General features: G+C 62.3%; 161 protein-coding genes, 3 tRNA genes, 1 other RNA gene and 2 pseudogenes. 97 read left to right on the plus strand and 70 right to left on the minus strand.

Translation table 11 applies throughout. The features are described from left to right. Window positions 1-94: 94 nt before the first annotated feature. Entirely contained in the window at window positions 95-1,198 is a 1,104-nt protein-coding gene (gene trpS / locus OGI63_RS00105) for a tryptophan--tRNA ligase (RefSeq protein ID WP_004218354.1), read from the minus strand. 160 nt (window positions 1,199-1,358) lie between these two features. Between trpS and OGI63_RS00110 the strand changes: the two genes are divergently transcribed. Further along, window positions 1,359-1,706: a DUF3073 domain-containing protein gene (locus OGI63_RS00110; protein WP_004218356.1), complete on the plus strand. Its 348-nt coding sequence runs from the start codon at window positions 1,359-1,361 to the stop codon at window positions 1,704-1,706. Between the two features lie 198 nt (window positions 1,707-1,904). Here the strand turns inward: OGI63_RS00110 and OGI63_RS00115 are convergent, their stop codons facing one another. Then, window positions 1,905-2,312, minus strand: a complete 408-nt coding sequence (locus OGI63_RS00115; RefSeq protein ID WP_012619622.1) for a sterol carrier family protein — start codon at window positions 2,310-2,312, stop codon at window positions 1,905-1,907. 577 nt (window positions 2,313-2,889) lie between these two features. On the opposite strand from OGI63_RS00115, the gene OGI63_RS00120 reads away from it, so the two are divergent. Continuing rightward, window positions 2,890-5,346 carry a glycogen/starch/alpha-glucan phosphorylase gene (locus OGI63_RS00120; RefSeq protein WP_004218359.1) on the plus strand — a complete coding sequence of 819 codons (2,457 nt, stop codon included), beginning with the start codon at window positions 2,890-2,892 and terminating at the stop codon, window positions 5,344-5,346. 240 nt (window positions 5,347-5,586) lie between these two features. Here OGI63_RS00120 and OGI63_RS00125 read toward each other — a convergent pair whose 3' ends face one another. Further along, complete coding sequence (locus OGI63_RS00125) at window positions 5,587-5,814, minus strand: hypothetical protein (RefSeq protein WP_004218360.1); 228 nt, start codon at window positions 5,812-5,814, stop codon at window positions 5,587-5,589. A 243-nt stretch (window positions 5,815-6,057) separates the two neighbouring features. On the opposite strand from OGI63_RS00125, the gene OGI63_RS00130 reads away from it, so the two are divergent. Further along, window positions 6,058-6,858, plus strand: a complete 801-nt coding sequence (locus tag OGI63_RS00130) for a rhomboid family intramembrane serine protease (protein ID WP_012619624.1) — start codon at window positions 6,058-6,060, stop codon at window positions 6,856-6,858. A 1,186-nt stretch (window positions 6,859-8,044) separates the two neighbouring features. Continuing rightward, window positions 8,045-9,262: a THUMP-like domain-containing protein gene (locus tag OGI63_RS00135; RefSeq protein ID WP_404841329.1), complete on the plus strand. Its 1,218-nt coding sequence runs from the start codon at window positions 8,045-8,047 to the stop codon at window positions 9,260-9,262. 253 nt (window positions 9,263-9,515) lie between these two features. Here the strand turns inward: OGI63_RS00135 and crgA are convergent, their stop codons facing one another. Further along, complete coding sequence (gene crgA / locus OGI63_RS00140; protein ID WP_004218363.1) at window positions 9,516-10,091, minus strand: cell division protein CrgA; 576 nt, start codon at window positions 10,089-10,091, stop codon at window positions 9,516-9,518. A 106-nt stretch (window positions 10,092-10,197) separates the two neighbouring features. Between crgA and OGI63_RS00145 the strand changes: the two genes are divergently transcribed. The 3 genes from OGI63_RS00145 (at window position 10,198) to OGI63_RS00155 (ending at window position 13,125) form a co-directional block, all read left to right on the plus strand. Further along, on the plus strand, window positions 10,198-10,995 hold the full coding sequence (locus OGI63_RS00145; RefSeq protein ID WP_004218364.1) for a DUF881 domain-containing protein: 798 nt from the start codon (window positions 10,198-10,200) through the stop codon (window positions 10,993-10,995). Window positions 10,996-11,082: 87 nt separating this feature from the next. Beyond that, window positions 11,083-12,237, plus strand: coding sequence for a class E sortase (locus tag OGI63_RS00150; RefSeq protein WP_004218365.1), 1,155 nt, complete (start codon window positions 11,083-11,085; stop codon window positions 12,235-12,237). Window positions 12,238-12,477: 240 nt separating this feature from the next. Beyond that, window positions 12,478-13,125 carry an anthranilate synthase component II gene (locus OGI63_RS00155; RefSeq protein WP_004218366.1) on the plus strand — a complete coding sequence of 216 codons (648 nt, stop codon included), beginning with the start codon at window positions 12,478-12,480 and terminating at the stop codon, window positions 13,123-13,125. 309 nt (window positions 13,126-13,434) lie between these two features. On the opposite strand, the gene pknB is transcribed toward OGI63_RS00155, so the two are convergent. The 7 genes from pknB to OGI63_RS00190 are packed head-to-tail and all read right to left on the minus strand — an operon-like array spanning window position 13,435 to window position 22,611. Next, the gene (gene pknB / locus OGI63_RS00160) at window positions 13,435-15,567 is read right to left on the minus strand and encodes a Stk1 family PASTA domain-containing Ser/Thr kinase (protein ID WP_004218367.1); all 2,133 of its coding nucleotides are present in this window, start codon (window positions 15,565-15,567) and stop codon (window positions 13,435-13,437) included. Beyond that, window positions 15,560-16,585, minus strand: coding sequence for a serine/threonine-protein kinase (locus OGI63_RS00165; protein WP_004218368.1), 1,026 nt, complete (start codon window positions 16,583-16,585; stop codon window positions 15,560-15,562). The genes pknB and OGI63_RS00165 overlap by 8 nt, the downstream gene beginning before the upstream one ends. Next, window positions 16,582-18,048 carry a peptidoglycan D,D-transpeptidase FtsI family protein gene (locus OGI63_RS00170; RefSeq protein ID WP_004218373.1) on the minus strand — a complete coding sequence of 489 codons (1,467 nt, stop codon included), beginning with the start codon at window positions 18,046-18,048 and terminating at the stop codon, window positions 16,582-16,584. Before OGI63_RS00170 ends, OGI63_RS00165 begins: the two co-directional genes overlap by 4 nt. Beyond that, window positions 18,041-19,783 carry an FtsW/RodA/SpoVE family cell cycle protein gene (locus OGI63_RS00175; protein ID WP_004218375.1) on the minus strand — a complete coding sequence of 581 codons (1,743 nt, stop codon included), beginning with the start codon at window positions 19,781-19,783 and terminating at the stop codon, window positions 18,041-18,043. Before OGI63_RS00175 ends, OGI63_RS00170 begins: the two co-directional genes overlap by 8 nt. A 2-nt stretch (window positions 19,784-19,785) precedes the next feature. Further along, window positions 19,786-21,324 carry a PP2C family protein-serine/threonine phosphatase gene (locus OGI63_RS00180; RefSeq protein WP_004268933.1) on the minus strand — a complete coding sequence of 513 codons (1,539 nt, stop codon included), beginning with the start codon at window positions 21,322-21,324 and terminating at the stop codon, window positions 19,786-19,788. A 21-nt stretch (window positions 21,325-21,345) separates the two neighbouring features. Further along, complete coding sequence (locus tag OGI63_RS00185; protein ID WP_004218377.1) at window positions 21,346-21,891, minus strand: FHA domain-containing protein; 546 nt, start codon at window positions 21,889-21,891, stop codon at window positions 21,346-21,348. An 18-nt stretch (window positions 21,892-21,909) separates the two neighbouring features. Next, complete coding sequence (locus OGI63_RS00190) at window positions 21,910-22,611, minus strand: FhaA domain-containing protein (protein WP_004218378.1); 702 nt, start codon at window positions 22,609-22,611, stop codon at window positions 21,910-21,912. A gap of 764 nt (window positions 22,612-23,375) precedes the next feature. Here OGI63_RS00190 and OGI63_RS00195 point away from each other — a divergent pair. Continuing rightward, window positions 23,376-25,790, plus strand: coding sequence for a prolyl oligopeptidase family serine peptidase (locus OGI63_RS00195; RefSeq protein WP_004218379.1), 2,415 nt, complete (start codon window positions 23,376-23,378; stop codon window positions 25,788-25,790). Between the two features lie 38 nt (window positions 25,791-25,828). On the opposite strand, the gene OGI63_RS00200 is transcribed toward OGI63_RS00195, so the two are convergent. Both OGI63_RS00200 and OGI63_RS00205 read right to left on the minus strand, forming a co-directional pair. Then, window positions 25,829-26,881 (minus strand): DMT family transporter, encoded by a 1,053-nt coding sequence (locus tag OGI63_RS00200; protein ID WP_004218380.1) that lies wholly within the window; start codon window positions 26,879-26,881, stop codon window positions 25,829-25,831. A gap of 84 nt (window positions 26,882-26,965) precedes the next feature. Continuing rightward, window positions 26,966-28,051 (minus strand): alpha/beta fold hydrolase, encoded by a 1,086-nt coding sequence (locus OGI63_RS00205; RefSeq protein ID WP_004218381.1) that lies wholly within the window; start codon window positions 28,049-28,051, stop codon window positions 26,966-26,968. 178 nt (window positions 28,052-28,229) lie between these two features. Here OGI63_RS00205 and OGI63_RS00210 point away from each other — a divergent pair, with 178 nt between their 5' ends. Both OGI63_RS00210 and OGI63_RS00215 read left to right on the plus strand, forming a co-directional pair. Continuing rightward, entirely contained in the window at window positions 28,230-28,568 is a 339-nt protein-coding gene (locus OGI63_RS00210) for a hypothetical protein (protein ID WP_004218382.1), read from the plus strand. 79 nt (window positions 28,569-28,647) lie between these two features. Further along, window positions 28,648-29,601: a putative RNA methyltransferase gene (locus OGI63_RS00215; RefSeq protein WP_004218383.1), complete on the plus strand. Its 954-nt coding sequence runs from the start codon at window positions 28,648-28,650 to the stop codon at window positions 29,599-29,601. Window positions 29,602-30,102: 501 nt separating this feature from the next. On the opposite strand, the gene OGI63_RS00220 is transcribed toward OGI63_RS00215, so the two are convergent. The 6 genes from OGI63_RS00220 to OGI63_RS00245 form a co-directional block, all read right to left on the minus strand. Beyond that, the gene (locus tag OGI63_RS00220) at window positions 30,103-30,357 is read right to left on the minus strand and encodes a GlsB/YeaQ/YmgE family stress response membrane protein (RefSeq protein ID WP_004218384.1); all 255 of its coding nucleotides are present in this window, start codon (window positions 30,355-30,357) and stop codon (window positions 30,103-30,105) included. 271 nt (window positions 30,358-30,628) lie between these two features. Further along, entirely contained in the window at window positions 30,629-30,877 is a 249-nt protein-coding gene (locus OGI63_RS00225; RefSeq protein WP_004218385.1) for a GlsB/YeaQ/YmgE family stress response membrane protein, read from the minus strand. Between the two features lie 567 nt (window positions 30,878-31,444). Beyond that, window positions 31,445-31,527: transfer RNA gene (locus OGI63_RS00230), tRNA-Leu, on the minus strand. 129 nt (window positions 31,528-31,656) lie between these two features. Then, a complete protein-coding gene (locus OGI63_RS00235; protein ID WP_004218386.1) occupies window positions 31,657-33,105 on the minus strand; it encodes an FAD-dependent oxidoreductase in 1,449 nt (482 codons plus the stop codon). 189 nt (window positions 33,106-33,294) lie between these two features. Then, entirely contained in the window at window positions 33,295-35,529 is a 2,235-nt protein-coding gene (locus OGI63_RS00240) for a heavy metal translocating P-type ATPase (protein WP_004218387.1), read from the minus strand. Window positions 35,530-35,837: 308 nt separating this feature from the next. Next, window positions 35,838-37,679, minus strand: a complete 1,842-nt coding sequence (locus OGI63_RS00245; protein ID WP_004218388.1) for a S1C family serine protease — start codon at window positions 37,677-37,679, stop codon at window positions 35,838-35,840. Window positions 37,680-37,853: 174 nt separating this feature from the next. Between OGI63_RS00245 and OGI63_RS00250 the strand changes: the two genes are divergently transcribed. The 3 genes from OGI63_RS00250 (at window position 37,854) to tgt (ending at window position 41,932) form a co-directional block, all read left to right on the plus strand. After that, window positions 37,854-38,468 (plus strand): HAD family hydrolase, encoded by a 615-nt coding sequence (locus tag OGI63_RS00250; RefSeq protein WP_004218389.1) that lies wholly within the window; start codon window positions 37,854-37,856, stop codon window positions 38,466-38,468. A 497-nt stretch (window positions 38,469-38,965) separates the two neighbouring features. Further along, window positions 38,966-40,495, plus strand: a complete 1,530-nt coding sequence (locus tag OGI63_RS00255) for a DUF6508 domain-containing protein (RefSeq protein WP_004218390.1) — start codon at window positions 38,966-38,968, stop codon at window positions 40,493-40,495. Between the two features lie 99 nt (window positions 40,496-40,594). Then, complete coding sequence (gene tgt, locus OGI63_RS00260) at window positions 40,595-41,932, plus strand: tRNA guanosine(34) transglycosylase Tgt (protein WP_004218391.1); 1,338 nt, start codon at window positions 40,595-40,597, stop codon at window positions 41,930-41,932. A 59-nt stretch (window positions 41,933-41,991) separates the two neighbouring features. Here tgt and OGI63_RS00265 read toward each other — a convergent pair. From OGI63_RS00265 to OGI63_RS00275, 3 genes are all read right to left on the minus strand, one after another. After that, window positions 41,992-42,065, minus strand: a tRNA-Gly gene (locus tag OGI63_RS00265). Between the two features lie 94 nt (window positions 42,066-42,159). Next, complete coding sequence (htpX, locus tag OGI63_RS00270) at window positions 42,160-43,131, minus strand: zinc metalloprotease HtpX (protein ID WP_004218392.1); 972 nt, start codon at window positions 43,129-43,131, stop codon at window positions 42,160-42,162. 49 nt (window positions 43,132-43,180) lie between these two features. After that, a complete protein-coding gene (locus OGI63_RS00275) occupies window positions 43,181-44,341 on the minus strand; it encodes a hypothetical protein (protein ID WP_004218393.1) in 1,161 nt (386 codons plus the stop codon). Between the two features lie 157 nt (window positions 44,342-44,498). Here OGI63_RS00275 and OGI63_RS00280 point away from each other — a divergent pair, with 157 nt between their 5' ends. Continuing rightward, the gene (locus tag OGI63_RS00280; RefSeq protein WP_004218394.1) at window positions 44,499-45,140 is read left to right on the plus strand and encodes an SOS response-associated peptidase family protein; all 642 of its coding nucleotides are present in this window, start codon (window positions 44,499-44,501) and stop codon (window positions 45,138-45,140) included. Window positions 45,141-45,260: 120 nt separating this feature from the next. Continuing rightward, window positions 45,261-46,487, plus strand: coding sequence for an MFS transporter (locus OGI63_RS00285; protein WP_012619631.1), 1,227 nt, complete (start codon window positions 45,261-45,263; stop codon window positions 46,485-46,487). Between the two features lie 82 nt (window positions 46,488-46,569). Here the strand turns inward: OGI63_RS00285 and OGI63_RS00290 are convergent, their stop codons facing one another. The 3 genes from OGI63_RS00290 to OGI63_RS00300 form a co-directional block, all read right to left on the minus strand. Continuing rightward, window positions 46,570-46,833, minus strand: coding sequence for a hypothetical protein (locus OGI63_RS00290; RefSeq protein ID WP_004218396.1), 264 nt, complete (start codon window positions 46,831-46,833; stop codon window positions 46,570-46,572). 312 nt (window positions 46,834-47,145) lie between these two features. Beyond that, complete coding sequence (locus OGI63_RS00295) at window positions 47,146-47,451, minus strand: type II toxin-antitoxin system RelB/DinJ family antitoxin (RefSeq protein ID WP_004218398.1); 306 nt, start codon at window positions 47,449-47,451, stop codon at window positions 47,146-47,148. 52 nt (window positions 47,452-47,503) lie between these two features. Beyond that, window positions 47,504-47,983: a methylated-DNA--[protein]-cysteine S-methyltransferase gene (locus tag OGI63_RS00300; protein ID WP_004218399.1), complete on the minus strand. Its 480-nt coding sequence runs from the start codon at window positions 47,981-47,983 to the stop codon at window positions 47,504-47,506. A gap of 396 nt (window positions 47,984-48,379) precedes the next feature. Here OGI63_RS00300 and OGI63_RS00305 point away from each other — a divergent pair, with 396 nt between their 5' ends. Beyond that, window positions 48,380-49,597 carry a WD40/YVTN/BNR-like repeat-containing protein gene (locus OGI63_RS00305; protein ID WP_004218400.1) on the plus strand — a complete coding sequence of 406 codons (1,218 nt, stop codon included), beginning with the start codon at window positions 48,380-48,382 and terminating at the stop codon, window positions 49,595-49,597. On the opposite strand, the gene OGI63_RS00310 is transcribed toward OGI63_RS00305, so the two are convergent. From OGI63_RS00310 to OGI63_RS00320, 3 genes are all read right to left on the minus strand, one after another. Further along, entirely contained in the window at window positions 49,557-50,324 is a 768-nt protein-coding gene (locus tag OGI63_RS00310; RefSeq protein WP_004218401.1) for a carboxymuconolactone decarboxylase family protein, read from the minus strand. The two genes, OGI63_RS00305 and OGI63_RS00310, sit on opposite strands and share 41 nt — an antisense overlap. Window positions 50,325-50,347: 23 nt before the next feature. Beyond that, entirely contained in the window at window positions 50,348-50,791 is a 444-nt protein-coding gene (locus OGI63_RS00315) for a cupin domain-containing protein (protein ID WP_004218403.1), read from the minus strand. Window positions 50,792-50,932: 141 nt separating this feature from the next. Continuing rightward, window positions 50,933-51,919: an alpha/beta hydrolase gene (locus OGI63_RS00320; protein WP_004218405.1), complete on the minus strand. Its 987-nt coding sequence runs from the start codon at window positions 51,917-51,919 to the stop codon at window positions 50,933-50,935. A gap of 134 nt (window positions 51,920-52,053) precedes the next feature. Here OGI63_RS00320 and OGI63_RS00325 point away from each other — a divergent pair, with 134 nt between their 5' ends. Beyond that, the gene (locus OGI63_RS00325; RefSeq protein WP_004218406.1) at window positions 52,054-52,923 is read left to right on the plus strand and encodes a LysR family transcriptional regulator; all 870 of its coding nucleotides are present in this window, start codon (window positions 52,054-52,056) and stop codon (window positions 52,921-52,923) included. A gap of 40 nt (window positions 52,924-52,963) precedes the next feature. Here OGI63_RS00325 and OGI63_RS00330 read toward each other — a convergent pair whose 3' ends face one another. Genes OGI63_RS00330 through OGI63_RS00345 form a run of 4 tightly spaced genes read right to left on the minus strand, consistent with a single transcriptional unit; the run spans window position 52,964 to window position 56,270 of the window. Next, on the minus strand, window positions 52,964-53,989 hold the full coding sequence (locus OGI63_RS00330) for an aldo/keto reductase (RefSeq protein ID WP_004218407.1): 1,026 nt from the start codon (window positions 53,987-53,989) through the stop codon (window positions 52,964-52,966). Between the two features lie 56 nt (window positions 53,990-54,045). Then, window positions 54,046-54,228, minus strand: coding sequence for a hypothetical protein (locus OGI63_RS00335; protein ID WP_004218408.1), 183 nt, complete (start codon window positions 54,226-54,228; stop codon window positions 54,046-54,048). Between the two features lie 53 nt (window positions 54,229-54,281). Beyond that, entirely contained in the window at window positions 54,282-55,577 is a 1,296-nt protein-coding gene (locus tag OGI63_RS00340) for a ferric reductase (RefSeq protein WP_004218409.1), read from the minus strand. 36 nt (window positions 55,578-55,613) lie between these two features. Continuing rightward, window positions 55,614-56,270 carry a flavodoxin gene (locus OGI63_RS00345; protein WP_004218410.1) on the minus strand — a complete coding sequence of 219 codons (657 nt, stop codon included), beginning with the start codon at window positions 56,268-56,270 and terminating at the stop codon, window positions 55,614-55,616. On the opposite strand from OGI63_RS00345, the gene OGI63_RS00350 reads away from it, so the two are divergent. Next, a complete protein-coding gene (locus tag OGI63_RS00350) occupies window positions 56,269-57,009 on the plus strand; it encodes a MerR family transcriptional regulator (protein ID WP_004218411.1) in 741 nt (246 codons plus the stop codon). The two genes, OGI63_RS00345 and OGI63_RS00350, sit on opposite strands and share 2 nt — an antisense overlap. A 52-nt stretch (window positions 57,010-57,061) precedes the next feature. Here OGI63_RS00350 and OGI63_RS00355 read toward each other — a convergent pair whose 3' ends face one another. The 3 genes from OGI63_RS00355 to OGI63_RS00365 all read right to left on the minus strand — a co-directional run bounded on the left by OGI63_RS00355 (window position 57,062) and on the right by OGI63_RS00365 (window position 59,467). Further along, complete coding sequence (locus OGI63_RS00355) at window positions 57,062-57,535, minus strand: flavodoxin (RefSeq protein ID WP_004218412.1); 474 nt, start codon at window positions 57,533-57,535, stop codon at window positions 57,062-57,064. Between the two features lie 67 nt (window positions 57,536-57,602). Then, window positions 57,603-58,391: an SDR family oxidoreductase gene (locus OGI63_RS00360; RefSeq protein ID WP_004218413.1), complete on the minus strand. Its 789-nt coding sequence runs from the start codon at window positions 58,389-58,391 to the stop codon at window positions 57,603-57,605. Between the two features lie 17 nt (window positions 58,392-58,408). Beyond that, window positions 58,409-59,467 (minus strand): zinc-dependent alcohol dehydrogenase family protein, encoded by a 1,059-nt coding sequence (locus tag OGI63_RS00365; protein WP_004218414.1) that lies wholly within the window; start codon window positions 59,465-59,467, stop codon window positions 58,409-58,411. 190 nt (window positions 59,468-59,657) lie between these two features. On the opposite strand from OGI63_RS00365, the gene OGI63_RS00370 reads away from it, so the two are divergent. Further along, window positions 59,658-60,557 (plus strand): LysR family transcriptional regulator, encoded by a 900-nt coding sequence (locus OGI63_RS00370; protein ID WP_004218415.1) that lies wholly within the window; start codon window positions 59,658-59,660, stop codon window positions 60,555-60,557. 2 nt (window positions 60,558-60,559) lie between these two features. Here the strand turns inward: OGI63_RS00370 and OGI63_RS00375 are convergent, their stop codons facing one another. Then, complete coding sequence (locus OGI63_RS00375; RefSeq protein ID WP_004218416.1) at window positions 60,560-61,870, minus strand: polysaccharide deacetylase family protein; 1,311 nt, start codon at window positions 61,868-61,870, stop codon at window positions 60,560-60,562. 143 nt (window positions 61,871-62,013) lie between these two features. Between OGI63_RS00375 and fbaA the strand changes: the two genes are divergently transcribed. From fbaA to OGI63_RS00420, 9 genes are all read left to right on the plus strand, one after another. Continuing rightward, the gene (gene fbaA / locus OGI63_RS00380) at window positions 62,014-63,078 is read left to right on the plus strand and encodes a class II fructose-bisphosphate aldolase (RefSeq protein WP_004218417.1); all 1,065 of its coding nucleotides are present in this window, start codon (window positions 62,014-62,016) and stop codon (window positions 63,076-63,078) included. A gap of 552 nt (window positions 63,079-63,630) precedes the next feature. Further along, window positions 63,631-64,917, plus strand: a complete 1,287-nt coding sequence (locus OGI63_RS00385) for an adenylosuccinate synthase (protein ID WP_004218418.1) — start codon at window positions 63,631-63,633, stop codon at window positions 64,915-64,917. Window positions 64,918-65,057: 140 nt separating this feature from the next. After that, on the plus strand, window positions 65,058-65,990 hold the full coding sequence (locus tag OGI63_RS00390) for a fluoride efflux transporter FluC (protein WP_004218419.1): 933 nt from the start codon (window positions 65,058-65,060) through the stop codon (window positions 65,988-65,990). Continuing rightward, a complete protein-coding gene (locus OGI63_RS00395) occupies window positions 65,990-66,364 on the plus strand; it encodes a fluoride efflux transporter FluC (protein ID WP_004218420.1) in 375 nt (124 codons plus the stop codon). Before OGI63_RS00390 ends, OGI63_RS00395 begins: the two co-directional genes overlap by 1 nt. Before the next feature lie 588 nt (window positions 66,365-66,952). Then, the gene (locus OGI63_RS00400; protein WP_004218421.1) at window positions 66,953-68,389 is read left to right on the plus strand and encodes a branched-chain amino acid ABC transporter permease; all 1,437 of its coding nucleotides are present in this window, start codon (window positions 66,953-66,955) and stop codon (window positions 68,387-68,389) included. A gap of 3 nt (window positions 68,390-68,392) precedes the next feature. Next, window positions 68,393-69,376, plus strand: coding sequence for a branched-chain amino acid ABC transporter permease (locus OGI63_RS00405; RefSeq protein WP_004218422.1), 984 nt, complete (start codon window positions 68,393-68,395; stop codon window positions 69,374-69,376). Continuing rightward, complete coding sequence (locus tag OGI63_RS00410) at window positions 69,369-70,376, plus strand: ABC transporter ATP-binding protein (RefSeq protein WP_004218423.1); 1,008 nt, start codon at window positions 69,369-69,371, stop codon at window positions 70,374-70,376. The genes OGI63_RS00405 and OGI63_RS00410 overlap by 8 nt, the downstream gene beginning before the upstream one ends. Continuing rightward, entirely contained in the window at window positions 70,369-71,184 is an 816-nt protein-coding gene (locus tag OGI63_RS00415; protein WP_004218424.1) for an ABC transporter ATP-binding protein, read from the plus strand. Before OGI63_RS00410 ends, OGI63_RS00415 begins: the two co-directional genes overlap by 8 nt. Before the next feature lie 142 nt (window positions 71,185-71,326). After that, on the plus strand, window positions 71,327-72,592 hold the full coding sequence (locus OGI63_RS00420; RefSeq protein WP_004218426.1) for an ABC transporter substrate-binding protein: 1,266 nt from the start codon (window positions 71,327-71,329) through the stop codon (window positions 72,590-72,592). 77 nt (window positions 72,593-72,669) lie between these two features. On the opposite strand, the gene OGI63_RS00425 is transcribed toward OGI63_RS00420, so the two are convergent. Continuing rightward, entirely contained in the window at window positions 72,670-73,698 is a 1,029-nt protein-coding gene (locus tag OGI63_RS00425) for a LacI family DNA-binding transcriptional regulator (RefSeq protein ID WP_004218427.1), read from the minus strand. Between the two features lie 306 nt (window positions 73,699-74,004). Here OGI63_RS00425 and gtfA point away from each other — a divergent pair, with 306 nt between their 5' ends. The 8 genes and pseudogenes from gtfA (at window position 74,005) to OGI63_RS00465 (ending at window position 82,518) form a co-directional block, all read left to right on the plus strand. Beyond that, window positions 74,005-75,525 (plus strand): sucrose phosphorylase, encoded by a 1,521-nt coding sequence (gene gtfA, locus OGI63_RS00430; protein ID WP_004218429.1) that lies wholly within the window; start codon window positions 74,005-74,007, stop codon window positions 75,523-75,525. A gap of 56 nt (window positions 75,526-75,581) precedes the next feature. Beyond that, a complete protein-coding gene (locus tag OGI63_RS00435; RefSeq protein ID WP_004218430.1) occupies window positions 75,582-77,195 on the plus strand; it encodes an MFS transporter in 1,614 nt (537 codons plus the stop codon). Window positions 77,196-77,460: 265 nt separating this feature from the next. Continuing rightward, window positions 77,461-78,180, plus strand: coding sequence for an ABC transporter substrate-binding protein (locus OGI63_RS00440; protein ID WP_004218431.1), 720 nt, complete (start codon window positions 77,461-77,463; stop codon window positions 78,178-78,180). 29 nt (window positions 78,181-78,209) lie between these two features. Further along, a pseudogene (locus OGI63_RS00445) lies at window positions 78,210-78,941 on the plus strand (biotin carboxylase N-terminal domain-containing protein); the annotation flags it as partial. A 115-nt stretch (window positions 78,942-79,056) separates the two neighbouring features. After that, window positions 79,057-79,515 carry a Carbamoyl-phosphate synthase L chain, ATP-binding protein gene (locus OGI63_RS00450; RefSeq protein WP_004218435.1) on the plus strand — a complete coding sequence of 153 codons (459 nt, stop codon included), beginning with the start codon at window positions 79,057-79,059 and terminating at the stop codon, window positions 79,513-79,515. 154 nt (window positions 79,516-79,669) lie between these two features. Then, window positions 79,670-79,957, plus strand: a complete 288-nt coding sequence (locus OGI63_RS00455) for a hypothetical protein (RefSeq protein WP_229155994.1) — start codon at window positions 79,670-79,672, stop codon at window positions 79,955-79,957. After that, window positions 79,864-80,823 (plus strand): DUF4392 domain-containing protein, encoded by a 960-nt coding sequence (locus OGI63_RS00460; protein ID WP_004218436.1) that lies wholly within the window; start codon window positions 79,864-79,866, stop codon window positions 80,821-80,823. Before OGI63_RS00455 ends, OGI63_RS00460 begins: the two co-directional genes overlap by 94 nt. Before the next feature lie 105 nt (window positions 80,824-80,928). Next, on the plus strand, window positions 80,929-82,518 hold the full coding sequence (locus OGI63_RS00465) for an MFS transporter (RefSeq protein ID WP_004218438.1): 1,590 nt from the start codon (window positions 80,929-80,931) through the stop codon (window positions 82,516-82,518). 19 nt (window positions 82,519-82,537) lie between these two features. Here the strand turns inward: OGI63_RS00465 and OGI63_RS00470 are convergent, their stop codons facing one another. From OGI63_RS00470 to OGI63_RS00480, 3 genes are read right to left on the minus strand one after another with little or no spacing between them, the layout of a single operon-like run. Beyond that, on the minus strand, window positions 82,538-83,044 hold the full coding sequence (locus OGI63_RS00470) for a GNAT family N-acetyltransferase (RefSeq protein ID WP_004268958.1): 507 nt from the start codon (window positions 83,042-83,044) through the stop codon (window positions 82,538-82,540). Further along, window positions 83,041-83,307 carry a DUF1778 domain-containing protein gene (locus OGI63_RS00475; RefSeq protein WP_225557005.1) on the minus strand — a complete coding sequence of 89 codons (267 nt, stop codon included), beginning with the start codon at window positions 83,305-83,307 and terminating at the stop codon, window positions 83,041-83,043. Before OGI63_RS00475 ends, OGI63_RS00470 begins: the two co-directional genes overlap by 4 nt. A 39-nt stretch (window positions 83,308-83,346) precedes the next feature. Beyond that, the gene (locus OGI63_RS00480) at window positions 83,347-83,889 is read right to left on the minus strand and encodes a hypothetical protein (RefSeq protein WP_162287275.1); all 543 of its coding nucleotides are present in this window, start codon (window positions 83,887-83,889) and stop codon (window positions 83,347-83,349) included. A 444-nt stretch (window positions 83,890-84,333) separates the two neighbouring features. On the opposite strand from OGI63_RS00480, the gene OGI63_RS00485 reads away from it, so the two are divergent. Beyond that, window positions 84,334-85,725, plus strand: coding sequence for an MFS transporter (locus OGI63_RS00485; protein ID WP_004218444.1), 1,392 nt, complete (start codon window positions 84,334-84,336; stop codon window positions 85,723-85,725). A 107-nt stretch (window positions 85,726-85,832) separates the two neighbouring features. On the opposite strand, the gene OGI63_RS00490 is transcribed toward OGI63_RS00485, so the two are convergent. After that, entirely contained in the window at window positions 85,833-86,084 is a 252-nt protein-coding gene (locus OGI63_RS00490; protein ID WP_148291942.1) for a hypothetical protein, read from the minus strand. Between the two features lie 51 nt (window positions 86,085-86,135). Here OGI63_RS00490 and ilvC point away from each other — a divergent pair, with 51 nt between their 5' ends. Then, window positions 86,136-87,188 carry a ketol-acid reductoisomerase gene (ilvC, locus tag OGI63_RS00495; protein WP_004218445.1) on the plus strand — a complete coding sequence of 351 codons (1,053 nt, stop codon included), beginning with the start codon at window positions 86,136-86,138 and terminating at the stop codon, window positions 87,186-87,188. Between the two features lie 634 nt (window positions 87,189-87,822). Here ilvC and OGI63_RS00500 read toward each other — a convergent pair. Both OGI63_RS00500 and OGI63_RS00505 read right to left on the minus strand, forming a co-directional pair. After that, the gene (locus tag OGI63_RS00500) at window positions 87,823-89,520 is read right to left on the minus strand and encodes a sialate O-acetylesterase (RefSeq protein WP_004218446.1); all 1,698 of its coding nucleotides are present in this window, start codon (window positions 89,518-89,520) and stop codon (window positions 87,823-87,825) included. A gap of 423 nt (window positions 89,521-89,943) precedes the next feature. Then, window positions 89,944-91,041 (minus strand): GDSL-type esterase/lipase family protein, encoded by a 1,098-nt coding sequence (locus tag OGI63_RS00505; RefSeq protein WP_004218447.1) that lies wholly within the window; start codon window positions 91,039-91,041, stop codon window positions 89,944-89,946. Window positions 91,042-91,564: 523 nt separating this feature from the next. Here OGI63_RS00505 and OGI63_RS00510 point away from each other — a divergent pair. The 3 genes from OGI63_RS00510 (at window position 91,565) to OGI63_RS00520 (ending at window position 95,399) form a co-directional block, all read left to right on the plus strand. Further along, the gene (locus OGI63_RS00510) at window positions 91,565-92,947 is read left to right on the plus strand and encodes a GH1 family beta-glucosidase (protein WP_004218448.1); all 1,383 of its coding nucleotides are present in this window, start codon (window positions 91,565-91,567) and stop codon (window positions 92,945-92,947) included. Window positions 92,948-93,376: 429 nt separating this feature from the next. Further along, window positions 93,377-94,114: a hypothetical protein gene (locus OGI63_RS00515; RefSeq protein WP_004218449.1), complete on the plus strand. Its 738-nt coding sequence runs from the start codon at window positions 93,377-93,379 to the stop codon at window positions 94,112-94,114. 256 nt (window positions 94,115-94,370) lie between these two features. Then, window positions 94,371-95,399: a LacI family DNA-binding transcriptional regulator gene (locus OGI63_RS00520; protein WP_004218450.1), complete on the plus strand. Its 1,029-nt coding sequence runs from the start codon at window positions 94,371-94,373 to the stop codon at window positions 95,397-95,399. Between the two features lie 283 nt (window positions 95,400-95,682). On the opposite strand, the gene OGI63_RS00525 is transcribed toward OGI63_RS00520, so the two are convergent. Continuing rightward, complete coding sequence (locus tag OGI63_RS00525) at window positions 95,683-96,318, minus strand: YesL family protein (protein WP_004218451.1); 636 nt, start codon at window positions 96,316-96,318, stop codon at window positions 95,683-95,685. 83 nt (window positions 96,319-96,401) lie between these two features. After that, window positions 96,402-97,133, minus strand: a complete 732-nt coding sequence (locus tag OGI63_RS00530; protein WP_012754411.1) for a hypothetical protein — start codon at window positions 97,131-97,133, stop codon at window positions 96,402-96,404. Between the two features lie 298 nt (window positions 97,134-97,431). Here OGI63_RS00530 and OGI63_RS00535 point away from each other — a divergent pair, with 298 nt between their 5' ends. The 8 genes from OGI63_RS00535 to OGI63_RS00570 all read left to right on the plus strand — a co-directional run bounded on the left by OGI63_RS00535 (window position 97,432) and on the right by OGI63_RS00570 (window position 108,804). Continuing rightward, window positions 97,432-97,593: a hypothetical protein gene (locus OGI63_RS00535; protein WP_004218454.1), complete on the plus strand. Its 162-nt coding sequence runs from the start codon at window positions 97,432-97,434 to the stop codon at window positions 97,591-97,593. A 313-nt stretch (window positions 97,594-97,906) separates the two neighbouring features. Beyond that, complete coding sequence (locus OGI63_RS00540; protein WP_004218455.1) at window positions 97,907-99,172, plus strand: AGE family epimerase/isomerase; 1,266 nt, start codon at window positions 97,907-97,909, stop codon at window positions 99,170-99,172. Window positions 99,173-99,699: 527 nt separating this feature from the next. Then, complete coding sequence (locus OGI63_RS00545; protein WP_004218456.1) at window positions 99,700-100,440, plus strand: ATP-binding cassette domain-containing protein; 741 nt, start codon at window positions 99,700-99,702, stop codon at window positions 100,438-100,440. Window position 100,441: 1 nt separating this feature from the next. Then, window positions 100,442-101,308 carry an ABC transporter permease gene (locus OGI63_RS00550; protein WP_004218457.1) on the plus strand — a complete coding sequence of 289 codons (867 nt, stop codon included), beginning with the start codon at window positions 100,442-100,444 and terminating at the stop codon, window positions 101,306-101,308. 152 nt (window positions 101,309-101,460) lie between these two features. Beyond that, window positions 101,461-102,957 (plus strand): amino acid permease, encoded by a 1,497-nt coding sequence (locus tag OGI63_RS00555; protein ID WP_004218458.1) that lies wholly within the window; start codon window positions 101,461-101,463, stop codon window positions 102,955-102,957. A 581-nt stretch (window positions 102,958-103,538) separates the two neighbouring features. Beyond that, window positions 103,539-104,240 carry an ABC transporter ATP-binding protein gene (locus OGI63_RS00560; protein ID WP_004218459.1) on the plus strand — a complete coding sequence of 234 codons (702 nt, stop codon included), beginning with the start codon at window positions 103,539-103,541 and terminating at the stop codon, window positions 104,238-104,240. 10 nt (window positions 104,241-104,250) lie between these two features. Next, window positions 104,251-107,205: an ABC transporter permease gene (locus tag OGI63_RS00565; protein ID WP_004218461.1), complete on the plus strand. Its 2,955-nt coding sequence runs from the start codon at window positions 104,251-104,253 to the stop codon at window positions 107,203-107,205. 54 nt (window positions 107,206-107,259) lie between these two features. Beyond that, the gene (locus tag OGI63_RS00570; protein ID WP_004268961.1) at window positions 107,260-108,804 is read left to right on the plus strand and encodes an amino acid permease; all 1,545 of its coding nucleotides are present in this window, start codon (window positions 107,260-107,262) and stop codon (window positions 108,802-108,804) included. A gap of 11 nt (window positions 108,805-108,815) precedes the next feature. Here the strand turns inward: OGI63_RS00570 and OGI63_RS00575 are convergent, their stop codons facing one another. The 4 genes and pseudogenes from OGI63_RS00575 to OGI63_RS00590 all read right to left on the minus strand — a co-directional run bounded on the left by OGI63_RS00575 (window position 108,816) and on the right by OGI63_RS00590 (window position 111,944). Beyond that, window positions 108,816-109,061, minus strand: coding sequence for an FtsX-like permease family protein (locus OGI63_RS00575; protein ID WP_004218464.1), 246 nt, complete (start codon window positions 109,059-109,061; stop codon window positions 108,816-108,818). Then, window positions 109,058-109,495, minus strand: coding sequence for an ABC transporter permease (locus OGI63_RS00580; protein WP_004218465.1), 438 nt, complete (start codon window positions 109,493-109,495; stop codon window positions 109,058-109,060). The genes OGI63_RS00575 and OGI63_RS00580 overlap by 4 nt, the downstream gene beginning before the upstream one ends. Then, window positions 109,413-111,134 (minus strand): ABC transporter permease, encoded by a 1,722-nt coding sequence (locus OGI63_RS00585; protein ID WP_004218467.1) that lies wholly within the window; start codon window positions 111,132-111,134, stop codon window positions 109,413-109,415. Before OGI63_RS00585 ends, OGI63_RS00580 begins: the two co-directional genes overlap by 83 nt. Beyond that, window positions 111,131-111,944 (minus strand): annotated as a pseudogene (locus tag OGI63_RS00590) (ABC transporter ATP-binding protein). Before OGI63_RS00590 ends, OGI63_RS00585 begins: the two are co-directional and overlap by 4 nt. Window positions 111,945-112,247: 303 nt before the next feature. Here OGI63_RS00590 and OGI63_RS00595 point away from each other — a divergent pair. From OGI63_RS00595 to OGI63_RS00605, 3 genes are all read left to right on the plus strand, one after another. Then, entirely contained in the window at window positions 112,248-112,841 is a 594-nt protein-coding gene (locus tag OGI63_RS00595; protein WP_004218469.1) for a MarR family winged helix-turn-helix transcriptional regulator, read from the plus strand. A 71-nt stretch (window positions 112,842-112,912) separates the two neighbouring features. Further along, window positions 112,913-114,832 (plus strand): ABC transporter ATP-binding protein, encoded by a 1,920-nt coding sequence (locus OGI63_RS00600; protein ID WP_004218470.1) that lies wholly within the window; start codon window positions 112,913-112,915, stop codon window positions 114,830-114,832. A 71-nt stretch (window positions 114,833-114,903) separates the two neighbouring features. Then, the gene (locus OGI63_RS00605; RefSeq protein WP_004218471.1) at window positions 114,904-116,739 is read left to right on the plus strand and encodes an ABC transporter ATP-binding protein; all 1,836 of its coding nucleotides are present in this window, start codon (window positions 114,904-114,906) and stop codon (window positions 116,737-116,739) included. A gap of 13 nt (window positions 116,740-116,752) precedes the next feature. Here the strand turns inward: OGI63_RS00605 and OGI63_RS00610 are convergent, their stop codons facing one another. Beyond that, entirely contained in the window at window positions 116,753-118,279 is a 1,527-nt protein-coding gene (locus OGI63_RS00610) for a polysaccharide deacetylase family protein (protein WP_004218472.1), read from the minus strand. A 374-nt stretch (window positions 118,280-118,653) separates the two neighbouring features. Beyond that, window positions 118,654-119,343: a phosphatase PAP2 family protein gene (locus OGI63_RS00615; protein WP_004218473.1), complete on the minus strand. Its 690-nt coding sequence runs from the start codon at window positions 119,341-119,343 to the stop codon at window positions 118,654-118,656. Window positions 119,344-119,418: 75 nt separating this feature from the next. Between OGI63_RS00615 and OGI63_RS00620 the strand changes: the two genes are divergently transcribed. Continuing rightward, on the plus strand, window positions 119,419-120,054 hold the full coding sequence (locus OGI63_RS00620) for a sugar O-acetyltransferase (RefSeq protein WP_004218474.1): 636 nt from the start codon (window positions 119,419-119,421) through the stop codon (window positions 120,052-120,054). A gap of 90 nt (window positions 120,055-120,144) precedes the next feature. Then, on the plus strand, window positions 120,145-120,564 hold the full coding sequence (locus OGI63_RS00625) for a hypothetical protein (RefSeq protein WP_004218476.1): 420 nt from the start codon (window positions 120,145-120,147) through the stop codon (window positions 120,562-120,564). Between the two features lie 990 nt (window positions 120,565-121,554). On the opposite strand, the gene OGI63_RS00630 is transcribed toward OGI63_RS00625, so the two are convergent. From OGI63_RS00630 to OGI63_RS00645, 4 genes are all read right to left on the minus strand, one after another. Next, window positions 121,555-122,814: an ABC transporter substrate-binding protein gene (locus tag OGI63_RS00630; protein WP_004218478.1), complete on the minus strand. Its 1,260-nt coding sequence runs from the start codon at window positions 122,812-122,814 to the stop codon at window positions 121,555-121,557. A gap of 590 nt (window positions 122,815-123,404) precedes the next feature. Further along, the gene (locus tag OGI63_RS00635) at window positions 123,405-124,058 is read right to left on the minus strand and encodes a TetR/AcrR family transcriptional regulator (protein WP_004218480.1); all 654 of its coding nucleotides are present in this window, start codon (window positions 124,056-124,058) and stop codon (window positions 123,405-123,407) included. Window positions 124,059-124,067: 9 nt separating this feature from the next. Then, window positions 124,068-126,266 (minus strand): YhgE/Pip domain-containing protein, encoded by a 2,199-nt coding sequence (locus OGI63_RS00640; RefSeq protein ID WP_004218481.1) that lies wholly within the window; start codon window positions 126,264-126,266, stop codon window positions 124,068-124,070. Next, complete coding sequence (locus tag OGI63_RS00645; RefSeq protein ID WP_004218482.1) at window positions 126,263-129,031, minus strand: YhgE/Pip domain-containing protein; 2,769 nt, start codon at window positions 129,029-129,031, stop codon at window positions 126,263-126,265. Before OGI63_RS00645 ends, OGI63_RS00640 begins: the two co-directional genes overlap by 4 nt. Window positions 129,032-129,324: 293 nt before the next feature. Here OGI63_RS00645 and OGI63_RS00650 point away from each other — a divergent pair, with 293 nt between their 5' ends. Genes OGI63_RS00650 through OGI63_RS00660 form a run of 3 tightly spaced genes read left to right on the plus strand, consistent with a single transcriptional unit; the run spans window position 129,325 to window position 132,243 of the window. Beyond that, entirely contained in the window at window positions 129,325-129,966 is a 642-nt protein-coding gene (locus OGI63_RS00650) for an MptD family putative ECF transporter S component (RefSeq protein WP_004218483.1), read from the plus strand. Beyond that, entirely contained in the window at window positions 129,963-130,703 is a 741-nt protein-coding gene (locus OGI63_RS00655; protein WP_004218484.1) for an energy-coupling factor transporter transmembrane component T, read from the plus strand. Before OGI63_RS00650 ends, OGI63_RS00655 begins: the two co-directional genes overlap by 4 nt. 52 nt (window positions 130,704-130,755) lie before the next feature. Then, on the plus strand, window positions 130,756-132,243 hold the full coding sequence (locus OGI63_RS00660) for an ABC transporter ATP-binding protein (RefSeq protein WP_004218485.1): 1,488 nt from the start codon (window positions 130,756-130,758) through the stop codon (window positions 132,241-132,243). A 49-nt stretch (window positions 132,244-132,292) separates the two neighbouring features. Here the strand turns inward: OGI63_RS00660 and OGI63_RS00665 are convergent, their stop codons facing one another. Then, on the minus strand, window positions 132,293-133,876 hold the full coding sequence (locus OGI63_RS00665) for a metal ABC transporter solute-binding protein, Zn/Mn family (RefSeq protein ID WP_004218486.1): 1,584 nt from the start codon (window positions 133,874-133,876) through the stop codon (window positions 132,293-132,295). Between the two features lie 195 nt (window positions 133,877-134,071). Beyond that, entirely contained in the window at window positions 134,072-134,953 is an 882-nt protein-coding gene (locus OGI63_RS00670) for a patatin family protein (RefSeq protein WP_004218488.1), read from the minus strand. Between the two features lie 147 nt (window positions 134,954-135,100). Between OGI63_RS00670 and OGI63_RS00675 the strand changes: the two genes are divergently transcribed. After that, on the plus strand, window positions 135,101-135,856 hold the full coding sequence (locus OGI63_RS00675; protein ID WP_012619655.1) for a hypothetical protein: 756 nt from the start codon (window positions 135,101-135,103) through the stop codon (window positions 135,854-135,856). 179 nt (window positions 135,857-136,035) lie between these two features. Here OGI63_RS00675 and OGI63_RS00680 read toward each other — a convergent pair whose 3' ends face one another. After that, entirely contained in the window at window positions 136,036-136,746 is a 711-nt protein-coding gene (locus OGI63_RS00680) for a hypothetical protein (protein WP_004218491.1), read from the minus strand. Window positions 136,747-136,907: 161 nt separating this feature from the next. After that, window positions 136,908-136,980 (minus strand) — tRNA-Lys (locus OGI63_RS00685). Window positions 136,981-137,076: 96 nt separating this feature from the next. On the opposite strand from OGI63_RS00685, the gene OGI63_RS00690 reads away from it, so the two are divergent. Next, window positions 137,077-138,645, plus strand: a complete 1,569-nt coding sequence (locus OGI63_RS00690) for a C69 family dipeptidase (RefSeq protein WP_004268977.1) — start codon at window positions 137,077-137,079, stop codon at window positions 138,643-138,645. A 185-nt stretch (window positions 138,646-138,830) separates the two neighbouring features. On the opposite strand, the gene OGI63_RS00695 is transcribed toward OGI63_RS00690, so the two are convergent. Beyond that, window positions 138,831-139,544, minus strand: a complete 714-nt coding sequence (locus OGI63_RS00695) for a TetR/AcrR family transcriptional regulator (RefSeq protein ID WP_004218493.1) — start codon at window positions 139,542-139,544, stop codon at window positions 138,831-138,833. A gap of 126 nt (window positions 139,545-139,670) precedes the next feature. On the opposite strand from OGI63_RS00695, the gene ftsY reads away from it, so the two are divergent. The 11 genes from ftsY (at window position 139,671) to OGI63_RS00750 (ending at window position 153,459) form a co-directional block, all read left to right on the plus strand. Further along, entirely contained in the window at window positions 139,671-141,071 is a 1,401-nt protein-coding gene (gene ftsY / locus OGI63_RS00700) for a signal recognition particle-docking protein FtsY (RefSeq protein ID WP_004218494.1), read from the plus strand. A 259-nt stretch (window positions 141,072-141,330) separates the two neighbouring features. Continuing rightward, window positions 141,331-142,626 carry an ammonium transporter gene (locus tag OGI63_RS00705; RefSeq protein WP_004218495.1) on the plus strand — a complete coding sequence of 432 codons (1,296 nt, stop codon included), beginning with the start codon at window positions 141,331-141,333 and terminating at the stop codon, window positions 142,624-142,626. 1 nt (window position 142,627) lies between these two features. Continuing rightward, entirely contained in the window at window positions 142,628-142,966 is a 339-nt protein-coding gene (locus OGI63_RS00710) for a P-II family nitrogen regulator (RefSeq protein WP_004218496.1), read from the plus strand. A 310-nt stretch (window positions 142,967-143,276) separates the two neighbouring features. Then, window positions 143,277-145,103, plus strand: a complete 1,827-nt coding sequence (locus OGI63_RS00715) for a nucleotidyltransferase domain-containing protein (RefSeq protein ID WP_004218497.1) — start codon at window positions 143,277-143,279, stop codon at window positions 145,101-145,103. Between the two features lie 360 nt (window positions 145,104-145,463). Beyond that, window positions 145,464-145,736 (plus strand): helix-turn-helix transcriptional regulator, encoded by a 273-nt coding sequence (locus OGI63_RS00720; RefSeq protein ID WP_004218498.1) that lies wholly within the window; start codon window positions 145,464-145,466, stop codon window positions 145,734-145,736. A 58-nt stretch (window positions 145,737-145,794) separates the two neighbouring features. Continuing rightward, window positions 145,795-147,174 (plus strand): replicative DNA helicase, encoded by a 1,380-nt coding sequence (dnaB, locus tag OGI63_RS00725; protein WP_004218499.1) that lies wholly within the window; start codon window positions 145,795-145,797, stop codon window positions 147,172-147,174. Between the two features lie 96 nt (window positions 147,175-147,270). Further along, window positions 147,271-148,779 (plus strand): Mur ligase family protein, encoded by a 1,509-nt coding sequence (locus tag OGI63_RS00730; protein WP_004218500.1) that lies wholly within the window; start codon window positions 147,271-147,273, stop codon window positions 148,777-148,779. 68 nt (window positions 148,780-148,847) lie between these two features. Then, a complete protein-coding gene (locus tag OGI63_RS00735; RefSeq protein WP_004218501.1) occupies window positions 148,848-149,597 on the plus strand; it encodes a type 1 glutamine amidotransferase in 750 nt (249 codons plus the stop codon). A gap of 107 nt (window positions 149,598-149,704) precedes the next feature. Further along, window positions 149,705-150,052: a phasin family protein gene (locus tag OGI63_RS00740; protein ID WP_004218502.1), complete on the plus strand. Its 348-nt coding sequence runs from the start codon at window positions 149,705-149,707 to the stop codon at window positions 150,050-150,052. A 108-nt stretch (window positions 150,053-150,160) separates the two neighbouring features. Continuing rightward, window positions 150,161-152,311 (plus strand): ABC1 kinase family protein, encoded by a 2,151-nt coding sequence (locus tag OGI63_RS00745; RefSeq protein ID WP_004218503.1) that lies wholly within the window; start codon window positions 150,161-150,163, stop codon window positions 152,309-152,311. Window positions 152,312-152,421: 110 nt separating this feature from the next. Continuing rightward, window positions 152,422-153,459: a glycerophosphodiester phosphodiesterase family protein gene (locus tag OGI63_RS00750; protein ID WP_004218504.1), complete on the plus strand. Its 1,038-nt coding sequence runs from the start codon at window positions 152,422-152,424 to the stop codon at window positions 153,457-153,459. Between the two features lie 95 nt (window positions 153,460-153,554). On the opposite strand, the gene upp is transcribed toward OGI63_RS00750, so the two are convergent. From upp to OGI63_RS00775, 5 genes are all read right to left on the minus strand, one after another. Further along, the gene (upp, locus tag OGI63_RS00755; protein ID WP_004218505.1) at window positions 153,555-154,196 is read right to left on the minus strand and encodes a uracil phosphoribosyltransferase; all 642 of its coding nucleotides are present in this window, start codon (window positions 154,194-154,196) and stop codon (window positions 153,555-153,557) included. Between the two features lie 425 nt (window positions 154,197-154,621). Then, window positions 154,622-155,347, minus strand: coding sequence for a hypothetical protein (locus OGI63_RS00760; RefSeq protein ID WP_004218506.1), 726 nt, complete (start codon window positions 155,345-155,347; stop codon window positions 154,622-154,624). A 4-nt stretch (window positions 155,348-155,351) separates the two neighbouring features. After that, a complete protein-coding gene (locus OGI63_RS00765) occupies window positions 155,352-156,413 on the minus strand; it encodes an NUDIX hydrolase (protein ID WP_012619661.1) in 1,062 nt (353 codons plus the stop codon). A gap of 118 nt (window positions 156,414-156,531) precedes the next feature. Further along, window positions 156,532-158,766, minus strand: a complete 2,235-nt coding sequence (locus OGI63_RS00770; protein WP_004218510.1) for an RNA degradosome polyphosphate kinase — start codon at window positions 158,764-158,766, stop codon at window positions 156,532-156,534. A 9-nt stretch (window positions 158,767-158,775) separates the two neighbouring features. Next, window positions 158,776-158,928: a hypothetical protein gene (locus OGI63_RS00775; RefSeq protein WP_226790203.1), complete on the minus strand. Its 153-nt coding sequence runs from the start codon at window positions 158,926-158,928 to the stop codon at window positions 158,776-158,778. A 629-nt stretch (window positions 158,929-159,557) separates the two neighbouring features. On the opposite strand from OGI63_RS00775, the gene OGI63_RS00780 reads away from it, so the two are divergent. The 14 genes from OGI63_RS00780 (at window position 159,558) to leuA (ending at window position 173,844) form a co-directional block, all read left to right on the plus strand. Then, on the plus strand, window positions 159,558-160,667 hold the full coding sequence (locus OGI63_RS00780; protein WP_225842329.1) for a septum formation initiator: 1,110 nt from the start codon (window positions 159,558-159,560) through the stop codon (window positions 160,665-160,667). Further along, a complete protein-coding gene (locus tag OGI63_RS00785; protein WP_004268985.1) occupies window positions 160,664-161,872 on the plus strand; it encodes a CpaF family protein in 1,209 nt (402 codons plus the stop codon). Before OGI63_RS00780 ends, OGI63_RS00785 begins: the two co-directional genes overlap by 4 nt. Window positions 161,873-161,877: 5 nt before the next feature. Further along, window positions 161,878-162,612 carry a type II secretion system F family protein gene (locus tag OGI63_RS00790; RefSeq protein WP_004218513.1) on the plus strand — a complete coding sequence of 245 codons (735 nt, stop codon included), beginning with the start codon at window positions 161,878-161,880 and terminating at the stop codon, window positions 162,610-162,612. A 64-nt stretch (window positions 162,613-162,676) separates the two neighbouring features. After that, window positions 162,677-163,246: a type II secretion system F family protein gene (locus tag OGI63_RS00795; RefSeq protein ID WP_225842328.1), complete on the plus strand. Its 570-nt coding sequence runs from the start codon at window positions 162,677-162,679 to the stop codon at window positions 163,244-163,246. 176 nt (window positions 163,247-163,422) lie between these two features. Then, complete coding sequence (locus OGI63_RS00800) at window positions 163,423-163,698, plus strand: DUF4244 domain-containing protein (RefSeq protein ID WP_004218515.1); 276 nt, start codon at window positions 163,423-163,425, stop codon at window positions 163,696-163,698. Window positions 163,699-163,702: 4 nt separating this feature from the next. Continuing rightward, window positions 163,703-164,086: a TadE/TadG family type IV pilus assembly protein gene (locus tag OGI63_RS00805; RefSeq protein ID WP_004218516.1), complete on the plus strand. Its 384-nt coding sequence runs from the start codon at window positions 163,703-163,705 to the stop codon at window positions 164,084-164,086. A gap of 46 nt (window positions 164,087-164,132) precedes the next feature. After that, entirely contained in the window at window positions 164,133-164,573 is a 441-nt protein-coding gene (locus OGI63_RS00810; RefSeq protein ID WP_004218517.1) for an Rv3654c family TadE-like protein, read from the plus strand. A 148-nt stretch (window positions 164,574-164,721) separates the two neighbouring features. After that, window positions 164,722-167,274, plus strand: a complete 2,553-nt coding sequence (dnaX, locus tag OGI63_RS00815) for a DNA polymerase III subunit gamma/tau (protein WP_004218518.1) — start codon at window positions 164,722-164,724, stop codon at window positions 167,272-167,274. 30 nt (window positions 167,275-167,304) lie between these two features. Then, a complete protein-coding gene (recR, locus tag OGI63_RS00820; protein WP_004218519.1) occupies window positions 167,305-167,907 on the plus strand; it encodes a recombination mediator RecR in 603 nt (200 codons plus the stop codon). 120 nt (window positions 167,908-168,027) lie between these two features. Next, window positions 168,028-168,792: an aspartate kinase gene (locus OGI63_RS00825; protein WP_004218520.1), complete on the plus strand. Its 765-nt coding sequence runs from the start codon at window positions 168,028-168,030 to the stop codon at window positions 168,790-168,792. A gap of 72 nt (window positions 168,793-168,864) precedes the next feature. Next, the gene (locus OGI63_RS00830) at window positions 168,865-169,431 is read left to right on the plus strand and encodes an ACT domain-containing protein (RefSeq protein WP_004218521.1); all 567 of its coding nucleotides are present in this window, start codon (window positions 168,865-168,867) and stop codon (window positions 169,429-169,431) included. A gap of 56 nt (window positions 169,432-169,487) precedes the next feature. Continuing rightward, the gene (locus OGI63_RS00835) at window positions 169,488-170,558 is read left to right on the plus strand and encodes an aspartate-semialdehyde dehydrogenase (protein WP_004218522.1); all 1,071 of its coding nucleotides are present in this window, start codon (window positions 169,488-169,490) and stop codon (window positions 170,556-170,558) included. Window positions 170,559-170,736: 178 nt separating this feature from the next. Continuing rightward, window positions 170,737-171,366 carry a DUF5701 family protein gene (locus OGI63_RS00840; protein WP_004268986.1) on the plus strand — a complete coding sequence of 210 codons (630 nt, stop codon included), beginning with the start codon at window positions 170,737-170,739 and terminating at the stop codon, window positions 171,364-171,366. Between the two features lie 564 nt (window positions 171,367-171,930). After that, the gene (leuA, locus tag OGI63_RS00845) at window positions 171,931-173,844 is read left to right on the plus strand and encodes a 2-isopropylmalate synthase (RefSeq protein WP_004218524.1); all 1,914 of its coding nucleotides are present in this window, start codon (window positions 171,931-171,933) and stop codon (window positions 173,842-173,844) included. 147 nt (window positions 173,845-173,991) lie between these two features. On the opposite strand, the gene OGI63_RS00850 is transcribed toward leuA, so the two are convergent. Further along, window positions 173,992-176,400 carry a transglycosylase domain-containing protein gene (locus OGI63_RS00850; protein ID WP_004268987.1) on the minus strand — a complete coding sequence of 803 codons (2,409 nt, stop codon included), beginning with the start codon at window positions 176,398-176,400 and terminating at the stop codon, window positions 173,992-173,994. Between the two features lie 301 nt (window positions 176,401-176,701). On the opposite strand from OGI63_RS00850, the gene OGI63_RS00855 reads away from it, so the two are divergent. The 11 genes from OGI63_RS00855 to OGI63_RS00905 all read left to right on the plus strand — a co-directional run bounded on the left by OGI63_RS00855 (window position 176,702) and on the right by OGI63_RS00905 (window position 193,668). Beyond that, window positions 176,702-177,844 carry an inositol-3-phosphate synthase gene (locus tag OGI63_RS00855; RefSeq protein ID WP_004219311.1) on the plus strand — a complete coding sequence of 381 codons (1,143 nt, stop codon included), beginning with the start codon at window positions 176,702-176,704 and terminating at the stop codon, window positions 177,842-177,844. Window positions 177,845-178,093: 249 nt separating this feature from the next. After that, an RNA gene (gene ffs / locus OGI63_RS00860) (signal recognition particle sRNA small type) lies at window positions 178,094-178,190 on the plus strand. A 48-nt stretch (window positions 178,191-178,238) separates the two neighbouring features. Further along, window positions 178,239-179,459: a phosphatase PAP2 family protein gene (locus OGI63_RS00865; RefSeq protein WP_004219310.1), complete on the plus strand. Its 1,221-nt coding sequence runs from the start codon at window positions 178,239-178,241 to the stop codon at window positions 179,457-179,459. A 344-nt stretch (window positions 179,460-179,803) separates the two neighbouring features. Then, entirely contained in the window at window positions 179,804-182,764 is a 2,961-nt protein-coding gene (gene topA, locus OGI63_RS00870; RefSeq protein ID WP_004219309.1) for a type I DNA topoisomerase, read from the plus strand. 683 nt (window positions 182,765-183,447) lie between these two features. Continuing rightward, on the plus strand, window positions 183,448-184,068 hold the full coding sequence (gene tmk, locus OGI63_RS00875) for a dTMP kinase (protein WP_004219308.1): 621 nt from the start codon (window positions 183,448-183,450) through the stop codon (window positions 184,066-184,068). A gap of 5 nt (window positions 184,069-184,073) precedes the next feature. After that, entirely contained in the window at window positions 184,074-185,366 is a 1,293-nt protein-coding gene (locus OGI63_RS00880) for a DNA polymerase III subunit delta' (protein WP_004219307.1), read from the plus strand. Window positions 185,367-185,388: 22 nt separating this feature from the next. Continuing rightward, window positions 185,389-186,093 (plus strand): YbhB/YbcL family Raf kinase inhibitor-like protein, encoded by a 705-nt coding sequence (locus tag OGI63_RS00885; RefSeq protein WP_004219306.1) that lies wholly within the window; start codon window positions 185,389-185,391, stop codon window positions 186,091-186,093. 672 nt (window positions 186,094-186,765) lie between these two features. Continuing rightward, window positions 186,766-188,379 carry a C69 family dipeptidase gene (locus OGI63_RS00890; RefSeq protein ID WP_004219305.1) on the plus strand — a complete coding sequence of 538 codons (1,614 nt, stop codon included), beginning with the start codon at window positions 186,766-186,768 and terminating at the stop codon, window positions 188,377-188,379. 519 nt (window positions 188,380-188,898) lie between these two features. Continuing rightward, window positions 188,899-190,524: a C69 family dipeptidase gene (locus tag OGI63_RS00895; protein WP_004219304.1), complete on the plus strand. Its 1,626-nt coding sequence runs from the start codon at window positions 188,899-188,901 to the stop codon at window positions 190,522-190,524. A gap of 350 nt (window positions 190,525-190,874) precedes the next feature. After that, complete coding sequence (locus tag OGI63_RS00900) at window positions 190,875-192,044, plus strand: ATP-binding protein (protein WP_004219303.1); 1,170 nt, start codon at window positions 190,875-190,877, stop codon at window positions 192,042-192,044. A gap of 106 nt (window positions 192,045-192,150) precedes the next feature. Then, window positions 192,151-193,668 carry a formate--tetrahydrofolate ligase gene (locus OGI63_RS00905; protein WP_004219302.1) on the plus strand — a complete coding sequence of 506 codons (1,518 nt, stop codon included), beginning with the start codon at window positions 192,151-192,153 and terminating at the stop codon, window positions 193,666-193,668. Window positions 193,669-193,782: 114 nt separating this feature from the next. Here the strand turns inward: OGI63_RS00905 and OGI63_RS00910 are convergent, their stop codons facing one another. Then, window positions 193,783-194,130 carry a phenylpyruvate tautomerase MIF-related protein gene (locus OGI63_RS00910; protein ID WP_004219301.1) on the minus strand — a complete coding sequence of 116 codons (348 nt, stop codon included), beginning with the start codon at window positions 194,128-194,130 and terminating at the stop codon, window positions 193,783-193,785. A 588-nt stretch (window positions 194,131-194,718) separates the two neighbouring features. On the opposite strand from OGI63_RS00910, the gene OGI63_RS00915 reads away from it, so the two are divergent. Then, window positions 194,719-195,741, plus strand: a complete 1,023-nt coding sequence (locus OGI63_RS00915; protein ID WP_004219300.1) for a DUF559 domain-containing protein — start codon at window positions 194,719-194,721, stop codon at window positions 195,739-195,741. A 17-nt stretch (window positions 195,742-195,758) separates the two neighbouring features. Here OGI63_RS00915 and OGI63_RS00920 read toward each other — a convergent pair whose 3' ends face one another. From OGI63_RS00920 to OGI63_RS00930, 3 genes are all read right to left on the minus strand, one after another. After that, on the minus strand, window positions 195,759-196,316 hold the full coding sequence (locus OGI63_RS00920) for a GtrA family protein (RefSeq protein ID WP_004219299.1): 558 nt from the start codon (window positions 196,314-196,316) through the stop codon (window positions 195,759-195,761). Between the two features lie 225 nt (window positions 196,317-196,541). Beyond that, window positions 196,542-197,486, minus strand: a complete 945-nt coding sequence (locus OGI63_RS00925; RefSeq protein WP_004219298.1) for a hypothetical protein — start codon at window positions 197,484-197,486, stop codon at window positions 196,542-196,544. Between the two features lie 532 nt (window positions 197,487-198,018). Continuing rightward, window positions 198,019-198,678 (minus strand): histidine phosphatase family protein, encoded by a 660-nt coding sequence (locus OGI63_RS00930; RefSeq protein ID WP_004219297.1) that lies wholly within the window; start codon window positions 198,676-198,678, stop codon window positions 198,019-198,021. Window positions 198,679-199,084: 406 nt separating this feature from the next. Between OGI63_RS00930 and OGI63_RS00935 the strand changes: the two genes are divergently transcribed. Then, window positions 199,085-200,503 (plus strand): MFS transporter, encoded by a 1,419-nt coding sequence (locus tag OGI63_RS00935; RefSeq protein ID WP_004219295.1) that lies wholly within the window; start codon window positions 199,085-199,087, stop codon window positions 200,501-200,503. Window positions 200,504-200,896: the final 393 nt, after the last annotated feature.

Below are 200,896 nucleotides of genomic sequence, written 5' to 3' on the forward strand. Positions count from 1 at the left end.
CCTTTACGTTCCTCGATCTTTCCCGGGCCCTCCCACACCCGCAGGTCGTTTCCGGCAATCTGCAATGAGGTCTTACCTCGGCATGGCGTTGGGCTCAGCGGTCGTAGCGCATGCCCATGGCCTCGCGCACCTCGTCGAGCGTCTGGTTCGCAATCGCGTTCGCGCGGGCGTTGCCGTCATGCAGAATGTCGCGCACGGAATCCATGTCCTTGGCGAGCTCGGCACGACGCTCACGGTGCGGTGCGAGGAATTCGTTCACCGAGTCGATCACATACTTCTTGAGCGCGCCGGCACCGGCATTGCCGATCTCGGCGGCGATCTCACTCGGGTCGCGGCCGGTGACCAGACCCGCGGTGGTGAGCAGCGCGGAGACCTGCGGGCGATTGACCGGGTCGAACGTGATGGTGCGCTCGGAATCGGTGGGGCTCTTCTTGATCAGCTTGGCGGTCTCCTCGGCGGTCGCGCCCAGCATGATCGAATTGCCGTACGATTTGCTCATCTTGCGGCCGTCGAGTCCGGGGATCTCCGGCGCCTCCGACAGAATCGCGGCCGGCTCGGGGAACACCGGGTTCTTCTTCGCATAGCGTTCGTTGAAGCGGCGCGCGATCGTGCGCGTGATTTCGACGTGCGGCAGATTATCCTTGCCGATCGGCACCACGTTCGCCTTGCAGAACAGGATGTCGCACGCCTGGTGAACCGGGTAGGTGAGCAGCAGTCCGGTGAGCGCATGGCCGGAGGATTCCATCTCAGATTTCACCGTCGGGTTGCGGTGCAGCTCGGCTTCGGTGACCAGCGAGAGGAATGGCAGCATGAGCTGATTCTCGGCGGGCACTGCGGAATGCGTGAAGATCATCGTCTTCTCGGGGTCGATGCCGGCGGCCATGTAGTCCAGCACGAGATTGAGCACGTTGTCGTCGATGTGCTCGGTGGTATCGCGGTCGGTGATCACCTGGTAGTCGGCGATGATGATATTCGTGTTCACGCCGAGATTCTGCATGGCGACACGCTCGCGGATGGAGCCGAAGAAGTGGCCGAGATGCAGACGGCCGGTGGGGCGGTCTCCGGTGAGCATGGTGAATTTGCCCGGGTTCGCCTTGAGCTTGGCGAGCGTTTCGTCGGAACGCTTCTTCGCCGCGAGGAAGCTCGCGCTCATTTCATTGCCCGCCGCGGTGAGTTGCGCGTTCATGTCGTCGGTCATGCCGGTAGCCTCTTCTCGTCTGTATGCGTGCGTCTGCATGCGCTGTATGGCCTATGTAATAAAGAATCATCGTAGAAATTCGAGAAGACAACACAATGTGTCTGAAGTGGTGGTACTCTCATATGTGATGAATCGAAACAAATAAGTATCAGGGGGTCGCATGGGCCGCGGACGTCAGAAAGCCAAACAGCAGAAGATCGCCAGGAAGCTCAAGTATATGACCACTGACACGGATTACGACGAGCTTGCCAAGGAATTGGGCGCGCACGAGCCGGGGACCGGCTCATTCGATCCATTTGCCGATGTCGAGAACGACGAATTCGAGGCACAGGACGTCGACGAGACGGTGGATGACCTCGACGAATACGCGAAGTGGGCCGCCGAAGCAGCGGCGAAGGCCACGACCGGAGAGATGCCGGAGACTCACGCGCAACCCAAACCAAAGCCGCACAAGCCGATTCCGATGCCAGTGCCGGAAACCTTCAAACACACAGACCAGCAGGAGTAGATCCGCCGGTTCGGTGACATATGAATTCGTGAGGGGCGTCGCGATGAGCGGCGCCCCTCACGGCGTTCGGGTGCGGATGTGTGTAGATGTGAGTATAGGGCTCGGCATGTGCGCGTCCGCATTGATCCGCATTGAGATGGTAGGCGTCCTATGCAAACGATTGCAAAAAGAGATGCCGTGACGCTCATCCGTACGGCGTCAGCCGAGCGGCAGCAGCGGCGACAGATCGTCGCGCTCGCCGACCGCGCTGATGCGCCCGGCCTTCTGCTCCTCGTGCCATGTGGTGATGCCGCTGGCGACGCGCAGCCAAACCTGCGGATCGAGCTCGATCACGTCGGGAGGTGTGAGATTATGCGGATCCGAGGCGGGGCCTTCCAGGATCTTGACCACCGCGTACGGCGCGACGCGCACCTCCACGCCCGGGCCGGGTGCCTTGATTTCCAGCTGGTGAAGTGAGTAGCGCACGGCCATGGCCATGGTGGCGCGGTCGAGCCGGGGTGCGATGTCGAGGGCCGGCGTGGTCTCGGCTGCTGCGCGCGCCGCCGTGCACCAATCGTCGTATGCCTGCATGCCGCGCATCATATCTTGCTTACGAATTGCTGCCATACTGTGATTCTGCATCGAACGCTCGATAACAATGGGCTGTTTACCCATGGGGCATTAATCCTTGTGAAGACGCTATGGTGATTGCGAAAAACTCGTTTTCTCCGCGTAAAAAGAGACGCCTGGCGGCTGTATTCGTCTCTTTTTACGTCACGGTGAAAGTCATAGGGGAGGAGAAGGGGAAAAGGGGAGAGAGAAGAAGTGTGGAGGTCTGTTGTTCTGCGTAAAAAGTGACATTTGGTAGTCGTATTTGTCTCTTTTTACGCCAAGGGAGGCGTCAAAGAGGGATGCGTCAAAGGGTGTTTTGCGTCAGGGGCTGTTACACCAAAAGGAGGGGAGGGGTAAGCCATGAGATGCAAGGGTGGTCGCGGTAACGAGAGAAGAGTAGTGTGCGGTATATGGATACCAACGTTTGCAATGGTCGCCGCAGTAAACAGTGCGCGAAACGAATGCGGAAAACAGAGCGTTTTTCGTGAAAGGAGCAAGCGGTGGTATATTTTATGAGAACGTATGCAAAAACGGATGCAGCAATGCCCGCCGACGCGCACGTTCGATGAGGAACATATAAAGGGAGTCACGTATGACCGAACTAACGGCACCTAAGTCCCCGCTGACCGCCAACGAATTCGCTGACGAAATTCGACAGGCGCTCAAGTACACACAGGGGGTCACCCCGGAACAGGCCAAGACGGCCGATGTCTATGTTGCCACTGCAACCGTGGTCCGCCGTCATCTCATGGATTCCTGGATGAAGACCCAGCAGGACATGATCAACGGCGACACGAAGGCTGTGGGCTACCTGTCCGCGGAATTCCTGATGGGCAAGCAGCTGCGCAACGCATTGCTCAACGCGGGCCTCACCCCGCAGTTCGAAGAGGCCGTGCGCGGCCTCGGCTTCGACCCGCAGGCAGTGGTCGACGCGGAATACGAACCGGGCCTGGGCAACGGCGGTCTCGGCCGTCTCGCAGCCTGCTTCATCGATTCGCTCGCCTCGCTCGGCGTTCCCGCCTTCGGCTACGGCATCCAGTACAAGTACGGCATCTTCCGCCAGGAATTCGATGACGAGGGTCGCCAGATCGAGCGTCCGGACTACTGGCTGTCCAATGAGGACCCGTGGGGGCACATCGACTACGAGCGCGATCAGCGCGTCAACTTCGGCGGCAAGGTCGTCGAGGAGAACGGCAAGCGTGTGTGGAAGCCGAGCTGGGCCGTGCGCGCGATCCCGGTGGACTACATGGTGCCCGGCTACGCCTCGGGTCGCGTGAACACGCTGCGTCTGTGGCAGGCCCGCTCCTACGACGAGTTCGACCTGCTCACGTTCAACAAGTCCGAGTACCTCGACGCGGTGAAGCCGCAGGTCAAGGCCGAGGATATCTCCAAGGTGCTCTACCCGGAGGACTCCACCGAGGTGGGCAAGGAACTGCGTCTCGAACAGCAGTACTTCTTCGCCAGCGCCTCCATTCACGATGCGATTCGCGTGTTCTACCCGGACACCGACAAGCCGGATCTGACCACCTTCGCCGACAAGATCACGTTCCAGCTCAACGACACCCACCCGGTGATCGGCATTCCGGAGCTCATGCGCATCATGATCGACGAATACGGCTACGACTGGGACACCGCCTGGGAAGTCACCCACAAGACCTTCAACTATACCTGCCACACGCTGCTTCCGGAAGCACTGGAAGTGTGGCCGGCATCGCTCATTGGCAAGCTGCTGCCGCGCCACCTCGAGATCATCGAGCGCATCAACAAGCAGTTCGTCTCCGAGCTCGAGGCCAAGGGTGCCAGCGAAGACCAGATCAAGCGCATGCTGATCCTCACCGACGACGAGCACCCGGTGGTGCGCATGGCCTACCTCGCCACCTACGCCGGCTCCAACGTGAACGGCGTCGCCGAGCTGCACTCCCAGCTGCTCAAGGATGTCACGCTGCGTGACTTCTCCGACGTCTACCCGGCGAAGTTCAAGAACGTGACCAACGGCGTGACCCCACGCCGCTTCATCAAGCTGGCCAATCCGCGCCTCTCCGAGCTCATCACCGAGGGTCTCGGCACCGACAAGTGGCTTGAGGACCTCGATCTGCTCGAAGGCCTCGCGCCGCTCGCCCAGGACGACGAGTTCGTGAAGAAGTTCGCCGCCGTGAAGCACGAGAACAAGGTCGCATTCGCCGACTTCTCCAAGCAGCGCTACGGCGCCGAACTCGATGCCAACACGATGTTCGACACGATGATCAAGCGTCTGCACGAATACAAGCGCCAGGCACTGAAGATCCTCGAGATCATCGCCACGTACTCCGACATCAAGAGCGGCAAGGTCAACGTCCAGGACATCACGCCGCGCACCTACATCTTCGGTGCGAAGGCCGCCCCGGGCTACTACCTCGCCAAGATGACGATCCAGCTCATCAACAACGTGGCCAAGGTGATCGACAACGATCCGGATGTCAACGGCAAGATCAAGATCTTCTTCCCGTGGAACTACAACATCGAGGTCGCGCAGATGCTCATCCCGGCCACCGAGCTCGACGAGCAGATCTCGCAGGCCGGCAAGGAGGCCTCGGGCACCTCGAACATGAAGTTCGCCCTCAACGGCGCGCTCACCGTGGGCACGCTCGACGGCGCGAACGTGGAGATTCGCGAGCGCGTGGGCGCCGACAACTTCTTCCTCTTCGGCATGACCGTCGACGAGGTGGAGAAGATGTACGAGCAGGGCTACGACCCGAGCAAGTACTATGAGGCCGACCCGCGTCTGAAGGCCGCGATCGACATGGTTGCCGACGGCACGTTCTCGAACGGCGACAGGAACACCTACGCCCCGCTGGTCTCCGACTGGCTGACGAAGGACTGGTTCATGACGCTGGCCGACTTCTCCGCCTACCATGACATTCAGGCCGATATCGACGCACTGTATGCCGACCAGCTCGAATGGAACCGTAAGGCGATTCTCAACGTCGCCAACTCCGGTTACTTCAGCTCCGACCGTTCGATCAAGGACTACCTCGACCGCATCTGGCACACCCGTTCGCTCGATAAGTGATGAACGGTAATCTGTTCGCAGATTCCTGATGGGACGCTTTCGGCCTCCGCTCGCATATGCAGGCGGAGGCCGAAAGCATATTGCGCGAGCGTATCTATCTGTTGTGCATTTGCGTAAATAGAGACGCATAGCGCTCGCGGGTGTCCGAAATTACGCAAGATGGACGGGGCGGTCTGCGGATATGCAAAGGCGCCGGGTACTCGAACACGGTACCCGGCGCCCTGCCGTACATGTGTGAACTCAGGCGGCGTCCTTTGCGGCGTCCGCAGCCGGCTGGTCAAGATCGTCCTCGGTCTTGTCCTGTGCCAGGGTCAGGTCGACCGGCGACGAGCTGTTCTCCCACGGCTCCTCCCACGGATCGTAATCCGGGTTCTGCTGCTTGTAGATGTACAGACCAACCACAGCCGCAAGCAGACCACCGAACAGCAGTGCAAAGAACTTCCAACCGTTTGAAGACTTCTTCTCCATGACGGCTCCTTTCAGTATTCTGGTCGTCCGGTTCGGCCCGGTCGACTCTGCCTTCCATCATAAGCCCCACATCGCAAGATGACGCATATTGTGCTCATGGCAAGCGGATGACGCGTGATGTCTTAAGTCCCCAATGATACTCCAGTTCCATGGCGATTCGGTAGTCGGTGCCACGGAGTGTGCCTGGCTGTGCGAATTCGGCAGGAGAATAAGCGGGCGTCGCGGCCGAGTACAGTGGGAGCCATGCCTCGTCGTGGATTTAGTTTGTTCCCTGATTCGCCGTCCGCACGCCGGATATTCTCCGCTGAGTCGTTGCGCGCACGATGGCGCAGCGGTGAGCCGGTGGTGACCTCCGCAATCATTCTCGTATGCGTGGCCGTGTGGCTGCTGGAGACCCTGTTCCGGTTCGTATGGCCGGCAGGGCTTGCCGGCATGCTGGGCTTCGGCATGATGCAGCCGGCTTCGATGACCCGCGAGCCATGGACGCTCGTCACCGCCATGTTCCTGCACCAACCGGCGTCGCTGTGGCACATCGGTTTCAACATGCTCACGCTGTGGTCGGTGGGGCCGGTGCTCGAACGGCTGATGGGGCATTGGGCGTTCCTGATCCTGTACATGGTCTCGGGCATCGGCGGCGATGCGGGCATGATGATCTGGGCGCTGCTCAACCGCTCCGGCGAGGGGTGGTTCACGTCGAGCTACGGCGCCTCGGGTGCGCTGTTCGGCCTGTTCGCCGCGATTCTGGTGGTCTACCGCAAGGTCGGGCAAGACCTCACTTCGATGATTGTGTGGATGGCCATCAACTTTCTCATGCCGGTCATTGTGCCGAACATCGCGTGGCAGGCGCATGTGGGAGGCTTTGTGATAGGCGGTTTGTTCACGATTCTCATGACCGACGGCGTGCGCGCATTGCGGCGTCGCCCGGTGCTGGAACGCGCGCTGATCTATGGCGCGGTGCTGCTGGTGCTGCTGCTCGTGGTGTGCTACGCCTGCAATACCGCGAATCCGATGCGTACCGGCAGCTGGATCCCGTTCCTCGACTAGTTCCTCGTTCCTTGGTCTGCCTTGGTCTCGGACGCGAGGCGTTCCTCACCCGCGTTTACATGGCACTGCGATGGCACGGTGTGCGGATGCTTCCGTATGCCGTGCCATTTCTGTAGATTCAGCGGTCGAACTTTCGGAAGGTTCCGCGAAGCAGGCCATTTCAGGGCATCTTTCCGGCAGATTGTTCGGAAGGTCCCGTGAGATGTGCCGTCGCGGGGTGCATTCGCGGCGTATCCTTCGGATGCTTCCGCAGATTGAGCCATTCAGATGCGAATCTGTGGCATATTGTACGGAGTCTTCCGTGTGATATGCCGTTCGGCGCTCGCGGGTGTCGGTGCGGCTGGTCGGCTGTGCCAATCTGGTCTCAGATTGGCACAACATACGCGCAATACCGCGTGACCTTTGCAAAGCGAGTCCCGTAATGACAATGAAGCGGCTCGGCTACAGGGCCGTATTTGCACGGGCAATCTCATATTGGTGAGGAGGCGGGAGACAACATTGCCTCACACGGCATTTTATTAGGTAATCGACGTAAATATGTCGTGTGAGAAGAAGGGGTGAGACTGCGCAGTGCTCGACGCGCCATTGCACATGCGCGGATCTACAGGTACCGCGGCGCCGCGGTCTGGCAACGGCGGGCAAACAGGTGTTCGATTGCGGTGCCGTAATCTGCGGAGTAGGGAAGTATGAATTCGAACATGTGTTTGAGTTACACGCATGTAGTTTTCCACAAATGTGGAAAACGTTGTGGATAACATGGGTATAGCGTATGGATAAGTGCTCAAGTTATCCACATGGTTATGCACAATCGGTGCAATTCCAATGGTTTCTGCTGTGGAATATTGTGGACAACGTTATCCACAATGGGCAGCGGGGAGTGTGGGCAATCTAGAAATAGGCAACAAGCTGCACGGTATGCCCGTATATAGTGGCAAAATAAGGCAATTTCGGCATGTTATGTCAGAAACGCGGACTTTGCCCACAATTGTGGATAACGATGTGCATATATGCCGGCGGTTACGCACCGCGCAACGCATACGTCGGCTTGCAGCTGATTCCGCGTCACGCACTCCGTCGCAGGCGGAATGGCATGTGGCTGGCGCGCATTTCGCACATCGAGGAAAAGACCGCGGCACATGAGATGGCCAACGGGTGTGGCACGGGTAGTCTCGTGGGTATGGCGAATCTGCAGATGTCACAGGAAACACGCGAATTCATACGCGCGCATGCCGGCGAAGACGTGCGCGAACTGGCATTGCACACGAAACGCGACGTGCCCGGGCTTGACCTGCCGTTCGCACTCGACCAGATTGCCGGCCGCGAGATTGCGCGCACGAAACTGCCGCAGTGGGCCGCGTGCGAGGGCATCGTGTATCCGCCGCATCTGGCGATGGAACAGTGTTCGTCGCAGTTCACCGCGGAATACAAGGCACAGGTGGCGGCACAGCTGGTGGAGGAGGAAAGCGAGCCCACGCTGGTCGATCTCACCGGCGGATTCGGCGTCGATTTCAGCGCCATGGTGCGCGGATTCGCACATGGCACCTATGTGGAGCGGCAGGAGAGGCTGTGCGAGGTCGCGCGGCATAATCTGCGCGAACTTGGTCTCGGCGGTCGCGCTGACGTGGTGTGCGGAGACGGCGTGGATCACCTTGCGCAGATGCCGCCGGCGACGTTGATCTACCTTGACCCGGCGCGCCGTGACGAGCATGGCGCGCGCACCTATGCAATCGAGGACTGCACACCGAACGCCCTCGCACTGCGTGGACAACTGCTCGACAAGGCACCGTTCGTGATGATCAAGCTCTCGCCCATGCTCGACTGGCGCAAGACCATTGCGGATTTCGTCGGCTCGGTTGCGCAGGTGCACATCACCGCGACGGGGAACGAGTGCAAGGAGATTGTGGTCGTGCTGGCGCGCGGCGAGCATGAGCGCGTGCGGGTCGTCTGCGTGAACGATGCGCAGCGGCTTGAATTCGAGGTCGGGGCGGATTCCGCGGGGTCATGGCAGCGCGCGGATGTGCTGGATGCGTGCGAGCTGGGCGCGCAGCGGTACCTGTACGAACCGAACGCGGCGATCATGAAGGCGGGCGCGTTCGGCGAGATCACGCGCAACTATGATGTGCGGCAGATTGGCGCGAACAGTCATCTGTTCGTGAGTGAGCACCCGGTGGCAGATTTTCCCGGGCGCGCGTTCGAGATCACGGCGCTCGGCACGATGAACAAGCGCGACGTCAGGCAGGTGCTTGGCGGAATCTCCGCGGCGAACGTGAGCGTGCGGAACTTCCCGCTCACTGTGCAGCAGTTGCGGCGCAAACTCAAGCTGCGCGACGGCGGAGACGTGTACCTGTTCGCGACCACTGTGGCGGGCGGGCATATGCTGCTGCGCACGCGGAAACTGGCGTGAGCGCGGGACGGGCGCAGAGTCGCGCCGGGCGGCCATTGCGTCGGGCGATTATCTTTGCGTAAAAAGAGACAGATAGAGGCTCTATATGTCCCCTTTTACGCAAAGAAGAAAGAAGGGGGAGAAGAGAAGAAGAAGAGAAAAGGATAGGGAAATCGGTTGTTCTCTGCGTAAAAAGGGACAGAATTGACTGTGGTCTGTCTCTTTTTACGCGGAGATAGGGTAAAAAGAAAATGCGGATATGCCAGCCAGATGGTCAGCGCCAGGCGACTGTCATGAGGAAGCCGATCATGATTAGCGCGAAGCCGACGGCCAGATTCCAGTTACCGATGCCGGGAATCGGGTATTTGGCGGTCATGTAGAACACGACCACCCAGATGAGGCCCACGATCATGAACGCGCAGAACAGCGGCACGAACCAGCTCGGATTGGCCTTCGTGCCCTTGATCGACTCCTCCACGCGCTTCGTGTTCTCCTGCTGGCGTTTGACCATGCGGCGCATCTGCGGAGACATGTCTTTCTCGTCAATCGTGGAGTTGAGCACAGCCTGGATTTTGTCGAGCGAGAGGTCGTCTGCCTCCTCCTCGGAGACCACCGCGGCCTCCTCGGCGCGCTTCTCGTTGTCTTCGGCGCGCTTTTCCTCGCGCTCCGCCTTCTTCTCGGAATCGGTCTGTGGCTCCTCGGTCACCGTCTCGGATTCCACGGCCACGGCATCGCCTTCGGAATCGGTGGCGGCGTCGACCACCACGTCGTCGGTGACGGTGGCGTTGCTGTCTGCGGCGTCGTTTGCCGAGACATCCGCGTCGGTTTTGTGCAGCTCTTCCTCAGCCATTTGTGTAGTCTCCTTTAATCGGCTACCAGTTATCATAGTGGGTATGTGGGAAAGCGGGCCCAGGGCGTCCGCGACCTCAGCAAAACAACCATATTTGGAGGTGGCGATGGCAAAGCACGGTGCCAGGCATGTCAGGAAGACATCGGTGGTGGGGAGCATGGCCGTGCTTGTGGTGGTCGCGTTGGTCGGGTACCTGGTGGTGACGAATCTGCGCGTGAACAAATCCGCGACCGTGTCGAACGACGCCGCGGAACTCATCGAACACCGCGTGCAGCGCGTGGACGAACTGCAAAGCGAAGTGAACAAGCTCGGCTCGCAGATCGACGACTACAACACGCTGCTGCGCAACAACGAGATGCAAAGCGGCAACAGCGAGGAGGCGGGCCAAAGCACGATGCTGCCCGCCGTGACCGGCCCGGGCGTCACCGTGACGCTGAACGACTCGTCGATGTGGCGCAGCGCGGTCGACAGTTCCGGTTCCACCGCCGACATAGACAAGTACGTGGTGCATCAGCAGGACGTCGAGGCGGTGGTGGACGCGCTGTGGGCAGGAGGCGCCGAATCCATGCAGATCATGGACCAGCGCGTGCTGCCGACGTCCGCGGTGATCTGCTCGGGCAACGTGCTGCTGCTGCAGGGCCGCAAATACTCGCCGCCGTTCACGATCTCGGCAATCGGCCCGGTGGACGGCATGCTGCAGTCGCTCGACGATTCACGCGCGATCCAGATCTACAAACAGTATGTGGATGCGTTCGGTCTGGGCTACGACGTGGAAGTGAACCGCTCGCTCACATTCCAGCGCACGCCGCTCGTGCTCAATCCGCTCAGATATGCGAAGGCGTTCGAGTCGGGCGGCTCGAACGAATCTGCGAACGGCGGGCAGACCACTTCCGCCACGAATTGAAAACCGATACAATACAGAGACTTCATACAGCTACAGACTTCACACAGACTTCCGGAACACGGATATGCATGACCCCGAGGAGGCCACATGAAACACGGCGGCAGGCGTGGTAACGCATCCGCACGGCAGGATGGACGGATTGACCGCCTTCCGGAGGTGGGGGGCAAACGGAGCGTCATGCGGTCGGTGGTGATGATCCTCGCGGAGATTCTGCTCACCGTGGGACTGGTGTGCGCGCTGTACGTGGTGTGGATGCAATGGTGGACGGGCGTGCAGTCCGAGAACCGGCAGATCGAGGAACGCCAGAGCGTCGGGTGGGCGCAGCCGGCCAGCGACGGCGCCAATGCGAAAATCGCGCACCCGCAGCAGGGCGACCCTCCGCTGCAACCCGAACATGCGAGCATAGGCGAGCTCATCGGCCGCGTGTACATCCCGCGCTTCGGCGATGCGTGGGAGCGCAATCTCGTGCAGGGCACCGACCTGGCCGAACTCAATCTGCACGGACTCGGGCATTACGTGGACTCGCAGATGCCCGGGCAGGTGGGCAACTTCGCCATTGCGGGGCATCGCAACGGTTATGGGCAGCCGCTCGGCGACGTGGACAAGCTGCAGCCAGGCGACGCCGTCGTGGTGCGCACGAAGGACTACTGGTATGTGTACACCTACACGAACTACACCATCGTCACGCCGGACGAGACGTCGGTGATCTCGGCGAACCCGGAGGACCCGAGCGCGCCGCCGACCAAGCGCCTGCTCACGATGACCACATGCGAGCCGAAATACACCGCGCCGACACATCGTTGGATCAGCTTCGGCGAATTCAAGTACTGGGCGAAGGTGAGCGACGGCGTGCCCGCGGAACTCGCCAAAAAGGGCGCGGATGGCGCGACGAAGTTCATCAGCAACGAGCAGACGCCGTTCTTCGCGAAACTCAAGACGCTGCAGCCGGTGATCTGGGGGGCGCTCATCGCGTACGCAATCATCTTCATCGCGGCGGCGATCGCCTGGCGCTGGCCGCTGCTGCGTGCGATTCGCGAGGGGCGCCGGCCTCGGCCGGATGTGGACATCTACGGCGTGCTCGTGCGGCACCAGCCCGGCCCCGCGCCAATCCGCTGGCTGCTCGCGCTGTTGCTGTTCGTGGCCGTGTCGCTCGCGATCATCGAATGGGCGTGCCCGTGGGCGGCGAGCCATATCGAAATACTGCGCGAAATGTCGAACTACACAGCGGTGAACACGCAGTAGAGCGAGCGCGGGGTGCAGATTGCGGCGTGCTGCGCGCGGCTCGCTTCCTTCGGTCCATGTGTTTCCTGTGTTTCCTTTGCTTCTGCTGCTTCCCTCGCTTCTGCTGTCTTTGCGTAAAAAGAAGACAGATAGGGCCTGCTATCTGTCTTCTTCTACGCAGTGATGAAGTGATGAGTGGACATGCAGGCGCGGTGCGGGGTGCCTGCCGGTAGAATCGGGGCAGACACAGTGAGGAGTGAGATGACCGATTCCGCGCGCATTCTGGTGATAGACAACTACGATTCCTTCGTGTACACGATTGTGGGATATTTGAAGACGCTCGGCGCCACCGTGACCGTGGTGCGCAATGACGCGCTCGACCCGCACGAAGATGGTGTGCTCGACGACTACGACGGCGTGCTCATCTCACCCGGACCGGGGGCGCCGAGCGAGTCAGGCGTGAGCGAGGACGTGATTCGCCTGTGTGCACAGACCGGCACGCCCATGTTCGGTGTCTGCCTCGGCATGCAGGCGCTCGCCGAGGTGTACGGCTGCACCGTGAGCCACGCGCCGACGATCATGCATGGCAAGACCAGTCTGGTAGAGCATGTGGATGATGAGATCTTCGCCGGCGTCGCGAACCCGATGACTGCGACGCGCTATCATTCGCTCGCCGCGGAGCCGGATTCCGTGCCCGACGAGCTGCAGGTGACCGCATGGACCGTGGACGACCACATTGTGCAGGGTATTCGCCATCGCGAACTGCCGTTGTTCGCCGTGCAGTTCCACCCCGAGTCGGTGCTCACGCAGGATGGCTACAGATTGTTTGCGAACTGGCTGGCCGTGTGCGGTCAGGAGTCTGCGGTCGAGAAGAGCCTCGGCCTGCAGCCGAAGCTCGCGGCCGAGTAGCGCGGCTTTCAGGGCCCTGCCGGGACGGCAAGAGGTCGTCACGGGATCGCTGCGCGCCCTTTACGTTCCTCATCCTTGCCGCCCCGGCAGGGCCACGGCGCTACGCGCGGCGGATAATGGGCAGGAGCGTAAACAACGACGTAAAAAGGGACGGAACCATCCTTCATATGTCCCCTTTCACGTCGTCTTTTTGCGTAATTGGAGACAAGTTGAAGCTGATTTTTGTCCCTTTTACGCAGTTGTTATGCGTAATTGGGGACAGTACCGAGGGTGGTTCTGTCCCCATTTATGCAGATGGAAGATTCGGCGCTAGTGTTTGTTGTCGCTGTTCTGCTGGTTCTGCGAGGACTGGGAGCCGCTGTTGCTGTCTCCATTGCCGGAGTTGCCGTTGCTCCCGCTGCTGCCGTTGCTATTGCTCGGTGAGGGGCTGGGGCTTGGGCTTTCCTTGGGCTCAGTGGTGAGTGTCACCTCGGTACCTGGATTGACCTGAGACCCTGCGCTCGGATTCGAGGCTGTTACTACGGCATCATCGTTGTCTTTGCTATTGGCTGCCACCTTCCACTTGAGGTTGAGAGCCGAATCGGTGAGTGCGGCCTTGGCTTCCCCGAGTGTACGGCCTACAACGTTCGGCACTGCTACCTTGCCGTTCGACACCCAGATGGTCACGGAGGCGCCTCGCTCCACCGATGTGCCCTCGTTCGGCTCGATGCGCGTAACCGTGTTCTCGGGCTGTGACGAGTTCTCGGTGTTGATCTCCACGGCGAAACCGTTCTTCTGGAGCTCGTCCACGGCCTCGTCCTTCGACTTGCCGATGAGCCCGCTCGGCACCTTCGTCATGCCGGACGACACCCACAGACTCACCGTGGTTCCCTGCTCAGCGGAGGTGCCGGCTGCGGGGTCGGTGCGTGTGACATGGTCGCGTTCGATTGTGGCGCTGTCTTCGGTCTGCACACTCGAATTCACCTCGAAACCGGCGGCTTCGAGGGCAGCTCGGGCGTCGGCCTGGGATTGGCCGGTGACATTGGGAACCGGCACGCTCTTCGGTCCGGCGGAGAACCAGACGGTGACGGTGCTGCCCTTCTCCACGCTGCGGCCGCCGGCAGGTGCCTGCTTCGTGAAGGTGCCGGCTGGCTCGCGCGAATCGGTGTCCTGCTTGATCGATGCCTGAAGTCCGAGCTCCGCGAGCTGTGCCTTCGCGCGTTCCTCGGTGGTTGTGGCCGAGAAAGTGGGCACGGTGACGTACTCCTTCTTCGGCGGTTGCATGTGCGCCCACGCATACCATCCACCGGCTGCGGCCAGCGCGAGCACCACGAGCACGACCACGGTGATGATTGTATTGCGTTTCCTCTTACGCGCCGCTTCAAGACGCTTCTGTGACCGGCTCTTCACCATTGTGTCGGTGTCGCCGGCCGCAGCATTCGGATCCTGCGGCACCGTTTGGAACTGGCCCGTCACCGGGTTGTACACGCGTGTGGACCCCTCGTTGGCGGGGTAGTCGTTCGCCGCCGCCATCGTCTGCGTCTTGGTCGCGTTGATCGTGGAGAGATCCTGCAGCGGGTTGAACGCGGCCGCCGAGGGCAGGCCGCCGTTCATGTAGGTGAGAATGTCGTTCTTGAACTCGGTGGCTGTGGCATAGCGGTTCTGGCGATCCTTGGCCATTGCCTTCGCCACGATCTGGTCCCACATGGGGTTGAGCCCGGGCACAATGGAACTCGGCTTCGCCGCGACTTCCGAAACATGCTGGTAGGCGATCGCCACCGCCGAATCGCCGGTGAACGGCGGTCTGCCGGTGAGCATCTCGTAAAGCACGCAGCCGGCCGAATACAGGTCGGAGCGCATGTCGACGTTCTCGCCGCGCGCCTGCTCGGGAGATAGATACTGCGCGGTGCCCACGACGCCCTGCGACTTGGTCATCGTGGTGGCGGAATCGTCGAGCGCGCGGGCGATGCCGAAGTCCATGACCTTCACAATGCCCTGCTCGGAGATCATGATGTTGCCGGGCTTGATATCGCGGTGGATGATGCCCATGCGGTGCGAATATTCGAGCGCGTTGAGCACGCCGATCATCACATGCTCGGTGTCGGAGACGCTCAGCGCGCCGTTCGCCTTGATGATGTCGCGCAGCGTCTGCCCCTGCACATACTCCATGATCAGGTATGGCAGGTGTTCGGTCTGCCCGTTGTCGAGCGTGACCACCTCTTCGCCCGAATCGTAGATGTTCACGATGTTCGGGTTGTTCATCTGGGCCACGGAATGCGCCTCACGGCGGAAGCGGGTGAGGAAGATCTCGTCATGTGCGAGGTCGGCGCGCATGATCTTGACGGCAACGGTGCGACCCAGGCGTGTATCGAGTGCGATGTGCACCTCGGCCATGCCACCGCGGCCAACGAGCTGGCCAAGCTGGTAGCGGCCGTTATCGAGCGTGGTAGGCATGCTACTCATTGATGCTCCTTCCAAAGCCTCCGGCGATCGCATGGCCGGGGGAATCGGTACCGGCATCGCGCTGCGTCTGCTGCGCGAACGGGAAGGCGGATTGATACGTTTGCAGGTCATGGTGCGGTGCACTCGTGACCCGGCGGGGGACTCGTCCGTTGATGTTCACCATGGTGGTGTCGCTCAGCGCGGTCTGCTGGTCGAGCAGACGGCGCTCGATGCGGGAGAGCACACGCGCCACGGTCAGCGCGTCCTGCGGACGATCCGCAGGGTCTTTCGCAAGCATCGACATGACGAATTGGGAAAGCTGGAAATCCACGGTGTTCGGCAACGGGGGCACCGGATTGTTCACATGGGCGGCGGCGATGTCGACCGGCGTCGCCCCGGTGAACGGACGATGCCCGCACAGGCCCTCGTAGGCCACGACACCGAGCGAATAGATGTCGGACTGTGGCGTGGCCTGCTGGCCTTGCGCCTGCTCCGGCGAGATGTACTGCGCGGTGCCCACCACCATGCCGTCCTGCGTGATCTGCTCCTGGTTCGTGGAGTAGGAGACGCCGAAATCGGTGATTTTCACTTCGCCGTTGTCGGAGACCATGATGTTCGCCGGCTTCACATCGCGGTGGATCACACCATGCGAGTGGGCGACGAACAGCCCGCGGGCGGTCTGGATGAGAATAGGCAGCAGACGAATCGGGTCCATGGGGCCATCAAGCTCGTGGTAGAGGTCTGCCAACGACTTGCTCGGCACATATTCCATGATGAGGAAGCCGATGCCGTCGTGCTCGTAGTATTCGAACAACGCGGCGATGTTCGGGTGCGCCAGATTGGCGGAATTGCGGGCCTCCGCACGCAGGCGGCGCAGTTTGGACTCCTGGTTCGTCGTGTCTTTGCGCAGCGCCTTGATGGCCACGGGACGACCGAGCTGAATGTCGTAGCCCTTCCACACCTCGCCCATACCGCCCTGGGCCAGACGCGAGTCGAGACGGTACCGGCAATGGATGAGTTGTCCTTCAATCAATCTCATTGTTGGAGCGCCTCCTTCATAATCGCGGTCATAATCGGTCCTGCTGCAAACGAGCCGTAGAGGTCGACATTGTGCACCACCACGGCGACGGCTATCTTCGGGTCGTCCGCAGGCGCGAAGCCCATCACCCAGCCGTCTATCGAGCTGTTGTTCGCTCCGATCTGCGCGGTGCCGGTCTTCGCCGCCACCTTCACGCCGGGGATCTCGAGATTCGGGTTCGCGTCGGTCACTACGGCCTCCATCGCCTCGGTGAGCTTGTTCGCCGTGTCCGCACTGAACGCGGTGTCCATCACCTGCGGTTTCGTGTCGGGCATCACCGAGAGGTCGCTGAAACGCACGCGGTCCACGAGTGTCGGTTTCATCACCTTGCCGTCGTTCGCAATGGCAGCGGCGATCATCGCGTTCTGCAACGGCGTCTCCACCGTGTCTCCCTGACCTATCGAAGCCAGCGCGAGCCTGTCGTCGCCCACATTGGTGGGGAATCGCGAGGCCACGGCCTGCATGGGAAGACCGTTCGAATCCGTGCCGTCGATCACGATCGGCTTGTCGAAGCCGAACTTCTTCGCCATATTCGACACGCTCTCGTCTCCAAGGGCCACGCCGAGCTGCGCGAATGCGGTGTTCGACGACCACGCCATGGCGTCTTTGAGCGAGATCTTGCCATCGGTGCCGTTGCCCGGCTCCTCGGCGTTCGTCAGCTGCGTCTGCGTGCCCGGCAGCGTGTATGAGGCGCCGGCCGGAATCTGCGTGTCGAGCTGGTATTTGCCGCTGTCGAGCGCGGCCGCCGCCACGACCGTCTTGAATGTGGACCCCGGCGGATACAGCTCGCTGATCGCACGGTTGAGCATCGGATTGCTCGGGTTCGTGACGAGTTCGGTGTACGCCTTGCTCACCGAGCCGGTGTCGTGCGAGGCCAGCTCGTTCGGGTCGTAGCTCGGCGTGCTGGCCATCGCGAGAATGCGCCCGGTCTTCGGCTCTATGGCCACCGCGGCGCCGTCGTTGTTCTTGAGCGCCTCCATTGCGGCCGTTTGCAGCTTGGGATCGATGGACGTCTCGATGCTGGCGCCCTTGTTCTCCTTGCCGGTGAACAACGCCTTGACATGCTGCCAGAACAATGCGTTCGATTCGCCGGTGAGCAGCTCATTCTCGGAGGCTTCGATGCCGCGGTCGGCGTTCTGTGCGATCGAGAAATACCCGGTGATTGGCGCGTAGATGTCACCCTGCGGGTAGGAGCGCTGGTAGGAGAACGAATCGTTCACCGGGTCGGATTTCGCGATAATCGTGCCGTCCGACGCCAGAATTGAGCCTCGCGGGGCACCGTACGTCTGGTATAGCGCGCGTGTGTTCCTGGAATCGTGGGAGAGCCGGTTCGCGCGGTTCACCATGATGATCGAGCTGGAGATGCCGAGGATCACGAACAGCACGATGACCGCCGTGAACAGCTGGCGCAATGTCTTATTCATGCTCGGCACCTCCTTCGCTTGTGGTTGCTTGATGGTTCGTTGGCGTATGGGGCTGCTGTGGCAGCGGTGGCACGCTCGGATTCAGCGGTGCCATGGCCTCCGTCTCCTCGCCTGCCGATGGCGTCGCCTGCTGCGGCGACACCGGGATGTTCCTCGTGTTGGACACCGGCTCGCTTGTCTGCTGCGGCGCGACAATCGGTTGCGGTGAGACCACCTGCGTTGCCGAATCGTCTTGTGCCGGTGACGCACTGACGGCTGCAGATTGCTGGACGGCCGCCGAGGTGACCGGCAGCTGGCTCGTACGCGGGCGAGGCTCCTCCTCGCGGTTGCCGCGCGGTTTCGTGACCTGCGTGGCATTGCCGGATGCCTTGCGCTGGCGCGGCTTGCGGCTGCTCAGCGCGTGCACGGCCTCCATGCGGAACGTGTCGGTCATCAGGTCGTTCTGCGGCTTGTTCGCGGCGTTCGAGATGATGATGAGCAGGGCTGCCAGAATGTAGTTGGCGATGAGCGAGGAGCCGCCGGCAGCCATGTACGGCATCGTGAGACCAGTCAGCGGAATCACGAGCGTGATGCCGCCGACCACGGTGAACACCTGGAATGCCATCGTGAACACGAGTCCCGAGGCAAGCAGCTTGCCGAAGCCGTCTTTGATCTTCATCGCCGTGATCATGCCGGCCGCGATGATGAGCAGGTACAGCATGAGAATCGCGAATACGCCGACGAGACCGAGCTCCTCACCGGCCGACGCGAAGATGAAATCGGAGTTGGCCAGCGGCGTGATGGCCGGATGCCCCTCACCAAGGCCGGTGCCGAACAGGCCGCCGGCGGCGAGACCGAACAGGCCCTGCACAATCTGGCTCGAGCCGCCGGGGTACCGGTTGTAGATCTCGGAGTCGAAGGGGTGCAACCAGGCGTCGACACGGTAGCCCACATGCGCGAACAGGTGCGCGGCCGCCACACAGCCTATGGCGAAGGCGAGGAAGCCGATGATGAGCCAGCTCGCGCGGCCGGTGGCCACGTAGAGCATGGCGACGAACATCGCGAAGAACATGAGCGAAGTGCCCAGATCGTGCTGCAGAATGAGCACGCCCATCGAGGCGACCCACACGATCACAATCGGTCCAAGATCGCGCAGGCGCGGCAATTGCAGGCCTAACACCTTCCTGCCGCCGACGGCGAGCTGGTCGCGGTGGTTGAACAGATACGAGGCGAAGAAGAACGCGAGGAACAGCTTCGCGAACTCGCCCGGCTGCAGCTGGTAGGAGCCGACGCCAATCCAGATGCGCGCGCCGCCGATCTCACGGCCAAGCCCGGGAATCATGGGCGAAAGCAACAGCGCGAGGCCGATCACCATGCTCACATACGAGAATCTGCGAAGAATGCGGTAATCCTTCATGAAGGCGAACAGGGCGTAGCAGCAGACGAGCGCCAGGCACAGCCACATCATCTGGCGGATGGCCACGGCGGTGTCCATCTCGCCGTCGATGCGCGAGATCATGAGAATACCTATCGATGTGAGCATGAGCACGCATGCGAAGATCGACTGGTTGCCAAACTTCTGGAACCGGCTCATAAGGCCCCAGGCCACTAGGAACATGATCGCGCAGACGATCTGCATGACCACGCTGCCGGACGTGGGCTTGCCGTTCATGCGCTCGGACAACTGGAAGAAGCCGAGCGCGGAGATGAGCAGTGCGAAGATGATCTGCAGAAGGTAACGAACACGAGCGGCCATAATCACCTGCTTTGCGCCGACTTCGTCGGGGACTTGCTGTCGTTGGCTTGCTTCTGCTGCTTGGCCTTGGCGTCGGCGTCTTCCTTCGCCTTCTGTTCCTGCTCCTTCTTCAGGTCGTTGAACTGCGTCCGTATGAGCTCGACATGGCTGAGCGCCTCGTCGTAGCCATCCACGCTTATGCCCTGCCGCAGACGGTCCTGCCACTGCTCGGGCAGCTCATCGACCTTGAGGTCGGTGTGCTCGATGGCATGCGAAAGCTCGTAGCCGAAGATGTTCGTTGGCACGCCTTGGTACACGGTGACCACACCATTGTCGGAGGCCAGGTAATATTGCGTCTGGCTCCACGCATACGCGGCCCACGTGCCCAGCGCGAGCACGGCCACGATGGCCACGGCGACTACACTGCCAATGATCTTGCCGCGAAACCTGCGCGAACGGGCCTGCTTCTTCTCCTGCAGATGCTCGTGGTGAATGGCCCTGGCGACCTCCGGGTCGTTCGGGTCCGCGCTGTAACGGCCGTCGGATTTGCGGATCACCGGAATCTCGCCGGTGTCTGGATCCTGCAGTTCGCCGTTCTCCTCGCGCACCGTCGACGGCTGCGCCACCTGCTGGGTGGCGTCGTGCTCCTCGGATTGCGCGGCCTTGTTGCTGTCGCTCGCAATCAGCGCGGCGGCACGCTCCGCCGGTGACGAGCGTGTGATCAGCGCGGGGGCGGACGCGACGGGTTCATGAATGATGTCTGCAATCGGTTCGAGCGTCGCGCTGGCGGCACCGCCGATCAACGGAGTCTGATGCGGCAGATCGAACGAGTCGGCATCCAGGGCGATCGTGGAATCTGCGATCACGGCGGACACATTGTCGGTGCTCCCCGCCTTCAACGCCATGGAAACCAAGGTCTGCGCGCACTCCTCCGGATCGGTGAAATGCGAGAGCGTCTCCTCGATCGTGGAATCCTCGAGCACACCGCACAGGCCGTCGGAACACAGCAACAGGCGGTCCCCGGCCTCTGCGCGGCGAATCGAGATGTCAGGGTGGGCGTCGATGTCGAAATCGCCGAGCACGCGCATGACCACATTGCGCTGCGGGTGATTGCGCGCCTCCACCTCATTGATGCGCTTCGTGTCGATCAGATGCTGCACATAGCTGTGGTCGGTGGTCAGCCGCATGAGTTTGCCGTCGCGCAGCAAATACGCGCGCGAATCTCCAATATGGGCGATCACCCAGTAATCGGAGACGAGCGTGATCGCGGTGACGGTGGTGCCCATGCCGGCGAGCTTGCGTTCGCGTTTCGCCTTGCCCACGATGGCATCGTGCGCAGCAAGTGTGGAGGCCTCGATGATCGCCGCCGCCTTGGCCACGTCGCCGCCCGCGGAATCCGTCTCGATATGCGCCAGCGAGCGGATCGCGATGGTGGAGGCGGTGTCGCCGCCGGCATGGCCGCCCATGCCATCGCAGACGGCCACGAGATGCTCGCCCGCGAACGAGGAATCCTGGTTGTTCGAGCGCACAGTGCCGACGTCGGAAACCGTGGTGGAATACATATACAGGTCTGCCACTCGCGGTCACCTCAATTCGAACGTGGTAGCGCCAATGCGCACCGGTACGCGCGGGCCGAGAATGGTGGGTGCGGAGATGCGCTGCTGGTTCACCACGGTGCCGTTCGTGCTGTGCAGGTCTTCGATGGCCCAGACTCCGGTGTTCGGATCGGGGTACACGCGCGCATGGTGGCTCGAGACGAATTCGTCGTCGAGCACCACCGTGTTCGAGGCGGCGCGGCCCAGCGTGATCACCGAGGAGTTCAGCGGAACCGAGGTGCCGGCGAGCGGGCCGTCGATGATCACCAGCAGCGTAGGTGTGGGTGCGGTGTCCGAAGGCGCGGCCGCCGACGGTGTAGGTGCGGAGACAGGCAACGGCTGGGCCGACGCTGACACCGCCAACGCGTCGTTCGATTTGCGCACTTCGCGCTCCTTGCGCCTACGTGCGCGGGATTTGCGTGGGCTGAACGCGGCGACATCCCGGTACAGCGAACGCGTGATGAACCACACGAACAGCCATAACAGAATGAGGAACGCGTATTTCAGTACCGCAAAGGTAAGTTCGGTAATCATGGAAAAATCCCGCTACGCTCACCTCTGGTCTTGTGAGGAGGCCCAGTACAGGATGCGGGTGCGGCCGATCGTGATCGTGTTGCCATCGAGCAGCGTCGCGGCGGGAACCTGATGGCCCTCCACATACGTGCCGTTCGTGGAGCCCAAGTCGCGGGCGATCACACCGTTGTCCGTGATGTCGATCTCCAGGTGTTTGCGGGAGATGCCGGGGTCGTCAATCACAATGTCGCAGCCCGAGCCGCGACCCAGAATCGTCTTGTCTTTGGTGAGCAGGTATTGGTTGTTGTTGACTTCGAGCATCGGGCAGTCCTCGGCCTGCTCGTCAGTGGTGACCGGTACGGCGTTGCCCTGCACGGATTCGGACGTGAGCTTGAAGTTGCCTTTGGTCAGTTGCAGGTCCTCTTCGAAAATAACGACGACCGGGCCCACAAATGCATAGTGTTGGCTCTTCGCGTACTGCGTGAGATTGTCGGCCAGCTCATTGGCCATGGCCTCGGAACCCCAGCTTTCGATGCGGTCGAAATCGGGTGTGCTCAGTTTGAAACGGTACTCGTTCGGCGCCACGGTGCGGTCTCGGCCGACCGGCATGGCCTCGGCGTCGATTTCGCGCTCAAGCGCGCTGGAGAGATCGACGGGCTGCAGGTCTTTGGAGCCGAACTTCGCGAACACTCCGTTGACCGCACCCTCCACGCTTTTCTCAAAACGATCAAGAACGCTCATAGTTACCCTTTCTATCCTTACCTATCCTACGCTTATATATCAACCGTGTGAATTTTCAGGCGCATCGGTCCGCCGCGTTTTCCTCTGGGAGCGTATGGATTGCAACGGTTTGCCGTTTCACTGCACGCATACGGCCCCACCTTGTTCCCGCGGTTTCCACATTGCCTACTATGCGCCGGACCCACAGGAATCCGCAATCGTTCGGCCGATGTATTTGCGGTCTGTATTGCGGATGCTTCCGTGAGCGGTGCCGCGGAGAGCCTTGGAGATGGTCTGGTTTTCGGAAGGTTCCGTGGAGTGGTCTGCAGATGTGTCCTTAGGCGGCAGATCTTACGGATGGTTCCGTATGCTGTGCCGTAAATCAGCGCTGCCGTGGCATGGTTTTCGGATGTTTCCGTGAACCATGCCGTAAATGGGTGCCGTTGTGGCCGAATCTGCGGATGTTTCCGCAAGCTGTGCCGTAAATCAGTGTCGCCGTGGTCAGTCTTTCGGATGTTTCCGTGCAATGTGCCGCGGGGAAGGTCATCTGTGGTCTGATTTTCGGATGGTTCCGGAAACTGTGCCGCCGATGGGGCTTCCAGTGGTCAGATTTACGGGAGCTTCCGTGAGCTGTGCCGCCGGGAGAGTCGCCAGTGGTCGGTATTGCGGAAGGTTCCGTGGGAGGTGCCGCGGGAAGGGGAGTCTGCGACCTGTTTTACGGAAGGTTCCGTGAAGCAGGATAGAGTGGGAACGAATAGATGATCCGATGAGACGAGAGGTGCGGGATGGAATCTGCAATCGAAGAATACCCAGTGCGCAAAGCGAAAACGGTGCGGTTCACATGCGGGGCGCCGCGCTCTCCCAAGCTCATCGGCGACGGATCGCGCATGCTGTTCCTACGGTCCGCGGGCGAGCAGGACACCGAGAATTCGCTGTGGCTGGCAATCTGCGGGGAAGACGCGTATGCCGAAGTGGAGCTCGTGAACGCGGGTGAGCTCGTGAACACACTGGGCAGCGACGACGTGCCTGCTGCCGAGCGTGCGCGTCGTGAACGTGCGAGGGAGAGCGCCACCGGGATCGTTGCGTACTCGGTGGACGGTCTGGGCAATCATGTCGCCTTCACCGTGAACGGCGAGCTGTTCGTGACGACAATCGATTGGGACGCGCTCGCGTACACGGTGGGAGATGACGGCGTGCGCGCACAGGTGGGCGCCGGCGTGCGTACCGAGCATCTCGTGCCGCAGTTCGCAGATTCCGCGCAGAACGAGTTCGCCGGCCCTGTGCTGAACCCGCGGATGAGCCCGGATGGCAAGCGCGTGGCATACGCGACGGGATCCGCGGTGGTCGTCGTGGATGTGCAGACCGCAGTGGCGAACGCGGTGTTCACGGTATCGCCACAGGATCGCGAGACGATGCGCGCGGGGCTCGCGGAATTCGCCGCGGGCGAGGAGATGGATCGCTACGACGGGTTCTGGTGGGGGCCGGATTCGCGCACACTGCTGGTGGAGTGCTTCGATTCGTCGCCCGAGCCGGTGTGGACGATCAGTGATCCGGCGGATCCGGCGGCGCGCGGCATCCAACACCGTTACCCGCGTGCGCTCACCGAGAACGCCGTGGTCGATCTGTTCGCCGTGCGGCTGGGCGACGACGGCACGTCGGTGCAGAAGACGGCGATGATCGACTGGGACAATGTGGCTTACGAATACCTGGCCGTGGTGGATTGGCAGGCCGAGCGACCCGTGCTGCGCGTGCTCGACCGCTTGCAGCAGCATGAGCAGATTCTGCGCGTGGCCATGCCAGCGGAGAACGAGTGGGGCGATCTGCGCGCACTCGACGGCAATGTGATGGCGTTGCTGCCGGTGGAGGTGATCGCCGAGCATCACAACGACCAGTGGATCGATCTGGTGGGTGGAACGCCGTGTGTGACACCGTCCGGTGCCGTGGTGTGTTCGGTGAACGACATGGAGGCCGACACGAATCGGTTGAGCGTGGATGGACGTGTGTTCACGCCGGCGGGGTGGCAAGTCCGCGAAGTGCTCGACGCGGGTACCGACGATGTGTTGTGCGTGGTGCAGCGCACGGCCGAACGCGCCGCCGAGGTGCCGGAGCAGTGGGCGGATTCCACTGCCGAACGCTACCATGACGCGCGCAGTTTCGACATTGTGACCATATCGTACGCCGATGGCTCGGTGCGCGCGGTGAGCGACGAGCCGGGCGTGTGGCGTGCGTCCCGACGCGGCGACGGACTCGTGGTGTGGGGGCGCACCATGGATTCGGCGAAAGCGGTGATGCGCCTGTCATACGGGGCTGAGGGCGCGCGTACGGGCCACGACGTGTGCAATGTCGCCGCCGAACCTGACTTCGTGCCGAACGTGCGCTTCGTGCGACTCGGTGAACGTAAGCTGTTCACGGCGATTGTGGCGCCGAGCGCGTCGAGCCGGTTCGCCGGCGCCGCCGAGCTGCCGGTGCTCATGCATCCGTACGGCGGACCGGGGCACCAGGAGGTGGTCATGAGCCGGGCCGCCTACTTGGACGCGCAGTGGTGGGCCGACCAGGGCTACCTTGTGGTGATTGCGGACGGCCGCGGCACGACCGGGCGCGGACCGGTGTGGGATCGCGAAGTGTATTTGCAGATGAAGCGCGTGAGTCTGGCCGATCAGGTGGACGCAGTGCATGCGCTGGCCGGTGCGGTCGACGAGCTCAATAGGATGGGAGGCGCGGCCGAGGGCTGCGAATTCGGTGGGCACGACGATGCTGCACGGCCGTTGCCGAAGCCGGATCTCGAGCGCGTGGCGATGATCGGCTGGTCGTACGGCGGATTCCTCTCCGCGCTCGCGGTGCTCGACGCCCCGGACACGTTCGCCGCAGCCTGCGCGGGCGCGCCCCCGACTGACTGGACGCTGTACGACACCTGCTACACCGAGCGCTTCCTGGGCCTGGACCCGCAGGTGTATGCCGACAACAGCATTGTGTTGGACGCGCCGAAGCTCGTTCGACCGCTCATGCTGATCCACGGCTTCGCCGACGACAACGTGACGATCGCGCATAGCCTGCGGCTGAGTCAGGCGCTCATGGAGGCCGGCCGGCCGCACACCTTCCTGCCGCTCACCGGGATCACGCATATGACGAACGACCCGGATGTGGCGAGGAATCTGCTGATTCTGCAGCGCGACTTCCTGTCCGATGCCCTCGCGAGGTAGGCATACCGGGCGCCGCCCACCCGTCCGGCTGTCACGGGCTATTGAACCAGGAAACTCATGATGAGGATCAGCACGAATCCGACGATGTCGACGGGGGTGAACACCGAGCCGGTCCACAACACCGACGAGATGGTGGCGGTCACCGGCTCGATCGTCGCCAGAAGCGTCGCGCGCATCGAGCCGATGCGCACGACGCCCGCCATGAACAGCCAGAACGCGACCACCGTGCCCACAACCACCGTGAAGGCCATGAGCCACCAGCCGCGCGCGTCGAAATGCGGCATGTTCTGCCATGGTTTGACGAACGGCAGCAATATGAGTCCGGAAATGAGGAAAGTAAGGCCGTTGAAGGTGAGATTGCCGTAGCGGGCGATGAGCCCCACCGGAATGATGGCGAGGCAGGCGCAGGAGAATGCGTCCATAAGGCCCCAGAACAGGCCGGGCAGCGGCATCGACAGCGTGCTCAGCTTGCCGCCGGTGGCCAGCAGCCACACGCCCACGAACGCCAAGGCGACGCCGATCACCTCGCGTTTCGTGGGCCTGCGCTTCGCCCTCACGCACACATAGATGAGCACCATGAGCAGATTCACCGTCTGCAGCACGGTAGCGGTGCCCGCGTTCGTCCAATGGATCGAGAACAGGTAGGCCACCTGCACGAGCGTCACGCAGGTGAGCGCCGCGCCCACGAACTTCGGGTATTCACGCCAGCTGGTCACCGCCGACCTGAGCGAGTGCGGTGTGCCGATCATGGCGGCCACGAGGAAGATGATCCCCGCGATGATCTCGCGCACACAGGCGATCCACAGCGGAGCCGCGTGGTATTCCTCCATGAGGATCTTCGACACCGCGCCATTGACGCCCCAGCATGTGCCGCCGATGAGCACGCATGCAATGCCGATGGCCATTTTCCGCGGCGTCTGCTCGAAGGAGGGCGTCTGCTCTCCTTTGCCCGACACCGCCTCCTCGACGAGCACGTCGCGCGCATCAGCCTGCTCGGTGGCCGCCGACCGCGCCAGCATCTCATGGAGTTCCTCCGGCGAATTCACATTGCGTGTGCCGTGGTCGTGCTGTGGATCGCTGTGTTCAGACACCGGGGCTCCTTCCGCTCATCTCTCGCACGCATAGTATCGCGCAGGCCGTGAAATACCGGCCCCGGCGGCGCGCCCCGCCCGAGTTCAGACGAGCACGGTGACCGGCTCGCTCGTTTGCAGGAACGTGAGGATCTCCTTCAGATACGGTGCCATCACGCTGTTCGGCATCGTGAAGATCTCATGCACGGAGCCGGGCACGCGAACCATGCGGATGTCGCCGCCGTCCTTGCCCACGCGTTTGACGAAGCGATTCTGCGCCTTGTTGCGCACCCAGTGGTCATTGCCTGCCTGGAACAGCAGGATTGGCGTCTCGATGCGCTCGCACATATGCGGGTCCTGCATGGCGATGGACAGGCGGATCGCCTGCCTCACCCACTCGTTCGCCGCGGCCGAGGTCTGGTAATGCGTGTCTGCGATGCGCAGCTTCTTCATCCATTCGAGACGCTGCATGCATGCGCCCTGGTTGTCTTTGATGTCGATGAGCGGCGTGAACGCGCGCTGTCCGGGTGCCATGGACTTGGCGTGGCCGAAATCGCATGCCGCGCCGCACACCAGTGCTGCGAGCCAGTTCGGGGTGTGCAGATTCGCCTCGATCATCGGCGACGACAGCACGGCCTTGTCGACGATGTTGGGGTACCGCTCGAGCATGGCCGCTGCGATGCCGCCGCCCATCGAATGTGCGAACAGCACAAGCGGCTTGTCTGCCGCCATCGGGCGTGCGATCGTCCGCGCGCATTTCGCGAGATCGGCGACATAGCGGTGCCATGTGTCGATGTACACAATCTGGTCGTTCCTCACATCGCGCGCGGAATAGCCATGCCCGCGGTGTTCGAGAATACAAACGGAGAATCCGGCGAGCAGGAAGTACCATGCCATCTCCTTGTATTTGGCCGCGAACTCGGTGAATCCGTGCGAGATGAGCACGGTGCCATGGGTTTGGCGGGAGGAGCCGGGAATCTGCAAGGCATGGAATTTCTCGACGTCGTAGCGCACGACATGCAGCTTGTTCGGAGTGCCGTCCGCCGGGTGCAGCGTGCGCAGTCTGTGCCCATGCCAATCCGAGACGGCCGGGTCCATGTAGCCGTCATGCATGCACGAATCGAGGGCCGGCAGGGCGGTGGCCTCGAGATCCTGCTGGAATTCGTGTTCGTTGATCATCGCGATTTCCATGGGCTGCCTTTCGTCGGGTGAAACTGAAGACCAGCGTAGTCTGCGCGTGATATCACGTGAAATATTCGGCTGTCAGAGTCGAAAACGCGTAGCGCGGTGCGCGTAATCAGGGCGGGGGCGGGGAGGGTGAGCCTAGAATCTGTGGAAGAAATACAGGAATTTTAGGAAAGGAAGCGTCATGGTAGCGCAGAACATCATCATGACAGTCCTCAACGTGATCGTGCTGGTCGCGCTGCTGGTGTTCGGTGTGTACGCGGTGTACAACAACAAGCCGAATTTCGAGCTCACGCCGGCGCATCTCTATGACCAGCAGATGGGGCAGAAATACGGCATCTGGGTATTTATTTGCGTCATCATCAGCTGGCTCGTCACGCTGCCCGGCCTGTTCGGGCCGCTGAGCAACACGTGGAACCAGATTCTGTGGTGGGTCGAGCTCATCTTCAACATCGCCACGCTCGTGTTCTGCGTGCTCGCGTCGTTCTACTACAGCAGGCTGAACACGCGCCCGCACGACTGACCAGCCGTTCCACAGGCCTCCTCCGGGAGGCTTTTTTGTTACGATGTGCTGGGATTCCACGGTGTGACGGGAGGTCGCGATGAGTCCGGAGAAATTGGCGCGGTTTGCGGATTCCTGGAAATACTTCGTGTGCCCGCTGTGCCGTGAGGAGCTGCGGCTGGAGGGTACGAGTCTGCGTTGCGAACGCGGTCACACCTACGACGTGGCGCGGCAGGGGTACGTGAATCTGGCGCCCGGTGCGCGGCAGTCGGAATATTACAGCAGAGAGTCGTTCGAGCACCGCGGGCAGATTCTCTCCGCCGGCTATTACTCGCATATCGTCGACGCCGTGCTGAGTGCCGTGGGGCGGTATTGCGGGCAGATTGCCGCGTCCATCGATTTCGCGGGCCTGCGCACGCGTTCCGGCGCGCAATTGCGCGGCGCACGCGGGCGTGCGGATCTGCGCTCGAGCGGGCCGCAGATGCGCGCGCCGGTGATACTCGACGTCGGCTGCGGCGAAGGATTCTATGCGCGCGCCGTGCAGGCGGCGCATCCGGATGCCACGGTGCTCGCGTTCGACATCTCCAAGGATTCCGTGCAGCTGGCGGCGCGCGAAGACGCGGGGTGCGCGGTGAGGTGGTTTGTGGGGAATCTGGCCGAACTACCGGTGCGTGACGGCGCCGTGGACTGCGTGCTCGACGTGTTCTCGCCGGTCAACTACGCGGAATTCACGCGCGTGCTCGGCGGCTCGGGCGTGGTGATCAAGGTGGTGCCCGGCGCGCGGCATGACGAGCAGCTGCGCGAGCTCGCACGCGGCCAGCTGCGCCACGGCGACTATTCGAACGAGCAGGTTGTGGGGCAGTTCGCCGAGCATTTCGATGTGCTGGAACGCCGGCTCGTCTCCCAGACCTTCCCGATGCCGGCCGACGATGTGCTCGCCTTCGCCCGCATGACGCCGTTGCTGTTCAACGTGGACGTGGATTCGCTTGATCTCTCCCGGATTCATGAGCTCACCGTGGAGGCGGAGATCCTCGTGGGCAGCGTGTGCGGGTGATTGCGGGGGAGATCCATGACTATAGCGTGATTATAGCGTGATTATAGATGGTTCTGGTCATACCCACCTCTGCGTAAAAAGAGACAGAAAGATGCACAAGATGTCTCTTTTTACGCAGAGTTGCAGAGTTGCAGAGTTGCGGATTTGCGGATTTGCGGATTTGCGGAGTGCACAGGTTTTCGCCTGCGTAATTTGGGACATGTTGAGGGAGCATAGATGTCTCTTTTTACGTAAATTTTGGAAGATGCCGTCGCCGCGGAATGCCTGAAATGCGTCACTGTCTTGAATTGCGTAATTTGGGACAGTTAGCCGGCCTAACTGTCTCTTTTTACGCAGATTATGTTGCTGCGTGCAGCTTTGTGTAGCTTCCATAGGTTCCAGCTTGCGTAATTTGGGACATATAAGGAGTGCAGATGTCTCTTCTTACGCAGACAGTGAGATAGTGTTGGGGGCTGTGGCCCCCGGTGGAACCGCAGCCCCCAATGATGGCTACAAGTGAGGTCAGTTCTTTGCTGAAGACCTCATGAGGAAGAAGGAAACCACTGCGACGACGACAATCGCGCCGATCAACGACGGAATGATCGCCATGCCGGCAAGCTGCGGTCCCCAGTGACCCAACAGCGCCTCACCGAGTGCAGAACCCACTAGGCCGGCGATGATGTTGCTGATCCGGCCCATTGCACCGCTGTGATGCGTGATGGCGCCGGCGATTGCACCGATGATTGCTCCGACAATAAGAACCCATAACCAATGCATAATTATTCATATTTTGGGTTATATATACGGATATTTGGGATTGTAAAATGCGCGACTGCGGGTCGTGTTTATTTGGGCTATGAGGTGAAACTATGCAGTTTTGAGATAAAACAACCACATGAAAATTTGCAGTGTGCTACACGCTTCGCATATCATAAACGAGCGTGAATATTCAGTCTTTATTCACGGTGTGCATCAGCTCAGGCATGAAAAAACGGGGCGCCGGTTGAGCCGGGTCCCGCGAATCCAGATTATTGAGTTCGGCAGATTGCTATGCGCGAACCTTCATGACGATGAAGCTGACGATGGCGACCACAATGACCGCGCCGAGGACGGACGGTACGACCGCCATGCCCCCGAGCGACGGCCCCCAGGAGCCGAAGAGTCCCTGACCAAGCGCCGAACCGGCCAATCCTGCCAGAATGTTGCTGATCCAGCCCATCGAATGCCCGTTGTTGGTAATCGCACCTGCGATCGCTCCGATGACTGCGCCTACAATAAGTGTCCAAATCCAAAACATGGTGTCCATTCTTTCAGTTGTTGATGAACCAATACCTTCACTCTACGGGAGGTGCGACGGCCGCGTATCGCTTTGTGCTGTGGTGATATTCTGTTTTGTTTGGAATTCCGCCGTTTTGAGCGCGCAGTAGGTGCGCGGTGCCCGACGGTGTCCCTGTGCACGGGTGACGTTCAGGAAGCATGCCTGCCGGTGTGCTACGCGCGCAAGTCCCGGGTATTCGTGCCGTGTGGTTTGCGGGATGTCATTATTTCTTACGGGATGTCTGGTCCTTGATATCGTTGTGCGGAATTGTGCAAAGAGTGCATCAGTATGGTGTTTTCCTCTCTCTGTGTGTTGTGAAATGGTAGACTCTATCGCCGAAATCAGCGATGCCATGAGAGTCCAGACATCCCGTAAAGAATAGTGACATCCCGTAACGGATAATGACCTGTGGTGGTGGGGGTGTTCCCAGATGGTTCTCGAATGGCCCTCAGACGGCTCTCGAATTTTGCTAAATTGTTGCCGAAACAGCCCCCGTCGGCAAAGCAAAACGGCTGACTTCGTTGGAAATCAGCCGTTTCTTGCTAGTGCGAGCGGCGGGACTTGAACCCGCACGAGCATGAGCTCACTGCCACCTGAAGACAGCGCGTCTACCATTCCGCCACGCTCGCAGACAAAGAGTTAGATTACACCAATGCTCACAATAGTGCAATTCGGCGTGTTGCAACACGATCATGGAAACGGGCGCCGGACGCTCGACCTCGCGAACGCCTGGCACCCGCCCGCTGAACATCTGGCGTTCACTCGCCGTGTGCGAGTGCGCGGAACTGGTCGGGATCGATCACTTTCTTGTGCTCGCGGCCCTCCTTGGCTCCTTCGGCACGCTCGTACGCGTCCACGCGCTTCCAGCCGGCGAAATCGATTGGTCGCACGCCGCGTTCGGCAAGCAGACGGTCGATCGACTCGGGGTCGCGGTCGGGCGCGAGACGTGCGTTCTCCTTGTTCTGTGCGAGGTCTTCGAGCATGGCCGTCACGATCATCAGCGCGTCGGACTTCGTCGAACCGATGAGTCCCACCGGCCCGCGCTTCGCCCAGCCTGTCGCATAGAGGCGTTCGCGCACTTCGCCGTTCTCATGATCCACAGTGATGCGGCCGTCGCCGTTCGCGTTGGCCAAATGCGCGCCGCCCTCGTCGTAGGCGATGCCCGGCACCGATTCCGGCTTGTAGCCGATGGCATGGTACACGGCCTCGACCGGATAGTCGGTGAATTCGCCGGTGCGATGCATCTTGCCGTCCGCGCCGGTCTCGGTGCGCTCCACGCGAATGCCTCTCACCTTGCCGTCTTCGCCGAGAATCTCGGTGGGTGCGGAATTGAAGTGGATGTAGTACTTGCGGTCGGCCGGGTTGCCTTCGAAGTCAACGTCGCCGTCGTCTTCCATGTCTTCGGCCATGTCGCGAATCACGAACAGCTCCTCCACCATCTGGCGCGTGAGCTTGTCTTTGCCGGCCTCCTCGACGGTGTCGTCGTCGAGTTCGAAGTCGTCTTCGTCAATGATGAGCTGCACGCCGGGCAGTTTCTCCATTTCGCGCAGCTCCTGCACCGAGAACTTCGCCTGCGCGACGCCGCGGCGAATGAACAAGTGGAGTTCCTTCGCCTTGTTGTTCTTGATGCCCTCGTACACGTTGTCGGGAATGTCGGTTTTCGCACGCAGATCGTCGGCGTTGCGCATGAGCTCGCGCGCGACGTCCATCGCCACATTGCCGCCACCGATCACTGCGACGCGTTCCGCTTCGAGCGGCCATTCGCGCACGCCGGTCGGGTAGCCGTCGTACCACTCCACAAAGCGCGCGGCACCGTACACGCCGTCGAGATCGGCGCCCGGAATCGCGAGCGGCTTGTCTTTGATCGCACCGGTCGCGAACAGAATCGCGTCATACCGCTCCAGCAGATCCTCGAGCGTCACATCCTTGCCGAACTCGACGTCGGCGTACAGATGGATGTTCGGATTATCCAGCGTTTTCTCGAGCGCCGATGCAATGAATTTGATCGACGGATGATCCGGCGCCACGCCATAGCGCACGAGGCCGAACGGCACCGGCAGTTTCTCGAACAGATCGATGCGCGCGTCCGTGCCGAGTCCGAGTTCGTCGCCGAGCTTGGCGAGCTGGCGCAGGAAGATGTCGGAGGAGTAGACGCCGGCCGGGCCCGCGCCAATAACAGCAATACGAAGTTCAGAATCTTGAGTCACGAGAATAGATTAGCCCACACTCGCGAATCTGTGAAGAGTCGCGCACTTGATTTATCTCGCTGGGGGAAGGGCTGGGGAGACAAACCAGTGCGAATAGTGTCAGGTTCGTCTCGCTGAGAGGAGGGCTAGCGTGACAAACCCGGCACTGCGTACTTGATTTGTCTCGCAGATTTCCCGGATTGAGACAAATCAAGTACGGATGCCAGCATGACTCGCTTGCTTGCGGTTGAACAGTGCCGTCAGAGCCCACAGAATGGAGACGACGTCGATCGCCTCCTGCAGGAACGCGCCGACGACCACGGGGATTAGGTTGAACGCGGCGCACACCATGCCCACGATCGCGAGCGCGATGCCGATGAGCACGGCCTGCAGCATGCGCTGTTTGGTCTGCCGGGCGATCTTCACGCCGAGCGGCACGGCGCCGATGTCGTCGTTCATGATCACCACTTCGGCGCTTTCCGAGGCGGCCGTGGACGTGCCGTCGGTCATTGCCATGCCGATGTCGGCGACCGCGAGCACCGGCGAATCGTTCACGCCGTCGCCCACCATCATCGTCACATCGCGGTGAATCGGTTCGCCGAGCAGCTTCGCCAGGAAACGCTTCCAGCCCGATTCCCGGCCGGTCTTCTCGGCGGCAGCGGCCTCGCGCACGGCATTCACCTTGTCTTGCGGCAGCAGTTCGTAGCGCACGTCGGTGATGCCCACTTCGTTTGCGATGATCATGGCCGACGCCTTCTTGTCGCCGGTGAGCATCGTCTCTTCTTTCACGCCGAGCTCGCGCAGTTGGGCGATCGACTGCTTCGCGTTGTAGCGCGGCACGTCGCGCAGCACGATGCGCGCGGCGAGCTTGCCGTCGATGGCGATGTACGTGGCCATCTCGTCGGGTTCGAGCTCGGTGGGCCACAGTTTCGCCGCCTCGCGGTCCGCCTGCTCCATCGCCTTCTCGTTGCGTTCCTCTTCCTGCGCGGTGTGCACTTCCTCGCTGGCGATGGATTGCTCCGTCACGAAGGCGAAACGCCCCACCTCCACCTTGTGGCCGTCCACCGTGCCGGTGACGCCCTTGCCTGGCGTCTCGGAGACGTTGCCGACCACCGGGTAGTTCTCGTTGGGGTTCGGCAGTTCGCGCTGGCCTGCACCGTCGGCTGCGGTTTTGCCGCTTGAGCTGGGGAGTCTGTGCAAGCGTGCCATCGCCTCCTTGCCGGCGGCGACGATTCCCTTGGCGAGCACGTGCACCGAGAATCCCTCCACCATGCCGGCGAGCATGAGGATCTCGTCCTCGGAGACGTTCGCAGGCATGTCCTTGGCCTTTTCGACGCGCACCACCTGCGGCTGCTTGACGGTGAGCGTGCCCGTCTTGTCGAAGAACACATGCGTGACGCGACCCAGATTCTCCAGCACATCCTGAGATTTGATGAGAATCTTCTGCTTGGCGAGGCGTGCGGTGCCGGCGACGTACGCGACCGGCGCGGCGATGAGCAGCGGGCATGGCGTGGCGAGCACGAGCACCTGGGCGAAGCGCAGACCGGTGCCCGAGACGATCCACGCGACGATTGCAATCGCGAACGAGATGATGGTGAACGGCACGGCGAGCATGTCGGCGGTGCGCACCACGGCGGCGCGCGACTCCTCCGCGGACGAGACGAGCTTCAGGATCTGCTGGTACTGCGAATCCGCGGCGAGTGACGTCGTGCGGATCATCATCGTGGTCGAGCCATTGATGGAGCCCGAGAGCACCTTCGCGCCGACGAACAGGGTGCGCGGCACCGGCTCGCCGTTGATGTTGCTCAGGTCGACGCTTGCGGTGCCGGAGAGCAGCTGGCCGTCGACCGGCACAATCTCGCCGGGTAGCACGATGAGCACCGAGCCGAGCTTGACGTCGTTCACCGGGACCGTGTCGAAATGACCGTTGCCCATGGTGATCGGCTTGCCTTCGCGCTGCGCCTGCTCGACGGCCTGCTGCACCTTGCGGAAGCCTTCCTCGGTCAGTTGCGCCTCGCCGCCGTCTGCAACGCCGGGCAATGTGACCACGTGCGCCTGTTGCGGCGCCGCTTTGATGAGTGCGGTGAGATTGCCGCGCGCCTTGTTCTGCGCGTACGATTCGATTGCCTCGCCGGAGGCCACCATGAGCACCACTGCCCACGACGCCCAGTATTGCTGTACGCAGACGGTGGAGACGAGTGCGACGATGGCGAGCAGATCGACGCCAATGTGGCCGTGCCGAATGCTGTCGATCATCTCGCGGATGCTCGTGTAGATGGTCCATGCCACGAACAGGATGATGATCCATTCGCCCACACCCGGGTCGAATGCGGGGTGAATGTGGCCCCACGGGCGCCACTGCGGAATGAGGGCCAGCGGTATGGCCGCCAGAATGGTGAGAGGAAGGAGCGGGACTTCCTTGCAAAGATCGATGATTTTCTTCATCGCATCTCCTTACGTCGGTATCGTCTTCCGCACCTGCACGCCGCCATAGCGCATACAGATGTGGAAAGCTAGCTTCACGCCTTGTTAGCCCATCGAACACGGCACCCGGCTTGGTGCGCTTACGACACACGGCGTAAAAAGATTGCTTGCATATTCAGTTGTATTCGCGCGTTTGCCGCGCATGGGTTCTCACTATAGCAAACCACACCCACTGGCGTGTTCCGGTATAGGTGATATGGGAAGAGGGTCTGCAGATCGCTCTGCAGACCCTCTCGCTGAAACGGCCGATTCAGATGTTCGCCGCCGGTTTACCACATGCCGAACGGATCGATGAGCCCGTCGTTGTTGCGGTTGCGATTGTTGTTGTCGCTATTGCCGTCGTTGTTGTTCTGGTCGTTCTGACCGTTGTTGTTCTGGTCGTTCTGGCCGTTTTGGTTGTTCTGGTTCTCGTTGCGGTTGCTGCCGTTCACCGCCGCCTCGGCCTGGTCGAAGGTCACGTTGAGCTCCATCGTGTGACCGTCTCGCACCACGGTGAGTTTCGCGGTGGACCCCATCGCTGCGGCACGTACGAATCCGAGCAGCGAGTAGTTGTTGTTCACGGCGAGGCCGTTGAAGCCCACGATCGTGTCGCCGGTCTTCACACCGGCCTTGGCTGCTGGGCTGTTCGCGACGACCGACTTGACCACGGCGCCGCCGCGCGTAACGCCATCCGCTTCTACCGTGGCGCTCTGGATTGTGACGCCGAGCGCCACATGCTCCACCTTGCCGTTCTGGATGATCTCGTCGGCGACCCGCTTCACCAGATTCGCCGGGATTGCGAAGCCGATGCCGATGGAACCGGCGGTCTGGGTGCTCGAGGCGGTGGAGGCGATCGACGAGTTGATGCCGATCACCTGACCTGCCGCATTGAAGGTGGGGCCGCCCGAGTTGCCCGGGTTGATTGCGGCGTCGATCTGCACGGCGTTGGTGACGATGGCGTTGTTGTTCTCTTCGTCCATCACGGTGACGGGTCGGTTCAGCGCGGAGACGATGCCGGTGGTCACGGTGCCGTCGTAGCCGAGCGGATTGCCGATGGCCATGATCGGCTCACCTGGCGTCAGGCTGTCGGAATTCGCGAATGTGATGGGCGTCAGGTCTTTCGGCGGATTGTCGAGCTTGATCACGGCGAGATCGGTCGTGGAATCGGTGCCCACCACCTTCGCGCTGTAGATGTCGCCGTTGTCGAGCGTCACCTGAATCTGCTTGGCGCCGGAAACCACGTGGTTGTTCGTCACGATGTGGCCCTCTTTGTCGAGGATCGCGCCGGAGCCCTTGGCTTCGCCCTGGTCCACAACGGTCTGGATCGACACGACCGACTTCGACACGTTCGCGGAGACGCTGGCCCAGTTCGGCGCCTGACCGCCTTCCACCGTGGCCGAGCCGGAACCGTGGTTGTTTGACGAGACGCTGCTCAACGAGCTCGACGTGGGGATTTTCACCCAGCCGTTGGTGAGCGCCGCATAGCCGACGCCCAGGCAGATCGCCGCCGCAACGAGTGCCGCGACCACCGCGACAATGATGTTGCTCGGCGTGCGTGCCGGTTGCCCCTGCTGTGGGCTGCCCGGCCCGAACGGCGACTGTGTCGGGCCGTTCGGATTGCCCGGACCTGCCGGCGTGCCGTTGCTGGGCGCGAACGGATTGCCCGTTGGCACACCGTACGGATTGCGGTTCTGCGCATTCGGTGCACCCTGTGGCGCGTTCGGCTGGTTCTGGTCCACGCGCACGCCATATGGCATGTTCTGCGGATTGTTCTGTGTCTGGTACGGCAGTCCGGACTGTTGTGCGTTCGGCGCACCCTGCTGTGGGGGCGTCGGGATGCGCGTCGTCTCCTGCTGGGATGTCGGCGCGTACGCACCATATTGTGGTGCCAGGCGGTACGGTTCCGGTTTGCGGGTCCCGTCCACCGAAGTCGAGTCGTTCTTCTCGCCTTGCTCGGTGGCGGAACCGGAAACCGGCGTCAGCACGGAGGTCGGCTGTTCGTCTGCAGGTGCGGCAGGTGCCGTGTTCAAATCTTCGGTGTTCGCGCCAATGTTGGCGTCGGTATGGTGCTCGTCGGAGCCTGCGTTCTGGTCCGGCGTGCCGGTAGGCCAATTATTGTTGTCGTCAGCCATCGACTCTCCCTATATGTCTCCTCATGATCGCGCTCGGGCAATCTATTCTTGTGATAGTACTCAGTTAAGCCACGTCTTCTTGAAGTTTCCTGAATGTCCACTGAAAACTGAATTGTTCTTTCGAAAAAGAATCTTTGGAATTCACGAGACCGCATTGTCCGCTACGCTTGCAGTGTGCAGACCGATTTCTCCGCCGTCGTGTTCGACTATTTCGACGTGCTCGTGGACTGGCGCCCGCATCGCGTGGTGGGCGCGTTCTACCCGCCCGGCGTCACCGACATGTTCTTCGATGACCATGACCCGCACGGCTACGAATTCTGCCGTGCGCGCGCCGCCGCCGGTGTGCCGGATGGCAAGATTCTCGACGACTACACCCGCGAGCACGGTCCCGCGGTCGGCTGGATTCTGCGCCTGCTGCTGCAGCATCGCGCGCTTGGATTCTACGATATGCCCGTCGGCATGCCCACATTGCTCCGCGAACTGCGGGCCGCCGGCGTGCGCATGGTCGGCCTGGCGAACTGCTCGGAGACCGCGGTCGAGCAGATGCAGGTGAAATACCCGTGGCTCGGCCTGCTCGACGGCACAATGGTCTCCGCGCGCGAGTGCATTGCCAAACCAGATCCCGCACTGTTCGAGCGTGCGATTCGCGCCTTCCATCTCGACACCGCGCACACGCTGTTCGTCGAGAACACCGCCGCCAACGCCGCCGCCGCATGCGAACTCGGATTGCATGCCGTGCGTTTCGAATCCGCCGAGCAGATTCGCGCGCTGCTGCTCCCGGTCTCATAAGTGCCGTCAGTGCCGATCGCCCCCCCAACTCGGTCGTGCGGTGCGCTCCATCGGCTCATCTGTGTGCTGCTGTGAAATCTGGCCGGTCAGGCGAAGATGGGTGTTTCTGTCTATCTGCGATTGTTAGGTGCTTCCGCAAGTAGACACCCGCCTGCAAGCCGCATAAATACGACAAATCTACGTTTTTTGTCGCATATTTGGGTGTTTTAGGGGTCTGTTACTGGAGAGGGCCACCTAACAATCGAAAATAAGAGAGTGAACAGGGCTGACATGGGGTGTGATTGGGGGGATCCTGTTCGCGAGGACATTGGATGCGTTCCGTTGGCCGATTTGTTCCTATCTGCGAAGAACGGCCGCTGTGGCACGTCACTCGGCGGCCATTCCCTGACGATATGCGAAAAATGGCCGATAGAGCGAGACGAACGCGCCGAATCTGGGTCAGTGCCATGTTGCCTGACTCAGTTTGCTAATCTTGTGCCATGGTATGGGACAGTGATATGGAAGATTTCGAATTCCTGCACGAACATGAGAAGGGATTCGAGCCGTCTGGGGAGTTCATCGAGAGTCGCAGCAAGGTGCCGATTCTCGAATACGGCATGGACTATTACTGTTTCGCCGACATTGTGATCGGTCCGGTATTGCCGGCGGTGTACCTCACCAATCCGCTGTTCGCCACGGACAACGAGGGCAAACCGCACTACTATGGGCGCGAACGCGTGGGCCGGTACCCTGGAGGCACGTGGTGGGACTGGGGCCCGGACGAACCGAAGAGTTCCACCATGCGGATCGAACCGGTGCCCATATCTCCGGTGAATGTGATGGGCGAGACCGTGGTGCCCTATGAGCGGTGGGTGGAGAGTTACAGGAATCTACCGGGAACGCCGTTCTATTCCAGCCTCGACGATTCCGGAGATTACTGTGATAAGGCTTCGGTATTCGATCCGCACGGCCGTGAGGCATACCGGCGCGCGATGTTCTATATGGAGGAGGCGATGCGCGTGCATCGCGCTTACTCCGACGAAGACGAACGTCAGCGGTTCCATGATTGTGTCAAGCTCGCCGAGATTCTGTTTCGGCATGCGGCTGGTCGTGGTGACGCCCGTGCCTGGGTCGCGCTCGGGAAAATCTACAAGGAGGACCTTAACAACGGCGATTATTTCAATAGCTACTACACGGCGAGCATCAAAGGGCATCCGCCGATGATCGAACAGCCGCCGATCGGCGAGCGCGCACGCATCTGTTTTGAACGGGCGGCGGAGCTCGGCGACCCAGAGGCGTTGGTATTCCTCGGTGACCTGCGTATTGAAGGAATGGTGTGCGAACGGGACGAGAGCGCCGCATTCGAGCTTTACCGGCGTGCGTATGCGCTGGTCGATGAGCGTCACGCCATGCATTACATCAAGGCCAGTGCGGCACTCAGATTGGCTCGCTGCCTGGAATATGGCGTAGGTTGCGAGATCGATCTCATGCAGGCGCGCGATTTGTATAGATTCGCGCATACATACCTGCGTGCAATCGCGAGAACGTATTTCTGGTGGTTTGCCCGTGAACGCCGTGAGGCGATGGCGCATGACCAGGATCTCACGCAACTGCTGTCTCACCCGTCGCATGTGCAACGTGTGGCGCTTTCGCGAATGGGAACCCCGCACCCCTACGAGTCTGTCACGAAGTTCCTGCCCATGCTCGAGAGCATGGGTGAGTTCGGCGACGTGGTGAATCCATTCTATGTGTCGTACAACGGCATAGTTCTGCGGTTCATGGATGAGGTAAACCGGGTGCTCGACAGGCAGCCCGACCTTGGTTTCTTCGATTACCTGGGATTGCTCCACGCCAAGTTACTGGACGCGCCGATCGACGTGGTGGACCCCGCGGATTACGACGCACGTACGGTGATGGCGATGATCATATACGTGGTGCGTCAGGAGAAGTTCGGCGAGGGTCTCATGCTTCATTCGCTGAATCATGGTCTTATTCAGCGGTGGCTGCGCCGACTTGTCCAGATTGATGACGAACGTGCTTCCTCATGAGGGCGACGCATACGGTAGGCGCATATGCGACGGGCGGTAGCATCGGTAGGTGTGCGCAATCTGTTCACGCGGACAACCGCACGCCTTAGAATTGCGCACATGACAGCGAATACAGAGAGCATTGTGCAGGCACCGGCCCCGCAGCTGGTGGAGCATCCGCGCGGCGCTGAACCGGGCAAACCCGGCGACCGCAGCGCCTTCCGTTTTGAACAGACCACGCGACTGCCTGATTCCCCGAACGGCAAGGGCAAAGGCGGCGCCCGCTATGGTCGCACCGGCATTCTGCACACGCCACACGGCGACATCAAGACGCCGGCATTCGTGCCGGTGGCCACGCAAGGTGCAATGAAGGCCGTGCTGCCGGAATCGATGACCCAGCTCGGCGCACAGTGTCTGCTGTCGAACGCGTTCCACCTGTACGAGCGCCCCGGTGAGGACGTGCTTGACGAGGCGGGCGGTCTCGCGAAGTTCATGAACTGGAACGGCCCGACTTTCACCGACTCCGGTGGATTCCAGGTGCTTTCGCTCGGCGCGGGCTTCAAGAAGACGTTGGCGATGGATGTGAAGGGCATGAAGTCCGACGACGTGATTGCCGAAGGCAAGGAGCGCATGGCGTTCGTGGACGAGGACGGCGTCACGTTCAAGTCGCCGCTCAACGGCTCGCTGCACCGATTCTCCGCCGAGATTTCGATGAACATCCAGCACAAGCTCGGCGCCGACATCATGTTCGCATTCGACGAGCTCACGACGCTCATGAACACGCGCCGCTACCAGGAGAACTCGGTCGAGCGCACCTACCGCTGGGCACAGCGTTGCGTCGCCGAGCACGAGCGGCTCACGCAGTCACGCCTTGGCAAGCCGTACCAGGCACTCTATGGTGTGGTGCAGGGTGCCAACTACGAAGATCTACGCCGGCATGCGGCCTCGCAGATTGCCTCGCTCGACTTCGACGGCGTCGGCATAGGCGGCGCGATGGAGAAGCGGATCATCGGCGACATCTGCGCGTGGATCTGCGACGAGATGCCCGAAAGCCGGCCCCGGCACGTGCTCGGCATCGCCGCGGTGGACGACATCTTCGCCTGCGTGGAGAACGGCGGCGACACCTTCGATTGCGTGGCGCCGGCGCGTTGCGGGCGTAACGGCGCGATCTTCACGCGCGACGGCCGTTACAACATCAAGCGCGCGCAGTACAAGCACGATTTCGGTCCGCTCGAGGAGGGCTGCCAGTGCTACACGTGCACGCACTACACGCGTGCCTATGTGGACCACCTGCTGCGTGCGCACGAGATGAACGGGTTCACGCTTGCCACGATCCACAACGAGTACTTCTTCGTGCATTTGCTCGACGACATCCGCGCCTCGATCGACGGCGGCTATTTCGACGAGTTCCGCGATGAGACGCTCGCGCGTTTCTACGCGAACGGCTCGCGCGGGTGAGTGTATATCGCAAGCGATATGGGAAACGGCTGATTTCGTTGGAAATCAGCCGTTTTCAGTGGAGCGGATGACGGGAGTCGAACCCGCCTTTAAAGCTTGGGAAGCTTTCGTTCTACCGATGAACTACATCCGCAATGCGTGCCCGCGGCGACGCACTTTCGACAGTCTACCATAGATGCGGCATAAGCGCGCGCCGCGTCCGCAGGGGTGTCCACAACCATGCAGGCTCAGTGCTGGCGGTACTGCGAATACTGAGCGTAGCCCGCAACCTGCGGCGAAGCGGCACCGGGAGCGATCTGCCCCATGTCGACGGCCATCTGGTTCAGGCGCGCGATGCGGTCCTCGGTCGGCGGGTGCGTGGAGAACAATCTGGAAACGTCGGCACCACGGAACGGCGACTCGATCATCATCGCGGCGGTGGAGGTGTCGGTGCTCGTCTTCGGCAGCGGATTGGCATCCACGCCACCGGAGATCTTGCGCAGGGCGGAGGCGAGCGCGAGCGGGTCGCCGGTGAGCTCGCTGCCGTCTTCGTCGGCGTCGTATTCGCGGGTGCGCGAGATCGCCATCTGGATGAGCGAGGCGGCAATCGGCGCGAGCACGGTGGACAGCAGGATGCCGATGAGTCCGAGCAGTCCGGCGCCGTTGTCGCGGTCGCGGTTCGAGCTCGACGAATTGCCGATGTACATCATCGAATAGCCGAGATAGGTGAGCACGGTGGCCATGGCGCCGGCGATCGCCGATGTGCGGATGTCGCGGTTGTACACATGCATGAGCTCGTGCCCGAGCACGCCGCGAATCTCACGTTCGTCGAGAATGCGCAGAATGCCCTGCGTGCAGCAGACGGCGGCGTGGTTCTCGTTGCGGCCGGTGGCGAAGGCGTTCGGCGTCTCGGTGGGCGCGATGTAGATGCGCGGCATAGGCTTGCCCGCGCGCTGCGACAGTTCGCGCACGATGCGGTAGAGCTCGGGCGCCTGCTGCTCGGTCACCGGCTGCGCGTGCATCGACGCGATTGCGAGCTTGTCGGAGAACCAGTACGAGATGAACGACGTGCCGACGCCGATGGCCAGGTAGATGCCGAGCGTGGATGTGCGCGCACCGGTGGCCCACCAGATGATCATGATGATCGCCCACATGATCGCGAACAATACAGCAGTTTTCAGGCCGTTGTAATGGTTGTGCAAGTGCAGTTTGCCAGTCATAGAGCCTAGTGTACGGCAAATGCGAGCGGTGGGCGGGTGAATTCGCGAATCAGGACAGAATATTGTGGAGCGTGCCGGCGAGATCGGCGAGCAGATCGTTCCGGCCGCACGCGTTGCTCATGATGGCGATCGCATAGCCCGGTTCGTTGCCGCTCTCTCCGCTTGGCAGCACGATGCCGGCGTCGTTGAGCGCGTAATAGTCTCCTTCGCCGTTGATCCAGCCGGCCTTGCTCAGCACCACCGTGCCGTCCGGATTCTCTTCGCCGCCGTGTGCGGCGTCGATCGACGAATTGAGCGAATGATGCATACTCGAGGCGAGCCATTCGCGCGCCGGTGCGCTCGCCGTCTCACCCGCGTTCGGTTCGCCCTCGGCATCGGCGAACAGGTATCCGTACGTCTTCACCCACATCTTCGCGAGTTCCACCGCGCTCACATCCGGGTACTGGAATCCGCGCATGCGTTCCGGATTCTCCACCAGGCCTTCGCTCCACGGGATGATCGCACTGTTCAGATGCGCGTTCCACAGCGCATCGTACCCGTCGTTGTCGGAATACCGCAGCACGCCCGCAATATGGTCCGCGTTGATCTGCGCGGACAGCGTGCTCCCGCTTGCCGTCTCATCCAGATTCACTGCGCCCTCCTGCAGCAGCGACACGATGTACGGCGCCTTGATCGACGACGCCGGGTACCGCGCCACGCCGCCGTTCGCCGCGATCACGCCGCCGGACCCGAGGTCGGCGACGGCGAACGAGACCTGCGCACCGGCGTCGGCGAACGCCTGCAGATTCTGCTCGATCTGCTCGCGTTGATCACTGCTGAGTGAGATGGCGACGGTGTCGAGTGCCGAGCTGCCGTCCACCGCGCTCAGATTGTCGAGCGCGGTCGCGGTCATCTGCGAGACCGAAACCGTGGGCGTCGCCTCATGCAGACCGGCCGCCTTGATGGCGTCGTCGGTGAGTGGCACCGGCAGCTGCGGTGCCTCGACCTCGGTGACGGGAGCCGGAGGGATGGCTTGGGTATCGCGCCCAAGGCCGACGATGTTGAGTCCCACGCCCAAGCAGACCACGGCAATCACTGTGAGCAATGCGGAAAAGATTACGGTGAGCACGCGTTTCCAATGGGCGAGCGAACGTTCCCAATTGAGGATTGCGGAGGCGATGCGCGCGCGAGAGCCGTCTGCTTGCGACGGCCTGTCTGCGAACAAGCGCATGTCTCGCCTCACTTGTCTGCGCGTGACTGCGCGTTCGAACAGGAATGGGAATCTGCAATCCATATTCGCACACCGACGTGCAACGCGGGCGAATCCGTCCAATATTTCACAATATTCGACCGGCAGCTGCAGGGTGCGCGCGGATTACTCTGGAGGTATGTGCGCACATTATCTGGGATTGACGGACGCGGAGCTGGAGCGGCTCGTCGACGAGCTCACGATGCAATGCCAACGCAGTCGGGCGCGGGTCGGGGCCGACGATGAATTCGCCGGAGTCGGCGTCGAGGCATACCCGAAGTCGGTGGTGCCGATCATCGTGCCGAAATTCGACACAGCCGTGGGCGTACCGGAACTGGAGCCGGGGAGTCTGGAGACGGCACGGGCGCAGTGGGGATTCGAGCAGCAGTGGACACCGCAGCCCGTGTTCAATACACGCATCGAGAGCGCAGACAAGCCGATGTGGCGTGCGCCGATGGAACACGACCGCTGTGTGATCGCCTGCCGCTGGTTCTATGAATCGCACGGCAGCGAGATGGCGGTGAGTGCGCGCACCGGCAGGAAGATCAAGCAGCAGTATGTGTTCCGCGTGCCCGACGAACCGGTCATGCTGATCGGCGGCGTGCGGCGCGGTTCGCAGTTCTCAATGGTCACCACGCAGGCGAACGCCGACATGGAGCCGATTCACCCGCGCATGCCGCTCATTGTGCGGCAAGGTGAGCTCGATCTGTGGCTCGGGCCGGATTACCGCGCGCTCGCCGATCGTTCGGACATTCCGCTCGAATCGAAGCCGGTGCGCTGAGCGGGCATGTGGCCGCCACGGATATGCCCGTGTGGTTGTCGGTTGCGAATCTTATTTTGTTAAGTCAGTGGATTTACGCGCAGACACAGGTGAGGTGCACGTATGACAGGCGCGACGAACATGGCGACGCGGGCCGACCGCGGCGGAAAACAAGGCAGAACCGGCGGCAACGGCTTGGGATTGTTCGCGCTCGCAGCCGGCGCGTTCGTGCTCGGCGCCGCCGAATTCGTGATGATGGGCATACTGCCGCAAACCGCGCAGACCCTGCAGGTGAGCATTCCGACGGCGGGGCACTTCATCTCGGCATACGCGATCGGCGTGTGCGTGGGCACGCTGATGCTCGTGTTCGGCCGCAGAATCCCGCCGCGCACATTGATCGTCATGTTCATGGTCATCGCCTGCGCGGGCAACGCCTTGAGTGCCATGGCCGTGAACGCGCCGATGCTCGTGGGTGCCCGCTTCCTCGCCGGTCTGCCGCATGGCGCCTTCTTCGGCACGGCCACGCTGGTCGCCAAGCTGCTCGCCCGCAAGGGCAAGGAGGCGCGTGCTGTGGCATCCATGGTCACCGGGCAGACCGTGGCGAACATGCTCGGTGTGCCAGCCGGCACGCTGCTCGCCGAGCATATGTCGTGGCGACTGGCGTTTGTGGCGCTTGCCGTGTGCGCCGCGGTGACCGCCGTGCTCGCGCGCGCATGGATCCCATCTGTGGCGCCTGTGCGTGACGCTGGTCTGCGCGGGCAATTCAGATTCCTCCGCCAACCGGGCCCCTGGATGGTGCTCATCGCTGTTTTCGTTGGGAACACAGGTATTTTCTGCTGGTGGAGCTATGTGAGCCCATGGTTGCAGAAGGTGGGCGGATGGCCGAACAACACGATCTCCGCGCTGATGATGCTCGCCGGATTCGGCATGGTCGTGGGCGGATTGATCGGCGGCCGCATCGCAGACCGCTGGGTGCCCGGCGGCACTTCGGCGCTTGGCCAGTGTATCGCCTGCGTCGGCTTGCTCGCCGTGTTCCTCGTGCCCGGCTCGCGCTGGAGCACGGCGCTGTTCGCTTTTGTGATTTCGTTCGCGCTGTTCTTCGTTTCAGCGCCGCAACAGCTGCTCATGGCGGAGGCCGGCAAGGGCGGCGGCGAGCTCATAGGCGGGGCCACTGTGCAGATCGCCTTCAACTTCGGCAATGCCGTCGGCTCGATGGTGGGCGGCGGCGTGCTGGACGCCTCGCATATGAACTACCATTACCCCGCTCTGAGCGGCGTCCCGTTCGCCGCGCTCGCCGTGCTGCTGCTCGTGCTTTACTCGGTGCGGTATGAGCGGCGCGGTCGCGACGAGAATCCGCTGCGTGCCTGAGCGAGGTCTGCTGTTGTGTGTGCACAGGTTTCGTCATGTGTGCGGTAATCTGCGGGCAGATTGCGAAACCGAGGGCATGTGATCACAGCTTGGCGGCGAGTGCGCGCGCCTCGCTTGCATTGCGGGCCATGCCCATGTAATCCATACCGTACAGGCCGGCGAAGCGGTTGATGGTGTATTCGCCGCGCTCGTACATCTGCTGCGTGGGCGCGCCGCCCCGGAACAGGAAGAAGAGGCGTTTGCCGGCGAGGTCGATCTGCGTGAAATCGCGGCCCTCGAGGAACGCGTGGCCAAGGTGCGCGGTGTTACCGCCGATCTCGCCGCCATTGATGAACAGAATGCCCATGGAATCTCCTTGTGCTGTGTTACGTGGTGTCTGTGCGAATACTGTATGCGCGCACTGCCGGTAGCGACTCCCCGCAGTGCGGACTACCATATGCCGAACATGCATGACCATGCTGCCGATTGGAGTGATGCCATATGACCATGCGAAATCTACGGCGCTGGGGCGCGCGGCTGTTCGCCCGCGATCCGCAGATCATGGGCTGGCTGTTCGAGCAGCGGTAGCGCTTTGATGTGAGTGACGATTGCCATTCAGGCCAGGTCGTCATGCGAGCCGGTGCGTGTCAGCACCAATTGAGTGGTGCGAAATACGGTGCTAAGCATCCATCAGGTCTTTCATCAGACTCTCGGAACTGGTGAAGGACCTGCCTTCGTGTGCTTCCGTCTGCCGACGTGCCTCAATGCTCTCCGGTTGTTCGCGGGTGATCTTGAACGGCATGCCGTTGTCGCGAATGGATTGGCGCAGGAAGACGTTGAGGGCGGTGGAAAGGTCCATGCCCATCGATTCATAGAGTGCCTTGGCCTCTTCCTTGACTTTCGGGTCGGTACGAAAGCTCACGGTCGCTGTCTCGCTCATGCGAACCCCTATGGTCTTCTGGCTGATGAAATAGATATCTGCCATTGTATAACTTATGTAATGCATTGTCTATACAATGGCAGATGTCAATTTCGTATCATTGCCCGAGGGTGCGCATCTCCATCTGCAATAGCGAACGCTTCATCTCCACGCCATAGGCATAGCCGACGAGATTGCCGTTCGCGCCGACCACGCGGTGGCATGGCACGATGAACGGAATCGGGTTGCGGTTGTTCGCCGAGCCGACCGCGCGCACGGCCTTCGGGTGCCCCACCGCCTCGGCGATCTGCGCGTAGGTGCGCGTCTCGCCGTACGGAATCTGCAGCAATGCGCGCCATACGGCCTGCTGGAACGGGGTGCCGCTCGCGAACGCAATCGGCACGGTGAACCGCCGTAGCTCGCCGGCGAAGTACTGTTCGAGCTCACGGAACGTCTCGTCGGTGAGCCCGGTCGTCTCGCCTGCGCCGTCGGCGTCGTAGTCCGCCTGCGGAATGATGCGCAGCCGAACAACGGCATCATCCTGCCAGTCCACGCGCACCGGTCCGTATTCACTCGCATATGTTGCAAATCCCTGCATCTGTGCCTCCTCCTCGATGGCTGTACGTTGCCTTGATTATAGGAGGTCAGATTTGGGTTGGTGAGAGGGAGCGCCGAATGCTCACCGATTCTGCGTAATGTCGCGCGTAATGTCGCGTTTACGCAAGGCGCGCATATATTGGCCATGTGTGTTTGTACGCGCACGGCTGATCTGTATGGTGGCGACTGCGCGATGGGGTGCGTCGGGGACGGAGGTATGCGCCTGGTGGGGTAGGTTGGGTGTATGGGTCGGGAGCGGCAGTCGCAAGAAACGGCACGGGGTAATGGTTTCCACCGTGTACGCGCCATCATCATCGCCTGCGTGGTGGTAATCGGTCTGTTGGCCGGCGTCGCAGTGCGTCTGTCCACATGGTGGCACGCTTACAGGGTGCCATCGATGACGGGGCAGACGATTGCGCGCGTGTCTGCGGACAGTTCGGTGACCGATGACGTGTCGCAATGGTACAGCCAGTGGAAGGGCAGGCGGCAGGAAATCGGCGTTGCGCCGCAGTATCAGTTGAGCTCGGTGCGGATTCGCACCGTGCAGCGATTGCCGAATATCGCGTCGCGGTATGACCAATCCGATGGGCGGAACATCTACGTGCGGCTGGACGCGACGGTGCGCCCGCGGTTTGCGTCGATCCAGCGCATCACCGACGTGCATGGATGCCAGACATACGCCGTGGAGTCGGGAATCAACGAATCGTGTGTGTTCACATCGGAGCCGCGTCAGGACGGTTACCGCATCGCGCAGGTGATGGAGCCGATCATGTATCAGCGATTGGCGTATCCGGAGCAGTTCGAGAAGACGGAGCCGGATCCCACGGCTCCGGTGCTCGACGGCCGCAATGGGTATCGTCTGTCCAAAGAGAGGCTGGAGGTGACCTACGACGGCGGGACGACGTGGCGCGAGGTGCCCGACGGCGTCGCGCGCATCGTAGGCGGCATCAACGCGAACACCACGCTATGGCTCGAGCCGTCGAGGTATGTGATCACGCCACAGTTCACGGCGTTCGTGGGGTACGACGAGGGCACGCATACGGCGCAACTCCTCTATTCATGGGACGCCGGTTCGACGTGGCTCACGTCGGCATTGGGGCACGGTGTGCAGGCTCCCTCCTACATCTCCGTGGTTGGCGACCGCATCGGGGTGGCATATGGGTATGGCGACACGCTTGGCTCGGTCGGGTATGCGATGGTCGCGGGCACGTTGCCCGAACTGCGCGCGGATGCGGAGGCTGTGTGGCGGCAGATTCCGATGTATATGCAATATCCGTCCGATCTGACGATGGCGGGATGGGTCAATGACACCACGGTGATCGTCGGGCAGGCCGGATCGCTGCATGTCTCGTCGGATTCAGGGGCCACATGGCGTGAACTGGGAATACCCAAGGAACCTGGTTTGGAGGGCAAGCTGGGGTATTACCCGTTTGATACGCCGACGCATGTATGGGTGGAGGATGGCACGGCCTATCTCGCAATGGGTCAGGGAGAAGATGCCGATTATGCGCCGAATGGCACAGTCGTGGAGGCGGTGTTCTCGTACGATCCCGCCACGGATGCGTGCACCTTCATCAGGCAACAGCCCGCCCCCACGCCAATGCCTGCAGGTTGAACGCCGCTCCTTGCTTCGCTTTGTCGGCCTCCGCGACGATGCGCAGGGCGTTCAGCGTGCGCGGGTAGCCGATGTAGGGCAGGTTCTGCAGTACCACTGTGCGCAGGAAGTCGGCGGTGTTGCCGAGGGCGATGTTCGCCTTCGTGTGGGCGAGCAGCTGCGGTTCCACGCTACCCTGTGCCGCGAGATAGCAGAACGTGATCATCTCGCGCTGCAGATTGGTGAGCCCGGTGCGCGTGTAGTAGTCGCCGAAGCAGTTGTCTGCAAGCCAATAGTTCACCTTGCTGCGCTCGTAGCTCTTGTCCATGCCCTCGCCGAACAGCTCGACCTGCTTGGCATTGCCGGCCTCGAGGCGGTTCTCCATGGTCGTGGTGGTCTGGTCGGGCAACGGCAGGGCCACTCCGCGCGCTTCGAGCACTTCGTTCGTGATGGCGAGGAATGGCCGCACGCGACCGATGCCGAGGTAGTCGACGGCCTGGTGCACGACCTCCTTCGCCTGCACCGGCGTCAACCCGGCGTCGAGCGCGCGCCCGAGCTGAATGCGGAACTCATCCGCGCCCTGGCAGCCGAGCAGCGTGGCCAGGATGGCCAGATAGCGCGTGGTCGGTTCAAGCTCCGTTTCGGGGTCTCGCGCGACCTCCACGTCGGCGAAATGCAGCATGCGCTCGGCGAACTGCGGGTCTGTCTCTTTCAGTCGTTCATTCGGTTGTTCGGTTATGCCAGCCATTCCAGACTCCTTTGCGTATTGTTTCACTTGAGCGAGCGGTAGAATGCCTCGTCCACCGGTTCGAGCCAATCGTTGCTCTTGCCCTCGCCCGGCACGTCGATGGCGATGTGCGAGAACCAGCTGCCGGGGGCCGCGCCGTGCCAATGCTTCGTGTTCGCCGGAATGTGCACGACGGTGCCCGGCGTCATCGCGATCGGTTCCTGGCCTTCGATCTGCGCATACCCGCGGCCGCCCACGCAGATGAGCATCTGGCCACCGCCCTTCGTGGCGTGATGGATGTGCCAATGGTTGATGCAGCCGGGTTCGAAGGTCACGTTGGCCATGCTGACCTGTTCGCCGGAGACCGGCGCGAGCCAGCTTCTGCCGGTGAAATACTGCGCGTAGGCGTCGTTCGGCTCGCCCACCGGGAACATGAGCGACTGTGCGTATGCGGTCGGAACGCCGACGGGAATCGGGTAATTGTTCATTGCTTGCCTCTTTTCATATGCCTTTTCATATGCCGCGCTCGGCATGTCTGTGAGTGTTATGCGGCGCACTGTTGCATGCAACAAATGATGAAAAATCATGTATTGCATTCGCGATGTGCATATGGTCTGCGCGGTCTGCGCTTACAGATTCCGCGTGAAGAACCCGGCGATCGTGTCGAACGGGATCGCATTGAGATTGTCATACAGGTCGGTGTGATTGGCCCCCGGGATGATCAGCAGTTCCTTGTTCGCCGGATTCACGCCATGCTCGAGCTTCTCATACGCGGCCTTGCTGAAGTACAGCGAATGCGCCTTCTCGCCGTGGATGAGCAGCGCCGGGTTCTCGATTTCGCCGATGTAGGTCATCAGCGGCATATTCATGAACGGCAGCGACGAGGTGACGTTCCAGCCGGCATTCGAGTTCACCGAGCGCGCATGGTAGCCGCGCGGGGTCTTGTAGTACGCGTGGTAGTCCCTGACGAACTGCGGGGCGTCGTCGGGCAGCGGGTCGATGACGCCGCCGGCGCGCGCATAGTCGCCGTTCGCGTAGTCCTCGGTGCGCTGCTTGGCCAGCTGTGTGCGCATCTCATTGCGTTTGGCGGCCGAGTCGTCGGCGTCGAAGTAGCCGTTCGCGGTGACGCGGCTCATGTCGTACATGGTGCTCGCCACGGTGGCCTTGATGCGCGGGTCGTTCGCGGCCGCGTTGAGTGCCAGGCCGCCGAAGCCGCAGATACCCACAATGCCGATGCCCTCCGGATCCACGTCGGTGCGGTTCGCCAGATAGTCCACGGCGGCGGAGAAATCCTCGGTGTTGATGTCGGGGGAGGCGACCGCGCGGGGCGAGCCGCCGGATTCGCCGGTGAACGACGGGTCGAACGCGATCGTGAGGAACCCGCGCTCGGCCAAGGTCTGCGCATACAGGCCGCTTGCCTGCTCCTTCACTGCGCCGAAGGGTCCCGAGACGGCGATCGCCTTGAATCTGCCGTTCGCCGGCACGCGCTTCGGCTTGTATACGTCGGCCGCCAGCTCGATGCCGTAACGGTTGTGGAAGGTGATCTTGCCGTGCTCCACCTTGTCGCTCTGAGGGAAGGTCTTGTCCCATACCGGGGTCAGTTCAAGTGCCGTCATTGCATTCACTCCTTGTTGGTATGCAGTTGGTGTTTGGTTGATGATGTCAGTATGAACGCAATGGCGATATAACGCAAATAGTTATTTGGTATAATCATTATTCTGTATGGGAATAATATTGGGAAAGGAAGCCGATGGAGATTCGCGAGCTGCGTGCATTCCTCGAAGTTGCGCGCGAGGAGAACATGACGCGCGCCGCGGGCAATCTGCATATGTCGCAACCGTCGCTGTCGAAGCTCATCAAATCGCTCGAACACGAACTCGGGGCGAAACTGTTCGTGCGGCGCAGCTTCGGCCTCACGCTCACCAAGGAGGGGCGCGTGCTGCGCGAGCGTGCGCGCGATCTGGTGGGCATGGCGAACCGCATCGAAGACGAATTCGCCTCGCTTGGCAACATCACCGGCGGCACGCTGTATTTCGGGCTCGCGGAGTCATACCAGATTCAATATCTCGCCCGGCAGATCAAGATTCTGCGCGAACAGGCCCCGGATTTGCGGTATCACGTGGAAAGCGGCGTCTCTGCGCAGGTGCTTGAGCATCTCGATCAGGGCTCGCTCGATTTCGCCGTGCTCGCGCAGGACCCCGATCTGACGAAGTATGAGGCGCTGACCTTCCCGGGCGTGGATCGGTGGGGCATCATTGTGCCCGCAGACCATCGGCTGGCATCGCGGTCTTACGTCGAACTCGACGACTTGGTGGGCGAGCCGCTGTTCTGCTCGCAACAGGGATGGAAGCATGAGATCGCGCGCTGGGCTGGCTCGCGCATGCCCGATCTGCGGCTTGAGGCGACCTTCGGACTCGCTTACAATGCGGCCGTCTTCGCGCGTGAAGGGCTCGGTGTGCTGCTCACTTTCGATAGGATCGTCGACACCAGCGCGGATTCCGGCATCGTGTTCCGCCCGCTCAAACCGGCCCTCGAGACCAAATTGCACCTCGTCTGGCGGCGTAACCGGCCGCTCAGCCCGATAGCCGAGCGGTTCCTGGACCAGCTGCGCCGCGCCTAGCCTGCGCGGCGCAGCTGGTGGGCGGTTCGGCCGTTCGTCGCTACTTGCGCTCCCAGCTTTTGGCGACGGCTGCGTTCTCCTTCGTGTTCTGTGCCATGACACCGACGATTGGATGCGGCTGGTATGGACGTTCGAGTGCGGCGATTTCGCTGTCGCTGAGCTCGAAATCGACGGCCGCGACAGCGCCGTCGAGATGATGTGGTTTCGTCGCGCCGATGATGGGCGCCGTCACTTTGGTGAGCAACCATGCGAGTGAGACCGTCGTCATCGTCACGCCACGGGCTTCGGCGATGCGTCTCACCTCGTCTATGATGTCGGCATCCATTGCGGCGGCGGCATCGTACTTACCGTGGGCGAAGGAATCCTCGCGCAGTCTGCGGCTCGTCTCGCCCGGCCTGCGGCTCAGGCGCCCGCTTGCGAGGGAGCTGTATGGGGTGAGCGCTATGCCCTCCTCCTGCGCGCAGGGCAGCATCTCGCGTTCGTCTTCACGGAACAGCAGATTCATGTGGTTCTGTACGGAGATGAACTGCGGCCAGCCATGTTCGCGGGCGATGGCGTTGGCCTTCTCCAGCTGCCACGCCGCGATGTTCGCCGCGCCGATGTACCGCGTCTTGCCGGCGGCCACGGCGTTCGCGAAGCCCTCCATGATCTCCTCGATCGGCGTGCGCCAATCCCACATGTGGTAGATGTACAGGTCCACGTGGTCCATACCGAGATGGCGCAGACTCATATCGAGATTGTCGCGGACGTGCTGCTGGCCGCTCACGCCGTTCTCGATCTCCTCGTCGGTGCGCGGCAGGAACTTCGTGGCCACCACCACATCGTCGCGTGCCGCCATGGAGGAGAGCGCGCGGCCGAGGTATTCCTCGGACGTGCCGTTCTGGTAGACGATTGCCGTGTCTAAGAAGTTGATGCCCGCGTCTAGCGCCTGCTGCACAATCGCGCGTGATGACTCCTCGTCGAGCGTCCAGCTGTGTTGACCGTTGCCTGCATCGCCGAAGCTCATGCATCCCAGGCAGATGCGTGAGACTTCGAGGTCGCTCGGGCCGAGTGTGGTGTATTGCATAGGTTCCTCTTTTCCAGTGTCGTATGCGTTATTCGTAGATGTGGGTTGGGTTCAGATTACCGGGCGAACACGGTGGTGAGCCATGGGGCGAAATACTGGTCGATCCAGCCGCCGTCGGCGCCGAAACCGTGCGGCCAGCCGTTCATCTCATGGGTTTCGACGCTCACGCCTGCGTCACGCAACGCCGCAATCGCAGCGATGGCGAGTCGTGTGAACAAATGGCCGTGGCGTATTCGCATGGCTTCCTCCGATACTCAATACTCGTCCAATAAGTGAATTGGTTATGCAGGGTCTACCGGGTGAACGGCTCGTAGAACATGCGCGAACCGGGCACACCGTGACGTAGCAGCATGCGGCGCACGTCGCGGATCATGCCGGAGGGGCCGGCGATCAGGTAGATCGCGCCATCGGTGATCTGTTCGGCGAGTTCCGTCTTGCTCCAGCGCCCCACCTGCATGTGCGGCGTGTGCGCCTCGCTTGCGCTCCACTTACGCAATTCGTCTGCATACAACAGGTCGTCGGCGCGTTTCGCCGTGTACATCACGGTGACCGGGCGATTGGTGCCGGACAGCGCCATGATCGTGGGTATGATCGGCGTGATGCCGACGCCGCCCGCGTATACGACGATCGGTGCATGCGCATCGTGGCGTGCGATGAACCGTTCATACATGCCGAACGGCCCGATGACGTCCACACGCATGCCGGCCCGCGCGGTGCGGTACAGCCGCTCGGTGAAGTCGCCGTTGATGCGCACGGCGAACCGCATCGCATCACCATGCTCGCCGGGCAGATTCGCAATCGAGAACGGGTGGGACCCGTGCATGCCGCGTTCGCGGGGGAGTCTGAGGAACACGAAGTCGCCGTATTCCCAGCTGTGCATCGCCGGGCAGTCCACGAGAATCTCCACGATGTCGTTTGAGACCCTGCGCGCGGAGACGACCTTGCCGCGGGCGGCGAACATGCGGTCGCGCAATTTCACCCACGCATACCAGGCGAGCACGAGCCCGGTGGTCACGTCCATCGTGACGATGAACGCCGTGAGGTCCTTGATATAGAAGACCAGATTGAAATGCAGGCAGGCAAGCACGACGGCGACGAGCACAATGCGGTGCAGCCACACGGTGAACTCATGGCGGAACACGCGTTCGAGCCAGCTGCGCACGGTGGCGAGCGGCGGAACCAGCGTATCGAGCCAGCCTGCCATCATGACGAGTGCGAGCGCGACAATGCCGACCAACGTCCAGAACGCGATCTCGCCCGTTGTTTTCGCCGGTCCGAACGACGGCAGCACGTATTGGTGGTAGACAACGAGCGCGAGCGCCCCGGTGCCGAGCACGCCGTGCAGCACGTAGATGCCGGGCAGTCCTATGATGCGGTCGAGCCAGCGGGGTCGGCAGCCGAGCCACACGCATTCAAGCATCCATATGTAGGCGTAGATGCCGGCGGTGATGGGCGTGAGCATCGAACGGTACATGGGTCCGAGCGTGGCCCATGGGATCGCCGTGAACGGCATGGGCACCACGACGAGCGCGGCGGCCCACACCAATACAGCCTGAATGGGGAATCGACGGATTGCAATGCGTTTCATGGGCATATGCGTCGGTTAGCGTAAGGAAACGGCAGGCTACTTGAGCACGCCGATCTTCTGCAGCCAGGGCTGAATCTCGTCGTTCGACGTGACGCGCAGGCCCTCGGTGACGTTGGCGCCCTTGGCGCTCGACCGAAGCATGTCGAGCGTGCCGTCGATGCCGCTGCTTGCGGACGTGGCGAAGGGGATCACCGTCTTGCCGTTGAGGTCATAGGATTCCAGGAACGTGAGCACGGGCATCGGCGGTTCCATCCACCAGATCGGGTAGCCCACGAAGATCGTGTCGTACTGGGCCATGTCATCGACCTTGCCTTTGACCTGCGTGCGCGCGTTCTGGTTGAGCTCGTCACGGGCGATCTCGGTGGTGCGCTGGTATTCCTCCGGGTAGGCCTGCACGGGTTCGATGCGGAACATGTCGGCTCCGGTGAGCTTCTGTATTTCCTCGGCGGCGCGCTGCGTGGTGCCTGTCTTCGAGAAGTAGGCGATGAGCGCCTTGCCGTTGCTGCCCTTCGTCACGGTCGGGGTGTCGCCGGAGGTGCCGGTGTTGTTCCCGGAATCGTTCGACGCCGTGGAGGATCCCGACGAGTTCGATGAGGAGCCCGAGGTCGAGCCGCATGCGGAGAAGCCGAGGACCATTGCCAAGGCAAGCAGCAGTGCGAGTAGGCCGCGTGAGCGGGTTGACGTGGTGTTCATGGTGTTCCTTTCCGGTTGTTCTCGTGGATTGGATGCGCTGTGGAATTGGTCACGGCTCGATGTGCTTGGCCCAGAACGCCGTGGCGTCATCGATCCAGCCTTCGGCGGTGGTTCCCACGCCGAGCCCGAAGCCGTGGCCGAGTTGTGGATAGTGGTGGAATTCGGTGTCGATGCCGGCGGCTTCGGTGCCAACAAATCTAGCGGGCGGGAGCGCTACCGGCGCGAATTGGTTTTCTCTCGGCTATGTGCCGGTAGCGGTACCGGTCAGCATCGGGCATACTGTCTGATGATCGTGAATGCTGTCGCGTACGGCACACGACGCGATCGGATGGGAGCGACCATGTACACGATGAAGCAGGCCTGTGAGCTCACCGGATTGAGCTACGAGACCCTGAAGTTCTATTGCCGGTCGGAGCTCGTGCCGCGTGTGCATCGTGACGCACGCAACCACAGGGTCTTCGACGACCACAACATCGCATGGATACGGTCGTTGGTGTGTCTGCGCCGCTGCGGCCTCGGCATCGCCGAGATGAAGCGGTGCGTGGCCCTATGCCTCGAGGGTGAGGCGTCCATTCCGCAGCGGCGGGAGATATTGGCGGAGAAACGTGAGGAGCTCCAGCATCGGTTGCAGGACATCGAGGATTCGATTGCCTACATCGATGCCAAGGAGCAGTTCTACGAGGCGGTGCTCGACGGCACCACGCCGTACGTGAGCAACGTGCTCGGGTTGGAGGAGTGAGTGCTGGGGCAGTGGATGGGCGCGGCATGCACGCCCATCCACCACCGTGCCGTCAGGCGATCGAATCCGCCCAGGTCTTGAGTTCGGCCTCGCTGGCATTCGCGGCGAAGCGACGCCCGTTCACCCAATGGGCGTCCGGTGCCGAATCGTGCAGTTGCTCGCCGAGTGCGCCGCGTGTGCTTGACGACGACGTGGCGAACGTGGTGATCGTCTTGCCGGTGAAATCATGCGATTCGAGCCAGGTGCGCACTTCGCGCGGTGCGGTGTCCCACCACAGCGGGTAGCCGACGAAGATCTCGTCGTAGCCGTCTGCGGAGGGGCTTGCGGAGATGGGTGGCCGCATTGCGCGGTCGGCGTGCTGGCGCGAAGCACGGCTCGTCGGATCGGTCCAGTCGATGTCCTGCGCGGTGAACGGCGGCACCGGGACGATCTCGGCGAGATCGGCGTCAATCGCCTTCGCGAGGTTCTGTGCCACCCGCCGCGTGGTGCCGGTGGCGGAGATGTATACGACCAATTGCTTGCTCATGGCGTTGCCTTCCTGTTTGTTTCAATGAGGTGAGGTGTGCTGTGGAACGTGCTTGGATCGCGGCCGCTCACTGTTCGGCGCGCATCGTCTCGATGCGTGCGATCTGCTCGCGTACGCGCTTGGGCTGGGTGCACTCGGGGAAGTTGTCGCGGTCCAGCACGCCGTCGAGTCCGGTGTCGGGTTGCAGTGCGGCGAACATCGACGCGAGTTCGGCGTCGGTTTGCGCCGTGCCGGCCACGTCGATGAGTTCGAGCGTCTTATGGTCCGCTTCCTTGCAGCCGAGTGCGTCGACGAGCGTCTGGGCGACCTGGCGGCGCGCCGCCGAGCCGTCCTGCGGCCCCATGGGGTCGCGCCGGTCTCCCTGCTCGAACTTCAGCTGGTGCTCGTCGGCGCCCTCCATGTCGAACCAGCCCGGCCGCACGATCGTGTACTCGTTGCCCGAGGCGCGCACCAGGCGTTCGCTGTGGCGCTTCCAATCATGGGCCTCGGTGGAGCGGTTGTAGTCGTTGTCCATGTTCGTCACGCCGATCGACGTCATCAGCGCAATGCGCGCAGGACGCCCGTCGAGTGCCTCCAACGCGTTGCGCACGGCACCGTAATCGACGGTTTCGGTGAGCGTGGGCCCTCCGTTCGACCCGTGGGTGAACACAATGCCGTCAATGCCGTCAAGGGCCTGCCGCATTGACTCCACGCTCGTCAGGTCGCCTTGGACCACTTCGACCCCGCAGCCGAAATGGATGCGTGACGGGTCGCGCACGAGTGCGCGCACACGGTAGCCGGCCGCACGCGCCTTCTCCACGGCATGGCGCCCTATGCTTCCCGAGGCGCCCACGACCAGTACATGTGTTGGTTTCATGGGGCTCCGACCTTTCGTTACGCTTCGGCGATGTCGATCATCGACTTGATGGCACGGCGTCCGTCCATCGCCTCATAGGCCTGCTGCACATGGTCGAGGTCGAAGGAGGCGGTGAACACCTTGCCCGGGTTGATTTCGCCGTCGAGCACGGCCTTGAGCAGTGTGCTCTTGTCGTGCGTGGCCACCGAGGCGATGCCGCCGGTCAGCGATACATTGCGCCAGAACAGCGCGTTCACGTCGATGCTGTTGTCATGTGGCACGCCGACGCGGCTCACATAGGCACCCGGGCGTCCGCTGCGCACGGCGGATTCAATGCTCTGCTCGGAACCGACGCATTCGAGCACGCGGTCGGCGCCCGCGCCGTTCGTCATCTCCATGATGCGGGCCACCGCCTCGTCGCCGCGCTCGGGAACGATGTCGGTCGCGCCGAATTCACGGGCAAGTGCCGCACGATCCTCATGACGGCTCATCATGATGATCCTGCCAGCGCCAAGCAGCTTCGCACCGATCACCGCGCACAGGCCCACGGCGCCGTCCCCGTAGATCACCACGGTGTCGCCGGGTTCGATCCTCGAGCTCCACGCGGCGTGATAGCCGGTCGCCATGACGTCCGAGAGCGCCAGCAGCGAGGCGATCTGCTCGTCGGTGTAGTCGGCGGGCGTACCCGGAATCTTGATGAGCGCGGTGCCTGCCCAGGTGGCGCGCATGTATTCGGCCTGGTAGCCGGCATTGCCGCCGGGCTCCATGTTGAAGCAGTTGCCGTCGTATCCCTTCTCGCAGGCCTCGCAGTGCCCGCAGCAGTGGGTGAAGGGAACGATCACGAAGTCGCCGGGCTTCATGTCGTGCACGTCGGCGCCCACCTCGTCGATGATGCCGATCGCCTCGTGGCCCACGAGCGTGTTGTGCGGGCGCTCCGAGATGCCGCGGAACCACCACAGATCCGAGCCGCATACGCATGCCTTGAGCACGCGCACAATCGCGTCGGTGGGCTTCTCGATTCTCGGGCGCTCCACTTCGCGCACTCCGACGTGTTCGGGTTCCACGAACACCGCGGCTTTCATCATGTTCTCCGCCATAGTTGTCCTTTCGCGTTCCATTCGCTCCGGTCCGCACATCGGCGTGATTGGGAGTGCACGTGATTGGGAGTGCATGGGTATGCTGTTGCGTATGTGAACACGGTAAATCCGCGAAAAAGATATTACAAATACAAAGATTTGATATAATTGTATGCAAATGTTCGATGTAAATCTGTGAGGTGATATTCATATGGATATTCGCACCTTGCGGCACTTCGTCGCCGTCGTGCAGGAAGAGGGGATTTCCGCGGCGGCCGACGTGCTGCGCATGAGTCAGCCGGCGCTGTCGCGGCAGATGAAGGAGCTTGAGAACGAGCTCGGCGTGACGCTGTTCGAGCGAGGCAACCGCGGGCGCAGCATCTCGCTGACGAAAGAAGGGCGCGTGTTCTACCGGCGTGCACGGCAGATCATCGAACTCGCCGACCGTGCGCGCGCCGAAGTGCATATGCACGACGAGATCGCCGGCACCATACACATCACGGCGGCGGAAAGCAATCTGATGAACATCGTGGCGCTCGCCATCGCGCAGACGCGCCTGCTGTACCCGCGCATCACCTTCGACATCCACGACGACAACGGTCCGAACAATGTGGAACGCCTCAACAACGGCATCGCCGACTTCGCCGTGATCATGCAGCCGATCGACATGACGCGCTTCGACCACCTCTCATTGCCCGGAGCCAATCCGCTCGGCATCGGCATGCGCGCCGACGACCCGATCGCCGCCAACGAGACGATCACGAACGAGCTGATCCGCGATATGCCGCTCATCACGTCGACGGGCGCGAACCAGCGCCGCGATCTGTCCGGATGGCTCACGCAAGGCACGACGCTCAACATCGTCTCCCACGTGAATCTCGCATACAACGCGGCCTGCCTGGTGCGCAACGGCGTCGGCTACATGCTCACCGTGAACGATCTCACCGAGTTCAGCGACCCCGAACACGATCTCGTCTGGCGCCCGCTCGACCCGCCGCTCGACATTCGCCTGAGCGTCATCTGGCGCAAGGACCGCGACCTGTCTCGCGTCTGCCAACTGTTCCTGCAGCAGTTGCGCACGGTGATCACGCAGATCCGGACCGCGCAGTAGCGCTACCGGCTCGGCTCGGCGGCCTCGGGCAGCCCGGCCATCTTGCACAGCTCATCGATGGTGACGAACGAGTAGCCTTTCTTCTTGAGCTGCTTGATGATCTCCGGCAGCGCCTTGACGGTCTGGCTGCGGTCGCCGCCGCCCGAATGCATGAGCACCACGGCGCCGTTGTGCACGTAATCGACCACTTCCTTCGTGATCTGCTTCTCTCCCGGCCGCTTCCAGTCCAACGTGTCCACATCCCACAGCACATTCCTGTCGATCAGCGTGGCGTTGTTCTTCCACTCATCCACGCCGAACGCGCCGTACGGTGCGCGGAACGTGCGAGTGCTCACATCGGACGCCTTCTTGATGTCGCTGAGGCTGCTCTCAATCTCCTGACGCTGCTCCTGCGCGCTCATGTTCGGGAAGTACGGGTGCGAGACGCTGTGCGAGGCGATCTGGTGGCCCTCCCTCACGATGCGCTGCTCCACCTTCGGGAATTCGAGCGACTGCTCGCCGAGCTCGAAGAACGTCGCCTTCACCTTGTTCTGCTTGAGAATGTCGAGGATCTTGTCGGAGTAGATGCTCGGACCGTCGTCGAACGTGAGCGCGATGACCTTCTTGCCCTCCGGGCGCGGTGCGAACGACTTCACAATGAGCGGCTCCTGCTTGCGAATCACGGTCTTGGCGGCAGTCTTCTTCGACTGCCTGCCCACCCAGAACTCCTGCAACCCGTCCTCGCCCTGCTGGGTGACGATCTGCACCGGTCCGCCGTTCAGATTGATGTCCGTCTTGAACGGCACCTTCCGCTGCTCCACCGTATGCTCCTCGGTGAGGTCGGTGCCCGGCGTGACCGTAAGCGTGCCGTTTTTTTCGAAACGTGTGTGGTCCCAGTCGGCGGGCTCGATCTGTTTGCCGTCGAATTTCACGCTCACCGTGTTGCCGCCGCTAGGTTCGAGCACCTTGCCCTCCACCGACAGCAGGCGACCCGGTTTGCGTTCGAAATCGCGGTGGTCGCGCATGAACGCCGCCACCGTGGTGTCGGCCTTCGCGGAGTACGCAGTGCCGTCCACCTCAATGCTGAGCGTGCGCCAGTGGTATTGCCACATGTACCAGGCCCCGGCGCCGAGTGCGAGCACAAGCAGCACGATGAGCGTGGTCACGGCCGAGAACAGTGCCGGATGGCGGTGCTTAGGCTTCGGGGCATGCACGTTGTCGCCGAACGAGAGATCCTCGACCTCGTGTTCGAACTCCGCGCGGCCCGCCTCCTCGTTCTCATAATCAGGAATGCGCTCGGCGTCTTTGCCCGCCACGTGATCCTCGCGATCCATCTTCAATCTTCTCGCCACTGCCAACCTCGCTTTGCAACCTCTTCCAGAGTACTATTCGCCCACTGGTTTTGGCCAGCGGCCTCGGCATCTGAGCTCACCGTGAAGTGCCTGTCGCGTAACGTGCACGCGCGCATAATGGAACTATGAGTATCGCAACACCGGAACAGTATGCACACATGCTCGACGCCGCCCGCGCAGGCGGCTACGCGTACCCCGCGATCAACGTGACCAGTTCGCAGACCCTCAACGCCGCCCTGCAGGGTCTCGCCGACGCCGAATCCGACGGCATCATTCAGGTGTCCGTCGGTGGCGCCGCATATTTCTCGGGCCAGCGCGTGAACAACCGTGTCACCGGCTCGCTCGCCTTCGCCGCGTTCGCACACGAGGTGGCCAAGCAGTACCCGAACATCACGGTAGCGCTGCACACCGACCACTGTGCCAAGCAGTATCTCGACGAATGGGTGAATCCGCTGCTCGACATCGAGATCGACGAGGTGAAGCACGGCCGCGAGCCGATGTTCCAGTCGCATATGTGGGACGGTTCCACGGTGCCGCTCAAGGAGAATCTGGACATCGCCGAGAAGCTGCTCGAGAAGTCCAGACTCGCCCACACCGTGCTCGAGATCGAGATCGGCGCGGTGGGCGGCGAGGAGGACGGCCACTCCGCCGAGATCAACGAGAAGCTGTATTCGAGCGTTGCCGACGGCATGGCCGTGGCTGACAGACTCGGTTTGGGTGAGCGCGGCAAATACATGGCCGCCTTCACGTTCGGCAATGTGCACGGCGCGTACAAGCCCGGCGTGGTGAAACTGCGCCCCGAACTGCTCCACGAGATTCAGCAGGGCGTGTGGAATGCGGCGAAGTCGGGCGAACTCAATGCCGTGCTCAATTCCGACATGCCCGACGGCAAGCCGTTCGAACTCGTGTTCCACGGCGGCTCCGGCTCCACTGCCCAGGAGATCGCCGAGGCCGTCTCGTACGGCGTGATCAAGATGAACATAGACACCGACACCCAGTATGCGTTCACCCGCGCGGTGGCCGGTCACATGTTCCGTGATTACGACGGCGTGCTCAAGATCGACGGCGAGGTGGGCAACAAAAAGCAGTACGATCCGCGCTCGTGGGGCCGTGAAGCCGAGGATTCCATGGCGGCGCGCGTGGTGGAGGCCTGCGAGGAGCTCGGTTCGGCCGGCCGCGCACTCAAGTAGTGTTCGCAGGGGCGGCGCGTGCGTGCGGTACCGCCACTCGCGGTGGTTGTTCTTGCAGTTGCTTCCTCGCTCCGGCTGTTTTCCGTTCCTTTCGCGTGCTGTTTTTGCAATTTCGTTCTCATCGCGTATGGTTTCCGCTCCATTCGTGTGCCGTTCTTGCAACTGCATTCTCCGCGGGGTGATCGTAGACGGCTTCCCTTGTCGTTCTTGCAGTCACGTTGAGGGGCCGGCCATCCTGTGGCTTTTAGGAGTGCTTCTTTTGCATCCGCGCTCTCATGGTTGCCGGATTGCATCTTCCCTCTTGTCGTTCTTGCAGTTGCTTCCTCACCCGGGTCAGATTCCTGCTTCCTCGGTAGTTGTTTTTGCAATTGCTTTTGCGATTGCGGCTATTGTGCGACGCCTACGCGCATGTCGCAGGCGTCGCCATGCATGCCGCCCTGCGGGAATCGGGGGATGCGGCAGTCTCATCTCACGAGGCGACCCGGAAACCGCCGCTTCAAGAGCTCGTGCTAACCTGACTTCGGCTACATTAGACCCAAAGCGGAGGTTGGAATGCCTGGAATCGTGTTGATCGGTGCACAGTGGGGTGACGAAGGCAAGGGCAAGGCTACCGATTTGATCGGCACCAAGGTCGATTACGTCGCGCGTTTCAACGGCGGCAACAACGCAGGCCACACGGTGGTGGTCGGCGACGAGTCGTATGCGCTGCATTTGCTGCCATCCGGCATCATCAGCCCGACGGCGACTCCGGTCATAGGCAACGGCGTCGTGGTCGACCCGGAGGTGCTGCTCGAGGAGATCGAGGGGCTCGAGAGCCGCGGCATCGACTGCTCGCGCCTGCTGGTGAGCGAGTCCGCGCATGTGATCGCGCCCTACCACCGCATGATCGACAAGGTGACCGAACGCTTCGCCGGCAAGAAGAAGATCGGCACCACCGGCCGTGGCATCGGTCCGGCCTATGCCGACAAGATCAACCGCGTGGGCATCCGCATCGCCGACCTGTTCCATGAAGACGTGTTGCGCGACAAGGTGAGCAATGCGTTGCACCAGAAGAACCAGATGCTCGTCAAGCTCTACAACCGCCGCGCCTTCGACGTGGAGGCCACCGTGCAGGAGCTGCTCGAGGTGGGCGTCAAGCTCAAGCCGTACGTGGCGAACACGTCGCTCATTCTCAACAATGCGCTCGACGACGGCAAGACCGTGCTGTTCGAGGGAGGTCAGGCCACGATGCTCGACATCGACCACGGCACCTACCCGTTCGTCACCTCGTCGAACCCGACCGCAGGCGGCGCCTGCACCGGCACCGGCGTCGGACCCACGAAGATCGACCGTGTGATCGGCGTCTCCAAGGCCTACGTCACCCGAGTGGGCGAAGGGCCGTTCCCCACCGAGCTGTTCGACGAAAACGGTGAATGGCTGCGTGCGCAGGGCCACGAATACGGTGTGACCACCGGTCGCCCGCGTCGCTGCGGCTGGTTCGACGCCGTGGTGAACCGCTATGCCACGCAGGTCAATGGTCTCACCGACATCGTGCTCACCAAGCTCGACGTGCTCACCGGACTCGATGAGATTCCGGTCTGCGTCGCCTATGACGTGAACGGGGTGCGCTACGACGACATGCCCACCGACCAGTCGGCCTTCGCCGCCGCCAAGCCGATCTATGGGATGATGCCGGGCTGGAGCGAGGACATCTCGCAGGTGCACGCTTTCGAAGATCTCCCGCAGACCTGCCAGGACTATGTCAAGCGCCTTGAGGAGCTCTCCGGCTGCCGTATCTCCGCGATCGGCACCGGCCCGCAGCGCGACCACATCATCGAGGTCCATTCGCTTCTCGACTGACTTTCGGCTACACTGTTTCCGTGCCCTTCGCGGGCATGCGGGTCCGCGCGCGTCGCAGTGACGCCTGCCGTACTCCCGCAATCTGAACACCTGTTTGGCACGGTGCAGTGGCCGGCAATAGAGACGAGGCGATACGCGCAATGACCACGCGACCAGAACACTTGACGCATGCCGATGCGACGTCACCGGGCGACGTCGATGCTTCCTCTGCTGCCGCGGAACCGGGCGATTCCGACGCCCACCTTCACCTCTACGATTCCCAGTCGTTCTCGCCGGCCACCGGCGCCCCGCACGAGCCGGTGACGCCGGACTTCCGCAAGGAGATGCTGCAGCCGCACCCCACCGGCGCCGCGGCCGCACGCCGGCCTCCGAGCATTCCGCTGTCGCCCCGCAAACGCATGCAGGCCAAGTTCAACCCGCTCGCGGACGGCATGATGTATCTGGTGATCTTCATTGGCGGCATGCTCGGCACGGTCCTGCGCTATTCGCTGTGGCTGCTGTGGCCGCAGCCACTGTCGAAGGGCGGTCTGCTCATGGCATTCCACCCGGCCACGCTGATCGCGAACCTGTGCGCGTGCTTCATATTCGCCGTGCTCGTCAGTTACATGTCGCAGGCCGTGTGGGTGAAGAAGCGCACGCGCCAGCTTGCCAACGGCGGCTTCGGCATGGGCATGTGCGGCGGGTTCTCAACGCTTTCGGCGATGATGGTGGAAGACATCACCTCGCTCCACTCCCACTCGTACCTGGGATTCTTCCTGTACACGCTGTTCACGTTCGTCGCGGCGTTCGCGATCGCTTGGTTCGGCAGCTGGCTGGGCCTGCGTCTTGCCCGCAAACGCACCGGCATGCATGTGCGCGAACGCATGGAGACCGTGAGAAAGCCGGCCATTGGCGTGCGCGTGCCCACTGCGAACGGCGTGCAGATGACGCCCTCCGCCGGCGACGACCCGAACCCGAGCACCGACGAGCTGCCGATCATCAGCGAAGAGGAGCACCTCGACTTGCTGGCAGACCCGCACATGGTGGAGCCGTTGCAGCGCACGGCCGGCAAACGCGACGGAGGTGCGCGCTGATGGGAACCTTCCTGCTCGTCTGCATATGCGGGGGACTCGGCGCCGTCGCCCGTTTCATGCTCAACACGTCGATTCAACGCTGGTGGCATAGGGCCTACCCGCTCTCCACGTTCATCATCAACATCATCGCCGCCCTCTGCGCTGGCACTGCGGCCGCGGCATACTTCTACCAAACAGTGAACTATTCCACTTATTTGCTGTTTGTCGCCGGTTTTCTGGGTGGTTTCTCCACGTTCTCCACGGCGATCAACGAGATGGTGTCGCTCACTCGCACGCGTCAGCTCGCGGTGGCCGCTTTCTACTTCCTCACCACGCTCGTCGTGCCGTTCTGCGCCGTGGTGCTGGGGTGGTTCTTCGGCTCGATCGGGCATTGATACATGAATACTGTTCCGTGCCTGATCGCGGAACGTCAGGATCGTGAGGTCTTGTCTGAGGAATGCCTTCGCTCCGCCATCTACTTTTTATCTCATCTCAGATTCACCCGTGAAACGAACCAAGTGCCTCATACTTGGTCTGTTTCACTGAGCGCAATCTGGCGAGACAGATTAAGTGCGCGGTACTTGGTTTGTCTCACGCGCAGATCGGATTCCGCGGCATATGGGAAGCGGCATAGGGGAAAGGGCTCCGTTGGCGGAGTTCCTGAACTGGCTGCTCGAGGTCGCGCCACAGCGCAAGTGCGCGAGAAGAGCCCGCGCGGTTTCCGCAAACGCATGGGCTGGCACTGGCAGCTCGCCTCGCGTATCGAACCCGGCGAGGTGCATGGTGCTTAGCGCCAGACTGCAGTCATTGTGCGGGACCCAACTGCCATGTGCATGATTCCGTTCGCACGCGCGTAAAATACCACAGATTGTAAGCGACATGTGAACGGCCGCGTTGCAGAGTAACAGAACAGAAAACCGAGTGAAATTTGCGCTCGCCATTCTCCCCCTAGATTGGAGGCAACGAAGAGAGAGGGGGTGCATATGGCATCCATGGTTTCACAACCACAACGCCGTGCCGAACGCGGGCGGCGCCGAAAGGGTCTGGCCATCGTGTGTGCGGGCATCGCGGGCTTGTTGCTGGCGATGCTCGCCAGCATGATCGGCGTGCCGAACGCCGTGGCCGCGGAGGCGGTGGACAAGTGCGTGCCGAACGCGGAGCACGGCTGTGTGAGCGGCATTCTGCAGACCCAAGACAAGACGCCGATCCCCGACGTGACGGTCACGTTGGGCGGCGAGGAGGAGGCCACGGCCACCACTGCGGAGGACGGTGCCTGGGCCTTCGAAGTGAATGCGGACGGCGAGTACACCGTGAGCATCGACAAGGCGGTCGCCGAGAAGTACAAGCTCGGCGAAAGCGGCGCGACGGTGGAGATCGCCAAGAAGTCGTTCTCCAAGCAGCGTGCCGTCGTGCGCTTCGACAAAGCCGCGGCAGGCAGTGCGGCGGAAACGGAAAGCGGCAATGCCGACTCCGCCAAAAGCGGGGAGCAGACTGCGGCGAATACCGCGCAGGCCGGCGATGACGGCAAGGGCTCCGGCTTCTGGTCGCGCTTCTGGCAGCAGCTCTACTCGGGTTGCATCTTCGGCCTCATGCTCGGCCTGATGGCGGTGGGCATGAACCTCGTGTACGGCACCACCGGCCTGAGCTCCTTCTCCCATGGCGAGCAGGTGACGCTCGGCGGTCTCATGGCCTATGTGGGCACGCAGATGCTGCATATGCCGGTCGTGCTCTCGGCCATCTTCGCGGTGGCGATCGGCGCGCTCGCCGGATGGGTGCAGAACCAGCTCGTCTGGGCACCGCTGCGGCACAAGCGCGTGGGCGTCATGCAGCAGATGATCGTGACGATCGGCCTGTCGATGGCGTTGCAGTACATCTACCAGTTCTTCTTCGGCGGTGACATCAAGGGCATTGTCAAGTCGGTGCCGGAGGGCATTCAGCTCGGCCCGATCGTCACGAACGCCCCGACGCTCATCGCGGCGGCCATTGCACTGGTGACCATAGTCTCCGTCACCGTGTTCCTCTACTGCACGAGACTGGGCCGCGCCACCCGAGCCGTGTCCGACAACGCGGCGCTTGCGGCGGCCTCGGGCATCAACGTGGATTCGGTGGTGCGCATCGTGTGGATCCTCTCCTGCGGCCTGGCCGCGCTCTCCGGCGTGCTCATTGGCATCCACCTCAACGGCATCGCCTGGAACACCGGCGTCACGTTGCTTATGCTCATGTTCGCCGCCGTCACGCTCGGTGGCCTCGGCACCGCGAACGGCGCTCTGGTGGGCGCCCTGATCGTGGGCATTGTGGCCGATATGAGCACGCTCGTCATTCCCAGCGACATGCGCTACGCCAGCGCGCTGGCAATTCTGATTCTCGTTCTGCTGATTCGCCCGCAGGGCATTTTCGGCAAGCAAAAGAGGGTGGGCTGACCTATGGATTTCATGACCATACTTTCCAACATCCTGGGCGAGCTCTTCGCCCCGACCACGGCCGCATATGCGCTCGCCGCCATCGGCCTGAACATCCACTTTGGCATGTCGGGCCTCATGAACATGGGTCAGGCCGGCTTCATGCTGCTGGGCGCCTACGGCTTCGCCATCACGCAGATGAACGGTTGCGACCTGTTCACCTCGGTGCTCACGGCATTGGTGCTTGCCGCGATCTACGGCATTCTGCTCGGCATCCCGACGCTCAAGCTTGGGCCGGATTACCTCGCCATGGTCACGCTGGCGGCGGCAGAGATCATTCGCATCGTGGGCCGCTCCACGTCGCTCACCTGGCTCACCGGCGGTTCTGCCGGCATCGCGCCGCAGAACTTCACCGAGAAGTTCGAAAACGCCTCGCCGCTGCCGAACGGCTCCACCAAGTTCCTGCTGTGGACCTACAACAACAACATCGCGAACTCCTGGTGGCTGCGCATCGTGGCCTGGGTGCTGGTGGCGATTGCGCTGCTGCTGTGCTGGCGCTGGTTCCACTCGCCGTGGGGCCGTGTGCTCAAGGGCATTCGTGAAGATGAGAACGCGATCCGCTCGTTGGGCAAGTCGGTGACCAAGTACAAGATGCAGGCCCTGATCCTGGGCGGCCTGTTCGGCGCGATCGCCGGCATCGTGTTCATTCTGCCCCGTTCGCTCAACCCGGATTCGCTCGGCCGCACGGTCACGTTCTACACCTGGACGATCCTGCTGCTCGGCGGCGCTGCGACGATCATGGGCCCTGTGCTCGGCTCCTGCGTGCTGTGGGTGCTGCTCACCGCCGTGAAGGAGACGATGCGTGTGACGATTCCGACCACCGTGGTCTCCTCGAACCAGATCGAGGCCCTCGGCTGGGTGATCGTGGGCGTGGCGCTCATGCTGCTCGTGATCTTCCGCCCGCAAGGCATTCTCGGCAACAAGAAGGAGCTGGCGTTCAATGGCTGACACAACCGACAAGACAAGCGAGACCACGGCCGCCGGCTCGACGGCCACCGTGAAGGAACCGTTCTACGACATCGCGAAATGGGCTACGAAGGCGCCGGAGGGGGAGAAGCTCATCTCCACCGCCTACGGCGACAAGGTGACCGAAGACCTGCGCTACGTGAAGAACGAGCCCGGCGTGCACAAGCCCGACCCGATTCTGGTGGCTGACAACGTCACCCGTCGCTTCGGTGGCATGACGGCCGTGGATGTGCGGCATTTCGAGATCGAACGTCATGGCATCACGGCCCTCATCGGCCCGAACGGCGCCGGCAAGACGACGTTCTTCAACCTCATGACCGGCTTCGACACCCCGAACACCGGCACCTGGCAGTTCGACGGCAAGGACATGGCCCATGTGAACCCGGAGAAAGTGGCCCGCGGCGGCATGGTGCGCACCTTCCAGCTCACCAAGGTGATGAGCCGGCTCACCGTACTCGACAACATGATGCTGGGCGCGCAGAGCCACCCCGGCGAGGGCATGTTCCGGTCGCTGTTCCCGGGGGCGTGGAAGAAGCAGGAGAAGGAGAACCGCGAGAAGGCCGAGGCCCTGCTCGACCGCTTCCTGCTCTACAAGAAGAAGGACGACTACGCCGGGGCGCTCTCCGGCGGCCAGCGCAAGCTCCTCGAAATGGCCCGTGCGCTCATGTGCGACCCGAAGCTCGTCATGCTCGACGAGCCGATGGCCGGCGTGAACCCGGCGTTGAAGCAGAGCCTGCTCGATCACATCATCTCGCTGCGCGAAGACGGCACCACGGTGCTGTTCGTGGAACACGACATCAACATGGTGCGCCATATCGCCGACTGGGTCACCGTGATGGCCGAAGGCAAGATCGTGGCCGAAGGCCAGCCCAAGACGGTGATGGACGACCCGGCCGTGGTCGACGCCTACTTGGGCGCCCACGCCAACATCGACCTCGGCGACGACTCCGTACTCGAAGGATTGGAGGGTGGCAATGCCTGACACCGCAACACTGACCCCAACCGAGGCCCCCGACGTCTCGACGCTCGACCGCTCGCATATCCATGCGGGCGAGCCGCTGCTCGACGCCGACAATCTGGTCGCCGGCTACCTGCCGGGCGTCAACATCTTGAACGGCGCCTCGCTCACACTGCACGACGGCGAGATCGTGGGCATCATCGGCCCGAACGGCGCCGGCAAGTCCACGCTGCTCAAGTCGCTGTTCGGCCTCGTGCACATCCACTCCGGCAAGCTCACGCTCAAAGGGCAGGACATCACGAATCTGCGTGCCGACAAACTCGTCTCGCGGGGCGTCGGCTTCGTGCCGCAGACGGAGAACGTGTTCCCGAGCCTCACGATCGCCGAGAATATGCATATGGGCGCATACCAGGCGCCGAAGCTGTTCAACGAACGCTTCGACTACGTCTGCTCGATCTTCCCCAAGCTCGGCGACCGCAGGAACCAGCTGGCGGGCCAGCTCTCCGGCGGCGAGCGGCAGATGGTGGCGATGGGGCGCGCGCTGATGATGCAGCCGAGTGTGCTGCTGCTCGACGAGCCGAGCGCGGGCCTGTCGCCGATGATGCAGGACGAGACCTTCATTCGCGTGCGCCAGGTGAACAAGGCCGGCGTCTCCGTGGTCATTGTGGAGCAGAACGCGCGGCGTTGCCTGCAGATCTGCGACCGCGGCTACGTGCTCGACCAGGGGCGCAACGCGTACTCGTGCCGCGGGCGCGACCTGATGAACGACCCGAAGGTCATCTCGCTGTATCTGGGCAATCTGGAGGAGGAGGTCGAGAAAGAGAACAAGTGAAATAAAATGGAAACAATCTGTAAATGAAAGCATAATATTACTAGATATACTAATAAATATAACTAAATACTATAACTGAAGATGAAAAATATTATGAGATGAGAGATGTGCCGGCGAACGGCGGAGAAGAGAGAAGACTGAAATGCGACTGGCAAACAAGATGAAGATGTTGACGGCAATGACCGCGGCGGCACTGCTCGCGCTGTCGGGATGCGGCTCGTCGGGCGGCGCGTCCGGCGGATCGTCGAACAGCGTGGCGTCGAGCGGCGACGGCATGGTGATCGGCGCACTGCTGCCGCTCACCGGCACCCTCGCCTACCTGGCACCGCCGGAGGTGGCGGCGATCAAGCTCGCGATCAGCGACATCAACAAGGCGGGCGGCGTGCTCGGCAAGGACGTCACCGAGGTCGAGGCCGATACGTCGGACGGCGAGCATGCCGACCAGAACACGTCAGCCGCGCAGTCCGTGCTGTCGAAGCACCCGTCGGTCGTGATCGGACCCGCCGCATCGGGCGTCGTCAAGAACGTCTACAAGAGCATCGTCGCCGAGAAGATCCCAGTGATCTCAATGGCATCGACGTCGATGACGCTCTCCGGCATGGACCCGTACTTCTTCCGCACCGTCGCCCCGGATGCCGTGCAGGGCGCGGTGATGGGCGACCTCATCGCGCAGGACGGCGTGAAGAAGCTCGCCATCGCCTGCTTCAACGACGAGTACGGCACCGGCATGCGCGACATCATTCTGCAGAAGCTCAAGGATGCCGGCGTCGACGTGGTGTACGGCGAGAAGGACGCCTTCGACCCAGCCGAGACGAACTACTCGTCGATCGCGACGGCGATCAAGAACTCCGGCGCCGACGCGACGCTGATCATCTCGTACGATCAGGCGACGCCGCTGATCAAGGCGCTGGCCTCCGCCGGCGTGGACACGCACAAGCTCTATCTAGTCGACGGCAACACCGTCGACTACTCGAAGACCTACGACGCCGGCCTGCTCAAGGGCTCGAAGGGCACCATCCCCGGCACCCATGTCGACGACAAGTTCAAGTCCGACCTCAAGGGCACCGGCACCGACATCTCCGACACCACATACGCCGCCGAAACCTACGACGCAGTGATCCTCGCCGCGCTCGCCGCCGAACAGGGCGGCAGCACCAGCGGCGAGACGGTCGCGAAGAACCTCTCCTCGGTCTCCGGCGCCGACGGCGGCGAGAAGTGCGAGAGCTTCGAGGCCTGCAAGGCGCTCATCAAAGACAAGAAGAAGATCCAGTACTTCGGCAAGACCGGCATCGGGCCCTTCAACAAGAACAACGACCCGAGCTCGGCGAACATCGGCATCTTCGAGTACGACGGCAACAACGTCAACGTCTTCCAGGACATGCAGAGCGGCGACGTGCCGACCGAGTGACTTACCATCCCTCTCCTCTATACGAAGGGCTGCCCACAAGGCGGCCCTTCGCTGTTTTTGCGGGTCGGGCGCCGACCTCAGCGACGGGTGGTGGCGCGCTCGTGCAGCGTCACCGGGATGATCGTCATGTTGGCATCGCCGTCCGTGGCATCCGGGCGTTGCGGCGAAGACTCGATCCCGTGTTCCACGCACGCGGCGATGGTGTGCGCGATCTGCCTGAAATCCTGGGCGACCGTGGTGAGCGGCATGCCGGCGCAATCCGCGGCGAGTGTGCCGTCGTAGGCGATGATCTGCACATCACCGGGCACCGCGATCGAGCGCGAGACCGCCTCCTGCACGGCGAATGCGGCGGCGAGATCGGCCCCCACGAACGCATCCATGTCCGGGTATGTGTCGAATGCCTCGCGAACCGCACGCCGCACGCCGGCGATGTCGAACACCTCGCCCGACTCGATGTACGTGTGCGCAATCCGCGCTTGGGAAAGGCGGTCTTCCAACGTCTGTACATAGCGGACGGTGGGGAAGGTGGAGTGGTCGCCGAGGTCGGTGAATTGCGCGCGCGGGCCGCCCACCATGACCACATGGTGCGCGCCGGTGCGCACGAGGAGTTCTGCGATGAGCTCGCCGCCGTGCACGTGGTCTGAACTCACCTGAGTGATCCCCGCCCCCAGATTGCGGTCGAAGGCGACCACCGGGCGGTCGATCGCGCGCCAATACTGCGGGTCGTGGGTGGTGTGCGCGGCGACGACCAGCGCGTCCAGACTGTGCCGACGCAGCATGTCGACGTACTGCGCCTCGCCGTTCGCGGAGTCGGCGGTGGAGCACAGCATCGTCTGCAGACCGCGGTCCGCGAACTCGTGCTGCAGGTGCGCGGTGAGCGTGGCGAAGAACGGGTGCTGGATGGTGGGCACGATGACGCCGATGATGTCAGTCTTGCCGTGGTAGAAATTGCGCGCGAGCTCGTTGGGCACATAGTCGAGCTCGCGCATGGCCTGCTCGACCTTCTCGCGCATATCGCGTGAGACATAGCCGGTGCCGTTGATCACCAGCGAGACACTGCTCACCGAGACGCCCGCCCGTTTCGCGACATCGCGCATGCCGACCATGTTCGCCTCCTCATTTTCTGCTCCGTGCGCTATCGCCCGCGGTATCGAACCGGTTTGACGAGCACTATCCGATTGTATGTGCAGATTTCGTCCTCCGGCAACCGCGTTTCGGCAGAGCGCGGTGAATCGTCGAATATCGAACCGGTTTGATACGCCGAGAGCAGAGCGCTTGCATGCGCGTGAAGAATGAGGTAAAACAATACTCGAACCGGTTCGATACGGCAGCTCGCGCAACGATGAAGCTTCAGGCAGACGCATCGCCCCGGAGATATCCCGAAGACGTGATAGACGAATCCAGGAGGAGCCATGAAGAACAAAGTTCAGCTGATCACCTATGCGGATCGCTTGGGTGACGGCAACCTTGCTTCGATGACCGACATTCTGCGCACGCGATTCGACGGCGTGTACGAGGGCGTGCACATTCTGCCGTTCTTCACCCCGTTCGATGGCGCGGACGCAGGCTTCGACCCGATCGACCACACCAAGGTCGACGCCCGCCTCGGTGACTGGGATGACATCGCCGAGCTCGCCAAGACGCATGACATCATGGTCGATGCCATCGTCAACCACATGAGCTGGCAGTCCAAGCAGTTCCAGGATGTGCTCGCGAACGGCGAGGATTCCGAGTACTACCCGATGTTCCTCACGATGAGCTCCGTGTTCCCCGACGGCGCGACCGAGGAGGAGCTCGCCGGCATCTACCGCCCGCGCCCGGGCCTGCCGTTCACCCACTACAGCTTCGCCGGCAAGACCCGCTTGGTGTGGGTCACGTTCACGCCGCAGCAGGTCGACATTGACACCGACTCCGCCAAGGGCTGGGAATACCTGATGTCGATCTTCGACCAGATGAGCAAGTCGCACGTCAAGTACATTCGCCTCGACGCCGTCGGCTACGGCGCCAAGGAGGCCGGCACCAGCTGCTTCATGACCCCCAAGACCTTCGAACTCATCTCGCGACTGCGCGAGGAGGGTGCCAAGCGCGGTCTGGAGATTCTCATCGAGGTGCACTCGTACTACAAGAAGCAGGTGGAGATCGCCGCCAAGGTGGATCGCGTCTATGACTTCGCGCTGCCGCCATTGCTGCTGCACTCGCTGTTCACCGGCAAGGTGGACGCGCTCGCGCACTGGACCGAGATTCGCCCGAACAATGCGGTCACCGTGCTCGACACGCACGACGGCATCGGCGTCATCGACATCGGCTCCGACCAGCTCGACCGTTCGCTCAAGGGTCTGGTGCCCGACGCGGACGTCGACAACATGGTCGAGACGATCGCGAAGAACACCCATGGCGAGTCGAAGGCCGCAACCGGCGCCGCCGCTTCGAACCTCGACCTCTACCAGGTGAACTCCACATATTATTCGGCGCTCGGCTGCAATGACCAGCATTACATTGCCGCACGCGCCGTGCAGTTCTTCCTGCCGGGCGTTCCGCAGGTGTACTATGTGGGCGCGCTCGCCGGCGAGAACGACATGGAGCTGCTCAAGCGCACGAATGTGGGCCGCGACATCAACCGCCACTATTACACGACCTCCGAGATCGACAAGAACCTCGAACGTCCGGTGGTCAAGGCCCTGAACGCGCTCGCCAGATTCCGCAACGAGCTGCCGGCGTTCGACGGCGACTTCAGCTACTCGGTGGGCGATGACGAGTCGATTGCGTTCTCCTGGAACGGTTTCGGATCCTCCGCTACGCTCACGTTCACGCCGTCCAAGGGCATGGGTGTCGAGAACCCACAGTCCGTCGCCACGCTCGTCTGGACGGATTCCACTGGCGAGCACCGCACCGACGACCTCATTGCGAACCCGCCCGTCATGCAGGCGAGCTGATGCGCGGTTCCCGATAGAGATTCCAGATATTTTCAGATTCCCGGAAAAGAGAAATCATGGTTGACGAACAAGACACCCACGGAGGGAGCGCGCCGTCGACGGGCTCGAACGGCTACATTCGCCCGGGCATCGACGACCGCCCCGACTTCGACAAGGTATTGAGCCAGGAAGACAAGGAGAACATCTCCCGTCTCACCGCGCCGATGCCGAAGAAGCGAGCCGCCGACAGCAGTGTGGGCGACGAGCAGGTGCAGGGCACCAAACTCGCCACCGATTCGCAGGCCGTCGGCTCCGGCATGGCGGCGCTGGCCGCGGTGGACACGGCGGTGCCGGACGAGGCGTCCGCATTCATGGACATGCGCGATCCGATGGTCTCGGCCGACGGCCACCGCCCGACCAAGGCCGAACTCGTGCGCTTGGGCATCGGCTTCACCGTTTCCGCAGTCGCCTGCGCGATTCCGTGGGTGGCGCTGAGCACCGTCATTCTGCCGCGTGTGTTCGAGCTGATTGACAACTCGAGCAAGGAAGCCATGCTCGGCTTGGTCAACTCGATCGGCGCGATTGTGGCATTGCTGGCGAACATCATCTTCGGCACGCTGTCTGACATGACGCGCTCCCGCTTCGGCAAGCGCACGCCGTGGATCGTGGGCGGCGGCATCATCACCGGTCTTGCCATCGGGGCCATCGCATTCACGCGCAACGAGGCGTTGATCATCTTCCTGTGGTGCGTCGCCCAGATGGGCTACAACATGATGCTCGCGCCATACGTGGCCGTGATGTCCGACCGTGTGCCCGACAAGGTGCGCGGTACGATCTCCGGCTTCTACGGCGCCGGCATCGCCGTCGGCCAGACGCTCGGCTCGGTCGTGGGTGCCGCGTTCCTGCGTCAGGGGCAGTCGGGACTCTTCTCCGCATGGATGATGGGTCTGGGCATCTTCAGTCTCACCGGCATCTTCGTCGTCGCCATGTGGCCGCGTGAGAAGTCGAGCCGCTTCGAGGAGCAGAGCGAGCATGTGACCGTGAAGTCCGTGCTCCTGAACTTCCGGCCGCCGCGCCACGCCCCCGACTTCTACTACGCGCTCGTCGGCCGCACGCTCATGATGGGCGGCTACTGGATGATCACGACCTACCAGCTGTACATTGCGCAGGACTACATCTACGCCGGCGATCCGAATGCGAAGGACAAGGCGGCTACGATCATCGCCACCATGGGCGTGATCACGCTCGTCGTCTCGCTGATCGCCGCCGTCACGGCAGGCCCGATCACCGACCGTCTCGGCAGGCGCAAGCTGCCGGTGGCGCTCGCAAGCTGCCTGTTCGCCGTCGGTGCCGCGATGCCGCTGTTCTTCCGCTCGCCGATGGGCATGTATCTGTTCGCCGCCGTCGCCGGCCTCGGTTACGGCGTCTACAACGCGATCGACCAGGCGCTCAACGTGGCCGTGCTGCCGAATCCGAAGGAAGCCGGCAAGGATCTGGGTATTCTCAACCTCGCCAACACGCTTTCCACAGTGATCGGCACGGCAATGACCTCGCTCGTCGTCTCCATCGTCAAGAGCTCGATGCACGTCTCCACCACGCCCGCCGTCGCCTACGCATGGGTGTTCGGCGTCGCGATCGTGATTGTGCTCGCCGCGGCCGCACTCATCATGCGCATCCGCAACGTCAAGTAATCCCTTACCTCTCTCCAGACCGCAGGCCGGCAGCGTTCGCGTTGCCGGCCTGTTCCATATCACCTTGTGTTTCGAACGCTTTTCCGCGTTCATGCGAGCGTAACGCGGCGCTCACGCGCTCGGTTTGTGGCGCACGTAATCTGCAGACAGATTCACGCAAGAAGTCTAGGGATGTGAATCGAAACCACCGCTTCGCCTGCTTGCGAAGAGTTGCATTCGCAGATTCGCGCGGGCAAGAGATCAGAGAGAGGAAACGGTGATTGCAATGAACAATGCGAAAATCAAGTCATGGATGGTCACGGCGACGGCAATGGCCGCGGCGGCGATGCTCACGCTGTCGGGCTGCGGCTCGGGCGCGGAAAGCAAGGCGGACGCCGACGAGGCCACGTTCACGGCGGCCGGGCTCCTCCCGCTCACCGGCTCCATGGCATATTTGGGACCGGCGAACATCGCGACGATGAAGCTCGCACAGAACGACATCAACGCGGCCGGCGGCGTGCTCGGCAAGGACATCGATATCGTCTCGGCCGACACCTCGGACGCCGACCACGCGGACCAGAACACGTCGTCGGCGCAGTCGGTGCTCGCCAGGGAGCCGTCGGTCGTGGTCGGGCCGCCGTCGAGCTCGGTGGTGAAGAACACGTTCAAGCAGGTGACGTCGTCGCAGGTGCCGATGATCTCGTCGGGCGCCACATCCACCGCGTTCTCGGGTCTCAACGACTACTTCTTCCGCACGATTCCGCCGGACACGGTACAGGGCGTGGTGCTCGGGCAGATCATCGTGCAGGATGGCGTGAAGAACCTCGCCATCGCGGTGTTCAACGACGAGTATGGCACGTCGCTGCGTGACGTGGTGGCCAAGACCGTCGGCGATGCCGGCGTCAACGTGGTGTATGGCGAGAAGGAGACCTTCGACCCGACCGAGACGAGCTTCTCGTCGATGGTCACGAACATCAAGTCCACGAAGCCGGACGCACTGCGATAGTCGGCTACGCGGAGCCGGATGCCGACGCGCTGTTCGTGCGTCTGGCCGACGAAGCGTACGCACTGGGTGCGGCCGAGACCGCCGACACCTACCTGAACATCGACGCGATGGCGAGCGCCGCCGTGCGCGCACACGCCGACGCCGTGCATCCGGGGCACGGATTCCTCGCCGAGAACGCCGACTTCGCTCAGGCCGTGATCGACGCGGGAATGGTGTGGGTGGGGCCGAAGCCGGAGACGATCCGCGTGCTCGGCTCGAAAGTCGCGGCGCGCCGGATCGCCGCCGAAGTGGTCGAGTTCGCACGCGAACACGGCTTGCCCATCGCGATCAAGGCGGTCTACGGCGGTGGGGGCCGTGGCCTGAAGGTGGTGCACGAGCCCGACGAGGTGGCGGCCGCCTTCGAATCGGCAATGCATGAGGCCGAGGTGGCGTTCGGCAACGGCGATTGCTTCGTCGAGCGCTTCCTCGCACGGCTATGGCATGTGGAGGTGCAGGTGCTCGGCGACCAGTTCGGCACCGTGCTCGCCGTGGGCACGCGCGATTGCTCGCTGCAGCGGCGCAACCAGAAGCTCATCGAGGAGGCGCCCGCACCGTTCCTGGCTGCCGAGACCGTGCGGGAGCTCGAGCGCGCCGCGGTGGCGATCTGCTCACGCGCGCACTACGAAAGCGCGGGAACGGTGGGGTTCCTCGTCGACGACGGCACGATGAGCTTCATGGAGGTCAATACGCACATCCAGGTGGAACACCCCGTCACCGAGGCGGTCACCGGCGTCGATCTCGTGGCCGCCCAACTCGCCATTGCCGAGGGCGCGCCGGTGGAGGCGGTGCCCGGGCTTGAATCCGGCGTCACACCAGAGCCGCGGGGGGGGGCATGCGATGGAATTCCGCATCAACGCCGAAGACCCCTCACTCGGCTTCGTGCCGTTCCCCGGCGTCGTCGAAAGCCTGCAGGTGCCCACCGGCCCCGGCATCCGCTTCGATTCGGGCGTCGCGGCCGGCGACTCCATCTCAAGCCGTTACGATTCGATGATCGCCGAGCTCATCGTCAAGGCCTCCACGCGCGCCGAATGCCTGCGCAGAGCCGAACGCGCGCTCGCCGAACTGCACATTCACGGCGTGCCCACTGTGGTGCCCTTCGACAAGGCGGTGCTCGAATCAGCGGATTTCGGCGCGGGTGCAGACTGGAGGGCCGACGACGATGTGTCCAATGCGAATTTCCGCGTGTACACGCGCTGGATCGAGGAGGAACTGCTGCCGAATCTGCCCTCGGAAACGCTTGAGGACTGGCGTCGCGCCGGCGAGCGGGCGATGGGCGAACGCCGGCGGGCCGGGTAATCCGGGGGTGGATTCAGGCCTGCTCGCCGCACGGCTCGGCGGCCTCTCCCGTCCCGCGCCCACATCGGACGCCAACACCGCGGCGGACGGCACGCCGGTCACGGCGGAACTCGGCGGCACCGTGGTGCGTTGGCTCGCCGACGACGGCGCCCCGGTGCGCGAAGGCGACCCGATCGTCGTGCTCGAGGCGATGAAGATGGAACGCGAAGCGCTTGCGCCGGCACCGGAACGCTTCATATCACCGTGCCGGTCGGCGAGCAGGCGGACTACGGCGCCGTGCTCGGCACAATCGACTAGCGGGCGCATCTGCACACGGCAATCGGCAACCGAACATTCATCGAGGAGAATATGGGCAGCATCACGGACTGGAGTAAATACCCACGCATCTCACGCATCGCCACCGCGGCGGCCGCCGACGTGGGACGCGGGTCGGAAACACTGATGACCTATGTGCGCGGCGACCTGTTTCGCTCGGCACGCCATCTTGCCCTCGGCACGGAGCAGCCGCGGCGTGCTCGACGCGAGAACCGGCGCAAAACTAAGCGACCCGCACGCGCGCTCGTCGTCACCGGATTCTACATTCCGCAGGCGCAGCAGCCGGCCGCCGAAACGGACGGACCGCTGGGCGCACTCGAAGTGTGCATGGCACTACGCGCGGTGGGCGGCGACGCGTGGCTCATCAGCGACGAACATTGTGCGCCGGTCATCTGCGCGGCGGCGGGCGATCTGCTCCCCGAGGACCGCGTGCTCATCGCGCCGCATGCGAAACCCGAATTCGACGCATGGTTCAACATGGTCATCGATCTGGTGAAACGCCACGGTATAGACACGCTCGTGTTCATCGAACGCGTCGGGCCGGCGCGCGACGGCAGACCGCGGAACATGCGCGGCGTCGACATCGCCGAATGGACGGCCCCGCTCAGCCAGCTCGCTTTGCTTGAATTGCATACGATAGGCGTGGGTGACGGCGGCAACGAGATCGGCATGGGACGCGTGGCCGATTATGCGATCAGCGGCGTGGTCGCGCACGGCGAGAGCATCGCATGCACGGTGGCGGCAGACCAGCTCGTCGTCGCCGGCACGTCGAACTGGGGTGCGCATGCGCTCGTCTGCGCCATGCGCGCGCTGGGATGCCCGCAGGTCGAGCCGTACCTGGAACCCGATTGGCACCGCGCCGTGCTCGACGCAATCGTCGCGGCGGGCGGCCTCGATGGCGTGCATATGACGAACGTGCCCACGGTGGACGGGCTCGACCCGGCGCGCTATTTCGGCACGGTCGCCCAGCTGAGCGCCTTCGCCAGGCATTAGGTAATCCGAACCAGCGCCTGGGTGGCAGAATAGAGAACGGCGAATTCACTCGGCGTTCATCGAACGCCGGGCATGGCGCGGCGGCGAGCGGTTACTGTGGGAAATATGAGTAATGAGAGCAAGAACAGCAATGATTCCGCAGTGCCGCAGTCGCAGCAATCGGAACCGCAGACCCCGCGTACGTTCCCGAAATCGAACTATATTCGCCCCGGCATTGACGACCGGCCCGATCTCGACAAGGCGCTGAGTGCCGAAGACAAGTCGGCGGTCGCGCGCTTGGCCGTGCGGCAGAAGCCGGTCACCGCACCGCCCGCCGCCACACACCCGGAGGTGCAGGCCGCCGCGCTCGCCGATGCGGCCGGACTGTCTCACCCGGCCTCCGACGAGCCGATTCCCGACGTGGAATCCGCGTTCTTCGACCTGCGTGATCCGATGGTCGATTCCACCGGCTACCGCCCGACGCACACGCAGGTGTTGCGCATGAAAAGCGGCTTTGCCGCGGCGTCGCTGCTGCTGTCGTTCGCCATGGTCGCGCTCACCGTGGTGCTTGTGCCGCTGCGACTCGACGAATTCGGCGGCGCTTTCGACGGCACCGTGAATCTGGCGGTGCTGATTGGCGTGGGCATTGTGGTCGCGATGTTCATGACGGCATTCGCCTCCGCGATGTCGGACCGCACGCGAGCTTCTCTGGGGCGTCGCACACCCTGGCTCATCGGCGGCACCGTGGTCGCCACACTGTTTGCATTCGCGCTGTCCGCATGCCATACGAACGTCGCGATGATTCTCGTCTGGGTGTTCATGCAGCTCGGCTATGCGGTGATGGCGATGGCGTGCTCCGCAATGGTGGGCGAGATGGTGCCCGACAAGTTCCGTAACGCGGTGGCCACGTGGCGCAATGTCGCCATGTTCGCGGGGTCGCTCGCCGGCGCTGCATTCGCCGCTGGCATGGCAGACCATGTCGAGGCCGCGATGGACATATGCGCCGGTGCCATACTCGCCGCCGGCGTCGTCGTGCTGTTCGTGCCGCCGCGCGAGCATTCGAGCGAATACCTGCACGTCACTCCGCTCGACGAAGACAAGCTGCTCGTGGCCTTCCGCGCGCCGCAGGGCGTGAGGCACTGGGGCGTGATCGCCGTGATCCGCCTGCTCGTCTCGGCCACGCTCGCCGTCTCGATCACGTACGTGGGGTTCCTGGTGCGCTATGAGCATGGGGTGCATGCCCCGAATTCACTGCAGTACACGGCGGTGACGATTGCCGCCATGGCCGTGGTGGCCTATGTGCTCGCCGCGATATCCTCCGTGCTGCTCGACCCGATCACCAGCCGATTCTCCAGTGCCAGGGCACCGCTCGCCCTCGCGTCGACCGTCATGCTTCTCGCGTCGATCTGCGGCATCGCGATGCCCAATCGCGCCGGACTCATATTGTTCGCCGCATTCGGCGGCTGCGCGCTGGCCATGCTCGATTCGCTCGCGCAAACCCAGGCGCTTCATGCGATCGAAGATCTGCAGCACACCGGCCATGTGCTCGCCGTGCTGCACAGCCTCGACAGTGTGGGCAGACTGCTCGGCGTCGTCGTCGGCGCGATTGTGGTGGTTGCCGCAGACGCATTTGCCCCGCTGTTCATTGTCGCCGGCGTGCTGGCGTTGGCGCTGCTCGTCGTTGTGCTCTGCACCTCCTCGCGTCTCGCCGACTGACGGGGTCTCCGGCGCGCGCTCAGAGCGTTCGTGGGTAATTCGGCATGCGGAAATACATTCGCGTTTCGCCGTTGAATCCTTCGAACCCCAATGAATCGTAGAACATTGTCAGATTGCTGTTCAGCGGATCCACCACCAGCGCACGTATGCCAATCGTCAGACTGAGCTGAAGCGTCCTGTCGACCGCGTCGCGGATAAGCGCCTTGGCCAATCCCCGGTGTTGGAAGTGGTTGGCAACCGCAAGTTGCCCGAGGAGCGCCGCCGGTACCAGAATTGGGGAATTCCTGCGCATCCACGGCGCATACGTTTCGTCGCGTGCGACCGTTGTGGAGCTGAGCGTGTACACGCCGGCGAGCTCGTTCGTCTCATGATCGTAAGACAGATACAATGCGGCGCTTCCATTTTTGTTGGAGGCGTTGGCATGGTGCTTCAGCCAGTCGTTGATCTGCTGTTCCCCGCAGTCGAATCCGGTGAAGTCGACAGGGCACTGGGCGCGTTCCGGGCGAGTGAATGGCATCGCGGTCATGCCCATTCCGGCTGATATGCGAGGAACTGCTGCTGTTTCTCGGTCAATGGCCTGTCCAGATTCTCGACGAACCTGTCGAAGGCCTCATCTGATAGGCGAATGATGGCGTTGGCGTGCAGGTCGCGTTTGGCGTCGTTGATGAGGTTGTTGATGCACCAGGTGGTGAGGCGAGATCCCGTCGCAGCGCTGGCCTGTTCAATGAGTCGTTTTTCCTCTTCGGTGAGTCGCATGTCGATGCGGGCGGTTCGTGTCATGGTTGCCATGACAATATTGTACGGCATTACGCCGTACATTTCAAAATCTCAGCAGCGGGCCTGCGTGATGATGTAGGCGGGCCAGAACGTCGAGATGAGGGCGAAGCGAATGTAGTAGGCAGAGGGCTCGTAATCTTCGGTCCAGAAGGTGAGCAGATGGGGGAGGGCAAACCAGATTGCGAGAAATACGGCGACGCAAGGGGCGATAGTGCAGGCGCGGGCGAGCGGGGTCTTATCGCGCTCGAGGCAGGCGGCAAGCGCCGGGAACGGGAGAACGACGCATAGGATCCACAATCCCAGTGAGCAGCTGGCTATTGTGATTTCGCGATGCCGCTGAATCGGCGTGGCCGGACATGGACTGATTGGCGCGCAATCAGGAGGATTGTCAGGAGCGTTGTTTTCGCTGCCAACGAAGGCGCACCATCCCCGAAACAGCACGGGAGGGATGTCGAGGAAGAAGACGATGCCGCGAATCCATGACAGCGCGACCGAAGGTTTGCGGAAGCGTGAGGTGGTGCGAGCTGGTGCCGATGGCACGGGAGCCTGTGATGTAGGTGAGGTCATAGGTGTGCGGTGGGATTCATCGGGCATGGAACGAGTGTAGTGTATGGAGATGGCGTGCGTCGCCCTAGCTGTGCGCACCCATGATGCCACTGGGCGATATGGCTTGTTATGTCTATGCATTGAAAGCAAAAGTGCCGCATTATATCTCGCTGACCAGATTCGAAAATCTCACTATATGGACACCTCGTGCGCTCGGTCGCAGGCCAGGGAGTAGGTTCTAACCCAACACGGCGCCGCGGCAAGCGCGCGCCGCGCACAGCAACGCAAACGGATACGCGGAAAGGAGGCTCGCGATGAGTGAGACCATGGTCGCACGACTGCAGATTGTACGAATTATTATCTCGCCATCGGCGAGCTGATTCGTATACCCAGAATCCAGCCCTGCCGATGTGGCAGGGCGACGCACATGACATCTCGAACCCTGCCGAAGAGCAGGGTTTTGCATATCGCAACACAGAAAGAAGGAGATTCATGACCGCGGTCGAAACGGAAACGGAAGCGGGGCGCCGCGCCCCGGCGCTGGCGGGGGAGCGCGCGCATGCGCTCAGACGGGCGGGAAAGTCGTCGGTGGGCACGATCATCGCCGCCTCGATGGTGGGCACGACGATCGAGTTCTACGACTTCTACGCCTATGGCACCGCGGCGGCGAACTACTTCCCGCGCGTGTTCTTCTCCGATGCGACGAACCCGACCGTCGCGCTGCTGCTCTCGCTCGTCACTTTCGCCGTCGCGTTCCTGGCCCGCCCGGTGGGCTCGCTCATCTTCGGTCATTTCGGCGACTCGATCGGCCGCAAGGCGACCCTCGTCGTCTCACTGATGACCATGGGCGTCGCGACCTTCCTCATCGGCTGCCTGCCCGGCTACGACATGTGGGGCGTGTGGGCCGTGCTCGCATTGTGTGTCTGCCGGTTCGTGCAGGGCATCGGACTCGGCGGCGAATGGTCGGGCGCCGCGCTCGTGGCCACCGAGAACGCGCCTGCGAACAAGCGCGCGCTGTATGGCTCGTTCCCCGAGCTTGGCGCGCCGATCGGGTTCTTCCTGTGCAACGGCACCTATGTGCTGCTCGAGCTGTTCAACGATGACGCCGCGATGCTCGCATGGGGCTGGCGCGTGCCGTTCCTGCTCTCGTCGCTGTTGGTGGTCGTAGGACTGCTCGTGCGTGTGCACATGGAGGAGACCCCGGCATTCCGCGCCGCGAAGCAAGACCAGCGCGTCGTCAAGGCACCTGCGCTCGAGGTGTTCCGCACCAGCTGGCGGCAGGTATTGCAGGCCACGTTCCTCGTCGCCGTCACCTACACGCTGTTCTACACGCTCGCCACATGGTCGCTCGCATGGGCCACGAAGAGCGATGCGCAGGGCGGCGGTGGACTCGGCTTCTCCACCAAGGAGTACATGACGATGCTCATGGTCTCCGTCTGCGTGTTCGCCCTGTTCATCGTGCTCTCCTGCGTGTTTGCAGACCGCATTGGCCGCCGTCGCGTGATCATCGGCTCGTCGGTCGCGCTGCTCGCGTTCGCCGCATTGTTCCCGCTGCTCATGAACCGCGCCGTGGTCGGCGTGCACAACACCGCCGCCGCAATGCTGTTCCTGTGCCTCGGCTTTGCGCTGATGGGCATCGCCTTCGGTCCGATTGGCGCATTGCTGCCCGAGCTATTCAGTGTGAACGTGCGCTACACGGGCTCCGGCATCGGCTACAACATCGCCGCAATCGTTGGCGCGGCGTTCGTCCCGTCGGTCGCCACATGGCTGTCGTCGCACTGGGGTGTCGGCTCGGTGGGGCTCTATCTGGGCGTCATGGCGCTGTGCTGCCTGGTGGCGATCTTGACGTGCCGTGAGACCAAGAACGTGGATTACATGCAGTGAACATATGAATCCTTGGAATCCGTGTGAGAGGAAAGGAGTTCGGCAGGGCAATAGGAAACAGTCCGATAGGGATAGGCAATACGTAATACAAAATGTCCAGAATATGGTCAATCTATCTCCGCGGTAATCAATGATCTATGGACGAATGCCCGGTATTTTCCAAAAGAAACGGAGGGCGTTCCAAAACGCGGCACCGCCGGTATCCAAAAGATGGACGCGATGCGGGCGTGCGTGGAGATTTCGGTAAGATGAGATTTCAGTTTTGGGGACAAAATCTCCAACACATAGGGATTACAGACGCCACCGCCCGAGCGGGCCAACACGGCGCGACCGGCGCGGCGGCAGACAACATCAAGCATGGGCATGGGCTAGGAGGCCCACGCCGAACACAAATAAAAGGAGTGTGCCACATGGCAGCACAGATCTGGTACGAAGACGACGGCGATCTTTCGGTTCTCGACGGCAAGAAGGTCGCAATCATCGGTTACGGCTCGCAGGGCCACGCGCATGCGCTCAACCTGCGTGACTCCGGTGTCGACGTCGTCGTCGGCCTGCGTCCGAACTCGAAGTCCGTGGAATTCGCCAAGGAGCAGGGTCTGGAAGTCAAGAGCGTTCCGGAAGCCGCTGCCGAGGCCGACGTCATCATGATCCTGGCCCCTGACCAGTACCAGAAGGGAATCTGGGAGAACGACATCGAGCCGAACATCAAGCCGGGCGCCGCCCTGGCCTTCGCACACGGCTTCAACATCCACTACGGCTACATCAAGCCGAGCGAGGACCACCCGGTCTTCATGGTCGCCCCGAAGGGCCCAGGCCACATCGTCCGCCGTGAGTATGTCGCAGGCCGTGGCGTCCCGGTTGTGACCGCAGTCGAGCAGGATCCGCGCGGCGACGGCTGGGATCTCGCACTGGCTTACGCGAAGGCCCTCGGTGCACTGCGCGCCGGCGCCATCAAGACCACGTTCAAGGAAGAGACCGAAACCGATCTGTTCGGCGAGCAGAACGTGCTGCTCGGCGGCGTGAACAAGCTCGTCGAAATGGGCTTCGAGGTACTCACCGACGCCGGCTACCAGCCGGAGATCGCCTACTTCGAGGTGTGCCACGAGCTCAAGATGATCGTCGACCTCATGAACGAAGGCGGCCTGAACAAGGATCGCTGGAGCTGCTCCGACACCGCTCAGTACGGCGACTACGTCAGCACCGTCATCGACGAGCATACCCGTGAGCGCATGCAGTACCACCTGCAGCGCATTCAGGACGGCTCCTTCGCCAAGGAGTTCATGGACGACCAGGCTGCCGGCGCCCCGAAGTTCAAGCAGCTGCAGGAGGAGTACTCCAACGTCCGCATCGAAGAGGTCGGCCCGAAGCTGCGCGCCATGTTCTCCTGGAACAACGACGCCGCGAAGGACGCCGACGAAGCCAACTCCTTCACCGGCAAGATCGCCCGCGCCCAGGTTCAGTGAGCCGCGTGCGGTGCGTCCGCGCATGAAGCCGTGAGCTTCGCATCTGTCAAGGTGGGGCATGCATAGGCATGCCCCACCTTTTGCGTTCTCCTGCATTGAGCGGCCTTCTGCACTGAGCGTTCTCCCGCCGTGGCGCAGTTTGCGGAAGTTTCCGTGAACCGCGCCGCAAAGCAACTCGCGCGCGGTAGTTTTCGCGGATGCTTCCGTTTGTTTGACCGCAAATGAGGGCAAAAGTGGTAATTCTTTCGGATGATTCCGTAAGCTGTGCCGCGGAGGTGTCTGCAAACGGCATGGTTTTCGGATGGTTCCGTGTGTTTGGCCGCCGATAGACGCAGTGACGGCATATCTTTCGGACGCGTCCGTGTGCTATGCCGGGGCGCGGGCTGTACGTAGCAGATTTCGCGGATGCTTCCGTAAGCTGTGCCGCGGAGCGGTCTGCAAACGGCATATCGTACGGAAGACTCCGTGAAATAGACCGCGTATGCCCGCATGCATGGTGGATTACCCGGAAGTTTCCGAGAAACGAGCCGCAGTCATAGCTGCGGCTGCCCGAGACGCGCGCCGGTGACCGCAGTGATCTCGGCAACCACGGCAGCCGCGGCATACAACCGGAGCATAGGCGGCAATGACCGGGCTACTTGGCGAACGGGAACGCGGGCAGGCCGTCGTCGTTGAACAGTGGTGCCGGACCCCAGCTGCGCCAGGCATAGCGCGCGTGGGTCGGCTTCGGCACCTCCGGTGAGAATAGGTGCACGACGCGCATGTCGCTGCCGAGATCGTCGCTCGGCTCGATGCGCGCGTGTGCCGGGACGAACTCGGAGTCCGCACTCGCGGCGATCTCGAAACCGGATTCGCCGGCCTTGCGCTCGGTGCTTTCGGCAATGTCCGCAATCGCGCGCATGGAATCCGGCGTCGTGCCGTGCCAATGGAGTCCCTGCGCATGGTTGAACGTGGCGACCATCTCGCCGCCGCCCTCGCTCACCTGCAGATCGACGAGCTCGGGGCTGGCACAGGGAATCTGCAGACCGTAGACGTCGTGCAATGCCGTGTCGCCGAGCCGCATGCCGAGCGTGCGCTTGTCGACGGGGTGGATGTTGTCGAATTCGCCGCAGTCCATGGCACAGACGATGTTCGTGTGCGGTGTTTCACGTGCAACAGTGAACTGTTCGTCGCGCAGTACCGGCCAACGCAGCGGATCATGTTCGGCGTTGGCCGCGGCGATCCACTGCGGCAACTGCACCACGAGGAACGGCAGCGCATCGTCATGCCATGTCGTGCGCCATTCCGCAATCAGACCGCGCAACAGCTCGCCGTACCCAGCCGCGTTGAGTTCGTCCTCCTCGCCTTGGTACCACAGGATTCCGGCAAGCGTATACGGTGCCACGCGGCGGATCATCGCCTCGTACAGCGCGTACGGCCTGCGCTCGGCGAACGGCGTGACTGGCGGCGGCCATGGGCACGGGCCGAGCATCGCGTCAATCTGCGGCTGCGAATAATCCGGGTGTTCCTCCTTGACGGCGGCGACGTCGGCGTTCCACTTGTCGAACACCTGCTGCCAGGCGGTCTGCGCGGCGAGCATCTCCTCATCCGTCTTGCCGGCAATCGCGTCACGATATGCCTGTAGATACTTACGCCCGAGCCCGGTTTGCTCCAGCAGATGCTCGCTCATCCATGCGCTGATCGACGTGCCGCCGATGTAGCAATCCACGACGCCGACCGCAATGCCGTTCGCCAGCGCGTCGCGCAGCTGCTTGCCGAAGTAGTAGCCGATGGCGCTCATGTGGGCGACTTGCGGCGCTTCGGCGGTCTGCCAACCGGACGCGGATTCCGTGGCCAGATTGACCCGCGCGGACTTCGGCGTGTTGTAGAAGCGCAGCAGTGGGTCGTGCGCGTCGGCGACGGCCTCCTTGCCGAATTCGCTGTTGTGCAACTCGAACTCGATGTTGCTTTGGCCGCCGGCGAGCCAGACTTCGCCGACCATCACGTCGTGGAACACGAGCTCGTCGGCGCCGCATCGCACGCGCAATGCGAGTGGTCCGCCTGCCGGCAGCGCGGGCAATGTGAGCATGAACGTGCCGTCGCCGTTCGCATGGTTTTCAGATTGCGCGATCTCCTGTCCGCGCGCATCGGTGAGGAATGCGGCGACGACTTCTCCAGCGGGTGCCTCGCCGAATACGGCGATCGGCTTGCCGCGCTGCAGCACCATGTGGTCGCTGAATATGGCGTCCACACGCAGATTGCCGCTTCTGGTGCGGTCGTGCGCGCCGTCGTTGTCGCTGGTAGGTTCGGCCATTCCCGATGCCCCCGGTGCGATGCCGGTCACAGTTGTCATGTTGTGTCTCCTTATGCGTCTGAAAGCGTTGTCGATGGTTTCTCGGTCCCCACCCTCTCGGCGCTGTTGTGCAGGGCGCCCGGGCGCGGTCTCGTCACTGGATCGCAAGCGCCCTTTACGTTCCTCAACCCCGCCCGGCCGCCCTGCACAGCAGCGCCGGTTCGAGGCGGAATGCATGGTGGGGCAGGGGGGGCTTCGTGACTCGATCCGTTCCTCAACCCTGTCCCTCCGCCCGGCATGACGACACCTGTTTCAGACGTTCTGGATATTCGCTGGTTAGGTCGGAGAGCGGGTGGGTCGTACCGGTGGTTCCCTGAAGGTCGGCTGGGTAGGGTTGAGGAACGTAAAGGGCGCTTGCGATCCAGTGACGATGCCCTACCCAGCCGACCTTCAGGGAACCACCAAGGGGTGAGTCTCAGTGAACTATTGCCACAGCTCTGCGCCGAACGAATCGATGTAGGCGACCAGTTCGCGCGCCATCTCTTCGTCCTCGGCAATGCGGGGGTGCCCCGGGGTGCCAGTTCCTGCGCGCGAATAATCGAAGTGCGTAATCTGCGGATTGTCGAGCTCGCTCACCACTTCGTCGATCGCGCGGTCCCAGTTGCGGTCATGCTGCAGCACGGTCGTCGTGCAGATGATATGCGCATCCGGGTACCGTTCGAGCAGATCGCCCAGGAACTCGGCATAGCGGGCGCGCCAGTTCGCGGCCTGCTCGCCGGTGTAATCTGCGGCCATGAAATCGTACGGGTGCGAATCATTCTGGCCGAGCGCCACAATGACCACCTGCGGGTCGTCGTCGCGGAAATCCCAGTCGGTGGGCTCGCCGAGCGCGGGATTGTACTGCACACGATCCCAGATGCTCTCCATGCCGAGGTAATCGGGCGCGTTGAACCAGCCGATGCCGTCAAGCAGCGGTGCGCCGCCTTGTGAGATGATGCGCAGGTCGGCACCCAATGCGCGGGCGGCGATGGCATCGTAGGCGAACCATGAGTTGCTGTAGGCGCTCAGATCTTCGTCCGGGTCGGCCTTGCCGGTGCAGAGCACGGCCTCGTTGCGCTCGCCGCAGCTCACCGAGTCGCCGTACACCTCGATGCGGCGTGTGCTGGCGGGTTCGGCAGGTGCGAGAATCTGCGCGTCGTCGTCAATCTCCACGCCGGCGAACTCCATGTAGTGCATGCCGCCATCTTCGCGCTTGAATACGATTGCGCGGTGCTCGATGTTCGGCAAGTGGCTTGCAATGCGAATGGTGAGCATGCCGTCTTCCCCCACGCTCACGGCGGCGTCGGGCTCGGGTTCGACGGGCGACGGCACACGCACGCTGAACTGGGTGTTGTCGATGATCACACCGATGCGCGTGTGGCCGTAGTTCCAGAAATTGCGAAGACGCACGGCGAGGGAGGTGCCGGTGAAGCGGAACCGCGCCTGCGTGTAGGGGAACACCCACAGCGGCAAGTGGTTCTTCGATTCGCCGATGCGTCCCATCGTGCGGAAAGCCGGATTGAATGCGTCAATGAATTGCATGCTGCTCCTTATGTGTCTCTGCTGTGCCGATTATATGCCTATTCTCGCGGTGTCGCGGCCCTCACTTTGCTGCGAAACTCTGTTGCGAACTCTGTTACGGGCCAAGTTTGTGCGTACGGGCTAGGATTTTCGGTTACGGGCTAGGGCATCTCTGCCTTTTCGTGAAAAACGGGTAGTCGGAAACCGCCATGTTCCAATGATCCCGTTTGCCGGGGCCCCGACTTTCTTTAGCCTGTAACGCAAAATCGTAGCCCGTACGCACAAACTTGGCCCGTAAGCAAGAAGTTAGCCCGTAAGAGATGGGGAATCTGGCCCGTAACGGATGGAAGAGAGCGGGGGGGATGTGGAAGATTGTTGGCGATGCGCGTGTTGCGGGCGGTGTGGAGGGGAGGAGCATGCTATATTTGGCATATGCTGACTCGAGAGTAAGTAAATGAATGCCGGAGCAGATCCGGGATTTGCGCGGGTCTGTGCTCGGATGCGACGTGTATTGTGTCGGATGTATCGACAGGAGGAATCAGCAATGACGATGACGTTCCCGAAGGGCTTCCAGTTCGGCACCGCGACTGCCGCCTACCAGATCGAAGGCGCGGTGGACGAAGACGGCCGCACGCCGTCGATCTGGGATGTGTTCTCGCACGCCCCGGGCCGCGTGCTGAATGGCGACACCGGAGACAAGGCCGACGATTTCTACCACCGCTGGCAGGACGATCTCAAGCTCGTGCGCGATCTCGGCGTGAACGCATACCGGTTCTCGATTGGCGTGCCGCGCGTCATTCCCACCCCGGACGGCAAGCCGAACGAGAAGGGCCTCGATTTCTACGAGCGCATTGTCGACCAGCTGCTCGAATACGGCATCGACCCGATTGTGACGCTCTACCATTGGGATCTGCCGCAGTATCTGAACGAAGATCCGTACCGGGATGGCTGGCTGAACCGTGAGACCGCGTTCCGCATGGCGGAGTATGCCGGCATTGTGGCCAAGCGCCTCGGCGACCGTGTGCACACCTACACCACGCTCAACGAACCGTGGTGCTCGGCGCACCTGAGCTACGGCGGCACCGAGCATGCCCCCGGCCTGGGCGCCGGCCCGCTCGCGTTCCGCGCCGCCCATCACCTGAATCTGGCACATGGTCTGATGTGCGAGGCAGTGCGTGCCGAGGCCGGAGCGAAGCCGGATCTCTCGGTGACGCTGAATCTGCAGGTGAACCGCGGTGATGCGGATGCCGTGCACCGCGTGGATCTCATTGCCAACCGCGTGTTCCTCGATCCGATGCTGCGCGGCTACTACCCGGACGAGCTGTTCGCAATCACCAAGGGAATCTGCGATTGGGACTTCGTGCATGACGGCGATCTCAAGCTCATCAACCAGCCGATTGACGTCCTGGGGCTTAATTATTACTCGACGAATCTGCTCGCCATGAGCGACCGCCCGCAGTTCCCGCAGAGCACCGAGGCCTCCACCGCGCCGGGCGCCAGCGACATCGACTGGCTGCCTACCGACGGCCCGCACACGCAGATGGGGTGGAACATCGACCCGGATGCGCTTTATAACACGCTGGTTCGCCTGAACGACGACTACGACCACATTCCGCTCGTCGTCACTGAAAACGGCATGGCGTGCCCCGACGAGGTGGAAGTCGGCCCGGATGGTGTGAAGATGGTGCACGACGACGACCGCATCGACTACCTGCGTCGCCATCTCGAGGCCGTCCACCGCGCGATCGAGGAGGGGGCGAATGTCATCGGATACTTCGTGTGGTCGCTGATGGATAATTTCGAGTGGGCGTTCGGCTACGACCGCCGCTTCGGCCTGACCTACGTGGACTACGACACCGAGGAGCGCATACGGAAGGACAGCTACAACTGGTACCGTAACTTCATCGCCGAGCACTCCGCCAAGTAGCGGGTTCGGGCGCGCCGGGCGCGGGTCATGCAATGTCTGTGGATATGCACATGTATGAGCATGCACAGACGAGTTGCATATTCGCGCCCGGCTCGTTTTGATTTCAGGATGTGGACGGCGCGTCGCCTGAAGCGATTAACTATTTGGGATTACTTGCAGAGAATCTCACCCAGTTTTGTGTGACGGTCTAATAAATTTGAAATCCGCGGAAATTCGGGAAAGCGCGGCGGAGAGGTAATTTGCGGCGGTGTGAAATCTGAGGCAAATTGGCTCGGTAAAAGAACTTAAGCGCTTGATAAACTCGGGTGAGGGGAATTATTCTTTCAATCATCGATTCGCAAGCCCGCGAAGCTGCGGGGAGCGAATTCCGGCAAGGATTCAAGGCAGAGTCATTGCCAGGGACAACATCCCACAATGAGAGGAAGAACCATGAAGGTCAAGAAGATCGCAGCCATAGCTCTCGCATCCGCATGCGCATTCAGCATGGCGGCCGTCGACTTCAACGGCCACCGCAAGCCGGTCTGGTATGCCTCCCGCGACTTCTTCGCACCGCGTCTGGCCACGATCCAGCCGCGCACCTCGGAGGAGTACCGCGAGACCCACAGCTGGGAGGGTGTGAAGGTCGACGCCGATCACCTCGAGCTCATCGTGCTCAACGACACGAACGAGCCGTACAAGGGCTCCTGGGCGGTCAACCGCGTCGACTTCGACGGCAACGTGCTCGCCACGCAGCAGATCGACGACGTGGAACTCGACGCCGCCAGCCACAAGGGCTTCCCGCTGAACGAGGAGATTGTCGACTTCGGCGATGCGAACAACGAACTCATCGTTGCCGTGCCGTCCGACGATTCCTTCGCCCGCGTGATCTACAACCCGGCCGAAATCCTCACGCAGGAGCTCGATGCCCCGGCCGACGCGTTCACGACCAAGGCCAAGCGCACCGCCGACGGCGTGGAACTCACCGTCACCGCGAACGACTACGTGCGTGACCTGTTCTGCATGGTCGGCAAGGTCGACGACAAGGCGACCGTTGAGGAAGGCCTCGTCTCGCTGCTTCCGGGCGAATCGGTCACCTTCCACATCGGCACCGACTACGCGGGCGATCCGGCCGATTTCGCCGCCGCCAACGTGCTGCGTAGCGCGAACGACCTCAAGCGCGACTTCTAGTCGCATGCCGCGGGGAATCTGCAAACTTCAGTAATTTCAGTTCGCAGATTCCCCACAGACGCCTCTTCAGGCAACCCGGCCGCGCGTATGCAGCGACTGCCTACGCGCGGCATTCCCGTATCGCATATATGCGAAGACTGTGTGAAAACGGGGATGCCGGCTACCTGGCAACGTCAACGATGACATAATTTGTTAAGTAACTTTAAGTTACACTGGATACCGATTACTGGAGTATTTCAGTGAATGGGGGCGAGCTATGGTAGCGCAGAAAGCCAAAGTGACGATCTTTGACGTGGCGAAGGCCTCAGGTGTGTCGAGCAGTGCGGTCTCGTATGCGCTCAATGGCAAGCCGGGTGTTTCCGATGCCACGCGCGAGAAGGTGCTGCAGGTGGCGCGCAAACTCGGCTGGCGTCCGAACGGCGCGGCACAGTCGCTCGCGCAGTCGCGCACGCGCAGAATCGGCCTCGTGCTCGGCTACGATCCACAGCTGCTTTCCGCGGAACCCTACATCATGCGCCTCATCTCCGGCCTCGGCTCCGCGCTCGAGGAACGCGACTACTCGCTGCTCGTGCGCATGTCGATGGATGACGACGACGAGGTCTCGATCCTCGAGGACTGGATCGCCACCGGCAACGTCGACGCGCTGCTGCTGCTCAATCTGGAGATCGGCGACCCGCGCATCGAGCTGATGAAGAACAATCCGCAGATGCCGTGCCTCGCGCTGGCGGATTCGTCGCTGACGAGCGGTCTGCCCACATTGATGAGCGACGACGCCGCGGCATCGGGCACGATGATCCGGCACCTCGCCTTGTTCGGCCACAAGAACATCGCGCGCGTGGCGGGACCGGAGGAGCTCGGCCACTCGTACATCCGCGACGCCGCGTTCTCGGAGATCACCACGGAGCTCGGCATGCGCTACCGCTGCCTGCACACCGACTACACGCCGGAATCTGGCGCCGAGGCCACCAAGCGACTGCTCAGCGTGGAACCGCGGCCGACCGCGATCATCTACGACAACGACGTGATGGCGCTGGCGGGGGAGAGCGTCGCCTCGGTGAAGGGTGTGCGCGTGCCCGAGGATCTTTCGATCATCTCGTGGGGCGATTCATTCATGAACGTCGCCGCGCATCCGCCGATCACCGCGCTCAGCCGCAACATTCTCGAGTCGGGACGTCTCGCCGCCCAGCTCATGCTCAAGCTCATCGATGGCGAGGACGTGGAGAACGTGGAGGAGCCGCCATACGAGCTCATCGAGCGCGCCTCCACCGCTCCTGCCGCGCAGTGATTCCGGTGGCCTCGCCAGCATCGGTGTGTCACGTTGCTGCTATTACCCGGTAATTATTTCCTACGGGATGTCACCATCTGCTACGGGATGTCATAGTCAAACCCATCCGTGCGGGTGCGATCCTCAGAAAATGGCTATATTCCAACAACCCGTTAATCGCAGATGACATCCCGTAGCAGATGGTGACATCCCGTAACAGTTTATGGGCTCCTGTGGCAGATGGTGACATCCCGTAGGGAATATGCGGGAATGTGTCGCATGAGGAGCGAGTCTGCGGTGTGCGTCAGTCCTGTGGCTGGAGGTCGAAGGCGCGGCGGATGAGCCACATCTGTGCCCAGGCGCTCGCGCCGCCGCCAAAGATGCACCAGACGAGCGGTACCCACATCACCGCGCTCGGCAATGTGGCGAGCAGCACGATCGGCAGCGCGTAGATCGCGGCGACGACGAGCGCGATGAACGGCTTCATCGTCGCGAGCTTGGCGGACTGCTTGATCTGCTCGCCGGCGCTCAGCTTGGAACGGCCGGACAGCGGCAGCAGGAACGCGAACAGCATCGCCACAATGATGAACACCGCCAGCGTGACGCCGTAGAGAACGCTCGCCATGTCGCCGGCCATGCTGCGCGAGATCCACCACAGGTCGAAGGCGCCGAGCGCAATGAGCACGCCGAGGAACAGCGTCAGCAGCATGCCGGTGCCGAATCTGCGTTTGATCGCACGCCAGAAGCCCTTGAAAATGCCGTTGTCGCGGTCCTCCTGCATCTCGCGCGCCACTTCGCAGGCCGCCGCGGTGGACACACCGATCGTCACGACCGGCAGACAGCATACGAACCACGCCACCGAGAGCATGGCGATGTCTCCGATGCGGTTCATCACGGTGTTGTACGGGTTGTCTTGACGGAAGATTCCTCCGGCTATCATTCTCCTTAAACGCTTCATGTGGCGGGACGCGGGAGTCCCGGCTGGTTTGGCGGCGTGGGCCGCGTGACGATGCTTGCTATGGGTTAGTTGTACAGGTATTGGATGAAGTTCTTGGCGGTGTCGAGTTGCTGGGTGTTCGCGGCGATGCCGACGAGTGCGTCGTCGTCCGCGCCTTCGATGCGGTCCCAGCGCGGCGCATGCTCGAGCAGCAGGCCGTACGGCTCGGACTTGCCCTGCCCGCTGCCCGACTCGTCGATCGCGTCGGTCACGCGCGAGTCGTCGAATCCATGGAACGCCATGGCGTATTTGCCCACCTTCGCGTATTCCGCGGCGGGCAGCGTGGTCTTGAGATTGTCGAAGTACCCGAAGCTCGCCAGTTTCGCGAACACGTCGTGCGGTGCGATGACGACGTCGATCTGCTCATTGCCGATCATCGTCTGCAATTTCGACAGACCGTCTTTGTTCATGTCGAAATAGTCGTCGATGATCGCGTCTTTGCCGAGTTTCTTCGCATAGTCGTCCTTGAGTTTGTCGGCCTCGCCCATCGGCGTCGATCCGCTCACCGCCGCCGCATACAGTGCGGGACGCGGTACCGGGCTGACGAGGCGCACGATGACGAAGGTGCCGAGCGCGATCACGATGACGGCGGCGAGCAGCGGCACCAGGAAGTGCGTGCGGGAATACGCGGCCTTGTCTTTCGCGGGAATCTTCATGAAGATCTTGATCTTCGATTCCCCTTGGTACTGCGGCGTCGACGACAACGTGTCGATTGCTTCGCGCTGCTCGGGCGTGAGCTTCGGCTGCTTGCCTTCCATTCGTCCGCCTATTAGACCTCATCTCATTCTAGTGAGTGCGCTGGGTAAATGCTGGGCGCGGACGGTGTTCCCTACTGTGCGGTCATGTTCGAAAAATCTGCGTTTTGTTATGGTCTGCAGATTGTTTCCGCCATTTTCCGCGGCTTGTGTGCGACGTGCCCATCTTCGGCGATCGAGGCGCACGCAGACCGGTGTTCGTTTGCGTGACTTAACCGCTTAATATATTATGGAATCAAGGAAAAGTCAATGCCCTCACCAAAGTGGGTGAGCGGAGAATCAGGCAAGAGGGGCAATACCTATGTACGACGAGGGACCACATATCGTGCTGCGTCGCGACGGCGTGTGCATCGTCGCGAAGACGCCGGACGGCGACATGCCGCAGATCGAATACTGGGGTCGTGATTTTGCGTTCGACACCGCCGGGGATGCGCTGCGCCAGCTCGACATGCGCGCAATCTGATATCTGATTCGCCGGTGCGCGGCGGAATGCGGGGAGCGCGGCCACACTCACGTGGTCGCCCTCCCCGCATATGGAGGTCGTGAAACCTGACACACGATAGGCATTTCGAGCTTGCGACTTAAGCGCTTCAGTGATACGCTGTATACAGAACGTTTCTGTCAACGACGATGCGAGCGGATCGCAGGTCGCGAACCGGGAAATCTGGAATCTGAAGACATGCGAAGACTCCTCATCCAGATTCCGGCACGGCGGCAGAACAGCAGGATCGGGCCGGTGCGTCACGCGCGGGCCCCTCATTGGAAGGCAAGGGCACATGGCCAACACAGATCCGAAGTACCAGATCGGAACGCCGGAGAACAAGAAGTTCCTCGACATCTCCCGCGACAATCTCATTGCATTCGGTCGTCGCTTCCCGGCGGTCGACGGCAGCTCCTACTGGCTGGGCGACGACGGCACCCCGTGGAAGGACCGCAACCGCGCCACCTGGATCACCTGCCGCATGACGCACGTCTACTCGCTGGCCACGCTGCTCGGTGTGGACGGCGCCGCGGAACTCGTCGACGACGGCATCCGCGGTCTGCGTGGCGTGCTGCACGACGAGGAGCACGACGGCTGGTATGCCGAAATCACGCCGGACATCTGCCATATGCCCACCAAGCAGGCCTACGCGCACGCCTTCGTGCTGCTTGCGGCATCCTCCGCGCTGCTCGCGGGCCGCCCGGGCGCCAAGGAACTGCTCGAACAGGCCGAGAACGTCTACCTCACCAAGTTCTGGGACGACAAGATCGGCCTGAGCGTCGACACCTGGGACACCGACTTCGCGGAACTCGACACCTACCGCGGTCTCAATGCGAACATGCACTCCGTCGAGGCATGCCTGGCCGTCGCCGACGTCACCGGCGACGAAAGCTGGCGTACGCGCGCCGGCCGCATCATCGAGCATGTGCTCAAGTGGGCCGAGGAGAACAACTGGCGCATTCCGGAGCACTTCAACTCCGACTGGGAGCCGGAGCTCGAATTCAACGCCGACAAGCCGGACGACCAGTTCAAGCCGTACGGCGCCACCCCGGGCCACGGCATCGAATGGGCACGTCTCATCACGCAGTATGCGCTGTCGGTGTACGGCAAGGACGGCGTGCTGAACGGTGACGGCAAGAAGTACCTCGACGCGGCAGAGCACCTGTTCAACCGCGCGGTCGAAGACGCCTGGAACGCCGACGGCGCGCCGGGCATCGTGTACACCACCGACTGGGATGGCAAGCCGGTTGTGCACGACCGCATGCACTGGACGCTGGCCGAAGGCGTGAACACCGCCGCCACGCTCTACCATGTGACCGGCAAGAAGGAGTATGCCGACTGGTATGCGACCTTCCTCGAGTACATCGACACCTACCTCATGGATCACAAGAACGGTTCCTGGTTCCACCAGCTCAACCGCGAGAACGAAGTCATCGACACCGTGTGGCCGGGCAAGTCCGACCTGTACCACGCCACGCAGGCGATGATGATCCCGCTGCGTGACCCGGCCCTGTCCATTGCGCCCGCCACGAAGAAGGGCGTCGAGGAAGGCCTCAACTAAGACTTTCAGCAAGCCGCCGTCACCAGACTTGTGTTTCCCCTTGCTTGGTAGGTCACGGTGATGGCGGTCGGCTGAAATAGCAAGGCGTCGCATTTGCGGCGCTTTTTCTTTTGCGCGTAGCTGTCTGCCGAAGAAGACCGTGGAATCCGATCTGCGTGTGAGACGAACTAAGTAAGCGGCGGAGGAATCTTCTCGCATATAGCGGGCGTGGAGCCATCGCGTGCTGTTCTTCCTGCGTAAAAAGAGTCAGATGGAGCCGCCATACTGACCCTTTTTACGCAGATAGGGCAGATAGGGCAGATAGGGTAGATATCGCAGATATGCCGGATTCCATTTGCGTAAATCGGGACAATTCGACACTGCATATTGACCCTTTTTTACGCAGAGTTGGGGGCATGGCGGCCTGAGGTGAGGCGGAGTTGAGAGCATGTCAGTCCGAGTCGGGCAGGGCCGCGCGGTTTCACGGAGTCTCGCACAGGTCGCCGTGTGTCTTACGCCATAGGCAACACGGGGGAGGTCTGCCCATAATGGGAAGCATGAGTTCAGCGCACGATTTCCATGCGACGGGTGTGACCGCCGTCGTGAACAATGATGCCGGCGGCACACGCACAATCTTCAAGGACCTCTCATTCGCAGTGCACGGCGGTGAGATCGTCGACATCACCGGGCCGTCGGGTTCCGGCAAAAGCACGCTGCTCACCTCGTTCGCGCGACTTAACGTGAACACGACCGGCAAATTCGTGCTCGACGGCGTGGATTCCGACACGCTCTCGCCGCAGCAATGGCGCGAGCGCGTGGCCTACCTGCCGCAGACCTCCGTGCTGATCGGCGACAATGTGGCCGACGCGATCCGCCTACCGTGGTCGTTGAAAATCCGCGTCTCGCAGGATCATGAGGCCGCTGAGCAGAAACTGCCCGACTCGCTCATCCGCTCCACGCTCGACTCGCTGGGCTGCGACGACATCGATCTGGCGCGCGCCGTGCAAGATCTCTCCGGCGGCCAGGCAGCACGCGTTTCACTCACTCGCACACTGCTCACGCATCCCGGCGTGCTGCTCGCCGACGAGGTGGACGCCGGGCTCGACGAGGAAAACGCCGACAAAGTGGCCGATATTCTGCGCAAGGCGGCAGACAACGGCACTGCGGTCGTGCGTATTCGCCACCGCAAGCCCGACGGCCGCGCGAACCGGATCATGGTGCTCGCGAACGGCACGATCTCCCCGCTAAAGACCGCGCAATCCGCACCCAGCACGCACACGGAGGTCTGACATGCAGCAATACTTCGCCATAGACAACTGGGGTCTGCTCATCGCGGTGCTCATGGTGTGCATCGCCGCCGGAGTCTCCGCGCTGATGAAACTCGGCGTGGCCAAGTCGCTGCTGTGGGCCACCGCCCGCTCGCTCGTGCAGCTGCTCGCCATGGGCTTCATCCTCGAATATGTGATCCGCGCGCAGAATGTGTGGCTGGTGATCGGCCTCATTGTGGTCATGCTCGTCGCCGCCGCGCAGATCACGATGAGCCGCGCCAAAGGTATACCGAAAGGCCTGGTGCCGCTCGTGCTGCTGAGTCTTGCCGTGACGATGCTGCTCATGCTCGCGTTGGTGGGCGAACTGGTGATCCGCCCGAACCCGTGGTATTCGCCGCAGCTGATCATACCGCTCACCGGCATGCTGCTCGGCAACACGGTCTCCGCGCTGGCGCTCGGCCTGAGCCGATTCTTCAATTCGATGCGCGAACGCTACGAAGAGGTGAACACGCTGCTCGCGCTTGGTGCGACGCCGTGGGAGGCCGCCAAGCCGTCGATCACCTCGTCGATCACGCTCGGCTTGCTTCCGTCGATCGCCATGCTCGCCTCAAGTGGCATCGTGACGATCCCGGGCATGATGTCAGGCCAGATCATCGCCGGTCAGAACCCAGTGAACGCCGCCAAATACCAGTTCGTCATACTGGCGGCGGTCTCCGCGCTCACGCTGCTTGCAGATTCGATAATCCTGGCGCTCGTCTACAAGCGCTGCTTCATTTCGTACGACCGCTATTTCGTGCCGCCGGCGCGTGACTCGGTGAGCACACTCGACCGCATACGCAGGCAGGCGGCGGAGCGTGCGAACAGAGGTCCGGAGTCCGCCGGGGAGTAATCTGATCCATCGGCACCGCACCGGCATGATCATAGATATACGGCTCGCGCGTAGAATGGCGATACCGCAGCAACGTGCGAGCGCGCGTGCGGCGGCGCAGGAGAGATGGGAGCGTCCGCGTATGCACACGCGGGCTATGCAAAAGGATGCCTATGAGTGCTTCACATGGTGCAGGGGAGCGGAACGCCGACCCGCAGCAATTGCATAAATCGTTGAAAAACCGCCATATTCAGCTCATTGCGCTGGGCGGTGCCATTGGAACCGGTCTGTTCTACGGGTCGAGCGAGTCGATTGCGCTCGCCGGGCCGTCCATTCTGCTTGCCTATGTGATTGGTGGCGCGGCGATCTTCGTGATTGTGCGCGCGATGAGCGAGATGAGCGTGGAGGAGCCGAAGGCCGGCGCGTTCAGCTACTATGCGTCGCGGTACTGGTCGAAGCGCGCGGGGTTCATCTCGGGCTGGAACTACTGGTTCAACTATGTGCTCGTGTCGATGGTGGAGCTCGCGGTGGTCGGGTCCTTCGTCAACTACTGGTTCCCGAACATTCCGCAGTGGGCGTCGGCGGCGTTCTTCCTCGTGCTCATCACGCTGCTCAATCTGTTCGGTGTGAGCGAGTTCGGCGAATTCGAGTTCTGGTTCGCGCTCATCAAGATCGTGGCCGTCATCGCCATGATCGCGGGCGGACTGTGGGTGATCGTAGCGAATCTGCCCACCGACTCCGGCGTGCGCGCCTCGTTCGCGAACTGGTTCACTGTGGACGGCGGCTTCTTCCCGCACGGCGCCATGTCGCGCGCGGCCGACGGCCACTGGGACGGCCTGCTCATGGCGCTCGTCGTCGTCATGTTCAGCTTCGGCGGCACCGAGCTCATCGGAGTGACCGCAGGCGAGGTGGAGAACCCGAGCAAGACGATCCCGCGCGCCACGAACGGCATAATCTGGCGCATTCTCGTGTTTTACGTGGCCGCACTCGGCATCATCATGGCCGTGGTGCCGTGGGATCGCATCGACGGGAAGATGAGCCCCTTCGTGCAGATCTTCGATTCCGTGGGCGTGCCGGTGGCCGCCGGAATCCTCAATTTCGTATGCCTCACCGCAGTGATGAGCGTATACAACTCCGCACTGTATTCGAATTCGCGCATGCTGTTCTCGCTCGCACGCCAAGGCAATGCGCCGGCATATCTGGGACGCGTGAACAAGCGCGGCGTGCCGGTGGCGGGCGTGCTCACGAGCGCCGCCGTGACCGTGGTGGCCGTCGTGGTCGTGTTCCTGTGGCCGCAGTTCGCGTTCAATTACCTGATGTCGATCGCCACGATCGCCGCGATTATCAATTGGACGATGATCATGATCACCGAGATGCTGTTCCGGCGGCGTGTGGCTGCCGGTGATGGTCCGGGCGAGCTCAACGGATTGCGCGGTGCCGAGGCGCTCGCGAAGATTCGGTTCAAGCTGCCGGGGTGGAACTGGACGCCGTATGTGATTATCGCGTTCCTCGCCATGGTGGCCGTGCTCATGTGCTTCTCGCCGAGCTACCGCATTGCGCTCATCGCCGGTGTGATCTGGCTCGCCGTGTTGTTCGCCGCGTATGCGATCACCTCGCGCGCCTCGGCGAAGCGCGACGCGAAGACCGTGCTCGACTCCACGCGCAAGTAGGCGTTGCCGTCGGCCGCTGTGTGGTCGGTTTTGCGGATGCTTCCGTATGGCATGCCGTTTTCAGACTTCTTCGCGGTCGGTTTTGCGGATGCTTCCGAAAGCTATGCTGTTTTCAGACCATTCCGTGGCGCGTTTCTCGGATACCTCCGAGAGGCATGCCATTTTGGAGCCTTCTGGCAGTACGTTTCTCGGATGCTTCCGTACGCTGTGCTGCGGGGAAGACGGCCTGCGGTTTGGTTCTCGGATGCTTCCGTGAGATGTGCCTCTGATGGGGTGGTTTCTGGCCCATCTCTCGGATGCGTCCGTATGCTGTGCCGCTGCAGGGGTGGTTTGCGGTCCGTTGTGCGGATGCTTCCGTAGGCTGTGCCATTTTAGATTCCTTTGTGGCACGTTTCTCGGATGCTTCCGAAAGCTGTGCCGTTGGCGGGGTGGTTAGTGGCACATCCCACGGATGCTTCCGTATGTTGCACCGCATTGGCGGGCAGCACGCGGGGGCGGCCACTGTACTCCAGATTGGTTTTCGCATAATCTATATATGTATGCTGTGCGATGACGTGCAATTTGTATAGATGGAGGTGGCCATGGCATACATCGAGTTCAATGATGTGGTCAAGGAGTACCCTGCCGGTTCCTCCTCCATCCGCGCGCTCGACGGTGCGAGCTTCGCCGCCGACGAAGGCGAGCTCAGCGTGATCCTTGGCCAGTCCGGCGCCGGCAAGACGACTGCGCTGAATATTCTCGGCGGCATGGATACCGCCACCTCGGGACGCGTGATCGTGGGCGGCCGCGACATCACCGACCTTAATCACCATGATCTAGTGACGTACCGGCGCAACGACATCGGCTTCGTATTCCAGTTCTATAACCTGATTCCTAATCTGACGGCGCTCGAGAATGTGGAGCTCGCCTCGCAGATTTGCACAGACCACTTCGACCCGGCGCAGACCTTGGCGAAAGTGGGGCTCGCGGATCGACTCGGCAATTTCCCGGCGCAGCTGTCTGGCGGCGAGCAGCAGCGGGTGTCGATCGCGCGCGCATTGGCGAAGAAACCGAAGCTGCTGCTGTGCGACGAACCGACCGGCGCGCTCGACTACGAGACCGGCAAGGAGGTGCTGCAACTGCTGCAGGACATCTGCCGTACCGAGCGCATGACCGTGCTCATTGTGACGCACAACTCCGCCCTCGCCCCGATGGCGCACAAGGTGATTCGGTTCCGCTCCGGCAAGGTGACGAGCCAGGAGACCAACGAACACCCGGTGCCGATCTCGCAGATTGAATGGTAGGGGGGGCGAGATGGCACGGCGTAAAGGTGTTCCCGTTGGCGATGCCGATGTGCATGCGCAGATTGCAGATTCCGGCTCGCTGCATGCCGAACATGGGCATGCGCGCGCAGTGGGCTCGGCATTCTTGCTCGATACGATGCGCTCCGGGCTGCATGCGTGGAAGCCGTTCCTGTCGATTCTCATCATCACGATGCTGGGTGTTGCGGTGCTCACCGGCATCTACGCAGGCTGCCGCGACACTTTCGCGGCCGCGAACCGGTTCTACCGTGCGCAGGGATTGCACGATGTGCAGGTAATTTCGACGATGGGGCTCACCGATGCCGACGTGGACGCGCTGAGGCAGGTGGAAGGAGTGGAGCAAGCGCAGGGCATGCGCATGATTCGGGTGAAGGTGGCGGATGGCGACGGCAAGCAGCTGAACGCCACCCTCGAAGAGCCGGCAAGTGGCTCGCCAGCCGCCTTGGACAGGCCCTATGTGAACGAGGGGTGGCTGCCGAGCAAGCCCGGTGAGGTGGCGGTGACCGCGCAGTTCACGCACGACACCCACAAGAAGCTCGGCGACACGGTGGAGGTCGCCGCCGATGGTGAGGATGATGGCACCCATGGGCTGAAGATCGTCGGCATCGTCACCGACCCCTCCGACCTGACGAATCCGGGTGGCTATTCGGGATCCGCATTCCGCTCGTCAGTGACCAACGACTACACGTTCTACACGGCTCCGGACGGCATTCAGCGCACCTTCGTCAAGGCCGATGGCACACCCATCGCCGCCGCCGACCCGAAGGTGTACGGCTCGATCGTGCTCCGGCTCGATGATGCCGAGAATGAGGATGCCTTCACGGCCAGTTACGACGATCTTGTGTCGGGAACGGTCAAACGCATTGAGAACGGTGTGCAGGCCAAGCGCGAGCAGGCCCGGCGCAACGCCTTGGTGGAGGAGGCCCAGAACAAGCTCGATGCCGAGAAGAAGAAGGCGTTCGACCAGATCGATGCGGCGCAGGCCAAACTCGACGCCCAGCGCCGGCAGCTGGACGACCAGTTGAAGCAACTCGACGCCCAGACTGCGCAGATTCCGGTCGGTGTTCCGGAGCCGGCCCAACTCGCCGAGGCGCAGCGCCAATGGGCGGCCGCCGACACGAAACTGAGGGAGGCGCAGCAGGCCATAGACACACAGCGGAATGAGGCATTCAGCGCATTCGCCGCCGAACAGCAGAAGGTCGACGGCATCGCCACGCCACGCTGGTACGTGCAGTCGAGATCGGCGCTTGCCGGGTTCAGCTCGCTCAAATCCGACATCAGCTCGATCGAGTCGCTCGGCAAGGCGTTCCCGATTGTGTTCCTCGTGGTCGCCGTGATGATGAGCCTGACGACGATGAGCCGTTTGGTCGAAGAGGACCGCGGGCTCGTCGGAACCTACCTTGGCTTGGGCTACGGGCGCATCGCCATCACCTTGCGCTACGCTCTGTTCGCGTTGCTGGCATGCCTCATCGGCGGCGGATTGGGGCTGCTCATCGGCTTCCTCGGCATTCCCGCCTTCCTGCTCGTGGTGATTCGCGGACTCTACGCGATTCCAGACTTGCGGCTCGAATATGACTGGCTCTATGGCTCGCTTGGCGTGCTGCTGTTCGTGGTGGGCGTGCTCGGAGCGGCACTCATTGCCTCGGTGCGCGAGATGCGCCAGATGCCGGCCGCCCTCATGCGACCGAAGGCGCCGAAGGCCGGCTCGCGTATTCTGCTCGAACGTGTACGCCCGCTCTGGAGCCGCATGAGCTTCCTGAACAAGGTGACGGCACGCAACATCTTCCGGTTCAAGGCGCGGCTCATCATGACGGTGGGTGGTGTGGCCGGCTGCACCGCGTTGATCCTGTGCGGTCTGGCCATCAACGACACGGTGGCCGCACTCGGGCCCAACCAGTACCGTGGCGTGGACCAATACGACATGCTCGCCGTGGCCAACGACGGCGACGAACAGGCATTGAGAAAGAAACTCGTCTCCGACGGTACAACGACGGCCATCATGGAGACGCGCATCGAGAACGGCGAGATCACCAATGCCAATGACCGAGGCACGAATGTTCAGTTGACCGTGGTGCCGCAACGCCAGCTGGGCGAGCTCAACACGATGTTCGATCTGCAGCCGGCGCAGGGCGATTCCCTGCTCGGCTGGGTGCATGGCGGCAACCGAAACCAGCCGGTGCGCCTCGACAACAGCGGCATCATCGTCGCCCAGTCCGCGGCACAGTCGCTTGGCATCAAGGCGGGCAGCGAGGTCACATTGCGTGGCGACGGCACCCAGCCGCACAAGGTCAAGGTGGCGCAGGTCACCCGCAGCTTGATCGGCGCGGAGGCGTTCATCTCCGAAGACCTCTACCATCAGCTGTTCCCGGCGCAACAGGCCGGCGATGGCGGCACGGAACCAGCAATCACCTGGAACGCCGTCTACGCCAAGCTCAAAGGAAGCGACAGCGAGCAAAGCGAATACGTGCAGCACCTCAAGAACGAGGCGACCGTCATGAGCGCCACCTCGTGCGCACAGCAGGCCGAGGATTTCAAATTCGACCTCATGGGCGCGGTCGTGGCGTTGATTGTCGCGCTCGCGGGCAGCCTCGCGCTCGTCGTGCTGTTCACGCTCGCGCACACCAACGTTTCGGAACGGTTGCGTGAGATGGCCACACTCAAGGTGCTCGGGTTCTACGGCCGCGAGGTGCACCATTATGTGAACCGCGAAATGATGGTGCTCACCGTGATGGGCATCGTCATAGGCCTGCCGCTCGGCAGATGGGTGTCGGGCCTGCTCACGAACGCGCTCAACATGCCCGGAATCTACTTCGAGGTGCATATCTCGTGGTGGAGCTACATCATCACCGTTGTGGCCACGCTTGCATTCGCATGGCTCGTGCAGCTGTTCGTCAATCCGGTGCTCGACCGCATCGACCCCGTCAGCTCGCTTAAGTCCGTCGAATAGTTTGCGGTGTGCGAACGCGATGTGCAACGGATGCCTGCTAGAGTCGGAAATATTATGTCGGATGTGCAGCAACCAGCGGAACCTCATGAGACCCCTCACGAAGAGGAAGTGAACGCCTCGCTCGAGACGCTCGACAAAGACAACGAGATGGAACGTGGCCTGAGCAATCGCCACGTGCAGTTCATCGCGATCGGCGGTGCGATAGGCACGGGCCTGTTCCTCGGCTCCGGCAAGTCGATCAATCTGGCCGGCCCGAACATCATTTTCGTCTACATTCTCGTGGGCGGCATCATGTTCCTCATGATGCGCGCGATCGGCGAACTGATGTACCGCGACCCGAGCCAGCACACGTTCATCAACTTCATTCGCTTCTATCTGGGTGACGGATGGGGCAAGTTCGCGCTGTGGTCGTACTGGATCGTGCTCATTCTCATAGGCATGACCGAGATCACCGCCGTGGGGCAGTACTGCGTCACGTTCTTCCGCACGCTTGGGTACGACGTCTCCGCGTGGAAGGGGCTCATAGAACTCGGGTTCCTGCTGCTGCTCGTCATGATCAATCTCATTGCCGTCAAGGCGTTCGGCGAGGCGGAGTTCTGGTTTTCGATGATCAAGATCACGCTGATCGTGGCCATGATCGCCACGGCCGTGATCATGCTCGTCTGCGGTTTCAAATACAACGCCGTGCAGGTGCCCGGGCAGGACCATGTGTCGCCGGCCGGCAGTGTGACGCTCGACAATCTGACCCGTGGATTCTCGCTCGCGCCGAATGGCTGGCTGGCGTTTCTGATGAGCTTCCAGATGGTCTTCTTCGCCTATGAGATGATCGAATTCATGGGCGTCACCGTCTCCGAGACGAAGAACCCGCGCAAGGTGCTGCCGAAGGCGATCAACGGCATCATCGTGCGCGTGCTCATCTTCTACGTGGGCGCGTTGCTGGCGATCATGACGATTGTGCCGTGGCGCAACTTCCGCCCGAACAAAGACGGCTCCTTCGCCTCGCCGTTCATCATGGTGTTCGAATACGCAGGCGCGAACTGGGCGGCCGCCCTCGTGTTCTTCGTGGTGGTCACGGCCGCCGCCTCGTCACTCAACTCGCTGCTGTATTCGGCTGGGCGCCATCTGTATGAGATCGCCGAGGATTCCCCGTCGCCTGCGATTGCGAAACTCGGCGTCGTCTCGAAGACGAAGGTGCCGGCGCGCGCGATCATCGCATCGGCGATCCTCGTGCTGCTCTCGCCGGTCATCGAGATGATCCCGCGCGTCTCGGGCGCTTTCGTCATGTTCTCGTCGGCGTCGTCGGCCGTGATCATCTTCATTTACATATTGACGATGATCGCGCACTACCGTTACCGCAATTCGCCGCAGTTCATGGCTAACGGGTTCCGCATGCCGGCGTACCGCGTGCTCAACCCGCTCACCACCGCGTTCTTCGTGTTCATCTACTGCACGCTGTTCATTGGGGCAGACACCCGCGGACCGGCGATCGCCGGTTTGGTGTGGCTCGTGGTGTTCGGTGGCTACTGCGTGCTGCATGAGCGCTTCCAGAACCGCGATCTCAAGCAGTCCATAGATTCCGCGGGCGATGCGCACGCGTAGCACGCGGCTGATCAGTCGCTGGCCACCGCTTCGAGCACCGGTTTCTTGAGTGCGCGGCTTGCCGGCGAGATGCTGGCGATCAACCCCACGAGAATGGCCGCGCCGAGGAAGCCGAGCAGTTGCAGCCATGGGATGCTCATGGTGGAAAGACCGTTGTCCCGATACGCCTGGCGAACCACCACGCCGGCGCCGAGCCCCACGAGGATGCCGAGCACGGTGCCGAACACCGAGAGAATCACCGATTCTATGGCGATCATGCCACGTACCTGCCCGTTCGATGTACCGACACCTGCTCGCCCACTTGCTGTTCATATGCCGCGATGGCCTGCTTGGTGGCCGCTTCGTCGATGCCGATGTTCTTGGACTCCATTTCCACGGTGCTGCCGATTGCATACCCGTTGGAGTCTGCGACCTTGCGTCCGACGGCGATCTCGCCATGCTCGATGGCCTGCGCTGCATCGCCTTCCTGATGGGTGGCCGGGTACATGGCATCGAGGAGTTCGCGGTCCACCGCCATGGCGGTGAATTGCTCGTTCGCCTGCATGAGCTTGACGGTGGGCAGTGTGCGCACCGCCGTTGTTGCGCCGACTCCGGCCGTGTGCTTCACGTCATTGACGGCCTTCGGCGAGACGGATTGCGAGAGCGCGGCGGAGACGAGCACATAGTCGGCATGAAGATTGTCGTCGATCATATCGCTCACCGAGGCGAGCATTGACGAGGCGAGCACGCTCAGGCAACTGACGATTGCCACGCCCACGAACAGGGCGGCGGCCGTGTTGGCGGTGCGACGTTTCGTGCGGCCGATGTTGCGGGTGGCCAGCGTGCCGGTCACCGGGAATGCGAGAGGGGAGCCACCCCAGCACCTTGGCGGCGCCTGTCACCAGAGCCGGGGCGAGCACGATCACGCCACCCGCCGTGCATACGCCGCCCAAGCCGAGCAGCCAACCCGTGCCCACCGTGGTGAGCCATGCCCATGAGACTTTCTTGGCTGCCAGCAGCCAGCACAACAACCAGCACAGTGCTCCGAACGCCACCATGCCGGCACCGATCCAACCGCGTGCCGTCACCGGCTTCTCGGGGTTCATCGTCTCGTTCATCGCCTGGATGGGTGGTGCCGTGGCGGCGGTGCGCGCGGGAATGGCGGAGCCGATGACCGTGACCACCACGCCCACCATGAAGCCGACGGCGACTGCCGTAGGCGAAGGCGTTGGAGAACCGGACAGCGGGAAGCCGCCCTTGCTCAGGCCCCAGTCGATGAGCTCTATGAGCCCCCAGCCGAGGAGCACGCCCAGCACCGAGCCGATGACGCCAAGAATGAGCGCCTGAATGACCACGCTGAAGAACACCTGTGCAGGGGAGGCCCCGACCGAGCGCAGCAGCGCATAGCCGCGCATGGAATCACGCACGATCATCGTGAACGTGTTCGCAATGATGAACGCGCCGACGAAGAGGGCGATCACTGCGAAGATGAGAATGAGCGGCTGGACGAAGCCGAGTGACTCCTGCGTGCTTTTCGTGGCCTCGTCGCGCACCGACTGGCCGGTGACCGCATGGGCCTTGGAATCCTTGGGCAGCGCCTTGTTGATGCGGTCCGCGAGCTGGTGTTGCTTCTGAACCGTGAGTGGGGTGGTGCGGTTGCCGTATACGCCGATCTTGTCTACTTTGGAGGTGTCTTCGCCCTGCAACTGCATGAGCTGATTGACCAGCGCCGGCTGTGCGAGAATGATCAGCACGCCGAGTTCGGCGGTCTGTGTGGTGAAGACGCCCGACACCTTCATGGTGTGCGGCTCTCCGTTGACGATGAGCCGCGTGGTGTCGCCGACCTGGAGTCCCGCCTTCTTCGCGGCGTCCTGGGAAAGGGCGATCTCATGCTCGCCGGTGGCATAGGTGCCGGCGATGAAATTGGCGGCGCGCCAAGGGTGTTCGGATGATGCGCTGATCATGAGCGTTGGCGCGCCGGTGGTGACCACTGCATTGCCGTCATGGTCGAGCAGCGTGGCACCTATCGTGCGTTCGGGCGGGCTTACGTTGTCGATGCCCTTGACCTGCTCGATCTGGGTGACGAGGCTCGTATCGATCTTGTTGTAGCTCGTGCCGCTTGAGATCGGCCCGCTGGTGGCGAAGGAGCTGTCGTTCTGTTCTTCGGTGGTGCCGCGCACATACACGTCGTGATCCGAATTGGTGCCCATCAGCTGCGTCACCTGGTCGTTCAGCATGGAACGGAAGCAGAACGAACCGACCACGAACGAGACTCCCAATGCAATCGCGATGATCGACATCACGAGGCGGTGAAAATGCGCTTTGGCATCGCGTAGACCAATGCGAATCATTGTTCCGCGCTCCTTGCCGTTGCAGACTCCACCTCCACCGGACCGTTCTGCGGGTCGTCGTCCTGCGCGAACACCGCGAGAATGTCGTCGTACGACGGATGGTCGAGGTCCTGCACAATGCTGCCGTCCGACAGTACGAGCACGCGGTCGGCGAACGACGCGGCACGCGGGTCGTGCGTCACCATCACGATCGTCTGCCCGTATTCGCGCACGCACATGCGCAGGAATTCAAACACCTCATGGCTCGACCGCGAATCGAGGTTGCCGGTCGGTTCGTCGGCGAAGATCACGCTCGGCCGCTCCATGATCGCCCGCGCACAGGCGACGCGCTGCTGTTGGCCGCCGGACAGCTGGCTCGGGCGATGGTCGAGACGGTTCTGCAACTTGACCACCGACACCACTTTGTCGAACCAATCCATATCGATGGGACGGTGGGCAATCTGCAGTGGCAGCAGTATGTTCTCCTTCGCGGTGGGCGTGGGAACCAGATTGAACGACTGGAAGATAATCCGATCTCCTTGCGACGCAGCTGCGTGAGCTCGCGTTGGCCCATTGAGGAGACCTCGAGGTCTTCAATGAACACCTGGCCGCTGGTGGGGTGTCAAGCCCGGCCATGCAGTGCATGAGCGTCGATTTGCCGGAACCCGAGGGACCCATGATCGCCGTCAGGGCTTTGCGCCTGAACTCCACGTTGACGTGGTCGAGGGCGATGACGCTGTTGTCTCCTTTGCCATAGCGTTTGCACAGATCGACCGCACGGGCGACGATCGGATTCCGTCCTTCACTGTTCGATGCGGTTTGCGTGCCCATAGAAGCCTTCCCTGAAACAACACGTGAATGTTATGACTTAAGACTCGCCACAGAAGAATACCGAACCCATTTTTTCAGTATTGGCGGTTATATTTCAGCGAAATTTGACAAACGGTGAAAACATGCTAAAAGCTTACCTGCAATTCGTTGTCGTGGGAGTGTGGCCTCATGCCGAGCCCGGAGGCGTGTCACCGCGCTCTCCTCGATTCCCTGACCGTTCCTCTTGATCCTTGAATGAAATTTGTCTTCTACTGTAAGTAACTTACCCTGTAAGACAAATTGTGTTTTGCGTATGGAGCGGCTATGGATTACCAACTGGAGGCGGTGCACGAACTGATGTTCGCGATGTGGGCGTCACGCTCGAAGGCGACGCGTTCATTCGAGCGCGGTGCGCAGGGCGAGATGTTCGTGCTCCGCGAGCTCTCGTTCCAAGGCGCGCGTACGCCGTCGCAGCTCGCCCAGGCGATGGGCGCGACGAGTGGGCGCATCTCGTCGATTCTGGCCAGTCTCACGAAGAAGGGCTGGATTGTGCGCACGGGTGATCCGCAGGACCGCCGGAGCGTGGTTGTCGAGCTGTCCGACGAGGGAAGACGTGCTGTGCGTCAGCGCAGCGACCGTCTCATTGAGAACCTGTCGTGGGTCTTCTCGCAGATGGGAGAGCGCCGCACGCGCGAATTCGTGGGCCTGCTCTCCGAATTCATGACCTACTTGTCGATCTGCGAGCCGGATGGCTCTTACCCCACCGTCGAACAGGTCGAGGAGGCGTTCGAACGTCGCGCCCGACTCCACGAACGTATGCGCGAGATGGTGCGCAATGGCGAGCAATGGCATGGCTCGTGCAGGCCGCATGATGCGCCGTCGTCGAACGACGCCGACGTCGACCGTCCCGTGCAATAAGGACGCCGTGCGCAGCTCCAGAATCCGCACATCATCTGTTTGAGAAAAAAGCTTACGGTGTAAGGAAAAATATGATACGAATCATGAAATATCTCTCCAAAACGGAGATAGGGCAGCTGGTGTTGTCGCTGGTCACCATTGTGGGCCAGGTGTACTTCGACCTCGAACTGCCAAGCTATATGTCACAGATCACGCGGCTCGTGGAGACGCCGGGCAGCCAGATGCGCGACATCTGGATCGCCGGCGGCAAGATGCTGCTCGTCTCGCTCGGCTCGCTCGCATGCGCGGTGATCACCGGCTACTTCGCCGCGCGCGTGGCGGCATCGTTCGGCCAGCGTCTGCGCTCGCTCGAGTTCCGCAAGGTGGAGTCGTTCGGGCCGTCCGAAATGCACCGCTTCTCCACGGCGAGCCTGATCACACGTTCGACGAACGACATCACGCAGATTCAGATGTTCATCACGATGGGCTTGCAGATGCTCATCAAGGCGCCGATCATGGCCGTCTGGGCCGTGTGCAAGATCGCCGGCGAAGGCTTCGAATGGACGCTCGCCACCGGCATCGCTGTGGCGATCCTCATCATCTCGATCGCCGTGCTCATGGTGCTCGTCATGCCGAAGTTCAAGGCAATGCAGCAGCTCACCGACGACATCAATCTGGTGACGCGCGAGAATCTGACCGGCATGCGCGTCGTGCGCGCCTACAATGCCCAGGACTACCAGGAAGGCAAGTTCGAGCGGGCGAACAGCAATCTGACGAACACACAGCTGTTCACGAACCGCGCGATGTCGGTGATGATGCCGCTCATGGGCACGATCATGAACGGGCTGTCGCTCGCAATCTACTGGATCGGCGCCTACCTGATCCAAGACGCCGGCCTGACCGACAAACTCACGTTGTTCTCGAACATGGTCGTGTTCTCCAGCTACGCCATGCAGGTGGTGATGAGCTTCCTGCTCATGAGCATGGTGTTCGTGCTGTGGCCGCGCGCCGACGTCTCCGCACACCGCGTGCTCGAAGTGCTCGACACCGACCCGCTCGTCAAGTCCGGCACCGCGGAGCGCGGGCTCACGGTGCAGGAGGCCAAGCAGCGCGGAATCATCACGCCAGCGGAACGTGCGCGATATGCCGACGACCTCGAGCTCGCCGGCGAGATCGAATTCCGCGACGTGAGCTTCACCTACCCCGATTCGCGCGAGGCGATGCTCGAACACATCAGTTTCACGGCGAACAGGGGAGACACGGTGGCGATCATCGGCTCCACCGGTTCGGGCAAGTCGTCGCTCATCAATCTCGTGCCGCGCTTCTACGATGCGACGGACGGCGAGGTGCTCGTGGACGGCGTGAATGTGCGCGAATACGACTTGAAGACACTGCGCGACAAGATCGGCTACGTGCCGCAGCGCTCCTTCCTGTTCAAAGGCACCGTCGAATCGAATGTGAGCTACGGTGACCGGCCCGACGAACCCGAGGACGTGCCAGTGATCGACGTCTCGCGCATGAGCGGCCGCAAGGCGGAACGGGAGTTCCTCAAGGCCGGCGAGGCGCGCGAGCTCACCGCGCAGGAGGCGAACCGCGTGCGCGAGGCGAGCGACATCGCACAGGCCACCGAATTCGTAAGCAAGATGCCGAAAGGCTTCCAGTCGCCGATCGCCCAGGGTGGCACGAATGTGTCGGGCGGCCAGAAACAGCGCCTGTCGATTGCGCGCGCCGTGTACCGCGACCCGGAGATTCTGATCTTCGACGATTCGTTCTCGGCACTCGACTTCAAAACCGACCGCGAGGTGCGCGACGCGTTGAAGGAGACGGCGAAGGACGCGACGAAGCTCATTGTGGCGCAGCGCGTCGGCACGATCATGGACGCGGACTGCATTCTCGTGCTCGAGGACGGCAAGGTGGTGGGTCAAGGCACGCACCGCGAACTGCTCGAGACCTGCGAGGTGTACCAGGAGATCGCGAAATCGCAGCTGAGCGAGGAGGAGCTCAGTGCGTGAGTGGGGCGGCGAATGCCGTATGCACATGTATGGGTTTGAGATAGATAGGATGTGAGGATATGCCAGGACCAATGGGACATGGGCGTGCAGGCGCGCCCGTGGAGAAAGCCGATGATTTCGGCGGCGCGCTCAAGGAACTGATGCGCTTCAGCAAGCGCTACATACCGGCGATCGTCATCGCGCTGATCCTCGGCGTCGGCGGCGCGATCTGCCAGATCATAGGGCCGGACTACCTCGGCGATATGACCGACGAAATCACCAAGGGACTGCCTGCGCTCGTGCACGGCAAGCCGGTGCTGCGTTCGATCGACATGACCGCGGTGACGCGCATCGGATGGACGCTCGTGGCGCTCTACGTGGGCTACGCACTGCTCTCATACGTGCAGAGCTGGATGATGGCCACCGTCACGCAGCGCACGGCGCAACGCCTGCGCGCGGCCATCGACGTGAAGATGAACAAGCTGCCGCTCAAATACTTCGACGAGCACAGCACCGGCGACGTGATGAGCCGCATCACGAACGACGTGGACGCGGTGGGCCAGACGCTCGGGCAGTCCCTCGGCACGCTCATCTCGTCGGTCACGCTGTTCGTGGGCTCGCTCGTCATGATGTTCGCGAACAACTGGATCCTGGCATTGTGCGCAGTGGGCGCGACCCTGCTCGGCATGGTGCTCATGCTCGTCGTGATGAGGTTCTCGCAGAAGTACTTCGTCAAGCAGCAGATGGCGCTCGGCGACGTGAACGGCCATGTGGAGGAGATGTACAGCGGGCACACCGTGGTCAAGGCCTTCGGCGGCGAGGCCGATGCGATCCGCAGATTCGAACGCTACAACAACGACCTGTACGACTCGGGATGGAAGAGCCAGTTCATCTCGGGCCTCATGATGCCAATGATGAACCTCGTGGGCAACCTCGGCTACGTCGTCGTGTGCGTGGTCGGCGCGGCGCTCGCGATGAACGGCTCGATCGAATTCGGCGTGATCGTGGCGTTCATGCTCTACATTCGCCTGTTCACGCAACCGCTCTCGCAGTTCGCGCAGGCGTTCCAGAATCTGCAACGCTGCGCCGCGGGCTCCGAACGGGTGTTCACCTTCCTCGACGAACCCGAGCTCGCCGACGAGTCCGACAAGCAGCCATTGCTCGGCTACGGCAGCAACGGCGAGATCACGCCCGTCGAAGGCCGCGTGAGCTTCGAGCACGTGAAATTCGGGTACGAGCCGAACAAGCTCGTCATCCACGATTTCTCGGCGGACGTGGAGCCTGGGCAGAAAGTGGCGATCGTGGGGCCCACCGGCGCGGGCAAGACGACGATGGTGAATCTGCTCATGCGATTCTACGAGATCGCCGGCGGGAAGATCTCGATCGACGGCATCGACACGAAGAGCGTGCCGCGTTGGAACGTGCACGACCAGTTCTCGATGGTGCTGCAGGACACCTGGGTGTTCAACGGCACCGTGCGCGAGAACGTGGCGTATGCGAAGGAAGACGTGACCGACGAGCAGGTGGTCGCCGCCTGCCGTGCCGTGGGACTCGACCGTTACATCCGCTCGCTGCCAAACGGCTACGACACCGTGCTCGACGAGTCGGCCACGTTGTCGCAGGGGCAGAAGCAGCTGCTGACGATCGCGCGCGCCATGGTGCAGGATTCGCCGATCCTCATTCTCGACGAGGCGACGAGCTCGGTCGATACGCGCACCGAGGAGCTCATCCAGACGGCGATGGACAAGCTCACCGAAGGGCGCACGTCGTTCGTCATCGCACACCGGCTCTCCACGATTCGCGACGCCGACATGATCCTCGTCATGCGCGACGGCGACATCGTCGAGCGTGGCACACACGAGGAACTGCTCGCGAAGCACGGTTTCTACGCCGACATCTACAACGCGCAGTTCACACTCGCGCAGTAGACTGCATCTGGGCTCACTGGGTGACCTCTACACCGTCGGACGGTGCGCTGTCCTGCGCGGTGTCGCCTCGCGCATAGAACACGGTGCCCGGTTCGAGTTCGCCATCGAGCAGCGTGGAGACGGTGACCGGCGTGAATCCGCGTTCGCGCAGGCCGCTCACAATCTGCGGGATCGCTTCGACTGTGCGCTCGTTGCCGTCGTGCAGCGCAATGATCGCGCCCGACGATGCGCCATCGAGCACGGTTTTGGCGATGTCGGCGGCGGATGCCTGCGCGTCCCAGTCGCGTGAGTCGACGTTCCACAGAATCACCGACTGCCCGCTGCGTTTCGCGGCGTCGACGACATCTTCGCTCCACGCGCCGTCCGGCGGTCGGAACAGCGTCGGCTTGCCCGCGCCCGCGCTTTCGATCACGTCATCGGTGTCGTTGAACCATTTGGTGAGTTCGGCGGGGGAGAGCGTGTGCAACTGCTTGTGTCGCCAGCTCATCGAGCCGATTTCGTTGCCCTGCGCGGCCATATTCGCGAGCAGTTGTGTGTTGCTGCCGGAGACAAACTGGCCCTGCACGAAGAACGTGGCCGGCGCATCCGCCTGCTTGAGCGCGGCGAGCAGCTGCGGGGTGATCTGCTTGTTTGGGCCGTCGTCGAAGGTGAGGGCCACGCAGGCGGCGAATTCGCAGTCGAGCGGCATCGCGTTGATCACCGCGTTCGTGGCGTCGGTGAGTGAGCCGAGCGCATCGTTGACCTGCGGATTCGTAGCCGTGGAGCCCGGTTCGAGCAGTGCGCCCGCGTTGGCGATCTGCGCCTGCAATGCGGCGCGCAGATTCTCGGCCGCCTTGTTCGCCGAGCGTTCGTATGCGGCCTTCGCAATGGTGAGCTGCTTCTGCAGTTCGCCGCGCCGGTTCGAGTTGCGCGCGCCCTCCACGAGTCGGCGCAGCGTGTCGGCGTCGGTCTGCACGTCGCGCATGCGGTTGACCATGCTCGTGCTCGCGGCGCCGAATCTGCGGGTGAGCTCGTTGAGGTCGTCGGTGCTTTGCCTGGTGTCGCATTCGGATTTCACGAGCGAGGAGACCGTATGCGTGTCGTCGATGTGCTCGATTTTGCTTGCCAGCGCGGTCGCATGATCCTCGCTGATCGTTTTGCCGTCGCCTTTCGCGAGCTTGCCGGCGTTGGCAAGCGTGACCGTGTACGTGGTGTTGAGCGTGGCGAATTCCCGTTGCGCGGATTCGCAGTCGGCGAGCGCGGCGGAGTGCTCCTCCTCGGCATGCCGGTGGTTGGCGCGGCTGATTGGAATGATGATCGCGGCAAGCACGCCGACAATGATGAGCGCAGTCACTGCAATGGCGATGACGGCGTTGCGGCGTTTGCGGGGCGCGGTTGGTTCGTATGCAGCGGAATCCGCGGCGGAGCCAGTTGCGGTGTCTGCGAATTCGGCGTGCATGGTGTCGAAATCGTCGGCATGCGCGGTGCTGTGTTGTGTGGTGCCATGCTGTGCCGCGTCATGTGGTGTGTCATTGCCCTGCCCGGAAGATTTGCCGCCCATGTTCGCCCCGTTCTCCGGCGTTGTGCAGTCTGTTCTGCCGTTGCTAGTGTACCTTGCGGAGGCAACGGAGGCAACGGAGGCAACGGAGGCAAGCGGATGCGCTGGTGTTTTTGTCAATCTGCGCGGGAAAACGCGACGATATGACGAAATCTGGTCATCAGTTTCGTCATTGGCTCGCAAAAAGCCGCGCAGATGACGAAACCCGGGTGCTGGTTTCGTCATTGTTGCAGATTCGCGCGGCGCAATGACGAAAACGGCGCCCGGCAGAGTGTGCGATAGCCGAGCGGATGGCGCGCTTGCAGATAATGGCGCGACTGCAGATAGCCGAGCCGCGGCGGCCAATCTGCAATCGACTTCAATCGCAGATGTGCGGCTCAGCGTTTCGTTGGGGATGCAGCCGGAGACGCGCGTTTGAGCAGCGTGCGCTTCATCGCCGGCACATAGAACAGTGTGAGCCAGGCGATTGCGAACAGGAGGCCCGCGCACACGTCGCTCGCGTAATGCACGCCCAAATAGACCCTGGTGAACATGACGACCGGCGGGATCAGGCACAGCAGCACGATTGCGACGATCTTCCCCACGCGGGCGCCCGAATCGCGCGCGGTGTGCCAGTAGCGGTACAGCAGGTAGACGATGAATCCGTAGAACGCCGTGCTCACCATCGCGTGGCCGGAAGGGAAACTGTACCCCTGCTCGAACACGAGATGCGGGAAATCCGGGCGTGGACGGCGCACAATGTGTTTGATGATCTCGTTGAGCACATAAATGCCCGCGAGATTGACGGCCACAGCCACACCGATTTTCCAGCGCTTCACCACGGCCAGCACGGCGAGCGCGACCGCCGCCACGACGATCACGGTGATCGACCCGGAAAGCTGGGTGAGCATGCGCATCACGCTGGTCATGCCGGGGGTCATCACATGCGCGGTGATCCAGCCGTATACTGCGGTGTCCATGCCGAGTATGTGGAACCGGCACACCGCGATCGTGAACCACAGCGCGCCGATCAGGCTCAGCGCGCCGATAATCTGCCAACAATGTTTCCTCACGAACAGCGAATCCATAGTGCCAGACTAGCGGGCAGCCCAATACAATGGTGTCGACGACAACGATGTACGAAAGACGTGTCAGGAGAGCAAATGAGCGACATGGAAGACCGCATGCACACCGGCGAGATGTACCTGCCTCACGATGAGCAGATTCTCGCGCGCCAGTTCGACTGCCTTGAGCGGCTCTACGATTTCAACCAGACGCGCCCGCACGAGCTCGACCGCCGTGCCGAACTGCTGCACGACATGTTCGCCGAGATCGGCGACGCCTGCTACATCGAACCGCCGTTCCACGCGAATTTCGGCGGGGCGCACGTGCACTTCGGCAGCGACATCTACGTGAACTTCAATCTGACCTGCGTGGACGATACGCATATCTATGTCGGCTCGCACACGATGATCGGGCCGAACGTGACGCTCGCGACCGCCGGGCACCCGATTCTGCCCGAACTGCGCGAGCGCGGCTACCAGTACAACATGCCGGTGCGCATCGGCGAGAACTGCTGGATCGGCGCGGGCGTGGTCGTGCTGCCGGGCGTGACGATCGGCGACAACGTGGTGGTGGGTGCGGGCAGCATTGTGACGCGCGACCTGCCGTCGAACGTCGTCGCCGTGGGCAATCCGTGCCATGTGCTGCGCGAAGTGGGCGAGCGCGACCGCGAATACTATTTCAAAGATCGCCGGATCGACTGGAATGAGATGCGCGCCGACGAAGCCGCCCACTGACGCTACAATATGGGCGAATATGTGCGCCGCGCCGCCGATTGCGTCGCGGTGTTTGGCGTTCGGCAAGCGGAAGTGAAGTGAGGTGTTGGCATGCGCGCGCTGAGGCGGTTCTACCGGCGCAACCGAACATTGGTGACGTGGGCGGTGCTGTGCGCGGCGTCGATGGCATTGGTGGGCCATGTGACCTGGCTGCCGGGCGCGGACTCGCTGTTCACCCCGGTGAGCGGCGTGAGCAGTTTCGTGCTGAGTCCGGCGGCGGGCGGCGCGCTGCTGTGGCGGCAGCGTTCGCGGCGCGCAATCCGCTGGTATGTGGTCGCCGTGCTGCTCGGCGCCAGCATGCCGATGCTGTGGGGATATTTCCGCAACGAGTGGGCGAATCTGCAAATGCCCACGACGCTTGACGGTGTGGTCGCCACGGTTTCGTCGCTCGCTCCGGCGATTCTGTTCGCGCTCGGCGCGTTCTGCGTGTACCGGTATGCGCTCGGCGGGCGTCGACGCCGGCGTTGGTAGCGTGCGTTTGGCGCGGGCGCGGGGCGGGTGGTGCGTGCGTCTGTCGCCGACGCTGGTTTTGGTGACGCGTGCGTTTGTTGCCGATGCCAGCGCTCGCGTTGGTGGCGCGTGTGTCTATGAGGTCATGGTTGCAAAAGGGGCATGTCACAGTGTTCTGGAGTGCCTGCTCGGGATTGAAGTTGCAAAAGGGGCACGTCTGTGCGCTCCAGGATGGCTCGCTTTGCAGTCCCGGCCTCACGTGAGCATATTCAGGCATCTTAGATAGTCAATCTGAGATTATGCCTGCAAAGGCGGCACGTGGATCCGCTTGTTATGTGCTGCTCTGAGATTGGTATTGCAAGGGTGGCACGTTGGTGTGCTGCATGCGTGCTGTGTTGAGATTGAAACTGCAAGGGTGGCATGATGACGCGTTCTGCGTGTGCTGTGTTGAGGGTGGTATTGCAAGGAAGACCATTTTCTCTGCGTCTTCGCTGCTCGTGCTGCCAGTGCGATGGCCTATGATCTGCAAGCAAGAGAAAAGGCCGGCGGTTCGTGTGCCGCCGGCCTTCCAGAGAGAAGAGAAGAAGAAAGAAGGGGTCAGCTCTTGAGCTGATGCCTATATTGTAGACTTGCAATGCTTGAGGCTAATATAGAGCATCCTGAGAGTTTGCTGTGAAATTGAGCCAGGTCGATTTCCTGCGCTGTTTCGCAGATGCGCGGCATATTGCGTGGGTTTTTCGTAATCCATGTCGTTTGCAGACCCCGCCGCGGTCCGGTGCGCGGACGCTTCCGAAGACCCGGCCGCAAGCGGGTGCTTTCTTGGCTCCTTTTTCGGAAGACTCCGTGAAACATGCCGTGAAACTGCGGTTCTGCGGTCTGCTATGCGGAAGCGTCCGTGAGATTGACCGCGTAGGGAGCAGTTTATGGTCGGTTGTGCGGAAGGTTCCGTAAAACAAACCGCAGATTTCAGCGTATGCGCAGGCCCGATCAGCTTGCCGGGCGCGACGCGAACTAATTCTGCGGCACTGCGCCCTCCTGTGAATCCAAGAAGACCGGCACATTGCTGTCGTCATACTCATAGATGCCAATCGATGCGGTGCTCGGGTCGTGGGCGTTGTTGAAGACGCCGATTGAGGTCTTGCCCACGTACTGAATTTCCTTGCCGCTCTTCATCAGGGCCACGCAGTCTTCGTAAGATTCGCATTTCTCGCCTTTGGTGGTACCCGAAACGGCCATGAGGTTCTTCTGCACCGTCTCGCTGTCGGCCGCGCCGCCTTTCTCCGCGGCCAATGCGGCAAGGACCATGGCGTCGTAGGTCTCGGTGTTATAGGTGTAGATCGTCGTGTCGGGCGCGATGGTCTTGAGCGCGTTCTGGAACTCGGAGGTGGGGTGTGCGCCGGGAATCGTCCCCTTCGAACCCTTGAGCAGCCCGCTGGTGAAATCCTTCGAGTGGTCGACCATATTGCTGTCGGGCATATAGAGCTTATGGGTGTCGATGCCCTTGGCCGCCAGTTCCTTGACGAGCGGGATCGTCTGGTCCGCCGCTATGACCAGCACGGCGTCCGGATTCGTCGCCTTGATGTTCGTGGCGATGGATGAGAAGTTGTTCTCGGCCGGGTCGAAGGTCTCCGTCTCGCCGTACACGACGTTCACCCCGCCTTCTTTCAAGGTTTTGAGCACTTCTGCGCGCAATGAGATTCCGTACTCGTCGTTGAACACCGCGATGGCAAGATTTTTGATGCCGTCCTGTGCGATGAGATCTCCCATGACGACTCCTTGCACGGTGTCCGGCGGGATCGTGCGGAAGAAGTAGTCGTCGAGTCCGGAGAACGCCGTGGATGTGGCGCCTGGCGAAATCATAGGGATTTTCGACGTCGTCACTTGCTTATAGGTGTTCTTGACGACCGAGCTCAACGGCGGGCCAATGACGACCGACGGGTTCTTCGAAAGTACCGACTGCACTGCTGTTGCGTTCTGGTCCGCATGCTCCGCGTCCGAGGTGTCGGCCGTGATGGTGCTGATCTTGTTGCCGAGCACTCCGCCCGCTTCGTCAATGTCCTGCTCGGCGAGCTTCATGGTAGAGACGTTCGAGGGGCCCAGATATGCCGCGGTTCCGGTGAGCGGGAACAGACCGCCCGCAACGAAGGTGTCTTCCGCCGCATTTGCCGAGCTGTCGGCTGTTCCCGTGCCGCATCCCGACAATGTGAGCACTGCCGTCGCCGCCATTGCGGTGGCCGTGGTGCGCCATGTCTTTCGATTGGGCTTGTTCATTTGAATCGCCGTTTCCTCTCTTGCTTGGACCCGAATGCCTTTCGTCCCCTGATTGAAGGTGTGGTGCGAGTCAAGCTGGTGTGATTCACGTTCGCGAATTGCAACGGACGGTGCTGTGACCGCCATTCGATCATACGATCGGTGAGCGCATGGGCAGATCTGCCATAGAATTTTTAGTTATACGATTGTCTATTTATATATGCAATTCTGTGAATCTGCAGAGTAGATTATCTGCCGCTCGTTACGAGATGTTCGCAGAACGTTAATGGTTGGTAAATGGTTTATCTTTTTATAAAAATGCGGAAGTAATTTTGCTGTATTGATATTTTTAGAGAATAGTGTGCAGATTGATGCCGCTTCTGTATTGGATGCAAATTCCGCGTCGTCGTCTGCGGTGGTTTTCTGAGGATTTTGCGGCCTCGGTCATGGGGAGATTGCTTTGCGGTCTGTTATGCGGAAGATTCCAAGAGGATGACCGCGGAGATGGCAATCTGCGGCATGTTGCGCGGATGGTTCCGTAAGCAGTGCCGCGGCGGGGGCGATTGGCGGTCGGTTATGCGGCAGATTCCGTGGGATGGACTGCGCAATGGTCATCGGGCAGCGAGCGTGGGCCACAGCAGGGAGGCCATGTCGTGCGCCCAGGTGTCGTGGGAGGAATCTGAAAGCGCTTTGGCGGCCATCATCGATCCGATGACCGTCTGGAACAGGAACGGCACGCTCACATCTCCGCGGAATGCGCCAGAGGAGACCCCGCGACCAATGAAATCGGCGAAGCGCTGCTGGGCGGGCGTGACCACTCGCTCGGCGAGGTTCGCGAGGTAGTCGTTGCTCGACGACAGCACGACGCCGATCGCCTTGAGTCCAAGTTCCTCGTCGAAACAGTCGACAATGCATTTGAGCACACCGCGCAACCCGTCGAACGTGGTGTCGAATCCGCTGAAATCGAGCGGCTCGCCCACGGCGACCGAGAGGTGGCGCAGCAGGTCGTCGGTGTTCGCGTACCGGCGGTAGATCGTGGTCTTCGCCACGCCGGACCTTTTGGCCACGGCCTCGATGGAGACCGCGCCAATGCCTTTCGCGAGAATGAGCTCGAGCACGGCGCGCGTGATCTTGCCGTCGGTGCGCTCGCGGCGCAGCCCATGCCGCGGAATGCCAAGCGCCGGGCGGGGGGCGCGGGCGCGAGCGGAGGAAGCAGCGCGCGCGGCGGAAGCAGAAGCGGAGGAAGCGGAGGAAATGGAATGCATGGCGTCACCTCATCCCAACAGCTTGGTGCGCTCGACCCTGGCTTCATACCAATGGTTGAAGCCGAGCAGGGCGTGGCGCAGCACCAGGCCAATGAACAGCAGCGGCACGAGGAACAGGGCGAGTTTGCCCATGGCGATCCAGTAGTCGTTTTCGTAGATGCCGGCGATGGCCCCACGCATCGCGGTGACCGAATAGCTCACTGGCAGCCATGGGCTTATATCGCTGATGAAATGCGGCAGAATCGAGAGCGGGTAGGCCGCGTTCGAACCGGAGATCTGCATGACGAGGAACAGCACGCCTATCGCCTTGCCCACGTTCGCGAACGTGGAGACGAGCGTGTACGTGAAGAACGAGTACACGATGGAGCTGAACCACCCCACCAACATGAAGAGCCATGGGTGCACCACCTGCACGCGTAGGAAGAGCAGGGTGCCCGCGCAGGAGAATGTGCTCTGCAGCAGCGCGATCGAGACGAACACCCCGTAGTGGCCGAGGAAGATCTGCCATGGTTTCGGGTTGCCGAGTTCGCGCTGGCGTTTGCGTGAGATGCCGATCTTCAAGGTGACCACCAGCAGCAGCGCGCCCACCCATAGCGGAAGGAACGTGTAGAACGGCGTGAGCGCGGCGCCGAACGTGTCGACCGGGAACAGGGCGACGCGCTTGAGCTCCACCGGCGTGCTCAGTGCGGTGCTCAGCGTGGCGGTGTTGCCGCTGAGGAGCTTTTTGATGGTGCCCATGTTGCCGGTGTCGAGTGCCTTGGCGAACTGGGTGTTGAAGTTCGTGAGCTCCTTCGCGGCGTCGGTGAGCTGGGTGGCCGCGTTGTCGATGAGCTCGTGCACCGAGTCGAGCTGTTTGTTCGCGTCGCTGGCCGTGCCCGATAGGCTGTCGAGTGAGGAGTCGAGCGTGCTGACGGTGCCGTTGAGCGAGTTCGCCGCGTCAGAGAACGCGTTCGTCATCGCGGTGAGGTCGGGCTTGATCGTCTCGTCGAAGTCCTTGGAGATCGACGAGACCGACGATTGCGCCTTGCCTGCGAGATCCTTGATTTCCTGCCGGGTCTCCTTGCTGGAGCCGACCTTGGAGTCGACGTCGTTCGCGGCTGTGGTGAGACGGTCTGCAGTCTGGTTGAGGTCGTCGGCCACCGCGCCGATCCGGTTGATGAACGCCTGCACGGCGGATTTCGCCACCGGTCCCAGATTGTCGGATTTGTCGAGCAGTTCCTGCAGTCTGCCGCGCGTGGTCGCGTACGCCGTCGCCTCGGTGCGCACGTTGCCGGCGAGGTTGTTGATTGCCGCAGACGTGTCGCCGGCCTGCTTGTCGACCGCCGAGAACAGCTCGTCCACACGGTCGTTCAGACTGCCCAAACTCGTTTTCGAGGTGTCGATCGCCGTGCCGAGCGCATTCACCGACGTGCCGAGCGCGCCGGAGAGGTCGCTCACGCCGGTTTTGGCGGCGGAGAGATCGTCGACTCCCGTTTTCGCGGATGCGCGCGCGTCGGCGATGAGCTTGTTCGAGCTGGCGAGCAGCGTTTTCGCGGAGTCGGTGAGCGACGAGTATGTGCGCAGTACCGCCGCGCTGTCGTTCAGCATGCCCGCGAGGTCGGCTATGTTGCCGTTGAACGACTTGAGCCGCTGCTGGTATTCGGGCTTGTCGAGCATGTCGAGCATGGACGAGGCCAGATTCAATGCGGTGTCGGTGAGCGTTTTCGAGAACGTCTGGTTGATCGTGGCGGCGATGGTGTCGGCGCCCTGGCCGGTCACCTTCGGGGCGAGCGCGTTGAGTTTCTCGTTGTTGTAGTAGTCGAGCGTGGCGTGGTACGCGTCATCGGTGAAGAACGTCATCATGTTCTTCGAGAAGTTCTTCGGAATCACCACGGCGGCGTAGTATTTGCCCGATTTCGTGCCGTCGATCGCCTCCGCGCTCGATTTCGTGAACGTCCAGTCGAGCTGCGAGTTCGCGCGCAGCGTGTCCACCACCTGCTCGCCGATGTTGATGCGCATGGGCAGCAGGTCGCCCTTGTACCCCTCGTCGTCGTTCGCGATGGCGAACTGCAGGTTCTTCGTGTTTGCGAACGGATCCCAGCAGGCCGCCACGTTGAACCAGGTGAACAGGCCGGGGATCACGATCAGGCCGATCGTGATGATGATCGAGACGATGTTGCTGGTGAGGTGCCGCACGTCATCGGCGAAGATCTTCGCGAGCATGCTCATGCCGAGTGCCTCCCGTCGTGGTGGTTGCGCCGGCTTGTGCTCCCGCGGTGCTTCCTCTGCCGTTCCGGTTTGCGCAGTTCGTTGAGATTGAGGTCGAGCGTATCTTCCCGATGGTTCAGATCGCGCTCCTCGCGCCTCTTCTCGGCGCGTTCGCGGCTGTTGCTCGCCGCGTCCGGCCTGAGCTCGTCCGCCGGCACGGTGATGTGGTGCCGGTTGTTGCCGAACACGCCCTGCGCCATGATCATGTCACGCAACGAATCCTCGCTCAGCGAGCCAAGCTCGGTCTGCCGGCGCAGCGATTCGCGGATCGACTCGACCGTCATCAGGAAGATGATGATGATCAGAATCCACGCGATCCATGTGGCGAGCGCCACGAGCTTCGAGCCGTCGGAGGCGCCGACGAACGAGAAAACGATGAACAGGACGATCGGCACCGCGAAACCGGCCACGAGCGCGCCGCGCATCAGCCGCGGGTAGAGTGTGGCGAAACGCTTGGCGCGGCGTTCGATGCGCCTGCGGTATTCACCGTGATCGGCGAGCACATGGAGCGCCTGCGCGAGGTCGAAGCGGTTGGCGGGCATGTACACGCGCTCGCCGACGATCATGTCGCCCTCATGCACCTCGCGGGCGAACAGGTGGTTGAAATTGCCGAGCCAGGGGCGCACCACGAGTCCCACGAAGAACGCGATGGCCGTGAACAAGGCGAGCATGAGCATCTTCGTCAGCCAGTCGCCGTCGTAGAATCCGGCGATCGTCTCGCGGAACGCGTTGATCGAGTAGGTGAACGGGAAGAACGGGTAGAGCGCGCGGTAGAAGTCCGGCATCATCTCGATGGGGTAGAGGCCGGAGGCGCCGGGAATCTGCAGCATGACGAGCGCGACAACGAGCGCCTTGCCCACATGCATGAACGTGGCGGACAGCGCGTAGGCGATGGCCAGGTAAGCGAGCGAGGTGAGCCATGCCGTGAGTATGAAGACGAACCGGTTCGCGCATTGCACGCGTATGATGAGGTCGCCCACCGCGCATACGATGCCCTGCAGTCCGGCGACGATCGCCAGCAGTAGGTAGCGTGCCATGTAGGTCTGGTTCGTCGTCACATGGCGTCCTTCAAGGCCTTCGTTGTCCACTTCGAGCTTGAACAGCACCATGAGCATGAACACGCCCACCCATAGCGCCAGACTCGTGAACAGCGGCGCCATGCCGGATCCGTACGTGTCGATCGGGTAGAGCGTATGCGTGTCGAGCACGGTGGGTGAGAGCATGAACGAGGCGATCCGCGAGGCGTCGAGTGTGCCGTTCTTGCTGCCGAGCAGGTCCGAGAGCACGTTCGTGTTCTCGAGCGTCTTCAGATCGGTGGTCACGGTGTCGATGCGTGTGATGAACTTGCCGAGCAGGTCGTCGGTGCTGTTGAGCGAGCTGGAGGTGGATTGGCAGATCTGCGTGAGCTGGTCGAGGATCAGGTTCGTCTGCCCGGTGAGCGACTGTGTGCCGGTGAGGAAGCCGGAGAGCGTGCCTGCGGTGCCCGAAAGCGTGGCGAGTCCGGAATTGAGCTGCGGTATCGCGCTCGAATTGATCGTGTTGCGTGCGCCGGAGAGCGCGTCGACCGTGGTCGTTGACGTCGCGGAGAACTGGTCGACCGTGCCGAGCGTGCTGTTCGCGGCTGCGGTGGTGGAGTCGTTGAGGGTGGTGAGCGTCTGCAGTGTTTGCGCGACCTTTTCGTTCTCGGCGCTCAGGTCGGTGACGATCTCGTTGATCTGCTCGCTCAGCGGGTTGTCGGGGAGCGCTTTGAGGTCAGCGAGGATCTGCGCGTTCGTCTTGTTCACGCTGGTGAGTTCGTTGAGTGCGCTGCCGGTGGCCCCGCTTGCGGTGAGCACGCCGTTGGCGACACGGGTGGCCGATGTGCTCGCCTTGCCGCTCGCCTGCAGGAACAGATTGCCGCCTTGGTCGAGTTCGGTGGACAGGTCGTTGCTGAACGAGGTGATACCGCCCTGCGTTTTCGTGAGCAGGCCGGATGCGCTGGTGAGTCCTTGGGAGGCGCTTGTGGCGGCCGAGTCGACGCCGGCGAGCGCCTGTTTGGCGGCCGTGGTCTTCTCGTCCACGCCGTCGAGTGTCTTGCGCAGATCGGCGATCATCGTGCGCGATTTGCTCAGATTGGCCTTCGTGGCGTCGAGCTTCGCCACGGTCTGCGCCACGGTGGCGTTGCCCTCCTGTGTGATCTGCACATTCGTTGTGTTGATCGTGTCGGTGACCGCCTTGCTCACGGTGGAGACGAAGGCGCTGTTCACTTGGCGGTCCACGGTGTTCGCGCCGACGTCGGTCATTTTCGGCGCGACGGCGTTCACTTTCTCGTTCACGTAGTATTCGAGCGTGGGGCGTTGGCCGCTGCCGGTGATCACGGCGGCCATGTTCTCGCTGAAGTTGCGCGGGATCACGATGGCGGCGTAGCAATGCCCGGATTCCACGCATTCCATGGCCTTCGCCTTGCCCAGGAAGGTCCAGCCGAGCTCGTGGTTCTCTTTGAGCGTGCTCTCGATCTGGTCGCCGAGCTCGAGCTTGCCCATCATGGCGTTGTCGGCGCCGGCGTCTTCGTTCGCCACGGCCACGGTGATGCCTTTCGTGTTGCCGTATGGATTCCAGAAGCCGATGATGTTGAACCAGGCGTAGAGCGCGGGAATGAAGGTGAGGCCGAAGATGATCACCCAGGCGGCCGGATTGATGATGAGTCGCTTGAGGTCGCGCCGCAGAATGAACCATATGTTGCGCATGACTCCTCTTTCGCCTCCTTCCGCTTGGGGTGCGTGTACTTCTCAGAGATACGGTATACGTAGCGCTACGGACATAGTAGCGTTATTCTGCTCAAGGATTCGCGTGAAGCTCCTCGCCATCTCGGATTTGTGTCCGGATTATGGAAATTGTTCCGGTGATTTCGCGAAACCCTTGTGCGCGCGGCGCATTCTCAATACATTGTGAATCGTTCGGAACCGCGGTGCGGGCGATTACGCCACGGGGCTAGCCCGGCGTTACGCGGTGTTGCAGTACGAGACGAGGAGGCGAAGGCATGAGCGACATGGAACGAGATGCGCGGAGGCGTGAGGTGCGGGCTGCTGGCGGCACCCGTCTGACCGTTGCCGATCTGATCAACGTGGGCGTGTTCGGCGCCGTCTATTTCGCGCTCGTGGGCGTCGCCGCATTGGCGAGTATGGCAGTGTTCGGCGTTGCCGGCAACATTCTGCTGCCCGCCATCGCGGCCGTGCTCGCCGGGCCGGTGTTCATGCTCATGGTGGCTCGGGTGCGCAGATTCGGTGCGATCACGCTCATGGGGCTCATGCTCGGCCTGTTCCTGTTCGTTTCGGGTCACTTCGCGACCTCGCTCGTCACGGCGATCGTGTTCCCGCTGGCGGCGGACTGCATTGCCAGATTCGGGGCATGGCGTCGCCCATGGGCGCTCATGCTGAGCTATGTCGTGTTCAGTTTCGGTTGCACCGGGCCGATTCTGCCGTTGTGGATGATGAAGGACGCCTACATTGCCAGCCTTGAACGCAAAGGCAAGGACGCTGCTTACATTGACGCGCTGTTTGGCGCGGTGAACGGCACGACCTTCGTGGTGGCGATGGTGGCGATTGTGATCGGCGCGCTGGTCGGCGGCCTCTTCGGCATGCGCCTGATGCGCAGGCATTTCCTCAAGGCGGCCGTGGCATGACGGAGGTGGTTGTTCCACGTGAAACTCGCGTGCCGATTCGTGCCACCCGCGGCGTGCTGCACTTCGACCCGCGCGTCAAGCTCGCCATGCTTGTGGTGGCCAATATGATGATGTTCCTGCATGTGGGGCCGTACGCCGGCATGATGGGAGTGCTGCTGTTCTCGCTGCCCATGCTATGCGGGGGCAAGATCGCGCTGGGCATGGGCATGCTGGCCTGCTATGCGATGTGCCTGGGCGTGGATTGGCTCGCCGCGGCCGTGGCAGATGCGGCACCCTGGCTGCATGTGCCGGGGGCGTTGGCCGCTGGTGGCGCAATGATGCTGCCGTGCCTCATCGCCGGCATGAGCGCATTCGCAACCACGCCTCCCGGCGAGCTCGTCGCCGCCCTGAGGCGGTTGCATCTGCCCGATGCGGTGGTGATTCCGGCGATCGTGCTGTTGCGGTTCTTCCCTACGATCGCGCGTGACTACCGCATGATTCGCTGCAGCATGCGCCTGCGCGGCATCAATGTGGGAGGCTGGGCCATGCTGTGCCACCCGATGCGCTCGCTCGAATACGTGCTGGTGCCGCTGTTGATGAACGCGGCGAATGCGGCGCACGATCTCACCGTCTCCGCCCTCACCAAGGGCCTCGGACGGCGACGTGCCACATCCAGCTCCGCCATGCTGCACATGCAGGCAATCGACTGGGCCATGCTGGCATTGTGCTGCCTGCCGCTTATACCATGGCAGGCCTAGCACGGGTATGGCGGGCGAATGACGGTGATGGCTGTGATATTCAAGGAGGGGTATGAACGGGACTCGATGTGCGTTGGATGGTTGCTCGTTCCGGTATGCGTCGGATGAATCCGCTGACGGTGTGGAACGCGGAGTGCATGCGATCGACCATGTGTCGCTGCAGGCACGTGCGGGCGAGGTCGTGATGCTCGTCGGGCGCAGCGGGTGTGGCAAGACCACGGTGACCAGACTGCTTAACGGGCTCGCGCCCGAGTATTTCCGGGGGAGTCTGCACGGTGAGGCCCGCGTGGGTGGACTCCACGCCGGCGTGGCGGCGGTGGAGGACTATGCGACCGAAGTGGGGTCGGTGTTCCAGAATCCGAAAACACAGTATTTCCATGCGAACTCGACTGACGAACTCGCGTTCCCCTGCGAGAACGCAGGCATGGAGCCCAGCGAGATCCGCCGTCGCATTCGCGAACGGCTGCGTGCGTTCGACGTCGAACATCTGCACGACCGCAACATTGTCGACTGTTCCGGCGGTCAGCAACAGCAGCTGGCGGTCGTGGCGGCCACGATGCTCGACCCGGGGGTGCTCGTGCTCGACGAGCCGACGAGCAATCTGGACGCGGAGGCCATGGAACGGTTGCGCAACATGGTCAAGCGGCTCAAACGCGACGGCATCGCCATCGTGATCGCCGAGCATCGGCTCGCATGGGTCGCCGATCTGGCCGACCGGTATGTTGTGTTCGACGCCGGTCGCGTGGTCGGCGAATACACCGCGGAACAATTCCATGCGCTGCCCGAGTCCCAGCGGCGTGCATGGGGTCTGCGTGCGCTCGAACTGAGCGGGCCGCGGGGACAGGTCGAGCGGATCGCGCAACGAGCGGAACCGTCCGGCGAGAAGCCGGTGATCGCAACGCGTGGTCTGAAGGTCGGGTATGAGCGGCGGCGCCTGTTCGGCCGAACCAAGCGCGGATTCGTGCGCGAGGTGGGCGATGTGAATCTGTTCGCCGGGCAGATCGTGGGGCTCATAGGGCGCAACGGCGCGGGGAAGAGCACATTTGTGAAAACGGTGTGCGGGCTGGTCGAACCGGTGGCGGGCGAGATTCTCGTCGATGGGCGCGCGGCGAAACCGGGCAGGCTCTCCGCGTTGTGCGCGATGGTGATGCAGGATGTGAACTACCAGCTGTTCGCATCGAGCGTGCGCGAGGAGATGCTGCTCGAGGCGATGCAGCATGTGCGTACGGCCGAAGATGCGCAACGGGTGCGCGAGCGCGCCGATGGGATTCTGCGACAGCTCGGTCTGCTCGACTTCGCCGAACGGCACCCGATGACGTTGTCGGGCGGCCAGAAGCAGCGGTTGGCGATCGGTGTGGCGCTCATGGGCGAGAAACGGGTCGTGGTGCTCGACGAGCCGACAAGCGGGCTCGACCGCCACCATATGCTGCAGGTCGGGGCGCTCATGCGCGACCTGGCTGACCGTGGCGTGTGCGTGCTCGTCGTGACGCACGACGACGAGCTGGCCGCCGAGGTGTGCGACCGCATCGTGCGGTTCTGAATGCACATGCGGGGCCCCGGGCGAATGCGGTCGGGGCCCCGCAGGAACGTCAGTGGGCGAGCATCTCCTTGACGATCTCGTCGTCGCTCATCGACGCCGGGTAGTAGGTGGGCCAGTGCTCCATCTGCTTGATCACCTCGTCGTGGGAGTCGCCGGTGAAGATGTGGAAGTGCGCGGCCTTGCCAGGTGCGATGCCGTGGTCGGAGAACTGCACGGCCTTCGGCGCGCCCTGCGGCACGTCACCGGTGGCGGTGAACAGGTAGCGCACACCGCGGTTGCCCTTCGCATAGTCGAGGATGCGATGGCCGTCGTAGCGGTAGGTGGCCGTCACCTTGCGCCCGTTGGTCGTGAATGCCATGCGGTCGCCCTCTATGGTGATGGTCTCGGTGTCGGTTTTGTAACCGGCGTCGTAATAGGCGGTGTATTCGTCTGCGGTCTTGTCGCCGGTGGCTGCCTTGTGCTCCATCACGCCACGCAGCTTGCCGTTCTTGAGCAGCGGGTAGACGGAACGCCATTGGCCGGCGTAGTCGGCTATGGTGCGGTCCTTCACCTGCTGTGTGAGGAACCAGCCGTGCTGGGGATCGTCGGCCAGCGCTTGGTTGGTGATCGTCGTGAGCCAGCCCAGCAGCGTCTTGTGGTTCTCGGGCAGCTGCTCGGTGACGCTGATGATCGTCTTGCCGCTTTCGCGTGCGGCCGCGTCGAGCTTCTTGGCGAATCCACCCATTTCCTGCGGATTGACGATGAGCATGTCCACATTCGAACTCCCCACCGTGTCAAGCGCGTTCTTGAGGTCGGAGGCCGAGGGCTCGGCGTCGTTGTTCATCGCGTTCGTGTAGGAGTCCGGGGTTTTGTCGGTGGCGCCGATGTAGTCGAGCAGGTGGCCGATGATCGATTCGGTGGCCACATAGCGGCGCTGCAGGTTCTTTGCCCGTGCGCGGTTGACGAGCGCCGTGTATTCGGCGTATTCGGCGTTCCAGGTATTCGAGTGGCGTCGCGCGGTGGCGGCCGTCTCGCTCGCTTCACCGGACTTCGTGACGTAGGCGGAGGTGATCGCCTCCGACATCTTGAGCACGGCCGCCGGGCTGAACCACAGATGCGGGTTCACCGTGCCGTGATGGTGATGGTGCCCCTCGCCCTCTTCGTGGTCGTGGTCATCCTGACTGTCGGCGATGCCCATGAGCGACGATGCCTTCACGATGCGCTGGCGACCTTCGTCGAGCTGCGCCTTCTGGGCCCATCCGTCGTAGCCGGCGCCGTTGAGCACCACGACGTCGGCGCGTGCGAGCTTCGTGAGATCCGCCGGTGTCGCTTCGTGGTCATGGGGGTCTGCGGCCGTGGAATTGATGATCGAGGTCACGTTGACGCAGGAGCCGCCGAGCTGCTGGGCGAGCGAACCCCACTGGTTCACCGACGCCACGACGTTGATCGTGGTGTCGCAGCTGTCGGTGGTCTGCCGTGCGGCTGCGGCCGAGGTCCTGTTTTCTCCGGCGTTGTTTCCGCAACCCGACAGAGTGCTGGCGGCGAGTCCGCACACCGCAAGGCCGGCGAGGAATGCGATCGCGGTACGGGTGATCGGCCGGCGTCGTGGTTCGTCATGCGTTGCGGAGCGTTGGTTTGTAGATTGTTCTGTCATGCTCGTCTCTGTTCCCTCTCCATTGTCTTCTATGCCATCTATTGGGAATCGTTCTCAATAACGAGCGTAGCAAATGAGAACGATTCTCAATAATCGAATCTGCATAGTGGACACAAATATGAGACAGCAGATGGTGGGAATCACCCATACGGCATGGCAAGCGGAGTGCGCGCCGCAGATGCGATGTGCGCGGGATTACAGGAAGTTTCGCAGCGCGGTCGCGTCGTTATAGGCGCGGTTGTAGAGGTTCTGAATCTTGTCGGGATCCTTGGTGAGCGTGCTCACGCCGTCGATGCTCTTCGGCGCGATGATGCGCACCTTGCCCTGCGCCTCGAGTCTCTTGCACATATTGAGCTCGACATTGTAAGTATGCGCGCGGTTCGCCAGTGCGCGTGCCGCCTCGGGGTAGCGGACGGCGAGCATCATCGAGCTGGCGATGTCTTTGTCGGGATTGCGGTAGAAATCGCGCGGCCGCGTCAGAATGACGACGAGTTTCGTGCAGCCATCGGCAAACGCCTGGCGGAACGGAATCGGGTCGCTGATCGTGCCGTCGAAATACGGGCGCCCATCCAGTGGGTAGGGTTTGTCGAGCACCGGCAGGCAGGCGGTGGCCTTGAGCGCGTCGTAGTGATTGCGGCTCATGGACTCGGGGCCGAGGTACTTCGGCATGCCGCTGAGCGCATCGGTGACGGTGATGCGGTACGGCACGCCGCCGGCCACGAGCGCATCGTAGTCGAGCGGGTCCTCGCCGTCTTCGTTCATCAATGTGCCGTAAATGTAATCAAGACCCAAATACGACCCGTCGCGCAGGAAATTGCCCAGACTCATGTACTCGGGGCGTGGGCAGTACTTGGTGTAGAACCGCAGCGGGCGGCCGCGCTGGCCCGCGAGGTACGAGGTGATGTTCGCGGCGCCGGCGGAGACGCCCAGGCCGTAGTCGAAATGGATGCCGTTGTCGAGGCAGTAGTCGAGCACGCCGGTGCTGTAGGCGCTGCGCAGGCCGCCGCCCACGTCGATGACGCCCACCTTCTCGCGGCGTGTGGGTCGTGTCGGCTGCGTGGTCTGCTGCACCGCCATCACCTCGATTGCGCTCGATCGTATGCATTGATCTGTATCCATTGAAATCGATGAATGAGGTGCGATGGCGGAGGGCGCGCTACAAATTCGCGAGAAATGTCTGCTTTTTTCGTGAGTCCCCATGGGAGATTCCCTATGCTGGTGCCTATGAACGACGTGAATCCGTATGCGGCTGCGGCGCACATCGAGGTGCTGCCGCTCACGCCGACGCGCCAGTCGATAGAACGCGCGCTGGTGGAATGGATGACGCAGACCGGCCGCCCGGCCAGTGATCTGAGCGTTTCTGCGCTGTGCAAGAAGGCGTTCGTGGCGCGCAGCACGTTCTACGCGAACTACCGGCATATGGGGCAGGTGTATGAATCGGTGGAGAACCGGCTGCTGCGCCAGCTCTTCGAGTGCGCAGTGCCGATGCGCGTGCGTGCAGACGGCACCGATGAGACGATGCGTTCGTTCAACGCGTTCGTGAAGGTGCTGCACGCGCATGAGAACGAGTTCCGGTTGGTGTTGGTGCGCCAGCCGAGTTCGCGGTTCGTGGCGTTGTGGAAGCAATCGCTCGAATACCATGTGTGGCACCGGCTGTTCGAAACCGAGCGCGGCGGTGCCGCGGCAGTTGATGCGGTTGCGGAATGGGGTGACGGTGCCGCGCCAGGTACGTCGAATGGCGGTTCGGCAACATCTCAGGAGGGATTGCCGGCTGGAACGGATGCCGATGCGACAAACCGGAACGAATTGCCGGTGCGGCAGGGGCCTGCGACGGTGAACCGGGCGCTCGTGTTCGACATGGCCGCGACGGCGTTCATCGCGGGCGTCACGTTCTGGCTGCGCACGCCGCAGGCGGTCTCGTTGCCCGAGATTCGCGCCTCGGTGGTGAAACTCGTGAACAACATCGACGAGATCTGGTGATTGTTCTCTATCGTTCTCTTGCCTAATCTGCCCCTCTGCGATTCTCCTCTGCATCTGCCCCCTGCGATTCGCCTCTGCGTAATTTGGGACATTTGCACTGTGTTTTCTGTCCCTCCTTACGCAGAGGGTGAGGTGAGAGGGTGAGGCTGAGATGGCGGCACGCAGATGGCGCCTCCGACTCAGTTCTTGCTGGAATCCGAGCTGCCGGAGTCGGCGTTCGAGTCGGAATCGTTGGACTGGCTGCGGTTGCGCGCATCGCCGTTCGACTCGCCGTTGGCGCCGTCTGAATCCTGCATGCCCGGCATCTGGCCGTCCGCACGGTAGGAACGGCGGTTCCGCGAGCCGTTGCCCGAGCCGAAGTCCGGCATAGACTCGCCGTCCCCGTCGCCTTCACCGAAGCCGCGGTCGCCTATGCCGCGCATCATCATGTTCGAATGCGACGGTTCGTTCGACCGGTAGATCGCGTTCGTGACCGCCGTGCCCGCAATGCCGGCGACGAGGCCGCACCCGAGGCTGATCGCCGCGATGATGCCGATGGTCTTGCCGCCCGGTTTGCCGCGCAACGTCGCCGTGCCGCGGTTGCCCGGTGCGCCGCCATTCATGGGCATCTGACCGCCCTGCGGATTGTTCGGGACGCCGTTGCCGCCCATGTTCGGCTGCGCGGTGTTGGCCGCCGTGGTGAAGGGCTGCTCGCCGTTCTGCGGCGCATAGCCCTGGCTTGGCGGAATCTGCTCGCCCTGCTGCTGCGCGAAGTCGAAGGCGTAGCCCTGTGGTTGGGTCGGCGCATCCGCTTGGGTATGCGCGATCTGCGCAGTGTCGGCCGCCGCTTGGGTTTGCGAACCGCCCTGCGGCCGGATGATCTCGGTGTTCGTGTTGTCGTGCTGTGCCATATTCATTCCCCAATCTGTGTCGATATCTGTAGAAAATTCGCAAACCGAATTGCGTATGGAATCAGTACAGCAGCCGAAGTTTGAGACGAACTCTGGAACAGATTGGCACAGACTGCCGAATTACTTGGGGATCACTGGAAACCGTGTGAAGAAATTGAAAGTGCCCCCCCAGGGATTCGAACCCTGAACCCACGACTTAAAAGGACGCTGCTCTAACCGTTGAGCTAGAGGGGCAACACCGCACATATTACAACGGGTGCGGGAAAACGCAAAATGCGGGTGTGCGCGGTCGGCGTGGCGAGCGGGTGGCGCGCTGAGTAGTCTGTAATTATGTCTTGCACAACGCTATTGGTGGGAAAATCAGCGAGTTACGACGGCTCCACGATCATCGCACGCAACGATGACTCGGGCAGCGGCACCTATGATCCGAAGAAATTCGTGGCGGTGCGGCCCGAAGACCAGCCGCGGCACTACCGCAGTGTGATCAGCCACATGGAGATCGATCTGCCCGGCGACCCGTGCCTGTACAGCATTGTGCCGAACGTGCGCCCAAATCGCGGCGTGCTCGCCGAAGCGGGCGTCAACGAACACAATGTGGCGATGAGCGCAACCGAGACGATCGCCGTGAATTCGCGCGTGCTCGCCGCCGATCCGCTCGTCAAGCTCGTGCCGGCGCATGGCGAACCCGGTGACGCGGACTATCGCGAAGAGGTGCCCGGCGGTTTCGGCGAGGAGGACATCATCACGCTCGTGCTGCCGTATGTGAGGACGGCGCGTGAGGCGGTCGCGCGCATCGGCGAGCTGCTCGCGACCTACGGCACCTATGAGTCGAACGGGATCATCGCCAGCGATGTGGATGAGATCTGGTATGTGGAGACGATCGGCGGCCATCACTGGATTGCGCGCCGCGTGCCGGACGACTGCTACGCCGCCATTCCGAACCAGCTCGGCATAGATTTGCTCGACATCGACGACGCGATGAGCGAATGCCGCAACAATATGTGCAGCGCCGATCTGGCCGATTTCATCGAGGCGAACCATCTCGACCGCGCCATGCCCGACCCCGAGTTCGCAAACCACACCGCGCAGCATATCAATCCGCGCACGGTGTTCGGCACGGCGACGCCGAAGGACGCGATCTACAACACCCCGCGTGCCTGGTACATGCAGCGGCATCTCAACCCGAGCGACGACTGGGATTCGCCGGCCGCGCAATACCGCCCGGATTCGCAGGACATGCCGTGGGCGCGCGAACCGGAGAGCAAAGTGACCATAGAGGACGTCGCGTTCCTGATGGGCTCGCATTTCCAGGGCACGCCGTTCGACCCGTACGGCACGACCGGCACGGCGGAATCCCGGCACCGCTACCGTCCGATTGGCGTGAACCGCACCGGGCAGATGGTCTGCATGCAGATTCGCCCGTACGCGCCCGCCGCCTATCGTTCGATCATGTGGGTCTCATACGGTTCCGGCGCGTTCACCACGCCCGCGCCCTTCTACGCGAATGTGACCGATACGCCGGCCTACCTGCGCGACACCGACGGCGAGAATGCGTCAACGAACTCGCTGTACTGGACGAACCGCATACTCGCGGTGATGGCCGACGCGCATTACTATGACACGGACGGCGAGATCGAACAGTACATCGAAGATGTGCAGGCGCATGGCCACCGGCTTGTCGCGGACACCGACGCCTCGATTCGCGCCGATGCCGACGCGCTGGCGAGCGACTCCGCGCACGAGGGGCTCAAGGCGGTGCGTCTGGAGCTTGAGACGGCGAACAAGGCGATGGCAGATTGGTTGCAGATGCGCACGCAGACGTTGCTCAATCAGGTGCTCTACACGACGAGCAATCTCATGCACAACGCGTTCAAGATGAGTGACCACTGGATGAGCTGAGTGCAGGCCGCAGGCCGTTGCGTAATAGGCGCGGCCGCTACGCAATTCCTCTGCATGAGTGCAGTTCTCTTAGTGCAGCCCTCTGCGTAATTTGGGACATTTGCACGGTATTTTCCGTCTCTTTTTACGCAGAAAGGGCCGGTTTGCGTAATTGGGGACATCGCTGGGCTGCTTTCTGTCTCTTTTTACGCAGAAGGGGCTGGCGCAGAGGGGGATTCGGTGCGCGTTTCCTCCGTACCGTCATTCTCCGCGGCTCGCTGCGCCGCCTTCTTCGCCTTCTCGCCCTCGAAGCGCAGTTCCGGCTTCGCCTTCATGCGTGACAGGCCGTTCCATGCGAGGTTCACAATGAGCGCGGCGAGCTGCTCCTTGCTCACTTTGCGCTGGTCGGCCCAATACTGCCCGGTGAACACCGTCATGCCCACGAGCATCTGTGCGTAATACGGCACGCCTTTCGTGGGGAGCTTCTGCTTCTTGAACCATTCGCTCAAGATCTCGCCGACGCGCATCGACACATCGCCCAGCAGCGACGAGAACGAGCTCGATGGGTCGGTGCTTGGCGAATCGCGCACAAGCACCTGGAATCCCTCGGCGTTCTCCTCTATATAGGTGAGCAATGCGAGCGCCGTGCGCTCCACGATCTGCCGCGGATGCACGTCCTGTGCCGATAGCGCGGCCACCAATGTGTCGTTGAGTGCGCGCATCTCGCGGTCGACCACCACCGCGTACAGGCCCTCCTTGCCGCCGAAATGCTCGTAGACGATTGGCTTGCTCACTTTTGCGGTTGCCGCGATCTCCTCCACGCTCACCGCTTCGAACCCCTTGGCGGCGAACAGCGAACGCCCTATGCGCAGTAGCTGTTCACGACGTTGGTATGAAGACATTCTCGAAGCATTGGCCATGTGCCCATCTTTTCACGCGCGCTGGAAATCTGCATATATATATACTGCGACACGCTTGGTTTTCCAACAGATTTCAGATTCGCGCGGATTCGCGGCACTGTCCGTTGCGCTTTTTACGCTGGGGTTATGGATACAAACACGATTTACGCCATTGTGATCATCGCGGTCATCGCCGTCGCGCTGATTATCGGCAGCTGGCTCATCGGCCGCTCGCGCCGCAACGCGATCAACAAGTCGACCGAGCACGCGAAGGCGGCCGCCGACGCGCGCCTGGCCGCAGAACGCGCGCAGGCCGAGCAGGAGGAGCGCGAGGCACACGAACAGGCGAAGGAGCCCGCGGAAAGCGGGGCGCGGCAATCTTCCGGCGGCAAACCAGCGGAGCCGACCAACGAGGAGAAGATCGAGGCCGAGGAGCCGGCGATTTCACGCGCCGAACTCGAGGCGCAGGAGCGTGAGCGGCTGTCCCAGACACCGCCGAAGCTCGCCGCGGCGGAGGAGGTGCCGGGCGAGGAGTCTGCACAGGCGGAATCTGTGGTCGAAGACCTCGCCGTGGTCGACGAGGTGCCGACGCCGCCGGCCGAGCAGATCGAGAAGCCGGCCGGCAAGAAGAGCCGACTGCAGCGGCTGCGCGAACGGCTGAGCAAGTCGAGCAACCCGTTCGGCAAGGCCCTGTTCAACATTCTCGCGAAAGACCAGCTGTCGGAGGCGGACTGGGAGGACGTCGAAGACACGTTGCTGCTTGCCGACGTGGGCGCCGAGGCGAGCGAGGAGCTCGTGGACAAGCTACGCACCGACGCGCGCGTGACCGGTGAGAGTGATCCGCGACAGCTGCGCGACGCGCTGCGCTCCGAGCTGCTCGCGCTGGTGGGGCCAGACATGGATCGCACGCTGGAGGCCGAGAAGCCGGATGCGAAGAAGCCGAGCGTCATCATCATGGTGGGCGTCAACGGCACCGGCAAGACGACCACGGCGGGCAAGCTCGCGCGTCTGTTCGTCTCCGAAGACAAGACCGTGCTGCTCGGTGCTGCCGACACGTTCCGCGCCGCCGCCGCCGATCAGCTCGAGACGTGGGGCGCGAAGGTGGACGTGCCGGTCGTGCGCTCCGACCGCGAGGGCGCGGACCCGGCGTCGGTGGCGTTCGAAGCGAGTGCGAAGGCGAAGGAACTCGGCACCGACGTGCTCATCATCGACACCGCGGGACGCCTGCAGAACAAGGCCAATCTGATGGACGAGCTGGGCAAGATCCGCCGCGTGGCCGAGAAGAACCTGCCGGTGGACGAGGTGCTGCTCGTGCTCGACGCGACCACCGGGCAGAACGGCATGGCGCAGGCGAAGGTGTTCGCCGAGGCGATCGGCATCACTGGCGTCGTACTCACGAAGCTCGACGGTTCGGCGAAGGGCGGCATTGTCATCTCGGTGCAGAAGGAGCTCGGCGTGCCGGTCAAGCTCGTCGGCGTGGGCGAGGGGCCCGACGATCTGGCGCCCTTCGACCCGGAGTCGTTCGTGGACGGCATTCTGGGCGAGTGATCTGAGTTCGCGCGCCTTTCGCTCAACCGCCGCTGGCATTCTGGCAATGCCGGCGGCGGTTTCCGTTATGCAATGCAACCACAAATGCGGAATGGGCTCATATGGTTACACTCTCGTAACGCGTCGTAACGTTCTCAAAACTCGGCGGGGGTTCCATAGCACATGTGGGTTCCGTAGGCCCCTCGCCGAGCGGAGCCGCGAAAGAGAGTTATCCGTTGTAGAGGCGGATGGAAAGTATAGAAAAGAGAGGGGTGTTCGCATGAGTCAGCTTGATTCCGGCAACGCCGCGTGGATATTGACGAGCGCCTGCCTGGTGTTTCTTATGACGCCTGGCGTGGCGCTGTTCTATGGTGGCATGGTCCGTGCCAAGGCCGTGCTCAACATGCTCATCATGGAGGCCGCAGCGCTTTCCGTCACGATGATCATCTGGGGCCTGTGGGGCTGGTCCATCGCCTACGCCGGCAATTCGATCGGCGGTGTGTTCGGCGACCCGGCCACCGGCTTCCTGCTTCGTGACACCATGGTTGCACAGGATGGCGTGTTCACCTCCGCCAGCCTCAACAGCAACAACTACCCGGCCAGCGTCGACGTCGCATTCCAGGCCGCATTCGCCATGATCACCGTCGCGCTCATCTGCGGTGCCATCGCCGAACGCGTCAAGTACAGCACGTGGATGATCTTCGTCGCGCTGTGGATCACCTTCGACTACGCCCCAATGGCCCACATGGTGTGGAACGGCGGTCTGCTTTCGGCGGATGGCGCGATCTCCCAGGCTCTTGGCGCAGCCGCCCACGATTTTGCAGGCGGTACCGTTGTTCATATCAACGCCGCAGTCGCAGCCCTCATCATCGTGCTCATCATTGGCAAGCGCAAGGGCTTCGGTGTCGAACCGATGCGCCCGCACAACGTGCCGTTCGTCATGCTCGGCGCCTTCCTGCTGTGGTTCGGCTGGTTCGGCTTCAACGCCGGCTCCGCATTCGCCGCCAACGGTGTCGCCGGCTATGCCTGGGTCTCCACCTCGCTCGCCGCTGCCGCTGCAATGCTCACCTGGGGCTTCACCGAGAAGATTCGCACCGGCCACTACACCGCAATGGGTGCCGCTTCGGGCATCGTCGCCGGTCTCGTCGCCATCACGCCGGCCGCTGACGTGGTCTCGCCGATCTGGGCCATCGTGCTCGGCGCCATCGCCGGTGTGGTCACCTGCCTGGCCTGCTCGCTCAAGTTCAAGCTTGGCTACGACGATTCGCTCGACGTGGTTGGCGTCCATGGCGTCGGCGGTCTCGTCGGCACCGTGCTCCTCGGCTTCTTCATGGAAGGCACTGGCCTCTTCTACAGCGGCAAGTGGAACCAGCTCGGTGTGCAGCTGATCATCGCCATCATCGCCATCGCGTTCTCCGCGGTGATCACCACGATCATCGCCTTCGCACTTGAGAAGACCATTGGCTGGCGCGTCACGCAGGCCCAGGAAGTGGCCGGCATCGACTTGGCCGATCAGGGCGAACGTGCCTACGATTTCGCTGGTACCGCCAGCTCTGTTATTAGGGAGATGAAGTGAGATGAAGCTCATTACCGCAATCATTCAGCCACATAAGCTCGACGATGTGAAGGAGGCGCTCGCCTCCGCCGGCGTGCACGGTCTCACCGTCTCCGAGGCGAACGGCTACGGCCGCCAGCGTGGTCACACCGAGATCTACCGCGGCGCCGAGTACACCGTGGACCTCATTCCGAAGGTGCGCGTGGAAGTGCTCTCCGATGATGCCGATGCCGAGACGTTGGTCGATGTGATCGTCAAGTCCGCCGGCTCCGGCACGATCGGCGACGGCAAGGTCTGGGTCGCCCCGCTCGACATGGTGGTGCGCGTGCGCACCGGCGAGACCGGTTCCGCCGCGATCTGACGCCTTTACGGATTTCTCCAGATAACCCTAAGTGACATCCCCGCCACGCACGGCCCGTGTACGGCGGGGATTGTCATATTCGCGCGTGGCCTCCCTGCGTAAGTTATGCGCCATCCCCTCCTCCCCTGCGTAATTGGGGACAGTTTCAGACTGCAGTCTGTCCCTTTTACGCAAGTCATTACTTTGCGTAATTTGGGACATTTTTGGCGCTATCTGTCTCTTTTTACGCAAGGTATCTTTACTTTTTACGCAAAAAGGGTGTGCATGCAAAGGGCACAACAAGCGCAACGAAATGAGAAGAGATGAGAACATGGCGATGAGCACATTGAAACAGCAGTTCCTCGAGCTGAGCGAGCCGGATGCCGACGGCGTCTACCGCAATGGCAGCGCCAAGCGCATGGCCCGCACGAATCTGGCGATGCGCGAGCTTGAGGCATTGTGGAACGAGGCCGTGCACTCCGTGCCGTTCCAGATTCCCGACTCCGGCATCGGCCTGGCCGCGGTGGGCTCGCTCGCACGCGGGCAGATCGGCCCCGCCTCCGACCTCGACCTCGTACTGATCACCGCCGACCATGTGGCGCTCTCCACCACGCAGCTCAACGAATTCGCAAACAAGCTGTGGTATCCGATCTGGGACAGCGGGCTCGACCTCGACCATTCGGTGCGCACGGTGAGCCGATGCGAATCGGTGACCGACCACGATCTGCCCGCTGCGATGGGCTGGCTCAACGTGAACCCGATCGCCGGCGACCGGCACCTGATCGAGACCACGGCCACGGCGATCCTCGAACGGTGGCGCAAGGCGGCGCGCAAACGGCTGCCCGAACTGCTGGAATCTGCAAACGTGCGCAACGAGCGCTTCGACAGAATGTCGTATGTGAACCAGCCCGACATCAAGGAGTCGCGCGGCGGTCTGCGCGACACGGTGCTCCTCTCCGCGCTCGCCGCCTCCTGGCTCGCCGACCGCCCGCACGGCCGCTATGACGACGCGGTGGAACGTCTGCTCGACGTGCGCGATGCAATCCATTTGATCACGCGCAAAGACGCGGACAGATTGCTCACGCAATACCAGGCCGAGGTCGCCGCGATGCTCGGTCTCACCGATCCCACGCTGCCGGAGGGGGAGCGTGAGGCGAAGTCGATTGACGACCTGCAGACGCTGCTCGCGAGTCTGAGCCGCACAATCGCGTTCGCGCTCGATTCGACCGCCTCACGCGCGCAACGCACGCTCGTGCACGACAAGCCGCGGTTCTCGTTCTTCCAGATTCTCTCACCGCGCGCCGGCGGCAAGCGCGAGGCGCCGAAATTCGAGATGCTCGCGCCGGGCGTTGCCAAACACGAGCAGGAGATCGTGCTCGCCCCACAGGCGGACCCGCTCGCCGACCCCGCGCTGCCGCTGCGCGTGGCCGCGGCCGCCGGGCGTGAGGGTCTGCCGATCAATACGTCCACGTTGGTGAATCTCAAACGTGCGCCGATTCACGACAAGGCGTGGAGTGACGAGATGCGCCGGCTGTTCGTGGAATTGCTGGCGAGTGGCGAGCGGTTGCCGCAGGTGTGGGAGGAGCTCGATTTCGTGGGCATTCCGGGCAGACTGATGCCCGAATGGGACGCGATTCGCAACCGGCCGAGCGTCTCCGCGGCGCATCGCTACACGATCGACCGGCATATGCTCGCAGTGACCGCGCAACTGGGGCGTGAGCGGCCAGTCAACGGCGGCGCCTTCGATGACGTCCACTACACGGCGTTGCTGCTCGCGGGGATTCTGCACGACATAGGCAAGCGGCCGGGCGTAGCCGATCATGCGGCGGAGGGCGCGCGCCACGCTGCGGTGATTGTGCGGCGCATGGGATTCGACGATCAGATGGTGGATTGGGTGCGCCTGCTCGTGCGCGAACACCTGACACTCTCGGATTTCGCCAGCTCGCGCAACCCGAACGACCCGGAGGTGGGCGCCGAACTGGCGTCGCTGGTGGACGGCGACCCCCAGCTGCTCGACATGCTGTTCGCGCTGACGAAGGCTGACATGTCGTCGCTGGGCGCCACCGCCGGCGAGACGATCTCGAACACGGTGGGGTGGAGCAAATGGCGCGCGCGTCTGGTGACGCAGATGGCCGCGCTGGCGCGTGCCTCCATGTGAGCGTTTCGCCACTGTGATTATCCACAACGGGAACATGGTCGTGTGGATAACTGCACAGGTTATCCACAGGGTTATCCCCATCATGTGGATAACTCGAGGATTCTCCCACAGTTATCCACAGGTGATTTTATCTATGGCGCCCGCGCCCACTCTTCACCTTGTCATTCATCGATTTCTGCGCATGCGCCTGCATCTGCAATCATTGGTAGTAAGGACCCGGATTGCATGAATGTAGCATATATGCTACATTCTATTGATGGAAAGGATAGTGTTCGAAGTATATGAGGACGCCTCATGGCGAGATAGATCGTGCCATGAGAATCTACAGATTACTCGCACAGAAAGGAGAGTGAGGAGTTTATGCGCAGCTTCAACAGCATGCTTGATGAACAGATGGACGATCCCGAATTCGCGACGGTGTTCGAGGCCGAAATAGAGCGTTTGAATGCGGCGGTCGCCGTATCGCGGGCCCGGGAGGAGGCGAGGCTCACCCAGGAGCAACTGGCCGAGCGCAGCGGCGTGAGCAGAGTGACCATCAACAGGATAGAGCGGGGTAAACTCAATCCCTCCATGAAGACACTGTCGCGCTTGGCCCGAGCCATGGGCAAGCAGGTGCGGGTGTCCATCAGCTGAATGGCATGCGACACCGCGCGTACTCAGTACATTGCATGCCCCCTTATAATCGAGAGCTATGGCTGACGGATTCCACAACAACACTCGCACCGACACCAGCGCCAATGCCGCTGGTCTCTTCGACCGCGTCCCCCCGCACGACGACAACGCCGAGATGGCGACGCTTGGCGGTATGCTCATGAGCAAGGACGCCATTGGCGAGGTTTCGCAGATCGTTTCGGTGGATGACTTCTATGAGCCGAAGCACCAGACGATCTACGAGGCGATCATTGGCAAGTTCTCCGCATCCGAGCCCGCGGACGCCGTCACCGTGGCCAACAGGCTGAGCGACTCCGGAGACCTCGACAAGGTCGGTGGCATCGACTACCTGCATTCGCTCATCGCCTCCGTGCCCACGGCTGCGAACGCCTCGTATTATGCGGAGATTGTGCACCAGCGCGCGCTGTTGCGCCGCGTGATCGCCTCGGGTACAAAGATCGCGCAGCTCGGCTATGACGCCGAAGGCTCGCAGGCGCAGGATGTGATCAACATGGCGCAGGCCGAGGTGTACGAGATGAGCACCGGCCGCGTGCGCCAGGACTACGCCCCCGTGCAGGCCGCCGTGCACGATGCGCTCGACCAGATCGACAGCATTCAGAAAGGTGAGCTCCAGGCGGGCGTGCCCACCGGCTTCCAGGAGATCGACGAGGTGACCAAGGGCCTGCAGCCGGGCCAGATGGTGGTGGTCGCCGGCCGCCCGGCCATGGGCAAGTCCACGCTCGGTGTGGATTTCGCGCGCTCCGCCGCCATTCACCACCACGACACGACCATTCTGTTCAGCTTGGAAATGAGCAAGGTCGAACTTGCGCAGCGCATCATCTCGGCGGAGACGGGCGTGCCGCTGGCCGCCTTGCGCAATGCCGACGACATTGACCCGAACCGCTGGAACACGCTCAACAACTTCTATGCGAGGCTTCAGGACGCCCCGCTGTTCATAGACGATTCGCCGAACATGAGCCTCATGGAGATCCGCGCGAAATGCCGCCGGCTCAAGCAGACGAACGACCTCAAGCTCGTCGTGATCGACTACCTGCAGCTCATGACCTCGGGCAAGGCCGTGGAAAGCCGCCAGCAGGAGGTCTCCGAGTTCTCGCGAGCACTCAAGCTGCTTGCCAAGGAGCTCGAGGTGCCGGTGGTGGCGTTGAGCCAGCTCAACCGTGGCCCGGAAATGCGCAACGACAAGAAACCGCAGCTTTCCGACCTGCGCGAATCCGGCTCCATCGAGCAGGACGCCGACGTGGTGTTCCTCGTGCACCGCCCGGACTTCTACGACGAAGAGGACCGCCCGGGCGAGGCTGACATCATCATGGCCAAGCACCGCAACGGCCCGACGCGCACCTTCGGCCTGGTGTTCCAAGGCCAGTACTCACGCTTCAGCGACATGAACCGCGAGGTGTGACGCGGAGGCATCTCACGGGTGGGCGCGGCATGCGAGTATGAATTGGCATAACAACAGCGAACACGATTGACGACACGATTGACAAGAGGCAGGCATATGGCAGATTCCGGCACCTCCAATGCGAACCCGGTGCGCACGCACGCACCCTGGTATGGCTTTGCGACCCCGTTCGTGGGCAAATCCGTGCGCTGGGCCTCGCGCCTGCTCCATCACGGCGGCAGCGCGTTCCCCGGCAAGGTGGTGGAACGGTTCGACCCCACGTTCCTGAGCCGCACGCTGAGCACATTGCCGCTCGGCGTGGTGCTCGTCTCCGGTACGAACGGCAAGACCACCACCACCCGCATGGTCGCCACGATGCTTGAATCGCTGGGTCTCAAGGTGTTCACGAACCCGACCGGCTCCAACTTCACGCGTGGCGTCGTCTCGTCGATCCTCACCGAAGTGCCGCTGAACGGCCGCTTGGACGCCGACATCGCCGTGCTCGAACTCGACGAGGCCTACGCCGTGCACTTCGTGGAGCAGGTGCAGCCACGCTATGCGCTGCTGCTCAATGTGATGCGCGACCAGCTCGACCGTTTCGGCGAGATCGACAACACCGCTCGGCTTCTTGGCCATGTTGCCGCGGCGACGCGCGGTACCGTGGTGCTCAACCGAGAGGACCCGCGCATCGCACGCCTGCGCGACGTGGTGAAGGACGGCGTGCGCACCCGCTACTTCGGCTTGGCCGAAGGCCTGCGCCATTATTTCCCCGCCGACGACGATATGACCACCACGTTCCAGGTGCAGTCCGCAGACTCGGCGCAGGCTCCCGAAGCTGCGGATGCGCAGATCGTCGACGTCGCGCACGATGTCGGCACCGCGCACGAGCTGCACGCCGACGTCATGCTCACCAAGGTGGGCGACCACCATGCGCAGATGGTGATCGACGGGCGTGAATACGAGTCCGACGTCAAGCTGGAAGGCGTCTACAATCTGTTCAATGCGGCCGCTGCGCTCGCCGTGGTGCGCGCCGTGCAGGCTGACCTGCGCAAGCCGAACGCGGTGGGGTACGCGGCCGCCCAATTGGGGCGTGCAGATTCTGCCCGCGCCCGCGCATTCACCGCGCGCGCTCACACATTCGCCGACGCCGACACCGACGCGCTGTTCGCCGCGCTCGCCGACGTGACGCCGGCATTCGGCCGCGGCGAGGTGATCGACGTGAACGGTTCCCCAGTGGAGCTGCTGCTCGTCAAGAACCCGATGGGCTTCCGCCTGGCGCTCGCCTCGTTCCCGCCTGAAAGCGCCGACACGATGATTGCGATCAACGACCAGTACGCCGACGGCCGTGACATGAGCTGGCTGTGGGACGTCGATTTCACGAGTCTGCGGCCCACCGGCGTCGCGATGGTGTCCGGCGTGCGCGCGTGGGACATGGCATTGCGTTTGGAATACGACCAGGTGCCGGTGGCGAGGGTCGAACCCGACCTCAACGCTGCCGTGCGCGAGTTCGTCAACGCGAATCCGGGCACGCCAAAACACATCTACTGCACGTACACGGCCATGCTCGCCATTCGTGCCGAGCTCGCCACCGTGGCCGACGTGGCGGACGCCGGCGTGGGCAAGTAGGTAGCGGATTCAGCACAGCAGATTTTCCGATTGGGCAAATACAAGACAGGAGTAGGGGAGGAGCCGGAATGAGCAAAGCAATCGACGTGGTGTCGCTCTACCCGAAAGACATGAATATATACGGCGACAGCGGCAATGTGCTCGCCGTGGAGCGCAGGCTCGCACTGTACGGGTACGAGCCGCATGTGCATGCCGTGAACCAGAACGACCCGTGGCCTGAGCATGCCGACATCATTCTGGGTGGCGGCGGCCAGGACACCGGTCAGAAGAAGATCATCGAAGACCTCTTCCGCCGTGCCGACAGATTGCGCGACCTCGCGGAGCACGGCGTGCCGATGCTCATGATCTGCGGGCTCTACCAGCTGTTCGGCGAGTATTTCGAAACGATCGACGGCACGAAACTTGAGGGCATCTCGATCATTCGCGCCTACACGGTGGGTCGTGACGTGCGCATGATAGGCAATCTCGTCGAGCACAGCGCACAGTTCGGCGATGTGCTTGGCTATGAGAACCACTCCGGGCAGACCTTCCTGCGCGAGGGCGTGCAGCCGCTCGGCACGGTGGACGGCGACGGCACGGGCAACAACGGCGAGGACCACACCGAAGGCGCGCGCGTGCACAATGTAATCGGCACCTACATGCACGGCTCGCTGCTGCCGAAGAACCCGAAAATCACTGATTTCATGATCCGCACGGCGGTCGAACGCCGCTACGGCGCATTCGACCCCGAGCAGACCGACGCCCAGCGTGCCGAGCTCGCGCGGATCGACGAATACGCGGCGCACGCGCGCGAGGCGGCGGCTACACGGCCCCGGTGAGTGTGAGAATCTGTGCTCTCGGGTAAAAAACCCACGGCGTGACCGTCTGCGTTTGCGGGCGTGTAGAGTTGAGCGTACCAGCTTCAACACACACCCAGGAGGGCACTATGACTGACGAAACCAAGAACGAAACCGAGAACAAGACCAACTCCGCCATGCCGGACTTCGGCGAAGGCCTGCGCAAGGTGTTCCTTGCGGGCGTGGGCGCCATTGCAGCTACTGCCGAGAAGGGTCAGGAGCTCGTGAACGACCTCGTCAAGCGCGGTGAGCTCACCGTGGAGCAGGGCAAGAAGCTCAACTCCGAACTCGCCCACAAGGCCGGCGAGAAGTCCGACTCGCTCAAAGAGAAGCTCGCAGACGCCTCCAACACCGTTCGCAATGCGGCCGCAGGTCTGAGCGACCAGGCCGAGCAGACGATTAAGAAGGCCACCGAGAAGAAGTCCGACGAGCAGTGATTCTGTGATTCCCCTACGCGTGCGCCGTCTGGATTCAGGCGGCGCACGCGTGTATGTTCACCCGTATGCGCCGGCGACGCCGGCCTCCCGACTGGGTAGGATTCTTATATGAGCGACAAGAACAGCGACAAGTCCAAGCGAGAAACCGAGGCGCATGAGCTCAGGCGTGACGTGCGACGCGAGGAGGCCGGGCAGCGCAGGCAGCAGCGCAAGGACGCCTGCGAGGCACGCCATCTCGAACACGAGGAGAAGCGCGAGACCTCCGAGCTCATTGACCTGAGCAACCGTTTGGAGAACCAGGAGGCACACAGCGACGGCCCGGCTTTCGACAATCCGACCGACGACGCATTGCGGGCGACGGTGGAGACCGCCGAATCCGAGAAGATCCTGCATCTTGGCGATGAAGTGGACGAGCAAGGCGCCACCATCGAACACAATCTGCAGCGCGAGGAAGCCGAGCAGTCCGGCGGTGAGGCGAGCGAAACCGCGGCACAGCCGGAAACGCCAGCGCCGCAATCTGCGCAGTCCGAACGCCCGGCGGACGCGCACACCCACGACATCCCGGCGAGCATCGCGCGCAGGCAGCAGCCGCAGGTCGAGGAGACGATCGGTCTGTTCGGCATGCATAAGCGCAATTTCTCGAGCGAATACCACCTGACGCGCATGAGCAAGGCGAAACGCCTCAAGCAGATCGGCAAGATCGCGCTCGAATACGACGCGCTGCACGGCCTCACGCCGGTCAAGATGCGCCTCATGTTCGAAGCGCTCGGGCCCACCTTCGTGAAGGTCGGTCAGATTCTGTCGATGCGGTCGGAGATTCTGCCCGAGTCGTTCTGCGCCGAGCTTTCCAAACTGCGCGCGGACGCCGACCCGATGCCGTACGCGATTGTGCTCGGAACACTGGAGAACGAATACCAGCGGCCCATCGACGAGATCTTCGAGCACATCGACACTACGCCGCTCGGTTCCGCATCGCTCGCGCAGGTGCACCGTGCGACACTGAAAACCGGCGAGGACGTGGCCGTGAAGGTGCAGCGGCCGGGCGTGCGCGAAACAATGGCGCAGGACGTCTCGATCATGCGCTCGCTCGCCAAGGGCGCCACGAAAATCATGCACAGCTCGCAGGTGGTCGACTTCCGCGGCGTGGTGGAGGAGCTGTGGGAGACCTTCGACGAGGAGACGAACTTCCTCAACGAGGCGCGTAATCTGGCCGAATTCAAACGGTTCTGCTCGCACTATGCGTACATGGACTGCCCGACGCCGTTCACTGACCTGTGCACCGAGCACGTGCTCGTCATGCAATACATCGACGGCATACCGATCTCGCATACGCGCGAGCTGATCGACGACGGCTACTCGCTCAACGAGATCGGCACCAAGCTCGTCGACAACTACGCCGCGCAGATTCTCGACGCCGGCTTCTTCCACGCCGACCCCCACCCCGGCAACATCGAGATTCGCGGCGGCAAGATTATTCTGCTCGACCTCGGCATGACCGGCAGACTCGACGCGCGCACCCGCGTGGCGCTCAAACAGATGCTGTTCGCCGTGGCCAAGCAGAACTCAGCGGATCTCGCCGACGCGCTGCTCCGCTTCGCCGGCACCGATGTGGAGCGGGCGGACTACCCGTCGCTGCTCGGCGATCTCGACGGCATTGTGGAGGAGTTCGGCACCGTGGACCTCGCCGACCTCGATCTGGCGGCGTTCATCACCTCGCTCACGCAGATGGCGCGCCGGCACGGCATAGAGATCCCCAGCTCGGTGACCACGGTGGGGCGCGCGCTCGTGACGTTGGAGGGTCTGCTCGACGAGTTCATTCCGAACGTCAACATGATCGAGATCATCTCCCAGCACATCGAATCGTCGAAAACGCCGGTGGAGATGGTGAAATCCGAGGTGAAGAGACTCGGCATAGAGAGCGAGCAGGCGCTGCACAGCGGGCTTAAGGGCATCGTGGACGCGCAGACCGCCCTGCACATGCTCACGCGCGGCGAACTCAAGATGAATCTCGAGCTCGTGGGCTCCGAGGAGCCGCTCAGCCAGATGAGCGACATGGTGAACCGTCTCACGATGGCGCTCATTGTGGTCGGCCTGTTCATTGGCTCCTCGATCGTGTATTTCGCCGGCATGAAGCCGATCATCTTCGGCATACCGGTGGTCGGGTTCCTCGGGTACGTGGCGGCGTTCGTGCTGTCGGTCTGGATCGTGATCGACATTCTAATCAAACGGCACGCGGCGAAACACAAGGCGCGCAAGTAGCAGCACAGAGGGTGGCGCGCGCTGCATAGCTGAGCGCGTAGGCTGCGCGCGTGCGCGGATTCGGGTAATCTCGTGCATAGTGACGTGCTTTCGAGTTTAGGGAGGGCAATATGGCCAATGCATTGAAGAAAGCGCTGATTGGCGGCGCAGTGGCCGCGGGATTGGGCGTGTGGGCGGTGGCCCCGCGCACTTTCAACAACAAACGGAAGAACTTCGTGCCCACGCTGCCGGATGTGCTGTATGCGCACCGCGGTCTGCACGACGCCGGATCCGGTCTCTCGCAACAGCATGCCGGCGAAAGCGGCGAGTACATCGCGCTCGCGCGTCGCATGGCATTGCGCGCCGGGTACGGCTCCATCGACGAGCCCGGCCCGCTGGCACCTGAGAACTCACTGGCCGCGTTTGCAGCGGCGGCCGAGGCGGGGTATGGCATCGAACTCGACGTGCAGCTGACGCTCGACAACAAAGCGGTCGTATGCCATGACCCCGATCTGCTGCGTGTGGCGGGAGATCCGCGAAATATTCGCGACCTCACCTACGACGAGCTTGTGCGCATCCCGCTGTTCCCCACGGCGGCTCCCGGTGCCGAGGTCTCCCCGCTGCTGCCCGGCGCCACCGAGAATCCGCCGCTTGTGACCACGCCGTCGCAGGCGCCGGCCGGGTATTACCAGCATGTGCCGCTGCTCGAGGATGTGCTGCGCGTGGTGGACGGCCGCGTGCCGATCATCGTCGAATTCAAATTCGAGAACTACCGTACGTGGGACGACCGCGACGAGGAGCTCATGCAGACCGCGGCCGCCCTGCTCGACGCCTATCAGGGACTGTATGTGGTGGAGTCGTTCAACCCGGCCGCCATGAACTGGTACAAGCGCGAGCACCCCGATGTATGCCGCGGCCAGCTCGCCGAAGACACGGAGTTCACGAAGAACCCGGTGCTGTGGATGGCCGGCAAGCTCATGTTCAACGAGATCTCCCGCCCGGATTTTGTGGCCTACGATTTCCGGAACGGCAACGGCGCCATGTTGCGCTTCGTGCGCAGAATGGGCGCGATGGCCGTGGCGTGGACCGTGCGCACCTCCGACGAGCTCGCGGGCGCGCAGCCGTACTTCGACCGCTTCATTTTCGAGGCGTTCGTGCCGAAGCAGTGAGTCTGAGCGTTTTCTGACCTGTACTCCTCAACAAAAAACCGTACCCTCGAACATGAGTAGATCTGTTCGGGGGTACAGTTTGTCGATATGCTAGTTCAGTCGATGACGCCGTAGAGGCGGTCGCCGGCGTCGCCCAGGCCGGGGACGATGTAGCTCTTGCCATTGAGGCCTTCGTCGACGCCGCACACGACCACGCGGAAGTTGATGTCTTCGCGAATGTTCTCTTCGACGAACTTGATGCCCTCCGGAGCGGCGATGATGCAGATCGCCGTGACATCCTTGGCACCTTTGTCCATCAGGTAGTGCGTCGCGGTGACGAGCGTGCCGCCGGTCGCGAGCATCGGGTCGATGAGGAAGCACTGGCGGCCGGAGAGATCGTCCGGCAGACGGTTCGCATAGGTGATCTGCTGGGTCGGGTGCTCCTCGTCGCGCTTCATTCCCAGGAAGCCGACCTCGGCGCTCGGCATCATGCGCGTCATGCCGTCGAGCATGCCCAGACCGGCGCGCAGCACCGGCACGATGATCGGGCGCGGCTTGGCGATCTGCTTGCCGACCATGGGCGCGACCGGGGTTTCGATCGGCTTGTCTACGACCTCGAGATTGCGGGTTGCTTCGTAGGCCTCCAGCGAGACGAGCTCGGAGACGAGTTCGCGGAACGTGGAGGAGGGGGTGTTCTTGTCGCGGAGCACCGTGAGCTTGTGCTCGATGAGCGGGTGATTGAGTACATGCAATTCCATAGTTACTAGAGTAAGCCTTGTTTGTGTTCGCGGGTGACAAAACACGAAATTCAGTGCCGAATTATGCGTTCAGATTGCGCACGCTGTTGAGAAAACGCCGGACCGCAAAAGCGCCTGTCGGCGCAAAGGCCGCTCGCAGCGGCAAAAAACGGAGCCCGGGGCTATGTACGGCCCGGCGCAACACTCAAGCTTACACCCTCCGCCAAGGTGTGTCGGCCTGCAGCGCGCCGAACGATGAATCTGCGATCTCATATGGCAAATATGCGCGAGAGTGCACGGGTTTGTCGTGCGGGCAATCTGCAGATATGACAAACCTGTGCATGAGCGCATATGTTCGTCATGTTGCGGGCCTGCCAATGCGACGAATGCGTGCAGATTCGCACTGGTTTGTCACGCGGGAAGTGCGCGCCGCGCAAACCGGCCGGTTACTCGAGCTTGCCTTGACGCCACAGGGCCGCGCCGTGCTTGAAATCCTTGCTCGTGATGTTCAGATTCGCCGCGGTATGCAGCAGTTGCGCGGCCTGCGTGCGCCACCGTTTGCTCTGCTCGGCGGCGGAACCTACAGGATTCAGATTCGCCTGCTGCGTGAGCTCGCGCGCCTCGACGCGCAACCCGAGTGCGACGATGCCAACGAACACCGATGCGCGCGTCAACGCGACCGCGAAATCCCCGCGGAACGCGCCGGTGAGAATCGAGTCCGCAGTGCGCGCGATGTCATCTTCGGTGGGGGCGGAGTCCACGCCGGCGATCGCGGAGGCGGAGGTGGCAATCGGCTCGCCCAGGCGCCATAGCCGGGCGATTGTATCGCGCTGCTTGCGCATCCACGACCGCAGCAGATACAAGCGCCACAGCACGCCGGGCAGCGAGTCCGGCTCCGCTTTGCTCCACAGTTCGGCGATCACGTCGACCCCCTCGCGGTCCACCAGCGTGAGCACGCGCTCCACAATGGCAGGGTCGTCGGTCTTGTGCACCTTGCTCAGCAGGGCCCAGGCGGTCGTGTGGGCGACTTCGCGCAGGCGCTCGGGATCGACGTCGCTGGCCAGTCCCTCGGCAATCGCCTGATCGAGCTGGCCGGGGCGCGCGGGGCGGGGCGAGCCCGTGTGCGTGAATGCGGAGCGGCTCGCGATAATCGAGCCGGAGCCGGAATGCATGGAATTAGTAGACAATAGGCGTCACTTTCTGTATGTCGATGATGCGCGGGCCGTCTTCGGTCTGCACGAGGAACAGCGCGAACGCGTTCGCCGTGGCCATGTACGGCGATTTCGCGACGAGTCTCTTGGCCAGCGATTTGGTTGCGCACAATGGGCGCAGATGTTCAAACATACCACCGATCACCGGCCTGTGCATGCAGATCGCCATCGTGTTGCCGGTCTCGAGCACGCGTTTGATCTGCTCGGCGAAGCAATGCCAGGCCGCCTGCGGGTCGCGCTCGAACGCCTCCTCGGTGAGCGGCGGCAGTGCGCGGCGCTCGCGTTTCGTTTGCCAGGAGAGCATCTCTATGGTCTGTTCACAGCGGGTCCACGGCGAAGTGGCGAGCTCGACCGGATTATAGCAGGCGAGTTCGCGGTCGAGCGCATACGCGGCGGCGGCGCCCTCCGGGGTGATCGGGCGGTGCGGCTCGGTGCCGTCCCACTGTTTGCGCGGCTCCGCCTTGGCATGGCGCACGAGCAGCAATGGCGTCGCCTTGAGCGCATCCTCCTCGATGCGGTCCACGAACAGCGCGAGCATATCGCGGTCGGTGGAATGCGTGAGCCTCTTGCGCGCCTTGTCGAGCGAGAGCCACGCAATCTCGCTCACCTCACCCAGATCGACCGCGTGAATGGGGCCGAAGGCCTCGCGGCGGTGCCAGTTGTCGTCGTCGCTGATTTGCGTGGCCATCCAGTACAGCACATGCTTGGTCGCGTCCTTGCCGTCTCCGCGGCCCGTGTGACGCGTTTTCTTGCCCTCGGAGGAGAGCGGGTACTCCACTTCGCCCAGGAACGGGCCGAGCGCGACGGGGAAGCCGGTTTCCTCGCCGATTTCGCGCACCGCCGCGTGCCGGTGCGATTCGTTGATTTCCAGTTTGCCTTTCGGCCAGCTCCAGTCATCGTATTTCGGGCGGTGCACGAGGCACACCTCCACGTCGTTCGCGCTCAACGGAGCCATCATTGAGCCGATGCTGCGCACAATGCGGTACACGATGCCGCCCGCAGCCTCCACAGTTCGTTTCTCACTCATGGTTTCAGACTACGCCATTCGCTGCGAAAAAAGATTCCTCTGCGTAACAAGGGACATTGTCGCGCTCGCAATGTCCCTTGTTACGCAGAGGAATCTATTTACACAGATTGGCGGCAGGTCAGTTCGTGGCCTTCTTGCGCATGTGCTTCTTGATCAGGTACTCCTGGCAATCGAGCAGCGGCTTGCCTTCGGCGTCCTTCGAATGGCGCACGTAGGTGCCGTCGGGCTGCATATGCCAGCTGGACGTCGTGTCGGCCATCTGCAGGTCCACGTAGTCGATGAGCTCCTGCACCTGCTCGGGCGCGGTGATGCGCACGAGCGCCTCGACTCGACGATCGAGATTGCGGTGCATGAGGTCGGCGGAACCGATCCACACCTCCGGTCCGGAAACCGGGCCCTCGCCAATCTGCGGACCGTCGGAATTCGCGAACGCGTAGATGCGGCTGTGTTCGAGGAAGCGGCCGAGAATCGAGCGCACGCGAATGTTATCGGAAAGCCCGGGTACGCCTGGCTTGAGTGAACAGATGCCGCGTTCGACGATGTCGATCTTCACACCGGCCTGGCTGGCGCGGTAGAGGGCGTCGATCGTCTTCTCATCCACGATCGAGTTCACCTTGATCTTGATCCACGCTTCCTTGCCGGCGCGCGCGGCCTCCTCCTCACGGCGAATGCGCTGGATCAGACCGGAGCGCACGGTGCGCGGCGCGACGAGCAGACGGTGGAAACTCGACTTCGGCGCGTAACCGGACAGCTGGTTGAACAGCTTCGTCATATCCTGCCCCACCACCGGGTCGCAGGTGAGCAGGCCGAGATCGGTGTACTGGCGCGCGGTCTTCGGATTGTAGTTGCCGGTGCCCACATGGCAGTAGCGGGTGAGCCCGTCCGCCTCCTGGCGCACGACGAGCGAGAGCTTGCAGTGCGTCTTCAATCCGACAATGCCGTAGACGACGTGCACGCCGGCACGTTCGAGCTTGCGCGCCCATGCGATGTTTGCATCCTCGTCGAAGCGCGCCTTGAGCTCGACGAGCGCGAGCACCTGCTTGCCGGCCTGTGCGGCGTCGATGAGCGCGTCGATGATCGGCGAGTTGCTCGATGTGCGGTAGAGCGTCTGCTTGATGGCGAGTACCTTCGGGTCGGCGGCCGCCTGCGCGAGGAACGCCTGCACCGACGTCGAGAACGAGTCATACGGGTGGTGCAGCAGAATGTCGCGCTCGCGAATCGCGGCGAAGATGTCTTGCGCACGGCTCGACTCGACCTCGGCGATCTGCCGGTTCGTGGTCGGCACGAAGGGCGGGAATTTCAGGTCGGGGCGGTCAATGCCGCCGAGTTCGAAGAGCACGGTAGCGTCGAGCGGCGCCGGCAGACGGTACACCTCGTCCGGCGTCACGCCCATCTGGTCGGCGAGCAGCTGGGAGAGGAACGGCGAGGTCTCATCGGAGATCTCCAGGCGGATCGGCGGCCCGAAACGGCGGCGCAGCAGTTCCTTCTCAATCGCGTTGAGCAGATTCTCGGCGTCGTCTTCCTCCACCTCGATGTCTTCGTTTCGGGTGACGCGGAACGAACGCGCCTCCTTGATGATCATGCCCGGGAACAGCGTCTCCAAATGCGCGATGATCAGGTTCTCCATCGTGATGAAGCCGTAGCGGACGTCCTCCGCCTCGTCTTCGGTCATGTCGTCGACGGGGACGAGTCTGTCGAGATTGTCGGGAATCTTCACTCGTGCGAAGTGGGACTTGCCGGAGGTCGGGTTCTCCACGAGCACGGCCAGATTGATCGAACCGCCCGAAATATAGGGGAAGGGGTGCGCCGGGTCCACCGCGAGCGGCGTGAGCACCGGGAAGACCTGCTGGCGGAAGTAGCGGGAGAGGCGCTCCTGCTCGGCGATCGTGAGCTTGTCCCAGCCGAGCAGCTGGATGTTCTGCTTGGCGAGTTCGGGCAGGATCGTGTCGACGACGTAATGCGCATGCTCGTCCTGCAAGCGGTGCGCCTGCTCGGAGATCGCGCGCATCTGCTGGCGTGGGCTCAGTCCGCTCGCGCTCGTCACGGCGATGCCGGTGTCGATGCGGCGCTTGAGACCGGCGACGCGGACCATGAAGAACTCGTCGAGATTGCTGGCGAAGATCGCCGCGAAGCTCGCGCGTTCGATGATCGGGATCGTCTCGTCCTGCGCAAGTTCGAGCACGCGTTTGTTGAATTTGAGCCAGCTGAGCTCGCGGTCGAAGAAGCGGTCGGGTGGCAGCGGGAGCTCGCCCTCCATGTTCTCCCGCTTGTCGCTTTTGTCCGTTTCAGCGATGTGTTCGGCAATCTGGCTGCGCAAAATCGCCTTCGATGGTGCGTTGAAAATCTGTGACATGGTTCTACTTTAGAACGAGCGGGCTGAAAAATCACTGAGTTCACGAAAGAATTCGGAATATGTCCACGGATGGGCCCGTTTCGCGGTGCCGATCCGCGCTGCCGTTTCCGTGCGGCGGGCGTTGAGCTCTGCGCGGGAGATGGTTTGGATGATTGCGGCCATGCGGATTGCCCGACGCACAACAAAACACCATGGTACATTCGCGGACTTCGTATGTTCGTGAAAATGTGAGATTTTCGGCGAACAGTGAGCGACACGCCGAAGTATTGCCGCTGTATTTGAGTGATTGAACATCTAGGCGGCTGAAGTGAACAGAATGTGCGATTTTCTCTGTGAGGTTCCTTGTTGAAATGAACACGGAAAGATAAAAAGAGCACATGTGGTCAGATTGTGACGCTTAGGCGATTCCGACTTGCGTAATCCTAAATTCCGAGCATAATTGCAAGTACAAGGACAACCGAAGAGCAGACCCACAAAAGTAGATGATCAGCAAGATTATTACGTTGGGCGGGCAATGGAAAGACTTACCGTTACAACGATGAGGTTGTGCAGAGATTCTGCCTCGTTGGACTTGGGAAAGAGACCCACCTCGTGTGGGTCTCTTTTTTATTTCATGAAAAAACGCCTTTGTTTTGGAATAGTTCTTGGCAAGAAGTCTGCGGCGGTGTATGTGACTCAGCGGCGGCCGCGTTATCCACATGCCCGGCGACCCGCGATGTGGATAACGCGTTCTCCGACCACAATGCCTCGTAGAGATTGAACCGGTTGCGGAACCCACGTTCAATGCAACTATGACTATGCAGATCAGTGTAGGGGCGCCGCATACCGAGCGCCATGGGTGGTCGTTCCATCGGCCACAGGTAATGAACGGGGCATGCGCGCGTGATGTGCGCATGCGTGACGCGCGCGCCCGCAGGCCGTGGCAGGCGGAGTCTGCACGCAGGGTGCCCGCATACCAGCCAGTGCACGCGATGGCGGAACCTGCGTGCTCTCCGCAGCTGTCGCCGCCCGCGCGCCGAACCCATGCGGGGGCGCAGCACGCGCGCATGCCGGTGTGTGCGACGCAGGCGCCGTGCGAGAACGTGATCACGCTGTCCGGCGCGAGCGGCGGTGCAGGAACGACCACACTGGCGGCCATGCTGACCCGCGAATTGGCGAAGCGAGAGAACGAGTGCGCAATCGTGGACGCCGACGTGCGCGCGGGCGGCGGCGGTCTGGACGTGCTGCTCGGGATTGAACATGAGTCCGGGTCGCGGTGGCATGACATTCATGCGCCGCTCGGCGAGCTCGATGGCGAGGCATTGCGTCGCAGATTGCCACACTGGGACGGCGTGGGCGTGCTCGCATACAACTGCTGGGTGCAGGAGGAGCCGGCGTGGTTCGAGATGCAGGCGGCACTGCAGTCGCTGGCACAGGTGAGCGATGCCGTGGTGGTCGATGCCGGGCATGGATTGGAGATTGAGCATGTGCCCGCATTGGTTGAGGCCTCGCACATTGTGGTGGCGGAGCTCACCGTGCTGGGATTGGCGCGTGCCAAGGCACATATCGAATGGCTGCGTCGCAATGGCGAGCGCAATATGGCGCGTGCGCAGGAGCCGCCGCGGCCGGGGGAGGAGTGGAAGCCGATTGTGGGCGTGCCGGGGCGTGTGATCGGCGTGCTGTGCGTGGAGCCGCCTGCGGTTGCGAAGGGCCGCGGGGCGGTGTCGTTGGAGGAGGCGCGCAAATACTTGCAGATGGAGCATATGGAGTGCGAGCTGATGGGCCCGGTCCGCTCCGATGCCAGACTCTGTGGCGACATTCTGGAGGGCTTGGGAATTCGGCGCGTGCATCGGCGCAATGCGCGCGTGCTCGGCGATGTGGCCGAGATGGTGGAGCGTGCGTGCGGCATAGGAGGCAGATGATGTGGCAGATTGTAGGGCCGAATGGGGTGACGAACACAACCGGCGGCGTGGCGGTTCCGCTTCCCGAGGCGCCGGTGCCTCCGGATACGGCACCTCGGCATGCCGGTGTGGGCGCTACTGTGCAGACCGCTGCGCAGACCACTGTGCACCCCGCTGTGCGTGCCGTGACGGCCGTGGATGCCACTCGCCCGGTGAATTTCGGCCCGCTGAAACGGCTGGCTGCGGATCCGCGCGTCACCGACATCCTGGTGACCTGCGACGGTGCCGTGTGGGTGGAGCGCGGGCTTGGCATAGAGCTCGAGCACCCGTCCATTCCGCTGGATTCGCCTGCCGTGGTGCGTCGTCTGGCCGTGCAGCTGTGTGCGCAATTGGGTGAGCGGCTCGACGACGCCCGCCCTATAGCCGATGCGAGCGGTGCTGACGGCACCCGCGTGCATGCGGTGATCGCGCCGGTGGTGCCGTATGGCGCGTCGATTTCGATTCGTCTGCCCTCCCGCATGAGCGCGACCATGGATGCATTGCAGCAGGCTGGTTGCTGGCCTGCGCAATGGCGTCCGATACTGGATCGCCTGGTGCTGGCCCGCGCCAACATTCTCATCACCGGCAGCACCGGCTCGGGCAAGACGACGTTGCTCAAGGCGCTGTTGCTCAATTGCCGCGCATCCGAACGCATTGTGCTCGTCGAGGAGGTTCGCGAGCTGCAGGGGCTCGGCAATCTCAACACGGTTTCACTCTGCGCGCGAGCCAAGAACGTGGAGGGTGCCGGCGAGGTGACGATGGGCGATCTGGTGCGTTCCACGCTGCGTATGTACCCGACCCGCGTGGTGGTGGGCGAATGCCGCGGCGAGGAGGTGATCGACCTGATGCGCGTGCTCAACTCCGGCCATTGCGGCGGCATGAGCACACTGCATGCCAGCGGGGTGAGCCGTGTGCCCGGGCGTCTGATCTCGCTGGGGCTGCTCGCGCATGTTGAGCCGAATACCATGGCGGGTCTGGCCGACGGGGCCTTCGACGTGGTGCTTCACATGGAAAGGCGCCCCGGCAAACGGTACTTGGCGCAGATCGGCATGCTGTGCATGGTGGAGGGCAGGCTCGTCGGCCGCACGGTGTGCTCGTGGGATGGCCGTGGCGAGCCTGTCGCCGGCGAGGCATGGCGGCCATTCGCCGAACGTTGGGGCACCAAGCGGGTGCCGGAACGAAGGTGAGACGAATGGCATTCGTGGCTGCGCTCGCGGCGGCGCTGAGTGTGCTGTTGATGATATGGGCCGCCCCTGCGGCGGTCTCATGGCGCCTGCAGACGGTGGAATCGGGCGTGGCTGACCATGCGTGTGAGCCGGCATGCGGCATCAGCGTCATGCTCTCGTCGATCATCGCATCGCTGCAGGCCGGTGCCGCGCTGGAGCCCGCGCTCGAACGCGCATTTGACTCGGTGTTCCCGGAGCGCCGGTGCGGAGGTGCTCGTGCGCGCCACATGCGCGACCCCACTACGTCCGGCGACGGGCATGCCGTCGGTGTGTATGCCGTATGCGATGGCGAGGGCAACGTGGATGTGACCCAGATGGCGCGCTTGTTCGCAGCATGCAGACTGCCCCATGAGCGCGCCTCGCACTGCGCGCAGGTGGCCTGTGGGGTCGCCGTGGCCAGCGCGGTGAGCCTGGAACTGGGGTGCCCGGCCGCACGCTGCCTCGAGGCGGTGCGCGCAGGCTATCTGCGTGCCCGGCTGCAAGACGATTTGCGCGCGAATGCCTTCGCGATGCCCAAATCCACGGCGCGCATGCTGCTCGCGCTGCCGGCGGTGGTGGTGTTCCTGGGAGAGCTGCTCGGCGCGGATCCGTTGGGCATGCTGTTCGGCTCGGCACAGGGGCGCGCCATGCTGTGCCTGGGCACGATTTGTTATGTGGGCGGACTGCTGTGGATGCAGCGCCTGCTTGCCGCGGACGGGTAGTCCTGTGGCTGGATTCTGGGCGTGGTGTGCCGCGATCTGCGCGGCGCTCGCCTCTTACTTGCACATGGTTGGGAACGAGCGGATTGCTGCACGTCGGTTGCGCGAACTTGACGGACTGGCGCGCTCGCAGATTGCGCTGGCGGGGCGCGGCAATGCCTTGCAGCGGCGATTGCTCGAGGTATGCCCGGGCTGGGAGCCGTCTCCTACGTTGCTGTTGCAACTGCTTGAGGCGGCGATTGCTCAGGGCGTCGCGATTCCCCGGGCATTGGAATGCATTGGCGCATGCTGCGGCGGCGCATGCGCGCAGGTGCTGGGGCATGTCTCCGCCGCACTGCTGCGCGGTGTGTGCTGGGATGAGGCGTGGGCCGTGTTGGAACATGATGGTTCCTCCCCGGCTTCCTCGGCATTGGGATTGGCATGCCGCACATTGCGTGCCGCCTGGGAGGATGGCGTCTCGCCGCTGCCGCAGATTCATGCGGCCATTGAGCAGATGGACGGCAGCGAACGCGCGCGGATCGAGCAACGGGCGTCGCGATTGTCGGTGCGGTTGCTGCTGCCTATGGGACTGTGCCTGCTGCCGGCGTTCCTGCTCATCGCGGTGGTGCCGACGATCATGTCGTTCATGCGTATGTGAGGCGGGTGCGCGGAGGTTATCCACATTGCCGGCGACCCGCAATGTGGATAACGGTGGAGTTATCCACATGCGTCCGTCCGGCTTTACACCGAATATTGGCGGCCGCATAGTGGAATCATCTGGGAGACCAGATGGGAAACACAACATACAGGCCAACGAAACAGGCAAGGAGAGATATGGAACACAATGAGGTGATCCTGTTCGAACACAGGAGGCATGGCGTGGGTGAGCGCATCAATGCGGCTTCGGACCGGCTGCTGCGGGCGCAGGTCGGTTTGGAGGCGAGATGGCGGGCGCTCATGTCCCAGCCGGAGGAAGGCGCGGCAACCGCCGAATACGCGGTGGTGCTCGTTGCGGCGACCGGATTCGCCGCGGTGCTGGTGGCGCTCATGAAATCCGACACGGTGAAGACGCTGCTCACGAACATCGTGAAGAAAGCGTTGAACGTGTGAGGCCATGGGCGGCCATGCATTCGGGCAGGCGTTGCGTCGCCTGCAGTGCGATGACGAGGGGGCGGCCACCGCGGAATTCGCGGTGGTGCTCCCGGTCATCGTGATGCTGGCGGCCTTGATGCTCTATTTGGGCCGGGCATCCGTCGTGTCGGTCGGGTGCCAGGACGCGGCGGCCAACGCCGCGCGGGCGTTGATGGTGCAGGGGAGCGGTTCGGGCTCGCAGGCCATGGCTCAGGCGGCTGCTGGCGATGGCGCTCGCATAGAGGTGCGTCCCGCCGGAATCGGGTTCGAGGTGATCGCCCACTGCGCGGTGGTGGCCGACCCCTGGGGCATCGTGCCGAGAATGGTGACGGGGCGTGCACATGGCATATGGCAGGAGAGGCTATGAAGGAGGTGGCCAAATGGGTCTGCGAGGGAGTGCGCCCAGGCGAGGGATGAGCGCTGCGGCGAGGCGTGTGCCGACGCGATCCGCGCCATGCATTCCGCATGGTCTGCGGGCGCAGGATGCCGGCAATGCGTCGCCGAGTGCGGTCGGCATCGTGCTCGTGGTGGCCGTGCTGCTGTGCACCATCGCGGCCGGGGCCAGGATTGCCATGGCCCGGGCGCAGGCGCGCACCGCAGCCGATATGTCGGCATTGGCCGCCGCCGACGCCTATTGGAACGAGGCTGCCGCCGACCCTTGCGGCATCGGCTCTGCCGTGGCGCGCAACAATGCGGGAGCCGTGGAATCATGCGAGGTGATCGACATGGATGTGGCCATGGAGGTCAGCACCGCAACAGGCGTGCCGTTCGTGGAGCGGGTGAGCGCACGCGCGCGTGCCGGACCACGGCGATGCGATGAGGTCGACGCAACACGCGGCGCATCGCAACCGTGATGCCGGGGCATCATTGCCGAGTGGATTTTGATGCCCCTCACGCGCTAGGTTATATAGCACATCGGTATGCGGCACGAGACAGCCATGCACTGCTCCGGCAGGCATGCCGGCCACTCGGGCATACGCATTGCAAACAGACGGGATAGACATGGCATTGGCGTTGTATCGCAGGTATAGGCCCGACACCTTCGAAGGGGTGATCGGGCAGGACCAGGTTACCGTGCCCCTCATGCACGCCTTGGATGAGAACAAGCTCACCCACGCATACCTGTTCTCCGGGCCGCGAGGATGCGGCAAAACGAGTTCCGCGCGCATTCTGGCACGGTGCATCAACTGTGTGAAGGGCCCCACCTCGCACCCGTGCGGCGAATGCGACAGCTGCAGGGATCTGGCGACCGGCGGACCCGGGTCGATCGACGTGGTGGAGATTGACGCGGCGAGCCACAACAGCGTGGACGACGCCCGTGAACTGCGGGAGAGGGCTGGGTTCGCCCCGGTGCGAGACCGCTACAAGATCTTCATTCTCGACGAAGCGCACATGGTGACCCCGCAGGGCTTCAACGCGCTCCTCAAGATCGTGGAGGAGCCGCCGGAGCACCTCATGTTCATCTTCGCCACCACCGAGCCGGACAAGGTGATCGGCACCATCCGCTCACGCACTCACCACTACCCGTTCCGTCTGGTGCCTCCCGAGATCATGACCCCGTATTTGGAGCATGTATGCGAGCAGGAGCACATCGAGACCGAGCCCGGTGTGCTCAGGCTCGTCACGCGTGCGGGCGGCGGGTCGGTGCGAGACACGCTTTCGGTGCTCGACCAGCTCATGGGCGGCTGTGTGGACAACGACATCACCTACGACTCCACCGTGGCGTTGCTCGGTTTCACGCCGGACGCACTGCTCGGCGAGGCGATCGACGCGATCATCGAGCAGAATGGCGCCAAGCTGTACGGCATCATTCAGAAGGTGATCGTGGCCGGGTTCGACGCCCGCAGATTCGTCGAGGACCTGCTTGTGCGCACCCGCGACCTGCTCGTGCTCACACTCGGCGGCGATGAGGCCGAGCATGTGCTCAGCGATGACGCCGAGGCGGAAGACATGAGCGACCTCCACCGGCAGGCCGATGCGCTGGGGCTGCAACAGCTCACCGCCATGGCCGAGATCATGGACGACACGTTGGGGCACATGGCCGGAGCCGCCTCGCCGCGTATGCGGCTGGAGCTGCTCGCCGCCAAGCTGCTGGCCGGCAGGGCCTCGGGCTTCGCCGCGGAGGCTCCGGCACTCGCCGGTGCGGGCGCGCGCGGTTCATCTGCTGCCCCTTCGGCGACGCAGGGCTCTGCCCGCGGCGGGTTCGTCGACGCACAACGACCCTCCGGTTTCAACGATGGCGCCACGGCACCACAGTCCGGGCATGACACCCCCACCCAGGCCGCCGCTCCCACTGCCACACCGCAAGCCATCCAGGCCGCCACCACGGAGCATGATGCCGGTTCGCAGCCGCAGGCAGCCTCGAACGTCCCCTCGATCCCGGAGGACATTCAGCGCAACGGCACCGTGGATGAGCGCTGGGACGCCATTGTGGCGGCGTTGCCGCTGGACGTGCGCGCCTACATCAACCGCGAGCGCGTGCCACGCGTGATGCTCGCCATGGACAGGAAATCCGGCAGGCAACGCTTGTGGATCAAGTTCGAGACCCCGCTCGACAAGTACGCCTTCGCACTGGCGGTGAGCAAGGAACCGATCGGGGGCACCACCAGCGTCGTCTCGATAGTGCGCACGCAGGTGCACAACGTGTTCGGCCCCGACGTCGCCTTGGCGCCCACTGAGAAGATGGCCAATGGTGAATCCGCCCCTCCGCTGAGCAAGCTTCCGCCTGAGGAGGCACAACGGATCAAGGCGAAGCTGCTGCAGCAGTCGTTGCAGGGCATCGTTGCACACCCGCGCGAGTCATCCGATTCCGCCCAGCAGGCCACCACGTCGGATTCCTCCAACGATGCGGAGGCGCATCAAGCCGCCGGCACAACCCCGACGCCCACTGAGTCGTTTCAGCAAGCCAATGGCAATGGTCCGCAGACGTTGCCGGACGATGACCCCTGGGCCCAACCGGTGAAGCCCGTGGGCCTGCGCCCTCAGGCATTGGACCCCGAGGAGCAGGCCCACGAGGAGCCGAACCGGCAGCAGCCAGCGCCGGAGCACCAGCACAAGCATGTGGCGGTGCCCGACGTCTCCGATGGCATAGACCCGTGGAGCATGCCGGTCGACGAGCATCCGCACATCGACTTCGGCAAGGTGCAGTCCATCGAACAGCAGCACGAGAGGCTAACACCTGCGCCCGTCCATGGCGACGACCCATGGAGCGCCATGCCGAACGGGCCTCAGGGCTTCGGCACAGCGTCCCCTGTGACGGGCGGTCAGGCCATGAGTGTCGAGGATGCCTACGGCATGTCACCCCAGGGCATGCACGCGGCGGATGCAGGATCCACGGGTGTGGCGGGTGGTGAATCCCAGCCGTCCGCACCGCAGGTCGATGCCGATGACGACGTGTATTCGATGGACGACGCGCATGTGCAGACGCACGACGTGATGGACCTCAAGGCCGTCGAGGAATTTTTCGACGTGACCAAGGTTGAGCACTTTGCGGCCGACGATGCGAACAACCCGCTCAACGTCAAGCCGCGTCGAATGGAACACGGCGACTCGTGACGCCGCGTGGCATACGCTTGAGGAGGGTACATGGCATTGGCATACGACGGCGCCATCCAGCGGCTCATCGACTCGTTTGCGAGTCTGCCGGGCATAGGGCCCAAAGGAGCGCAACGCATCGCCTTCTATCTGCTGCAGGCGCCGGATGCGGAGTCGCAGCGCCTCGTCGACGCAATCAACGAGGTGAAGGAGAAAGTACGGTTCTGCGAAGTCTGCGGGAATGTGTGCGAAAGCAGCCCGTGCACAATCTGCTCGGATCCGCGTCGTGATCACGGCACGATCTGCGTGGTGGAGGAGCCGAAGGACGTCATGAGCATCGAACGCACGCGCGAATACCGCGGGCTCTACCAGGTGCTGGGCGGCGCCATCAACCCGATGGCCAACGTCGGCCCGAGCGACCTCAACATCGCGCAGCTGCTCAACAGACTCCACGACGGCGAGGTCAAGGAGATCATCGTGGCGCTCAATCCGAACATCGAGGGGGAGGCAACCACCACCTACCTGAGCCGCCTGCTCGCGCCGCTCGACATCAAGGTGACGCGTCTGGCGAGCGGTCTGCCGGTGGGCGGCGACCTCGAGTACGCCGACGAAATCACGTTGTCTCGCGCGCTCGAAGGGCGTCGTGAGGTGTGAGCGGGCGTGCGAGTTTCGCATCGTGAGCCGAGAATGAGACACCTACAGGTGCATTCATACAATAATCGTGCTTCATGCGTACACTTGAGAACAAATCGGCAATCTCACAGAGGGAATATCGTGGCTCTTATCGTACAGAAATACGGTGGCTCGTCGGTGGCCGACGCCGACTCGATCAAACGAGTGGCACGCCGCATCATCGAGACGAAGAACGCCGGCAATGACGTCGCCGTCGTGGTCTCGGCGATGGGAGACACCACCGACGACCTGATCGATCAGGCCATGAGCATCGACTCGAACCCGCCTGCCCGTGAAATGGACATGCTCATGACCGCAGGCGAACGCATCTCGATGAGCCTGCTCGCCATGGCGATTCACGCCGCCGGTTCGCACGCCTACTCGTTCACCGGTTCGCAGGCCGGTTTCATGACCGACGCCCAGTTCGGCGCCGCCCATATTCGCGCCGTGAACCCCGACCGCGTGCGTCGCGCGCTGAACAAGGGCAGTGTCGCGATCGTGGCCGGATTCCAAGGCCAAAGCGAACGCGGCGACGCCACCACGCTCGGCCGCGGCGGTTCCGACACCTCCGCCGTCGCCCTGGCCGTCGCGCTCGGCGCCGACGTGTGCGAGATCTACACCGACGTCGATGGCGTGTTCACTGCCGACCCGCGCATCGTGCCCACCGCGCGCCGCATCCCGGCAATCGGCTACGACGAGATCCTCGAAATGTCGTCGTGCGGCTCCAAGGTGCTCGCACTGCGATGCGTGGAATATGCGCAGCGGTTCAAGATGCCGTTGCATGTGCGCAGCTCGTTCTCGCACCGCCCGGGCACGCTCGTGCTGCCCGACGGCGTGGACCCGAACAGCCTGCCGAACGTGCGGTAATACGGAATCTGCAAGCAGATTATTCAATACAATACGAGTTTTTATATAAAAATCGGAGTATGGAGACAGACAATGAGCGACAATACCGATCAGTCTTTGGGTGACCTCTTCCCAGACCTTGGTCAGGAAACGCCGATTATTTCGGGCGTGGCGCACGACAACAGCGAATCCCTCGTCACCGTGCGCGGCGTGACCGACGAACCGGGCATGGCCGGTAGGGTGTTCACACGCCTCGCCGAGCTCGGTGTGAACGTCGACATGATCGTTCAGGCGGGCGCCTCCACCGGCACCGCCGACATCTCCTTCACCATCCCCGGCTCCGACGCCGCCCGAGTGGAGACGGCGCTCACCGCCGCGCAAGACACGTTGGGCTACAAGTCGTTCGACGTCAATCCGAACGTGGGCAAGGTGGCCGTCGTGGGCGTCGGCATGAAAACGCATTCCGGTCTCGCTGCCCGCTTCTTCCAGGCACTGAGCGAGGAGGGCATCAACGTGCTCATGATCTCCACCTCCGAGATCCGCATCGCCGCCCTCGTGCCGCTCTCGCAGCTCAACGACGCCGTGCGCGCCCTGCATAGCGCGTACGGTCTGGACGCCGACAAGGTTGAGGCCGTTGTCTATGGCGGCACCGGCCGCTGAGCGGAATCTGCAAACTCACAACAAGGTATTCGGCGGCAGCCGGAAAAGGAGCCGAAATGGTACAGATCAACGATCGTGGCGTCAATGTGGCAGTATTGGGCGCAACCGGCCAGGTGGGCATGGTGATGCGCCGCGTGCTCGACGAGCGCGACTTCCCGGTGAAAGACCTGCGATTCCTCGCCTCCGCGCATTCCGCGGGCAAGGTGCTCAACTGGCGTGGGCACGACATCACGGTGGAGGATGTCGCGACCGCCGACCTGAGCGGCATCGACATCGCGATCTTCTCGGCGGGCGGCGGCACCTCCAAGGTGTGGGCGCCGAAGTTCGCCGAAGCGGGCGCCTACGTGATCGACAACTCCTCGCAGTGGCGCATGCACGACGACGTGCCGCTGGTCGTGGCTGAGGTGAATCCGGACGATCTCGACGAGATCCCGACCGGCATTGTGGCCAACCCGAACTGCACGACCATGGCCATCATGCCGGTGCTCAAGCCGCTCGCCGACAAGTTCGGCCTGAAGCGCCTCATCGTGAGCTCCTACCAGGCGGTGTCGGGCGCGGGCCGCGCGGGTGTGGAGCAGCTGATGAACGAAGCCAAGGCAGCCGTTGACCAGGGCGCCGACAAGCTCGTGTTCGGCGGCGACGCCATCGACTTCCCGGAACCCACCAAGGTGGCGCGCACCATCGCGTTCAACGAGGTGCCGTTCATCGGCGACATTGTGGATGACGGCTCCCAGGAGACCGACGAGGAGCAGAAACTGCGCAACGAAAGCCGTAAGATCCTGCATCTGCCCGATCTCAAGGCATCCTGCACCTGCGTGCGTGTGGGCGTGTTCACCGCACACGGCATGAGCGTCAACGCCGAGTTCGAAAACCCGGTGAGCGTCGAGGAAGCCAAGGAGGTGCTCGCGAGCGCCCCCGCCGTGGAACTCACCGACATCCCCACCGCGCAGCTCGCCGCCGGCAAGACGCCGAGCTTCGTCGGCCGCATCCGCGTGGACCAGGCCGTCGACGACAATAAGGGCCTCGCGTTCTTCGTCACCAACGACAATCTGCGCAAGGGAGCCGCGCTCAACGCCGTCGAGCTCGCCGAGATCGTCGCGCGCAAGCATTTCGCAGACCAGCTCTGAGACATCCCGTAACAGTTTCAGCACCCCGAGAAACAATGACATCCCGTAACGGTCGGTCATACCGGACTGGCCCTTACGGGATGTCATTGTTCGTTCTTACGGGATGTCATTGTTCTTACGGGCTAGGGTTTTGCTTACGGGCTAGGCTTCGCACATGGATGTGGCTAAGCTGGGAAGCATGTCAATGGCATCGATCGAAGCGAACAAACAGCTGGAACGACTCGTGGCGCTCGGCTACCCGGACGTGGCCGACATGAGCGAAGACGCCTTCCGCGCACTGGCACGCCCGCTCATCCGCGCACTTGAGCGCAGCGATCTGGGCGCCGATATACTGCTCGTGCCCACACGCGAACTCGTCACTCCGGAATCGCTGATCGCGCGCACCAGCATAGATCGCATGGCCGGCTTCACCACCATGCCGCCGCGCGACATAGTCAGCTTCCTGCCCACCGACGGATTCGAACCGCCGGAAGGCCCGTTCTATCTGGTCATCGAACCGCACACCGGCACCTGTTATACGAACCGCGAGCCCGACGTGGCGCGCAAGCTCATCGAATCCGACGAACGTCTGCCGCTCACGCTTGAAGAGGGTCTCGCCATCGCCACGCAGCATCCGGAATGGCTGCTTGAGAAGAACGGATTCAATCTGCTGGGCTCGCGCAGTGCCGACGGGCGCGTGCCGAGCATCTGGATGAGCCAGAGCGCCCCTCGACTCGGCGCCGTCTGGCCGAACTCGCGCCACACCTGGCTCGGCAATGCATACTGCATCGCGCGCCGCGGTGTGAGTCTCATCGAAGGGCGCGGCTGAGCGCGGCGTATTTTGAGGAAGTCTCCGTGCGTTGCGTTGCGGAGAGATCCAGGGATGGCATATTTTACGGAGACTTCCGTGCGCCGTGCTGTTTTTGGTAGCTTCTGCGGTCAGATTCTCGGATGCTTCCGTATACGATGCCATTTTCAGATGCCTTTGTGGCATGTTTTACGGAAGCTTCCGTGAGATATGCCGGAGAGGGGCCCCGGAATGGCATAGTTTTCGGAAGTCTCCGTACGTTGTGCCGTGGCAGTGTGGTTTGGTGGTCTGTCTTTCGGAAGCCTCCGTGAGATGTGCCGCGGAGAAGTCTGCAAACGGCAGATTCCACGGAACCTTCCGTAAACCGTGCCACAGTCCGCAAACTTGTGCCGCAGGGAGTGCCGCGCAGTGCCGCGCAGCACAGCGCGGCGCGAATTGTATGCAATGTTTGTAAAATCCCTGCTTGGGATGGCCGAAATACGGACTGTCGCAAGCCCCTTTCTTGCTAGCGCGTATATGGTTATTGTTTACGCGCGTGTGCGCGTCACGAAATCTGAAAATTTTGCACTCTCGAAGGAGGAGAAGATGGGTCAGGGTCAATCTTCGGTGTTTGATCTCGCTGCCGTTGCCGCGGCATCCAATGGGGGGAACAATGACCCGCTGCTGCCTCCGGCACGGTACATTGGCGCCCCGCAGAAGCCGAGCGATATGCCGTACACCAAGTATGTGGCATACGACAAGCAGGTGCCATTCGACTACCCGGAGCGCACATGGCCGGGCAAGCGGCTGCACAGGGCGCCGCGCTGGTGCTCGGTGGATCTGCGCGACGGCAACCAGGCACTCGTGAACCCGATGGATTCCGAGCGCAAGCTGCGGTTCTGGACCATGCTCGTCGACATGGGATTCAAGGAGATCGAAGTCGGCTTCCCGAGCGCTTCGGAGACCGATTACGACTTCATTCGCTTGCTCATCGAGCGCGAGCTCATTCCCGACGACGTGACAATCGTCGTGCTCACGCAGGCCCGTGAGCACCTCATTCGCAAGACTTACGAATGCCTGCGCGGTTGCAAGCGCGCCATTGTACACTTCTACAACTCCGTCTCCGTGCTGCAGCGCGAGGTCGTGTTCCGCAAAGACCGCGCGGGCATCAAGAAGCTCGCCACCGATGCCGCGCACCTGTGCAAGGAACTCGAGGGCGACGCCGAGGGCATCGACCTGTACTACGAGTATTCGCCGGAATCGTTCACTGGAACCGAGCCGGAGTACGCGGTGGAGGTGTGCAATGCGGTGATCGACGTGATCAAGCCGACGCCCGGGCATCCGATGATCATCAATCTGCCCGCGACGGTGGAGATGACCACGCCGAACGTGTTCGCAGACGAAGTGGAGTACGTTTCCAATAATCTGCGCGACCGCGATGCCGTGGTGCTCTCGCTCCACCCGCACAACGACGAGGGCATGGGCGTCGCCGCTGCCGAACTCGGTATGCTCGCCGGCGCGGACCGCATCGAAGGCTGCCTGCTCGGCAACGGCGAGCGCACCGGCAACGTCGATCTCGTCACGCTGGGCCTGAATCTGCTCACGCAGGGCATTGACCCACAGCTCGATCTCTCCGACATGCCGGGCATTCGCAAGACCGTCGAATACTGCAATCAGATCAAGATCTCCGAGCGCCACCCGTATGCCGGCAACTTCGTGTTCACCGCGTTCTCCGGCTCGCACCAGGACGCGATCAAGAAGGGGCTCGAAGCGCGTGAGATCGCCGCGGAGATGGCCGGCGTGGACGTGGAGAACTTCGTGTGGCTCGTGCCCTACCTGCCGATCGACCCGAAGGACATCGGCCGTTCGTACGAGGCGATCATTCGCGTGAACTCGCAGTCAGGCAAGGGCGGCATGGCCTACCTGCTCAAGGCGAATCACAATCTCGACCTGCCGAAGAAGCTGCAGGTGGAATTCGAGAAGGTGGTGCAGCAGCATGCCGACGCCACGAAGAAGGAAGTCAAGGACGGCGACATCTGGCATCTGTTCAAAGACGAGTACTTGCCCGTCGAGGAATCCGGCGCGATCGAGGCCGGCGAGGTGGTCGCCGACACGCATGACGAGACGCTCGACCAGTGGGGCCGTCTCAAGCTGCTCAAGGTGAGCATGTCGTCGGGTGAGGACGGTTCCGACACGCGCCTGACCGCCACCGTGCTCGACCGCGGCATCAACGTGGGCCGCGAGCCCGAGGTGACGCGCGAGATCGAGGGCACCGGCAACGGCCCGATCGCCGCGTTCCTCGACGCGCTCAAGAGCTTCGGCGTCGTGGCGTCCGTGCTCGATTACGCGGAGCATACGATGGGCGTCGGCTCGGACGCGCGCGCCGCCTCCTACGTGCAGTGCGAGGTCGGCCAGGAAGACGAGGAGAAGCGCGTCGTGTGGGGCGTGGGCATCGACTCGTCGATCATCACGAGCTCGCTCAAGGCGATCATCTCGGCGATCAACCGCTCCAACCGCTGACGTTGCGGCGCTGCCGTTGCGTTGATGCTGCACTGGCGGCCGGCAGGCGAATACGCCATGCCGGCCGTCGGCATGTGAGTAATAGGCATGCGAGCCTATGCGAAAGCCGCGGGTGTTGTGCCCGCGGCTTTCGCATAGGTGGCTCCGCTATCGCTGCGTCTGCTCGCCGTTTCCGGTGTTATTCTGGCTGCCGTTGTTGCCGCCGGTGTTGCCGTTCTGATTGCCGGAGTTCCCGGAATCGCCGGAATTCGAACCACTGTTGTTGCTGCCGTTGTTGCTGCCGTTGTTGCTGCCGTTGTTGCCGCCGTTGTTGCCGCTGGTGTTGCCGTTCTGATTGCCGGAGTTCCCGGAATCGCCGGAATTCGAACCGCCGTTGTTGTCACTGGGGTTGCCGCCGGTTTCACCCCCGCCATTGCCGTTGGTGTTGTCGTTCCCGGGTTGCGGCTGCTCCGGGGTCTTCGTGTTCTCGGGTGCGGTCTGCTGCTGCTCGTTCTGCTGCTGTTGCTGCGTGCCATTGTTCGTGCTCGGCACGTACCGCTGGCCGCCCAGACCCCAGTCGCCGTTCGGGCCGCCAATCTTGCCGTTGTCGACCGGCGTCGCGAAGGTCTCCGCCGGCTGCCCGGCGAGCGCCTGCGCCATGAACTCGGTGAACAGATGCGACGGGTAGCCGGTCGAGCTCACGCCGTAGCCCGCGAATTCCGGCACGATCTGCGATTCGCCGTTCTCACCCGGATTCCAGATTGCCCACACGTTCATCAGCGACGGCGTGTAGCCCACGAAGGAGGCCGCCGTCTCGTCGTTCGCCGTGCCCGACTTGCCGGCGACCTGACGGCCGAGCCTCGCCGCCGTGCCCGCCGCGGTGCCGTATTGCGTGGTGCCGAGCATCGCGTTCTGCACGAGCTGGCAGTCGTTCGCGTCGAACACCTGCTTCGTGCCGAGGTCCGGCTTGTACATCTCCTTGTCGCCCTTGAGCACGCGGTCGACAATGTGCAGCGTGTTCTTCGTGCCGTCGTTCGCGATCGTCGAGTGCCCCTGCGCGAGGTCCCACACGGTGAGCGAGTTGATGCCGAGGATGTTGTAGAGCGTGTCTTCCTGAATGTCGCCGCTGATGCCCGCATCATGCGCGATCTGGGCGAATTTCTTCGGCGTCAGATGCTGGTTCACGTTCATGAACACCGTGTTCACCGAGTTCGCGGTCGCCTGCTTGAGGTTGATCGTGCCCCAGCTCATGTTGAGCGCGTTCGGCACCTCTGCCCACGTGCCCGGCGTCGTTTCGAAGCGTTCGGGCGAATTGCCGTTGAACATCGTGTTGAAGTTCACGTCGTCCATTGCTGCGCCGAGCAGACCGAAGGGCTTCATGGTGGAGCCCGGCTGGAAGTTCGCCTGCGTGGCGTTGTTGAGCTGGTGCTTGAGGTAGTCGCTGCCGCCGTAGATCGCCTTCACCGAGCCGGTCTTCTGGTCGAGCGCGATGCCGCCCACCTGAATGCTCTCCGGCATGCCTTCCGGCCGGTCATCTCCCACCGTCTGCATGATCTTCTGCATGTTCGGGTCGAGCGTGCTCACGATCTTGTATCCGCCGGTCTCGAGCTCGTCTTTGGTGAACGCCTTGCTCGCCACGAGCTCGTTCTCCACGGTGGTGAGCAGGTAGCCGTTCGGCCCGGCCAGGTCGTTGCTCACCGACACTGGCTTCGTCTCGGGGAACTTCGCCTCGCTGGCCTGTTGGCCGGTGATGTAGCCGTCTTCGCGCATGATGCCGATCACGCGCGTGAATCTGCTCTTGGCCTGCGCCTCGTTCACCGCCGGGTCCCACATGCTCGGTGCCGGGATGATGCCGGCGATCATCGCCGCCTCGTCCACGGTGAGGTCTTTCGCCTCCTTGCCGAAGTACGCTTTCGCCGCCGCCTGTATGCCGTATGCGCCGCGGCCCAGGTAGATCGTGTTCATGTAGTTGCACAGCACCTGCTGCTTGTCCTGCGAATTCGCGATCTTCATCGCGAGTATGGCCTCGCGAATCTTGCCCGAATACGAGGTGGTGTCGCCCAGATAATACCGTTCCGCATACTGCTGCGTGATCGTGGAGCCGCCCTGCCGCGATCCCGTGGTCAGATTGTTGTACAGAGCGCGCGCCATGCCCATGATGTCAATGCCGCCGTTGCGGTAGAACGAGCGGTCTTCGGAGGCGACGATCGCGTTGCCCACGTAGTCCGGCAGCACGGAGCAATCTATGATCTCGCGGTTCTGCTCGGAGAACGAGCCGATCTCGGTGGTGCCGTCGTTGTAGTAGACCGTGGTCTTCTCGGCGATGGCGACCTTCTCCGGCTGCGGAATGTCGGTGGTCACATACAGGTAGGTGAACAGGCCGATGCCAATCGCCAGCAGACCGCCGAGCACGCCGAGCAGAATCTTCCACCAGAGTCCCTTTTTGCGGTTCGTGCGCTTCTTCGGGCCTTTCGGGGCGTTCTGCCCGCGCTTGGGCGCGCGGTGCGACGTGGACGCCTTGTGCGCGGCGCGCGGCGAGCTTGAGCTTGAGCTGACGGTACGTGCTTGGTAGACCATGCGTTCCACGGTAGTCAAAGACCCTGAAAAAACTCAAGATTGCGGGAGGAATCTGCACAAGCCAACCCGCGGTGTGCGGTTTTGAGATGCCGGCCGGGCAACAGATTGCATGGCGGGTGTCTGGCTGGCGAGGAACTGTAATCTGAGCGCGAACTTACGAAAGCGTAGCTTTGGCGACGTTTTCCAGCATGCCGACTATCTTCGGTATATATCTCTCGAATTGCATCGTGGGGATAAGAAGGTATGCTTAAAGGCGGAAAATCGCTCACGAGTAACACAGATTATTAGAGGAGTCGTTTCAATGAGCATTCGCGTGGCTATTGCCGGTGTGGGTAATTGCGCCTCGTCACTGGTGCAGGGTGTCGAGTATTACAAGGACACCAAGGACGAAGACAAGATTCCCGGCCTCATGCACAACAATTTCGGCGGATACCGCGTTCGCGACATCGAATTCGTGACCGCCTTCGACGTTGATGCCGACAAGGTTGGCAAGGACCTCTCCGAAGCGATCGGCGCCTCGCAGAACAACACGATCAAGTTCGCGGATGTCCCGAACCTCGGCGTCGAGGTGCTGCGTGGACCGACCCACGACGGTCTCGGCGAATACTACCGCGAGATGATCACCGAGAGCGACGAGGAGCCGGTGGACGTGGCCCAGGTGCTGCGCGACAAGAAGGTCGACGTACTCGTCTCCTACCTGCCGGTGGGTTCCGAGGAGGCCGACAAGGCCTACGCCCAGGCCGCCATGGATGCGGGCGTGGCCTTCGTCAACTGCCTGCCCGTGTTCATCGCCTCCGACCCTGAGTGGGCCCAGAAGTTCCGCGATGCCGGCGTGCCGATCATCGGCGACGACATCAAGAGCCAGGTCGGCGCCACGATCACGCACCGTGTGCTCGCCCGCCTGTTCGAAGACCGTGGTGTGCGTCTCGACCGCACCTACCAGCTCAATGTGGGCGGCAACATGGACTTCATGAACATGCTGCAGCGTTCGCGCCTCGAGTCCAAGAAGATCTCGAAGACGCGCGCCGTCACCTCCGTGGTGCCCCATGAGATGGATCCGCACAACGTGCACATCGGTCCGTCCGACTATGTGGCCTGGCTCGACGATCGCAAGTTCGCATTCGTGCGCCTCGAGGGCACGACCTTCGGCGATGTCCCGCTGAGCCTCGAATACAAGCTGCAGGTGTGGGATTCGCCGAACTCCGCCGGCATCGTGATCGACGCCGTGCGCGCCGCCAAGATCGCCCTCGACCGCGGTCTGGCCGGCCCGGTGCTCGCGCCGTCCTCCTACTTCATGAAGTCCCCGGCCGTCCAGCATGAGGACACCGAGGCCCGTCAGCTCGTCGAAGCCTTCATCAAGGGCGACGTCGAAGCCAACGAGGAGGAGCTCAACGCCGATGTCGCAGCCGCCAAGGCCGCCGGCAAGGACGTGTGGAAGGCCTGATTCGGCTTCCTGTGGCCTATGCAACCGTGGAAAGGGTGACGCCTACGCGTCACCCTTTTGTTTTCCCTACAATTCTCCTTCTTCTTCTTCTTCTCCTCCTCCTCCTTTGCGCTCCTTTGCGTAATTTGGGACATCTGCGGGCCTCCATCTGTCCCTTTTTACGCAGACGGATTTACGCAGACGGATTTACGCAGACGGGTGCGGACGTACACGTTGGGTTGGCATTGGGGCAGGGGTGGTGTACACTGGCTTACGCCTCCGCGTGGCACTATGTCACCCAATCCCCCCAGGGCAGGAATGCAGCAAGGGTAAGTGGCCTCTGGTGGGTGCGCGGAGGTTTTTCATATCCGCTCATATCTGCTCACTGTTCAGTTCTGCACGTATCGTGAATAGCATGAGCGAGCACGACGAGACGAACACCAATGCACAGCGCGCGCCGCACTCCGCGTCACCCGCGCCATCCGCACCCACACACTCCACTCCCGCAGACGACACACAGTGGAGCGTGCTGCAGGAGCGTGCGGAAGTGCGCGAAGACAATCTGGACTCGCAGACCCAGGACCCGCGTATCGCCGCACAGATTGACGCCGCCCGCGCGCGTGGCTTCGTGCCGCTGTCTGAAAGCGAAAGCGAGCGCACGGCCAAGAATTCGCCGGAGGATCTGCAAGCCCAAATCGAAGCCGGGCTCACGCAGGTCGATCCGCTCATGGTCCGCCCGCGCATCTCGAGCCGCATCCTGTGTGGGGTGATCGCGCTCGTGTTCGCACTGCTCGCGTTCGGCTCGTATCGGCTCGGTGTGCACACGCTCAAAGGCCAAGGCTATGAAGACCTCGTCATCGGCAATTTCGCGAACTACACGCCGCAGTGGCTGCTCAGGCATAATCTGGGACTCACCGATTCCGTGGTCGTGATCAGCGTGAGCATCTCGCTCGGCGCCATCGCCGTGTTCGTCGCGCTGTTGCGGCGCCGTTGGTGGCTCGCTGGCCAGCTCGTCGCATTCGCCGCCGTGAGTTTCGCCTGCGCGCGCGTGCTCAAACCGGCACTCCCTCGGCCACTGCTTATGCAGATTCATTCGTCCACCGCGAACTCCGCGCCCAGCGGACACACGATGCTCGCCATCACCGCCGGACTCATGCTCGTCTGCGCGGTGCCCCGGGCGTGGCGCGCCGCCTGCGCCCTGTTCGCCGCCGCCTACTCCATGCTCGTGGGCGTCTTTGTGATCGCAGACAAATGGCACCGCCCCTGCGACGTGCTCATGGCCGTGTTCCTGGTGGGCGCGCTCGCGATGCTCATGTTGCTGTTCACGCGCAGGAGCGGCATGGACCGCCCCGGCAAGCGCGTCTCGTCCGCCAGCGTGCAGATTGCCTCAACCGTGCTCATCACGCTCGGCATCTGCGGTTTCGCCTACGCCGGCTACATCATCTGGCAGATTTTCCCCGGACTCGAATACGGCGTCGCCTGGTCGACGGGCGGCGCGTGCATGTCCGCCGGCGTGCTCGTGATCGCGGTGAACGCGCTCGTCGTCGGCGCTGTGCTGGCCGTGCGCCAGCTCACTGCGTCGCCGCTCACACGTCTGGGCCAGATCGGCGCCCCGCCCGCGCCTCCGCGCCGCTGATTGCGCGGTGCCGCCGTCCTTGTGCCGTGCCGCCCTACCGCCCCTATTGCTTACGGGATGTCGTCATCTCTTATGGGATGTCACTATCTGCTACGGGATGTCTGCACTCAAGTGGACTTGTTCGAAAATGACAGTAATTTTGTTGTTAATTCCCTTAGTAATCAGCAAAATGTGTTATTTTTGATAATCTACTTTTCATTCCAAAGGAAATAAAACATCCCGTAGCAGAGGGAAGGTGTGAGGGCCATATGGGGCGCAATAGCTCGAAAACACGCTCCGCGCGCAAAAGTTGTGTGGAACGTGAGTAGTATGTGGACTCGTCAGGGAAAGTAAGGAGAGCGATCATGACCACCGGCAGCAAGCTCGTCATAGTGGAGTCTCCCGCCAAGGCGAAGAAGATCGGCGGGTATCTCGGGGACGGCTACACCGTTCTGGCGTCGGTGGGCCATATTCGCGACCTCGCACAGCCAAGCCAGGTGCCGGCGGACGAGAAGGCGAAGTTCGGCAAGTTCGGCGTGGATGTGAACGACGGGTTCAAGCCGTACTATATAGTCGGCCCGGAGAAGAAGAAGACCGTCTCCGAACTGCGTTCCGCGCTGCGCAATGCCAGCGAGCTCTACCTCGCCACCGACGAGGATCGCGAAGGCGAGGCGATCGCATGGCATCTCGTGCAGACGCTCAAGCCGAAGGTTCCGGTCAAGCGCATGGTGTTCCACGAGATCACGCCGGAGGCGATCCGCGCGTCGCTCGAACACACGCGCGAAGTGGACAACAACATGGTCGACGCACAGGAGACCCGCCGCGTGCTCGACCGCCTGTACGGCTATGAGCTGTCGCCGGTGCTGTGGCGCAAGGTGGGGCCGGGCCTGTCCGCCGGCCGTGTGCAGTCGGTGGCCACGCGCCTCATTGTGGAGCGCGAACGCGAGCGTATGGCGTTCGTGCGCGCGCCGTACTGGGATGTCGTCGCCACGCTGTGCGCCCCGGACGCGCTCGGCGAGCCGACCGATTTCGAATCGCGCATGATTGCGCTCAATGGCACTCGTCTGGCCACGTCCAAGGATTTCAAGTCGGACGGCACGCTCACCGACGCCGCGCGCACGGATGGCGTGGTGCAGCTGGGCGAATCGCAGGCCGGTGACCTTGCCGACGCGCTCGCCGACGCCCGCTTCCGCGTGATCTCGGTGGAGAAGAAGCCGTATCGCAGGCGCCCGCAGCCGCCGTTCACCACGTCGACCATGCAGCAGGCCGCCGGCAACAGACTCGGCATGAGCTCACGGCAGACGATGCGCGCGGCCCAGAGTCTGTACGAGAACGGGTACATCACCTATATGCGCACCGACTCGGTGACGCTGTCGCATGAGGCGATCGAAGCGGCGCGCGAGAGCGTGTCGAAGAACTTCGGCTCACAGTACCTTTCCGAAAAGCCCAAGCAGTATGCGACGAAGACCGCGGGCGCGCAGGAGGCGCACGAGTGCATTCGCCCCGCCGGCTCGCACTTCCGCGATCCCTCGCAGCTCGCCACGTTGCCGCCCGATCAGCTCAAGCTGTACACGCTGATCTGGCAGCGCACGCTCGCCTCGCAGATGGCCGATGCCACCGGTTCCACCGCCACCGCGCGCTTTGCGGCATCTGCGGGCGGACTCGGCGAGGCGACGTTCCAGTCGTCGGGCACGGTGATCGAATTCCCCGGCTTCATGCGCGTGACCGGCGAGCGCGGCGGCTCGGGCAAGAAGGGCGAGGAGAGCGCGTCGCTGCCGCCGCTCGCCGAGAGCGCCGAACTGCCGGCGAAGAGCGTGCTTGCAGACGGCCATGAGACGCAGCCGCCGGCACGCTACACCGAAGCGTCGCTTGTGAAGACCTTGGAGGCCAAGGAGATCGGCCGTCCGTCGACGTACGCGAACATCATCTCGACGATCATCGACCGCGGGTATGTGTACGAGCGCGGGCGTGCGCTGATCCCCAGCTGGCTCGCCTTCGCCGTGACCAGGCTGCTCGAGACGAAGTTCCCCAAGTACGTGGACTACCAGTTCACCGCAGATATGGAGAACGGTCTCGACCAGATCGCGCACGGCAATGAGACCGGTCGCGAATGGCTCACCCAGTTCTATTTCGGTTCGGGCGCGGATTCTGCCCGTTCGGCCGACGAGGCACATGAGGGCCTGCAACGTCAGGTCGCGCAGCTCGGCGAGATCGACGCCCGTGAGATCAACACGATTCCGATCGGCGACGGCATCCATGTGCGCGTGGGGCGCTATGGCCCATATTTGGAAGACACGAAGGATCTGGACGCCGAAGGCAATCCGAAGCGCGCCTCGATTCCCGACACCATCGCCCCCGACGAGCTCACGGTGGGCGAGGCACGCAAGCTCATCGCCAGCAATGCGGGCGGTCCGCGTGTGCTGGGCACCGATCCGGCCACCGGAGGCACCGTTGAGGTGCGCAACGGCAGATTCGGTCCGTATGTGGCGTTGGTGGCGCCGGAATCTGCACACGAAAGCGCCCCGACCGGCAAGAAGAAGGCCGCGGAGCCGAAGCCGAAGATGGCGTCGCTGTTCAAGAGCATGAAGCCGGAGACGGTCACGCTCGACGACGCGCTGCGTCTGCTGAGCCTGCCGCGCACCGTGTGCACGTATGACGAGGTGGATGCGAAGACCGGTGAGACGGTCTCGGTCACGATCAGCGCGAGCAACGGCCGCTACGGCCCGTACCTGACGAAGACGCGCGCGGACGGCGGCGCTTCGGAAACGCGTTCGCTCGAGTCTGAAGATGCGATCTTCACCGTTGACGAGACCCATGCGCAGGCATTGTTCGCGCAGCCGAAGTACGGTCGTGGGCGCGGTGCCGCGAAGCCGCCGCTGCGCACGCTCGGGCCCGACCCGGAGTCGAAGCGCGAGGTGAGCATCAAGGAAGGATTCTACGGCGCGTACATCACCGACGGCGAGACGAACCGCTCGCTGCCCAAGCAGTACGATCCGAAGACCATCTCCGCCGAGGACGCGTTCCGCCTGCTCGCCGAGAAGCGCGCCGCCGGGCCGAGCAAGAGGCGTGGCCGCAAGGGCAAGGCCAGCGCGAAATCGACGGGGAAGGGCACGGCGAAGGGCAGGAAGTCCGCGCCGAAGAAGTCCGCCACTGAGACAGCCCGCGACAGGCGCCGCAAGCAGGTGCGCGAGCTGGCCGAGCAGGGCTGGGCGAACACGCGCATCGCGAAGGAGATCGGCTCCTCGGCCGCCACGGTGAAGGCCGACGTGGAGTATTTGGAGGCGAACGAAGGCTTCAAGCGGCCGCCCGTCGTCCCAGCCAAGTAGCCATAGGCGTCCCTGGCCCGTGGGGATGGCGCATTTATTCCTTACGGGATGTCGGCAACCCTGACGCATCCTTTGCGCCGGTGTCGTCTGAAGTTTAATCCTTACGGGATGTCGTCAACTCTTACGGGATGTCAGTTTTTTGACCCCTTACCCTTTGAACGACAAGAGCAATGGCCATTTTCCAAGGTTTGATGCCTCGAATACTTTGGCCGTGACATCCCGTAAGCATTGACGACATCCCGTAAGAGTTGGTGACATCCCGTACGCACTGTTATCTCTTACGGGATGTCGTCAGCTGCTACGGGATGTCACCAACTGCTACGGGATGTCTCTCCCTGTTACGGGCCAGCTTGTTACGGGCCAGCCTGCTGCGGGCTAGGACACCCCTTACGGGCCAAGATGTCTCTTACGGGCCGGCAGTTTCTGTTACGGGCTAGGGCCAACCTCTCTATTTGGGATATAGACTGTTGAACAATGGCGGTTTTGTGTAACCGATACGGGCGTACCCCGCTCATTTTCCCTAGCCCGTAACAGAAACTGCCGGCCCGTAAGCAAATTGCTGGCCCGTAAGGGCGGTGGTAGCCCGTAACGGATAGTCTGGCCCGTAGCAGCTATCAGGGTAGCAGGTATCAAAATAAGCAGGCACCAGCGTGGCAGATGCCAGCGTTAGATAGGGAGAGGCGATGGGCGCAGGACTGTTCATTTCGTTCGAAGGCGTGGACGGCGCCGGCAAGACGACGCAGGTGAATCTGCTCGCGGACTATCTGCGTGCGCTCGGCCGCGAGGTGGTTGTCACGCGCGAGCCGGGCGGCACCGCGCTCGGCACGCAGATCCGCGCCATGCTGCTCACCACGAATCCCGACGAGGAGATCTCCCCGCGCACCGAGGCGCTGCTGTTCGCCGCCGACCGCGCCCAGCACGTGAGCGAGGTCATCCGCCCGGCACTCGAGCGCGGTGCCGTCGTCATCACCGACCGTTACCTCGACTCCTCGCTCGCCTACCAGTCCGGTGGCCGCGAGCTCACCGCCGACGACATTCGAACCTTAAGCATGTGGGCCACGAACAATCTGCTGCCCGCGCGCACCTACTTGCTCGACATCGACCCGCGCGCCTCGCACACGCGCCTCGAGCACGCCGAAGACCGCATGGAATCCGCCGGCGACGACTTCCAGCAGCGCACGCGCACGGCGTTCCTCGAGCTCGCGGCCGTGCAGCCGCAACGCTTCTGCGTGATCGACGCACAGCAGTCCGTGGGGGAAATCGCCGCGCTGATTTGCGACGACGTCGCGAATCTGCTTGAGTAACACCTATGAGTGTGTGGGATGCAATCGTAGGGCAGCCGAAGGTTGTCGAGGAACTCAGGCGCGTCGCCGAGGGTGACGGGCGCGGCGTGGCGCAGTCGTGGCTGATCTGCGGGCCGGCCGGCTCGGGCACCATGCAGGTCGCGCGCGCGTTCGCCGCCGCGTTGGAGAGCCCCGACCACGGCGAGGGCGAGCTGCCGACGAAGATCACCTCGCAGATTCTCGCAGACCGCTTCCCCGACGTCGTCACACTCTCCACCGACAAGGTGACGATCGGCATCGACGAGGTGCGTGATCTGGTCACGCTCAGCGAGCAGATGCCGAGCACCGCGCCTTGGCGAATCATCATCATCGAGAACACCGAACGCATGCTCGAGCGCACGACGAACGTGCTGCTCAAGGAGATCGAGGAGCCCTCCGCGCACACGATCTGGCTGCTGTGTGCGCCGAGCGCGCAGGATGTGCTGCCCACGATCCGCTCGCGCACGCGGCTCGTCACGCTTGGCGTGCCGGTGGCCGACGAGATCGCGACCTGGCTGGAACGCGAGGTGCGCGTGCTCGAAGACCCGACGAAGCGCGAGCGCGCGCGGGCGAAGGCGGTCGGCGGCCGGGCTGGCGCGAAGGCGGCGCGCTCCGGCAAATCCGCGAAGGCGCCCAAGCCGGCTCCCGCTCCCGAACCGCGCCCTGTTTCACATGAAACGGCAGTGCGCATTGCGCGGCTGTGCGAGGGGAATCTCGACATCGCGCGGCTTTACGCGCGATACCCGAGCGTGCTGCGCTCGCGCGACCAGCTTGTGAACAACGTGCTGAAGATGACCCGCGCATCGCAGGCGGTCGTCTTCGCGGGCGAACTGTATGGGTCCGCGCAGGAGCAGGCGAACGAACGCGCCGAGCAGGCGGCTGGGGAGCGGCAGGCGGAGTTTCGCAAACTCAACGGACTCTCGCCCGACGAGACGGTTCCCGCCGATCTTCGCCGCGCATACACCGCGCTCGCCAAGAAAGACGACATCAAGCGGCATGCCACGCGCATGACCCGCGATGTGCTCGACCGCGCGTTCACCACGATCGCCAGCATCTACCGCGACGTCGCCGTGTTTCAGAACGACGCCGAGGGGTCGGTGGGGCTCATCAACATCGAGAACCGCGACGCCATAGCCGAGCTGTCCGCGCAGCTCACCCGCGAGCAGACCCTCGCGCGCATGGACGCCATCTCCACCGCACGCCGGCGCATCGCGGGCAACGGCAATGCGCTGCTCGACATCGAAGCGCTGTTCTGCGCGCTGCTTCCCGAACGTCGCTAGCGTACTGCGTTATGGGAATGGCATGGCGTTCGGAGGCTTCCGTGGAAACCGCCAATCTGTAATCTGGAAATGGCAGTTTACGCGGAAATGTCTGCGCAAACTGCCGTTCAATGCGCGCGTGCTCGGCGTGAACAAGAAACGCACGGGCGACACGGTGCGCGATACTGGAACTATGTTAGTTTCCGCAGATTTCAACACCATCCCCGAACAGTATGCCAAGAACGCGCCCGATGACGCGCGCGTGGACGGCGTGCCCTGCGTCTCGTTCCCGTTCTACATCGACCATCTCAACCCGGCCGCCAAGTATTTGCACTGGGAATTCAGCGACCCGGATTCCATTCCGGTATGCGGATTCGAATGGATCCACTGGACCATGGCGAATCTGCCGGTCGCCGCGCTCATGTTCGACCCGTCCGACGCGCACGCCTTGCAGATTCCGCCGGATTTCTCGCGCCGCGTCACCGCGATGATCCCGGAGGCCGTGCAGGGCCGCAATTCGCAGGCGTCGCCGCTGTACGGGCAGGATCAGCGGAATCTGCAGCTCGTCGCACACTACACCGGCCCGCAGCCACCGGACAAGGACCACGGTTATGTACTGCAGATCTGGGGCACCACCTCGCCGATCGCCGGACTCGAACAGGGCTTCTGGCTCAACGAGATGCTGCACGGCCTCGAGCATTCGCAGGTCGTCGACGGCGGCGGCATCACGCTGATCGGCAAGTGCTGAGCTCTGCCTCGCAGTCCGTTTTTCGGAAGCATCCGTGCGTTATGCCGCAGTGAGGTCCCTCTGCGGTCTGTTTTGCGGAGTTTTCCGTATGCTGTGCCGCGGTGGGTCAGTTTCTTGGTCGTTCTTTCGGAAGCTTCCGTGTAACGGTACGCGGGAGTGGCATTCCGCGGTTCGTTTTTCGGATGCTTCCGTATGACTGACCGCAGATTAGCTGATTGGCGGTCCGCCTTACGGATGCTTCCGTATGCCAGGCCATGGGGGAGTCAATCTGTGGCGTATCTTTCGGAACCTTCCGTGTAATCGACCGCAGAAGTGCTGCCTGGCGGCATGTCTTGCGGAAGCATCCGCGCGATTGACCGCGGAGGGGGCGATTTGCGGCCCAGCTTTCGGAACCTTCCGCGTAACAGACCGCGGGGAGGGCAATCTGCGGCATATTTCACGGAAGCTTCCGTAAAACGGGCCGCAGATATGTCGTGCAGTGGTTCGTTTCACGGAGTCTTCCGTATAACAGGCCGTGAATGGGGCGATCTGCAAACCACATAGGCGCCCGCATATTCGCCCACATATCCACCTACGGAATAATTGGCCGCCCAGCACTGCCGGTGCGCGGCAAAGCGCGGTAGAACACTAAAGGAGCGAAGAGAAACCAATTCGTGAAATCGAGGAAGCAAAATGGCATGCACTACAATTCTGGTGGGCCGCGGCGCGAGTTATGACGGGTCGACGATCATCGCGCGCAATGAAGACGACGAGCCCGGCTCGTTCAACAACAAGAAGCTCATCATCGTGCGGCCTGAAGACCAGCCGCGCACCTACACAAGCGTGAACGGTCACCTGACGATCGAGCTGCCCGACGATCCGCTGCAGTATTCCGAGACCCCGAATTCGTTCACGAGCGACGGCGTGTGGGGCGAGGCCGGTATCAACGAGGCGAACGTGGCGATGACGGCCACCGAGACGATCACGTCGAACGCGCGCGCGCTCGGCGCAGACCCGCTCGTGCCGTACACGCCGGCGATCGGCAAGCCCGGCGACGCGAATTACGTGCCCGCAGTGGCCGGCGGCATTGGCGAGGAGGATCTCGTCACAATCGTGCTGCCGTACATTCACACCGCTCGCGAGGGCGTGGAGCGCTTGGGCTCGCTGCTCGAGGAATATGGCACGTACGAAAGCAACGGCATTGGCTTCTCCGATTCGCATGAGGTGTGGTGGATCGAGACGGTGGGCGGTCATCATTGGATCGCGCGCCGCGTGCCGGATGACTGCTACGTGGTGAATCCGAACCGCCTGGGCATCGACGAGTTCGATTTCGAAGATGCGTTCGGCGAGCAGCGCGACTACATGTGCTCCGCCGATCTGCGCGAATTCATGCGCATGCATCACCTCGACGTCGACTATGCGCTCGAAGGCCAGTTCGACCCGCGCGACGCGTTCGGCTCGCACTCCGACATGGACCATGTGTACAACACACCGCGCGCGTGGATGATCGAGCGCTACTTCAATCCGCTCGACGAGACGTGGGAGGGCCCGGACGCTGACCTGACGCCATCCAGCGACGACATTCCGTGGTGCCGCCAGCCCGACCACAAGATTACGATCGAAGACGTCGACTACGCGCTCGCCATGCACTACCAGGGCACGAAGTTCGACCCGTACGGCAAGCTCGGCACCGAGGCGACCCGTCACCTGTATCGTCCTGCCGGCATCAACCGCACCTGCGAACGCTCGATCATGCAGATTCGCCCGTACGCTCCACAAGCCGATCGCGCAATCCACTGGATCACGTTCGCCGCCACCCCGTTCAATGCCACCGTGCCGTTCTTCGCGAACGTCGACGCGATGCCGGACTACGTGAGCAACACGACGCCGGAGGTCACGCTCGACAGTTATTACTGGGCGAGCAGATTCCTCGCCGTGCTGGGTGACTCGGATTACTCCGGCACCGCCGAGCCGATCGCCCACTACAAGCAGACCGTTGCCGCGCTTGGGCATCAGATGGTCTTCGCCACCGACGAGCAGCTCGCCCGTCTCGGTGGCAAAGACACGCGCGACGCCGCCGCCCGCGAACGCGAGGACGAGCAGGAGGCGCTGCCCGCCGACGTGGAGCCGATGAAGCCCGCAGACGTGGTGAAGGCCACGCGCGATGAGAAGACCCGCGAGGTGCTGGCCGCCGCCAACGAGAACATGGCCAAGCAGCTCAAGGCCCAGACCCAGACGATTCTCGCCCAGTGCCTGCAGGCCACGAGCGTGAACATGAAGGACGCCTTCAGCATGGCCGACTTCTAAATCGGTCTGCTCCCAACAATCCAGCCCAACCTATGGCCTCTTTCCGGCATCAAAGGCTGGGCTGTTTCTTATTCCTTCTCACTATTCCATATTCTTATTCCTTACGGGATGTCTTTATTCCCTACGGGATGTTTTCTTTCTCTCGTAATATATTAAAATGCTCAAAATCTATCAAAATGGCGCATGCGGCTCGGTGCATTACGACAAAAATAACGTCATTGCGAACATTTTCACACAGGTCTACTTGGGGCAAGACATCCCGTAAGAAATAACGACATCCCGTAAGGGGTTAAGAGAGGCCGGGGAGGGTTAAGAAAGGCCGGGGAGGGGTTAAGAGAAGCTGGGGCCTCAAAAATGCCCTAGAGAGCCGGGGGTGAGAATGCGGGGCTGACGAATCGCCGAGGAACTGCGACAATCTCAGCATATGAACTTCGCATATCGCATCATGGGTGGTGCATGTGTGGAGAATCTGTAAACTTCTACAATGTTCGAAAAACAACAGACGAGCTGAGGAGAATCATGGGCTGCACCACACTGCTAGTAGGCAGAGACGCGAGTTACGACGGGTCGACGATCATCGCGCGCAATGAAGACAGCTGCAACGGCGAATTCGACCCGAAGCAGTTCATCATTGTGAAGCCGCAGGACCAGCCGCGCAATTACCGCGCGGTGATCTCGCATGTGCAGATCGAGCTGCCCGATGATCCGCTGCAATATTCGAGTGTGCCGAACGCGGACCGCAAGCAGGGGATCTGGGGCGAAGCCGGCGTGAACGAAGCGAACGTGGCGATGAGCGCCACCGAGACGCTCACGACGAACGAGCGCGTGCTCGGTGCCGACCCGCTCGTCGAGTATGTGCCAGCGCAAGGCAAGCCGGGCGACGCGGACTACGAGCCTGAGGTCGCCGGCGGCATTGGCGAGGAGGACTTCCTCACCATCGTGCTGCCGTATGTCAAGACCGCGCGCGAGGGCGTCGCACGCCTGGGCGCGCTGCTCGAGGAGTATGGCACGTACGAGATGAACGGCGTCGCATTCAGCGATGCGAACGAGATCTGGTGGCTCGAGACAGTAGGCGGCCACCACTGGATCGCACGCCGCGTGCCAGATGACTGCTACGTGACGATGCCGAATCAGCTCGGCATTGACGAGTTCGACGTCGAAGACGGCATCGGCGAGCAGGTCAACTACATGTGCAGTGCCGACATGCGCGACTTCATCGAGCGGAATCATCTCGATCTCGCGGTGGAGGGGTCCATGCCGTTCTCGCCGCGCGACGCGTTCGGCTCGCACTCCGACTCCGACCATGTGTACAACACGCCGCGCGCGTGGTATATGCAGCGCTATTTCAATCCGTTCGACGAGGTGTGGGACGGCCCGGACGCCGACCACAAGCCGAATTCCGACGACATTCCGTGGTGCCGTCAGCCCGACCGCAAGATCTCGATGGAAGATGTGAAGTACATTCTGAGCTCACACTACCAGGAGACCCCGTTCGACCCGTACGGTTCGCTCGGTGACGCGGCGTCGCGCACGCGCTTCCGCCCGATCGGCATCAATCGCACGAATCATCTGGCCGTCATGCAGATTCGCCCGTACCGCCCGCAGGTCAACCGCGCGGTGCAGTGGCTTGCCTATGGTTCGAATCCGTTCAACGCGATGGTCCCGTTCTTCCCGAACGTCGACGACACGCCCGCCTACCTGCGCGACACGACCACGCGCGTGACCTCCGAGAATTTCTACTGGGCGAACAGATTGATCGGCGTGCTGTGCGACGCGCAGTTCGCCGAGACCGCGAACGCCGTGGAGACCTACCAGCAGAAAGTCGGCGCGCTTGGCCATGCCATGGTGCGTGCTGCCGACGAGCAGGTGAATAGATTGGGCGGCACAGCCGTGCTCGAGGCCGCGTCCCGTGAGCGCGAGGCCAACGCCGAGTTCGCCGAAGACGAGCTCGTGGAAGACGTGCAGCCGATGAGCCCGGATGAGATCATCACCGCCGTGCGCAACCCGGAGGTGCGCGAGGTGCTGGCCACGGCGAACGACGATTTGGCGCGCAAACTCAAGAAGGAGACCGAGAAGCTGCTCGACTCCGCGCTGTTCACGTCGAGCCTCGCGATGAAGAACCACTTCGCGATGTCCGACAACTGATCCTCTCCTGCGCCATCCCTCCCGCTCGCCTCCCAACCCCACGGCAGTCGTGAGGTTGGGAGGCGAGCGGCCCCGGAGAACGCTTTGGTGTGGCGCTTTCCGCTTTGGTGTGACGGTGCCTTCCAGAGAGCCGAACTGCGAATGGCGGAATTCCGCCATTTCGGAATGCGGGCAGCTCGGCCGACCGTCACACCAAAGCAAAAAACGTCACACCAAAGCAGATTCATGCACAAGGGAAATGCGATTCGTGCAGATTGCCGAGTAGTCATCATGCAAATTGCCGAGTATACTGTATGCATATTGCCGAATATGATTCGTGTAAATTGCTGAGTGGGCGCCGGGAGGTTGACATGCCGTTGATTCCACGTGAACTGGAGCCGATGCTGCTCGAACGAGCCCGAGCCTACCCTGCGGTGACGCTCACTGGTCCGAGGCAAAGCGGGAAGTCGACATTGGTGCGGGAAGCCTTTCCCGACTACGACTACGTTTCCTTGGAAGACATCGATATGCGTGAATTGGCGCACGACGACCCGCGCAGCTTCCTGCAGCGTTACTCGAACCATGTGATTCTCGACGAGGTACAGCGCGTGCCTGAGCTCTTCTCGTACATGCAACGCGTAATGGACGAGCGCAATGAGCCCGGGCAGTTCATTCTTTCCGGATCGCAGAACTTCCTGCTGCTCAATAGCATCTCACAGTCCCTGGCGGGTCGTGTGGCCATTCTGCATCTGCTTCCGCTTTCTTACACGGAGCTGACGCACGCTGGCGAAACCCCGTCCAACGACGAGTTCGTATTCCGTGGCGGATACCCGCGTCTTTACTCCTCGTTGGCTACGCCGGCAGATTTCTACCCCGGCTATGTCGCCACATACATTGACCGCGATGTGCGTGCTGAGCTCGGCGTGAAGAAAATAGACTCCTTCAACAGATTCCTTACGCTCGCCGCACTTCGTATAGGTGAGGTGATGAACGTGTCTCACCTTGCCGACGAAGCCGATGTGGACAGCGCCACCATTCGCAACTGGCTTTCCATACTCAACGCGAGCTTCATCGCTTTCCAACTGCAGCCGTACTACCGCAACTATGGCAAACGACTGGTGAAATCTGCGAAACTGTATTTCTATGACACCGGTTTGGCGGCGAATCTGCTTGGCATTGAGAGCGCGGACCAGCTGTTCGCGAGCCAGTGTCGCGGGGCGTTGTTCGAGAACGCGGTTGTGCTCGAAATAGTCAAGCAATACCAGGCGCAGGGGAAGGAGCCGAAACTCTATTATTGGCGTGACAGCGGCCAAAAAGAGGTCGACCTCATTATTGAGCGTGGGGGGAATCCCTATTTCGTGATCGAGATCAAATCGTCGGCCACGTACCGTCCGAAGTATTTCGAAACGCTGGATGACATCGCAGAGGCGATGGGTGTGCCCACGGAGCGCCGTTTCGTGGTGTATGGCGGCGAGGAGACGATTCCCACACGGCACGGCACGGTAATTGGCTTGCGTGACATCGGCAGATTGGTGAGGTGACACCCAGCGCAGTGCCGCCGCGTTCGCACAGTGACACGCTCGCCTCGTGCGCCATGCCGTGCTGATATGTTGAAAGGGCAGCAAATCCCGCAGAAAGGAACGTGTAGTGACGCTTATCGAGAACTTCACCAAGCCTTACGGATTGGTAGACAAGATCGACGCTTTCGGTTACCTCGACTCCCTGAAGAACAACCCCGACGCACCGCGCAAGCAGGGCAAGGTGGTGCTCGTGACGGCGGATACCCCGCTCAAGGCATCACGTGGCGAGGGCAAGACCACGACGACGATCGCGCTCATCGACGCGCTCAACGAGCGTGGCATCGATGCGGCCGCCGTTCTTCGCCAGCCGAGCATGGGCATCACCGCAGCCGGTTCGAAGGGCGGTGCCTCCGGCGGCGGCAAGGCGTCGCTCACGCATCCCGAGCTCATCGACTGGGGTCTGTGCGGCGAGATGGGGTCGATCGAGGCCGCGCAGAATCTGCTCGTGTCCTTCGCCGAGAAGGCTATTGACGACGGCTTGCTCGACACGGTGCTCGTGCCGCGCGTCTCCGAAGTGCCGTCGCGCTCGCTGCGCCAGATTACCGTGGACCGCGGCAAGGGCAATGTTCCCGAGCGCGTGGTGCTCACGCCGACCTGCGAGCTCATGCAGATCGTCGTGCTGTCGCGCTCCATGGAGGAGATCGCAGACCGCGTGGCGCATATGATTGCCGGCACGAAGGACGGCAAGCCCGTGACCTTCGGCGAATTCATTGACTTGTGGCGCATCACGAACATTCTCACCGACGCCGTGAAGCCCGCGAAAACCGAGACCGTGAACGGCTCGCCGGTGTACGTGCACGGCGGCCCGTTCGCGAACGTCTCCATTGGCATTCCTACGCTTGTTTCCGTTGAGATGGCGTGCGCGCTGCACGACGTGGTGATCGTCGAGGCCGGCTACGGTGCCGACGCCGGCGCGCAGAAGTGGCTCGACATCGCATGCCGTGAATATGGCGCGCAGTGGCCGAGTGCCGCGGTTGTGGTCACCCGCGCGACCACCTGGCGCGACGATCCTGCCCTGCAGTGGCGCTACCCGTTCCATGTCGATCGCTTGGAGAAGCTCGGCATCCCCACCTTCCCGCTTATTAATCTGTGGGAGGGCGAGGATGACCAGATTCCGGCCTTGCGCGAGACTGCGGAGGAACTTGGCTTCCGCGACCCGATTGTGGGCAATCTGTTCCGCGATGGCGGCGAGGCGCTCGCACCGCAGCTCGACGCGTTCGTCGAGGCGGTTTCCGACGAGGCGCTGCCCGAGCGGCCGAAGAGCTTCAAGGGCGAGTCGCTGCGCGAGAAGATCGAGTTCGTGTGCGGCAATGCGTACGGTGTGCCGGCAGACCGCGTGATTGACAAGGCTGGTTTCGCCGAGTCCGAGGCCGAGGCGGAGCGCCTGTGCGCCGATGCCGGCATCGACTTCGCCGATCTCGCGCTGGTGGCCGTGAAGTCGCCGGCCACGATGACCGACAACGACGCCGCCCCCGCCGACGAGCGCACCGTGACACTCAAGAAGGTGGAGGTGCATTCGGGTGCCGGTCTCGTGCAGGTGAACCTGACGACGAGCCTGACCACCCCGATGCCGAAGATCGTCTGAGCAGCAAATCCCTTACGGGATGTCACCAACTCTTACGGGATGTCGCCATCCATTACGGGATGTCAGGTCTCAAGTAGACTTGCCTGGGGCTTTCTGCGTTTGCAGGGCGGGACTTTAGAAATTGCCGCCGTTCCAGCCCCAGTCCGGGGTGGCGGTGTAGCGGATGTAGGTGCGGTCGGCGGGGATCTGCAAGGTGTCTTGCAGCGCGTCCATGATCGCGGGCGTGAGCTTCTGCCACGCAGACTTCGGGACCGAGCTGCCGAAGACGTTCACCTCGACATAGGCGGCCGGGGCGTCGTTCGTGCCGCCGAAGTACATCGGGACATCACTTTCGAACAGGCACATGAGCCAGCCCTCGGACTTGCCGGGGACGGCGGGGATGGCCTGGCCGAACGCGGTCTTGAGCGCGTCGCGCTGCTCGGCGGTGGTGGGGACGGAAACATGCGTGTGAATGACTGGCATTGGTGCTCCTTCTTTGAGTTATCGTTGCTATCGCTTCTAGTGTAGGCAAGATCGAGTGTGGCGTTTGGATTTTTGGCCCTGAACGTTCCAGATGCGCCGGGAGTTTGGCTGCGTAGGGGGTTGGGGTGCTGCGTAGGAGGAGTGGAGGTGCTAAGTAGAGGGTTGGAGGTGCGGTGTAAGGGGTGTGCTGCGGAGAACGGGCTGTAGAGAGGGCTCTAGATGTATGGCCTATTTACTCTGAAATAGCTTACGGGATGTCGTCAACTCTTACGGGATGTCAGTTTTTGGATATCAGCTCCCTAGAGCAATCGATTGGTGATTGATTTCCAAGGTTTTTTGGGGGTTGATACTTTGGGCGTGACATCCCGTAAGAGTTGACGACATCCCGTAAGGAGAAGAAGAGGGGAAGAAGAGGGAAAAGGGAGGGAAAAAGGATGAAGAGGTAGGGATTAGGGAAGTGTAGTGTACGTCGTCCACATGTGGATAAGGAGGGATAAGGTTATCCACATCGTTTACCGACACGCTGTTCTCCGACCACAATGGCCCGCAATGGTGTACATGCGACTCCTACCGTGATTGGCTGGATGCATGATTACCAACGAAATCAACAAAAAACCGCACGGTATGATGGCCGATGTAGAGCAGACTCAGATACGCATGAGCGGACGGTGCAGCGCCTTCCTGAACGAACGCAAGATGGACGCGACCTTCGGACTGCTCACGGCTTTGGAGCTGCTGGGCATCACCACGCCATGGCTTCGAGCGGCATACAGTCGTTGGGAAAAAGACAGGTATCTGCAAATCATTGCCGATTCAAGGGGGATGCGGTATGCGGAAAAACACCGGTACGGCGTCGCCTATTACACCATGAACGTCCCGATTCACCGAGTCGAAGTGTCTCCTGGCATCTACTGCACCGATCCGGTATGTACATGGTTCATGATGGCCCGATTCGTCAGTCTGGACTACCTCGTGGCGTTGGGCGACGCTATTCTCGGCCCCAACAATCGCCTGAGCGAATTAGGTCTGCATTACGAGTTAGAAGATTTCATCAGCTACATCGAGGAAGTGGAACAATGGACGGCCGACCCTTCACACAGCAGAAAACGGGCGCCAAGAGGAATCGGAGAATGCAGGTTGGCGATAGAACTCATGCGCCAGCGAGTCGAATCGCCACAGGAAAGCATAGTGCGAATAGATGTACTCATGAAGCACGGATTGCCGGAACCGAAAATCAACTATGTAGTCAATCTGGAAAACGGACATACGGCGAGACTTGATATGGCATATCCGCAGTGGAAAATCGCCATTGAATACGACGGCAAGCAGCATGAGGAAAGCTGGGAGGAAGATAATCTGCGAAGAAATAAGCTGGCGGAATTGGGGTGGGCAATAATTGTCGTGACGAGGGCCGACGTGGCGACGCCAGAAGCGCAGTTGGCGTGCGCCTACAGAATCGCGGCGAGAATCGAGGAGCGCACTCACGAGCCCATGCCAGTATTCGCCGACGGGTACACGACAGAGGAATTGGCGATGGTGGTTAGCGGAAAACCAGTGCGCCCACGTAAATGGAGGAGAAAGCGGGGAATGGGTAAGCGAGAAGTGGCTTAAGTGCCGCCGCTTGAGAGCTACTCCCAGCCTTTGGGCGTGTGCTCGATGCTCCACATGCCCAGGCGGTGCGAGAAACTCTTCTCCCACTTCGCCTCAAGCTCCTCCTCGGAAAGCACGTTGCCCTTGCGACGCAGTCGGTTCATAGCGTTCGTGTGCGTGTCGTCGAGCAGCCACTTGCGAATGATGAAGTTCCAGATTGCCACAATCACCGTGGCGACGAGCTTGCCCATGTTCGTGCGCAGCAGATACTCGGCATGCTGGGTGATGAACGCGTCGCGGTTCATGCCGTAGGTGGAAAGCCAGATAATCAGCGCGTTGAGGAAGAGCCCGACGAGCGAGGAGAACAGGAAGATGGCCATCTCCATCCAGCGCGCCATGTCGGGGCGGTGCTTGAACACGTATTTCATACTCGCGAAATAGTTGAACACCAGCGAGATGAAGAACGAAATGGTGCCGGCGATCACGTTATGCATGTGGAATACGCCGACGAGCAGATTGAGAATGCCCCAGTCGATGATGAAGGCGATGGCGCCGACCACGCCGAATTTGAGGATCTGTTCAATGAGTTTGCGCACGGGACGATTGTACTCAGAGCGGCTGAAAGCTTGCTTGGAGCGTGATGCGCGGGTGAGGTGCGACGGTTGGCAGTGGTTTGTGGGGCGTCGCAGGTTGGGGAGGCTTCCGGGATGTGGGTATGGGAGAGGGAAGGGCCAGCGCCCATCTGCGTAATTTGGGACAGATCGGGGCGGGGTTTTGTCCCAAATTACGCAGAATGAAGGAGGGGCGGTCAGCGGGCGGGGTCAGAGCTCGACTTCGGGCTTGGACGGATCGTCTTTGATATGCGCGAACTTGGCGGCGAGGGCCTCCTTGTTCTTGCGCTCGTCCTCCTCCTTAGCGGCGCGCTTGGCCTCGGCCGGGTCCCACAGAATGTCTTCGCGGTGCTTGCGCCACTCCGCCGCGGCAAGCGGGAGTAGGGATTCGGCGAGTACGCGGGCGGAATCTGCGGAGTCGTCATCGCCATTCGGCGTGGCGAATGCGGCGAGCAGACCGTGCCATTGGTCGGCGGTCACGCAGATGCGCGGCACGCCCAGCGTTTCGGCGAATTCATTGATGAACGGGAGCAGCGGGAGCGCGACGCGCTCGAGATGGCGCACGCGGTCGGAGGAGGCGCCGCCGGTGTGTGGCGAATCGGAGCCGAGATTGGCGATGATCTGTGAACGCAGCACGCGGAGCATCTGCGCGAACGTGACCAGCACCACGGCGAAGCGGTGGTCGAGCCCGGTGACGCGCTTCTGATCGGTGTCATGAATATATGCAGTGCAGTCATCGAGGATCTCGCCGAGCTGTTTTTGCGTCGCCTCGCTCCAGCCGGCAGTCAGCGTCTCGGCGGCCTCGAACAGAAGACTGAAATCATGCGAATCTGAGTACGGATTGAGCTGCTCATAGGCGTCATTGGCAGCGAGAAGCGCGTCGACGACTTCCTGGGGGCGACCCGGAATCGCATCCGCGCCCTCGTATACGAATTCGGCGTCGGGGAGCGTGACCTCCGTGGTGCCGACGAGCACGCGCGCCATTGTGAGCGTGAGCCGCACCTGCAGATTCTCCGCGTACTTTGCGTCGTTATCCATGCGCTCGGCGGTGGTGAGCGGCCACAGCTCGGTGAGGTCGGTGCCGCTGCGCACGGCGGTCTTCATTGCGGGCAGCGATGCGACCTGCTCGACGGCGTGTTCATCGTTGAACGTCATGTGTATGCTCCTTATTCCTCACGAAGTTCTCATGTTGGGCGGCGTTCGTTCGCGCGTGCGCTGCTCCGCTTCAGTAATGATAGTTGATAGCGTGCGATGCGGGCGGCATTCTTGCTTACAGATTCTTCGGATTCATGCCTGTGGGACGTCACCGTTGCCTACGGGGCGCCTTCAACTCTTACGGGATGTCGCAATCTCTTACGGGATGTCGCAATCTCTTACGGGATGTCATCGCTCAAGTAAGGTTGTTCGAAAATGTTGACGAAACTATCGTTGGTGTTCTGAAATCGTAGAAAATTGTTCTTGGTTGAGAGATTTTAGCCGCCCTATTATATTTTCTTTGCGAAAGAAAACATCCCGTAAGGGTTGGTGACATCCCGTAAGAAGGAGGGTGGTCTCCGAGGGATGATGGCATCGGGGGATGATGACATCCCGTAAGGGTTGGTGGCATCCTGTAAGGGTTGATGGCCTCCCGTAGGAGTGGCATCCCGTAAGAGATGATGATGGCTGGGGGCTGAGGCAGCCCGTGGTATTAGTCGATGTGTTTCGCGGGGTCGGCGTAGGTGATCGAGAGGACCTTGCCGGTCTCGGAATCGTAGGTGATCGAGGTGACGGACGCCAGCGCGGTCTTGCGCAGCAGCATGTTGTGCTCGGGGTGGCCGGTCTCGAGCATGTGACGGTACGACCAGATCGGCGACTCGTGCGTGACGACCACAATCTGCTCACCCGGGTATTCGTGCACCTTTTCGAGTGCGAAATCCTGCACGCGAGCGGCGATCGAGCGGTAGCTCTCGCCCCAACTTGGCGTCCACAGATTGCGCACGAGCTTGAGATTCCGCGGCTTCCACAGTGCGCCCTCGCCATGCCCGATGCGCGTGCCGCGGAATTCGTTGCCCGCTTCGATGATCCGCTCGTCGGTGAGCAGACCGAGTGCCTCCTGCCCGCGCTCGGCCCGCACCTTGTTGAGTTCGAGCAGAATCTCGTTCGCCGTCTCGCGCGTGCGGTCGAGCGGCGACGAGTAGACCGCCACAGCCGTGTTCAGCTGCGGACTCTGTGCGATATACCTGCCGGTCGCCTGCGCCATGCGTCGCCCGCGCTCGGAGAGGTGGAAGTCCGGGAGGCGTTCGTACAGCAAATGGTCTGGGTTGTACACCTTGCCGTGACGTACGAAGTTGATGGTGGTGGCTGGCATTCCGGGCTCCTCGCTTGCATAGGTCACACGTTCGCATGCGGTGTTCGGCCGCGCGAAATCATTATGGAAAAACTTTGTCGCTGCTACCAATGTACCGCGTGTCGCGATGGTACCCCTCTGTAGTGTAGCCATGTTTGCCAAAACAGCGCATACGTGACGCGGTGTTGCTGGGCGGCGGCATATAATTTCAGATTCGCAGCGCACAGACATCCCGTAACGAAAGAGCCTAGCCCGTAAGGGGTGGCATAGCCCGTAGCGGGAAATGTAGCCCGTAACCGATTTGACATCCCGTAACGGAATATAAGGGCGGACGGAATCTGAAAACAGGAAAATCCCGGCGAAACATAGCGGGCCGCGACGCAAAGCGGCGCAGTCGGGAGTGGTAGTGAGCAGAAAGGAGCGGCACATGTCGTTACTGCAAGGTGTGAAAGACGTGAACCACCGTATTTTCGGCGGGTACGCGGAGTTGTTGAGAATCCCGCATGCGGCGAGGTTCACGGTGGGATCGGTGATTGCGTGCATGCCGTTCCCGATGGTGGGCATGACGATGACGATCATGACCCAGCAATATTACGGAAATTACTCGCTCGCGGGCGCGCTCACCGCAGTGCAGGCGATTGCCGGCGCCGTGGTGGGGCCGCTGCTCGGCACGCTCGTCGACCGATTCGGGCAGCGACAGGTGTCAATCCCCACGATCGTGATCTGGATGCTCGCCGCCGTCTCGTTCGTCACCTGCGTGCGCGCGCAAGTGACGCCGTGGATCCTGTTCTGCATCGTGCCGTTCTTCGCCGCCGTGCCGCCGTGGGGCGCCATGAGCCGCGCGCGCTGGACGTACCTGATGGGCAACGATCGCGCCGGCGTCAACCGCGCGCTCTCGCTGTCGGGCGTGTTCGACGAGGCGATGTGGGTGGTGGGCAATCCGCTCGCGTCCACGTTGGCTGTGATCTCGGGATTTCTGGCGATGTCGTTCACTGGAATCTGCGTGCTGATCGGCGCGCTCATGTTCCTCACGGAGATGACCACGTGCCCGCCGAGCCAGTCTGACCTCGCCCGCGAAGCCGGGGTCTCGCGCAAGGAATTCCGTGAGCGCGAGGCGGAGAAGGCGAAGGAGCTGCGCGCGCAGACCGCCGCCGAAGACGCCCGCGTGCACGCGAAGTCGCAGGGCCTGTCCGACGCCGAGGTGGAGGCCGCGGGCAAGGCGGCGTACGAGCGGTCGATGAGCGGCATCAAGGACTCCATTTGGGGTCCGGGTCTCATCGCCGTGTGCGCGACGTGGTTCGGGCTCGGCGCGTTCCAGTCGGCGGCCGGTATTTCGATCATCGCCTTCGCCACGGAGGCGAACATGAAGCAGTACACCGGATTCGTGTTCGCCTGCTTCTCGATCTCGTCGCTCACCGGCGCGCTGCTGTACGGCGCGAAAAACTGGACGATCCCGCTGTGGAAGCGCTTCTACGTGTGCCTCGCGGTGTTGAACATTGGCATCGGCTCGTTCCTGTTCGCACGCCACCTGTGGGTGATCATGGTGATTTACCTCATTATTGGCGTATGCCAGTCGCCGACGTGGATCAACGGCAACCAGCTCATGCTGCATCTCGTGCCGCAGACCCGCTTCACCGAGGGCATGGCGTGGATGGGCGCAATGAACTCGATCGGCGCTTCGGCCGGTTCGGCGGTCGCCGGCGTATTCATCGACCGCGCCGGTTCCCACGGCGGTTTTGCAGTGGTGACGGCGCTTGCGTTCGTGTCGCTGGCGATTGCGCTGCTCGGCTTCAAGCAGATCAAGACGAGCACCGAGACCCCGGTGCTCACCGAGATCTCCGCGTAGCTTACGGGCTACAATTCCCCTTACGGGTCAAGATGTGCCTTACGGGATGTCATTATTTCTTACGGGATGCCACGGCCCGAGTAGAGTTGTGCGAAAATGTTTGCAATCATATGATTTGTGTTCATTTGATGAGACAGAAGACCTTAGTTTGTTGGATTTTGTGTAATTTGAAATTCATTTCTAAAGAAAGAAAACATCCCGTAACAGATTAGGGTAGCCCGTAACAGATTAGGGTAGCCCGTAACAGATTTGGGGACGTAGCGGATTTGGGGGATGGCCCGTAACAGGAAATCCTAGCCTGTAAGGGGAATCTTAGCCCGTAAGGGTTAGTTTGGCCCGTAGCAGATGGCCTGCAGCAGATAGCGGCAGCTAATCGGCATCCTCGATAAAAGC

This window comes from Bifidobacterium sp. KRGSERBCFTRI (assembly GCF_025908335.1).

Bases quoted from the DNA above. Each gene is read 5' to 3' on its own strand.
- trpS (WP_004218354.1), bottom strand. From the start codon at position 1,198: ATGACCGACGACATGAACGCGCAACTCACCGCGGCGGGCAATGAAATG.
- OGI63_RS00110 (WP_004218356.1), top strand. From the start codon at position 1,359: ATGGGCCGCGGACGTCAGAAAGCCAAACAGCAGAAGATCGCCAGGAAG.
- OGI63_RS00115 (WP_012619622.1), bottom strand. From the start codon at position 2,312: ATGGCAGCAATTCGTAAGCAAGATATGATGCGCGGCATGCAGGCATAC.
- OGI63_RS00120 (WP_004218359.1), top strand. From the start codon at position 2,890: ATGACCGAACTAACGGCACCTAAGTCCCCGCTGACCGCCAACGAATTC.
- OGI63_RS00125 (WP_004218360.1), bottom strand. From the start codon at position 5,814: ATGGAGAAGAAGTCTTCAAACGGTTGGAAGTTCTTTGCACTGCTGTTC.
- OGI63_RS00130 (WP_012619624.1), top strand. From the start codon at position 6,058: ATGCCTCGTCGTGGATTTAGTTTGTTCCCTGATTCGCCGTCCGCACGC.
- crgA (WP_004218363.1), bottom strand. From the start codon at position 10,091: ATGGCTGAGGAAGAGCTGCACAAAACCGACGCGGATGTCTCGGCAAAC.
- OGI63_RS00145 (WP_004218364.1), top strand. From the start codon at position 10,198: ATGGCAAAGCACGGTGCCAGGCATGTCAGGAAGACATCGGTGGTGGGG.
- OGI63_RS00150 (WP_004218365.1), top strand. From the start codon at position 11,083: ATGAAACACGGCGGCAGGCGTGGTAACGCATCCGCACGGCAGGATGGA.
- OGI63_RS00155 (WP_004218366.1), top strand. From the start codon at position 12,478: ATGACCGATTCCGCGCGCATTCTGGTGATAGACAACTACGATTCCTTC.
- pknB (WP_004218367.1), bottom strand. From the start codon at position 15,567: ATGAGTAGCATGCCTACCACGCTCGATAACGGCCGCTACCAGCTTGGC.
- OGI63_RS00165 (WP_004218368.1), bottom strand. From the start codon at position 16,585: ATGAGATTGATTGAAGGACAACTCATCCATTGCCGGTACCGTCTCGAC.
- OGI63_RS00170 (WP_004218373.1), bottom strand. From the start codon at position 18,048: ATGAATAAGACATTGCGCCAGCTGTTCACGGCGGTCATCGTGCTGTTC.
- OGI63_RS00175 (WP_004218375.1), bottom strand. From the start codon at position 19,783: ATGGCCGCTCGTGTTCGTTACCTTCTGCAGATCATCTTCGCACTGCTC.
- OGI63_RS00180 (WP_004268933.1), bottom strand. From the start codon at position 21,324: ATGTATTCCACCACGGTTTCCGACGTCGGCACTGTGCGCTCGAACAAC.
- OGI63_RS00185 (WP_004218377.1), bottom strand. From the start codon at position 21,891: ATGATTACCGAACTTACCTTTGCGGTACTGAAATACGCGTTCCTCATT.
- OGI63_RS00190 (WP_004218378.1), bottom strand. From the start codon at position 22,611: ATGAGCGTTCTTGATCGTTTTGAGAAAAGCGTGGAGGGTGCGGTCAAC.
- OGI63_RS00195 (WP_004218379.1), top strand. From the start codon at position 23,376: ATGGAATCTGCAATCGAAGAATACCCAGTGCGCAAAGCGAAAACGGTG.
- OGI63_RS00205 (WP_004218381.1), bottom strand. From the start codon at position 28,051: ATGGAAATCGCGATGATCAACGAACACGAATTCCAGCAGGATCTCGAG.
- OGI63_RS00210 (WP_004218382.1), top strand. From the start codon at position 28,230: ATGGTAGCGCAGAACATCATCATGACAGTCCTCAACGTGATCGTGCTG.
- OGI63_RS00215 (WP_004218383.1), top strand. From the start codon at position 28,648: ATGAGTCCGGAGAAATTGGCGCGGTTTGCGGATTCCTGGAAATACTTC.
- OGI63_RS00220 (WP_004218384.1), bottom strand. From the start codon at position 30,357: ATGCATTGGTTATGGGTTCTTATTGTCGGAGCAATCATCGGTGCAATC.
- OGI63_RS00225 (WP_004218385.1), bottom strand. From the start codon at position 30,877: ATGTTTTGGATTTGGACACTTATTGTAGGCGCAGTCATCGGAGCGATC.
- OGI63_RS00240 (WP_004218387.1), bottom strand. From the start codon at position 35,529: ATGAAGAAAATCATCGATCTTTGCAAGGAAGTCCCGCTCCTTCCTCTC.
- OGI63_RS00245 (WP_004218388.1), bottom strand. From the start codon at position 37,679: ATGGCTGACGACAACAATAATTGGCCTACCGGCACGCCGGACCAGAAC.
- OGI63_RS00255 (WP_004218390.1), top strand. From the start codon at position 38,966: ATGGAAGATTTCGAATTCCTGCACGAACATGAGAAGGGATTCGAGCCG.
- tgt (WP_004218391.1), top strand. From the start codon at position 40,595: ATGACAGCGAATACAGAGAGCATTGTGCAGGCACCGGCCCCGCAGCTG.
- htpX (WP_004218392.1), bottom strand. From the start codon at position 43,131: ATGACTGGCAAACTGCACTTGCACAACCATTACAACGGCCTGAAAACT.
- OGI63_RS00275 (WP_004218393.1), bottom strand. From the start codon at position 44,341: ATGCGCTTGTTCGCAGACAGGCCGTCGCAAGCAGACGGCTCTCGCGCG.
- OGI63_RS00280 (WP_004218394.1), top strand. From the start codon at position 44,499: ATGTGCGCACATTATCTGGGATTGACGGACGCGGAGCTGGAGCGGCTC.
- OGI63_RS00285 (WP_012619631.1), top strand. From the start codon at position 45,261: ATGGCGACGCGGGCCGACCGCGGCGGAAAACAAGGCAGAACCGGCGGC.
- OGI63_RS00290 (WP_004218396.1), bottom strand. From the start codon at position 46,833: ATGGGCATTCTGTTCATCAATGGCGGCGAGATCGGCGGTAACACCGCG.
- OGI63_RS00295 (WP_004218398.1), bottom strand. From the start codon at position 47,451: ATGGCAGATATCTATTTCATCAGCCAGAAGACCATAGGGGTTCGCATG.
- OGI63_RS00300 (WP_004218399.1), bottom strand. From the start codon at position 47,983: ATGCAGGGATTTGCAACATATGCGAGTGAATACGGACCGGTGCGCGTG.
- OGI63_RS00305 (WP_004218400.1), top strand. From the start codon at position 48,380: ATGACGGGGCAGACGATTGCGCGCGTGTCTGCGGACAGTTCGGTGACC.
- OGI63_RS00310 (WP_004218401.1), bottom strand. From the start codon at position 50,324: ATGGCTGGCATAACCGAACAACCGAATGAACGACTGAAAGAGACAGAC.
- OGI63_RS00315 (WP_004218403.1), bottom strand. From the start codon at position 50,791: ATGAACAATTACCCGATTCCCGTCGGCGTTCCGACCGCATACGCACAG.
- OGI63_RS00320 (WP_004218405.1), bottom strand. From the start codon at position 51,919: ATGACGGCACTTGAACTGACCCCGGTATGGGACAAGACCTTCCCTCAG.
- OGI63_RS00325 (WP_004218406.1), top strand. From the start codon at position 52,054: ATGGAGATTCGCGAGCTGCGTGCATTCCTCGAAGTTGCGCGCGAGGAG.
- OGI63_RS00330 (WP_004218407.1), bottom strand. From the start codon at position 53,989: ATGCAATACACCACACTCGGCCCGAGCGACCTCGAAGTCTCACGCATC.
- OGI63_RS00335 (WP_004218408.1), bottom strand. From the start codon at position 54,228: ATGCGAATACGCCACGGCCATTTGTTCACACGACTCGCCATCGCTGCG.
- OGI63_RS00340 (WP_004218409.1), bottom strand. From the start codon at position 55,577: ATGAAACGCATTGCAATCCGTCGATTCCCCATTCAGGCTGTATTGGTG.
- OGI63_RS00350 (WP_004218411.1), top strand. From the start codon at position 56,269: ATGGTGTTCCTTTCCGGTTGTTCTCGTGGATTGGATGCGCTGTGGAAT.
- OGI63_RS00345 (WP_004218410.1), bottom strand. From the start codon at position 56,270: ATGAACACCACGTCAACCCGCTCACGCGGCCTACTCGCACTGCTGCTT.
- OGI63_RS00355 (WP_004218412.1), bottom strand. From the start codon at position 57,535: ATGAGCAAGCAATTGGTCGTATACATCTCCGCCACCGGCACCACGCGG.
- OGI63_RS00360 (WP_004218413.1), bottom strand. From the start codon at position 58,391: ATGAAACCAACACATGTACTGGTCGTGGGCGCCTCGGGAAGCATAGGG.
- OGI63_RS00365 (WP_004218414.1), bottom strand. From the start codon at position 59,467: ATGGCGGAGAACATGATGAAAGCCGCGGTGTTCGTGGAACCCGAACAC.
- OGI63_RS00370 (WP_004218415.1), top strand. From the start codon at position 59,658: ATGGATATTCGCACCTTGCGGCACTTCGTCGCCGTCGTGCAGGAAGAG.
- OGI63_RS00375 (WP_004218416.1), bottom strand. From the start codon at position 61,870: ATGGATCGCGAGGATCACGTGGCGGGCAAAGACGCCGAGCGCATTCCT.
- fbaA (WP_004218417.1), top strand. From the start codon at position 62,014: ATGAGTATCGCAACACCGGAACAGTATGCACACATGCTCGACGCCGCC.
- OGI63_RS00385 (WP_004218418.1), top strand. From the start codon at position 63,631: ATGCCTGGAATCGTGTTGATCGGTGCACAGTGGGGTGACGAAGGCAAG.
- OGI63_RS00390 (WP_004218419.1), top strand. From the start codon at position 65,058: ATGACCACGCGACCAGAACACTTGACGCATGCCGATGCGACGTCACCG.
- OGI63_RS00395 (WP_004218420.1), top strand. From the start codon at position 65,990: ATGGGAACCTTCCTGCTCGTCTGCATATGCGGGGGACTCGGCGCCGTC.
- OGI63_RS00400 (WP_004218421.1), top strand. From the start codon at position 66,953: ATGGCATCCATGGTTTCACAACCACAACGCCGTGCCGAACGCGGGCGG.
- OGI63_RS00405 (WP_004218422.1), top strand. From the start codon at position 68,393: ATGGATTTCATGACCATACTTTCCAACATCCTGGGCGAGCTCTTCGCC.
- OGI63_RS00410 (WP_004218423.1), top strand. From the start codon at position 69,369: ATGGCTGACACAACCGACAAGACAAGCGAGACCACGGCCGCCGGCTCG.
- OGI63_RS00415 (WP_004218424.1), top strand. From the start codon at position 70,369: ATGCCTGACACCGCAACACTGACCCCAACCGAGGCCCCCGACGTCTCG.
- OGI63_RS00420 (WP_004218426.1), top strand. From the start codon at position 71,327: ATGCGACTGGCAAACAAGATGAAGATGTTGACGGCAATGACCGCGGCG.
- OGI63_RS00425 (WP_004218427.1), bottom strand. From the start codon at position 73,698: ATGGTCGGCATGCGCGATGTCGCGAAACGGGCGGGCGTCTCGGTGAGC.
- gtfA (WP_004218429.1), top strand. From the start codon at position 74,005: ATGAAGAACAAAGTTCAGCTGATCACCTATGCGGATCGCTTGGGTGAC.
- OGI63_RS00435 (WP_004218430.1), top strand. From the start codon at position 75,582: ATGGTTGACGAACAAGACACCCACGGAGGGAGCGCGCCGTCGACGGGC.
- OGI63_RS00440 (WP_004218431.1), top strand. From the start codon at position 77,461: ATGAACAATGCGAAAATCAAGTCATGGATGGTCACGGCGACGGCAATG.
- OGI63_RS00450 (WP_004218435.1), top strand. From the start codon at position 79,057: ATGGAATTCCGCATCAACGCCGAAGACCCCTCACTCGGCTTCGTGCCG.
- OGI63_RS00460 (WP_004218436.1), top strand. From the start codon at position 79,864: ATGGGCAGCATCACGGACTGGAGTAAATACCCACGCATCTCACGCATC.
- OGI63_RS00465 (WP_004218438.1), top strand. From the start codon at position 80,929: ATGAGTAATGAGAGCAAGAACAGCAATGATTCCGCAGTGCCGCAGTCG.
- OGI63_RS00470 (WP_004268958.1), bottom strand. From the start codon at position 83,044: ATGACCGCGATGCCATTCACTCGCCCGGAACGCGCCCAGTGCCCTGTC.
- OGI63_RS00475 (WP_225557005.1), bottom strand. From the start codon at position 83,307: ATGGCAACCATGACACGAACCGCCCGCATCGACATGCGACTCACCGAA.
- OGI63_RS00480 (WP_162287275.1), bottom strand. From the start codon at position 83,889: ATGCCCGATGAATCCCACCGCACACCTATGACCTCACCTACATCACAG.
- OGI63_RS00485 (WP_004218444.1), top strand. From the start codon at position 84,334: ATGACCGCGGTCGAAACGGAAACGGAAGCGGGGCGCCGCGCCCCGGCG.
- OGI63_RS00490 (WP_148291942.1), bottom strand. From the start codon at position 86,084: ATGCTTGATGTTGTCTGCCGCCGCGCCGGTCGCGCCGTGTTGGCCCGC.
- ilvC (WP_004218445.1), top strand. From the start codon at position 86,136: ATGGCAGCACAGATCTGGTACGAAGACGACGGCGATCTTTCGGTTCTC.
- OGI63_RS00500 (WP_004218446.1), bottom strand. From the start codon at position 89,520: ATGACAACTGTGACCGGCATCGCACCGGGGGCATCGGGAATGGCCGAA.
- OGI63_RS00505 (WP_004218447.1), bottom strand. From the start codon at position 91,041: ATGCAATTCATTGACGCATTCAATCCGGCTTTCCGCACGATGGGACGC.
- OGI63_RS00510 (WP_004218448.1), top strand. From the start codon at position 91,565: ATGACGATGACGTTCCCGAAGGGCTTCCAGTTCGGCACCGCGACTGCC.
- OGI63_RS00515 (WP_004218449.1), top strand. From the start codon at position 93,377: ATGAAGGTCAAGAAGATCGCAGCCATAGCTCTCGCATCCGCATGCGCA.
- OGI63_RS00520 (WP_004218450.1), top strand. From the start codon at position 94,371: ATGGTAGCGCAGAAAGCCAAAGTGACGATCTTTGACGTGGCGAAGGCC.
- OGI63_RS00525 (WP_004218451.1), bottom strand. From the start codon at position 96,318: ATGATAGCCGGAGGAATCTTCCGTCAAGACAACCCGTACAACACCGTG.
- OGI63_RS00530 (WP_012754411.1), bottom strand. From the start codon at position 97,133: ATGGAAGGCAAGCAGCCGAAGCTCACGCCCGAGCAGCGCGAAGCAATC.
- OGI63_RS00535 (WP_004218454.1), top strand. From the start codon at position 97,432: ATGTACGACGAGGGACCACATATCGTGCTGCGTCGCGACGGCGTGTGC.
- OGI63_RS00540 (WP_004218455.1), top strand. From the start codon at position 97,907: ATGGCCAACACAGATCCGAAGTACCAGATCGGAACGCCGGAGAACAAG.
- OGI63_RS00545 (WP_004218456.1), top strand. From the start codon at position 99,700: ATGGGAAGCATGAGTTCAGCGCACGATTTCCATGCGACGGGTGTGACC.
- OGI63_RS00550 (WP_004218457.1), top strand. From the start codon at position 100,442: ATGCAGCAATACTTCGCCATAGACAACTGGGGTCTGCTCATCGCGGTG.
- OGI63_RS00555 (WP_004218458.1), top strand. From the start codon at position 101,461: ATGAGTGCTTCACATGGTGCAGGGGAGCGGAACGCCGACCCGCAGCAA.
- OGI63_RS00560 (WP_004218459.1), top strand. From the start codon at position 103,539: ATGGCATACATCGAGTTCAATGATGTGGTCAAGGAGTACCCTGCCGGT.
- OGI63_RS00565 (WP_004218461.1), top strand. From the start codon at position 104,251: ATGGCACGGCGTAAAGGTGTTCCCGTTGGCGATGCCGATGTGCATGCG.
- OGI63_RS00570 (WP_004268961.1), top strand. From the start codon at position 107,260: ATGTCGGATGTGCAGCAACCAGCGGAACCTCATGAGACCCCTCACGAA.
- OGI63_RS00575 (WP_004218464.1), bottom strand. From the start codon at position 109,061: ATGATCGCCATAGAATCGGTGATTCTCTCGGTGTTCGGCACCGTGCTC.
- OGI63_RS00580 (WP_004218465.1), bottom strand. From the start codon at position 109,495: ATGATCGACGACAATCTTCATGCCGACTATGTGCTCGTCTCCGCCGCG.
- OGI63_RS00585 (WP_004218467.1), bottom strand. From the start codon at position 111,134: ATGATTCGCATTGGTCTACGCGATGCCAAAGCGCATTTTCACCGCCTC.
- OGI63_RS00595 (WP_004218469.1), top strand. From the start codon at position 112,248: ATGGATTACCAACTGGAGGCGGTGCACGAACTGATGTTCGCGATGTGG.
- OGI63_RS00600 (WP_004218470.1), top strand. From the start codon at position 112,913: ATGATACGAATCATGAAATATCTCTCCAAAACGGAGATAGGGCAGCTG.
- OGI63_RS00605 (WP_004218471.1), top strand. From the start codon at position 114,904: ATGGGACATGGGCGTGCAGGCGCGCCCGTGGAGAAAGCCGATGATTTC.
- OGI63_RS00610 (WP_004218472.1), bottom strand. From the start codon at position 118,279: ATGGGCGGCAAATCTTCCGGGCAGGGCAATGACACACCACATGACGCG.
- OGI63_RS00615 (WP_004218473.1), bottom strand. From the start codon at position 119,343: ATGGATTCGCTGTTCGTGAGGAAACATTGTTGGCAGATTATCGGCGCG.
- OGI63_RS00620 (WP_004218474.1), top strand. From the start codon at position 119,419: ATGAGCGACATGGAAGACCGCATGCACACCGGCGAGATGTACCTGCCT.
- OGI63_RS00625 (WP_004218476.1), top strand. From the start codon at position 120,145: ATGCGCGCGCTGAGGCGGTTCTACCGGCGCAACCGAACATTGGTGACG.
- OGI63_RS00630 (WP_004218478.1), bottom strand. From the start codon at position 122,814: ATGAACAAGCCCAATCGAAAGACATGGCGCACCACGGCCACCGCAATG.
- OGI63_RS00635 (WP_004218480.1), bottom strand. From the start codon at position 124,058: ATGCATTCCATTTCCTCCGCTTCCTCCGCTTCTGCTTCCGCCGCGCGC.
- OGI63_RS00640 (WP_004218481.1), bottom strand. From the start codon at position 126,266: ATGAGCATGCTCGCGAAGATCTTCGCCGATGACGTGCGGCACCTCACC.
- OGI63_RS00645 (WP_004218482.1), bottom strand. From the start codon at position 129,031: ATGCGCAACATATGGTTCATTCTGCGGCGCGACCTCAAGCGACTCATC.
- OGI63_RS00650 (WP_004218483.1), top strand. From the start codon at position 129,325: ATGAGCGACATGGAACGAGATGCGCGGAGGCGTGAGGTGCGGGCTGCT.
- OGI63_RS00655 (WP_004218484.1), top strand. From the start codon at position 129,963: ATGACGGAGGTGGTTGTTCCACGTGAAACTCGCGTGCCGATTCGTGCC.
- OGI63_RS00660 (WP_004218485.1), top strand. From the start codon at position 130,756: ATGAACGGGACTCGATGTGCGTTGGATGGTTGCTCGTTCCGGTATGCG.
- OGI63_RS00665 (WP_004218486.1), bottom strand. From the start codon at position 133,876: ATGACAGAACAATCTACAAACCAACGCTCCGCAACGCATGACGAACCA.
- OGI63_RS00670 (WP_004218488.1), bottom strand. From the start codon at position 134,953: ATGGCGGTGCAGCAGACCACGCAGCCGACACGACCCACACGCCGCGAG.
- OGI63_RS00675 (WP_012619655.1), top strand. From the start codon at position 135,101: ATGAACGACGTGAATCCGTATGCGGCTGCGGCGCACATCGAGGTGCTG.
- OGI63_RS00680 (WP_004218491.1), bottom strand. From the start codon at position 136,746: ATGGCACAGCACGACAACACGAACACCGAGATCATCCGGCCGCAGGGC.
- OGI63_RS00690 (WP_004268977.1), top strand. From the start codon at position 137,077: ATGTCTTGCACAACGCTATTGGTGGGAAAATCAGCGAGTTACGACGGC.
- OGI63_RS00695 (WP_004218493.1), bottom strand. From the start codon at position 139,544: ATGGCCAATGCTTCGAGAATGTCTTCATACCAACGTCGTGAACAGCTA.
- ftsY (WP_004218494.1), top strand. From the start codon at position 139,671: ATGGATACAAACACGATTTACGCCATTGTGATCATCGCGGTCATCGCC.
- OGI63_RS00705 (WP_004218495.1), top strand. From the start codon at position 141,331: ATGAGTCAGCTTGATTCCGGCAACGCCGCGTGGATATTGACGAGCGCC.
- OGI63_RS00710 (WP_004218496.1), top strand. From the start codon at position 142,628: ATGAAGCTCATTACCGCAATCATTCAGCCACATAAGCTCGACGATGTG.
- OGI63_RS00715 (WP_004218497.1), top strand. From the start codon at position 143,277: ATGGCGATGAGCACATTGAAACAGCAGTTCCTCGAGCTGAGCGAGCCG.
- OGI63_RS00720 (WP_004218498.1), top strand. From the start codon at position 145,464: ATGCGCAGCTTCAACAGCATGCTTGATGAACAGATGGACGATCCCGAA.
- dnaB (WP_004218499.1), top strand. From the start codon at position 145,795: ATGGCTGACGGATTCCACAACAACACTCGCACCGACACCAGCGCCAAT.
- OGI63_RS00730 (WP_004218500.1), top strand. From the start codon at position 147,271: ATGGCAGATTCCGGCACCTCCAATGCGAACCCGGTGCGCACGCACGCA.
- OGI63_RS00735 (WP_004218501.1), top strand. From the start codon at position 148,848: ATGAGCAAAGCAATCGACGTGGTGTCGCTCTACCCGAAAGACATGAAT.
- OGI63_RS00740 (WP_004218502.1), top strand. From the start codon at position 149,705: ATGACTGACGAAACCAAGAACGAAACCGAGAACAAGACCAACTCCGCC.
- OGI63_RS00745 (WP_004218503.1), top strand. From the start codon at position 150,161: ATGAGCGACAAGAACAGCGACAAGTCCAAGCGAGAAACCGAGGCGCAT.
- OGI63_RS00750 (WP_004218504.1), top strand. From the start codon at position 152,422: ATGGCCAATGCATTGAAGAAAGCGCTGATTGGCGGCGCAGTGGCCGCG.
- upp (WP_004218505.1), bottom strand. From the start codon at position 154,196: ATGGAATTGCATGTACTCAATCACCCGCTCATCGAGCACAAGCTCACG.
- OGI63_RS00760 (WP_004218506.1), bottom strand. From the start codon at position 155,347: ATGCATTCCGGCTCCGGCTCGATTATCGCGAGCCGCTCCGCATTCACG.
- OGI63_RS00765 (WP_012619661.1), bottom strand. From the start codon at position 156,413: ATGAGTGAGAAACGAACTGTGGAGGCTGCGGGCGGCATCGTGTACCGC.
- OGI63_RS00770 (WP_004218510.1), bottom strand. From the start codon at position 158,766: ATGTCACAGATTTTCAACGCACCATCGAAGGCGATTTTGCGCAGCCAG.
- OGI63_RS00775 (WP_226790203.1), bottom strand. From the start codon at position 158,928: ATGGCCGCAATCATCCAAACCATCTCCCGCGCAGAGCTCAACGCCCGC.
- OGI63_RS00780 (WP_225842329.1), top strand. From the start codon at position 159,558: ATGACTATGCAGATCAGTGTAGGGGCGCCGCATACCGAGCGCCATGGG.
- OGI63_RS00785 (WP_004268985.1), top strand. From the start codon at position 160,664: ATGATGTGGCAGATTGTAGGGCCGAATGGGGTGACGAACACAACCGGC.
- OGI63_RS00790 (WP_004218513.1), top strand. From the start codon at position 161,878: ATGGCATTCGTGGCTGCGCTCGCGGCGGCGCTGAGTGTGCTGTTGATG.
- OGI63_RS00795 (WP_225842328.1), top strand. From the start codon at position 162,677: ATGGTTGGGAACGAGCGGATTGCTGCACGTCGGTTGCGCGAACTTGAC.
- OGI63_RS00800 (WP_004218515.1), top strand. From the start codon at position 163,423: ATGGAACACAATGAGGTGATCCTGTTCGAACACAGGAGGCATGGCGTG.
- OGI63_RS00805 (WP_004218516.1), top strand. From the start codon at position 163,703: ATGGGCGGCCATGCATTCGGGCAGGCGTTGCGTCGCCTGCAGTGCGAT.
- OGI63_RS00810 (WP_004218517.1), top strand. From the start codon at position 164,133: ATGAGCGCTGCGGCGAGGCGTGTGCCGACGCGATCCGCGCCATGCATT.
- dnaX (WP_004218518.1), top strand. From the start codon at position 164,722: ATGGCATTGGCGTTGTATCGCAGGTATAGGCCCGACACCTTCGAAGGG.
- recR (WP_004218519.1), top strand. From the start codon at position 167,305: ATGGCATTGGCATACGACGGCGCCATCCAGCGGCTCATCGACTCGTTT.
- OGI63_RS00830 (WP_004218521.1), top strand. From the start codon at position 168,865: ATGAGCGACAATACCGATCAGTCTTTGGGTGACCTCTTCCCAGACCTT.
- OGI63_RS00835 (WP_004218522.1), top strand. From the start codon at position 169,488: ATGGTACAGATCAACGATCGTGGCGTCAATGTGGCAGTATTGGGCGCA.
- OGI63_RS00840 (WP_004268986.1), top strand. From the start codon at position 170,737: ATGTCAATGGCATCGATCGAAGCGAACAAACAGCTGGAACGACTCGTG.
- leuA (WP_004218524.1), top strand. From the start codon at position 171,931: ATGGGTCAGGGTCAATCTTCGGTGTTTGATCTCGCTGCCGTTGCCGCG.
- OGI63_RS00850 (WP_004268987.1), bottom strand. From the start codon at position 176,400: ATGGTCTACCAAGCACGTACCGTCAGCTCAAGCTCAAGCTCGCCGCGC.
- OGI63_RS00855 (WP_004219311.1), top strand. From the start codon at position 176,702: ATGAGCATTCGCGTGGCTATTGCCGGTGTGGGTAATTGCGCCTCGTCA.
- OGI63_RS00865 (WP_004219310.1), top strand. From the start codon at position 178,239: ATGAGCGAGCACGACGAGACGAACACCAATGCACAGCGCGCGCCGCAC.
- topA (WP_004219309.1), top strand. From the start codon at position 179,804: ATGACCACCGGCAGCAAGCTCGTCATAGTGGAGTCTCCCGCCAAGGCG.
- tmk (WP_004219308.1), top strand. From the start codon at position 183,448: ATGGGCGCAGGACTGTTCATTTCGTTCGAAGGCGTGGACGGCGCCGGC.
- OGI63_RS00880 (WP_004219307.1), top strand. From the start codon at position 184,074: ATGAGTGTGTGGGATGCAATCGTAGGGCAGCCGAAGGTTGTCGAGGAA.
- OGI63_RS00885 (WP_004219306.1), top strand. From the start codon at position 185,389: ATGGCGTTCGGAGGCTTCCGTGGAAACCGCCAATCTGTAATCTGGAAA.
- OGI63_RS00890 (WP_004219305.1), top strand. From the start codon at position 186,766: ATGGCATGCACTACAATTCTGGTGGGCCGCGGCGCGAGTTATGACGGG.
- OGI63_RS00895 (WP_004219304.1), top strand. From the start codon at position 188,899: ATGGGCTGCACCACACTGCTAGTAGGCAGAGACGCGAGTTACGACGGG.
- OGI63_RS00900 (WP_004219303.1), top strand. From the start codon at position 190,875: ATGCCGTTGATTCCACGTGAACTGGAGCCGATGCTGCTCGAACGAGCC.
- OGI63_RS00910 (WP_004219301.1), bottom strand. From the start codon at position 194,130: ATGCCAGTCATTCACACGCATGTTTCCGTCCCCACCACCGCCGAGCAG.
- OGI63_RS00915 (WP_004219300.1), top strand. From the start codon at position 194,719: ATGATTACCAACGAAATCAACAAAAAACCGCACGGTATGATGGCCGAT.
- OGI63_RS00925 (WP_004219298.1), bottom strand. From the start codon at position 197,486: ATGACGTTCAACGATGAACACGCCGTCGAGCAGGTCGCATCGCTGCCC.
- OGI63_RS00930 (WP_004219297.1), bottom strand. From the start codon at position 198,678: ATGCCAGCCACCACCATCAACTTCGTACGTCACGGCAAGGTGTACAAC.
- OGI63_RS00935 (WP_004219295.1), top strand. From the start codon at position 199,085: ATGTCGTTACTGCAAGGTGTGAAAGACGTGAACCACCGTATTTTCGGC.